The organism is Litchfieldia alkalitelluris (genome assembly GCF_002153425.1).
GTDB lineage: Bacteria > Bacillota > Bacilli > Bacillales > Salisediminibacteriaceae > Evansella > Evansella alkalicola.
Genome location: NZ_KZ119600.1, coordinates 445,356 through 676,041 on the forward strand (window position 1 = coordinate 445,356; position 230,686 = coordinate 676,041).

214 protein-coding genes, 1 pseudogene, 4 riboswitches and 1 other annotated feature (1 of these 220 running past the window's edge) are annotated in these 230,686 nt (G+C 38.3%); of the genes and pseudogenes, 145 read left to right on the forward strand and 70 right to left on the reverse strand.

The features are described from left to right. The first annotated feature begins 285 nt into the window (after window positions 1-285). The 16 genes from putP to BW724_RS02250 all read left to right on the forward strand — a co-directional run bounded on the left by putP (window position 286) and on the right by BW724_RS02250 (window position 10,576). Window positions 286-1,758: a sodium/proline symporter PutP gene (gene putP / locus BW724_RS02205; protein WP_088073470.1), complete on the forward strand. Its 1,473-nt coding sequence runs from the start codon at window positions 286-288 to the stop codon at window positions 1,756-1,758. 208 nt (window positions 1,759-1,966) lie between these two features. Further along, window positions 1,967-2,257 carry an Asp-tRNA(Asn)/Glu-tRNA(Gln) amidotransferase subunit GatC gene (gene gatC / locus BW724_RS02210; RefSeq protein WP_088073471.1) on the forward strand — a complete coding sequence of 97 codons (291 nt, stop codon included), beginning with the start codon at window positions 1,967-1,969 and terminating at the stop codon, window positions 2,255-2,257. 14 nt (window positions 2,258-2,271) lie between these two features. Then, window positions 2,272-3,726 carry an Asp-tRNA(Asn)/Glu-tRNA(Gln) amidotransferase subunit GatA gene (gene gatA, locus BW724_RS02215; protein WP_088073472.1) on the forward strand — a complete coding sequence of 485 codons (1,455 nt, stop codon included), beginning with the start codon at window positions 2,272-2,274 and terminating at the stop codon, window positions 3,724-3,726. 14 nt (window positions 3,727-3,740) lie between these two features. Continuing rightward, entirely contained in the window at window positions 3,741-5,174 is a 1,434-nt protein-coding gene (gene gatB, locus BW724_RS02220) for an Asp-tRNA(Asn)/Glu-tRNA(Gln) amidotransferase subunit GatB (RefSeq protein WP_088073473.1), read from the forward strand. A gap of 638 nt (window positions 5,175-5,812) precedes the next feature. Continuing rightward, on the forward strand, window positions 5,813-5,893 hold the full coding sequence (locus BW724_RS24400; RefSeq protein ID WP_419178075.1) for a hypothetical protein: 81 nt from the start codon (window positions 5,813-5,815) through the stop codon (window positions 5,891-5,893). After that, a complete protein-coding gene (locus BW724_RS24405) occupies window positions 5,865-5,945 on the forward strand; it encodes a hypothetical protein (protein WP_419178075.1) in 81 nt (26 codons plus the stop codon). Before BW724_RS24400 ends, BW724_RS24405 begins: the two co-directional genes overlap by 29 nt. Next, on the forward strand, window positions 5,917-5,997 hold the full coding sequence (locus tag BW724_RS24410) for a hypothetical protein (RefSeq protein ID WP_419178075.1): 81 nt from the start codon (window positions 5,917-5,919) through the stop codon (window positions 5,995-5,997). Before BW724_RS24405 ends, BW724_RS24410 begins: the two co-directional genes overlap by 29 nt. Then, window positions 5,969-6,049 (forward strand): hypothetical protein, encoded by an 81-nt coding sequence (locus BW724_RS24415; protein ID WP_419178075.1) that lies wholly within the window; start codon window positions 5,969-5,971, stop codon window positions 6,047-6,049. Before BW724_RS24410 ends, BW724_RS24415 begins: the two co-directional genes overlap by 29 nt. Then, window positions 6,021-6,101: a hypothetical protein gene (locus BW724_RS24420; RefSeq protein ID WP_419178075.1), complete on the forward strand. Its 81-nt coding sequence runs from the start codon at window positions 6,021-6,023 to the stop codon at window positions 6,099-6,101. The genes BW724_RS24415 and BW724_RS24420 overlap by 29 nt, the downstream gene beginning before the upstream one ends. Continuing rightward, window positions 6,073-6,153, forward strand: coding sequence for a hypothetical protein (locus tag BW724_RS24425; protein WP_419178075.1), 81 nt, complete (start codon window positions 6,073-6,075; stop codon window positions 6,151-6,153). The genes BW724_RS24420 and BW724_RS24425 overlap by 29 nt, the downstream gene beginning before the upstream one ends. Window positions 6,154-6,794: 641 nt before the next feature. Beyond that, complete coding sequence (locus BW724_RS02225) at window positions 6,795-7,235, forward strand: hypothetical protein (RefSeq protein WP_088073474.1); 441 nt, start codon at window positions 6,795-6,797, stop codon at window positions 7,233-7,235. A gap of 236 nt (window positions 7,236-7,471) precedes the next feature. Then, on the forward strand, window positions 7,472-7,873 hold the full coding sequence (locus tag BW724_RS02230) for a GNAT family N-acetyltransferase (protein WP_328588685.1): 402 nt from the start codon (window positions 7,472-7,474) through the stop codon (window positions 7,871-7,873). Between the two features lie 65 nt (window positions 7,874-7,938). Next, window positions 7,939-8,496: a GNAT family N-acetyltransferase gene (locus BW724_RS02235; RefSeq protein ID WP_088073475.1), complete on the forward strand. Its 558-nt coding sequence runs from the start codon at window positions 7,939-7,941 to the stop codon at window positions 8,494-8,496. A 33-nt stretch (window positions 8,497-8,529) separates the two neighbouring features. After that, window positions 8,530-9,276 (forward strand): amidohydrolase family protein, encoded by a 747-nt coding sequence (locus BW724_RS02240; protein ID WP_088073476.1) that lies wholly within the window; start codon window positions 8,530-8,532, stop codon window positions 9,274-9,276. Between the two features lie 53 nt (window positions 9,277-9,329). Then, the gene (locus BW724_RS02245) at window positions 9,330-9,845 is read left to right on the forward strand and encodes a GNAT family N-acetyltransferase (RefSeq protein WP_088073477.1); all 516 of its coding nucleotides are present in this window, start codon (window positions 9,330-9,332) and stop codon (window positions 9,843-9,845) included. A 26-nt stretch (window positions 9,846-9,871) separates the two neighbouring features. Beyond that, complete coding sequence (locus tag BW724_RS02250) at window positions 9,872-10,576, forward strand: class I SAM-dependent methyltransferase (RefSeq protein WP_088073478.1); 705 nt, start codon at window positions 9,872-9,874, stop codon at window positions 10,574-10,576. Window positions 10,577-10,791: 215 nt separating this feature from the next. Here the strand turns inward: BW724_RS02250 and BW724_RS02255 are convergent, their stop codons facing one another. Together BW724_RS02255 and BW724_RS02260 are read right to left on the reverse strand one after the other, a co-directional pair. Further along, window positions 10,792-11,277 (reverse strand): GNAT family N-acetyltransferase, encoded by a 486-nt coding sequence (locus BW724_RS02255; RefSeq protein WP_235848872.1) that lies wholly within the window; start codon window positions 11,275-11,277, stop codon window positions 10,792-10,794. A gap of 121 nt (window positions 11,278-11,398) precedes the next feature. Continuing rightward, entirely contained in the window at window positions 11,399-12,262 is an 864-nt protein-coding gene (locus BW724_RS02260; protein WP_088073479.1) for a dimethylarginine dimethylaminohydrolase family protein, read from the reverse strand. Between the two features lie 182 nt (window positions 12,263-12,444). Between BW724_RS02260 and BW724_RS02265 the strand changes: the two genes are divergently transcribed. Further along, window positions 12,445-13,524, forward strand: coding sequence for an NAD(P)/FAD-dependent oxidoreductase (locus BW724_RS02265; protein ID WP_088073480.1), 1,080 nt, complete (start codon window positions 12,445-12,447; stop codon window positions 13,522-13,524). A 189-nt stretch (window positions 13,525-13,713) separates the two neighbouring features. Here the strand turns inward: BW724_RS02265 and BW724_RS02270 are convergent, their stop codons facing one another. Further along, window positions 13,714-14,190 (reverse strand): hypothetical protein, encoded by a 477-nt coding sequence (locus BW724_RS02270; protein ID WP_088073481.1) that lies wholly within the window; start codon window positions 14,188-14,190, stop codon window positions 13,714-13,716. Window positions 14,191-14,415: 225 nt separating this feature from the next. Between BW724_RS02270 and BW724_RS02275 the strand changes: the two genes are divergently transcribed. After that, window positions 14,416-15,330: a diacylglycerol kinase gene (locus BW724_RS02275; protein ID WP_088073482.1), complete on the forward strand. Its 915-nt coding sequence runs from the start codon at window positions 14,416-14,418 to the stop codon at window positions 15,328-15,330. Between the two features lie 177 nt (window positions 15,331-15,507). Here BW724_RS02275 and BW724_RS02280 read toward each other — a convergent pair whose 3' ends face one another. From BW724_RS02280 to BW724_RS02310, 6 genes are all read right to left on the reverse strand, one after another. After that, window positions 15,508-16,416 (reverse strand): hypothetical protein, encoded by a 909-nt coding sequence (locus BW724_RS02280; protein ID WP_088073483.1) that lies wholly within the window; start codon window positions 16,414-16,416, stop codon window positions 15,508-15,510. Between the two features lie 332 nt (window positions 16,417-16,748). Next, window positions 16,749-18,227, reverse strand: a complete 1,479-nt coding sequence (locus BW724_RS02285) for a methyl-accepting chemotaxis protein (RefSeq protein WP_205160352.1) — start codon at window positions 18,225-18,227, stop codon at window positions 16,749-16,751. 296 nt (window positions 18,228-18,523) lie between these two features. Beyond that, on the reverse strand, window positions 18,524-18,955 hold the full coding sequence (locus BW724_RS02290) for a DUF948 domain-containing protein (RefSeq protein WP_088073485.1): 432 nt from the start codon (window positions 18,953-18,955) through the stop codon (window positions 18,524-18,526). 290 nt (window positions 18,956-19,245) lie between these two features. After that, complete coding sequence (locus BW724_RS02300; RefSeq protein ID WP_235848874.1) at window positions 19,246-20,202, reverse strand: ArsA family ATPase; 957 nt, start codon at window positions 20,200-20,202, stop codon at window positions 19,246-19,248. Between the two features lie 75 nt (window positions 20,203-20,277). Then, on the reverse strand, window positions 20,278-20,529 hold the full coding sequence (locus tag BW724_RS02305) for a cory-CC-star protein (RefSeq protein WP_088073487.1): 252 nt from the start codon (window positions 20,527-20,529) through the stop codon (window positions 20,278-20,280). A 151-nt stretch (window positions 20,530-20,680) separates the two neighbouring features. Continuing rightward, window positions 20,681-22,429: a carbon starvation CstA family protein gene (locus BW724_RS02310; RefSeq protein WP_088073488.1), complete on the reverse strand. Its 1,749-nt coding sequence runs from the start codon at window positions 22,427-22,429 to the stop codon at window positions 20,681-20,683. A gap of 346 nt (window positions 22,430-22,775) precedes the next feature. Between BW724_RS02310 and BW724_RS02315 the strand changes: the two genes are divergently transcribed. Then, window positions 22,776-23,324, forward strand: a complete 549-nt coding sequence (locus BW724_RS02315; protein ID WP_088073489.1) for a hypothetical protein — start codon at window positions 22,776-22,778, stop codon at window positions 23,322-23,324. A gap of 79 nt (window positions 23,325-23,403) precedes the next feature. Here BW724_RS02315 and BW724_RS02320 read toward each other — a convergent pair whose 3' ends face one another. Further along, window positions 23,404-24,465, reverse strand: coding sequence for an SEC-C domain-containing protein (locus tag BW724_RS02320; protein WP_088073490.1), 1,062 nt, complete (start codon window positions 24,463-24,465; stop codon window positions 23,404-23,406). A gap of 121 nt (window positions 24,466-24,586) precedes the next feature. Here BW724_RS02320 and rlmD (BW724_RS02325) point away from each other — a divergent pair, with 121 nt between their 5' ends. The 3 genes from rlmD (BW724_RS02325) to BW724_RS02335 all read left to right on the forward strand — a co-directional run bounded on the left by rlmD (BW724_RS02325) (window position 24,587) and on the right by BW724_RS02335 (window position 26,815). Then, complete coding sequence (gene rlmD / locus BW724_RS02325) at window positions 24,587-25,963, forward strand: 23S rRNA (uracil(1939)-C(5))-methyltransferase RlmD (protein ID WP_088077608.1); 1,377 nt, start codon at window positions 24,587-24,589, stop codon at window positions 25,961-25,963. Between the two features lie 262 nt (window positions 25,964-26,225). Continuing rightward, window positions 26,226-26,474, forward strand: coding sequence for a type II toxin-antitoxin system prevent-host-death family antitoxin (locus BW724_RS02330; RefSeq protein ID WP_088073491.1), 249 nt, complete (start codon window positions 26,226-26,228; stop codon window positions 26,472-26,474). 5 nt (window positions 26,475-26,479) lie between these two features. Then, complete coding sequence (locus tag BW724_RS02335; RefSeq protein WP_088073492.1) at window positions 26,480-26,815, forward strand: type II toxin-antitoxin system RelE/ParE family toxin; 336 nt, start codon at window positions 26,480-26,482, stop codon at window positions 26,813-26,815. A gap of 291 nt (window positions 26,816-27,106) precedes the next feature. Here the strand turns inward: BW724_RS02335 and BW724_RS02340 are convergent, their stop codons facing one another. Next, a complete protein-coding gene (locus BW724_RS02340) occupies window positions 27,107-29,137 on the reverse strand; it encodes a right-handed parallel beta-helix repeat-containing protein (RefSeq protein ID WP_088073493.1) in 2,031 nt (676 codons plus the stop codon). A gap of 360 nt (window positions 29,138-29,497) precedes the next feature. Here BW724_RS02340 and BW724_RS02345 point away from each other — a divergent pair, with 360 nt between their 5' ends. After that, window positions 29,498-30,490 (forward strand): NAD(P)-dependent alcohol dehydrogenase, encoded by a 993-nt coding sequence (locus tag BW724_RS02345; RefSeq protein ID WP_088077610.1) that lies wholly within the window; start codon window positions 29,498-29,500, stop codon window positions 30,488-30,490. A gap of 239 nt (window positions 30,491-30,729) precedes the next feature. Here the strand turns inward: BW724_RS02345 and BW724_RS02350 are convergent, their stop codons facing one another. Next, complete coding sequence (locus BW724_RS02350; protein ID WP_176371261.1) at window positions 30,730-31,170, reverse strand: small multi-drug export protein; 441 nt, start codon at window positions 31,168-31,170, stop codon at window positions 30,730-30,732. A gap of 176 nt (window positions 31,171-31,346) precedes the next feature. Between BW724_RS02350 and BW724_RS23110 the strand changes: the two genes are divergently transcribed. Next, entirely contained in the window at window positions 31,347-31,949 is a 603-nt protein-coding gene (locus BW724_RS23110) for a TetR/AcrR family transcriptional regulator (protein ID WP_140354887.1), read from the forward strand. Window positions 31,950-32,019: 70 nt separating this feature from the next. On the opposite strand, the gene BW724_RS02360 is transcribed toward BW724_RS23110, so the two are convergent. Beyond that, window positions 32,020-32,199, reverse strand: coding sequence for a GyrI-like domain-containing protein (locus BW724_RS02360; protein ID WP_088077612.1), 180 nt, complete (start codon window positions 32,197-32,199; stop codon window positions 32,020-32,022). A 263-nt stretch (window positions 32,200-32,462) separates the two neighbouring features. Between BW724_RS02360 and BW724_RS02365 the strand changes: the two genes are divergently transcribed. The 3 genes from BW724_RS02365 to BW724_RS02375 all read left to right on the forward strand — a co-directional run bounded on the left by BW724_RS02365 (window position 32,463) and on the right by BW724_RS02375 (window position 36,118). Further along, window positions 32,463-33,539, forward strand: coding sequence for a phosphotransferase enzyme family protein (locus BW724_RS02365; protein ID WP_205160353.1), 1,077 nt, complete (start codon window positions 32,463-32,465; stop codon window positions 33,537-33,539). 116 nt (window positions 33,540-33,655) lie between these two features. Next, the gene (locus tag BW724_RS02370; protein ID WP_088073495.1) at window positions 33,656-33,967 is read left to right on the forward strand and encodes a hypothetical protein; all 312 of its coding nucleotides are present in this window, start codon (window positions 33,656-33,658) and stop codon (window positions 33,965-33,967) included. 188 nt (window positions 33,968-34,155) lie between these two features. Continuing rightward, a riboswitch (cyclic di-GMP riboswitch) is annotated at window positions 34,156-34,237 on the forward strand. 87 nt (window positions 34,238-34,324) lie between these two features. After that, on the forward strand, window positions 34,325-36,118 hold the full coding sequence (locus BW724_RS02375) for a tetratricopeptide repeat-containing diguanylate cyclase (RefSeq protein WP_088073496.1): 1,794 nt from the start codon (window positions 34,325-34,327) through the stop codon (window positions 36,116-36,118). Window positions 36,119-36,250: 132 nt separating this feature from the next. Here the strand turns inward: BW724_RS02375 and katG are convergent, their stop codons facing one another. Next, window positions 36,251-38,470 (reverse strand): catalase/peroxidase HPI, encoded by a 2,220-nt coding sequence (gene katG, locus BW724_RS02380; RefSeq protein WP_088073497.1) that lies wholly within the window; start codon window positions 38,468-38,470, stop codon window positions 36,251-36,253. Between the two features lie 373 nt (window positions 38,471-38,843). Between katG and BW724_RS02385 the strand changes: the two genes are divergently transcribed. From BW724_RS02385 to BW724_RS02415, 7 genes are all read left to right on the forward strand, one after another. Next, window positions 38,844-39,917, forward strand: coding sequence for a GGDEF domain-containing protein (locus tag BW724_RS02385; protein WP_088073498.1), 1,074 nt, complete (start codon window positions 38,844-38,846; stop codon window positions 39,915-39,917). A 378-nt stretch (window positions 39,918-40,295) separates the two neighbouring features. Continuing rightward, window positions 40,296-40,592, forward strand: a complete 297-nt coding sequence (locus BW724_RS02390) for a CD3324 family protein (RefSeq protein ID WP_088073499.1) — start codon at window positions 40,296-40,298, stop codon at window positions 40,590-40,592. Between the two features lie 202 nt (window positions 40,593-40,794). Further along, window positions 40,795-41,325 carry an NUDIX hydrolase gene (locus BW724_RS02395; protein WP_205160354.1) on the forward strand — a complete coding sequence of 177 codons (531 nt, stop codon included), beginning with the start codon at window positions 40,795-40,797 and terminating at the stop codon, window positions 41,323-41,325. Between the two features lie 464 nt (window positions 41,326-41,789). After that, window positions 41,790-43,385 (forward strand): Vga family ABC-F type ribosomal protection protein, encoded by a 1,596-nt coding sequence (locus BW724_RS02400; protein ID WP_088073500.1) that lies wholly within the window; start codon window positions 41,790-41,792, stop codon window positions 43,383-43,385. A 121-nt stretch (window positions 43,386-43,506) separates the two neighbouring features. Next, on the forward strand, window positions 43,507-44,025 hold the full coding sequence (locus BW724_RS02405) for a sigma-70 family RNA polymerase sigma factor (protein ID WP_088073501.1): 519 nt from the start codon (window positions 43,507-43,509) through the stop codon (window positions 44,023-44,025). After that, a complete protein-coding gene (locus tag BW724_RS02410; RefSeq protein ID WP_088073502.1) occupies window positions 44,009-45,046 on the forward strand; it encodes an anti-sigma factor in 1,038 nt (345 codons plus the stop codon). Before BW724_RS02405 ends, BW724_RS02410 begins: the two co-directional genes overlap by 17 nt. Then, entirely contained in the window at window positions 45,031-45,396 is a 366-nt protein-coding gene (locus BW724_RS02415) for a hypothetical protein (RefSeq protein ID WP_235848875.1), read from the forward strand. The genes BW724_RS02410 and BW724_RS02415 overlap by 16 nt, the downstream gene beginning before the upstream one ends. Window positions 45,397-46,388: 992 nt before the next feature. On the opposite strand, the gene BW724_RS02420 is transcribed toward BW724_RS02415, so the two are convergent. Next, window positions 46,389-47,585, reverse strand: coding sequence for a DUF4085 family protein (locus BW724_RS02420; protein ID WP_088073503.1), 1,197 nt, complete (start codon window positions 47,583-47,585; stop codon window positions 46,389-46,391). A gap of 166 nt (window positions 47,586-47,751) precedes the next feature. Here BW724_RS02420 and BW724_RS24430 point away from each other — a divergent pair, with 166 nt between their 5' ends. Continuing rightward, window positions 47,752-47,838, forward strand: a complete 87-nt coding sequence (locus BW724_RS24430; protein WP_417891456.1) for a putative holin-like toxin — start codon at window positions 47,752-47,754, stop codon at window positions 47,836-47,838. A gap of 291 nt (window positions 47,839-48,129) precedes the next feature. After that, window positions 48,130-48,483 carry a hypothetical protein gene (locus tag BW724_RS02425; protein WP_088073504.1) on the forward strand — a complete coding sequence of 118 codons (354 nt, stop codon included), beginning with the start codon at window positions 48,130-48,132 and terminating at the stop codon, window positions 48,481-48,483. 530 nt (window positions 48,484-49,013) lie between these two features. Here BW724_RS02425 and BW724_RS02435 read toward each other — a convergent pair. Then, complete coding sequence (locus BW724_RS02435; RefSeq protein ID WP_088073506.1) at window positions 49,014-50,261, reverse strand: YeeE/YedE family protein; 1,248 nt, start codon at window positions 50,259-50,261, stop codon at window positions 49,014-49,016. Between the two features lie 294 nt (window positions 50,262-50,555). Here BW724_RS02435 and BW724_RS02440 point away from each other — a divergent pair, with 294 nt between their 5' ends. From BW724_RS02440 to BW724_RS02450, 3 genes are all read left to right on the forward strand, one after another. Next, the gene (locus BW724_RS02440; protein ID WP_088073507.1) at window positions 50,556-51,236 is read left to right on the forward strand and encodes a hypothetical protein; all 681 of its coding nucleotides are present in this window, start codon (window positions 50,556-50,558) and stop codon (window positions 51,234-51,236) included. A gap of 66 nt (window positions 51,237-51,302) precedes the next feature. After that, window positions 51,303-51,968 carry an HAD family hydrolase gene (locus tag BW724_RS02445; protein WP_088077620.1) on the forward strand — a complete coding sequence of 222 codons (666 nt, stop codon included), beginning with the start codon at window positions 51,303-51,305 and terminating at the stop codon, window positions 51,966-51,968. Window positions 51,969-52,215: 247 nt separating this feature from the next. Continuing rightward, window positions 52,216-53,730 carry a sensor domain-containing diguanylate cyclase gene (locus BW724_RS02450; RefSeq protein ID WP_088073508.1) on the forward strand — a complete coding sequence of 505 codons (1,515 nt, stop codon included), beginning with the start codon at window positions 52,216-52,218 and terminating at the stop codon, window positions 53,728-53,730. Window positions 53,731-53,794: 64 nt separating this feature from the next. Here the strand turns inward: BW724_RS02450 and BW724_RS02455 are convergent, their stop codons facing one another. The 3 genes from BW724_RS02455 to BW724_RS02465 are packed head-to-tail and all read right to left on the reverse strand — an operon-like array spanning window position 53,795 to window position 56,673. Then, window positions 53,795-54,337: a GNAT family N-acetyltransferase gene (locus BW724_RS02455; RefSeq protein ID WP_088073509.1), complete on the reverse strand. Its 543-nt coding sequence runs from the start codon at window positions 54,335-54,337 to the stop codon at window positions 53,795-53,797. A gap of 40 nt (window positions 54,338-54,377) precedes the next feature. After that, a complete protein-coding gene (locus BW724_RS02460; protein ID WP_088073510.1) occupies window positions 54,378-55,607 on the reverse strand; it encodes an MFS transporter in 1,230 nt (409 codons plus the stop codon). 22 nt (window positions 55,608-55,629) lie between these two features. Then, entirely contained in the window at window positions 55,630-56,673 is a 1,044-nt protein-coding gene (locus BW724_RS02465; RefSeq protein WP_088073511.1) for an ArsR/SmtB family transcription factor, read from the reverse strand. A 308-nt stretch (window positions 56,674-56,981) separates the two neighbouring features. Further along, a riboswitch (TPP riboswitch) is annotated at window positions 56,982-57,094 on the forward strand. Between the two features lie 125 nt (window positions 57,095-57,219). Between BW724_RS02465 and BW724_RS02470 the strand changes: the two genes are divergently transcribed. The 11 genes and pseudogenes from BW724_RS02470 to BW724_RS02520 all read left to right on the forward strand — a co-directional run bounded on the left by BW724_RS02470 (window position 57,220) and on the right by BW724_RS02520 (window position 68,403). Beyond that, window positions 57,220-57,990, forward strand: a complete 771-nt coding sequence (locus tag BW724_RS02470; protein WP_088073512.1) for an ABC transporter permease — start codon at window positions 57,220-57,222, stop codon at window positions 57,988-57,990. Window positions 57,991-58,018: 28 nt separating this feature from the next. Further along, complete coding sequence (locus BW724_RS02475; protein WP_235848876.1) at window positions 58,019-59,059, forward strand: ABC transporter substrate-binding protein; 1,041 nt, start codon at window positions 58,019-58,021, stop codon at window positions 59,057-59,059. A 23-nt stretch (window positions 59,060-59,082) separates the two neighbouring features. Continuing rightward, entirely contained in the window at window positions 59,083-59,832 is a 750-nt protein-coding gene (locus BW724_RS02480) for an ABC transporter ATP-binding protein (protein WP_088073513.1), read from the forward strand. A gap of 404 nt (window positions 59,833-60,236) precedes the next feature. Further along, window positions 60,237-60,902 (forward strand): thiaminase II, encoded by a 666-nt coding sequence (gene tenA, locus BW724_RS02485; RefSeq protein WP_088073514.1) that lies wholly within the window; start codon window positions 60,237-60,239, stop codon window positions 60,900-60,902. 527 nt (window positions 60,903-61,429) lie between these two features. Beyond that, window positions 61,430-62,622 (forward strand): annotated as a pseudogene (locus BW724_RS02495) (IS3 family transposase). Window positions 62,623-62,953: 331 nt separating this feature from the next. Then, window positions 62,954-63,112, forward strand: coding sequence for a hypothetical protein (locus BW724_RS23425; RefSeq protein ID WP_176371263.1), 159 nt, complete (start codon window positions 62,954-62,956; stop codon window positions 63,110-63,112). Window positions 63,113-63,218: 106 nt separating this feature from the next. Continuing rightward, complete coding sequence (locus BW724_RS02500) at window positions 63,219-63,419, forward strand: hypothetical protein (RefSeq protein WP_088073517.1); 201 nt, start codon at window positions 63,219-63,221, stop codon at window positions 63,417-63,419. A 391-nt stretch (window positions 63,420-63,810) separates the two neighbouring features. Next, window positions 63,811-65,043 (forward strand): endo-1,4-beta-xylanase, encoded by a 1,233-nt coding sequence (locus BW724_RS02505; RefSeq protein WP_205160355.1) that lies wholly within the window; start codon window positions 63,811-63,813, stop codon window positions 65,041-65,043. Window positions 65,044-65,359: 316 nt separating this feature from the next. Next, window positions 65,360-66,865 carry a protein adenylyltransferase SelO gene (locus BW724_RS02510; RefSeq protein WP_088073518.1) on the forward strand — a complete coding sequence of 502 codons (1,506 nt, stop codon included), beginning with the start codon at window positions 65,360-65,362 and terminating at the stop codon, window positions 66,863-66,865. Window positions 66,866-66,937: 72 nt separating this feature from the next. Further along, window positions 66,938-67,414, forward strand: a complete 477-nt coding sequence (locus tag BW724_RS02515; protein WP_088073519.1) for a divergent PAP2 family protein — start codon at window positions 66,938-66,940, stop codon at window positions 67,412-67,414. A gap of 98 nt (window positions 67,415-67,512) precedes the next feature. Further along, window positions 67,513-68,403: a DUF6671 family protein gene (locus BW724_RS02520; protein ID WP_088073520.1), complete on the forward strand. Its 891-nt coding sequence runs from the start codon at window positions 67,513-67,515 to the stop codon at window positions 68,401-68,403. A gap of 42 nt (window positions 68,404-68,445) precedes the next feature. On the opposite strand, the gene BW724_RS02525 is transcribed toward BW724_RS02520, so the two are convergent. Next, window positions 68,446-68,832: a cytochrome-c oxidase gene (locus tag BW724_RS02525; RefSeq protein WP_176371264.1), complete on the reverse strand. Its 387-nt coding sequence runs from the start codon at window positions 68,830-68,832 to the stop codon at window positions 68,446-68,448. A 301-nt stretch (window positions 68,833-69,133) separates the two neighbouring features. Between BW724_RS02525 and sda the strand changes: the two genes are divergently transcribed. From sda to BW724_RS02540, 3 genes are all read left to right on the forward strand, one after another. Continuing rightward, window positions 69,134-69,286 (forward strand): sporulation histidine kinase inhibitor Sda, encoded by a 153-nt coding sequence (gene sda, locus BW724_RS02530; protein WP_140354889.1) that lies wholly within the window; start codon window positions 69,134-69,136, stop codon window positions 69,284-69,286. Window positions 69,287-69,386: 100 nt separating this feature from the next. Next, window positions 69,387-70,124 carry a LytR/AlgR family response regulator transcription factor gene (locus tag BW724_RS02535; protein ID WP_088073523.1) on the forward strand — a complete coding sequence of 246 codons (738 nt, stop codon included), beginning with the start codon at window positions 69,387-69,389 and terminating at the stop codon, window positions 70,122-70,124. A gap of 151 nt (window positions 70,125-70,275) precedes the next feature. After that, entirely contained in the window at window positions 70,276-72,123 is a 1,848-nt protein-coding gene (locus BW724_RS02540) for an ATP-binding protein (RefSeq protein ID WP_088073524.1), read from the forward strand. A gap of 95 nt (window positions 72,124-72,218) precedes the next feature. Here the strand turns inward: BW724_RS02540 and BW724_RS02545 are convergent, their stop codons facing one another. Then, a complete protein-coding gene (locus BW724_RS02545) occupies window positions 72,219-72,512 on the reverse strand; it encodes a hypothetical protein (protein ID WP_088073525.1) in 294 nt (97 codons plus the stop codon). Between the two features lie 138 nt (window positions 72,513-72,650). Continuing rightward, window positions 72,651-73,628 carry an AEC family transporter gene (locus BW724_RS02550; RefSeq protein ID WP_088073526.1) on the reverse strand — a complete coding sequence of 326 codons (978 nt, stop codon included), beginning with the start codon at window positions 73,626-73,628 and terminating at the stop codon, window positions 72,651-72,653. A 460-nt stretch (window positions 73,629-74,088) separates the two neighbouring features. On the opposite strand from BW724_RS02550, the gene BW724_RS02555 reads away from it, so the two are divergent. From BW724_RS02555 to BW724_RS02605, 11 genes are all read left to right on the forward strand, one after another. Next, window positions 74,089-74,769: a PspA/IM30 family protein gene (locus BW724_RS02555; RefSeq protein ID WP_088073527.1), complete on the forward strand. Its 681-nt coding sequence runs from the start codon at window positions 74,089-74,091 to the stop codon at window positions 74,767-74,769. Between the two features lie 99 nt (window positions 74,770-74,868). Further along, on the forward strand, window positions 74,869-75,897 hold the full coding sequence (locus BW724_RS02560; RefSeq protein WP_088073528.1) for a TFIIB-type zinc ribbon-containing protein: 1,029 nt from the start codon (window positions 74,869-74,871) through the stop codon (window positions 75,895-75,897). A gap of 5 nt (window positions 75,898-75,902) precedes the next feature. Continuing rightward, window positions 75,903-76,688 (forward strand): TPM domain-containing protein, encoded by a 786-nt coding sequence (locus BW724_RS02565; protein WP_088077625.1) that lies wholly within the window; start codon window positions 75,903-75,905, stop codon window positions 76,686-76,688. A 543-nt stretch (window positions 76,689-77,231) separates the two neighbouring features. Continuing rightward, window positions 77,232-78,455 carry an SPFH domain-containing protein gene (locus BW724_RS02570; protein WP_088073529.1) on the forward strand — a complete coding sequence of 408 codons (1,224 nt, stop codon included), beginning with the start codon at window positions 77,232-77,234 and terminating at the stop codon, window positions 78,453-78,455. A gap of 374 nt (window positions 78,456-78,829) precedes the next feature. After that, a complete protein-coding gene (gene cyoE, locus BW724_RS02575) occupies window positions 78,830-79,750 on the forward strand; it encodes a heme o synthase (RefSeq protein WP_088073530.1) in 921 nt (306 codons plus the stop codon). A gap of 1,383 nt (window positions 79,751-81,133) precedes the next feature. Next, window positions 81,134-81,298, forward strand: coding sequence for a hypothetical protein (locus BW724_RS23430; RefSeq protein ID WP_176371265.1), 165 nt, complete (start codon window positions 81,134-81,136; stop codon window positions 81,296-81,298). 12 nt (window positions 81,299-81,310) lie between these two features. Continuing rightward, complete coding sequence (locus BW724_RS02585) at window positions 81,311-81,778, forward strand: cytochrome c oxidase subunit II (RefSeq protein ID WP_088073532.1); 468 nt, start codon at window positions 81,311-81,313, stop codon at window positions 81,776-81,778. Window positions 81,779-81,792: 14 nt separating this feature from the next. After that, window positions 81,793-83,469, forward strand: a complete 1,677-nt coding sequence (locus BW724_RS02590) for a cbb3-type cytochrome c oxidase subunit I (RefSeq protein WP_088073533.1) — start codon at window positions 81,793-81,795, stop codon at window positions 83,467-83,469. Window positions 83,470-83,818: 349 nt separating this feature from the next. Continuing rightward, window positions 83,819-84,451: an SCO family protein gene (locus tag BW724_RS02595; protein ID WP_088073534.1), complete on the forward strand. Its 633-nt coding sequence runs from the start codon at window positions 83,819-83,821 to the stop codon at window positions 84,449-84,451. Window positions 84,452-84,454: 3 nt separating this feature from the next. Next, a complete protein-coding gene (locus BW724_RS02600; protein WP_088073535.1) occupies window positions 84,455-85,012 on the forward strand; it encodes a hypothetical protein in 558 nt (185 codons plus the stop codon). Window positions 85,013-85,083: 71 nt separating this feature from the next. Beyond that, window positions 85,084-86,064 (forward strand): ring-cleaving dioxygenase, encoded by a 981-nt coding sequence (locus tag BW724_RS02605; RefSeq protein WP_088073536.1) that lies wholly within the window; start codon window positions 85,084-85,086, stop codon window positions 86,062-86,064. A 65-nt stretch (window positions 86,065-86,129) separates the two neighbouring features. On the opposite strand, the gene BW724_RS02610 is transcribed toward BW724_RS02605, so the two are convergent. After that, window positions 86,130-86,606 (reverse strand): glutathione peroxidase, encoded by a 477-nt coding sequence (locus BW724_RS02610; protein WP_088073537.1) that lies wholly within the window; start codon window positions 86,604-86,606, stop codon window positions 86,130-86,132. Between the two features lie 251 nt (window positions 86,607-86,857). On the opposite strand from BW724_RS02610, the gene BW724_RS02615 reads away from it, so the two are divergent. From BW724_RS02615 to proS, 3 genes are all read left to right on the forward strand, one after another. Further along, window positions 86,858-87,598, forward strand: coding sequence for a hypothetical protein (locus BW724_RS02615; protein ID WP_088073538.1), 741 nt, complete (start codon window positions 86,858-86,860; stop codon window positions 87,596-87,598). Further along, window positions 87,595-88,329, forward strand: coding sequence for a hypothetical protein (locus BW724_RS02620; RefSeq protein ID WP_088073539.1), 735 nt, complete (start codon window positions 87,595-87,597; stop codon window positions 88,327-88,329). The genes BW724_RS02615 and BW724_RS02620 overlap by 4 nt, the downstream gene beginning before the upstream one ends. Before the next feature lie 91 nt (window positions 88,330-88,420). After that, window positions 88,421-88,636: a binding site (T-box leader), on the forward strand. A 443-nt stretch (window positions 88,637-89,079) separates the two neighbouring features. Next, window positions 89,080-90,516, forward strand: coding sequence for a proline--tRNA ligase (gene proS / locus BW724_RS02625; protein ID WP_088073540.1), 1,437 nt, complete (start codon window positions 89,080-89,082; stop codon window positions 90,514-90,516). A gap of 303 nt (window positions 90,517-90,819) precedes the next feature. Here the strand turns inward: proS and BW724_RS02630 are convergent, their stop codons facing one another. Beyond that, window positions 90,820-91,656, reverse strand: a complete 837-nt coding sequence (locus BW724_RS02630; protein ID WP_088073541.1) for a 1,4-dihydroxy-6-naphtoate synthase — start codon at window positions 91,654-91,656, stop codon at window positions 90,820-90,822. Continuing rightward, complete coding sequence (locus BW724_RS02635; RefSeq protein WP_088073542.1) at window positions 91,657-92,349, reverse strand: futalosine hydrolase; 693 nt, start codon at window positions 92,347-92,349, stop codon at window positions 91,657-91,659. 280 nt (window positions 92,350-92,629) lie between these two features. Between BW724_RS02635 and BW724_RS02640 the strand changes: the two genes are divergently transcribed. Both BW724_RS02640 and BW724_RS02645 read left to right on the forward strand, forming a co-directional pair. After that, window positions 92,630-94,348 (forward strand): ABC transporter ATP-binding protein, encoded by a 1,719-nt coding sequence (locus BW724_RS02640; RefSeq protein WP_088073543.1) that lies wholly within the window; start codon window positions 92,630-92,632, stop codon window positions 94,346-94,348. A 1-nt stretch (window position 94,349) separates the two neighbouring features. Continuing rightward, window positions 94,350-96,194, forward strand: coding sequence for an ABC transporter ATP-binding protein (locus BW724_RS02645; RefSeq protein WP_088073544.1), 1,845 nt, complete (start codon window positions 94,350-94,352; stop codon window positions 96,192-96,194). A 283-nt stretch (window positions 96,195-96,477) separates the two neighbouring features. Here the strand turns inward: BW724_RS02645 and BW724_RS02650 are convergent, their stop codons facing one another. After that, complete coding sequence (locus tag BW724_RS02650; RefSeq protein WP_088073545.1) at window positions 96,478-97,563, reverse strand: trypsin-like peptidase domain-containing protein; 1,086 nt, start codon at window positions 97,561-97,563, stop codon at window positions 96,478-96,480. Between the two features lie 227 nt (window positions 97,564-97,790). Here BW724_RS02650 and BW724_RS02655 point away from each other — a divergent pair, with 227 nt between their 5' ends. Then, window positions 97,791-98,249, forward strand: a complete 459-nt coding sequence (locus BW724_RS02655) for a cupredoxin domain-containing protein (protein ID WP_088073546.1) — start codon at window positions 97,791-97,793, stop codon at window positions 98,247-98,249. Window positions 98,250-98,354: 105 nt separating this feature from the next. Here BW724_RS02655 and BW724_RS02660 read toward each other — a convergent pair whose 3' ends face one another. The 3 genes from BW724_RS02660 to BW724_RS02665 all read right to left on the reverse strand — a co-directional run bounded on the left by BW724_RS02660 (window position 98,355) and on the right by BW724_RS02665 (window position 101,177). After that, complete coding sequence (locus tag BW724_RS02660; RefSeq protein WP_088073547.1) at window positions 98,355-99,635, reverse strand: helix-turn-helix domain-containing protein; 1,281 nt, start codon at window positions 99,633-99,635, stop codon at window positions 98,355-98,357. 136 nt (window positions 99,636-99,771) lie between these two features. Further along, window positions 99,772-99,903, reverse strand: coding sequence for a hypothetical protein (locus BW724_RS24230; protein ID WP_268876133.1), 132 nt, complete (start codon window positions 99,901-99,903; stop codon window positions 99,772-99,774). Then, window positions 99,903-101,177 carry a helix-turn-helix domain-containing protein gene (locus tag BW724_RS02665; RefSeq protein WP_088073548.1) on the reverse strand — a complete coding sequence of 425 codons (1,275 nt, stop codon included), beginning with the start codon at window positions 101,175-101,177 and terminating at the stop codon, window positions 99,903-99,905. Before BW724_RS02665 ends, BW724_RS24230 begins: the two co-directional genes overlap by 1 nt. 379 nt (window positions 101,178-101,556) lie before the next feature. Between BW724_RS02665 and BW724_RS02670 the strand changes: the two genes are divergently transcribed. Both BW724_RS02670 and BW724_RS02675 read left to right on the forward strand, forming a co-directional pair. Further along, window positions 101,557-102,498 carry a lysophospholipid acyltransferase family protein gene (locus tag BW724_RS02670; protein ID WP_088073549.1) on the forward strand — a complete coding sequence of 314 codons (942 nt, stop codon included), beginning with the start codon at window positions 101,557-101,559 and terminating at the stop codon, window positions 102,496-102,498. Window positions 102,499-102,810: 312 nt separating this feature from the next. Further along, a complete protein-coding gene (locus BW724_RS02675; protein WP_088073550.1) occupies window positions 102,811-104,127 on the forward strand; it encodes an anaerobic C4-dicarboxylate transporter family protein in 1,317 nt (438 codons plus the stop codon). Window positions 104,128-104,228: 101 nt separating this feature from the next. Here BW724_RS02675 and BW724_RS02680 read toward each other — a convergent pair whose 3' ends face one another. Then, window positions 104,229-105,317, reverse strand: coding sequence for a Delta(10) desaturase DesB (locus BW724_RS02680; protein WP_088073551.1), 1,089 nt, complete (start codon window positions 105,315-105,317; stop codon window positions 104,229-104,231). 200 nt (window positions 105,318-105,517) lie between these two features. On the opposite strand from BW724_RS02680, the gene BW724_RS02685 reads away from it, so the two are divergent. Then, window positions 105,518-106,396 carry an SMP-30/gluconolactonase/LRE family protein gene (locus BW724_RS02685; protein ID WP_088073552.1) on the forward strand — a complete coding sequence of 293 codons (879 nt, stop codon included), beginning with the start codon at window positions 105,518-105,520 and terminating at the stop codon, window positions 106,394-106,396. Between the two features lie 194 nt (window positions 106,397-106,590). Here the strand turns inward: BW724_RS02685 and recQ are convergent, their stop codons facing one another. Then, window positions 106,591-108,756 (reverse strand): DNA helicase RecQ, encoded by a 2,166-nt coding sequence (gene recQ, locus BW724_RS02690; RefSeq protein WP_088073553.1) that lies wholly within the window; start codon window positions 108,754-108,756, stop codon window positions 106,591-106,593. 284 nt (window positions 108,757-109,040) lie between these two features. Here recQ and BW724_RS02695 point away from each other — a divergent pair, with 284 nt between their 5' ends. The 5 genes from BW724_RS02695 (at window position 109,041) to BW724_RS02715 (ending at window position 114,374) form a co-directional block, all read left to right on the forward strand. After that, window positions 109,041-109,616 carry a hypothetical protein gene (locus BW724_RS02695; RefSeq protein ID WP_088073554.1) on the forward strand — a complete coding sequence of 192 codons (576 nt, stop codon included), beginning with the start codon at window positions 109,041-109,043 and terminating at the stop codon, window positions 109,614-109,616. A gap of 187 nt (window positions 109,617-109,803) precedes the next feature. Continuing rightward, window positions 109,804-113,136, forward strand: coding sequence for an ATP-binding protein (locus BW724_RS02700; protein ID WP_088073555.1), 3,333 nt, complete (start codon window positions 109,804-109,806; stop codon window positions 113,134-113,136). Beyond that, complete coding sequence (locus BW724_RS02705) at window positions 113,133-113,828, forward strand: response regulator transcription factor (protein WP_088073556.1); 696 nt, start codon at window positions 113,133-113,135, stop codon at window positions 113,826-113,828. The genes BW724_RS02700 and BW724_RS02705 overlap by 4 nt, the downstream gene beginning before the upstream one ends. A 139-nt stretch (window positions 113,829-113,967) precedes the next feature. Further along, on the forward strand, window positions 113,968-114,225 hold the full coding sequence (locus BW724_RS02710) for a response regulator transcription factor (protein WP_140354890.1): 258 nt from the start codon (window positions 113,968-113,970) through the stop codon (window positions 114,223-114,225). Window positions 114,226-114,245: 20 nt separating this feature from the next. Continuing rightward, window positions 114,246-114,374, forward strand: a complete 129-nt coding sequence (locus tag BW724_RS02715; protein ID WP_088073558.1) for an anti-repressor SinI family protein — start codon at window positions 114,246-114,248, stop codon at window positions 114,372-114,374. Between the two features lie 144 nt (window positions 114,375-114,518). Here BW724_RS02715 and BW724_RS02720 read toward each other — a convergent pair whose 3' ends face one another. Beyond that, window positions 114,519-114,740, reverse strand: a complete 222-nt coding sequence (locus BW724_RS02720; RefSeq protein WP_088073559.1) for a YgaP family membrane protein — start codon at window positions 114,738-114,740, stop codon at window positions 114,519-114,521. 322 nt (window positions 114,741-115,062) lie between these two features. On the opposite strand from BW724_RS02720, the gene BW724_RS02725 reads away from it, so the two are divergent. The 4 genes from BW724_RS02725 (at window position 115,063) to BW724_RS02740 (ending at window position 117,490) form a co-directional block, all read left to right on the forward strand. Further along, on the forward strand, window positions 115,063-115,677 hold the full coding sequence (locus BW724_RS02725; RefSeq protein WP_088077627.1) for an alpha/beta hydrolase: 615 nt from the start codon (window positions 115,063-115,065) through the stop codon (window positions 115,675-115,677). 4 nt (window positions 115,678-115,681) lie between these two features. Continuing rightward, a complete protein-coding gene (locus BW724_RS02730; RefSeq protein WP_088073560.1) occupies window positions 115,682-116,287 on the forward strand; it encodes a flavin reductase family protein in 606 nt (201 codons plus the stop codon). Window positions 116,288-116,527: 240 nt separating this feature from the next. Further along, window positions 116,528-116,707, forward strand: coding sequence for a hypothetical protein (locus tag BW724_RS02735; RefSeq protein ID WP_088073561.1), 180 nt, complete (start codon window positions 116,528-116,530; stop codon window positions 116,705-116,707). Window positions 116,708-117,040: 333 nt separating this feature from the next. Continuing rightward, entirely contained in the window at window positions 117,041-117,490 is a 450-nt protein-coding gene (locus BW724_RS02740) for a GreA/GreB family elongation factor (RefSeq protein ID WP_088073562.1), read from the forward strand. A 90-nt stretch (window positions 117,491-117,580) separates the two neighbouring features. On the opposite strand, the gene BW724_RS02745 is transcribed toward BW724_RS02740, so the two are convergent. After that, the gene (locus tag BW724_RS02745) at window positions 117,581-119,137 is read right to left on the reverse strand and encodes an ABC-F family ATP-binding cassette domain-containing protein (protein WP_088073563.1); all 1,557 of its coding nucleotides are present in this window, start codon (window positions 119,135-119,137) and stop codon (window positions 117,581-117,583) included. Window positions 119,138-119,225: 88 nt separating this feature from the next. Here BW724_RS02745 and BW724_RS02750 point away from each other — a divergent pair, with 88 nt between their 5' ends. Then, window positions 119,226-120,350, forward strand: coding sequence for a DEAD/DEAH box helicase (locus BW724_RS02750; RefSeq protein WP_088073564.1), 1,125 nt, complete (start codon window positions 119,226-119,228; stop codon window positions 120,348-120,350). 695 nt (window positions 120,351-121,045) lie between these two features. Here BW724_RS02750 and BW724_RS02755 read toward each other — a convergent pair. From BW724_RS02755 to BW724_RS02780, 6 genes are all read right to left on the reverse strand, one after another. Continuing rightward, window positions 121,046-122,257: a DUF4129 domain-containing protein gene (locus BW724_RS02755; RefSeq protein ID WP_088073565.1), complete on the reverse strand. Its 1,212-nt coding sequence runs from the start codon at window positions 122,255-122,257 to the stop codon at window positions 121,046-121,048. Then, window positions 122,254-123,459, reverse strand: a complete 1,206-nt coding sequence (locus BW724_RS02760; protein ID WP_088073566.1) for a DUF58 domain-containing protein — start codon at window positions 123,457-123,459, stop codon at window positions 122,254-122,256. The genes BW724_RS02755 and BW724_RS02760 overlap by 4 nt, the downstream gene beginning before the upstream one ends. After that, entirely contained in the window at window positions 123,456-124,412 is a 957-nt protein-coding gene (locus BW724_RS02765; RefSeq protein ID WP_235848877.1) for an AAA family ATPase, read from the reverse strand. Before BW724_RS02765 ends, BW724_RS02760 begins: the two co-directional genes overlap by 4 nt. Window positions 124,413-124,644: 232 nt before the next feature. Further along, window positions 124,645-125,562, reverse strand: a complete 918-nt coding sequence (locus BW724_RS02770) for a stage II sporulation protein P (protein WP_088073567.1) — start codon at window positions 125,560-125,562, stop codon at window positions 124,645-124,647. Continuing rightward, window positions 125,549-126,091 carry an RNA polymerase sigma factor gene (locus BW724_RS02775; protein WP_235848878.1) on the reverse strand — a complete coding sequence of 181 codons (543 nt, stop codon included), beginning with the start codon at window positions 126,089-126,091 and terminating at the stop codon, window positions 125,549-125,551. The genes BW724_RS02770 and BW724_RS02775 overlap by 14 nt, the downstream gene beginning before the upstream one ends. A gap of 625 nt (window positions 126,092-126,716) precedes the next feature. Next, complete coding sequence (locus BW724_RS02780; protein WP_176371266.1) at window positions 126,717-127,988, reverse strand: TraB/GumN family protein; 1,272 nt, start codon at window positions 127,986-127,988, stop codon at window positions 126,717-126,719. Between the two features lie 254 nt (window positions 127,989-128,242). Between BW724_RS02780 and BW724_RS02785 the strand changes: the two genes are divergently transcribed. The 4 genes from BW724_RS02785 (at window position 128,243) to BW724_RS02800 (ending at window position 138,418) form a co-directional block, all read left to right on the forward strand. Beyond that, window positions 128,243-131,533, forward strand: a complete 3,291-nt coding sequence (locus BW724_RS02785) for a DEAD/DEAH box helicase (RefSeq protein WP_088073569.1) — start codon at window positions 128,243-128,245, stop codon at window positions 131,531-131,533. A 425-nt stretch (window positions 131,534-131,958) separates the two neighbouring features. Continuing rightward, entirely contained in the window at window positions 131,959-133,506 is a 1,548-nt protein-coding gene (locus BW724_RS02790) for a degradosome RNA helicase CshA (protein WP_088073570.1), read from the forward strand. 1,503 nt (window positions 133,507-135,009) lie between these two features. Beyond that, window positions 135,010-137,445, forward strand: coding sequence for a penicillin acylase family protein (locus BW724_RS02795; protein ID WP_088073571.1), 2,436 nt, complete (start codon window positions 135,010-135,012; stop codon window positions 137,443-137,445). A gap of 223 nt (window positions 137,446-137,668) precedes the next feature. Then, window positions 137,669-138,418 (forward strand): NADPH-dependent oxidoreductase, encoded by a 750-nt coding sequence (locus BW724_RS02800; protein WP_088073572.1) that lies wholly within the window; start codon window positions 137,669-137,671, stop codon window positions 138,416-138,418. A 92-nt stretch (window positions 138,419-138,510) separates the two neighbouring features. On the opposite strand, the gene BW724_RS02805 is transcribed toward BW724_RS02800, so the two are convergent. The 4 genes from BW724_RS02805 to thiD all read right to left on the reverse strand — a co-directional run bounded on the left by BW724_RS02805 (window position 138,511) and on the right by thiD (window position 142,605). Beyond that, window positions 138,511-139,329: a hypothetical protein gene (locus BW724_RS02805; RefSeq protein ID WP_088073573.1), complete on the reverse strand. Its 819-nt coding sequence runs from the start codon at window positions 139,327-139,329 to the stop codon at window positions 138,511-138,513. A 663-nt stretch (window positions 139,330-139,992) separates the two neighbouring features. Next, on the reverse strand, window positions 139,993-140,817 hold the full coding sequence (locus BW724_RS02810) for a hypothetical protein (RefSeq protein ID WP_088073574.1): 825 nt from the start codon (window positions 140,815-140,817) through the stop codon (window positions 139,993-139,995). A 301-nt stretch (window positions 140,818-141,118) separates the two neighbouring features. Continuing rightward, a complete protein-coding gene (thiE, locus tag BW724_RS02815) occupies window positions 141,119-141,769 on the reverse strand; it encodes a thiamine phosphate synthase (protein ID WP_088073575.1) in 651 nt (216 codons plus the stop codon). Continuing rightward, window positions 141,742-142,605, reverse strand: coding sequence for a bifunctional hydroxymethylpyrimidine kinase/phosphomethylpyrimidine kinase (thiD, locus tag BW724_RS02820; RefSeq protein ID WP_088073576.1), 864 nt, complete (start codon window positions 142,603-142,605; stop codon window positions 141,742-141,744). Before thiD ends, thiE begins: the two co-directional genes overlap by 28 nt. Before the next feature lie 240 nt (window positions 142,606-142,845). After that, a riboswitch (TPP riboswitch) is annotated at window positions 142,846-142,944 on the reverse strand. A gap of 144 nt (window positions 142,945-143,088) precedes the next feature. Continuing rightward, a riboswitch (TPP riboswitch) is annotated at window positions 143,089-143,184 on the forward strand. Between the two features lie 201 nt (window positions 143,185-143,385). Between thiD and BW724_RS02825 the strand changes: the two genes are divergently transcribed. From BW724_RS02825 to BW724_RS02855, 7 genes are all read left to right on the forward strand, one after another. Continuing rightward, window positions 143,386-144,153: a thiazole synthase gene (locus tag BW724_RS02825; protein ID WP_088073577.1), complete on the forward strand. Its 768-nt coding sequence runs from the start codon at window positions 143,386-143,388 to the stop codon at window positions 144,151-144,153. Window positions 144,154-144,240: 87 nt separating this feature from the next. Beyond that, a complete protein-coding gene (thiH, locus tag BW724_RS02830) occupies window positions 144,241-145,344 on the forward strand; it encodes a 2-iminoacetate synthase ThiH (RefSeq protein ID WP_088073578.1) in 1,104 nt (367 codons plus the stop codon). A 108-nt stretch (window positions 145,345-145,452) separates the two neighbouring features. Continuing rightward, entirely contained in the window at window positions 145,453-146,097 is a 645-nt protein-coding gene (tenI, locus tag BW724_RS02835) for a thiazole tautomerase TenI (RefSeq protein WP_088073579.1), read from the forward strand. Next, window positions 146,088-146,291 (forward strand): sulfur carrier protein ThiS, encoded by a 204-nt coding sequence (thiS, locus tag BW724_RS02840; protein ID WP_088073580.1) that lies wholly within the window; start codon window positions 146,088-146,090, stop codon window positions 146,289-146,291. Before tenI ends, thiS begins: the two co-directional genes overlap by 10 nt. Before the next feature lie 20 nt (window positions 146,292-146,311). Next, complete coding sequence (locus BW724_RS02845) at window positions 146,312-147,331, forward strand: thiazole biosynthesis adenylyltransferase ThiF (RefSeq protein WP_088077633.1); 1,020 nt, start codon at window positions 146,312-146,314, stop codon at window positions 147,329-147,331. A gap of 370 nt (window positions 147,332-147,701) precedes the next feature. Continuing rightward, complete coding sequence (locus BW724_RS02850; protein WP_088077635.1) at window positions 147,702-148,004, forward strand: PadR family transcriptional regulator; 303 nt, start codon at window positions 147,702-147,704, stop codon at window positions 148,002-148,004. After that, window positions 147,997-149,181, forward strand: coding sequence for a DUF2812 domain-containing protein (locus BW724_RS02855; protein WP_176371267.1), 1,185 nt, complete (start codon window positions 147,997-147,999; stop codon window positions 149,179-149,181). The genes BW724_RS02850 and BW724_RS02855 overlap by 8 nt, the downstream gene beginning before the upstream one ends. Before the next feature lie 193 nt (window positions 149,182-149,374). Here BW724_RS02855 and BW724_RS02860 read toward each other — a convergent pair whose 3' ends face one another. Beyond that, window positions 149,375-151,069, reverse strand: coding sequence for a hypothetical protein (locus BW724_RS02860; protein WP_088073582.1), 1,695 nt, complete (start codon window positions 151,067-151,069; stop codon window positions 149,375-149,377). Window positions 151,070-151,314: 245 nt separating this feature from the next. On the opposite strand from BW724_RS02860, the gene BW724_RS02865 reads away from it, so the two are divergent. Together BW724_RS02865 and BW724_RS02870 are read left to right on the forward strand one after the other, a co-directional pair. Continuing rightward, complete coding sequence (locus BW724_RS02865; RefSeq protein WP_088073583.1) at window positions 151,315-153,231, forward strand: ABC-F family ATP-binding cassette domain-containing protein; 1,917 nt, start codon at window positions 151,315-151,317, stop codon at window positions 153,229-153,231. Between the two features lie 368 nt (window positions 153,232-153,599). Further along, complete coding sequence (locus BW724_RS02870) at window positions 153,600-153,830, forward strand: hypothetical protein (RefSeq protein ID WP_088073584.1); 231 nt, start codon at window positions 153,600-153,602, stop codon at window positions 153,828-153,830. 79 nt (window positions 153,831-153,909) lie between these two features. On the opposite strand, the gene ytvI is transcribed toward BW724_RS02870, so the two are convergent. Beyond that, complete coding sequence (ytvI, locus tag BW724_RS02875; protein ID WP_088073585.1) at window positions 153,910-155,031, reverse strand: sporulation integral membrane protein YtvI; 1,122 nt, start codon at window positions 155,029-155,031, stop codon at window positions 153,910-153,912. A gap of 816 nt (window positions 155,032-155,847) precedes the next feature. Between ytvI and BW724_RS02885 the strand changes: the two genes are divergently transcribed. The 4 genes from BW724_RS02885 (at window position 155,848) to pflA (ending at window position 162,349) form a co-directional block, all read left to right on the forward strand. Then, window positions 155,848-157,602: a 2-oxoacid:acceptor oxidoreductase subunit alpha gene (locus tag BW724_RS02885; RefSeq protein WP_088073587.1), complete on the forward strand. Its 1,755-nt coding sequence runs from the start codon at window positions 155,848-155,850 to the stop codon at window positions 157,600-157,602. Continuing rightward, complete coding sequence (locus BW724_RS02890) at window positions 157,590-158,435, forward strand: 2-oxoacid:ferredoxin oxidoreductase subunit beta (protein WP_088073588.1); 846 nt, start codon at window positions 157,590-157,592, stop codon at window positions 158,433-158,435. Before BW724_RS02885 ends, BW724_RS02890 begins: the two co-directional genes overlap by 13 nt. Before the next feature lie 379 nt (window positions 158,436-158,814). Next, the gene (gene pflB / locus BW724_RS02895) at window positions 158,815-161,055 is read left to right on the forward strand and encodes a formate C-acetyltransferase (RefSeq protein ID WP_088073589.1); all 2,241 of its coding nucleotides are present in this window, start codon (window positions 158,815-158,817) and stop codon (window positions 161,053-161,055) included. A 565-nt stretch (window positions 161,056-161,620) separates the two neighbouring features. Next, a complete protein-coding gene (gene pflA / locus BW724_RS02900) occupies window positions 161,621-162,349 on the forward strand; it encodes a pyruvate formate-lyase-activating protein (RefSeq protein WP_088073590.1) in 729 nt (242 codons plus the stop codon). A gap of 137 nt (window positions 162,350-162,486) precedes the next feature. Here the strand turns inward: pflA and BW724_RS02905 are convergent, their stop codons facing one another. After that, the gene (locus BW724_RS02905; RefSeq protein ID WP_088073591.1) at window positions 162,487-163,281 is read right to left on the reverse strand and encodes a GNAT family N-acetyltransferase; all 795 of its coding nucleotides are present in this window, start codon (window positions 163,279-163,281) and stop codon (window positions 162,487-162,489) included. 212 nt (window positions 163,282-163,493) lie between these two features. Here BW724_RS02905 and BW724_RS02910 point away from each other — a divergent pair, with 212 nt between their 5' ends. After that, entirely contained in the window at window positions 163,494-163,937 is a 444-nt protein-coding gene (locus BW724_RS02910) for a GNAT family N-acetyltransferase (protein WP_088073592.1), read from the forward strand. Here BW724_RS02910 and BW724_RS02915 read toward each other — a convergent pair whose 3' ends face one another. Both BW724_RS02915 and mreBH read right to left on the reverse strand, forming a co-directional pair. Further along, on the reverse strand, window positions 163,938-164,432 hold the full coding sequence (locus tag BW724_RS02915; protein WP_088077637.1) for a L,D-transpeptidase family protein: 495 nt from the start codon (window positions 164,430-164,432) through the stop codon (window positions 163,938-163,940). A 170-nt stretch (window positions 164,433-164,602) separates the two neighbouring features. Further along, on the reverse strand, window positions 164,603-165,610 hold the full coding sequence (gene mreBH / locus BW724_RS02920) for a rod-share determining protein MreBH (RefSeq protein ID WP_088073593.1): 1,008 nt from the start codon (window positions 165,608-165,610) through the stop codon (window positions 164,603-164,605). 375 nt (window positions 165,611-165,985) lie between these two features. Between mreBH and BW724_RS02925 the strand changes: the two genes are divergently transcribed. Continuing rightward, window positions 165,986-166,639, forward strand: coding sequence for an MOSC domain-containing protein (locus BW724_RS02925; protein ID WP_235848879.1), 654 nt, complete (start codon window positions 165,986-165,988; stop codon window positions 166,637-166,639). Between the two features lie 335 nt (window positions 166,640-166,974). Here the strand turns inward: BW724_RS02925 and BW724_RS02930 are convergent, their stop codons facing one another. Both BW724_RS02930 and BW724_RS02935 read right to left on the reverse strand, forming a co-directional pair. Further along, complete coding sequence (locus BW724_RS02930) at window positions 166,975-167,973, reverse strand: sodium-dependent bicarbonate transport family permease (RefSeq protein ID WP_088073594.1); 999 nt, start codon at window positions 167,971-167,973, stop codon at window positions 166,975-166,977. 341 nt (window positions 167,974-168,314) lie between these two features. Further along, on the reverse strand, window positions 168,315-168,665 hold the full coding sequence (locus BW724_RS02935; RefSeq protein ID WP_088073595.1) for a hypothetical protein: 351 nt from the start codon (window positions 168,663-168,665) through the stop codon (window positions 168,315-168,317). A 154-nt stretch (window positions 168,666-168,819) separates the two neighbouring features. Between BW724_RS02935 and BW724_RS02940 the strand changes: the two genes are divergently transcribed. The 5 genes from BW724_RS02940 to BW724_RS02960 all read left to right on the forward strand — a co-directional run bounded on the left by BW724_RS02940 (window position 168,820) and on the right by BW724_RS02960 (window position 172,523). Further along, on the forward strand, window positions 168,820-169,182 hold the full coding sequence (locus BW724_RS02940) for a protein YmzB (RefSeq protein WP_088073596.1): 363 nt from the start codon (window positions 168,820-168,822) through the stop codon (window positions 169,180-169,182). A 280-nt stretch (window positions 169,183-169,462) separates the two neighbouring features. Further along, on the forward strand, window positions 169,463-169,771 hold the full coding sequence (locus BW724_RS02945; protein ID WP_088073597.1) for a YhdT family protein: 309 nt from the start codon (window positions 169,463-169,465) through the stop codon (window positions 169,769-169,771). Continuing rightward, window positions 169,771-171,219, forward strand: coding sequence for a sodium/pantothenate symporter (gene panF / locus BW724_RS02950; protein WP_088073598.1), 1,449 nt, complete (start codon window positions 169,771-169,773; stop codon window positions 171,217-171,219). The genes BW724_RS02945 and panF overlap by 1 nt, the downstream gene beginning before the upstream one ends. Before the next feature lie 93 nt (window positions 171,220-171,312). Continuing rightward, window positions 171,313-171,639: a nucleoside triphosphate pyrophosphohydrolase gene (locus BW724_RS02955; RefSeq protein WP_088073599.1), complete on the forward strand. Its 327-nt coding sequence runs from the start codon at window positions 171,313-171,315 to the stop codon at window positions 171,637-171,639. Window positions 171,640-171,941: 302 nt separating this feature from the next. Further along, window positions 171,942-172,523 carry a hypothetical protein gene (locus BW724_RS02960; RefSeq protein ID WP_088073600.1) on the forward strand — a complete coding sequence of 194 codons (582 nt, stop codon included), beginning with the start codon at window positions 171,942-171,944 and terminating at the stop codon, window positions 172,521-172,523. Between the two features lie 1,992 nt (window positions 172,524-174,515). On the opposite strand, the gene BW724_RS02965 is transcribed toward BW724_RS02960, so the two are convergent. The 6 genes from BW724_RS02965 to BW724_RS02990 all read right to left on the reverse strand — a co-directional run bounded on the left by BW724_RS02965 (window position 174,516) and on the right by BW724_RS02990 (window position 178,351). Then, a complete protein-coding gene (locus BW724_RS02965; RefSeq protein ID WP_176371268.1) occupies window positions 174,516-175,037 on the reverse strand; it encodes a GNAT family N-acetyltransferase in 522 nt (173 codons plus the stop codon). A gap of 298 nt (window positions 175,038-175,335) precedes the next feature. Continuing rightward, window positions 175,336-176,193 carry a DUF421 domain-containing protein gene (locus BW724_RS02970; protein WP_088073602.1) on the reverse strand — a complete coding sequence of 286 codons (858 nt, stop codon included), beginning with the start codon at window positions 176,191-176,193 and terminating at the stop codon, window positions 175,336-175,338. Between the two features lie 14 nt (window positions 176,194-176,207). Next, entirely contained in the window at window positions 176,208-176,414 is a 207-nt protein-coding gene (locus BW724_RS02975) for a DUF1657 domain-containing protein (RefSeq protein ID WP_088073603.1), read from the reverse strand. 17 nt (window positions 176,415-176,431) lie between these two features. Then, on the reverse strand, window positions 176,432-177,436 hold the full coding sequence (spoVAD, locus tag BW724_RS02980; protein ID WP_088073604.1) for a stage V sporulation protein AD: 1,005 nt from the start codon (window positions 177,434-177,436) through the stop codon (window positions 176,432-176,434). Window positions 177,437-177,438: 2 nt separating this feature from the next. Then, complete coding sequence (gene spoVAC, locus BW724_RS02985; RefSeq protein ID WP_088073605.1) at window positions 177,439-177,918, reverse strand: stage V sporulation protein AC; 480 nt, start codon at window positions 177,916-177,918, stop codon at window positions 177,439-177,441. Between the two features lie 226 nt (window positions 177,919-178,144). After that, the gene (locus BW724_RS02990; RefSeq protein ID WP_088073606.1) at window positions 178,145-178,351 is read right to left on the reverse strand and encodes a DUF1657 domain-containing protein; all 207 of its coding nucleotides are present in this window, start codon (window positions 178,349-178,351) and stop codon (window positions 178,145-178,147) included. Between the two features lie 111 nt (window positions 178,352-178,462). Between BW724_RS02990 and BW724_RS02995 the strand changes: the two genes are divergently transcribed. Continuing rightward, window positions 178,463-179,602 carry an alanine racemase gene (locus BW724_RS02995; RefSeq protein WP_088073607.1) on the forward strand — a complete coding sequence of 380 codons (1,140 nt, stop codon included), beginning with the start codon at window positions 178,463-178,465 and terminating at the stop codon, window positions 179,600-179,602. A 30-nt stretch (window positions 179,603-179,632) separates the two neighbouring features. On the opposite strand, the gene BW724_RS03000 is transcribed toward BW724_RS02995, so the two are convergent. Continuing rightward, complete coding sequence (locus BW724_RS03000; RefSeq protein ID WP_088073608.1) at window positions 179,633-180,196, reverse strand: small multi-drug export protein; 564 nt, start codon at window positions 180,194-180,196, stop codon at window positions 179,633-179,635. A 123-nt stretch (window positions 180,197-180,319) separates the two neighbouring features. On the opposite strand from BW724_RS03000, the gene BW724_RS03005 reads away from it, so the two are divergent. Both BW724_RS03005 and BW724_RS03010 read left to right on the forward strand, forming a co-directional pair. After that, window positions 180,320-181,687: an MATE family efflux transporter gene (locus BW724_RS03005; protein ID WP_088073609.1), complete on the forward strand. Its 1,368-nt coding sequence runs from the start codon at window positions 180,320-180,322 to the stop codon at window positions 181,685-181,687. Between the two features lie 39 nt (window positions 181,688-181,726). Further along, complete coding sequence (locus tag BW724_RS03010) at window positions 181,727-183,100, forward strand: aldehyde dehydrogenase (RefSeq protein ID WP_088073610.1); 1,374 nt, start codon at window positions 181,727-181,729, stop codon at window positions 183,098-183,100. Between the two features lie 151 nt (window positions 183,101-183,251). On the opposite strand, the gene BW724_RS03015 is transcribed toward BW724_RS03010, so the two are convergent. After that, on the reverse strand, window positions 183,252-184,451 hold the full coding sequence (locus BW724_RS03015) for a GNAT family N-acetyltransferase (protein WP_088073611.1): 1,200 nt from the start codon (window positions 184,449-184,451) through the stop codon (window positions 183,252-183,254). 167 nt (window positions 184,452-184,618) lie between these two features. Between BW724_RS03015 and BW724_RS03020 the strand changes: the two genes are divergently transcribed. From BW724_RS03020 to BW724_RS03030, 3 genes are all read left to right on the forward strand, one after another. After that, window positions 184,619-184,864: a hypothetical protein gene (locus tag BW724_RS03020; protein WP_088073612.1), complete on the forward strand. Its 246-nt coding sequence runs from the start codon at window positions 184,619-184,621 to the stop codon at window positions 184,862-184,864. A gap of 245 nt (window positions 184,865-185,109) precedes the next feature. Next, window positions 185,110-185,850: a lysophospholipid acyltransferase family protein gene (locus BW724_RS03025; RefSeq protein WP_235848880.1), complete on the forward strand. Its 741-nt coding sequence runs from the start codon at window positions 185,110-185,112 to the stop codon at window positions 185,848-185,850. Window positions 185,851-186,093: 243 nt separating this feature from the next. Then, window positions 186,094-186,420 carry an SCP2 sterol-binding domain-containing protein gene (locus tag BW724_RS03030; RefSeq protein ID WP_140354892.1) on the forward strand — a complete coding sequence of 109 codons (327 nt, stop codon included), beginning with the start codon at window positions 186,094-186,096 and terminating at the stop codon, window positions 186,418-186,420. Window positions 186,421-186,510: 90 nt separating this feature from the next. Here the strand turns inward: BW724_RS03030 and BW724_RS03035 are convergent, their stop codons facing one another. Beyond that, window positions 186,511-186,648, reverse strand: coding sequence for an FbpB family small basic protein (locus BW724_RS03035; protein WP_088073614.1), 138 nt, complete (start codon window positions 186,646-186,648; stop codon window positions 186,511-186,513). A 445-nt stretch (window positions 186,649-187,093) separates the two neighbouring features. Here BW724_RS03035 and BW724_RS03040 point away from each other — a divergent pair, with 445 nt between their 5' ends. From BW724_RS03040 to BW724_RS03050, 3 genes are all read left to right on the forward strand, one after another. Continuing rightward, on the forward strand, window positions 187,094-188,059 hold the full coding sequence (locus BW724_RS03040; RefSeq protein ID WP_088073615.1) for an MBL fold metallo-hydrolase: 966 nt from the start codon (window positions 187,094-187,096) through the stop codon (window positions 188,057-188,059). Window positions 188,060-188,193: 134 nt separating this feature from the next. Next, entirely contained in the window at window positions 188,194-188,649 is a 456-nt protein-coding gene (locus tag BW724_RS03045) for a YtxH domain-containing protein (protein ID WP_088073616.1), read from the forward strand. Window positions 188,650-189,179: 530 nt separating this feature from the next. After that, window positions 189,180-189,971 carry a VLRF1 family aeRF1-type release factor gene (locus BW724_RS03050; RefSeq protein ID WP_088073617.1) on the forward strand — a complete coding sequence of 264 codons (792 nt, stop codon included), beginning with the start codon at window positions 189,180-189,182 and terminating at the stop codon, window positions 189,969-189,971. A 110-nt stretch (window positions 189,972-190,081) separates the two neighbouring features. On the opposite strand, the gene BW724_RS03055 is transcribed toward BW724_RS03050, so the two are convergent. Together BW724_RS03055 and BW724_RS03060 are read right to left on the reverse strand one after the other, a co-directional pair. Continuing rightward, on the reverse strand, window positions 190,082-190,618 hold the full coding sequence (locus tag BW724_RS03055) for a ribonuclease H-like YkuK family protein (protein ID WP_088073618.1): 537 nt from the start codon (window positions 190,616-190,618) through the stop codon (window positions 190,082-190,084). A 426-nt stretch (window positions 190,619-191,044) separates the two neighbouring features. Next, window positions 191,045-192,253 carry an MFS transporter gene (locus BW724_RS03060; protein ID WP_088073619.1) on the reverse strand — a complete coding sequence of 403 codons (1,209 nt, stop codon included), beginning with the start codon at window positions 192,251-192,253 and terminating at the stop codon, window positions 191,045-191,047. A 184-nt stretch (window positions 192,254-192,437) separates the two neighbouring features. On the opposite strand from BW724_RS03060, the gene BW724_RS03065 reads away from it, so the two are divergent. From BW724_RS03065 to pssA, 4 genes are all read left to right on the forward strand, one after another. Further along, complete coding sequence (locus tag BW724_RS03065) at window positions 192,438-192,818, forward strand: OsmC family protein (protein ID WP_088073620.1); 381 nt, start codon at window positions 192,438-192,440, stop codon at window positions 192,816-192,818. Window positions 192,819-192,903: 85 nt separating this feature from the next. Continuing rightward, on the forward strand, window positions 192,904-194,271 hold the full coding sequence (locus tag BW724_RS03070) for an MATE family efflux transporter (protein ID WP_088073621.1): 1,368 nt from the start codon (window positions 192,904-192,906) through the stop codon (window positions 194,269-194,271). A 95-nt stretch (window positions 194,272-194,366) separates the two neighbouring features. Next, on the forward strand, window positions 194,367-195,170 hold the full coding sequence (locus BW724_RS03075) for a YfkD famly protein (RefSeq protein WP_088073622.1): 804 nt from the start codon (window positions 194,367-194,369) through the stop codon (window positions 195,168-195,170). 196 nt (window positions 195,171-195,366) lie between these two features. After that, window positions 195,367-196,065: a CDP-diacylglycerol--serine O-phosphatidyltransferase gene (gene pssA, locus BW724_RS03080; protein WP_088073623.1), complete on the forward strand. Its 699-nt coding sequence runs from the start codon at window positions 195,367-195,369 to the stop codon at window positions 196,063-196,065. 225 nt (window positions 196,066-196,290) lie between these two features. On the opposite strand, the gene BW724_RS03085 is transcribed toward pssA, so the two are convergent. Both BW724_RS03085 and yfkAB read right to left on the reverse strand, forming a co-directional pair. Then, window positions 196,291-197,505, reverse strand: coding sequence for a beta-propeller fold lactonase family protein (locus tag BW724_RS03085; RefSeq protein ID WP_088073624.1), 1,215 nt, complete (start codon window positions 197,503-197,505; stop codon window positions 196,291-196,293). A gap of 190 nt (window positions 197,506-197,695) precedes the next feature. Beyond that, window positions 197,696-198,805 (reverse strand): radical SAM/CxCxxxxC motif protein YfkAB, encoded by a 1,110-nt coding sequence (gene yfkAB, locus BW724_RS03090; protein ID WP_088073625.1) that lies wholly within the window; start codon window positions 198,803-198,805, stop codon window positions 197,696-197,698. Between the two features lie 169 nt (window positions 198,806-198,974). Between yfkAB and BW724_RS23435 the strand changes: the two genes are divergently transcribed. The 16 genes from BW724_RS23435 to BW724_RS03175 all read left to right on the forward strand — a co-directional run bounded on the left by BW724_RS23435 (window position 198,975) and on the right by BW724_RS03175 (window position 214,238). Continuing rightward, a complete protein-coding gene (locus BW724_RS23435) occupies window positions 198,975-199,142 on the forward strand; it encodes an SE1561 family protein (RefSeq protein WP_088073626.1) in 168 nt (55 codons plus the stop codon). Window positions 199,143-199,427: 285 nt separating this feature from the next. Then, window positions 199,428-200,264: a hypothetical protein gene (locus BW724_RS03100; protein ID WP_088073627.1), complete on the forward strand. Its 837-nt coding sequence runs from the start codon at window positions 199,428-199,430 to the stop codon at window positions 200,262-200,264. Between the two features lie 1,053 nt (window positions 200,265-201,317). Continuing rightward, window positions 201,318-201,992 carry a histidine phosphatase family protein gene (locus tag BW724_RS03105; RefSeq protein ID WP_088073628.1) on the forward strand — a complete coding sequence of 225 codons (675 nt, stop codon included), beginning with the start codon at window positions 201,318-201,320 and terminating at the stop codon, window positions 201,990-201,992. 242 nt (window positions 201,993-202,234) lie between these two features. Next, window positions 202,235-203,776, forward strand: coding sequence for a fumarate hydratase (locus BW724_RS03110; protein WP_088073629.1), 1,542 nt, complete (start codon window positions 202,235-202,237; stop codon window positions 203,774-203,776). A 128-nt stretch (window positions 203,777-203,904) separates the two neighbouring features. Next, window positions 203,905-204,393, forward strand: a complete 489-nt coding sequence (locus tag BW724_RS03115) for a GNAT family N-acetyltransferase (protein WP_088073630.1) — start codon at window positions 203,905-203,907, stop codon at window positions 204,391-204,393. Continuing rightward, entirely contained in the window at window positions 204,374-205,252 is an 879-nt protein-coding gene (locus BW724_RS03120) for a GNAT family N-acetyltransferase (RefSeq protein ID WP_088073631.1), read from the forward strand. The genes BW724_RS03115 and BW724_RS03120 overlap by 20 nt, the downstream gene beginning before the upstream one ends. A gap of 21 nt (window positions 205,253-205,273) precedes the next feature. Then, window positions 205,274-206,164 carry a GNAT family N-acetyltransferase gene (locus tag BW724_RS03125; protein ID WP_088073632.1) on the forward strand — a complete coding sequence of 297 codons (891 nt, stop codon included), beginning with the start codon at window positions 205,274-205,276 and terminating at the stop codon, window positions 206,162-206,164. An 86-nt stretch (window positions 206,165-206,250) separates the two neighbouring features. Beyond that, window positions 206,251-206,925: a bZIP transcription factor gene (locus BW724_RS03130; protein WP_088073633.1), complete on the forward strand. Its 675-nt coding sequence runs from the start codon at window positions 206,251-206,253 to the stop codon at window positions 206,923-206,925. Window positions 206,926-207,515: 590 nt separating this feature from the next. After that, window positions 207,516-207,689: a Fur-regulated basic protein FbpA gene (fbpA, locus tag BW724_RS03140; RefSeq protein WP_088073635.1), complete on the forward strand. Its 174-nt coding sequence runs from the start codon at window positions 207,516-207,518 to the stop codon at window positions 207,687-207,689. Between the two features lie 123 nt (window positions 207,690-207,812). Then, complete coding sequence (locus BW724_RS03145) at window positions 207,813-209,372, forward strand: S41 family peptidase (protein WP_088073636.1); 1,560 nt, start codon at window positions 207,813-207,815, stop codon at window positions 209,370-209,372. A gap of 136 nt (window positions 209,373-209,508) precedes the next feature. Further along, window positions 209,509-210,060, forward strand: coding sequence for an RNA polymerase sigma factor (locus BW724_RS03150; protein WP_088073637.1), 552 nt, complete (start codon window positions 209,509-209,511; stop codon window positions 210,058-210,060). A gap of 24 nt (window positions 210,061-210,084) precedes the next feature. Next, complete coding sequence (locus BW724_RS03155; RefSeq protein WP_176371269.1) at window positions 210,085-211,710, forward strand: DUF4179 domain-containing protein; 1,626 nt, start codon at window positions 210,085-210,087, stop codon at window positions 211,708-211,710. 73 nt (window positions 211,711-211,783) lie between these two features. After that, complete coding sequence (locus BW724_RS03160) at window positions 211,784-212,956, forward strand: PstS family phosphate ABC transporter substrate-binding protein (RefSeq protein WP_088073639.1); 1,173 nt, start codon at window positions 211,784-211,786, stop codon at window positions 212,954-212,956. Between the two features lie 151 nt (window positions 212,957-213,107). Then, on the forward strand, window positions 213,108-213,503 hold the full coding sequence (mntA, locus tag BW724_RS03165) for a type VII toxin-antitoxin system MntA family adenylyltransferase antitoxin (protein WP_088073640.1): 396 nt from the start codon (window positions 213,108-213,110) through the stop codon (window positions 213,501-213,503). Further along, on the forward strand, window positions 213,493-213,912 hold the full coding sequence (hepT, locus tag BW724_RS03170) for a type VII toxin-antitoxin system HepT family RNase toxin (protein WP_088073641.1): 420 nt from the start codon (window positions 213,493-213,495) through the stop codon (window positions 213,910-213,912). Before mntA ends, hepT begins: the two co-directional genes overlap by 11 nt. Before the next feature lie 125 nt (window positions 213,913-214,037). After that, the gene (locus BW724_RS03175; protein ID WP_088073642.1) at window positions 214,038-214,238 is read left to right on the forward strand and encodes a cold-shock protein; all 201 of its coding nucleotides are present in this window, start codon (window positions 214,038-214,040) and stop codon (window positions 214,236-214,238) included. Window positions 214,239-214,352: 114 nt separating this feature from the next. Here BW724_RS03175 and modB read toward each other — a convergent pair whose 3' ends face one another. The 5 genes from modB to BW724_RS03200 form a co-directional block, all read right to left on the reverse strand. After that, window positions 214,353-215,006 carry a molybdate ABC transporter permease subunit gene (gene modB / locus BW724_RS03180; RefSeq protein ID WP_088073643.1) on the reverse strand — a complete coding sequence of 218 codons (654 nt, stop codon included), beginning with the start codon at window positions 215,004-215,006 and terminating at the stop codon, window positions 214,353-214,355. Window positions 215,007-215,179: 173 nt separating this feature from the next. Further along, the gene (locus BW724_RS03185; protein WP_088073644.1) at window positions 215,180-215,743 is read right to left on the reverse strand and encodes an FAD-dependent oxidoreductase; all 564 of its coding nucleotides are present in this window, start codon (window positions 215,741-215,743) and stop codon (window positions 215,180-215,182) included. A 102-nt stretch (window positions 215,744-215,845) separates the two neighbouring features. Beyond that, the gene (locus tag BW724_RS03190; protein ID WP_088073645.1) at window positions 215,846-216,271 is read right to left on the reverse strand and encodes a MarR family winged helix-turn-helix transcriptional regulator; all 426 of its coding nucleotides are present in this window, start codon (window positions 216,269-216,271) and stop codon (window positions 215,846-215,848) included. Between the two features lie 103 nt (window positions 216,272-216,374). After that, window positions 216,375-216,860 carry a hypothetical protein gene (locus BW724_RS03195; protein WP_088073646.1) on the reverse strand — a complete coding sequence of 162 codons (486 nt, stop codon included), beginning with the start codon at window positions 216,858-216,860 and terminating at the stop codon, window positions 216,375-216,377. Window positions 216,861-216,892: 32 nt separating this feature from the next. Beyond that, complete coding sequence (locus tag BW724_RS03200) at window positions 216,893-217,390, reverse strand: DUF3888 domain-containing protein (RefSeq protein ID WP_088073647.1); 498 nt, start codon at window positions 217,388-217,390, stop codon at window positions 216,893-216,895. Window positions 217,391-217,588: 198 nt separating this feature from the next. Between BW724_RS03200 and pdaA the strand changes: the two genes are divergently transcribed. Beyond that, entirely contained in the window at window positions 217,589-218,407 is an 819-nt protein-coding gene (gene pdaA, locus BW724_RS03205; RefSeq protein ID WP_088073648.1) for a delta-lactam-biosynthetic de-N-acetylase, read from the forward strand. Between the two features lie 92 nt (window positions 218,408-218,499). On the opposite strand, the gene BW724_RS03210 is transcribed toward pdaA, so the two are convergent. Further along, window positions 218,500-218,865: a GAF domain-containing protein gene (locus tag BW724_RS03210; RefSeq protein WP_088073649.1), complete on the reverse strand. Its 366-nt coding sequence runs from the start codon at window positions 218,863-218,865 to the stop codon at window positions 218,500-218,502. A gap of 125 nt (window positions 218,866-218,990) precedes the next feature. On the opposite strand from BW724_RS03210, the gene BW724_RS03215 reads away from it, so the two are divergent. The 8 genes from BW724_RS03215 to BW724_RS03250 all read left to right on the forward strand — a co-directional run bounded on the left by BW724_RS03215 (window position 218,991) and on the right by BW724_RS03250 (window position 229,666). Then, window positions 218,991-219,860, forward strand: coding sequence for a DNA-3-methyladenine glycosylase family protein (locus tag BW724_RS03215; protein WP_088077643.1), 870 nt, complete (start codon window positions 218,991-218,993; stop codon window positions 219,858-219,860). A 205-nt stretch (window positions 219,861-220,065) separates the two neighbouring features. Beyond that, window positions 220,066-221,430 (forward strand): 23S rRNA (uracil(1939)-C(5))-methyltransferase RlmD, encoded by a 1,365-nt coding sequence (gene rlmD, locus BW724_RS03220; RefSeq protein ID WP_268876171.1) that lies wholly within the window; start codon window positions 220,066-220,068, stop codon window positions 221,428-221,430. Between the two features lie 361 nt (window positions 221,431-221,791). Beyond that, window positions 221,792-222,652 carry an AraC family transcriptional regulator gene (locus BW724_RS03225; protein WP_088073651.1) on the forward strand — a complete coding sequence of 287 codons (861 nt, stop codon included), beginning with the start codon at window positions 221,792-221,794 and terminating at the stop codon, window positions 222,650-222,652. A 462-nt stretch (window positions 222,653-223,114) separates the two neighbouring features. Further along, window positions 223,115-224,152, forward strand: a complete 1,038-nt coding sequence (locus BW724_RS03230; RefSeq protein ID WP_176371270.1) for a Gfo/Idh/MocA family protein — start codon at window positions 223,115-223,117, stop codon at window positions 224,150-224,152. Window positions 224,153-224,273: 121 nt separating this feature from the next. Further along, window positions 224,274-225,428 (forward strand): Gfo/Idh/MocA family protein, encoded by a 1,155-nt coding sequence (locus BW724_RS03235; RefSeq protein WP_088073653.1) that lies wholly within the window; start codon window positions 224,274-224,276, stop codon window positions 225,426-225,428. A gap of 172 nt (window positions 225,429-225,600) precedes the next feature. Continuing rightward, window positions 225,601-226,686 carry a Gfo/Idh/MocA family protein gene (locus BW724_RS03240; RefSeq protein WP_088073654.1) on the forward strand — a complete coding sequence of 362 codons (1,086 nt, stop codon included), beginning with the start codon at window positions 225,601-225,603 and terminating at the stop codon, window positions 226,684-226,686. Between the two features lie 154 nt (window positions 226,687-226,840). Beyond that, on the forward strand, window positions 226,841-227,092 hold the full coding sequence (locus BW724_RS03245) for a DUF421 domain-containing protein (protein WP_088073655.1): 252 nt from the start codon (window positions 226,841-226,843) through the stop codon (window positions 227,090-227,092). A gap of 846 nt (window positions 227,093-227,938) precedes the next feature. Beyond that, entirely contained in the window at window positions 227,939-229,666 is a 1,728-nt protein-coding gene (locus BW724_RS03250) for an ABC transporter substrate-binding protein (protein WP_328588689.1), read from the forward strand. 134 nt (window positions 229,667-229,800) lie between these two features. Here the strand turns inward: BW724_RS03250 and BW724_RS03255 are convergent, their stop codons facing one another. Then, window positions 229,801-230,686: the 3' portion of an AEC family transporter gene (locus tag BW724_RS03255; protein ID WP_088073656.1), read on the reverse strand. Its footprint extends 20 nt past the window's final position; the window shows 886 of its 906 coding nt (coding positions 21-906); the start codon falls outside the window, past its right edge; it ends in the stop codon at window positions 229,801-229,803.

Below are 230,686 nucleotides of genomic sequence, written 5' to 3' on the forward strand. Positions count from 1 at the left end.
ATATTGGCTCTCGACTCTGCAAAGAGTGGATCTTTACTCCGCAATTACTGGCTCAAAACAACGCATATGTGGCTCAATTAAATTGCAATAATCAACAAGTATCGAACTAATTAATGTATAGTTTTATTACTAAAGTTTTTCAGTGAATGGCTACATGTCTACAAAAGGGGGTGAAAATGTGGATTACGCACTGACAACTGCAACATGGATTTGGCTGTTCATTCCAATGCCACTAGTCGTGATTCTGTCTGTGATTAACTATTTTGTTGAAGGGAGAGAGTAAAATTGGAGACAGCAACTTTAGTAACGTTTATTATTTATCTTGTTGGTATGCTTGCGATTGGTATTATTGCTTATAGAATGACAAGTAATCTATCTGATTACGTCTTAGGTGGAAGACGTCTAGGTGCTGGAGTGACTGCATTGAGTGCAGGGGCTTCAGATATGAGTAGTTGGCTTTTGTTAGGTCTTCCTGGTGCATTATATGCTGCAGGTATGGTAGAAATGTGGATTGCCGTTGGTCTTGGTATCGGTGTGTATCTGAATTGGCAGTTCGTAGCAAAACGTCTACGTATGTACACTGAAATTGCTGGTGACTCGATAACTCTACCAGATTTTTTTGAAAACAGATTTAAAGATAATTCTAGAAGTTTACGTGTTGTTTCCGCAATATTAATCTTAGTTTTCTTCGCATTTTACACTTCAGCAGGTCTCGTTGGTGGCGCTGTCCTTTTTGAAAACACTTTTAACTTATCCTTCCATCAAGCTCTTTGGATTGGAGCTATTGTTATCATTTCCTATACATTCCTTGGAGGCTTCCTTGCAGTTAGTTGGACTGACTTTGCACAAGGGATTCTCATGTTTGTAGCACTTATTCTCGTTCCTATCTTTGCAATCCGTGAAATGGGTGGTTGGGGAGAAACGGTTAGCCGTGTTGGACAAATTGATGTTTCCTACTTAGATGCCTTTACAGGTGCAAGCTTCTTAGGGATAATCTCCTTGCTTGCATGGGGGCTAGGTTATTTTGGTCAGCCTCACATTATAACTCGATTTATGGCAATAAAGTCGAAAAAAGATATTCCGAAGGCGCAGCTAATCGGTGTATCTTGGGTTATCTTTGCAATGTTTGGTGCTGTGTTCACTGGTTTTGTAGGAATTGCTTATTTTGCAGACGCACCATTAGCAAATCCTGAAACTGTTTTTATTGAATTTACACAGGTGTTATTTCACCCATGGGTTGCAGGCTTCTTACTAGCCGCAATTTTAGCAGCGATTATGAGTACAATTGACTCACAGTTGCTCGTATCTTCTAGTGCCTTAACGGAAGACTTCTATAAAGCAATCTTCCGTCGAAACGCTACCCAGAAGGAGCTTGTTATTGTTGGGCGCCTTGGCGTATTGGCTATTGCAGTTTTTGCTTTAATTATGGCGTACAATCCAGATTCTACAGTCATGGAGCTAGTGTCTTACGCTTGGGCTGGCCTAGGTGCAACGTTTGGACCAATTATAATCATGTCACTATTTTGGAAACGAATGACGAAGCTAGGTGGCCTATTCGGAATGATTACAGGTGGTTTGACCGTATTCATATGGGATTACTTAACTGGTGCTGAAATCATTCCATTTGCCCTTTATGAAATAGTACCAGCGTTCTTGTTGTCAATTATCGTTATCATCGTTGTAAGTTTAATTGACAAAGAGCCGTCTCAAGAAGTTCAAGATGACTTTGAAAAAATGAAACAGAGTTTGAAAGACTAGTTAGAAGTTAATAATAGATGTATAAAGAATGTCTCACCTTATCAAAGGAGAGGCATTCTTTTTTTGGATGCTACTCTGCAAACAGGATCATTTCCACTGGTCAATTACAGTTATCCATTGTCCATGTACATTGCTTGTACTTCTGTATTTTGGTATTATCATACTATTGTGATGTACAGTGAAAAAGACTATCGCGGAGGTGATTAGATTGGCACGAATAACAAAGGAAAAGGTTAAACATGTGGCAAATCTGGCAAGACTTGAGTTTTCTGAAGATGAAATGGATATGTTCACCAAGCAGTTAGATGATATCATCACGTATGCAGAACAACTTAATGAACTAGATACAACGAATGTAAAACCAACATCCCATGTATTAGATGTAATCAATGTCGTGAGGGAAGATGAAGTAAGACCTTCCTTAGACAGGGAAGATACGCTGAAGAATGCACCAGATCATGAAGATGGACAAATCAAGGTTCCATCAGTTCTAGAGTAGAAGGGGGGAGACAAATGAGTATTTTTGATCATCAAATTAAAGACATCCATGAGCTTTTACATAAAAAAGAATTATCAGTTACTGACTTAGTGGAAGAATCCTATTCAAGAATTAAAGAAGTAGAAGGCAAAGTTGATTCCTTTCTTCAACTTACAGAAGAAAATGCCAGACAACAAGCGAAGGATCTAGACCAAGTTCTTACAACTGAGGGCGTGAAGGGCAATCTCTTCGGGCTTCCTACTGGCATTAAGGATAACATTGTTACAAAAGGAATCCGTACGACATGTGCAAGTAAACTCCTTGAGAATTTCGAACCTGTACATAATGCAACGGTGGTGGAGAAGCTCGCTGCTGCCAATACGGTTACGATTGGAAAACTTAATATGGACGAATTCGCCATGGGCTCCTCGAACGAGAATTCTGGTTTTAAAGTAACCCGCAATCCTTGGGATACTAACAGGGTACCAGGGGGATCCAGTGGGGGATCAGCTGCCTCTGTAGCTAGTGGTGAAGTCCTGTTTTCGTTAGGGTCTGACACAGGTGGATCTATCCGTGAACCAGCTGCATTTTGTGGAGTAGTAGGGTTAAAGCCAACATACGGACGAGTTTCTAGATTTGGACTTGTTGCTTTCGCTTCCTCACTAGACCAAATTGGTCCAATTACGCGCACAGTTGAGGATAACGCATTCGTTCTACAAACGATTGCAGGTTATGACAAAATGGATTCCACCAGTGCGAATGTGGAAGTTCCAGATTACAGAGTTGCATTAACAGGTGATATTAAGGACTTGAAAATAGCTGTTCCTAAAGAGTACCTTGGTGAAGGGGTTGCCCCTGAGGTACGGGAGAAAATTGAACAAGCCCTAAAAACATTAGAAAGTCTTGGGGCTACATGGGAAGAAGTTTCCCTTCCACATTCTAAATATGCAAATGCTGCTTACTATATCCTATCCTCATCAGAAGCATCAGCTAACTTAGCGCGCTTTGATGGCATTCGATACGGTAAGCGAATGGAAGATACGAATCTTATTGAAACGTATAGAAAAACGAGAAGCCAAGGCTTTGGAGATGAAGTAAAACGCCGAATCATGCTTGGTACATTTGCATTGAGTTCAGGTTACTATGATGCCTACTATAAGAAGGCTCAGCAAGTGAGAACTTTAATTAAACAAGACTTTGACGAGGTTTTCAAAAAATACGATGTTATCATTGGACCAACAGCGCCGACAACAGCCTTTAAAATCGGTGAAAAAATGAATGACCCATTAACGATGTACGCAACAGATATTTTAACCATTCCAATGAACTTAGCTGGTGTTCCTGCCATTAGTGTACCAGCAGGTTTGGCTGACGGACTACCAGTCGGTTTACAGATCATCGGAAACTACTTTGAGGAGTCAACGGTGTATCGTGTAGCACACGCTTTTGAACAAGCAACTGACTTCCACAAACAAAAACCAACACTGTAAGGGGGGAACAAGATATGAGTTTTGAAACAATAGTAGGACTTGAAGTACACGTTGAATTAAAAACTAATTCGAAGATCTTCTGTGGTTGCTCCACAGAATTTGGTGCACCACCAAATTCACACACATGTCCAATTTGTTTAGGTCACCCTGGAGTCCTTCCAGTGTTAAATAAACGTGCTGTGGACTTTGCCATGCGTGCTGCAATGGCCTTGAATTGTGAAATTGCTGAAGTAACGAAGTTTGATCGGAAAAATTATTTTTACCCAGACAATCCAAAAGCTTATCAAATCTCGCAGTTTGATAAACCAGTTGGAGAAAACGGGTGGATTGAGATTGAAGTGAACGGGGAGACGAAACGAATTGGTATCACTCGTCTTCACTTAGAAGAAGATGCTGGTAAGCTCACGCATGTGGCAGCCGGCGGTTATTCCTTGGTGGACTATAATCGTGTTGGTACACCTCTTGTAGAGATTGTGTCTGAGCCAGATATCAGAACGCCTGAGGAAGCTTATGCGTATTTGGAAAAACTAAAGGCGATCATGCAGTACGTGGAAGTGTCTGACTGTAAGATGGAAGAGGGATCACTCCGTTGTGATGCGAATATTTCCCTTCGTCCAGTTGGTCAAGAGAAATTTGGTACAAAAACTGAGTTGAAGAATTTGAACTCCTTTGCCTTTGTTCAAAAGGGACTTGCATATGAAGAAGAGCGCCAAGCAGAAGTACTTTCTTCAGGAGGAGAGATCCTTCAAGAAACTCGCCGCTGGGATGAAAAAAGTGGAAAAACCATTTTGATGCGAGTAAAGGAAGGCTCTGATGATTACCGTTACTTCCCGGATCCAGACTTAGTTGATCTCCATATTGATGAGGAGTGGAAGGAGCGCATTCGTGCAGAAATTCCTGAGCTTCCTGATGCAAGGAAAAAGCGCTATGTCGAAGATTTGGATCTTCCTGCCTATGATGCAGAAGTGTTAACACAGCAAAAGTCCATGAGTGATTTCTTCGAAGCTTGTTTAGCTTACGATGCGCCGGCTAAGCCTTTGTCTAACTGGATCATGGGTGAAGTTAGCAGATACTTAAATGCAAATGACAAGGAAATTGGTGATGTACCAATGACTCCTGAAGGCCTTGTGAAGATGATTCAACTCATCGAAAAGGGGACCATTTCTTCTAAGATTGCCAAAAAGGTTTTCAGCGAGCTTATTGAAAATGGTGGCGATCCAGAAACAATCGTTAAAGAAAAGGGACTCGTTCAAATTTCTGATGAAGGAGAAATCAGAAAAATGGTGAATGATGTTCTCGATCAAAACGATCAATCTATCGAGGACTTTAAAAACGGTAAAGATAAAGCGATCGGTTTCCTAGTTGGACAGGTTATGAAAGCCTCCCGCGGTAAAGCCAATCCACAGCTTGTAAATCAACTTCTCGTAGAAGAGATTAAAAAGCGGTAATAAGGCTTGCTGGGTTAGTTAGGATAAGCTAGATCAGGTTAGGTGTAGTTTATTTCAATCAAGGTCGCTATTTTGAATGCGATATGCGGTGGTTAAAGTAAATAGTGTGTAGGTTTTGTTCTTGAAGCACTTCGAAGGTAATAGCTAATGCCTTTGGAGTGCTTTTCTTATAGTTTATCAGGAAATTATATATTTACTAGCTTGCTATCTCACGTGAGTTTCTTACTATTGTTGATTTTCGCGTTCAATAAGCGGCCTATCTCACGCGAGTTTCTAACTTTTGTTCATTTTCGCGTTCGATAAGCGCCCTATCTCACGCGAGTTTCTTACTTTTGTTGACTTTCGCGTTCGATAAGCGGCCTATCTCACGCGAGTTTCTAACTTTTGTTCATTTTCGCGTTCGATAAGCGCCCTATCTCACGCGAGTTTCTTACTTTTGTTGACTTTCGCGTTCGATAAGCAGTTTATCTCACGCGAGTTTCATACTTTTGCACTTTTTCGCGTTCGATAAGCAGTCAATCTCACGCGAGATTCTTACTTTTGTTCATTTTCGCGTTCGATAAGCGCCCTATCTCACGTGAGTTTCTTACTTTTGTTGATTTTCGCGTTCGATAAGCAGTTTATCTCACGCGAGTTTCATACTTTTGCACTTTTTCGCGTTGGATAAGCCCTTCATCTCACGCGAGTTTCATACTTTTGCACTTTTTCGCGTTGGATAAGCCCTTCATCTCACGCGAGTTTCATACTTTTGCACTTTTTCGCGTTGGATAAGCCCTTCATCTCACGCGAGTTTCATACTTTTGCACTTTTTCGCGTTGGATAAGCCCTTCATCTCACGCGAGTTTCATACTTTTGCACTTTTTCGCGTTGGATAAGCCCTTCATCTCACGCGAGTTTCATACTTTTGCACTTTTTCGCGTTGGATAAGCCCTTCATCTCACGCGAGTTTCATACTTTTGCACTTTTTCGCGTTGGATAAGCCCTTCATCTCACGCGAGTTTCTAACTTTTGTTCATTTTCGCGTTCTATACGCGCCCTATCTCACGTGAGTTTCTTGCTCTTGTTGATTTTCGCGCTCGATAAGCAGTTTATCTCACGCGAATTTCATTCTTTTGTTGACTTTCGCGTTCGCTTAGCAGTCAATCTCACGCGAGCTTCTTACTTTTGTTGATGTTCGCGTTCGATAAGCGCCCTATCTCACGTGAGTTTCTTACTTTTGTTGATTTTCGCGTTCGATAAGCAGTTTATCTCACGCGAAATTCATACTTTTGCACTTTTTCGCGTTCGATAAGCAGTTTATCTCACGCGAGTTTCATACTTTTGTTGACTTTCGCGTTCGATAAGCAGTCAATCTCACGCGAGATTCTTACTTTTGTTGATTTTCGCGTTCGATAAGCAATCTATCTCACGCGAAATTCATACTTTTGCACTTTTTCGCGTTCGATAAGCGCCCTATCTCACGTGAGTTTCTTACTTTTGTTGATTTTCGTGTTCGATTAGCAGCCTATCACACGCGAGATTCATGCTTTTGTTATTAGGCGATGTATGGATTCCTGGGTACTCTGTCCATAATGGGTATAAGCCAACTGGCACGATTACGTATGTGGAGGAGGCAGGGAAATGCCGAAGGAACTCGGAAAACTTTTTTTGGTCTTATTTATCTTAGTTATCTCAATCATTGTTGGAATCACGATCGTCATAGGAGTCATATCAATCCTTTCTGGTTCAGAGATTCATATTGAATCATGGTCCGGTCCCTTGCTCCTTGCAGTTGGGACATTTCTCTGGATATTTCCATTGCAAGTGATTGAATGGCTTCGTTTTATCCCCGTTCAGCGGCGGATTCGCCGAATGATATATCCATACTTCATAACCTTGTTTCAGGTAGTCCTATTTGTTTTTTATATCATTGGATTGAATATGATGCTTCCAACGATTGAACTGACTGATCGTGGCTTAGTACTCTATGTATTTATTATTGTGATTGCGGCAAAAATTGCATTCTCGTTTTTGATAAAACAAGAAAGGGAAATTGCTAAAGAGAGGAATATGAAGTCTTAATAGTCTTAAAAACCTGTAATAAGTTACGCTGCATAAAATGAATGCAGCGTTTTTATAATCAATTTTGAGAGCTCCCTAGCAAACCACTATCTCTGAAGCCCCCCTAGCCACTTGCTGGATACCAAAAAAAATTCAGAAAGAGAAATTTTTATCGCCGACTCAGTGGTAAAAAGTGTTAAAATGTAATCTGATAACTCTAAATTTTGTATAAAATATATTTAAAGGGGTGGAACGCGGTGCAAAATATTTCATACGAAATGACTAAATCAGTAAGTGCCGAGCAGCTATCAACTTTGTTCGAAAAGTCAGGGATTAGACGACCGATAGATGATTTAAAACGACTTCAAAAGATGCTTGAAAATGCAGATTTAACATTTACTGCCTGGGATAATGATAAATTAGTTGGCATTGCTCGATCGGTTACGGACTTTAGCTACTGCTGTTATTTATCAGATCTAGCCGTTGATCAAGACTATCAAAAAAAAGGAATTGGGAAAGAACTTGTGAGGCGCACGAAAGATTATATTGGAGATGAAGTTACCTTAGTTTTAGTATCCGCCCCTGCCGCGATGGAGTATTATCCAATCCTTGGTTTTGAAAAACTAGATAATGCTTTTGCAATCAAAAAGAAGAGATAGATTCATCACAACATAAATGCTTATGGAACACCCCGTAAGATTTTAAGCTGAGAGGATAAATAGATATGTTCCCAACACTAGAAACAGAGAGACTTATATTAAGAGAACTTACAAAAGATGATGTAGACGGGATATTTGCTTGTTTTTCAAATGATCAAGTAACACGTTTTTATGGACAGGAAACACTAAAAGACAGGAAGCAAGCTGAGCAAATCGTTGAATTTTTCTCAAATAACTTCTTAGAAAAAAGGGGGATACGATGGGGGATTGAAAGGAAAGGTACTGCAGAAATCATAGGGACGGTTGGTTTTAATGCGTGGATTCCTAAACATAAAAGAGCTGAGATAGGTTATGAGATTCACCCGAATTTTTGGCGAAAGGGGTATACATCAGAAGCAGTTGCAAGGGTTATTTCATATGGTTTTGATGAATTGAATTTAAATCGAATAGGTGCCGTAGTATTTATTGAGAACGCTGCTTCCGATCAATTATTAGCTAAACAAGGTTTTCAGAAAGAGGGTATTCTAAGAGATTATATGTATCAAAATGGGAACCCACACGATACCTATGTTTATTCTCTCTTAAAACATGATTGGAAGAAAAATACAGCAAGCACGAACTAATAGTTTAGTTAAATGAAGCTAGGAGTTGATACAATGCACAAAATATTTGATGCTCATCTACATATTATTGATCCAAAATTTCCTCTTATAGAAAATCAAGGGTACCTACCTGACCCGTTTAGTTATGATGCCTACCTTCATAGAGTTCGAGAGTTAGAGATTATAGGCGGGGCAATCGTGTCGGGTTCCTTTCAAGGTTTTGACCAATCTTATCTCATAGATTCTTTGGAACGCTTAGGGAAAAACTTTGTTGGTGTTACTCAGTTGCCATATGATACGCCAGACGAGGAGATTATCAAACTCAATGGGCATGGTGTGAAAGCTATCCGTTTTAACGTGAAACGTGGAGGTTCCGAAAATGTATCCAAACTAGATTACTTTGCTAGAAGGGTACATGACTTAGTAGGTTGGCATTCTGAATTATACATTGATTCAACTACGTTACCTGAAATTGCGCCAACGATAGAAAAGCTTCCGGCAGTTTCAATTGACCACTTAGGATTGTCGAAGGATGGGTTTCACAACCTTCTACCCCTTGTTGCAAGAGGAGTTAGGGTAAAAGCTACCGGTTTTGGCAGGGGTGACCTTGATGTAGAAAGTGCTTTGCGTGCAATCTATTCAGAAAATCCTAAGGCCTTAATGTTTGGAACGGACCTACCGTCGACGAGGGCAAAAAGACCTTATGACCACTCAGATATTGATATGGTTTATAAAGCCTTGTCACCCTCCCAAGCTGATGATGTTTTATATAAAAATGCTGTGGAGTGGTATCTTAAATAATGAGGCAAACCTCCAAAGAGTTTCAAAATAATAGATAGGGGGGTGTTATCCACATGAACATTAAGATTGAGCAACTACAAGCTTTGGATGCCGTAGATTTATTCCAGTTTGAATTAGAAAATCGTGAGTTCTTCGAAAAGATGGTTCCAGGGCGTGGGGACGATTATTACAACTTTGAGATTTTTCAAACGAGGCATCAAGCCTTACTAGATGAGCAAGCTCAGGGAATATCATATTTTTACTTAATAAAAGAACTCGAGGGTGCCATTCTAGGCCGAATGAATTTAGTAGATATTGATGAATCTCAGCAACAGAAACTAGGTCATCTCGGTTATAGAGTGGGTAAGTCACATACTGGCAAAGGTGTAGCTAACAAAGGGCTGAAGCTATTTTTGGAGACAATGAGGCAACAAGGGGTAGGGCAAATACTAGCCAAAACTACGAGTGATAATATTGCCTCCCAGAAAGTTTTAACAAAGAATGACTTTAAGCACGTTGAAACGAGTGCGGAGGAATTCGAAATGAATGGAAGAAAACTGAAGTTTTACTATTATCAATGGAGTAACTAAAAGACCAAATTAAAGTGGTGGTTTATATGAGTAGAGTGCAGTATATACGCAATGCAGAAAAGAAGTACCACGATGCTTGCTATGAGAATTATAGACTATTTCAGAAAGGGTCGTGGTTGTATAAGCCAGTAAAAACGGTGATGGATATACTTCCTATTTTTGATGGCAAAGAAGGTCTTAAAGTACTTGATTTAGGAGCAGGAGTTGGCCGGAATAGTATCCCAGTTGCTGAAAAAATAAAGGATGCTGGTGGGAAAGTAGTGTGTGTGGATTTGTTAGATTCGGCCATAGAGAAGTTAATGGAATATAGTAAAGAATTTAATGTGGAAAATGCGATTCAGCCAATTAAATCTGATATTGGTAGATACCAAATTGAGAAGAGTGAATATGACTATATCATTGCCGTATCAAGCTTGGAGCATGTCGCATCAGAAGACGAATTCGAAAGTGTCATTCATGAAATGGCTAATGGAACTAAAGTGGGTGGAGTGAATTGCATCATCGTCAATTCAGAAGTGAAGGAATTTGATGTAGAAAGAAATAAAGAACTGGAAGCCTTAATGGAAGTAAACATTCCTACAGATTTGATGAAAAATAAGTTAGATGCAGCCTATAGTGGTTGGGAGAAAGTGAAGGAATTAGTTAAACCACTAGAATTCCAAATAGAGAGAGATGGTAGGCCAGTCTTATTAAAAACGAATGCTATCACTTCTGTAATGAGGAAAGTCTGATGGTATCTTTAGGGGGATAGAATGAATATAGGTCTTTGGCTTTTAATATGTATTATATTATTTACTAATGTTGTAGTTGGTATTTATGCTTCCTCTCAAAAACAACATGGTTTTAAAATCGTGCTTTATTGCGGCCTTATTAATACTATATTACTCGGTGTATTTCTTGTGTGGTGGTTCCTATTTAGGAGTTAAATAGGGATTAGAACTTCATTTTAAACATTACATACCATATATAAAAACTCGATTGGTTTTCCGTTAACAGGGCTCATGAAGGTCTGTTGTGGCTGAAAGCCTACTTTTTTATAGACATTGATGGCACGCTCATTGAAAGTAGCTACTACAAGCTGGAATGCACATGGATTTAATTGAGTTTTCAAAAAGTGCATCATCTCTAATAAGAATGGCATTCCTAATCCTTTACCAGTATTGTTAGGATGAAGACCTAGTCCAATATCCACAAGCGATTTGTCATCATAAATGCCTGCATCATATCCACCAGGAACCCTCGCTCCAGCACCATAACAAAAATAACCGTAGATGGCTTCGTCTTTTAGTGCAACATAATAATTTCCCTCTAATAATTCTTGAATGGTTTCTTGTGAGCCGTCCATGCTGTATAACTCATACGGTGGGGGATACTGCCAAGAGGCAATGTGATGTGCGTAATCTGAATTCATTTCCTTAATGGTAAGAAGCATGGCACTGTACCTCCTTTTCCTCTAATTATAGCTCAATCTTTGGAAAATGGAAGTTGTGTGGAAGAGAAGAGCGGGAAGGACGCCCCGAATCCCACTCACTAAATTCACAGTACAGCACCAATTAAAACTTAATTTCCCTTTTTATAGGCATGGTACAGCAACGGAATGAACCACCAGATTTGATGATCTCAGTAATATCTACTTCAATCACCTCAAAACCGCGGCTTCTTAACTGTTCATTGACATTCGTATTAACAGGGAGGCTAATAATTTTTTTGTCCCCTATCGATAGGACGTTTGTTCCAAGGGTAAATTGCTCCTCCTTAGAAACATTGATTAAATCATAATGATTAGCTAATATATCATGCTCTTCTTTTGTGAATGCTTCCGGATAGTATAGAGCTTCTGTTGGTGAGATGATATTAAACACACAATCCAAGTGTAAATACTTTTCAATAAATGGAACAGTAATCACTTCAAATTGTGGTAATAAGCTCTGCACATGATCGATGGCATGCTGGTTTGTCCGGTCACTAAGGCCAATGAAAACCTTGTTCCTGTCAATGATGACGTCTCCACCTTCAATCATGTCCCCAATGAGGTTGAAGTAAGATATTTTTTCATTCTTGAGCCAATTTTTTAGCTCTTCTTCCTCCCCTTGTCGTACTTCATTTGCCATATCTGCTACAAAAATGGTTTGACCTAATGTAAAGCCAATGTCCCTTGTAAAAACTTGCTCAGGGAATTTCTCGTGAGGGGGAAGCAGAATTACATCAATCCCTTCCTTCTTTAGTGCCTTAACAAAATTTTTATGTTGCTCCATTGCTTTTTCTATGTGTATGCCTTCATCTTTAAATTTTTTTTGGGTGTCATTAATTACATCTCTAATAGTCATATATTTTGGCTCGCAAAGGATAACACGTTCAAGTTTATCGTATTCACTTCCACAAAATGAAAGTTCCATTTGCTTTGCATTTCTTGTCATATAGTTACCCCCAATAATATTCAGTCTGTAAATTTTAAAGTAATCTATCTTACTATTCCCATATAAAGACAACGATATGAGTTTTCACATAAACACACTTTTTTTTCAAATAATATGGAGTGAAATGAGTGGTTGCATTAACAAAATAATTTACGAAAACTTAAGCAGAATTGAGTGATAGAATGAAGGTTGCGATTATGGGCGCTGGTTTGTCAGGATTGTCCTGTGCCATTATGCTGGAAAGGCATGGGATTCAGCCTACCATTTTTGAGAAGAGGTCAAAGGTAGGAGATCGTTTTATAAATGGTGAGTCCATTTTATCTATGATGACGAGGTCGGTGGAAGACCCAATCCGATATTTATCTGAAAAATATCAGATTTATCTAAAGCCATCTAGCAACATTAATAAAATGGTAATTAGGTCAGCAAATCAAAAGACAACGATTCATGAGCAGTTAGGATATATTAATATTCGAGGGAGGCACTCTTTATCATTTGAAAACCAGTTAGCTGAACAAGTGAAGTCGGAAATAAATTTTCACTCCGAGCATTCTTATGAAGAACTTCTACATGAATATACACATGTTATCGTTGCAACTGGCGATGGAGAATATGTTCAAAGAATGAATAATTATGAAGAAGATCGCTCTGTTACTTTAAAAGGAGCTACAGTCGAAGGGGATTTTGATATCTCTACCGTTCCTGTTTGGTTGGATTATTCACTGGCGCCTCAAGGATACGGTTATCTTCTCCCGTTTTCGAAAAATGAAGCGAATATTGTGATCGGAATACCTGATGAACAAGGAGGAAAGGAGGAGGGGTTGCAAGAACTCTGGGATAGGTATTTTCAACGCGTGTGCACGGACCTTCAGCAAAATCTACATGTAACAGATCAATTTCAAATAAAGAATTATAAAATAGGGATTTGTAAACACCCGAGAATTGGCAACACTTTGTTTACAGGTAATTGTTTCGGAACAATGATGCCATTTTTGGGGTTTGGTCAATTTGATGCTATCTTAACTGGTGTATATGCAGGTTTAGATCTGTGTGGCAAAGGGAATTATGAGAAACTAACGAAAGGTATTAGGAGAGATTATAATTACTCTCTTTCACTTCGACGAGGGATGGAGCGATTGAATAATGAGTCTTTGGATGTTATGGTGAGAGGCTTGGATAGTAGCATTGGCCAAAAGCTATTCACTCGATCTTCCCGTAACCCTCTCAGGGTCATTAGCTACCTTTTACGGCCATTTCTTTAATATTGGTTTGGGAAGGAAATGTGGATTAGGTGCGTGTCAACGTTTCATAAGAGAGGTTCGACAATTGGGAAGGATAAGGTGATTCCTGTAAAAGATAAAAGGTGCCATCAACGATTTGCTAGTGTAGTTTAAGCCTAACCGTTATGACACCTTACAACTTAGCGTATATACATATAAGGAAACGTACAATTATCTTGCTCCTTGTTGTTGCTGTTCTTGTTCATATTGCTTCTTAAGTTTTTCCCAGTTGATCTGTAACAATAAAGCAATATGATAGTAAACAATCGCTGCACCAAGGCCTATTAGCACACTTTGAATAGACTCAGTGATAGTGAAAAAGTAATTACCAGCTGAAATCCCAGATATTGCAGAGTAAACCATCGCTACTGTAATCCCTGCAATCCCATATAAAGCGAAAGATTGAAGATAATTACCTAATTTTGTATTAAGCTCTTTGCGATTTTTTAAATAAAAATCAACTAAATATGCTGCTGGAATGCCTCCTAGAATGAATACTGGAGCTGTATAGAAAGAGTAGATACCTAATAGTAAACCGAATCCTAATTGATCTCCACCAAAGAATGTGTACTGAACACCTGCTAACACGGCGCTAAACAAAACGACGGACAACACAGTTGTGAACAACCGATGAATAAATTGTGACATTTCTGTGAACCTCCTTTTTTTTAATCTTAAACCATCATGGTTAAAACACAAATGATTTTGCTCACACTACATAAAAAAAGTATTCGCCAATTTTTTACAAAAGGACGTTAAGTAAGTCGAGAATAGTTAAATGAACTCATATTCATTCTCATTGTGCCGATTGAGTGATATACTGTCCTTGTATGTAAAAAGGTGGAAGATAATAAAACCTTGGGAGAGAAGACTATGAAACGGGCGAGACTGATTTACAACCCTTCTTCAGGAAGGGAACAAATGAAAAAGCATTTGCCCTATGTATTAGAGACATTAGAAACAGCTGGTTACGAAACCTCCACCCATGCTACGACAGGGAAAGATTGTGCCAAAAAAGCTGCAGCACAAGCTTGTGAGCGTGATTTTGATCTTGTCATCGCGGCAGGCGGTGATGGAACCATTAATGAAGTGGTAAATGGCTTAGCGGAGCAAGAAAATCGCCCTAAACTAGGGATCATTCCAGCTGGAACTACCAATGATTTTGCAAGGGCACTGCATATTCCTCGAGATATTAGGGAGGCATGTGATGTTTTAGCTAATGGGAGGAATCAGCACGTCGATGTTGGTAAAGTAGGTCAACAGTATTTTATTAACATTGCTGGTGCAGGTACTTTAACGGAGCTTACGTACGAAGTACCAAGCCGTTTGAAAACGATGATTGGACAGGTTGCTTATTATGTAAAAGGCTTCGAAAAATTGCCTAGTATACGCCCTAGTCAAGTCACCATTGAATACGATGGTAATATATTTGAAGGGAAGATCATGCTCTTCCTAGTATCAAATACAAATTCCGTCGGCGGCTTTGAGAAGCTCGCCCCAAATGCATACCTAAATGATGGCTTATTTGATTTATTAATTTTACGAAAAACAAATTTAGCAGATGTGGTCCGTGTTGTGACTGCAGCACTCCGTGGTGAACATATTCATGATGATCGTGTTCTCTATGTGCAAGCTAGCAAAGTGATTGTACATGCTGACCAAGATCTTCAACTAAATCTAGATGGAGAATATGGTGGCAACTTACCGGGTGAATTAATTAATCTGCATAATCATATTGAAATGATCGTTCCTAATAAAAAGTTATCTTGTTTTTTAGAGCAAGATTAGTTTATATATTTCCTCCAAGGTTGATACTTGGTTTTTGAATGCATAGTTGTAACCTCCAAATGTATGGAGGTTGTTTTTTTGTGAAAACATTCACAAAAAAATGCCGGATATGGGGAGTGCTTTATATACACTCCCTTTTTATATTATACACTTTATTAAAAAGAATGGTTCTAAAAATTAAAATGCTTCTATTCGCCCATAACTTTGAAGAGTTATGAGAGTTTTAACGGTAATATAACCCTGCCATTCAACGGAAGCTTCGTTTTCCCATGTATCTTGATACTGTCCCCATGTCCAATGTGGGAGCCAAGAGCCATCTATTTGTTGGTTATCAATTTCATAGTCGAGGTTTAATTGGATGACATCATCTAAAACATTTGCCAAAGGTGATGTTGGTGTTGGTGCTAAAACTATAGGTTTTGCGCAATATCCGCCCCATTTTTTAGGATCTTTTGTTACGATTTTACGACATGTATTTCGCAAATAGTCGTTAATAATAGATTTCCCTGGGTCTGGCATTTCTTCTACTAACCTTGTATAGCAAAGTAGTTCATGAAATTCTATACCTGCTGGCTTGTTTTCAATATGTTGGAATATAAAATCATGGAATAGTGGGAATAAGTTTTCTGGTATAGATTGTGGGTACGCATGATAATAACCGATAATCTCTACTCCCGGATTAATGGAAAATGTCTCGTCAAATGTTGAATAATGCCACCATTCAGCATGAGGGTAATCATTCATATGCTGTAATGTTAAAGGCCAATTATTATGTTCTTTGTACGTATTTGTAAAATACTTCATGCATTTTTTTACTAGGGGATGTCGCCAAGAAGCTTTTACTTGTCTCACATATTGCATTGCAATGGTCGTTGCAATCGGGCTAGATTGTGGAGACCTGACATCTGGTTCAAGTCCATAGCCCATGCCACCATCATCGTTTTGAAAATGTGTTAGGGAATCTAAAACTTTCGATTTTGAACCACTATTAAAGTAATAGTTAAAGAGATGTTGATCGACTGGACGAGCATGCGTCATGACAAAATCAACTGCTCTATTAAACTGTTCTTCTGTTAGTTTTTTCATATGATCTCTCCTCGCAGAAGGATTGCATTATCAAAAAAGGCCTTCTAGAAGCCATATGTAACAAGGGGTAAAAATGCAAAAGGAAATGACAAGTTTGATGAGACTAGTAGAAATTATGTACTCCTATTCTACCATATAATTACAGTGTATGGGAGGTTATTTGTCGCGAGATGTCTTTATTTTAGAATTAAAATGAGGGAATGGATTAGAAAGGGGAAAAAGGGGAGATTGTATTAGGATTGAGAAAAAAGAAAAGGGCGACACTTTCATTTTCGCCCCTTTTCTAAAGATTCTTCTATTGGTCTTCGTAGTGTAGTTGTCGGTAACAGGAATTATCTATTATTCAAGATTTCCTGTAATTCATTGTTCTTTGATTCGAAGTTTTTAAAATCAGTAGATATGGTTTCAATTCGTCGATTCTGTTCTTCTAGACTAGAAGTGATTTCTTCAATGGAGGCAACTGTTTCCTCTGTAACACTTGATATTTGTTCCATTTCCTTTGCGATGTGGTCAGAAGATTCCTTAAGAACTTTGGCAGTTTCTTCGATTTTTTCAGCCTCAGTCATTCCTACTTCTGCACGAGTATGGATGAGGTCAAAGGCATTCTCCACATAGCCCATGGCAGCTTCACTATCTTGAATAGCTTGATTTCCTAGAGTTACTTCCTCAGTAACTTCTTTACTGTTTTCCCTTACTTGCTCCAAGATGCTTACAATTTCATCTGTAGATTGACTAGAGTGTTCAGCTAGCTTACGGACTTCATCAGCTACGACAGCAAAACCTCTTCCATGCTCTCCAGCCCTAGCGGCTTCAATACTAGCGTTTAGTGCAAGTAAGTTTGTTTGGGCAGTGATGCCATTAATAACATTTACAATGCCACTAATTTTCTCATTTTGTTCGTTTAAATCTTCAAGCATTTTGTTGGTTTGAGAAACGATCCTTCTTACATTGCTTAACTCTTGTTTTAACTTAGAAACTTCTTCTTCTCCTTTAATAGTTTCTGAAAATGTTTCGGAAGTAATAGACCTCATTTTTTCAGAAAGGGAGTAGACGTTACGAATAGCTTCATTGTAATCTTGAAAATTCATGGTAATGCTAGATAGGCTGTTACTTTGTTCTTCGCTTCCTGCCGAAATGTTTAAAAAGGCTTCTTCGAGCTCGTTAGATATTGTAACAGTTTGTGTAATATTTTGATTAAGCATTTCACCAAATTCGGTCATAGCCCCGACGGAACTGTTTGTTTTATTTAAGATTAAGTTAAGCTTTTCTTGATTTTGGCGATCTTTTTCACGACTGTCTAAAACAGTATCCATCATTTTTCCACCGATACGGCTTTGGACAACCAACACCATAGTCACGAGGACCATGAATAAGTTAATAGAAACTAAGGTTCCTGTGCCATACCCTGCAAACATGGTGTCGCTATAAACGAAAAAGAAGTAGTTTGTTAGAATAACGCCACTAACACCCATTGCCAAAATAGATTTATAGTTATGATATAGACTAATAATAGCAAGATTAAAGTATAGGATAAGGTAAATGGAAAAGGATTGATTTGTTAATACAATTAAAAAAGCGATCAGAGATAGGGCCGCTACTACCACATATTGCAACTGCGCAGTAATGATTTTCTTGAATGAAAGGAAATGGACAATCCCCACTGTAATAATTCCTGATACTCCTAGTGTGATGATCATTTCAATTGGAACGCTTCCGTTTAAATTAGCAATCATACCTAATCCCAACGAAACCCATAATAGCCAAACGATTAACCTGTTTCTTTTTTCTAGTTCTCTTTGATCAGTTTTCAACTTTAACCCCCCAGACATGATTACAATAGTAGGAGCAGAATACAACGGCAACGGAAACAGCTTGCTGGAGTTTCTACATAACCTAAAGAATCTAAAGATTTGTTTGTATAAGAAAATTATAATATATATAGTAAATTTTTACTATTTATTTAAGTGAGTGTAGTTGAATATTGTATAAAATTGTCGGGGACCTGGTCCCCGACAATTTTGTGAACAATAAAAAAAGCGTCCGAATAAGCCACTTTGTTGTGAGCTTATTTGGACACTTCTTAGAAGAGTGAGTAGTAATATAGAATTTATTTAGTTCTGTCCATTTGATTTTTTGCCTGCTTTAAGTAGTAAATAAAAGCTGCACCTCTTACAAGACCTTGAAGCTTGTTTCGATCTAAAATTTCAGTGCCTGTATGTACATGATCTGCCTTTGCCCCAGTAATTCGGACGAGGGAAGAGGTTAAGTGATGCGCTGATTCTCCAGTGTCGTGAACAATTTGAAACAGTGGATCAAGTTTTGCCATCTTATTATTAAGATCGGCGATTGTCTCATTCGTTTGCTGAAGCATCAGCTTGGTTTCCCCTGTTAAATCATCTATGGTTTTATGGGTTTTCTCGATTGTAACAGCAGTAGCCCCAAGTGTTGATGCTAGTTTGTTTAGCACAGGTATTAAGGAAATAACGCCAACTGCAAAGCCTAGAGATAAAATAAAAACGCCAATGCCTAACCAATCCATACCATGGTCACTCCTTTTGTAAGTAGTCTAAAAAGTTCCCTTATATTTCCTCTATTAAAAATAACATTGACGACTTCATTTGTCGACTTATCATACTTCCATAAAGGTAAGAAGGGAAGATTTTCTGAAATGATAATAGAGTTGTCCCTTTTTGTTACATTTCCCATCATTCGCCAAAATAAACCTATACTATACTATGCGACTTAATAAATTTAATAGAAAATAGTCTTTAAATTAATTGAACTCGCTCATGCTTCACCCTAACCCAGAAGGAACAAGATAGCTCATTTTTAGGATATGTATTCTCCCCATTTATTGGATATCATCTCTAAATGCTCTTTTGTAGAGATATCTTCTTCTAGTAGCTCCATTTTGATCTGCGGAAGCTTTCGAAACAGCTTATCAATTTCCCCTAAGTAAACGACCTGCTGCTCTTTTCTTTTTTGAAAAAAGGAGCCGTCTACACTGTCAGGGAGGATTTTATTAATGATAATACCTAGAACAGGAATGTCATGATTTTTTAAAATATCAATCCCTCGCTTTGCCTCGCGAATTGGGAGACGTTCAGGGTTTAAAACAAATAAAAAGCCAGTTTGCTCTGGATTTAGTAGAATGTCTCTTACCTTACCAAATTTATTGCGTCGTTCTTGAAGTGTTTGATAAATAGGATCCTCTACTGGTTCTCCATCATTAAGTAGTTGAGTGTAATTCTCGTTAGTTTTCCGGCGCCGTTCAAGCATACCGTCCATCCACACGCCCATCATTTCTGGGAGGGACAAGAGGCGGAGTGTGTGTCCTGTCGGTGCTGTATCAAAAATGAGTAAGTCATAATGCGCAAGCTCCTCGAGAATTAAGGAAGTAATCCGGTCAAATAGTGCAGCTTCGTCTGCACCAGGACTAGCCTTTGCCATGTCAATTTGACGATGTACTTCTTCAATCATCGTTGCTTTTACATGTCCTTGTAGGTTCTTTTTCACCTGTGCGATGTATCGCTCGCTTTCCTTTTCAGGATTGATTTCCATTACAAAAAGCCCATCGGATACTTTTTTAGGCTTCCCAGCGAGTTTCGTATGGAATAGGTCGCTTAAATTATGAGCTGGATCAGTGGAAACTAAGAGGACCTTGTTGCCTAATCTACTTACAGCCATTGCAAGGGCAGAGGCGGATGTAGATTTCCCTACGCCCCCTTTTCCACCTACAAATAATACCTTCTTTGACAAAACATCTATGTTATTTTTGTTCAACATCTAAACGCCTCCTCTTCTCAAACGCTATGTGAAAACCTAAGCTTTTGACGTTACCCTACCCGAGGGTATTCGATCTTAACAACACCTAAAGCCATTAAGGGGAGATTTATCCATTCCCATTCTTGTATGCCATTCATGAAATTTTTCAAGCATATGTGGGTAAAGTTCTAAAGTATAGAAGAAAGCTGGATTAGGAACGCCGAGCATATCGGAATAGAGCAAAAGCATGAATAGGTCATCTTCATCCTGGAGTTCACGCATGATCTCAGTTCGATGTCCAGTGCGGAGTACCTCATCATACAACTCAATGAGTCGTTTAAGGTTCATTTTTTGCGCCTCCTTGTATGAAAGTCTTTAATAACTTGTATTCGATGCAACCACTAGGAGTTCCTTTCTTTTTAAGAAAAGAAAGCTTCCCTTGGTTGCGTGCAAGGGAAGCTGTATGAAGAAAGGTAGGTCTTACGATATCATTATTAAATTACATTGCTTTATCTTTAGGCTCGACTGGTTTTTTCTTAGTCAAGCTGTTGATAGCTTCAAGAACGATCCATGCAGCGAAGACAAAGATAATGGTACCTAAGAAGACAAGTAAGAAATTGAACTCATGGTCACTCAGTAGACCTGACCAATCCATTAATAGCTGTCTTCCCATTGCATATAGTGTCATACACATTAAGAAGATCATAGGTATCAAGGTGACGAGATAGTTTCTTCCTTTAATCTTCAACCATACTGTAATCAGTAGTAATGTAATCCCAGCAAGTAGCTGGTTTGATGTACCAAACAATGGCCATAACACATAACCACCTGAACCGAAGCCTTGTGGTCCTTCTGGTAACAGAACTAACGCAGCACTAGATACTACAGCGATTGTAGTTGCAACATGAGTTTTTGTAATCGCCTTAATGTTGTATGTGCTTCCAAGCTCTGAAATTATATAGCGCATGAGACGGACAGATGTATCGAGTGTTGTTGCAGCAAAACTCACGACGATGACTGCTACAATCGTTGTAGCTATATCAGCAGGGATAAATATTCCTGTAGCAAGCTGCCCAGCTCCTTGTACAAAGTTACCTAAGCCACCTGAATTTGCAGCATCAAAGCTACTATATGCACCAAGGAAATCCGACTGTGACGTAAATAAAGTAGCAACAGCGATAATGGCAGCTAATGCTAATAAACCTTCCCCAACAGCTCCTAAGTAACCTACAAAACGAGCATCGGTCTCTTTATTTAACTGCTTACTTGATGTACCTGATGCAACGAGACCATGGAAACCAGATATGGCACCACAGGCAATCGTGATAAATAAAATTGGTAACCATGGAACATCTGTAGCTGCACTGTTAACAGCTGGTGCAGTAAGTTCTGGGTTTGAGAAGAATAATCCTAGGTATAGAATTGCTAAACCTACAACAAGCTGATGAGAGTTAATATAGTCTCGGGGCTGTAATAGCTTCCACACTGGGAGTGTAGAGGCAATGTACACATAAATCATCAATATAATAATCCAGACAAAGAATGAGATAGCGACACCGTTTAAGCCAAAGGCAACGATAGTTTCTTCTCCTCCAAAGTAACTTGGAAGATCAATTTGGAGTGCAGGCACTCGTGACGCAACAATAGCGGCAATATACATCGTAGCGAGAGCTGCTAAGGATGGTAACAGCATGCCGCCTTTTTTGCGGTATACGACATAACCGATCCAAATAGCTAAAGGAATTTGAATGAATACAGATAATACCGATGATGGGAATGTAATGAACAAGTTCGCTATTACCCATGCAAAAACAGCATTTACCATCAACACGAGTATTAAAATAATAAATAAGAATAAAACTTTTGCCCGTTGACCAATGAGTTTATTGGCGAGTGTACCAACGGACTGACCTTTATTTCTGACTGACAAGACGAGGGCACCGAAGTCATGCACTCCAGCAGCAAAAACCGTTCCGAGTAGAACCCAGATCACCGCTGGTAACCAGCCCCAATATACAGCAATCGCAGGACCAACAATTGGTGCAGCACCAGCGACTGAAGTAAAGTGGTGACCCCACAAAACGAATTTATTTGTAGGAACAAAATCTTTCCCATCATTGAATTCGTGTGCTGGGGTGGTGAAATTAGGATCCAATCTGTAAATCTTCTCGGCTACAAACTTAGAATAAAAACGGTAACCTAGAAAGAAAACAAACATTCCAACTAAAGCAAGTAAAATGGAATCCAAGGCTTTTCCCTCCTTACAATATTAAAATTCAATTTTATTATGTACGCTGTCCATTTAAAGAGAAAGTGGGCAAAATAACCAAAAATAGTTAATAATAAAGCGCTTACATTTAATATCTCAATATTACTCGTTTTATCTTAATATTTTTAAAAAGTCTGATTAAACAATTAATTACTATTATATATTTTTTATATATGTATTTTATAAATAGTAATTCTATGAATCTTTCTTTTACTGGGGATTAGGATTGCTTCTTGCATAATTAGATGGTTGGTCATTTTTCTTTTTTAAAGTGTAAGCTTTTGTTAAAATTTCACTAATCGTTTCATTAATTAGGGGGATTTATATGACTGCTTATAAAAGAGGTGTAAAGCTATTAACATATTTGTCTATTATTTACGGTATTGTTGGTATACTGTTTCTTTCTAATGGATTTGGTGGGCTAATAGGTGGATCATTTTTTTCAAATTTCAAGTTGATTGAGGGAGTGGGGCAGACTGTACCCGTTGCTCTATTGTTAAGCTTAGTCTTTATTTGGGGACTGTTCGGTTCAGTTTTTGTTATAAAAAAATACTCTCATGAGTCAACATTTGATAAAAAGGTAGGGCATCCTAATATAGCACAAACGGAAACAGCTGCTACAGATGAATATATTGAAATGTCTCGGAATGTGAATGCTATTAGCGTATATCGTAGAAAAACTATAAATTTGTTATATATTCTAGGATTATTCTTCTTAGGGGGCTGGTTATTAACATCCTTTATATATGCAGATTTCTATTTAGATAAGTATTCGTTGAATTTTTTGTGGGAATTTAGAATTAGCATATTAGTTTTCATGATAGTGTATCTTACAATCGTTTACTTATTTAATAGAAAACGAAAGCATGATTGATAAAAGAAGATCAGGGAATTAAAAGCCAATTAGTTCCCTGATCGAATTGATACAATACAATCAAATCTAACTTCCTTATTTACCCGTGCGGCACTCGTTCCGTCACATCGGAAAAGAATTGATTTACTTCTTTAAACCTTGCTGACACAGTTGATGGAGATACACTGTATTTTTCTGCAACTTGCTTGAAGGTTTGGTTTGTCCATTGATGGTCATGCTTGGAGATCCAGTATTCTAAAACTGCCGCATACACCCCCGGCTTTGGAACTCGTACGTCGTTAAGTTTCATATACTCAATCCACTTTATCTTTGCTTCAAGTACAGCATCATAGGAGTAGTCCCCTAGCTCAATATGTTGATAGAAAGTATCCAACACTTGAGTAGTCGGGTCCGATAGATTTTCAAGCTCACCAATCTCCTTGTCCTGGAACAACCCAGAAGCAATTGCTGTAAAGATTCCAAGAACAGCGTGGAAATGGTTGTTTAGAAATGCTTGCTCTGTCTCATTCTCTTGAAACTGCTTGTACAATTTTTCCCATTCAGCTAGGAAGAACTCTTCATAATGCTTAGGAATGATGACTGCATCATTTCCAAGAGCTACCCCAGTTGGAGTAGGGTACAGGAACCCGATTAAGTATTCCCCTGCAGTGAGTTGATTCGTAATCTGTGTTTGTTCTGGAAAAATGGCAGTGTTGTTCAGCAAATCTTTTAATACTATATGGTCATTGTCTTTGTCTTCAACAGAGACAAGCAAAGGTTGAAGGTTAGACCATTTATTTAAGATTTGTTGAATCCCATTTGTATAGGCATCAAACTTCTCTTCAATAAAGCTCGATAAAATTGAACGATTACCTTCCAAGAATGGTTTATTAAAAATGAGCCAATGGAAAAGTAATTGGGAGAACGCCCTTGCGTCAGCTTCCTTCAGACGATCAAAGGTACCTGCATAACGTTGGTATATGGGTTGTAATTGCTCGTCAAATTTCTTCGTATAGTCAAATATTTTTGGCAGGAGTTCATTAAAATCCTTCTGTTCCTGCACCGTTAATTGGTGTGGAGTCTGTTGTTTATTCATGCAGCACTTCTTAAATTTCTTACCGCTTCCACACGGGCATTGATCGTTTCGACCTAATTTCGACATTACTTGCACCTCTTCTTTCAATTATCCTTTCCTATCATAACAACCCGTAGAATTTTTTCAAGTACTATCATTATGGTACAATCAAGTACAGAAAAAACATATGTGGAAAGGACACATGCGAATGGCTACGGAAAATACACCAGTGAAAAAGAATGATTTAATAGAAATGACCTTTGAGGACCTCACCCATGACGGGGCGGGGGTAGGAAAGGTAAACGGCTATCCCGTGTTTGTCCAGCGTGCGTTGCCAGGGGAGACAGGGAACGTGAAAATAACGAAGGTGAAGAAAAACTATGCCTTTGGTCGTCTCATGGAAATTACGAAAGAAAGTCCTGATCGGGTAGATGCCCCTTGTCCCATTTTTAAGCAATGTGGTGGCTGTCAGCTACAGCATCTGAGCTACCAAGGCCAATTAAGGCATAAGCAAAAACAGGTGAGGGAAGTTCTTGCGCGAATTGGCGGCCTAGAAGACGTGACGGTTCATGAAACGATCGGAATGGATGAGCCTTGGCGTTATAGAAATAAAGCACAAGTTCCTTTTGGGGAAATGGAAGGGGGACTGATTGCAGGTTTTTATGCCGAGCGGTCCCATCAGATTATAGATATGAATGAATGTGCCATTCAACACGAAGAGAATGATACAGTCGTTCAGCTTGTGAAAAAAATAGCGAAAAAGTACGGAATTCGGGGCTATGATGATAAGTCTCATAAAGGGACCCTTCGACATGTTGTGACACGCTACGGTTATCGGACGCAGGAGCTCATGGTTGTGTTGGTGACGAAGGGGAAGGAACTTCCTAATAAGGAGAATTTGATTGAGGAAATTCGTTCTGAATTGCCAAACGTGAAGTCGATTGTACACAACATTAATTCGAAGCGTACGAACGTGATTTTTGGCGATCAAACAGAAGTGTTGTGGGGCGAAGAAGTAATCCATGATTATATAGGAGATATTAAATTCGCCATCTCTGCTCGCTCATTCTATCAGGTGAACCCCGTTCAGACCCAAGTGCTTTATGAAAAAGCGTTAGAGTATGCTGACCTTAGTGGCAAGGAGCATGTCATTGATGCATACTGTGGCATTGGGACGATTTCGTTGTTCTTGGCACAAAAGGCAAAGCATGTGTATGGTGTGGAAATTGTACCAGAAGCCATTTCCGATGCGAAAAAAAATGCCCGTTTAAATGGGGTCGAGAACGTAGACTTTGCAGTAGGAGAAGCGGAAAAGGTTATGCCATGGTGGTATGCACAAGGAGTAAGACCTGATGTCATCGTGGTGGATCCACCAAGAAAGGGCTGTGATGAAGAGCTGTTAGAAACGATCGTGAAAATGCAGCCAGAGCGAGTAGTTTATGTATCATGTAACCCAGCAACCTTGGCGCGAGACTTGAAGTACTTAGGGGATCGTGGATTTGAGACGAAGGAAGTGCAGCCTGTCGATATGTTTCCGCATACGGGACATGTTGAAAATGTCGCAATACTGGAACTAAAGAACTAATTGTGATGAGCCCCAATAGGGCTCATTTTTGCATTTCCAGTTACTACGATGTAAGTGGATAGAGATATTAAAAAACAGATGATTAAGGTTGAAGAAATGAAAGTAAAGGTAGTAATTGGTACAAAAGGTGAAGTTAATACGTAGTATAGACTACATGCTGTGTAACAACAAACATCAGTTCTTTGATACCTATGTTGTAAGATTTAACGTATTATTTTAAGTGGAATATGATACAATAAATGCAGCGAAGGGGGTTGGTATGATGCCAAATATTAAACCTGTCTCAGATTTAAGAAATTATAATGAAGTTTTAAAGGATATTGCTGTAGGTGATCCAGTTTTTTTAACAAAAAATGGGCGAGGCAAATATGCCATTGTTGATATTGAAGAATATGAGAAAAACCAAACAACGATTAAATTACTTTCAAAACTTATGGAAGCTGAAAAGGCAATAAAAGTTGGAAATGAGTGGCTAACTGAAGAAGAAGTTGAGGATGATCTGGGGGTTTAACGAATATGTATAAGTTGAGAATAAACCCTGTCGCTAAACAAGACTTGTACGAAATTAAGGAATATATTACTAAGGAACTTGATAATCCAGTAGCTGCTGTTAATGTAGTTTCCAATATCATTGAGAGTTACAAGAAGTTAAAAGATTATCCAAAGTTAGGTGTTGAGCTATCATCTAAGGTTAATCTTGATACAAATTTTCGATACCTAATCAGCGGAAACTACATTGTCTTTTATAAATTTGATGATGTTTATGTATCAATCTATCGAGTTTTATATTCAAGAAGAGATTATGTGAAGTTATTATTTAACGAAGAAATCAATCTAAATAATGAACAGTAATACCTTCAAAGATACAAGAATTTTACGAAGTACATTAATTATTTATTTGTTTAATCATTGCCATTCAATCTGCGACCACTAGTCAAGCCATGTGGAGGTAGTCGCAAGTATTTATTTAAAGGAATATTAGTAATCTCAGACCAATGGCTTTTAAGCCGGTATCTCACTAACAATCATTCTTAGCTTTTTTCTAAACTGTTACTTGAAGAAATCCCCCCTAGTCATACTGAGACTAGGGGGGATTTGAGGTTCAATCTCTTAAAACGATACGATCTTCCCAATAATAATAATCTAAAATTCAAAATCAATAGTACCATTTTCCGTTAATTCAAATGGACCGGGCGTGAGATCTGCATCAGGTCTCTTTTTCCCGAAAAAGTCGTAATCAAAATGATAGGCAGTGCTGTCTGGCTGCTCAAATTTCATATCGGCGTGATATGTTTTTCCAAGCAAGTCGGTGGTAACCAACATTGCAGAGGCTCCACGAAGCAATTTGGGATCAGTAACCTGAATTTGCACCTTGCCTTGAGCAGGATTAATTTCCACTTTAATGCCCTTCTGTTCATATATCTTCGCATTGGATTCATGACTACTTGGAACCGCATTGTTAAGGTATGCATTGCCGCTCATAGCCACAGGAAGAACTGCATTTCCTGTAAAGAAATCCTTTGCCGCATCTCCAAGCTCAGCAAGCTCCTCCTTGGTGTATTCCCACAATTGCTTATCTTTTGCATTAGGATGCTTGTCGTATCCTCCTAGACCCACGGCGTGGAGATAGCAAATTGAATTGTCCGGAACACCATCCATGACAGTCTTCCCATCATCTCCAACTTCATCTCTAGGTTTAAGTGGAAGATGCTCAAAAAAGGTTATTGGGACAGGTTCTTTATTGGCATCATTATCCCCCAAAAAGATATTGTTATAGTACCTATCATCGCCTCCAGTAATATTCGAGTAACCTGCCATTGCCGTCTCATGCGGGAAGTGATACGGCGTAGTACGGGTAATCTCGGACCGAACCACAAATCTACCTGCAAACAAATTATGGACAAATGCTCCACCCTGTGCCATATTCCTGAAATTCATCGGAGAGAGGAACAGATTATGATCAGCCAAATACGGACCATGGCAAACCTCAACAAAGAAGTCCTCAGAAATATTGTCAAAAAATACATTACGGCTGATGCGGGTCCCCTGTGCTTGCCAATCCAGCCAAACACCACGATAACTGCTATAGATAATATTTTCATTAATTTGAGTATCTAAAGCAGCGTGCAGTTTGATTGCGCCTACTTCGGCACCATGCCTGAGACGCTTGTGATGAATATTGTAGATCCGGTTTTGATAAATATGACTGAAAGCGCAACCCATATGACCGACAATACCTGCTTGTTCACAATCATGGATCACATTACCACGAACGACGTGACTGCCAACCCTATCCTTATGCCATTCTGAGCGTAATGCTCGCAAAATAACCTCTTGCTCCCGTTGTGTGCCGCCTTTCATGTGCTTGTCCAAATTATTAGCCTTAGCGTGACCTGTACCGATTTCAGTACCTAGGCTGATACCAACGCTTTTGGATTCACTAATAATATTGTTTTCAATAACCCATCCCTTACTCCAGTGAGGTCCGATCAACCCTTCCTGGTAGTCAGTTGGCGGTGCCCATTGAGGAGATGCTTGTCGAAGTGTGAAACCACTTACGGTTATATAGTTAAGTCCTGGTTTTTCAGGCCAAAAGCAATAAGGCCGGACATTAATTTCTACATTTTCCTTACGAGGATCTTTTCCACCAAAATTGGCCCAAACTTTTGTTGTTGCAGAACCAACTTCGGCATACCACTTCAGTAGTGATTCCTCGGGATATTTGGCTTCGGACCAAACTTCAGGCTTATGTACTTTATCAACGCTTTCGCATTCATACAAGGATTTTCCATCCAAATACACATCACCGAGATGAACTGGGAAAGGGCCGTCAAATAGCCAGTCTCCACTCAACTCTACTTCGAAGGGGTTACGAACAGAAAATATGGAATTAGGTAATTCTGTGCTCCAAACATTGTCCCCTTCAGCCCTCCAGTCGGAGATACGTTCGGCTCCTGTAATAACTACTTCCCCGTCTCCAGCAGATCTATAGATAATTCTATGTTCTTCTGTTCCACCATTAGCTGGATTAACCCATTCCCTATATATTCCAGCATGAACAGTAACCGTATCACCAGCCATGGCAAGGCCCGCAGCGCGTGATATTGTACGAAATGGTTGTTCTTCTGTTCCTTTTGCTTGATCATTCCCTTGCATTGACACATGATAATTCATCAAACCACTCCTTCTCCCCAACTTAATAAAACATATAATTTTTCCTTAAAAACTGACGGCAGGTAAGTAAAATATTTGTTTTGAGTAATAACTTGTAAACGTTTGCTTATTAATAGTGATTACCTTAACTGCCGCCATTATCTCAATCCTGTGTATAGGGTGTCTAGAAAGACCAGACTCCTATAATTATTATATAAAGGATAGGTGTATCATTGCAATTTTGGTATTATGTATCTACTGTAGAGTGCAGTATGCGCTAATGTGAAATACCTATTAAAATATCTGAAAATTCACTCAATGTTTAAGGTATAATGAGGTTAGTAATGATTACACTTTGTATTTTTAAAGGAGATGGTTGAAATAAAAGCGATTGTATCTAAAAAGTACGGATCGCCGGATGTTCTAGAACTGAAAGAAGTGAAACAACCTATTCCAAATGACAATGAAGTATTGATTAGGGTATATGCTACAACTGTAAAATACGGAGATATTGTGGCTCGAAATTTTAAGGATATATCACCACGTAAATTCAACATGCCCTTCCTCTTCTGGTTCTTTGCAAAGGTGTATTTTGGTTTCCGAAAACCAAAGATAAACATATTGGGAAGCGAATTTGCTGGAGAAATTGAATCAATAGGAAAAGATGTTACATTATTTAAACCTAGTGACCAGGTGTTTGGATATCTCGGGCAAAGTATGGGTGCTTATGCAGAGTATATTTGTATGCCGGAAAAAGGAATATTGGCAAAGAAACCGACGAATACAACCTTTGAAGAAGCCGCTGTTGTTCCTTATGGGGCAATAATGGCGTTGAATTTGCTACGGAAAGTCAATGTTGAAAGTGGAAAAAAAGTACTTATCAATGGTGCATCTGGAGGTGTAGGTTCAGCAGCCGTACAGATTGCCAAATACTTTGGTTCAGAAGTTACGGGAGTATGTAGCACACCGAGAGTAGAATATGTGAAAGCCCTAGGTGCTGATAAGGTCATTGATTACTACAAAGAGGATTTTACCAAAAACGGTGAAACTTATGATCTTATTTTTGACATCTTAGGGAAAAGTTCGTTTTCAGGGTGTAAAGGTTCCCTAAAGGAAAACGGACATTATCTATTAGCTAGCTTTAAGATAAAACAGCTTCTTCAAATGCTATGGACCTCCATGATTGGCAACAAGAAGGTTGTGTGTGCATTGGCAAATGAAAAAGTGGAAGACTTAATTTTTCTCAAAAAGATGATGGAGGAGGGCAAAATAAAATCGGTTATCGATAGATGCTACCCCTTGGAAAAGACAGCCCAGGCGCATCATTATGTTGAAACAGGACTCAAAAGGGGAGATGTAGTCATAACTGTTTAATATTTTTTGCCTTTTGAATGCATTATACTGAGTGCGATCACCGGCTTTACCATGGCGTCCATGGAAGCAGTTGAGGGGGAGGTCCGGCGAATTGCAAAGATAATGGTAGGTTTGCTAGGCTTAATCCTTTCAAGTTTGGGAAAAATGCAGTGAAAGTTAAACCCCTAAAGAAGGCGCAATAACATAAAAAGTAGCAGGAACCTCTAAATAGGGGTTCCTGCTTTTCATATCAAAACGATTTAGTTAAAAAGTTGAATCCCCATATTAGCTAAAATAGCTATAATAAGCCCTGTCACACTTACGCTAATTCCGCTGTATAGCCATAATTTTACTCTGTTAAATTTTAAAGCCTTCGCTATTATTCCTATCACCCAAACACCAGTAACTGGAGTGAGAATTAATATAAAAATAGCACCGTACTTCTCCATTCGCTTTCTCCATTTCCCTTTCAAAGACTTTTCACTGAATTTTTTCATGAACTTAAACTTCATTAACCAATCATAAAAGAAATCAATTAATGGAATCACCATCCAATTTCCGAGTGATGCCCAAAGAAATGCGTCAAACCAATTAAGTCCCACTGAAAACCCTACAGGAACTGCAAGATATATTTCAAAGTGTGGAAAAAAACCTGCAAACCATGTTGTGGCTGCTTTACTAATGTATTTGAATATTTCCATCATGTACTGCCTCCTCGACTTCCTTTATTAAAATAAATATCGTACAATTAATACATTAATGAACACTTTGTTCGGTTATATTGTAAATGATTTATCATTTGGTGGTAAATCATCAAAAATAAAGAAAAGTACGTTATGGAACAAAGTAGAGAAACTGTTCGAAATGAGGGAGTAGAATGAAAAATAGTGAAGTCGACAGAAGAGTAATGAAAACCCGTCAAGCTATCCATGAAGCACTAATTTCACTGATGGAAGAAAAAAAGTACAATAAAATTACAATTCAAGATATTATTGATCGCGCAAATGTAGGGAGATCAACCTTCTACGCCCACTACGCTACAAAAGATGAATTACTGTTTAGCAATGTAGAGGATAGTCTTGAAATACTGAATCAATATATCAAGAGCTATATTGAACATGATGAGGATAAACCAGGATTGATATCAGTAGTCGAGCTTTTTGAGCATATAAAGGAACACAGGAAGACAATTAAAGGGTTATTTAAAGAAGAGGGGACCGACTTATTTTTTGAAAAAGTTGAAGCTTACTGGAATGAGAATATAGAGGAATACATTAAATCGAAGCTTCCAAGGGGGCAAGAACCTAAAGTTCCGATAGAAATCCTAACCATGCATATTTCCAGTACCATAATTAACTTGTTAAAGTGGTGGGTTTACAATAACATGTCCTATACTCCGACCCAAATGGAGCAGTATTTTAGAAATTTAGTAAACCCGTGTATTGATTCAGTCATTAATAACCATTCAGAGAAGAGTTGAGAGGAACAGGGGAAATCAGAAAAGAGGCATCGATTTGATGCCTCTATCTCCTAACATATCTCTTATATAGTTATTTCACTTTTGATTTGATTGGTATCCAAACTTCCATTTCATACATGTTGTTTCCTCTGTCATAGGTCATTTCCAGTTCAGGCGCATTGATAGGTTCATAGTCGCTAGTTGGAAACCACTCCCCAAAAATTCGCTTCCATAATTCATGAATGCCACTCGTAGAGTAAATCCGTGCAATTGATGCACGAAAATATCAAGTGGGAAATGAATCTATCATTTTCTATAGACTAAATTTAATTGCCAAAGTCTAGTTTGCTTTGCTGTAAATTTCTCTAAAGTGTCCTCTTATTCCTTCAGGAATCATTCATCATTTGTACCGAAAGCCTAATCTAGAGGTGCTTTGACTAAAATTATTCACAATTATTGAATTGCTTATCTGGAAAAGTTTGTTATTATTCTAAATATATAGAATAAATAAATTTTAGTTTGGAGGAGGATAATTTGAATGTTAACGAAGTGATTTCAATTTGTCGTACACACTTACTACCAGTACTCCCAGAGTTTTATAGTTTGGAAGGCTACGAGTTTCAGCTAATTCCAGCTCATGAAGGCGGAAGGAATGTTGTTTTTTCCTGTAATAAAACAGGTTCTGACGCAGACACAGATGCAAAAATACTTAGAATTTCTTTTTTAGCTGACAGGAATCGTGAAGATTTTCTAGCAGAGCTAGAGTATATTAGGTATTTGTATGATCATGGGGGAAGTGTATCAAATGTTGTGAGTTCGAATATGGGGAATTTGCTGGAAGAATTCACTCATAATTATCACACCTATTATATATGTATGTTTGAAAAAGCTAGAGGGAAATTATTAGTAGAAAATAATTATCAGTATCGGGAAGGAGTTCCTATTACTGAATATTATTATAACTGTGGTAAAGTACTGGGGAAAATGCATCAATTATCGAAGAAATACACACCTGTCCATTCAAGGTATAGTTTTTTTGACAAATACAATGCACAATATATTGATAGATTGATACCAAAATCCTTCACTCTACTTAAGGAGAAAATGGTAGATTTACTCAACTCCTTAAAAAAATTAGATAAAAGCCGTGAATCTTTCGGTATGGTACACTTTGATTATAGTGATGGGAATTATATGATTGATTATAATACAGGTGATATAACTGTATTTGATTTCGATAATTCTTGTTTTTGTTGGTATATGTATGATCTTGCCAATATCTGGACACATGGAGTAGGTTGGACACAATTTGAACACGACGCAGATAAGCGAAAAAAGTTTATGGAAGAATATTTTGCAACAGTACTTGCTGGTTATAAGTCCGAGACTAATATTGAAATTCCAATGTTAGATAAGTTACCTTTGTTTATCAACGTAACTGTCATGGAAAATATCATAGATACATTCGAAGTGATGCGGAACAATAATGAGGAACTAGAGGTAGATGAAGAATTAACCTACCTCATCAAATGTCTTGAAGATGACATTCCATATAAAGGTTTTTTCCATGAAATATACTCCTGTGAAGAACCTTTTGAGTATGTAGAATAATAACTTCCACCTATTTGTAGCTAGAACTCACAACTACTAATCCATGTTTGATGGGGTGAAGAGTCGGTTTTATAGGGGCACTAGAGGTAGTGTGCCAAGTTTGGAGGCGTGAAGCAATGAAGAAAATGTTATTAGGATCTCTTATATCTATCGCACTAATCGTTCTTATGGTGTTCTTGTTTCCAATTGGCAAACTTATATTTACTGAGGCCAACGTAGTGGAAGCTAATTTCATAGATATTTATTATGTTAGCCTCCAAAACGAAGAATCAGAATTTGAGGTTTTCAAGCAATATATGGAGGATAAGGGTTGGACAGAGGTTGGTGCAGAGGGTAGCGGACAATGGTTTGAGAAAAACAATGAAACATTTTATATTACTAGTACGGAACTTAAAACAATCTTTGTAAATGGGTGGCCAAATTTCTAGCCAGCCCTTTTATTTTTTTCAAAAAGCAAAGTGTTGATCTTTGACCAATGAACAGTTCATCCACAAATTATCCCCTAACTAATGCTAAATATATAAATGATTAACACTAAATTGTGCAAAAATTCACTATGATTCTACAAAATTATATAGTAAAATGGTACTAGGAAATCCTAGACAATAATGAATGAACTCATAAAAGGCAAACTCATTGAAAGATGGGGACGCAAAGCTACAGACCTACGGTAAAACTATGGTGGCTGAGTTTCCAAAGGGAAAGAACTAAGTTATTTCCAATGGGAATAGCTTTTTTCTATGGATAAATACATAATTGATTAGATAAATGTTTAGGAGGAAATCATGAGAAAAAGTGGTACGCGTTTGGGACAATCGCAATCATACCTTATAAGATACTTTGGGAGTTTACTAATTATTGTATTGTTTTTTAATCATTCCATTGGTTACGCAAGTACAGACTGGGAACTGGAAGAGACACTGAATAAATTATTTTCTGAAGCAGGGTATGTGGAAGTGTTAGAGCAGTTTCACCAAGATGAGGAAAACTTAAAAGAAAGTAACCTTGCAATGTACCACTATCTCAATGGAGTTAAGCATATTCATGGTCATAACTTTTTAATCGCGCAAATAAACTTTGAGAATGCTTTAGAGATCAGTATTGAAGAAAACCAATTAGATATGGAAATAGCGACCTTAAAGCAGTTAATCTTCCTTAGTGAATTTTATCATGATCTAGGTTCATTGTTAGACTATGGTACGAGATTACTAGAACTAGCAAAGGAAATGAACGATCCTATGTCGGAAATGTATGCACATAAGGTAATTTCAACCGTACTTATTTTTACAGTTAACACGGAAGAAGCATTAAATCACCTTGAACGAATGCTTTCATTGGCTCATCAACACGAAGATGTACTGTTTGAAGGTGTTTATAATACGATGATGGGACATATTACTTTTTCTCATTTTGAACTAGATTCTGCGTTGGCGTACTATGAACAAGCAGCTGATTTATATGGAACTATTGAACAAGGTGGAATAAGATCAAGTGATCCCTTATTAAATGATGTCATGTTGATGCTAGTGAAGGCACAACTGTATAAAGAGGATGTTAACATTCTCCTTGATGAAATGGATACATTAGCCCAAGAAATGAAAAGTAGTTATTTTCAACCATTAATCCTATCCCATTTGTACAGCTTTAAAGGTCAAATTCAATTGCAGTATGGTTTAAATAAAGGTGCAATTGAAAGCTTAGAAAAGAGTAAAGGACATATAGAGAATATCGTGCATATGGAGACAAAGAACGATCCATTAACATGGCCTTTGCTCTTGTTAGCTGGTGCTTATTATGGGGATGAGGATTACCGGCAAGCAGCAGATATGTATATGAGGGTTGCCGTTAATACTGCAATGAACCCTGACTTTTTAAGGGACATGGACGATGTATCTTCTAGATTAAGAGAATATCTAGAGCGGGACTTGAATGATCAAATATTATTGTTAACAGATTTGCATGATACACAAAGGAGAGCTTTGGTGCAACAGCGGGTCATGTTAGGGTTCGTAATTATCAGCCTTTTTGTAATTGGTAGAGCTTTTGTTTTAAAGCGAAAAGAACATAAAAAGGTAAGTGAATTAAAAAACGAGTTATATGTTCAATCCATTACGGATAGTCTAACAGGCGTCTATAATAGAAAACGTATTTTCGAAGTATTACATGCTCAAGAACAAGAGTGTGTTGTTGCCCTGATCGATATTGATAATTTTAAAATTGTTAATGACACTCATGGCTATATAGCCGGTGATAAAGTTTTAAAAACAATCGTAAATACAATTAAGAGCTCCATTAGGGAAACAGATGATATAGGCAGGTTCGGAGGAGAAGAGTTTTTAATCATTTTAAAGAACACAGACTTCGATGCCGCTGTTCCAATTATTGAACGAGTGCGAAAAAATGTGGAAGCTCTCGAATGGGAATACGAAGGTTTAAAAACAACATTGAGTATTGGGGTATCAACCATCTCAGACTTAAATGCTGAAGAAGTGTTTGGGCGCGTAGATGAGCTTGTACATGAGGCGAAACGGACTGGGAAAAATAAGGTCGTCTGTAATCCAGAAGAAGCAACCATCTAGCTTTCAGAAATAAGAGAGCATGATAGGCTATTCCTTCAGAGGTGTTTCAAATTAATTAAATTCCTAGTAAACTGTTAAGTTATTAATAAAACCGCCGTCAGTTTAATTGACGGCGGTTTCTTGCCATTAATCTTATTTTGCAGCTTGGGCTTCTTTAAGCTCAGCTTTTTTAAGATCAAAACGGTCTGCATTCATCACTTTCACCCAAGCTTTAACAAAGTCATTTACAAACTTCTCTTTGTTGTCATCTTGAGCATATACTTCTGCAAGGGCACGTAAGATGGAGTTTGAACCAAATACTAAGTCCACTCTTGTTGCTGTACGTGCTACCTCACCTGTGTTGCGGTCACGTCCTACATAGACATCATCTTCACCATCAACAGGCTTCCACTCAATTCCCATGTCTAGTAAGTTAACAAAGAAATCGTTTGACAAAGTTCCTACATTATCCGTGAATACACCATGATCAGTACCAGCGTAGTTTGTACCTAATACACGCATACCACCAATAAGGACAGTCATTTCAGGAGCTGTAAGGCCTAATAGTTGAGCTTTGTCTATTAGTAGCTCTTCTGCATTAACGCTATATTTCTTTTTCTGATAGTTACGGAAACCATCAGCAGCTGGCTCTAATACTTCAAAGCCTTCTGCGTCAGTTTGCTCTTGTGTTGCATCACCGCGACCAGGGGCAAATGGAACATTTACATCAAAACCTGCTTCACTTGCTGCTTTCTCAATTGCAGCGCTACCACCAAGTACGATTAAATCAGCAATGCTGACTTCCTTAGCAAAGTCAGCTTGAATACCTTCAAGTACATTTAGTACTTTCTCTAGTTGCTCAGGCTGATTTACTTCCCAATTCTTTTGTGGTTCAAGACGTACGCGAGCACCATTTGCTCCACCGCGATAGTCTGAGCCACGGAAAGTACTAGCTGACGCCCAAGCAGTTGTTACTAGCTCACTAACAGTAAGTCCTGAGTTTAATAGTTTTTCCTTAAGCTGTGCCACGTCTGCTTCTGTTAAATCATAGTTGCCTGCTGGTACAGGGTCTTGCCAGATGAAGTCGTCTTCTGGAACTTCTGGACCAAGGTATCTCGCTTTAGGTCCCATGTCACGGTGTAGTAATTTGAACCATGCACGACCGAAAGCATCTGCAAACTCTTCTGGATTCTCATGGAAGCGACGAGAGATTTTTTCGTATTCTGGATCATGACGTAACGCCATATCTGCAGTAGTCATCATTGTTGGAACTTTAATGGATGGATCTTCTGCATCAGGTGCAAGATGCTCATCTGCTGGATCTACAATTTGCCACTGCCATGCTCCAGCAGGACTCTTTGTAAGCCACCATTCATATCCAAATAATAAATCAAAGTATCCATTATCCCATTGTGTTGGGTTCGCTGTCCAAGCACCTTCAATACCACTTGTGATAGTATCACGGCCTTTACCACTACCATAGGAGCTACCCCAACCTAATCCTTGTGCTTCAATAGGTGCAGCCTCTGGTTCTGGACCAACATGAGAAGCGTCACCAGCGCCATGTGCCTTACCAAATGTATGACCACCAGCGATTAAAGCTACAGTCTCTTCATCATTCATTCCCATACGTGCGAATGTTTCACGAATGTCGTGTGCACTCTTATGTGGATCTGGTTTACCATCTGGACCTTCTGGGTTTACATAAATGAGACCCATTTGAACTGCAGCCAAAGGATTTTCAAGATCGCGCTCTCCAGAATAACGCTTATCTCCACCTAACCACTCTGTTTCAGTACCCCAATAGATATCTTCTTCAGGGTGCCAAATGTCTGGACGTCCAGCAGCAAACCCAATAATTGGGCCACCCATGTCTTCAATGGCAACATTACCTGCCATGACTAGTAAGTCAGCCCATGAGATTTTGTTACCGTATTTTTGCTTAATTGGCCAAAGAAGTCGACGAGCCTTATCGAGGCTAGCGTTATCAGGCCAGCTATTTAATGGTGCAAAACGTTGGTTACCAGTGTTACCGCCTCCACGGCCATCTCCTACACGGTATGTACCAGCAGCGTGCCAGGACATACGAATAAAGAATGGACCGTAATGACCATAGTCAGCTGGCCACCAGTCTTGGCTGTCAGTCATTAAGTTGCGAAGGTCTTGCTTAAGTGCATCGTAATCTAATTTGCTAAATTCCTCTGCATAATCAAACTCTTCTCCCATTGGGTTAGATTTTTTGTCATGCTGATGTAGAATATTTAAGTTGAGAGCTTTCGGCCACCAGTCTCGGTTTGTTGTACCACTTGCTTGATTGCTAGTAGCCCCACCATGAAACGGGCAACCACCTGTGTTACCATTTTTAGTATCCATTTTACTTCCTCCCATTCAAAGATTTTTAATATCATATAAATGTGCCTAACAGTTTATAAGAATTATAAACTAGAAGACAACATTGATAGCACTATCAATAATTATTATAATAAACCCTCCTTTGAATAATCAAAGAAAAAGACTTGTCTAAACAAATAAATTTTAGAGGAAAAGTCACAAAGTGTTCATTTATAGTATATTGCTAAGTGAGAAAATTAGAAGTTCTGTTGAGAAAATGATTTGTTATAGTGCTATCCTATGTAATTTACTATTCTAGGAAAAAGGGGGAAATTTTTTACGTAATTTGGTAGATTATTCTACTTTATACTTTATAATAAAAGGGAAAAGTAAATCAAGACAGGATGTGTAGAAGATGAGAACTTTACTACGGAATGCTTACCAGTCAGACCATGCACTAGAAATTATTTTTTCATCATTGCGATGGTTCTTCTTAGTTTTAGCTATTAGTGTCTTCTACGTTCAATATAGAGAAAGTCCAGATACTTTCCTTCTATATTTATTTTTGGCATTGGTCATCTTCGGTTTTATATATATGGGAGTTTCAGATTATTATTTACATAGATCACCTGAAGGGTCACGTATGTATACGTATATGACAAAAGGTGGTCCATTCTTTGATTTCATCGCTTTTTCTGCACTTGTACCTTTAACAGGGGGGATTGATAGCCCCCTCATACCTTTAGCGTACTTAATTATTTTACATGTTGCAGTATATTGGAAATTCATAGGTGGTATGCTTTCAGCTTGTCTATTTATTTTGCTATATTCTATTATTTTTTTCATTCAAATAGATGGGCTTGGAATGAGTAATCTTATTAATTATGCATCACAAGTAGTCTTTTTGTTTTTAATGGGTTGCTTAGGTGGGATTATCGTTTCAAGGGAAAGGAAGCATCATTCTGAAAAAAATTTGTTAGTGGAAACAGCAAATAGGGATTACATTACAAATCTATTAAATCATCGCTCTTTTCAGGAACACTTGCGAAACGATTTAGAAAAAGAGGCGTCCTTTTATCTTACCCTTGCTGATATAGATAAGTTCAAACTAATTAATGATCAATATGGTCATGTAACAGGAGATAAAGTTTTACGGAAGATTGGAGTGATCATGAACGCCATTGTTACTGAAAAACAAGGGAAAGTATTTAGGTACGGTGGAGAGGAATTTGCAATCATCCTTTATAGTGACGATCATGATGAGGTAAATAAGCTATTAATGGAGATAAAGGAGACTGTTGCTAACCATGTTTTCACTTATGAAGGGGAAGCTTTCTCATTAACCATGAGCTTCGGGAGCAGTCAACAAAACGGTGAGAAGCCAGACCGATTGGTTGATAAGGTGGACAAATTACTCTATGAAGCAAAAAGTCGGGGAAGGGATCAGATTGTGTATCCTGAGGAGACTGTAGAGACGGCTTTGGTTTAGGTGGAGATGCTAATCAGTGCTCGTTTTGAGGTAATAAACAACTATAATTATTCTATCCCTTGTTGATACACTGTGGAAATGAGTTAATAAGTGTATCGGCCGATAATTCTTTTGGAAAGGGGACAGGGATTAAAATGATCCAGTACAGTGAGGTGGTTTCCGTTTAGGCGGAAACCCATCAAAAGGTGGGGCCGCGGATTCTCGTGGTCCCATTTATAATTTTCTGACTTTTTATGGATAATGATATTAATTTAATATATGATAGACTTGCGTACATTTTAGGAAAAGAACAAATAAAGCAAGTGAAAGGGGTGTTTTTGATGGACAATTTAAAAAGTTGTGGGTACGTATGGCTTACATTTTTAAAGGAGGACGTCAATGCAATACAAAAATGGAAAAGAGGTAATTCCCCATAGCTTGCTAGCTGAATTGCAAAAGTATATTCAAGGTGAACTTGTGTATATCCCTAAGCAAGCTAATCAGCGAGTTGGCTGGGGAGAAAGCAATGGATCTCGCCGAATTATAAAAGAAAGAAATGAAGAGATTTACCGATTATACAAGGACGGTTGCTCTTTACAAGAGCTAGAGCAGAAATACTGCTTATCCGCAGATAGTATTCGGAAGATTATATATAAGATGCGTTCTAGTTACGAGAAGCGCGATCATGATTATTAATATAAGGAAGAATCGAACAACCAATTAGGTATTTAAACTAGTTGGTTGTTTGATTCTTTTATATGGTGAACACGGTTAGAAACTAATAAAAAAGTACATATGTGTTTATGGAGCACCACCATTGGACGTCCTTAGTAAACCGTGTTAATGTGATTGTGGAATAAATAGGTTAGATAAAATTTCCTTAAGGGGTGGTCAGTCTTTGGAAATCTGGGATATATATGATAAAGATAGGAACTTAACTGGAAAAACGATGATACGTGGTGGTTCCTTTGATAAGGGAGCATACCACTTGGTAGTGCACGTTTGTATTTTTAACCAAAAAGGTCAGATGTTAATCCAACAAAGGCAGCCTTTCAAGGAAGGTTGGTCTAATATGTGGGATCTTACTGTTGGGGGAAGTGCCGTTGCGGGAGACTCTAGTCAGCAAGCGGCAGAACGTGAAGTACTCGAGGAAATTGGGTATGAAATAAATCTGCAAGGGGTAAGACCGTCCTTAACGATTAACTTCGACAATGGATTTGATGATTATTATTTAGTTGAGGAAGACGTGGATACGAGCAAGTTGGTGCTTCAGCCAGAAGAAGTCCAGGGCGTAAAATGGGCGACTAAGGACGAGATTATGGCAATGATCGATGAGGAAGCATTCATACCATATCATAAAAGTTTAATTGAGTTGCTGTTTGATAGTCGGAAGTATATGGGGAATCTTAAGCAGGACCAAGATTCCTAAATTGTTCTTGAATATGCCAATCGTTGTTAGGTGGTTTTTGGTGAATAGATCTTAAAATGGTATGAAGGGACCTGGTCCCGCACAAATTTATGAACTTTATTGTGATGTTCACAGAAAGTTGCGGGACCAGGTCCGTGACAAAAGTGGTTTGACATTTTCTGGTTCAAAGTATAAAGTGAACTTAACGAAAGACGGAAAGGGTGAACCGACGACAATGAAGTACTAATCCTATTTTTCAAAGATCGTGAATGGAAAAGATATGTTAATTAGCAGTTTTGATGCTGCTTATTTGACGTACCTTCATTCGGATTCTTCAGAATAGGATTGTATTTCTATAGTTGAACGGAACAAACAAAGGAGTTTTTCTATACTTCTTTTTGTCGTCCACCTATTTGTATGCCTCCTATTCTGAATGAGATAGGGGCATTTTTTTGTCCCTGAAAATATGAACAGGGGATGATCTAATGGTTTTACTTGAAGCATTTCAGCTAAAACAATTTGTGAAGGACCGTATGCTTTTTGATATACCAGAATTACTTATTCATAAAGGTGATCGGATTGGATTAGTGGGAGCAAATGGAAGTGGAAAAACCACTTTGTTGAACATTTTAGCTGGCAAATTAACGCCTGAAAAAGGCAGTGTCACACCTCATGTCCAGATAGAGCTACTACCTCAGTTGAAGAGAACCGATTCGACGAAAAGTGGTGGGGAAGTAACACAGGAATATATTAACCAGGCATTTATTAACGATCGAGGAATATTGTTTGCGGACGAACCTACGACACACCTTGATACAGAGCATATGGAATGGTTAGAAAAGAAGCTGGACCAATGGCAGGGAGCATACGTGATTGTTTCCCATGATCGAGCATTTCTTGATGCAACTATTAAAACGATTTGGGAAATGGCTGATGAAAAAATAAAGTTTTATAAAGGGAACTACACTGATTTTTTGGAACAAAAAGAGCGGGAAATCAATCATCAAAAAGCAGAGTATGAAAAATATGAATCAAAGAAAAAGCAACTGGAGGACGCTTTAAAATTAAAGGAGCAAAAGGCAGAGAAAGCAACTAAAAAACCGAAGAAAGTAAGTAAATCGGAAGCGAGAATAACTGGTGCAAAACCTTATTTCGCGAAAAAACAAAAAAAGCTCCAAAAGACAGGAAAAGCCATAGAAAAAAGGCTAGAACAATTAGAAAAAGTGGAGAAGGTGAAAGAGGGACCCTCAGTAAAAATGGCCGTTCCTAATCAGGAGTTAATTAAAAACCGAATAATACTTCGGGTGGAAAAAGTGGAAGGGAAAATTGGGAATGGGAAACGGAACCTTTGGAACAAAACAAGCTTCTATGTTCGTGGAGGAGATAAGCTTGCTATTATTGGCCCTAATGGCAGTGGAAAAACTACCTTATTAAAGAAAATACTGAACCAAGATGAACCTGGTATCACGATTTCTCCTTCAGTAAAAATCGGCTATTTCAGTCAGAACTTATCCATTTTAGATGTGGAAAAAACAATCTTAGAGAATGTCAGTTCCACCTCCAAACAAGAAGAATCTTTCATTCGTACAGTTCTGGCTCGACTTCATTTTTTCCGAGAAGATGTTTATAAGTTGGTTGGAACGTTGAGTGGTGGGGAGCGGGTAAAGGGAGCTCTAGCAAAAGTATTTGTCAGCGATATAAATATGCTTATATTGGATGAGCCAACAAATTACCTGGATATACAAGCTGCGAGCGCATTGGAATCGTTGTTAAAGGAATATGAAGGGACGTTATTGTTCGTTTCCCATGATCGCAGGCTAATAGAAAGTATCGCGACACGAGTTTTAACAATTAATGATGGTAAGATAGAAGTGTTTGAAGGGACGTATCACGATTATAAAAATAAGCCGGTGGAGACTAGAACACGAGATTCGAAGGAAGACGAGCTTCTTGTCATACAGACGAAAATCTCAGATGTGTTAAGTCGCCTTAGCCTAGAACCATCGGAAGAATTAGAAAATGAATTTCAGTCACTGTTGAAGGCGAAAAAAGCTCTAACGGATGGGGACAGTTCTCAATAGCCAAATGGTATAACAAAATAAATTGGGGGGACGCCAAATGAGGTCGTCCCCATAAATTTTTTACATAACTGCAACTTTTTAAAACAGTCATACGTGGTTACAGTGAAAGGGGGAGAGGCCTTTGGAGATCGATGATATGTATCAGCTGTATGTAAATGATTTATATAGATACCTGTATTCCCTTTCCAAGGATCATTATGTGGCGGAAGATCTTGTTCATGAGACGTTTTATCGTGCCTTTCTCCACATGGATGAAGCACATGTGAATATAAAAGCTTGGCTGTTCAAGGTTGCGTATCATGCATTTATAGATTTTATTCGGAAAAATAAGAGGATGATTATTAGTGATCAAGTTACGGACGGCCAAATCCATGAAAAGGCCGAACCTATTGAAAATTCTCCTGAAAGCCAGTTGCTTGAAAAAGAAAGCTTTCAATTATTACTAAATGACATTCATTCCTTAAGAGAAAATCAGAAAAATGCTTTGTTACTCTGTGATTTTCATAAACTCACGAACCAAGAAGCTGCAGAAGTACTAGATATCAATATTAATACTTTAAAAAGCCACTTACTGCGTGGAAGGGAAAAGATGGTTGAAAAAATACGGAAACGGAGGGAAAAGGATGAAAGAGAACGATAATGATAAAAGGTTGAATAAGGAAGAAGAGGATTATCAGTCTATTTTAAAGGAATCGATTGAGGAATTTGAAGAGACGTATAAGCCTTCAGATGAAGTACAAAAGACCATTATTCGAAAGGGAAAAAATCAAGCACTCCTTACTACTATTTTTATCAGTTTAGCGGTCCTTTTGCTTATTATTCCAGTGATGACTTTATTAACGTATATCTACTATGGTGGTATTAATGGGAAAGCGAATACAGAAATTGAAGTGGCAGCAAACCTTATTTATGTTACAGAACCAAATATGCATCTTGAAAAAATGAGAATTGAAGATGATATTGGATTTTTCTCCATGAGCATTCATTTTGATGTTTTTAAAAGAATAGGAATGGAAGATTATCGGGTTGGAGATTATGACATAGATTATTTCCTTGATCGTCCAAGTTTTCCACAGAGGAATTTATTGCTGGAACGCCCGCCAGAAAACATCCCGCAACCAGAAACGGAATTCTTGTTTCACCCAGACGCCTATGTACCTTATGATCGGGGAGGGGAATGGAACATATTAGAGGGACTGCCAGATGGAACGGTGTCTGAGGTGTATGTTTCATTTACTGAAATGATGGAACCAGATGAAGTGAAGCGCATGTTTGGTCGAGATGTGGAAGTCAGATGGCTTGCAGTAAATTCAGGACAAGAGGGCAGGCAAAGGGATATTAACGGCTTACCCATAACGCCACTTGGTTATCCGGCGCAAATTGATAGAACCACTTGGTCACCATTTAATGGGCGTAGTAAAAACGAAGATGTATTTATTGAAATTCTAGAATTGCTGCATGAAAATGAGGAATCTGCAACTGTACTTGCTCGTGCGAAATCCCTTGCCCTAGAGGAGAGGTTGTCTTTCATTAAGGAAAACGGCATTGAGGTGTACGGTGCCGTCATTACAGGGCCAACTCCTGAATTACGTGAGGTGCAAGACATTGATGAGGTGAGAGCAATTAAAGTAGGGGAAGTGAAGCTATGGAACTGGAAATGAAGAATAGAAGATTAGGCAGTGGTGGATCTGGAAATGGTGCTGGCGGTGGGGTAGGTGGTTCAGGTTCGAAGAGAAAGTTTACGACTGTGACCGGATTTCTGTCGTTTCTGTTGGCATTAATCGCATTAGCAATAGTCAATATCTCCTTTTTAACTGGATTTAATGGAGATGGTGCGTTGTTTAGTTTTTTCTATATTTCATTATTGGGCTTCTTTCTAGGAATCGTAGGGTTGTTTACAAAAAAGAGGTCTCGTCTATTCGCAATCTGGGGTTTTTTCCTCAATTTGTTTGTGGTTATCTTCCCGTTCTTGATGTTTATCCTGGCATATACCATCAATGCTACGCCTTGATGGGGAGGGGTAATCTAGGGTATCGGTTTTGCGACAAAAGAGAAGCTCAGAAGTGTAACTTTGTCGTTAGTCCATCAATCTAACGACAAAATAGAAATTCACAGAAGCAACTTTGTCGTTAGTTCATCAATCTAACGACAAAACAGAAGCTTAGAGATGCAACTTTGTCGTTAGATGCTCAATCTAACGACAAAACGGAAGTTCAGAGATGTAACTTTGTCGTTAGTTCATCAATCTAACGACAAAAAAGAAGCTCAAAGAAGCAACTTTGTCGTTAGCTCATCAAACTAACGACAAAACAGAAGTTCAATGATGTGGATTTGTCGTTAGTCCATCAATCTAACGACAAAACAAAAGCTCAAAGATGTCAATTTGTCGTTAGATGCTCAATCTGGCGACAAAGCGGAAGCTCAGAGCTGTAACTTTGTCGTTAGTTCATCAATCTAACGACAAAACAGAAGTTCAAAAATGCTAATTTGTCGTTAGTTCATCAAACTAACGACAAAACAGAAGCTCAAAGATGCAACATTGTCGTTAGATGCTCAATCTAACGACAAAACGGAAGCTCAAAGCTGTACCTTTGTCGTTAGCTGCTCAATCTAACGACAAAACGAAGTTCAAAAATGCTAATTTGTCGTTAGGTGCTCAATCTAACGACAAAACAGAAGCTCACAGCTGTAACTATGTCGTTAGTCCATCAATCTAACGACAAAATAGAAATTCACAGAAGCAACTTTGTCGTTAGTTCATCAATCTAACGACAAAACAAAAGCTTAAAGATGCAACTTTGTCGTTAGTTCATCAATCTAACGACAAAACAGAAGCTCAAAGATGCAACATTGTCGTTAACCTCCATATCTAACGACAAAACAAAAGCTCAGAGCTGCAACTTTGTCGTTAGCCCCCATATCTAACGACAAAACAAAAGCCAATAACAAAAATATGTCGCTAGCCATCAAGCTAGCGACATAACTCCCATCACTCCCAACTACCTATTCAAATAAATCACGATATTTTTCAATAACATCTTCCGTTAAGACCCCAGCTTCGTAAAAGTGATTCGCATAGACGTGTATCATCATTTCATTTTCTTCCGTAACAACAACTTTCCACAAAACACGGTTAATAATATCAGCCATTGTATGAGGATCTGCGTACATTGTATTCCATGCGCGAACTTGCAACATTAAATCATCGCTCAAAGCAGCCTCTTCGACTTCACCTAATGGAAGTGGTTCTTCCTGCTCTGAATAAGGAGTTTCAAAGACATCAGTGTAAATGAACGTTATTGGGTTATATTCTTCAAGGCTATATGTAAAACGCATATTACCAAATGAAACAACGGCCTCTTTGTCCGACAAAGCCAATGTTCCGTTTTCCAACTCAATTTTTTCCGAAAAAGCTTTCACCTTACATGTAACATCAGGTGTTATCAGCCAGTAGTTATAGTCATGGGGAAGTTGTGCGATATAATCAGTGAACGTGGTTTCTTCCAACTTCTCCTCATCGTTCAAAGTTAAGTAGGACGCTGGGCGGTAATAATATACAGCCTCCAAATCCTTCATTGCAATTGTCCATTCAGCATCTGGGCAATCAAATAGCACTCTCAAGGCATAGCCACTATCGAATTTCTGGAGTTCATGATAAACGAACCACTGACCAACTTGCAATGGAGCATCCGATTCTTCGGACAGAATTTCCTTGAAAGTGAAATGGATATAAGCCTTTGTTGTAAAACCGCCGTCTGTGTTGATAAAAAGATGAAGGGTATCTTTTGTTCGCGATATTCGATCGATTTGGGTGTCGTGCAATCCCTCTGACAAAACCTCCTGAACCGAAGCGGGAAGGGAGCTGGCTGCTTTCTCCGTTTCGGCAGCGGCTGCGTCTAGAACTTTCTCAAAATCCTTTTCTCCATCACGTATCCAATTTAAATAATCTTCCCGCACTTCTGTAGGTAACGTTGGTTGATTTAAAGATCCATCCTCCACGTAACGGTGGAAGCGAGAAGGGATAATTTCTAGTAATTCCCTCTTAACTTCGTCTAACTCTCCCTTTAAACGGGTGCGAATGTCCTCCCCTTCTTCCTTCGCCTCTCTTAGTACGATTTCCCACTCTTCATCTGATTCATGGATTGGTAGAAGATTAATCTTTAAGAACTGATCCTTCGCTTGCTTTGATAGATTCCACATTATTTTTCACCTCAGGGGCTAATTTGTGTTGCAAAAATCAATTGGTAAAATTGTTGTATTTATTATAATCTTTTTATTCTGAAATGGTATAATTTGTGGGTAATAGTTTAGGAAACTCATAGGGGTTGGTGCATCACTTCCACTTACAGAGAGGAGGTGAGTGCCTATGGTGACAACAGCCGAGGCGTTATCGTTGATGATAACATTTGGGATTTTGATTGTCGCTGTATTATCTTTTCATGAAAAAAGATAAGCCCCGTAGTCATTGAGTTAGGGCTCAATGGGGAACTTATCTTTACCCTTGTGCCAATCCCCTTTTTTAGGGAACTGAGCTATTACACGACCGTTAGTGTATCCAGCACTAGCGGTCTTCTTAATATATGTTTTTACAACATCATTATACCCTTTTTGAATAGGATTGAAAACATATAATCATTGACAAAAAGGGTATTCCGATCTATTATCGTGAATTTTCAGACAATTAAATGTACATTCGTGCCTTTTTATTATATATTTGTATTAATTTACCAAAGGGGTGATGTTCTTGAGAGTATTTATCATTTTTATTATCTGTTGTTCGTTCTTGTTTGCATGTGTGCCAGAAAATAATGTTCAGATGAACGTTGACTATCTACTATCACATTCGGATAAATATTATAACGTTTTTATTGTCGGTGATCACAATGTATATGAAAAGTTTGTAGAGGTTAACGATGAAAAGAAACTAACAAAGTCTTATTTGGTAGCAACTTCGATGGAAGACATACAAGAACGCTTACCTAGTTTATCTTTAGAAAGTTATCCAACCTTCTATGCCTTTGATACAAAAATGCTTGTGTATAGCACGACTGACTTTGATGAATTCATCGCATTTCTAGAAGAAAGTAAAAATAAATAGACCCCGGGAATAAAAGTGTTTTAACATATGAAAAATCCGAACATTCGATTCAGGGACCTGGTCCCGCACAAATTTATGAACTTTCCTAAGAGTTCACAGGAAGTTACGGGACCAGGTCCCCATCTTTTCATCTCTATACTTCACTATTTGGGATGAAGTACTCCGTTAATTTTTTTGCACTGACAAGTGATAATGGGAGAATAATAGCAAAGTTACTAATAAAATATAAAAGACTCCAAACGTTGACCAAAGGAATAAAGTAATGAAAAATAAAACTATTTACTCGTAATAGAATGAAAAACAGAACTATAAATAGTATCCAAAATAATATACTACTTCTTTCCATGAGAATTTTACCCTCCCCATTTTTATATATTTTTCTCCGGTACAATCTTATGCAAAGCTTTATCATCTACAGTTGTTTCAATGATATCAAATCCGTGTTTCATTTTCTTGTATTTAGCCATACTGTGGATTAAGCATTAAAAAAAGGCGTATCCAAAAAGATGAATACGACCTTAACTTAGATTTTAACAGAAGTTATCCGTTGATTTAGGATTCTTCAATCCGAATAATGGACGAATGAAGAGTGCAACATATGTCCCGATCATTGCAAAGATCATCCAAACCCAACCGTGTACACTGAATGATGCAATTCCACCGAAATAAGCTCCAATGTTACAGCCGTATGCAAGCCTCGCACCATAGCCCATTAAAAGTCCACCGATTAATGAAGCCAAGATGATTTTAAATGGGATCTTCTTTTTAAAACTTAGGATTCCGCCGGCAGCAGCTGCCATGAATGCACCAGTAATCACTCCAAAGTTCATGACACTAGTAGTTTCATGAAATACTGATTGTTCAAGCTGAACTGCTCGGGCACCAGACCAGTATCCCCATTGCAAAACATCGATACCGATAAATTGAGCAATCTTTGATCCCCATAGGGCAAATGCGCCAGTAACTCCCCATGGAGAACCACTTACCATTAAAGTCAAAGCGTTAAACACGGCTAAAACAATTGCTGCTGCCCATAATGGCCAAGCACCGCGAATAATTCTTTTCCAACCCTGTGTTGTAGGAAGTGCCGCCATTCTTGGAGAACGACGTTTCTTAGATACATAAATAGTTAATAAAATGATTCCGCCGAAGATTGCCAATTGTAAAAGCCATGCACCCATAAAGCCTAACCCTGTACTTTCAGCTAATGAAATAGGAGGTAGGTTAGGTGCTGTTACTGTCCAGAATTCAAAATGCCATGCACCGAAAACGGAACCAATAATAAAACCTATTAAAACAATAATCGCTGATGTTCTTCCTCCACCAATTTGGTACAATGCGCCAGAAGCACATCCGTTTCCAAGCTGCATGCCGATACCAAATAAAAATGAACCGACGATGACACTAGTTCCAACTGGTGAAACATATCCAGACGGATCTACGCCAAAAAATCCGATCCCGAAATGTAATATTGGAGCAAATAATGTTATTGCGACTGCTAACATTATCATATGGGCACGTAATGCTTCCCCATTCCCGACTGCCATAAAGCGGCGAAAAGCAGATGTAAATCCAAAACGTGCGTGAAAAAGTGTGTACCCTAAAATTAGTCCAAATGATAACAAGATAAACATTTGTAAACCAGCTATTGTATAACTGACGATACCTAAAATGATGAATGCAATAATACCAATGATAAATTGACTTTTCTGCATGGGTGGTAACGGCGTTTCAGTTTGTACATTCGTAGTTTGTTGGTTTAAATTCGTTAAAGCCATTAAAAAACACCTCTTATCCTATGAAAATAATCGGAATTACAAAGAGTAGTATACTTCATATATTGAAAAAAGTAAATATTATAGTTCACCCAAATGTGCTCAATAAAAAAGTCCGCCTGCATATAAGAGTTTAGGCTAGAGCGTGCATAAATAGATCCAGTCTGAAATTAACTCGTCCAAGTATTGGAAGATTATGCTAATATGAAACTAATTAGTATTTACATAGAGTAAAATTAATCTTCGAATTAGGAACGCGACTGATAAATTCAAAAAATGGAGGCAGGAGGTGACCGTATGAAGAGGGGATTGATTCTGGGGATGATCCTCGTCCTATCATTTTTGACAGCATGTTCAATGATTGGGAGATCGTGTCCAGACGGTGAGATCGAGTGGGTAGATACTCTCATGTTGAACGACGTTAATTACACAGGTGAGGACGAAGGCTTTTCTAATGTAGACAACTTAAAGGAAGGATCGAAAATTGGAGAAGTTGAATTCATGCTTGCGGATAATGCCTGCTCCAACCACCGTTTGCGAAATGGCGATGCAGCATTTTTGCCAGTAGGTACGGAAGTATTTGAGATAGTTGGCTATGATCCTACATTTAGGGTTTTCGCAAATGGAAGGCTTTATCAGGTCCGCGAAAACGAAAATGCTGATACTATTCGTGATCTATATGATATTGAGGGTAGGGTACAAAAGCTCAGTCTAGAAAGTACTTATGATGGACGACAATTGCTAGATTTCACACAGGATGAAATGGATGCGTTTATCGAGGATTTTCTCACTCTTGATTATGTGGGCTTTCACCAAATCTATGAAAGAATTAGTACGAGTAATAGTACATTTTTACGAATCCACCTCGATGACGGGACATCGTTCAGGATTAGCTATTGGTTAGATGAAAATGCGCTGAATCCAGGGGCTTATGGAACAGAGCGCATGAAGACGATTATAGAAAAAAATGTTAGGTGAATGGGCCAGCTAGTAGGGTTCAAAGAGATCCCTAGAGGCCATGCCTTTCAAAGGATGTGGTATAAGTTGATGAAAGCTGCCATATTTGATTTAGATGGAACGTTGTTAAATAGAGATGCATCAGTAAAGGACTTCATTAACAGGCAGCATGATAGGTTAAGTGAGCAGTTAAGGCACGTCGATAAGGATCGGTACATCTCAAGATTCATCGAGCTTGATCAGCGTGGATATGTTTGGAAAGATAGCGTTTATCAGCAATTGGTCCAAGAATTTGAGATAAATGAAGTAACGTGGCAGGAACTGCTTGACGACTATAAAAGTGAGTTTAAGAATCATTGCATACCTTTTGAGAACTTAACATCAATGTTGGAAAAATTGAAGCAGCATAACTTCCAATTAGGAATGATAACAAACGGTTATGGACAATTTCAAATGGATAATATTGAAGCTTTGAATATAAAAAAGTATTTTGATGCTATTTTAATATCTGAATTAGAACAGATAAAGAAACCGAATCCTCAAATTTTTAAAAGAGCACTTGAAAGGCTTGAAGTTTCAGCGGAAGAAAGTATATTCGTAGGAGATCACCCAGAAAATGATGTTAAAGCTGCAAAAAACGTTGGAATGATTGGTGTTTGGAAAAGGGACCATCAGTGGAATGAAGAGGAAGTTCATGCAGATTATATAATAAGTGATTTAGGGGAAGTACCATTATTTATAGAGCGGGCTTAAAGGATATGCTACTACTGAAAGTACATGAAAGTGCTAAGAGTTGCGATGCGCGACTCTTTTTTTTGTTTCTGCGTTAATAAAAAAGATATAAGCATAAGGTGCACCATTAAAATCCTTATCATTGCAAAATTCAGAATAATACTAGGAGGAAAAATAATTTCTCTTCTAGTAAAAATGGACTATACTTAATGTGTAATAAAATCAAATTTTGTCGTTTGGAATTCTTGTAAAGTAAGAAGGTGAGTCATTGAATATATTATTTTATTGTATTATTTACTTAATCCCAGCGTATATCTATATTTTTTGGGCTGGAATCATTTATAGTAACAACCGCCATAGTCAAAAACATATTACATGCAGTCTGATGTTTTTGTTCGCTTCTATGTGGTTTTTGGGTGTTTTTACGTCGCTACTGGTTTTTCCGGATCATTATTATCCGATTACAATATATTGGATTAATGGCTCCATAACTATTGCGTCTTTATTATCTCTTCATCTATGGCTAATGAATGCCAACATGTACAATAAGAAAAATGGGCAGTATCTCAAATTATTATTTCTACCTGGGCTTCTAATGTTAGCAACGATTCCTATTGATTCCTGGATGTTGCGTGGTGACGAAATAAGTACCACCGAGTTTATGTTTATTCCTGGACCAGGCTTGTATTTATTATGGTTAATCCAATTTTCGTACCTAATAGTTAATCTTATATTAACAAGAATTGAAATGAAAAAAGGAAACGAGGCTGCAAAGCTATGGTTTAAAGGAATAACCCTATTTTTTGTTTGGACATTATCTACGTTAGTCGGGGGCTTAATTCTACAAGATACTAATTTTTATTTCATCGCTTACTTTATCCCGCATGGTGCTTTATTTTGGATGTATACAATCTATCTGAGTATGTCGAAGTATGATTACTTATCGTCTTACGAGAATCGCTATAATATCTTATTTGAAAAATCACCATTGGGAATTCTTATCCTAGATGAAAATGCTACTGTATTGGAAGCGAGTCCATTAATGTCAAAATATATAGGGGTAGAAAGACAGGAGCTTATCAATTCTTCGATATTAGCATTTGTAGACGGAATTGATAACGAAGATTTTCTGGAAAGTCACCATTACTATTATGAAAATCAAATAAAGCTGTCAAACAAAGAACTTACTTTTGTCAATAAATTAGGGGAATCCATAACTATACTTGTTGATTCTGATTTTATTATGACAGAAGGACAATTACTTCAGTTTGTCATGGTGAAAGATATTACGGAAGCGAAAGTGAAAGAAAAGAGAGTTAAATACTTGGCATACCATGATATATTAACAGATTTGTTAAATCGAGCTGGATTTGAAAAACATATATCAGAATTACTAAGTGATAAAGAAAAGTTTGACTTTGTTTTGCTAGATTTAAATAAAATGAAGCAGATTAATGATACACATGGGCATCAAGCTGGAGATCAAGCCATTCAACATGTTGCCTCCCTTTTAAGAAAAGTGATGAATGATAATCATCCTGTTGCTCGATTAGGTGGAGATGAGTTTGTGCTTCTACTTGATCCTAATAAAACGGGTGATGTGATTAAAAAAGTACGATCACAGTTTGATACTCCATTGAAACTCGCAAATAATCAACAAATATTCTTATCTGCTAGTATTGGTGTTAGTCATTATCCGTCTGATGGTGAGAATATGGACCAACTTTATAGTGTAGCAGACAAACGAATGTACAAAGATAAAGAGCAAACAAAAGAAAAATAAAGCAGAAACATGAAAAGATTCATGACAAGAGTTGCAAAGTTGCGGCTCTTTTTTTTATGTCCACTCACTTCCCCCATTCGTTCCTCAATATCCCCATCTTTATCGCATCGAAGTATTCTCCATTCACGATTCTAGCATCTCTTATTCTAGCTTCTTCTTTCATCCCCAACTTAGATGCTACCTTCATCATTCTTAGGTTCCCTGACCAAGTTGACATACCTAATCGATGTAAATTGGTGTTAGTAAAAAGATAGTTAATCCAGAGTTTGTATGCTTCAGATCCATAGCCGCCATTCCAATAATTGCTGTCATAAATGACGATACCAGTCTCAAGCCAATTCGTGTTTTTATCGACCCAATATGCTCCAACGTATCCGATGGCTCTGCCTTCACACTTTATGACTAGGGAATCAGGTACACCTGGCAATATTTCTTGCTCCCAATCATTACAAAATTCTTCTTTAGTTAGTTTCTCCTCTGGTATATAGGGACCGTTCCACTTTTTAGCTTCTTGCTTCGTTTCTTCATATTTCCAAAAGTACAATTCCTCTATGTCCCTATTTGTTGCCTTTGTTAGTTCAACTTTCTTTCCAATGATTTCAACCATGTTAGACTGTTCCTCCTAAGGTAAAAAAATTGACATTTTTTTATGCAGCATCATTTGAAGTTAGTTCAAAATCAATAAACTTAAAATAAGGGTGTAGCATTCCTATTAATGATACCGTGCAAATAATAGTTCCTATCAGTAAGTATAAAGGCCTTACACCAACTATTTCACTTAAAACCCCACCGACTAATACCCCTATCGGCAAAGCGCCCCTAACAATTAACAATCGGACTGAGAAAATTTTTCCCATCAAATGATTTGGCACGGTTTTCTGGCAAATGGTTACATTATGGACACTGAAAATGGCCATTGCGATTCCAGCGATGATTTCCGTTGGTATCGCCAATGCAATACTTTGGTTAAAGTACAGCCATATAAATGTTAATCCACCGACTGTCAACGAACCCAACATCATGCGCCTACGACTCTGATACTGTATTTTTCCCACTAAAAAAGCGCCAATAACATATCCGATTGGGAATGCAGCCATGAAGTATCCATATTCGGCATAACTGCCTGCTAGATCGCTCGTAATGTACGGGAGTGTAGTTACCATTGTAACGCCAACCCCGAATTGGATGAATGCCAAGAATATTCCTAGCCAAATGATGATACGTTGTTTGAAAAAATAAGTTATTCCTTCTCGGAAATCCTCTAGCCATGTCTTTCTAACGGAGGATACCTCTCGTTTTTCCTTAATAAAAAGTAGTAGTGAACCACTTATGAAAAGAAAGATGCATACTAATGACAGTGTAGGAATAACATCGATATATTCAATGACAATTCCACCTGTAATTGGTGCTAAGAAGGTCATTAGTCGGACCATACCATCAATGTATGCATTCGCTGTGCTTAATTGTTTTTCTGGAACAATGGTTGGCGTGATGGCATGGTTTGCTGGCACGTAAAGTGGTGTAATTAATCCGATGATGACTTGAACAGTGAAGATGTGCCATGGTTGAAGATCCCCTGAGATATATGCGAATAAAGGCAGTAGGAAGATGACAGCCCTTGTCCATTGTGAAAATATCATGATCCATTTCCGACTCCATTTATCAATAAACGGTCCAATGAATAATTGAAGAAGAAGAGATGGGATGAAGTAAAGAAGCCACATACTTCCTAATGCTAATGATGACCCAGTGAGTTGAAAAATGAGAATGGAGTTGCAAAAGGTACCAAATGCCCCACCTAATTCGGAAATGGCATTCCCTAACCAGATAAATAGAAACTGTGGATTTCTGAAAATATGACGATCGTTTTTGTTCATAAGCCCTATGACCTCGCTAGAATTATTTGTTTAGATAGGAGTCGATTTCCTTCGAAAGAGAATCAATGGAGTTTAGTTTTAGGGAGTACTTTGAATTTTTTATTTCAACGATTTTTGCTGCTCGTAATTGTTTTAGATGATGATGAACGGTTGATTTTCCTAATTCTAGCTGGTCAGTTATATCATGCAGGGAGCGATCCTGTTCGAATAATAATTTCACAATCTTCAGCCTCACTTCATCACCTAATGCCTTAACTTTTGCTACTAAAAAATTGTCGGGCATGTATTTGTCATTGGGATAAATGCTTTCATTGGACACAGGATAATAAAATACTTTTGTCCCATCTAAATCAGCTTCTATATTCCATGGGCGATAGATGTATTGTGGAATTAATAAAACGTAGTGGACACTTGGTTCAGGTACATAACTAACACCACCAGTTGCCCAGGCTACAAATTCTTCGGCTGTCATCTTAGTTAGCATCTTTTTCTTTGCCTGATAATCATTATGTAAAATTTGAGTTAGCTCCTTTGCATTTGGTTTCACAACCTCTTCGAACCAACTCTGCATGACAAAAATTAGGTGATTTTTCAATTCATTTATTTCAACACTACAAATAAATTGAATGTAATCTGGGAAAAACGGGTTATCACTCGTAATCTTTTTTAACTCTTTAATGGCGGTTTTGTTTTCCTGAATGGCTTGTCTGCGTATATCTTCAAACTTCCTTCCTACAAAAGGTAAACAGATGAAACGGAGATCTTCAGAATTAGCTTGCTCTATGTAATTTGTTAGGTCTTCGATATCGGTAAAATCTTTTGTATGCAAAATCTGTAGGAGTGCTTTCCACGTATTGTTTTTCTCCACATATTCCAGGTGCTCTAATAGATTCATACTTATGGATTCTTTAATGGAGGACCAATAACTCATAGGCTTCTCTAATGTGTTCAAAAGGGGTGTATTAGTAATTGCGGCGATTCCAAGGGCTGATTCCCACAATGGGGAATATTTTAGTCGTACCTGATATGTTTCTCTCTTCTTACTTGATAAATTTAATGTGTCCAAGTATTTCACCTCTTTTATTTTGATTGACTCCGCAGGCGCAAAGCGCAGAGGAGGCTTACCAGCCGCCTGCGCAAAGCGAGTAGCCTGCTGCGAATTTAATTACATCATATCTATTTTCATGATAGCTTAATTCTATATTATTAGAACAAAATATTCAATATTTTTAGAACTTATTGTTGCGAAAAGATATTTACGAGGTAGTCTTGCTTTATAAATGATCAATATAGTGCGATCCAATGTTAACACTATTCAGACTTATTTATTGTTAGTTTGATAGAAGTGTGTTACACTACGGGTGGTTAAAATTAAATAGGCTCAAGGGGAGCTATGAGGTTGGCTGAGAGGATATCCCGTTTGAAGATATCGACCCTATAAACCTGATCTGGGTAATTCCAGCGGAGGGATGTGTTTTTGGACTATATACATAAGTCTACATGCTCTCGGTGGCATGTAGGCTTTTTTATTTGCAACTCGTTCACCAAGACGAATGCGCTTTTCATATTAGGTCAGGGCTTGGGAAGGGTCTACAGCTGAAGGGAGGGTGACATGAAAAAAATACATGAAGGCGTCTTAGCCTCTTTACCGGCAGTCGCTACAGTAGCATTGTTTTTACTATTCTGGGAAGCAGCAGTTTGGATCTGGCAATTTGAAAAATGGCTATTACCAGCGCCAACGGATATTGCAAAGGCATTTGTTGAGACATTGCCACTTCTTCCAGACCATGTGTGGATGACAACGCTAGAAGCGGTCCTTGGGTTTCTCCTAGGTTTAACGGTAGCTTTATTGTTAGCATTTTTACTTGATTTTTCACCAGTCATGAGAAAAAGCTTTTATCCACTCTTGTTATTTTCACAAACCATCCCAATTGTCGCCATTGCACCACTTTTGATCATATGGTTTGGCTATGGGATATTACCAAAAGTGCTTGTCGTTGCACTCGTTACATTTTTCCCGGTGGTAGTAAGTGTGGTGGAAGGCCTGCAAGCAAGTGACAGGGACATGATAAGACTCGTCCGGTCCATGGGAGGCTCTCGCTGGCAAGTATTTCGATTAGTTCGGTTTCCAAATGCGCTGCCGTATTTGTTCACAGGACTAAGAATTGGTGCTACATACAGTGTGTTAGCAGCTGTAATTTCAGAATGGGTAGGGGCGAGTAAAGGATTAGGTATCTTTCTAGTTAGAGCCCAGAATTCCTTTGCCACTGACAAAGTATTTGTGGCCATTGCGATCATATCACTCCTAAGCTGCTTGCTATTCTTAATTGTTATCTTAATAAGCAGGATAGTTATGCCATGGAAATACAAGAATTCAAAATAATTTACTTGGAAACGGAGAGTTGAATTTTATGAGAAAAATGAATCTCTTATTTTTACTAATAGTTAGTGTTTTGTTGATTGTTGCTTGTAACGGTTCTGATGTAGATGAAAATGGTGATGGTGAAGTTACTAACAACAATGATGGCGATACTGCCGAAGGTGCAGAAGAACAGGGAATAGAGGAAATAACATTCATTCTTGATTGGGTACCAAACACGAATCACACGGGCTTATATGTGGCACAGGAAAACGGTTATTTTTATGAAGAAGGAATTGATTTAACGATCATTGAGCCAGCATTAGACGGTGCCCTTCAAATCATTGCTTCTGGTCAGGCTGACTTTGGGATTGCTGCCCAGAACGAAGTGACACTGTCCCGTTCCAATGATATACCAGTTGTATCTTTGGCTGCTGTGATGCAGGAGAGTACTTCTGGTTTTGCATCGCCGATTGAAAAGGATATTACATCACCGAAAGATTTCGAAGGGAAAAAATACGGTGGCTGGGGATCGCCACTTGAAGATGCCATTATCGGTGCTGTCATGGAAGCAAACGATGCTGACCCTTCCACAGTAGAAAATATTACAGTAGGTACATCTGACTTTTTCGTAAACACGCAGCGTGAAGTGGACTTCCAGTGGATTTATTACGGCTGGACTGGTGTGGAAGCAGAGGTCCGCGGAGAAGAACTGAACATGATCTATTTACATGAAATTGACCCAGTTTTTAATTACTACACGCCTGTTATTGCTTCAAGTGAAACATTCATCGAAGAGAATCCAGAAGTAACGGAGCGATTCATGAGAGCCCTAAGTAAAGGTTATGAATTTGCAATCGAAAATCCTGAAGAAGCTGCAGAAATACTGATTGGCGTAACTCCTGAAACTGATGCTGACTTAATTCGTGCTTCACAAAAACATTTACAAAGCATCTACCAAGGGGACGCAGAAAAGTGGGGTTACCAGGAAGAATCAAGATGGGATGAGTTCACTGCTTGGATGCTCGAAAACGAATTGATAGAAAACGATGTGGATACGGAATCGTCCATGACAAACCGTTTCCTACCATAAGGAGAAGGATTGAAGGAGTTCATATGCATTTAAAACTAGTAGATATACATCATTCGTTTGTCGAAGGTATTGAACACGCAAAAGTGGTCAATGGGGTGAATCTCTCCTTGGAAAAAGGGGAGTTCGTCTCAATCATAGGCCCTAGTGGTTGTGGAAAAAGCACGCTGTTTAATTTGGTGGCTGGCCTGGAAATTCCAATGGAAGGGGAAATCCTCCTCAACGGTCAAAGTGTAAACGGGCAACGTGGTCACGTGAGTTACATGATGCAAAAGGATTTACTGTTTCCTTGGAAAACAGTATTGGAAAATGTGCTACTAGGGGCTACAGTCTCCAAGGAAAATGTTAGGGAAGCTCGAGAAGAGGCACTCTCTTTGTTCCCTTTATTTGGACTCGAAGGCTATGAAAACAATTATCCAACTGTTTTATCGGGGGGAATGAAGCAACGGGCAGCGCTGCTCCGTACTTTCTTGCACAAGAAAGAGCTCTTATTGCTAGATGAACCATTTGGAGCGCTCGATGCTTTGACACGTGAAAAAATGCATGAGTGGCTTCTTGATATATGGAGCCAAATGCAAAGATCGGTTCTGTTTATCACCCATAGTATTGACGAAGCGATCTTCTTATCAGATAGAATCTATGTTTTGACCCCAAGGCCGACAGCAGTTTTACAAGAGTTTAACGTGGAGCTTGCTCGCCCACGCACGAAGGAAATGACCTTGTCAGACGAATATTTAGAGCTTAAACAAAAGCTGATGAAGGCGTTGTATCGGTAGTCTCTAGCCTCTGCGAAGGGTGGGGAGGTTAACGAGCTGCCTGCATTAAATCTGAGAACTGATTATGTTCCAAAAAACTTATTCAGGGTAACAATGTTTTAAAATATAGGCTCTTATAAAGAATAGTGTTGATTTTAGACGCTTAAGTTGATTGTAGCGAAAGGTGCTCCTGTCTCTTCCTCTACAAGTATTGCTTTGTAGTGTATCCGTCGAGACAACTCGAAGTATAATCGACGATGTGTCGCTCGTGCCTGTGGGAAAAGCATTAGCTGAAGATCCCGCAGGGTGTACTTCCCGAGGAAGCTGAAGCAATGCCCACGGCAAGCGAGAGTTCTGTAGCGAAAATCAACAGCAAAGTTTAACAGAGTCAAAATAAAAAATAAAACTGGAAAGGATGATCATTAATGAAATTCTCAGAACAGTTAAGACAAAAGGTAGATGCAATTTGGGAGGCAAGCTTCGAACACCCATTTGTTAAAGGAGTGGCAGATGGATCACTTCCAATCGAATGCTTTAAGCATTATTTAAAACAAGATTCTTTCTACTTGTCCAAATTTGCACAGGCGCAAGCTATTGGAGCAGCTAAGGCAAATGATTTTTACACGACATCACAAATGGCTCATCACGCGAAATCATCGTATGAGGCAGAGCATGCCCTTCATGAGCAGTTTGCAAGAGATCTGGACCTTTCGAAAGACGGTGTCATTCATAACGAAGACCCAGCACCAACAGCGGTTGCATACACGAATCATATTTTAGCTGCTTCTTATAAAGGCTCTCTTGGTGATGTTATCGCAGCTTTGTTGCCATGTTATTGGTTGTACTATGAAATTGGGGAGAAGTACAAAGGGTCAAAACCAGGTCACCCAATCTACCAGAAGTGGATCGACACATATGGAGATGAGTGGTTTGCCACATTAGTGAAAGAGCAAATTGATCGATTAGATGATTTAGCTGAAAGAGCGTCCGAGGAAGACAGGAAGCGTATGGAAAAAATCTTCGTTACAAGTAGTAAATATGAGTATATGTTCTGGGAGATGTCCTATACATTAGAAGATTGGCCAGTGTGAAGGTGTGAGGAGTAAAGGTTTAAAGGTATCAAAAGTAAGTTTAAAGGTTTAAAGGGGTTAAGCTATTTTTAAAATGGGTAAATTAAGTTTAAGGGTTTAAAATAAATATGTGGATTTTAAAAGCATTAAAAATAAGTAATAAGGGTATTTAAAGGTTTAAGTTTATAAGGGGAAGTCTATCCAATCGCATTTTTGGTGATTGGGTAGGCTTTTTCTATTTTGTGGTGTAAATGGTGGAAGAATGAGGTTGGCCAGATTAATGTTGTTAGTTCTAATTTGACGGTTTAGAAGAGAGGCCGGGGAAGGATTGTTATTGGTGACTGCGGACAGGAAAAGGGGAGGGTTGAAATCTAGTCCGCAAGGTTGATGGCAGCGGACAACAGTGAATGAAAAGGAAGGTGAAATGTCCGCAGTGTTGATGGTAGTGGACAAAAGCGAAGGAAAAAGAAGTAGAAATGGGTCTAGACTATAAAGTGGACACGTTATGGAGAGAATAAAACCATAATCTAGAAATGGAGCGTGTCAAAATGATTAAAACCTATGATGAGGAGTTTAAAGAGTATATCGCTAAGTTAGTAGTAGAAGAAGGAAAGAAAGCTACAGAGGTTAGTAGTGAAATGGATATCTCAAGCAAAAACATATATCGCTGGGTAAAAAAGTATCGGGAAAAGTTAAAGCAAAGTAAAGAAGGAACAGAATATATTACACCTGGAGAGTACAAGAAACGTGAGAAAGAACTGCTAGATCAAATTAATGAATTAAAGGAGGAGAATGAGATTATAAAAAAGGCGGCGCACATCTTCATGAAAGGCCGATAGTTAAGTTTAACTTTATGTATGAGCACCGAAAGGAATTTCGAGTTGTGAAGATGTGCGAAGTCCTAAAGGTTTCAAAGAGTGGATATTATAAATGGATAAAAACCAGCAAAGAAAACAACTTGCCTTGTAAGCAAAGAAAAAAGAGGTTAATGGCAAAGATCCGTAGGCTATTCTTTGAATATAGGTCTGTTTATGGTAGCCCTAGGATTACCAGGGAATTATGGAAACTTGGGATTAAAATAGCTGAAAGAACTGTTGGTAAATATATGCGGGAAATGGGGTTACGAGCAACACCGAAGAAAAAGTTTGTGGTAACAACGGATTCTAAGCATCAAAATCCAATTTACCCTAATCTATTAAATAGACAGTTTGAAGTAGACAAACCAAATAGTGTTTGGGTAACGGATATTACGTATATTTGGACAATGCAGGGTTGGTTGTACTTAGCGACAGTGATGGATTTGTTCTCCCGAAAAATCATAGGGTGGGCTACAGATAAAACGATGACAAAAGAATTGCCATTAAGAGCTTTGGAACGAGCTATTAGTTCAAGAAAACCAGGGGAAGGGTTAATCCACCACTCTGACCGAGGAAGTCAGTATACCTCTCAGGATTACATTGATCGGCTTAAGGAATGTAACATGCAAATAAGTATGAGTCGTAAAGGAAACTGTTATGACAATGCGTGCATGGAGTCATTTTTTTCCTCACTTAAAAAAGAGCTAGTGTACAGACAGAAGTTTGAGAACCGTGAAGTAGCAGCTAAGGAAATATGGAAGTACATCATGAGCTTTTATAACGCAAGAAGGAGCCATTCGACATTAGGCTATGTATCGCCAAATGAGTACGAAAAACTCCATGGCAATAAGCAAAAAGCAGACAAAGGAGAAAGTGCCGCATAATCTCAAGTGGCAGACACAAAGCAACTTTACACGGAGTGGCGGGTATGTTAGCCTCCTTGGCGAGCCACAGGTTCTGTAACCTATGTGGCTTCGTGGCTAGGAACACATGCCCGCAGAGGCTCCGTGTCAAGTTGCGAAGAAACGAGAGAACCCAGCTGATGGACATCTAACCAAGTTATAAGAATATTAAGTATCAGAATTCTTTAACGGAAGTTTGTAAAATCAACTCATATAACCGATATTTCTCTCTAATTTTTGTCTACTTTCTTGACAGAGGACCAGAAATGTCCGCAGCGTCGGTGCCAGCGGACAAAATCGAAGGGAAAAGTAGGTGAAATGTCCGCAGCGTCGATGCCAGCGGACAAAATCGAAGGGAAAAGTAGGTGAAATGTCCGCAGCGTTGATGGCAGCGGACAAAAGTGAAGGGAAAAGAAGTAGAAATGTCCGCAGGAGCGATGCCAGCGGACAAAAGCGAAGGAAAAAGAAGTAGAAATGTCCGTAGCGTTGGTGCCAGCGGACAAAATCGAAGGGAAAAGTAGGTGAAATGTCCGCAGAATCGATGCCAGCGGACAAAATCGTAGGAAACTGAAGTAGAAATGTCCGCAGCGTCGGTGCCAGCGGACAAAAGAAAAGGGAAAAGAAGCAGAAATGTCCGCAGCGTCGGTGCCAGCGGACAAAAGAAAAGGGAAAAGAAGCAGAAATGTCCGCAGCGTCGATGCCAGCGGACAAAATCGAAGGAAACTGAAGTAGAAATGTCCGCAGCGTTGATGGCAGCGGACAAAATCGAAGTAAACTGAAGCAGAAATGTCCGCAGGGTCGATGGCAGCGGACAAAAGAGAAGGGAAAAGAAGCAGAAATGTCCGCAGCGTCGATGCCAGCGGACAAAAGCGAAGGAAACTGAAGTTGAATTGTCCGCACCCCCAATGCCAGCGGACAAAACAGAAGTAAAAAGCCCCAGAAATGTCCACAGCAGCACAACTACCATCAAACATCCAAATACTGCATCAATCCCTCTGTTAACAAATATCCAATTCTAGTAATTCCCTGCACCCCTTTAATAGTTTTTGTCTAATATAAATCGTTTTCCTCACTCTAACGAGTAAACAAAGATATGTTAAAATGAAAATTAGCTTAGTGTAAGCGTTTTCTTAATAAACTAAATCTATTAATATAATTGGAGGTACTATCGTGGGACAAAACAATGAATTTGCACATCGTATGGGAAACAAAACAATAAAGCTTGTGGACGCTTCAGGGAATCCTGTTGCAGGGAAGGAAGTTACACTTAATCTGACAAACCACAAATTCTTATTTGGTTGTAGCCTTTTTGATGCAATAGACGTAGCGAACGAAAATGTACCAGCAGATCGACTAGCTTTTCAAAAAGAAAAAATTGATAAATTCTTAGATGTATTTAACTCTGCAACTCTACCATTCTATTGGGCGCGCTTTGAGCCTGAGAGAGGGAAACCGCAAACGAAGGAATTAAAGGCTACGGCGCAATGGTTAAAAGATAGGAACGTGGCTGTGAAAGGACACCCCCTTTGCTGGCATACGTTGGCAGCACCATGGTTATTGGAGATGAGTAACGAGGAAATACTAAAAGCTCAATTAGATCGAATTGAAAGAGACGTAACAGATTTCAAAGGTTTAGTTGATACTTGGGATGTTATTAATGAAGTAGTAATTATGCCGATTTTTGATAAGTACGATAATGGGATTACTCGATTGTCACAAGAGCTTGGTCGTGTTGGGATCGTGAAGGAAATGTTTGCGAAAACTCGTGAAATGAATCCTGATGCAACGCTCTTAATCAACGACTTCAATACTTCCATTAACTATGAAATTCTCATTGATGGCTGTTTAAATGCAGGCGTGCCAATTGATGTGATTGGAATTCAGTCCCATCAGCATCAAGGATATTGGGGGCGTGAGAAGTTAGAAGAAGTGTTAGAGCGTTTCTCTCACTTCGGTCTGCCAATTCATTTTACTGAGAATACGTTGACATCTGGACATATTATGCCGCCAGAAATCGAGGACTTGAACGACTACCAAATTGCTGACTGGCCAACAACGCCTGAATATGAAGAGCGCCAAGCGAGAGAAGTAGAAGAAATGTATACTATCCTATTTAAGCACCCACTTGTGGAGTCCATCACGACTTGGAAATTCAGTGATGATGGGGCTTGGCTTGGAGCACCAGCTGGCTTTTTGAGAAAGGATAATAGTCCAAAACCATCTTATGACGTCCTTAAGAGATTGATTAAAGAAGACTGGCATACAAATGTTACGGTAAAAACTGATCAGAATGGCCAACTATCATTCGAAGGCTACCTAGGAGAGTATGAACTTGATTGCGATGGTAAAAAAGCAAGCTTCCATCTGGAAAAAGAAAGTGGCGTAGAAAAAGTTGAAATTTAAGTGAAAGTGAAAACTTTACTTCATAATGGCTGAACTAGATAATGCCCTAAAAATCAAAAAGAAAACTTCCTTCGCTCTAATCGGTAGGAAGTTTTCTTTTTTATGTTATCCCTACATCTCAAAACCACTTATCTATACAAAAATGCATAAAAAAAACGGTTGTAACGTTTTTAATACCTGTTCGTTGGTGCTACAGTAGACATAACATATTTTTTCCCAATTCAATACAAAGGAAAATACTTCCACATTTAATCAGACGGATATAAAGGGAAAATAAGCAGAAAGCAACCATGTATAGGGGAAGAAGGGATATAAAATGGCACAACACCAAAAGCCTCAATCTGAATATGCACAACACCAAAGTAGTTTTAAGAAAGGCTGGAATTTGGAAAACAGTTATACAACTCTGCCAGATATGTTTCACTCGGCACAAAAGCCAGTCCCAGTAAGGGCGCCAAAATTAATTAAGTTGAACGAGTCTTTAGGAGAAGCGCTTGGATTGGACGTAAATGAACTCACGAATGATAAAGGCGTTCAAATATTTGCAGGAAATGACATACCTGAAGGATCAGAACCTATTTCTCAAGCATATGCAGGTCATCAGTTTGGAAATTTTACGATGCTTGGAGATGGTAGGGCAGTTTTACTAGGAGAACAAATTACTCCAAACGGTGAGCGAGTAGACATTCAACTGAAAGGTTCAGGAAGGACGCCATACTCCCGTGGCGGAGATGGGCGTGCGACACTTGGACCGATGCTTAGGGAGTATATTATTAGCGAGGCGATGCATGGGTTGGGGATTCCTACTACGCGAAGCTTAGCAGTCGTAACGACGGGAGAAACGGTGATGCGTGAAAGGGTGCTACCTGGTGCTATTTTAACGAGGGTCGCCTCCAGTCATATTCGTTTTGGAACGTTTGAATATGCAAGGAGATTTTGTTCGGAGGAAGATTTGAAGGCTCTAGCAGACTACACCATCGAGCGACATTATCCACAAATAAAATCTTCAACTGAAAATCACTATCTTGTTTTGCTACAAGAAGTTATTCAAAAATATGCGTCATTATTGAGTAAATGGCAGGCTGTTGGTTTTATCCATGGCGTAATGAACACGGATAATATGACGTTAAGTGGTGAGACCATTGATTATGGCCCGTGTGCATTTATGGATAGCTATGATCCTGAGACAGTGTTCAGTTCCATTGACAGGGAAGGGCGCTATGCTTATGGAAATCAGCCTTATATCGGTTCGTGGAATCTTTCCCGTTTTGCAGAAACATTGCTACCTCTTTTACATGAAGACGAAGAGACAGCAGTGAATATGGCGCAGAAGGAAATTGCCACTTACAAAGAGCACTATTTCTCTGAATGGTTTGGCCAGATGAGGGCTAAATTAGGGATTTTTGATAAAAAAGAGGAAGATGAGGCTCTCATTTCAGATTTACTTCAAATCATGAAGGGAGCTTCTGCAGATTATACGAATACGTTCCGAGCATTAACACAAAATAATTTAGATGTATTAGATTTATTTGAAAAACCGGAATTCAAGAGCTGGCATGAAAGATGGGAGCAAAGGCGTCGGGAACAAGAGGAGTCTGAGGAGGATTCCTATGAGTTAATGAGGAAGACCAACCCTCAAGTTATTCCACGCAACCATCTAGTGGAAGAAGCTTTGGACGCAGCTGTAGAAAAAGAGGATTTCAGTGTCCTGGAGAGTCTGTTAGACGTTTTAACTAACCCATTCGATTTTTCCAAGGAACAAGGAAAATATTGTTCACCAGCTGCATCAAATGCCCCATACCGAACGTACTGCGGGACTTAATTCATGAAAAATAAAGGTCTGTCCATGAATAGAGAAGAGCTGTTTCCCAAAAACTAGTCTAGAGGTGATGACGTGAGTAGAGGAATTATAACAGCGTTATTTGCAATAGGACTGGCACAGTTTTTAAAAATACCGTTAAAGCAAGTGAAATCAAAAAAAAGGTCTTGGGAAGCAATCTTTCAATCCGGTGGTATGCCAAGCTCCCATTCAGCAGGGGTAGCTTCTTTGGCAACCTATACTGGGCTCCGCTTAGGGATGAGAAAGCTTGATTTTGCCTTAGCAGTCATATTTGGATTAATTGTCATGTATGACGCTCAAGGTATTCGCAGATATGCAGGGGAAACCTCCATGAAGGTAAATGAACTGGAAGAAAAGGTGGAGCGCCTAGCGGGAGAGTCTACAGGAAATTACCATGACAAAAAAGAAAAGCGGCTTAAGGAACAGTTAGGTCACCAACCTGAAGAGGTAGCAGTTGGGGCTATATTAGGAATTATCATTGGAACGTTCAGTTATTTGTTTTCAAGAAGAAGGAAATTTATATTTAATTAAGTAAGGTAACCGGCATTTCTATTGTAGAAGTGTCGGCTTTTCCTAGTCCTTGAAATAAATGTTTAGTTAAAAGATAAAATGAAATAGGAGTCAACTTGATGGAGAAGATATTCAAACAATTTTTTGCCAATCGTACTGCAGTCATTGCTACGATGCATCATAAGGAAAAGGTTATCGCTCCTTTGCTGGAAAGGGAACTTGGGGTTAAAACTATTGTCACTAAGCAGTTAGATACAGATGCATTCGGGACGTTTACAATGGAAGTGGAGAGGCCAGGAAATCAACTAGAAGCAGCTAGAAAAAAGTTAGCAGAGGCATTAAGGCAGACAAACACAACATTGGGGGTCGCAAGTGAAGGATCTTTCGGATCACACCCGGTTTTTCCCCTTGCCCCTTATAACAGAGAGTTAATGTTGTTTTTAGACAGGGAAATGGACATAGAGGTGACTGGCTATGTTGCAAATAGCAACACAAATTATTCCCAAAAAGAGATCAGGAGTTATGAGGAGGCGATGGAATTCGCCCTCGCAATCGGTTTTCCTGAACATGCAGTGATCTTAAAAAGGGTACGAAACACTTCAAATGAAGAAGTTGAGCTGGTCAAGGGGATAACAACGGAATCGGACCTAGCCAATGCAATGATAGATTTGCAAAGGTCAAATCGCAATGTCACTTCCATTTCTGATTGCACTCTTGTCATAGAAACGGATATGCGGGCTATGTATAACCCAACTCGCATGAAGAATATTAAGTTAGCTACAGAAGATTTATTGGAGAAACTAAAGTCAGTTTGTCCAAAATGTGATACGCCAGGCTTTAGTCTTCATGATGTGAAGAAGGGATTACCATGTGAATGGTGTCATATGCCAACCAATGCGACCCTTGCTCATGTGTATCAATGCCAGAAGTGCACTTATGTAGAAGAAAAACAACGCCCTGATGGAATGAATTATGCCGATCCTGCACATTGTAACTTTTGCAATCCATAAGAAGCCAAGCGCTAGCGATTAAGTTAGGGCTTGGCTTCTTCATTACTTTAGTTTAAAGTTTTCTGGTCGAACATTTTTCAATACATTAATGGCAAATAAAACGACACCAATTGTTAAGATAATTCCACCAATTCCAACGATAGGACCTAAGGCATCATTCCCAGTTTTGATTAAGGAAAAAAGAGCAATCATCATGATGATCAAGCCGATATTGTGCAGTACAAAATGACCCTTACCTAGAATATCTTCAGTAGCTTTAGGAAATAGAAAATAAATTAGTCCTGCTAAAGTCATGGACGTCCAGCCAAGTAAATTAATTTGTGCATGGACACCTGTGAGTGAATAATCATGAGTCATAGACATATAAAGACCTAGAGAAACCCCAATGACAAAGTAAACTACTGAAATTTTTATAAACTGAATACCCAACCTCAATCCCCTCCCTCTTGTGTTATTTTAGTGTTTTTAAACATAACACTTTCTATATATAGGTATTTTCAACCCTGTATAAAATGACAAAGAATATAAGCCGTTTTTCCTAAGCAGTTTGTATGTATTATATTTTTAACTAAGTCAAAAAGCCGTATAAGTATACTGAAATAACGAAATCGTTGCTTGATATGTTCAATCATTTGTTTTATTGGAGTTTGATACATTACCAGTTTGGTTTAAAAAGATGTATAAAGTGAATAGGGATATAACTTTTATTTTTATAAGGGGTAATTTTTTTATGTATCAATTAAGAGACGAAGAGCTAGTAAGGGCTTATGAGGACGCGAAGTATTTCTCATTAGATATGGAATTTATAGAACTATTAGAAAAAGAAATAACAAGAAGAAGACTAGTAACACATGAAGATGGAAGAATGAAGAAGCTGTATTAAGTGGTAATGTGTACCTATTATAATATGATCTTAGATAGGTAGTTAGATAATGATACAATAGAACTAATAAATATTAATTTTCTTTTAAGGGAGGCTTTTGATGGACTCGAAAATAAAAATACTCATTGCAGAAGATGATCTAGATACACAAGAAATTATTGCGAGTTTTATTAACCCTCTTAAAGCCTTTGAAATTATTGGATCGGTACATGATGGTGAAAGTCTTGTTGAAATGATGGTAGACTTGGGTCCAGATTTAATCATTGCTGATATAAATATGCCAAATATTAACGGAATAGATGCCATAAGGCAATGTATTCAAATTCGACCATCTATTAAATTTATATTCCTAACCGGTCATAAGGAATACGCCACTACTGCATTTGATTTAAACGCTGTAGATTATTTATTAAAGCCCCTTAAAAAAGACCGCTTATATGTTGGACTCGAAAAGGCTAAATGCTTTCTTCATAAGAAAAAGATGACAGAGAAGGATCGGAAAATACTAACCGTTAAGGTGGCTAGGGCATCATTTTTTATACATTTTAGCAGTATTCTTTTCATAGAGAAGGAAAATCGTAAGACAGTTATTCACACTCTTGATGAAAAGTATGAAACAAACGAAACATTGGAAAGTATTTATAAACGGTTAAATCTAGATTTTTTCCGAACCCATCGCTCTTTCATAGTTAATATCCATTGGATCTCTCATATTACAGGAGAAGGGGAAACGTACTTTGCTCATCTCAGAAAGTATCCTCAATATGTTCATGTATCTAAGCTGCGACTCAACGAATTATATAAAGAGTTATCCACTCATATAGAAACGACTAAATAACGCCTTTGCGTTATTTTTTTTTGAATAAACTACCCTGACAATAGATTCTGTATGGAGGTTTACCTAATTATTACCAGTTCTTACAACCTTTCCGTTTTAGTAGTCTTCTTATAAAATATATATATATCTATTTTTTATATGGAGGTATTTTGTGAATCAACAAAGAAACCAAACATTGATAGAGTATCGTTCACACTTTTTAGAGCGAATATACGAAAAAAATAGCGCCCATGTCATGTATGTGTTTAGTGAGTATGAAATTTATTACAAAAATGCCCTGTTCTTTATATCTGATGGGTTAGAAAATGGAGAGTATATATTACTTATTGAAAAAGAAGAGTTTTACTCAACTATTAAGACAGATTTATTGTTAAGTGGTTACTCGGAGGAAAGAGTTGCTTTAATAAAGTTTGTTAACAGAACTGATTTTTATCTTAAAGATAACAAATTTAGCGCTGAAAATAGCTCTATCCAGTTAAATCAATTCCTTGAAGAGTACAGTGCTGCAGATGTGAGGGTAAGGATATGGGGACGAGTAAACACGAAGGCTGCCTCTATAATTAATCTAATAATATATGAAAACGAATGTGACAAAGTAATAAATGATAGTAATGTTCTAACTGTTTGCAGTTATAATGGCTTGGAAACTCCTGCCTACTTCCAAAATGAACTCCTAAAAGTACATGAATACTTAATGGTCGATGATCAAATTGAAAAATCTCCATTATATAGTAGAAAAAACATAAATTTTTCAGATTCAGATCTAGAAAGGTTACGCTCCTTAGAAGAAGAAAACAACCAATTAAAAGTAGCGAATGAAAAACTACTAGTAGAATCAGCGCGTCAAAGGGAATCGGAAATGTTCCTTAAAATTGAGAAAGAGAATGCTGAAAAGGCGAATTACGAAAAGAATATGTTTTTATCACATATGAGTCATGACTTGAGAACGCCCTTAAATACGATACAAGGATATTCTCAAATATTACTAATGAAAGAAGAGTACGCGAATAATAAAAAGGAAATCAATAAGATTTATGGTGCTTCGGAACAGTTACTGAAATTGATAGAAGAAATTTTAGATTTTACAGTAATAGACTCAGGAAAGATAAATGTAAATAAAGAGGTAATCGAGTTGAATTCCTTTTTAGAAAATTGTATTAGTTCCATACTGGATCTAAATACAACGGATGTAACCGTGCAGTTACATCACGTAGAGAATGATGTCTTTATCCAAGCAGACCCCGTACGTTTAAACCAAATAGTTACCAACCTCTTGAATAATGCAATTAAGTACAATAATCCAAATGGTGAAATTAGTATTTATTGTTGCGCTAATCAGAATGACGAGATTGTTATTCATTTTAAAGACTCAGGAATCGGAATTGAAAAGGAAGAAACGCATTTAATTTTCGAACCATTTTATCGTTCTAAAAGTACGATGAATAGTTGGGAAGGTACAGGTTTAGGATTAGCAATTGTTGCCCAGTTGACGAAGAGGATGGGTGGGCATTACGGAGTAGTTTCGGAAAAAGGCGTTGGTTCAACCTTTTGGGTTTCTTTCAAAAAAGCTGATTCAAATAGGGATATGATCAACGAGAAGTTGCAGGAAATCCAAGAACAAACGCTAGGTGAAAAAGTGCAAATAACCGTACTATATGTGGAAGATAATTCAGAAAATATTGCAGTTATGTCCTCTATGCTAGATTTGATGGATCATGTTGAATTAATTGGTGTTGCAACAGGGAAAGAAGGCATAGAAAAAGCGTGCTCAATTCGTCCAGACATTGTATTGTTAGACCTGAGTTTACCAGATATTGATGGCTTTCAAGTCTTAGGAGAATTAAGATCTAATCCCATCACGAAACATATCCCGATTGTGGCTGTGAGTGCTGATGCTATGGAGTCAACTGTTAAAAAGGCTCTGAGAGAAGGATGTAAAGCTTATATTACGAAACCAATTCATTATGAAGAGTTAAGGAATATTATTGAGAGTTATTAAATATTGGCAATTGGCGGCAACTCTAAAAACTAGAGTTGCTGCCCTTTTAAAGTCAAGTCGTATCCAAAAGGGCTGTCATATAACATTCTTTTCTATTACATTTTACCTAGCTCTTTTCCGTTAAAGGAAATGATAACTTCCTTCATGGTTCTTTCTTCACCTTTTCCAGCAAGGTTAGTTAGTCCTCGGTGAATAAAGAAGAAAACTCCCCCAGAGTATACAAAACCAGCACCAATAATAGCTAAACGTAACTGAAGTTGTTGAAGTGGTGTGATGATACTGCTGAAAAAGAAAGTGGTGATGAACAATACGGCAAGAGTGAGGGTTCCAAAAAGAAACAATTTTTTCCCCATAACAGTCAATTTATCAATTTTTTCTTGATTACCCATTTGTCCTTCCCCCTTGTATGAGTTGTCCAATACCTTCCTGTTTGTATTAATGTATGAGGAGTGCTGGGGAAAAAGAACAAATGGGTGTAATTAGTTTACATTTTAATAGTCTGTTATGTTTTTTCACATACCGTATAGTCAAAAAATCATTGTTATAAAGTACAATACTGGTAGTACCAGGATTAGCAGGACCGTGTTTACAAACCAACTTGAATTGGCCAGGTCTTGATCTAAACCAAAGAGCTGGGGTGGAACGAGAGAGGTGAATCCTGGTGGCATCGCCGCTAAGATAATCACTGTTTTTAAAGCGATCCCGTCATAAATATCTTTCAAGCCCAAGGCAAGGGCGAGGAATGTCACTGTTACAGGGACGATGAGATATTTAATTCCAGCGATCATGAAGCTCTCTTTTAGAAAACCTTTTACCTTCGACACTTTTAAGTTAAAGCCAGTTGGGACAACAAGGAGGATCGTAAAGATTGGGACTAGGATACTGTTGAGATCAGCATATACCTCTGGCCTGTCCCAAGGAGATAGATTTAAACTCCCCCCGATAATAATAGCTGTAAGCGTCATAATGATAAATGGATTCGTCCCGATTTTTTTCCAAAGGGGAACTGTCTGTTCTTTCAGCTTATTCTCCCCATAAGACTGTGAAATTGGGAATCCAACGGTATAATAGAGAAGGTCCTCAAACAGCCTAAATAAGGCTACGAAAACAAGGCTCGCTTCTCCGAAAAAAACGAAGCAAAATAAAGCGCCGAAGCTGCCTAAATTAGTAAATGTTCCTGATGCAAATAAGGCACCCTTTTGTTTGTTTTCTAGCTTTAAGAATTTTCCAGCCAAAAGGGCTAAAGAGCCTCCTAATCCAATGGCAAGCGCTCCTAATATGGGAATGTAAACTAAACGGAAATCCTCAAGTTGAACAAACCAAAATGCTCCTAAAATAATGATAGGATTAATAACTAATAACGCAGTCATGGTAGATCGTTTTAATACTTGATGCATTTTATTTGGCGATTCTATAAAAAGGCCTTTATCGAGCAAGAGTCTTAATCCTCTGCCGAATAATAGACCGATTACGATGATTGACAGTGCAAATATAAAACCACTCATTCTCCTAGCTCCCTCTTGTTAGCTGTTTTCTTATTCTTCTATAATAACAGTTTCATGATTCTATCACTGTTAAAATTTGAAGATGACCTATAAAAAATACTTAGGATTAGGCTTAGATAGGGGGACTATGAACTTTATTCAATATATATGGTTACTTTTACTAGGTACTTGTTTCTATTTTGAATTTTACAAAAACTAATTCCCATAATTATCCTACAATTTGCTATAATATAGAGGTTAATAAGCACGATGGGAAGGGTCTGGGGAGGTTCTTCTTATTGATTTTCCTATGTCCTATAATTCTGACATAAATGCTTCAAGTTGAAACTTTTCTACTTCATCAATCGTAAAATAGGTCCACATCAATTTTGGATATAAACCAACATAATGAGAACTCTACGTATCTTGTGATTTCTATAGGATAAAACAAATTTAAAATAAATGAGGGAGGGTTGTTAATATGAGCATGCTACAAAGGTTTAAAACCATCATGGCCAGTAACGTAAATGCTCTGCTAGATACGTCAAATCCTGCGAAAATGGTGACTAAACATTTGAGAGAGTTAGATAAAGATTTTCGCCAGGTGAAAATGGAATTGACAACTTTACAGACGGCAGAGCAAAGGGCGTTGAGGCTACTAAATGAGTGTAAGGCAGAGATAAACAAAATGCACCAATACGCCTTGAAAGCAATGGAGACCAATAGGGAAGATATGGCAAGGAGCTTTTTGGAAAAAAAGGCATCATTAGCAACGAAGGAAGCGGACCTAGAGAAACAATATGAATCTGCAAAGGAATCGACTGGCCAACTGAAGCAAATGTACGAAAAGCTAGCTTCAGACATAGAAACACTAGAATCACGCCGTTCAACCCTAAAAGGGAAGGCATCTGTTGCATCAGCGCAAAAGAAGATTAATGAAGCAGGTGTTTCAATGTATCAATCCATGTCGTCATTAGACCAAATGGAGGAAGAGGTCATGCGAGCGCAGTTTGAAGCGGAAGCAATGGCCGAATTAAATGGTGTTCCATTGGACGCATTAGAAAAAAGCAGTAAGTCTGTTGAATCTGCCCCGAGTAAGCCTTCTCTGGAGGATGAATTAGCTAAGCTGAGGGAAGAGGTAAAGGGAAAGGATCAAACATAAATTTAAGATAATTTAAAGTCTGTTGTAGTGCGTTACGATTATAGTTTTCTCATCATAAATATCAATAATTAATTATGCAAAAATGGAGAGGTGATAAAGATGATCCTACATTATAAATGTCAAAACTGTGGAGATGATATGGCATTTGAAACCGGCTCTGGCACGCTTTCCTGTCAGAGCTGTGGGAGACAAGATACGATCGAGAATTTCGATGAAGAGTACATAACAACGACTTTTTCAGAGGATGAGGCGAGGGAGTATCATTGTGATAACTGTGGAGCGGATATCATTACAGATGCCGATACGACAGCAACCTCCTGTAGTTTCTGCGGAGCAGGAGTAGTATTGGCTGACAGGGTTTCTGGCGCTTTAGCTCCATCTAAGGTAATACCTTTTAAAATTAGTAAAGACGAAGCAAAGCAAGCTTTTAAGAAGTGGTGTAAAAACGGACTCCTTACTCCTGCTGGATTTATGTCTGGGAATCGGGTGAAAGAAATAACAGGAATTTATGTCCCTTTCTGGATGTATGATTTAAACAGTCGGGTGAAAGTGAATGGGACTGGTACGAGAGTGCGGACGTATTCAAGGGGAGACTATATTTATACTGAAACAAAGTTTTATGATGTATACCGTGATATCGACTTGAATTATAAGAAAGTACCTGTTGATGCGTCGGAAAAAATGAATGATGAACTCATGGATAAGGTGGAGCCATATAATTACGAGGCCTTGAAGGACTTTAAAACACCTTATTTGGCAGGGTATTTAGCAGAGAAGTATAACTTCACAGATGAACAACTTTTTTCACGGGTGAAGTCAAAAATTCAAAGGTTTATAGATTCCTATGTTAGTTCTACCGTTTCTGGTTATTCTTCTGTTAGTTACCGAAATAAAGACGTACGCACTCGAAAAAGACGTAGTTATTATGTCCTTCTTCCAGTTTGGATGGTGTATTACGACTATGACAAGCAGGAGCACACCTTTGCCATGAACGGACAAACAGGAAAAGTAGTTGGGAAACCACCTATTTCTAGCGCAAAAGTAGCAGCATGGTTCGGTGGAATCGCAGGCTCCATCATACTTGTGATGAAGTCAATATCCTTCATTCTAGGTGGTGGTTTCTGGTGAGAAGTATGAATAGTAATAGGATAATATCGTCGCTGCTCTTATTATTTTTATTGTTTATTCCAGCTGGCGCATTTGTCTCTGCAGAAACCAGTTCTAATCAAGTAATCTATGATTATGCGGAAGTTCTTTCAGCAGAGGAAAAAGGGCAACTAGAAGTACTTGCCCGTGAATATGCTGATAAAAGAAAGACAGATTTTATCTTCTTGTCCACGAGAGATACAGGAGGAAGAGATGTAGAAGATTTTATGGGTGATTTTTATGATGATGAAAGGGTAGGTTATGATAAGCCCCATGGGAATGCAGCTATTTTAACAATAGATTTGGATAATGGTGATGTTTACTCAGCTGGATTTGGGATTGCGGAAGACCTCCTTGATGATCATCGATTAGACTTAATTATGGATGAAATTATCGGTGATTTAAGAAGTGAAAACTATGCTAGTGCATTTGAGACATTTATAATCATGGCAGAGGATTATATGGGGTATAGAGCTGGAATTAGCCCTAATAATCTCATTTTTGAATGGTGGTTTCAAATTTTAGTAGCGGCAGGTGTAGCAGGTGTCGTTGTTGGAGGCATGGCCTATAATTCTGGCGGTAAAGTGACGGTGAATAAGAACACTTATATGGATGCTGAAAACTCTAGAGTTGTCTCCAGACGTGATACGTATCTAAGAAAAACCGTGTCAAAACGCAGAAAGCCATCTAGTAATAATAGTAGAGGTGGCAGAGGCGGAGGCGGGGTTACTCGCGGAGGAAGATCACACAGCGGAAGTCGAAGGAGTTTATAATACAATAAATTTGCACCATGTAGTGTGAGAATATATTCTTGAAATAATTTGTTGGAACAAACGGCTGTTTGCGAAGTAACTGTCTCTTCCTCTACGAGCATAAGCTGCGAATCCGTCGAGACTACTCGAAGCATACTCGTGATGTAAATGCTCGTTCCAGTGAGAAGGGCGAGCCAAGCAAGACCCCGTATGAACGAGGGGGCTTGCGGTTCGCCGACGGAAAGGGAGTAAATAGTATGTTGTTCCAACAAAACCTATTTTCAAGGTTGTATACCATTAATTTAAAAATTTTGCCATGGATGATGAAAAGATTTAGGAACTAAGTTAGTGTAAGTGTAAGTCCATGAGACTCCTGCGGGATTGAAGGCAGGGGTAAGACCCCGCAGTGCGCATGCACGAGGAGGCTTACCAGCCGCCCGCGGAAAGCGAATAGACTGAAACGATCACCAACACATGATTTGTATTTTCACGATAGGCTATTTTTTTAAACGACTGTTTAAAAATGAAAGATAATATATTTATAGAAAGGAATTGGTGAGTTAAATGTCATTCTTTAGAGGTCAATTATCGAACGTTATAGAGTGGGATGAGTTTCGGGAAGATATGATCTTTTGGCGATGGGGAAACAAGGAAATCAAAAAGGGAAGTAGATTAATCCTCCGTCAAGGACAGGACGCTATCTTTTTTAACAATGGAAAAATTGAAGGGGTCTTTACAGAGAGTGGGGACTACGATATTGAATCTGATATTATCCCATTTTTATCAACATTAAAAGGGTTTAAGTTTGGATTTAATTCGGGCATGCGAGTAGAGGTTGTATTCGTAAATACGAGGACATTCCAGGTGAAGTGGGGAACGAAGGGACCAATTAACATACAGTCTACCTCTCCTCAATTGCCTGGTGGGATTCCAATTCGTGCTAATGGAACCTTTAGCTTTAAAGTAAGTGATTACGTAGCATTAATAGATAACGTAGCTGGAGTGAGAGATTCGTATGTGGTCAAAGACGTGCGCACGAGGATCACGTCAAATATGAATCAGTTTCTAATGAAGTGGATAACGCGAGAAGGAAAAGATATCTTCAACCTTCAGGCAAATGCCTTTGAAATTTCAGAAGGGATTCGTCAGGATATTGACATGGAGGTTATGAAGAATGGGTTGTCTGTAGTTGAGTTTAATGTTGACGACTTTAACTATCCACCAGAAATTCAAGAAATGATTAATAAGAGTGCGTCTCAGTCCATGCTTGGAGATGTTGATAAATACCAAAGGCTCGCAATGACCGATGCGATGGCTGAGTCGATGAAATCTGGAAAAGGTGGCGGTGGTGCTGGCAGCGGGATTTCAGGCACTGCAACGGATATGGCTGGCATGATGATGGGTATGAATATGGCCAATGAGATGATGAAGAGTATGAATCCGAATCAAAATCAGCCGAATCAGCAGTTTCCAAATCAACAATATCCTAACCAGCAACAGCAATTTCAAGGCCAACAAGGTTTTCCAGGTGGTCAAGGCGGATCAGGTGGCCAAGGCGGTCAAGGTGGTCAAGGTGGTCAAGGTGGCCAAGGCGGGCAGCAGTGGAACCAATCACAACAGCAGCAATCTCCTTCTCAATCCCAGTCTAGTCAAGCTGGCGGTGCAGCAGCAGGAGGTAATGGTGGCGATGCTGGTGGTGCAAAGAGTATTCCGAACTTCTGTCCGAACTGTGGAAGTAGAACTGCCGGCATGAATTTCTGCGGCAACTGTGGACATAAACTAGCTTAATCGTGTTTTAGCCAGTAGTGAAATAAACTGCTGGCTTTTTTGTTGTTTAGCGTACAATGTAAAAGTTTTCAGTCTAGTTTGTGAATATGTTGTTTAGATTGAATAAACTTCTGTTATTTAAGTGCGAAGTTAACATTAACGATTGTGTTTTTATGATGAGTGAGTTGTTTTAAGAAAGAAGTGTTTGTCATGGACAGTTTTCTAGTTTTAGCAAGTGGAACTGTCCGAGGAAGCTCGTTCCATGGACAGATTTCTATTCTTGAAAGCGTATCGAGTATAGGAAAAAGCGGTTGTTAAAATGTGTTTGCTGACATAGGGGGCATAATAGGCTATAATTGCTGTTAGTTTGAAAAACTCCTTATGGAGGTCTTGTTATGCAAAATGAAGTAATAAAAAATGTACAACCAACAATAAAAGAACACTCCGTTTTGGAGCAAATAAAGTACCTAATAAAAGCGCCAGTTCTTATAGCGAATGTCGTTCCTGTCCTAACAGGTTTTTTGCTAGCTTTATTTTTTTCTGGGGCCACTTTTGCAGGTCATTTGGGCCTCTTACTCCTTACATTAATTGGGAGCACACTTGTGATAGCAGGGGCGTTAGTTATTAATAACTGGTACGATGTTGACATTGATACTGTAATGGGGCGGACGAAAAAACGACCTACAGTAACAGGAGATATCTCCTTGAAAACTGTGTTGACGATCGGCATCGTTTTATCGGGTGTAGGATTCATCATCATGTTTTTCACTACACTAGAAGCTACTCTATATTCTTTTATCGGGTGGTTTACGTACGTCTTCCTTTACACCATGTGGTCAAAAAGAAGGTATACGTGGAATACGATTATTGGGAGTGTTTCAGGTGCTGTAACACCACTTATCGGTTGGGCAGCATTGGAACCTGCTTTTTCACATATTGTCCCATTAGTATTGTTTATGATCATTTTCATATGGCAGATGCCTCACACATACTCAATCGCGATGAGAAAGTATGACGAATATAAAGCGGCAGGGGTGAAAATGCTTCCTGTAGTTAAAGGATTTCGTGTTACAAAAATTCATTTTCTATTTTATGTAATATGTTTATTTCCTCTCCCATTCTTCTTAATGTCACTGGGAATGGTCTTTGTTATAACTGCAACTATTCTCAATATAGCCTGGCTTATATTATGTATTCAAGGCTTTATGACAAAGAACAACCATCGGTGGGCAACGAATAGCTTTTTCTATTCGGTGAATTACCTTATGATACTGTTCGTGTTAATGATTGTGGTGACTTTCCCAATTTTTCAATAAGAATCGGGAGTGCTGGTGAAGGTAGCTGTAACCGAAGACGTAATGATAGCTTTCGGGTTCATATTAGCTTTAATGATAGCCGTAACAGTGATTATGGCTGTGCAACTGCTCGGAGTATACGATTATGCGTATACTCCGGGCAGTTTTTTTTGTGTTTGGGGAAAGAATTTTATATTAGGTGAGTTGCTAGCGACAGATTAATTATTTTTGTGGAAAAAACAGTTAATAAGCCGGGCTCATACCGACAGATTTGAAGTTAGAAAACGGAAAACTGTCGATAAGAGTAAGGGTTACCGACAGATTTGATGCTAGAAAAAGCAAAACTGTCGATAAGAGCAAGGGTTACCGACAGATTTGAAGTTAGAAAACGGAAAACTGTCGATAAGAACAAGGAATACCGACAGATTTGAAGTTTTGAGAAGGGAAACTGTCGATAAGGTGGGTTCATACCGACAGATTTGAAGTTAGAAAACGCAAAACTGTCGATAAGGAGGGTTCATACCGACAGATTTGATGCTAGAAAAAGCAAAACTGTCGATAAGAACAAGGAATACCGGCAGATTTGAAGTTTTGAGAAGGGAAACTGTCGATAAGGAGGGTTCATACCGACAGATTTGAAGTTAGAAAACGGAAAACTGTCGATAAGAGCAAGGAATACCGACAGATTTGATGTAAGAAAAAGCAAAACTGTCGATAAGAGCAAAGGTTACCGACAGATTTGAAGCTCAGGAACGCAAAACTGTCGAAAAGAGCAAGGGTTACCGACAGATTTGAAGTAAGAAAACGGAAAACTGTCGAAAAGAGCAAGGGTTACCGACAGATTTGAAGTTAGAAAACGGAAAACTGTCGATAAGAACAAGGAATACCGACAGATTTGATGTAAGAAAACGCAAAACTGTCGAAAAGAGCAAGGGTTACCGACAGATTTGAAGTTAGAAAACGGAAAACTGTCGATAAGAACAAGGAATACCGACAGATTTGATGTTAGAAAACGGAAAACTGTCGATAAGGCGGGTTCATAACAACAGATTGGAAGCTTGGCGGGTTCATACCGGCAGATTTCAGATTTTACCACTGGAATCTGTCAATAAACCAAGACACATACCCGACAGTATCCAACTTTAGCAAAGAAAACTGTCTTTTTGAATTTACCTCTAATCCAATTCCCTCTCACCTTTCCCACCCACATCAGAATCCACATTCCCGCCCACTAAACCCCCACCCCCACCCCATCAACCCCACACCCCCACCTTTTCACGTTATCTAAAGTGGAAAAATATTTTTCTTTCGAAAGTGATTCATCTCACCACGTCGATAATCACTCTCAATTAAGATGAATGTATGGGGAGTAGAAATCACTAAGACTTAGGGGAGGTTGAATCAATGTTGAATGAGAAAGATAGTGCTGTCCGTAAAGAAGTCAATACGCCTGTAGAAGAGGAAGAAAAGGCGCCATTAATTGGTACATGGTTTTCCTTAGGTATATTGGGACTAGTCATCTTTGGAACTTATATATTAATGTTTTGGTTTTATTTTGACAGATACTGAGGAGGGGAAAAGATGAAAATGCATTTAGATGAAAAGATTTGGCTTATTTTAAGCTTTGGATTAATAATGGGATTCATGTTTTTCACAGGATATCAGACGTTTGTATTAGGGATGGGGCCGCCGAGTCACATGGAAACGATTGATCCACAGAACGTCGATAATATTGCACCATTTGATGAGCCTGGTGTTTATCAGGTTGGGGAGAATGAGTATGAAGTTGTGATGACGCTTGAGATATTCAGCTTCAATCCAGGGAATATTGAGATTCCGGCTGGGGCGACAGTTACGTTTATCATGACGTCGAAGGACGTTGTGCACGGCTTCCAAGTTGCAGATACGAACTTAAATGCAATGGTTATGCCAGGGCATATTCAAAAAATCACGCAGACATTCCATGAGCCAGGAGAGTATTTAGTTCTTTGTAATGAATACTGCGGTACTGGGCATCAACATATGGCAACAACGATTACGGTGAAATAAAGGGGGGAAACCAATTGGAAACAGCAGTAAAGAATTTTAAAGAGAAAACAAGTAACGTTTTTGGAATAAATCCACAAGATGCACTTTTATCAAAATCATATCTTTTAGTAGCTTTTGCAGCACTTCTCTTAGGTGGTACTTTAGGTCTTCTCCAAGGTCTTAATAGAGCAGGACTACTTGAACTACCAAGATGGCTCAATTACTATCAAGTCCTCACAGCACACGGACTTTTACTCGTATTAGTACTTACAGCATTTTTCACAATAGGTTATTTCTATGCAGGTTTATCACATAACTTAGGAGGCTTACTACCGAAAGTTAGGAAGATGGCATGGATCGGTTTCACGTTGAAAATGATCGGTTTTGTTTTAGCCGTTATTCCAATATTGATGAACAATGCGACAGTCATGTATACGTTCTATCCACCTATGGCAGCATCTCCTATTTTTTACTTCGGTTTAGTATTTATTGTCCTAGGTGTTTGGATGTGTGCATTTGGATCATTCATTCAAGTGGCAAATTGGAGAAAAAATAATAAAGGGAAACATGTTCCAATTTTATCTTACTTTGCAACAGGGGTATTTGTACTCTTGTTCTTCGGAAGTATCCCAGTAACGATTGAAGTATTGATGATTATTCCTTGGGCTATTGGTTGGGTAGAAACAATCAATGTCATGTTAACTCGAACGTTATTCTGGGCTTTCGGACACACGCTAGTAAACATTTGGTATTTAACAGCAGTTTCTGCATGGTATGTTATTGTTCCGAAGATTATTGGTGGAAGAAGATTTAGTGATACATTAACACGAGTAGTAATCATTCTTCTTGTGATCATGAACATTCCTGGGGGCTTCCATCACCAGATCATTGATCCAGGAATCCATGAATCTGTGAAATTTTTACACGTCTTTATGAGTCTTGCAATTGCCTTCCCATCATTAATGACTGCGTATGCAATGTTTGCAACATTCGAGCGCACTGCTAGAAAAAAAGGTGGAAAAGGATTATTCGGATGGTTTAAAAAGCTTCCATGGGGGGACGTGCGTTTCTTAGCTCCAATGCTAGCGATGATTGCGTTCATTCCAGGTGGAGCAGGTGGTATTGTTCAAAGCACAAACCAACTAAACCAAGTTGTTCATAATACGATGTGGGTTGTTGGGCATTTCCATATCACAGTAGGTATTTCTGTAGTTCTTACGTTTTTTGGAATCTGTTACTGGTTAATCCCTTACATTTCCAAACGAGTTTTGACACCAGCAATGAATAAGTTAGGTGTTGCTACAACGATTATTTGGACAGTTGGTATGAGTTTAATGGCCTTTGCCATGCATTGGGTTGGGCTATTAGGTTCGCCACGTAGAACATCTTACACAACGTATATGGATCATGCCACAGCATTGAGCTGGGATCCGTACTTGTTCTTCCTTGCAATTGGTGGGACATTGCTCATGGTCGGCGTTATTCTTCAAGTGTATGCTGTTGTGCATATGATGTTCTTCGCACCAAAAGGGGAAACGGAATTCCCGATTGCTGATGAGGAAGATAATGCAACACCAACACCATATTGGACGGAAAAATGGGGTCGTATTATCGTGATTATGCTCATTGTAGTAGCAATGGGGTACGTCATTCCAGTGGTTGACATGATCGTTAACGCACCTCCAGGATCACCGCCATTTAGAACTTGGTAAAACCTTAACCTTTATCAATTCAAAAAATATTGGGATAGCTGACAAGGCTACTGAAAAAGTGCCAACATATGAAAAATTGGATTATATCTATAGGGCATTTGTATAAAGATGCTGATGAGTCCTGAGCAAACTCGCTTTCCGCGGGCGGGCTGGTAAGCCTCCTCGATGCTATGCATCTGCGGGGTCTTACCCCTGCCTTCCATCCCGCAGGAGTCTCGCTTGCTCCGGTCTCATCAACTTTTCTTCATATATAAATTCTTGAATAACGATTCATTAAAAAATCAATATTTTCACTTTTTCAGTGGCCATATAGCTGACAGATATCCCTTTTTTATAGGAAGTGATCAAGATGGCAAACAACAAGAAGACGCTGATTTCACTCATTGTCGTGTTAGTTTTCGGAGTTTTATTGTTTTATATAGGCACTGATGGGTTCCGAGCTTATACAGCTGAAACGGCAAGAGTGATTCAGCTATTAGAAGACAAACCTAAATTTCCAGAAGTAATGCTGGAGGATAGTAACGAAGAGAAGTATCCTATTTCAGAGTTTAAAGGAAGCTATGTTTTTATTACCTTCATGTATACTGCTTGTGGGACGATTTGCCCAATATTGGAGATGAATATGGGGCAAGTGTATCGGCAAATTCCAGAAGAATATGTAGGAGAAGACATTACCTTTTTAAGCATCAGCTTTGATCCTGAGCGTGATGACCCTGAGACGCTGAAAGAATACATGGAATTGTTTTATGCCGATGGAGAAACGTGGAGAATGGCAAGGGTTAATGACGATGGGGAATTACAACATTTATTAGACGAAATCGGTGTAATTGTTATTCCAGATGGTGAAGGAGATTTCGCCCATAATTCAGCCTTTTACCTTGTTGACAGGGATGGTTATCTGATGGACGTCATGGATTTTACGGATGTGGATGCAGCTGCAGAGCGTGTGATATCCATTCTCGAAGGGGATAAGGGGGATTAAGGTATGACACAATTTATATGGGGATTCCTTTTACTAGTGTTTTTAGCGCTTCCTCCTGTTGCTAACTTATTGGAGTCGATCATGATAGTCCACATGCATATGCAAATGCCTTTGTTAGTAATAGCAGGATTCTTGATGGCCCGACTCGTTCAGCTGAAATTCCCTCGATTTTTTGAAAACTGGAATGGTAACGGCGTACCAGGGATTTTATTATTCGTCATAATTATGGGATATTGGACGCTTCCGAGAGCAATGGACGAGGCATTAACTGTGCCTGCAATTGAAATATTCAAATATATTAGCCTCCCTTTTTTAGCTGGCATTCCGTTACGTGATAGTTGGGGAAAGCTTAATAATCTTTGGAAAAATAGTGTGATTGGATTTTTCACAGTCCTGTTTTTTGCAATGGGCTGGCTTTATATCGCTTCACCAGAGCAACTATGTACGAACTACTTAATCGTCGAACAAATCACCCTCGGATGGGGCTTTGTGACGATGGCATTATGTATGGTCATCTATCTTGCATACACTTACTTTGTGGATCCAGCAGATTATGAATAGGCGCAAACTTTGATATTCCCTTTTGATTTCTGTACATTTAAGGTAACGCCACAAAAGTTGGAGGAGTTACCATGAATGATTTAAAAGGGATTCACCATGTTACTGCGATTACAAGCAGTGCAGAGAAGAATTATGAATTTTTCACGTATGTCTTAGGAATGCGTCTTGTTAAGAAAACAGTTAACCAAGATGATATTCAAACCTACCATTTATTTTTTGCAGATGACACTGGAAGCCCAGGAACAGATATGACATTCTTTGATTTCCCTGGCATTCCAAAGGGAGTACATGGAACGAATGAAATATATAAAACGTCTTTTCGCGTGCCAAGTGACGCTGCTTTAGACTATTGGGTGAAACGCTTTGATCGCCTTCAAGTACAGCATACAGGAGTGAAAGAGCAGTTTGGGAAAAAGACAATATCGTTTGTAGATTTCGACGACCAGAACTACCAATTAATTTCTGATGAGAAAAACAAAGGTGTTGAAGCAGGCACGCCATGGCAGGACGGGCCAATTCCGCTAGAGTATGCAATTACGGGCTTAGGACCGATTTTTATTCGAATCGAAAACTTTGATTACTTTAAGGAGATGCTTGAGAAAGTCCTGCTGTACAAGGAAATTGACAAAGATGGATCTCATCATTTATTTGAAGTAGGTGAAGGTGGGAATGGTGCCCAAGTGATTGTGGAGCATAATGTTGTCCTCCCATCTGCCCAGCAAGGGTTCGGTACAGTTCATCATGCTGCCTTTAGAATTGAAGATCGTGCCGAGTTGGACGCTTGGGACCAACGTCTAAGAAGTTTTGGTTTTCAAACATCGGGATTCGTGGACAGGTTTTTCTTTAAGTCACTATATGCAAGGGTTGCTCCGCAAATATTATTTGAATTCGCAACAGATGGTCCAGGATTTATGGGTGATGAACCATATGAGACCCTTGGGGAAAAATTGTCACTGCCCCCATTCCTTGAGGACAAACGGGATGAAATTGAGAACCTTGTTCGCCCTATTGATACAGTTAGAAGTACGAAAAAGATGGAAAAGGAATACTAATGTTGAAAAAAGGCACCTGTACAAAGACTTGTCCAGGTGCCTTTAACTATTATTGTAAGTGCATTTTATAACAGCTTTTTAATGTCATCTTCAAGTTTTGCTGGGTCTGTTGTAGGGGCGTAACGTTCGACTACATTCCCTTCTCGATCCACAAGAAACTTCGTGAAGTTCCACTTGATTTTTTTAGAGAGAACTCCTTTTTTCTGTTCCGTTAAAAACTTGAATAATGGTGCTGCATTTTCTCCATTCACATCAGTTTTTGCGTAAATTGGAAAGGTCACGCCGTAATTCAACTTACAAAACTCGGTTGTTTCTTCAATGTTCTCGAATTCTTGATTATTAAATTGGTCAGAAGGAAACCCGAGAATTTCAAGACCTTCGTCTTTATATTTATCGTATAACGATTGTAGCCCTTCAAACTGTGGTGTTAAGCCACATTTACTTGCAGTGTTAACGATAAGTAAAACCTTCCCGTTGTAGTCCGTTAAAGATTGCTCTGCGCCATTTACTTTAGTTACTTCAAAATCAAAAACATTTTCCATGTTAATCCCCCTTCATTTTGTAAGAGATCAAACCTCATTTGTAAACCGAATTTATCATAAAAACTTCCAATAAGCCATTTTTATAGACTGGTCTAGCGTTTATAATGAAATTAACAAGATATTATGGACCACCTTTGAAAAGGTGAGTTCAATTCATATGAGATTTTGTCAGAGGATCCTGGATTTGTTTAGTTCTATGTCTCTTCCGATTAAAGTAGATATACATCATTTTTTACCTGGGGGATTAGTTGATGCAGTTTATGTTAGTTGGACCTGCAAGTATCATTGAGGTCATTATAAGTTACATAACTTTAGGGTTAATTATTTATTTAATTTATCGTTACTATCAAAAACAAAAGAATCAAGACATTCACCCAAAAGCATGGAAAGCTTGTTTAGCAACTTTAGTAGGGGTATTTACATTTAGCATAAATATCCCCATGTTTCGTACGATGATTGAAATACCCATATTACCTATAGGGGTCTGGGTTTTACTATGGTATGCCTCATCTAGAAAAGGGGCATGGGCCAAATATCGTCCTTTTGCATGGCTTGGATTTTACGCTAATTTTCTTTTTATTGTATCTGCATTAATGAATGTTTTCGTACACGATATTATTTATCCGAAGGGAGAACTCTCTACTTATATAGGAGATTACGAGAATGGCGTGATCATTCAGCTTCATCCCTCTGCAAAGGATGTGAACCTTGATAAAACTAGTTTAGATCAACAATTAGGAATCGTTGAGGAAGTGCCAGTTAACAATATGGAATGGTACCACGATATGGTCACGTTCGATATGGAAGATTCGGAGGAAAAGGAAGAGCAGTTTCCCTATTTATTAAGTAGGACATCGTCAAGGTGGGGAAGCGGGATTCCGACTTTGATTTACGTGGAAAAGGACGGTAGAGGTTTTTTAATAGATTCTCCTTATGATCAAAGGTATTTTCGTACTGATGAATCCATTTTGAAGGGCGGTAATATAGAATGAAGCGAAAAAAAACTTTGATTCTGATATTTATTACAGTCCTTCTTGGTATCGGGATTATCTATTATTACTTTTTATCAGGACCGGACGAATTTTTAACCGAAGAAAGCTTGAAAGAAGTATTTCGTAACTTTAGTGGGGGCTTTGATGTTGAAATACAACATATCGAGTTTTTGAGTGATAAACATGTTTTTGTACCATTTAAATCAAATGATCAATACGGGACTAGTCATTGGGTCTGGAGAAATAGAAGCTGGGATCTAGGAGATATAAGTACGATCCAACAACCAAGCATCTGGAAAGTTGATCCAAAAGATCCTTCTACCTATAAAGTCCTTTGGAATATTGACGAAGATACAACCGTGACGGATTTTGATGTTTATCTGGTCAATCAGAGGGGCTATCGAGTAAGTAATAATGTTCATCAATATACACCTAAAATCCAGCTTCATTTTAATGTAGATTTTGAATCTGAAGAGAACTCTTATGGTATGAAAAATATACCTGCAGAATGGGTGCCAATTATAGAAAATTATATGGATGTAGAGGACGTAAGACAGCCTGATGCCTCCATCTTCGACTTTTTCCATCACAGTGGTTTATCTTTTGGTTGGATCCCATATGATGAAAATCGAGAAATTAAGTTTCCTGATTCTCCTAATGGTCATGGATCAGGTTATGGTGAAATACATCTTTATCACATGCCTATCATTCCAGAACATGATTTAGAATAAGAGAAACGGTGCTGATGCACTAGTAGGTAGGCTTATGTGTTTATTGAAAATAAAAACACAATCTGATATATTCATTTATAATTCAATACAATAGTAATCAATGAAGTGACCAAGTAAATAAGAACTGTGGGACAGAAAATATAGTATATGCTGAGAGCTATATCACCTCTTCTTATTGAAAACCTACCACGGAGATGTTAGTTAAAAACTAACCGAGTAGTTTCGTTACCAACGTTTAGAGGACTTAATATTTATTATTAATGTCGAACTAAGGTGGTACCACGTCTAGCATAAAGACGTCCTTTTGGGGGCTCTTTATGTTTTTTTATTTAGCTCTGTTAAACTTAGATGTTGATTTTTTGTTACAGGTACTCGCTTTTACCACAGGCACAAGTGCGACATCTGCTCAACTTTCGCAGTGTCTTCTTTGCCGCGGGCGGCTGGTAAGCCTCCTCCAAATTCCGCCTAAGAACTTGCCCACGTCCTGTGGGCAACGGCGTAATGTCGGCGTCCTGCCTCCTGCATCTGCGGGGTCTTACCCCTGCCTTTAATCCCGCAGGAACGAGCGTTTACATCACGAGTAAGCTTCGAGTTGTCTCGACGGATATACTACAGAGCATTTGCTTGTAGAGGAAGAGACAGTCATACCTTCCACAAAAAATCAAAAGTTTTAAATATCAACATTATCCTTTAACAGAGCTTTTTATTTAATAAATTTAATAAATCACTATCTAAGGAGGATAAGGATAAATGTCAAATAAAAAAATGGATTTTTCAAAATGGTACATTGAGACGATTCAAAAAGCTGATTTAATGGATTACACACCAGTTAGAGGCTGTATCGCATTTAAGCCAGATGGTTACGAATTATGGGAACACATTCAAGAAGAAATGGATAGGCGGTTTAAAGAAACAGGTCACCGTAATGCATATTTCCCTATGCTGATTCCTGAATCTTTTTTTCAAAAGGAGAAAGATCATATTGAAGGATTCTCTCCAGAACTACCTTGGGTAACAGAAGCAGCAGGAGAAAAATTAGAGGAGCGCTTAGCACTCCGTCCAACTTCTGAAACAATGATTGGTCATTTGTATTCGGATTGGATTAAAAGTTATCGAGATTTGCCAGTGTTAATTAATCAATGGGCAAATGTTTTCCGTTGGGAAAAGAAAACCCTTCCTTTCATTCGTACATCTGAATTTTTATGGCAAGAAGGTCATACAGCTCACGTAGATGAGGAAGATGCCCGTAAGGAAACCATGCAGATGTTAACTATTTATAAGGAAGTTGTAGAAGGGTTGCTTGCGATTCCAGTATATGACGGACAAAAAACACCATCCGAGCGCTTTGCTGGAGCTGTGGACACATACTCCATTGAAGCAATGATGAAGGATGGAAAAGCGGTACAAGCTGGGACCTCTCATTATCTTGGGACAAAATTCGCTGAAGCATTTGATATCAAATTTTTAACCAAAGAAAACAAACATGAATATGTGCATACAACCTCTTGGGGGACGTCCACACGTTTAATTGGCTCGGTTATCATGGTTCATGGCGATGAACAAGGTCTTGTATTACCACCTAGAATCGCCCCGACTCAAGTAGTGTTAATACCAGTTGGTCCATGGAAGAAGAATCCTGCAATAATTGAGAAGTTAGATGAAATTTTTGCAATTTTAAAAGGGAAAGGAATCAGAGTACGTCTAGATGACTCTGACCAATCACCAGGCTTTAAGTTCAATGAATGGGAGTTAAAAGGAGTGCCAGTTAGAATTGAACTAGGACCACGTGATTTAGAAAAAAATCAAGTGATGATGAAGGCCCGTGATGAAGGGGATAAGATTTCTGTACCTTTAGATGATGTTGTTCCAATCATTGAAAAAGAGCTTGAAACGATGCAAACTCGTCTTTACGACAAAGCAAAAGCTTTCCTTGCAGAAAACTCTCATACACACATTGATACAATTGAGCAGCTAAAACAACACCTAGCTGAAGCAGAGGAAAAAGAAATAATTCCAGGCTGGGTATTAGCTGGTTGGTGTGGAGATGATGCTTGTGAAGCAGCTATAAAAGAAGAAACTAAATTTACGACACGTAACATACCATTTAATCCACCTGTGAAAAAACATACTTGTATTTATTGTGATAAAGAAGCTGAGCATACAGTTTGGTTTGCCCGAGCTTATTAGAAGGGCGGGAGATTGTAGGCTGAAGGTGGGAGACGGAAGGTGGGGTAATACGCTTGACTAAAGGGCTGAGATAATATTGGATACAGTCTTTGCTCTTTTGATTTCTGGCCGCATTTTGCGAAAATGCGGCCAGGAATTAGAGCTCACGAGTAATCTAGTCCGCAAACTCAAAAACGCATTCCATAAATAGTCGTAACCAAAACAACCGAGCGCCCTTTGCTCGGTTGTTTTTAAATAAATGACATTTTTTGTGGCCGATGACCAAGGACCAAAGACCAAGGAGCCTAGCCTAAGCCTTCCTTATTATCCTCTAAAACTAATTTTTTCCAAGTCGATTTGGGGTACTAGCCCTTCTTGCATCGCTCTTCCTAGTAATGATTCTACAGCAGCGAATCCTGCATTACCTAGGTCGGCGCTAAACTCGTTCACATAAAGATCAATATGGGATTTGGCAACCTCTGGAGACATTTCCTGTGCGTGCTCTAATACATAGTCCATTGACGCTTCAGGGTTATCCCATGCATAGTTGACAGATTGACGGATCCAGTCCGTTAATTCCCCTAAATTTAACGATTTTTTTGCAATAATAGCGCCTAAGGGGATAGGGGAACCTGTATCCTGTTCCCACCAGTCTCCAAGATCCGTGAGAAGCTTTAGGTTGAAATTCTGGTAAGTGAAGCGAGCTTCATGAATAACAAGGCCAGCATCAATTTTGCCATCACGAACAGCAGGCATAATCTCGTGGAAAGGCATGACGATGATTTTTCCTACTCCTCCTGGAATCTGTTGTGCTGCCCATAGACGGAAAAGTAGATAAGCAGTTGAACGTTCACTTGGTACAGCAACTGTTTTTCCAGCTAAGTCTTCTGCTTTCGTATAATCATTGCTTAGGACAAGTGGCCCACAGCCTCTGCCCAGTGCCCCGCCGCATGGCAATAATCGATAGTCTTCGTGCATGTATGGAAGGGCTGCATAAGATATTTTCATAATTTCTGGACTGTCTCCCTTAACGGCTAGTCCATTTGTGATATCAATGTCCGCATAAGTTACATCAAACTTCGGTGTGTTAGGAATTAATCCATGGGTTAATGCGTGAAAAATAAACGTGTCGTTTGGACATGGTGAATAGACGATATTCATTTATAATACCTCCTTCAAGGCAGAAAAAGTTTTTTCTAGTGTGGCAAATGCTTCTTTTATACGCCAGGACTCTCGATCTCTCGGGCCAACAGCGTTAGAAATCGCCCTGATTTCAAGACATGGAATGCCAAAGTTTTTCGCAGCAGAAGCAACACCGAAGCCTTCCATTGCTTCTGCGCAGGCAGTTGGAATTCTCGATAAAAGGTCCGTTGCTGTCTGTTCCGTCCCTGTAACTGTTGATAAAGTAAGGATTGCACCAGACGTGGTATGGACCTCCTTAGACTCTAGGGCTTGGACAATATTAGGAATGTATTCAGTTGCAGGTTCGATTTGGGAAAAACCGAATCCAAGCTCTTCAATAGAAAGGAACTTTTCCGAAGTCTCTGCACCTAAATCAGCAGCGATGATCTTGTCTGCTATAACAATGGACTCTAGTGGCGCTTTCCCCTCAAAACCTCCAGCAATACCAGCACAAATGACGAGATCATAACTAGTTTGCATTAAAGCTTTTGTCGTATTTATGGCTGCTTCAACTGGGCCAACACCAGCTAGGGCTGATTCGAATCGACTGTCATCTTGAAGCCCTTTCATTACAGCATTCTGTTCTGCAGAAACGGCTGTCATTATAAGGATTTTTTTGTTTCTCTGTGGGTTATGATGGTTAGATTGACCCGATGTACTAAAGTTAACCATGAATAAACTCCTCTGAAAACTCATTATTTTAATACTTGATACAAATTTATCTTTTCCTGAATGACTTGTAAAGTAATGAGCGCAAAATGTAGATTTTTGTTAGATCTGGTTCCATAAGAAGCTAGAGTATAGAAGTAATGAAGAGATTTTACATGAAATAGAACATGAATATATGGTATTGTTTATATATGTATTTTATTTCGGCGAGCGAATCTTTTAACTAACTATACATAAAATTATTAGAATTTTTAAACAGATAACATCGTTTGGAGGAACAGCTATGAAGAAGGTATTATCATTTCTCATACCATATCGTTTAGCAGTAGGAGTAGCTTTGTTTTTCACATTTACAGAATTGGGAGTTGAACTCATTCAACCGTTCTTAATGGCAAAGATCATTGATGATGGAATACTGGCTGAAGATCTATCTGTTGTGATGACTTGGGGAGGCATCATGGTCGGGCTTTCACTGGTTGCCTTTGTCTCAGGTATTTTAAACTCCTTTTATGCTGCACATGCAAGTCAGAGTACTGGATTTGCTGTTCGAAGTAGCCTTTTTGAAAAGGTACAGTCTTTTTCATTTTCAAACTTTAGTAAATTTCCAACCTCATCCCTCATTACAAGAATGACAAATGATATTACACAGATTCAAAATACTATCTTTATGAGCTTACGGATTATGCTTCGGGCGCCACTCTTAATTATTGGTTCAGTCATCATGGCCCTATTGGTTAATGTTAAGTTAGCGTTGATCCTTGTTGTCGCAGTTCCTTTCTTAATATTGTTTTTAATAACGATTATGAGGAAAGCAGGAAGTATGTTTAAGAAAGTGCAAGAAAGGCTCGATGTTGTTAACAGTGTGATGCAGGAAAACTTAGCTGGAATCCGCTTAATTAAGGCTTTTTTAAGAAGAAAGCATGAATCTAAACGATTTACTAAGGCAAGTGCGAACTTAAGGGATCGTACCGTTTCGGCATTAAGGCTGATTGAGATCGCAATGCCTGTGACTTTATTAATCATGAATATAGGTATTATGGCAATTTTATGGTTTGGTACCTTTGAAGTTCAGGCGGGTGGAGCTACTGTGGGAGAAGTAGTAGCAATCATCAACTATACAATGAGAATTACAGCGGTTCTATCAGTGTTTTCCATGATCATTATGATCTTCTCACGATTTAAAGCATCAGCACAAAGAATTGAGGATGTATTAACGACAGATGCTGACTTAGAAGATACAGATCATAGTGATGAAAAAATTAATATAGTTGATGGGAAAGTAAGCTTTGATAATGTGTCTTTTACATATCCAGGAACAGAGACAAAAGTTTTACAAAATCTTTCCTTTGAAGTGAAGCCAGGGGAGAGAGTGGCCATTTTAGGAGCTACAGGATCTGGGAAGTCAACTCTCTTTCAGTTAATTCCCAGGCTGTATGATGTTGATGGTGGAAGAATTCTCATCGATGGTCACGATATAACAAACATGAAGCTTAATGTTTTGAGAAAACAAATAGGATTTGTTCCGCAAGAGGCCATGCTTTTTACTGGTCCACTAAAGGATAACATCGCTTGGGGAAAAGAAGATGCTGCCATGGAAGAAATCATTGAAGCAGCAAAACATGCACAAATTCATGAAACAATTGAAGAATTACCTAACAAATACGATACGTTATTAGGTCAAAAAGGAGTTAACCTTTCTGGAGGACAAAAACAGCGTCTTTCCATTGCGAGGGCGTTGGTAAGAAAACCGAAAATACTCCTTTTAGACGATAGCACGAGTGCATTAGATGTAAAAACAGAGCAAAAATTATTAAAGGCTTTGGATCATTATGCTTGTACTACATTTTTAATTACACAGAAGATGAGCACAACCATGAATGCTGATACCATTCTTCTACTAGAAGATGGGGAATTGTCTGCAAAAGGAAGTCATGAAGAGTTGATGGCAGAATCAAGTCTATATCGTAAAATATATGAATCACAGCTGGGAGAGGTGATGTGACATGCTACGACAGAAATTAAAGGAGCCCTTCCAGCATGAAAAGATCGACATAAATAGTATAAAGGTCGAGGAAAACAAAGGGAAAAATCAGCCTAAGGCACAGAATTGGTGGTCCACTCTGAGGAGAATTTGGGGCTATCTCGCACAAAGTAAATGGCGCCTCGTTCTTGTTTTACTAATGGTAGTTTTAAGCTCTGTATTAGCTTTGTTAGGACCATTTCTAGTCGGAATGGCTATTGATGAATTTGTGGAGGTCCGAAATACATCAGGTTTAGGAATGCTGTTGGTGGGTCTTGCGTTTGTCTATGTGTTTCACTCCCTTTCTGTATGGTTACAAAATTACTGGATGATTCGCATTGCGCAGAAAACCATTTTCACTTTGCGCACACAGTTATTTAGACACCTTCATAAGCTTCCCATTCCGTTTTTTGACAAAAGACAGCATGGTGAGTTAATGAGTAGGATGACAAATGATATTGAAAATATTAGTGCCACATTAAACAGTTCTGTTATACAAATATTTGCTAGTGTCTTAACGTTAGTAGGAACGATCTCTGTGATGCTTTGGCTGAGCCCTTTGTTGACACTGATCACCTTACTAACTGTACCAACGATGGTGTATGGAATGAAGTGGATTACAAAGCGCACGAGCAAGCTATTTAAAGAGCAACAGCGGAATCTAGGTGAACTGAATGGTCACATTCAAGAAACGATGTCTGGGCAGAGAATTGTAAAGACATTCTCGCAAGAACAGAAAGTAATCAATGAATTTACTGAAAGAAATGTTCAGTTAAAAATTGCAGGTTTTTGGGCACAGGCAATTTCAGGTTTTATTCCAAAACTCATGAACGTCCTTAACAATTTGAACTTTGCAATTATTGCTGGTATTGGTGGGATTTTGGCACTCAATGGATTTATAACAATTGGTGTTATTGTTATTTTCGCAGAGTACTCTCGACAATTTACCCGTCCTTTAAACGATTTAGCGAACCAATTTAATACATTATTGTCTGCAATAGCAGGGGCTGAGCGAGTGTTTAATGTCCTGGATGAAGAAGAAGAAAGGTCAGATGAGGAAAATGCTAGAGAGCTGGAGCGAGTTGTTGGAGAAGTGGAATTTAAAGATGTGTCTTTCTCCTATGATGGCGCAGAGGAAGGAGATACTGTCCACGATATTAGCTTCTCTGTTTCACCAGGTGAGACAGTAGCTTTTGTAGGACCTACAGGTGCTGGAAAAACAACGCTCATTAATTTGATCTCGAGGTTTTATGATGCAGATAGTGGAAGTATCCTAATTGATGGTCAAGAGACGAAACAAATTAAGCGTGAGAGTCTACGGAGCCATATGGCTTTTGTTCTACAAGATTCCTTTCTATTCCACGGAACAATTCGGGAAAACATTCGATATGGCAGACTGAGTGCCACAGATGAAGAAGTGGAAGAAGCAGCTAAGCTTGCTAATGCCCATTCCTTCATTATGAAATTTCCAGACGAGTATGATACGGAAATTGATCAAGACGGTGGAGGTATTAGTCAAGGACAGAAGCAACTCCTGTCTATAGCGAGGGCTATTCTAGCAAATCCAAGTATCTTGATCCTAGATGAAGCTACAAGTAGTATTGATACAATCACAGAAATAAAGATACAGGAAGCCCTAGAGAGGTTGATGGAAGGCAGAACGAGCTTTGTCATTGCCCATCGACTTAATACGATTCAAAAAGCAGACCAGATTCTCATTCTAAGAGAAGGAGAACTGATTGAACGGGGCACTCATGAAGAGTTATTGTCGCAAGAAGGCTTTTACGCAGATCTATACAAAAGCCAATTACGGAAAAAAGTGATGTAGCAAAGTGTCTTTTGGAAACACCTCGCTGCTAAGCAGAGGAAAAGACAGTAATCGAGTTGATTTCCTTATGTTCCATCAAATAATAACATAGAAGAACAATGTGAATATTTCCGTGGAAATAGCCGTTTGTTCGACACTATCATTTGCAAGGTTTGTCACACATTTCCTAGTCTTGCTGTCGTAATCCCCTGTATATTTAAAAGAATTATATCAATAATACACGAATCCCCAAGGGCACTAGCTATCGTTGCTAATATCCTTGGGGATTGTTTAAAATCTATTTTTATTCATAATATTCGCCGAAGCGACCAAGTATTTCATCATAAAAGTATTCCCAATACTCTTCTCCAAATTCATTCCAGAACTCATGGTAGTCATACTCCCAATACTCGTAAAATTCCTCTTCTGAAAAGTCTCCACCATCGAAGTAACCTTCTTCATTTTCCCATGATTCACCGAAAAAGTAATCACCATAATTATCAAAGTATTGCTCTAATATTTCCTCTTGAGATAAGGGATCATCAATCCACGATTGTAATAATTCGTCTACTTGATATAAAGGTATACTAAACCCTATGGAAGAATCGTGTATATTTTGTGCTGAGTTAATGGCTACAATTTGTTCTTTATTTTTTGCTAATAGTGGACCACCGCTGCTCCCAGGTGAAATTGGAGCAGAGATTTGATACAGATTTTCATAAACAAATGTGTCTATGACAAACTCTCGATTCGTTCCAGTAACATAGCCGATCGTGGCTGTATTTTCAAGTCCAAGGGGGCTACCTAAAGCAATTACTTCCTCCCCAATTAAAACAGGCTCAGTAGTGTTTTTTGCAAAAGGGGTGTTACCAACTAAATCTGGCACATGAATGACAGCGACATCTGTTTCATTAGAATAGCCAATGACTGTTCCGTCATATTCAGAGCCGTCCGCTGCAACTAGCTGCACATTTGGCTCTCCTTCAACAACATGTGCATTTGTAACGACTGCACCTGTTTCATTATATAAAAATCCAGAGCCTTGGTTAAATGGCGTGTAAATTGTATAAACAGATTTTTGTGCATCAGAAATGATTTCTGTTAATTCTCGTCGTTGTGCTTCTTCCATGACTCTTAATCTAGAAGTAGGGATGGAGATGATCATGTTTCTTTCATCAATTATTCTTTCTTCTAAGTAGTAAGCAGTTTTTTGAGGTTCAGTTGTAGCTTTATCAAATAAAAGATTGGAGCTTGCAAAAAAAGCACCTGAGAGAAAAGTTGCAATGAACAAGAGGGATATCATAATTTTTGAACGTCTTTTTTTCTTACCGCAATATGGACAAAATCTATTTTTTTCTACAATAGGCTTTCCACAGTTCGGACAGTACATAGGAGCGTCCCCTTTCATCAGTTAAATCTATCATACCATGAAAATACGATATATTTCATGACTAGTGGATCATTTAATTTAATGTAATTCGTGTCTATTCTCACAGAAACAGACAAGTAGTTAAAGAGGATAAAAAATATTTTTTTCTAAGTTAGAAAGAAAGTAGACAAGTTTTCCCCCTCTCATTGCATATATATGAATGAAGACATGCTGTTAGGAGGGAATGTATGAGATTTATTGTATTAAAGAGAAAAACTATTTTGGCTTTTGCAGTTTTTGCATTAGCTTTAGCCTCAGTTTGGGTATCAGCAAATATGTTTTCCAATGAGGTTCCAGCTATCAGTTTTGGAAATGAAAGTGAAGGGGAAATCAGGGAGATCCACATGGTCACAGGTGAGTTCAAGACTACTACAGAAGACGGTAGAGAAATTGAATCTTACCGCTGGGATCCTGGTACTATTTTTCTTGAGGCTGGAGAAAAGGCAAATTTAGTATTGTATGGTGTTAATGGTCACGAGCATCCTTTTAAAATTGAAGGCACTGATATTACTGGTAATGTAAAAAAAGGGGAAGAAACTGTTGTTCCAATCCAGTTTGAAGAGGAAGGAATCTACCGTTTAATTTGTGTGACTCATGCTGATAAAGACAATAACGGTCCAATGATTGCATACATTATTGTAGATTAATTTGGAAAAGAAAAAGGTCAAGCCAGTGGTTGTTCTTGTCACTTAGGCTTGACCCTTTATTTTTGGTGTGCGTTTTTAAGATATATGGCAAGTAAACAGATTACTTTAAGCACGTTGCTTATATAAATAATCCCTTGCTTCAAGCTCCATATTTAAATAATAATAGGCTTTTTTATATTTTCTCTGTTCGAAGTAGTACTCAGCTAATTGTTTTGCAAAGTTTTCGATGTCTGGCCAATATTGATTACTATAGAAGAAATTCAGGCATTTCTCCATTTCTTTTTCGTATTCGCTATAATGATTAGTATTATAGGCGAGTTGTGCTTCAAGAAGTTTAATTCGATTTTCATCATATTTATTACAGCAATGAGGTTTGGCTGTATCAATTAGTTGCTCTATTCCGTTAAGGTCATTAGTTTTTAGCTTTACAAAAACTATACCAATGTAGGAGACTAACATGTCTTCTTTTGTTGTAGCTTTCTTTTGATTAAGGCTTTTATCAAAATAATCTAAAGCCAGGGGCAACTCGTTACTTATGTAGTATACCATTCCTAAATTATGAAGTAACTTTCCTAATGGTTTTTCATGATCATGTTCTTTAACCAAAGCTAAAGCTTTCTCGTATGATTTAATAGCATTTTTGTATTCATATAACTGTGTATAAAGAATACCTAGTAGGCCATACACATCAATTACTGATACCCAGTTATTGGAGTTAGAAAAGTGGTTAATTGCTCTTTCTCCAGTAGCAATTGCTTTTCTTATATCGTTTGTATAAAAATATATTAATGAAATGTTGTATAAGATTTTACCTTTATATAAATCATCTTCAATCACTTCATATTTTAATGCAGTTTTGAACAGTTTCAAACTTTCTTCAAAGTTTCGTTTGAAGAATTGAAGTAGACCAGAACAATAGTAATAAAAAAATATAGTTTCGTTGGGTAGAGATTCTATCCTTTTTTCATCTATATATATTAGTACCTCATTAAATATTTCCTGTGCTTTTTCAAGGTTGTCTATCTTTATATGGTAAGCACAATCTTGTAATAAAAATGCTATCTCTTGTTTAATTGAAAGAATATATTCAAATTTATCTCTATATTTATTTTTGAATTCTTCAACTTTAGGAAGATCATATTCCAAAGTATTCCTAAATTTACCAATCAAGTTATCAATATGCTTAGAGTTTTTATCAGTGTATAGCAAATAACTCTCTGGCACACCTAAACGTTGTGCTAAAGAAATTAATAGATCTTCAGATGCTTCGTATCGACCTGCTTCAACATTACTGTAATGGGAAATTGAAATAATACCTTTACAAACAGATACTTGACCTAGCTGCTTAACTGTACGTATTCTTTTTAGCCTATTTCCGATATGCATTAGTTCTTACCTCCTAGTATGAGGAAGTTGTTAAAGATATAGTAACACATACAAATGAAAATAAAAAACCTCTATATTTTATGTAAAAAAAAGTTGCAAAAGAAAATATCCTTTGCAACTTTTTATTCAACCAAGATTATAACAAGATGTCAATACTATGTGGTCTAGGTACATCAGAAAATCTTCCTGCAGAATCATCAAGAGAAGTCTGAAACAAAGCAAAACCAAAAGCAACAACAACAAGTAATCTAATAATATTTTTTTTCATTATGATCTCTCCTTATAAATTTTATTAATTGCTTGTAACTCTATATCTAAATAATAGTGAGCTTTTTTATAACGTCGGTTCTCTAAATGGTAGTTGCTAAAATGTTTTGCATTACCTTCCAATTCAATCCAAAAATTATTTGAATAATAATAAGAGATACAGTCTTCCATTAATTTTTCATATTTATCATAATTCAATAGAAGATACTCCATCTGGGCCTCGATCTCCATTAGTTGGTATGCCTCCATTTTATTATTAGAAACTTTTAAAGCATCTTTTAATGTGATTTTCAATTCTCTAAAATTTTGTGTCTTAAGATAAACTCTTAAAATTGCAGCATAAGTAACAAAAACATTACTAGGGTCATGGACCAGCTTCATTTTACTACTCTTTGTTAAGTATTCTAAGCTCAAATCGTATTCTTCTTTTCTGAAATATAGCATACCTAGATTATGTAAGACTTGAGATGTTTGAAGACTTAGCTTTCTTTCAGTTGCTAGATTTAACCCCTTATTAAGTACCTCTACGGCCTTCTCGAAATTTTGTAAATCTGTATATAAAATACCTTGAATATTGTATACTTCGACTGTCTCTTTCCATTTGTGTAAATCCATATATACATTTTTAGCGTCTTGAGCGTATAGTAATGCTTTATGTTTGTCATTTATGTAATAACAAATTAATGATAGGTTAAACTGAATTCTGGCCTTATCCATTTCTGTACTAGTAAAATTTAATGCCTCACTGTACAGCTCAAAACTTTCTATAAAATCACGCTCATAGAATTTTAATAAACCAGATACGTAATAGTATTTATATTTAATATATCTAGACAAGGAGGATAAATTATCCTTCCCTATATAGTGTGAAACTTCTTTATGCAAATCTTGCGCCCTTGTAACATTAACTTTCTTCAACTGATGCAAACATTGTAGTAATAGATACTTTACTTCCTGGTGAATGGATGGGATATAGCTAAGCTGCTCCTGCCATTTTTCAAGATATTCATCAGCTTTTTCTAAATCACTATCAATGAGGTGATGGTATTCTGCCAGCTTCTCTGAGATCTTCGTAGATTCATCATGAACTTGAATTAGGTAATTTGATGGAATTTGTAATCTCTTAGCGATTAATTCTAGTATATCCTCAGAAGGCTCGTATCGTCCACTTTCAATATTGCTATAATGGGATGCAGAAACGATTCCTCTACAAACTTTTGACTGAGGAATGTTCTTTAAACTACGGATTTTTCTCAACCTATTGCCTATATGCAAAACTTCCCCCTCACTTTCCTAAATAAATAGCCAAAAAAATAATTTCTTTTAAATTACAAAAACGTAGTTCGTTTGGGGTGTCGTATAATGTGTGCTTTGAACAAATGTTTTTGAATACAAGTGAAATGAATCATGAAATTAGTACTTAAATAGCTAATTTCGTGATTCTTTTGTACTACAGCAAAAGATTCAAAAAAACACTATGCGTGATATGATTTAAATACGCAAAAAAACCAAAGTTTTGTAGCTATTGTAACACAGTTAACTCTAAAAAAGCTTTTAGTCAATATAATGGTTCTGAAAATTACTATATTATGGAATTGCGAAATTAGCAAGAGAAACTAGTGCGAGAACAATAATATTAAAGGAGGGGATGGAAATGGTGATTAATGAAAAAATGCTTCATGATGATTTGTATGAAATCATGCTAAAGCAAGTGAAAGAAGATTTGCAGGAAGGCCTTTTCGATGACCATTTATTAACACTATGGAATATGTCCTCAAAACTTAGACATTTAAATGAAGAACAACTAATGGATTTATGGGTGAAATACCGAGTGAATTATGAGATTCAAAAACTCTATTCTAACCAGCCCGAAATGTTTGGTGGTTTTAAAAAAATTAATGGTGAGGAGAATGTAGATAAAGTTTTATCCATGGGAGGATTATTCCTAACTTTTCATTATGGTCATGATCGTTTCATTCCCATAACTCTTGCAGATAAATTGAATGGTACTGATAAATATCTTCACCGCATATTAGATGAAGATGAACTAAGTAATGATAAAAAGTATTCTAAGTGGAAAGGTATCTATCACCAACATAATATAGAAGATATCGTCGTTGATGATATCAGTACAGATAGTAAAGTCAATAATCGTATTTCCAAAAAAGATAGTTTAATTTTCTACTTAGATGGTAAATTAGGATTTGATGATCCATATAAAAGTATAGATGTAAAATTCTTATCAACAAGTGTAAGTATCCCAACATCTATTTTTAGAGTAGCGGTTAAATTCCATAAACCTGTATGTTTACTTATTTCAGAAACAGATGCGAATGGTGATGCAATCCTAACTGCCTATGAACCACTATGGATTCATGATGATAATATAGAAGAAAACGCTAAAATTATATATCAATTGTTTGAGAATAAGTTTTTACAGAGGCCCGAATCATGGAGAAAGTGGGATCAATTAACGAGTGAGATAAAGTGTCAGCAACTAAAGAAAATAGATAGGAAGCCTGATGTAGTGAATAGGTGGGGTACAAGGGGATTTAATTTTCGTTCAGGAAAAATATATGAAATAGCCCACTCTTAAAAGGTTTAATTTGAAGGTATATTTTTGATAGTAATCCCCATTACTATATAGATAGGAAACCTAAGCTGTGAATAAAAACAGTTTAGGTTTCTTTTTAATTTGCTAAGCTAAGTTAAGGGCACCTAGAAAGCGTGTAAACTGATGCAAAAACTCTATCAATAGTTACGGAGGAAACAATTTAAACGATCGTTTAATTAGAAAGTTGTATATTTTGTGAATATATGCACATATTAAGTATTTATAATAAATAATAAAGTATGATGTATGTGAAAAGATATACAAAACTCAGATGAAGGGATGTTAGATGAATCTATGTTTTGGATACAATTTGCAATAGTACTTATTTGTATTTTTATCGGAGCAAGAATCGGCGGTATTGGACTTGGAGTACTTGGTGGTGTAGGACTAGCAGTATTAGCGTTTGGCTTTCAGTTGCCACCTACAGCACCACCAATAGACGTGATGCTTATGATCGTTGCAGTAATTACTGCAGCAGGAGCACTTCAGGCGTCTGGCGGTATGGATTATCTAGTTACATTAGCAGAAAAAGCATTAAGGAAAAATCCAGATCGAATCACGTTTATGGCACCTGCAGTAACGTATTTATTTACTTTTTTTGCAGGGACAGGTCACGTGGCTTACACGTTACTTCCAGTCATTTCGGAGGTTGCGCAAGAGTCAAAGGTACGACCTGAGCGGCCACTCTCCATTGCAGTTATAGCTTCACAACAAGCGATTACTGCAAGCCCAATTTCTGCAGCAACAGTAGCTTTACTAGCATTACTAGATCCATTTGGAATTACATTACTTCAAATCTTAGGAATTACTATCCCAGCTACATTTATTGGTATAATGACATCAGCGTTTTTAATTCGTAAGAAGGGACTTGAGCTTGAAGATGATCCAGAATACAAGGCCCGTATAGAAAAAGGATTGGAACCAATTCGTGAAGAACGAAAAGGAGAGAAGGTTACGAGCAAATCTAAAGTTGCAGTTGGTTTATTCTTATTCGGAGCCTTACTTGTTGTATTGTTAGGAAGTTTCCCAGAATTAAGACCAACATTTATGGGGGCAGACGGGGAAACAACACAGCTCTCTATGCCATATGCGATTCAAATAATTATGTTATCGATTGCAGCTATCATCATTATTTTTTGTAAGGCAGATGTACACAAACTCGCAACAGGAAGTGTCTTCCGTGCTGGTATCGTGGCGGTCGTTGCCATATTCGGTATTGCATGGATGGGAGATACGTTCATTCAAGCTAATATGAGTACGATTGAATCAGGAGTACAGGGTATGGTAACTGCTTCTCCATGGATTTTTGCTTTTGCTCTGTTCTTGATGTCGGTATTATTAAACAGCCAGGCAGCAACTGTCCGAGCACTCGTTCCATTAGGACTGAGTTTAGGGGTAAATCCATTGTTCATGATCGCTATGTTCCCTGCTGTAAATGGTTATTTCTTTATGCCGAACTATGGACCAATCATTGCAGCAATTGGCTTTGATAGAACAGGAACTACGAAGATTGGTAAATATGTCTTTAACCATAGTTTTATGGTACCAGGTTTAATAACAAGTGTCTGTTCCGTAGCACTAGGATTTTTATTCGTATTTTTATTCCTATAAAAGCATGAAGAGGGTGTCCAGATGGGCACCCTCTTTCGTTTACGAGATATAGTTTACGGGCCTGACTTACTCAGTGGGAGAAATTGCGTTCATACCATATTTTAAATGGACTTATTGTCACTTTCGTTTGTTTTTGTTTCTATCGGTATCTTTTTAGGCTTCACTTCATCTGGATCGAGCCCGTTGCCAAGTGATCCAAAGATTTTTTCACCATGTGGGTCCACGAGTTGGTTTTGTTCGAAGTATACTCTTGGCGTTTTCCACAGAGCAATGAGAGCTTTTCCCATTGGCATTTCATGATAACGCTCTGGCCACATACGTTTAATTTGTTTTTTCACCAAAGGATAGTATTTAGGGCTCATTGTTGGAAATAAGTGATGCTCTGTATGATACGAAAAATTAAAATGTAAAACATCTATCCATTTAGGGACGGTTACGGTTAAGCTATTTGCAAGTGGATCATTCACTGGTGTGATAGGATTTAGTCGATGGTTTGTAGAAATATATGACATAACAATTAGATTTGCAATGAATAATGGAATGAGATAGGCAAAAATCCACTTTTCAGTCCCAATTAGAAATAGGAGAGCAATCCATGTTGCCCATGGAAGAATAGCTTGTAGCCAGACTTTGGGTTTTGTTTTAGGTTTGAAATCACCTAAATACATTTTAAAGCACTTTAGTGAATGTAATGAAAATTGTATGGTCAAAGATAAAAAGGCTGCAGTAGATCTTACAATGAATGGGAGTCGGTAAACCCAATTTACAAATTTCATCTTTGATATTTTTTCAAGCGTGGGCCATGAGTCAGGATCCTTTTCATCATTTTGAGTATGTACATGATGGTTCATGTTGTGCCATTTTCTCCAAAGCTGTGGACCAGTACATAAAGGCCAAAATGCAATCCCACCCAAGAGATTACGGAGCCATGGTTTTTTTACGACTGCACCATGAAGAATTTCATGTCCGAGAAAACCTAGTCCTGCAAAACATAGGCCTAGAATGAATGATAAAATTAGGTTAATCATAAGTGGTAATTGAAATAAGGAAATGGCTAATATACTAGTAATAGTAACAATTAGATATGCCAATCCCCCGAGTAACCTGGTTGGAACAGGCTTAAAAGCATTCTTTGGTAGATGTTTTGATATGCGAGAAGCATACCAGCCAAAAGTATGTAAATCGTGCATAAAACCAACCTTCCTACAATGTAAAATTTAAATTCCAAGCTATTTTTTCTTAGAAGAACATACTAGTTATGATGGAGAATTTTAGGTAAAATATACGGAAATATTTTATAAACCTTTAAACTAAGTACGGAAAGCGAATGAATTGTTGTGATAGTGTAACCAGTTTTCACGGTAACGAAAAAGAAAAGGAGTTGAAGGGAATGGCAGAATTGCAATTAGTTGTAGATCAGAAAGCGACATTGGGTGAAGGCCCATGTTGGGATGCTGACCAAGGCGTTTTATATTGGGTAGATATTATGAAAAAGAGGATACATATCTTTTCACCAAGTAAAGGAGTTAACGAGACAATTCAATTGGAGGAGTATGTTGGAGCGGTGGTTGTAAAAGAAGGGGAAGGATTACTTGTAGCATTAACCGATGGGATTTATGAATTGGATAAGAAAACGGATGATATTACTCCTGTGGCACTCCCTATTGGTGAGGACTCTGATACGCGATTTAATGATGGGAAATGTGATCCAATGGGGCGTTTTTGGGCTGGGACGATGCATTTTGATGGAGACGAGCATAAAGGGAATTTGTATTGTTTAATGAACAATCAAGAACTGAAAAAAAGAATTGGGGGAGTAACAATATCTAACGGATTAGCGTGGGATGTTGACCTTAATAAAATGTACTTTAATGATTCCCCCACAAGAAATGTCTATCAGTTTGACTACAATTCAGAATCTGGAGAAATAACAAATCAGAAAGTTGCTATTAAGATTCCGAAAGATGCAGGTATTCCTGACGGTATGACCATAGATAATGATGGAATGCTGTGGGTGGCTTGCTGGGGGGGAGGTCATGTTCTTCATTGCAACCCTAAAACTGGGGAAATTGTCTCAAAGATAGAAGTTCCAGCCACTAATGTTACTTCTTGTACGTTTGGGGGAGAAAAGATGGATGAACTATATATCACAACTGCAAGGCTAGGTATAAGTGAGGAAGAACTGAAAAAGGAACCGAATGCAGGGGGACTTTTTCGAATGAAGCTAAATGTAAAAGGCGCCCCTTCCTATAAGTTTAAGCAAATTTAGTAAATGAAATGGAAAAAGCTGTTCATTGGTGACTATCGCTTATGAACAGCTTTGTTTAATGGTATGAAGATTTTCCTTAATTGAGTGACCAAAGATGCTTTTAATAAGGGAAGTTTTCCCCTTATTTTATCAATCCATGTTGCTATTTCCCTCATTGCAAGGTATGTGATTTAACGTAAAAGTAAATAGGATAATTAAACTTTAGCAACACGAGTTTGTAAAAACAATCTAATTTGAAAGTAGGAGATATCTTCTGGTAAGGATTCTTTCAATGGTTTTAACCCATCTTCGAGTCCTGTTTCTTCAATCGCACGAACGATGACTTCCTTTTTGTCAGGCGGGAGGAGTTTATCCATATCTAGTTCATGTCCTTCCGATACTGCCTTTAATAAATGCCCTTCGACAGTAGAGGGGCTTAGTCCTCTCCCAGCTGCGATCTCTTTCACTTCCATTCCACTTATAAATAACTCGTATGTCTCGAGGTGGCTTGGATGACCTTTCCCACTTTTCGCGGGAGTGCTGCTTCCACTTGAACCGTTATTATCATCAAAATCATTACTCTTAGTGGAACTTTGATACGAAGGGTTGTTTTCAATAAACTCATTAATGACTTCTAGTATATATTCTCCATAATTATCAACCTTTTGTTCACCAATTCCTTTAACTTGAAGTAATTCTGACTTTGATATTGGAAGTTTGTCGCAAATGTCATTTAATGTTTTATCCGAAAAAATCATATAAGGAGGAAGCTCTGCTGTTTTAGCTAAGTCCGAACGTAATTCCCTAAGTGTCTCAAATAAAGGATGGCTTTTAGATAGAACCCTTGGCTTTCTTTCCACTTTTCTAGTTACTTGAAGCTCGCCTTTTAATACGCTGACTGCATTATCTGTAAGTTTTAACACTGGAAATCCGCTGTCACTCATTTCGAGAAATTGACTGGCAACAAGGTAATCTATAAATTGGCTGACTTCCTTTTGTGTCTTTTCCTTTAATAAACCGTAAGTAGTAAGTTCATGAAAGGAAAATTGTTTTACCTTTTTATTAGAAGAGCCTACTAACACTTGGGACACCATTGTTTTCCCAAAGCTTTCTCTCATCCGTTTAATGCAGGAGAAAACCATTTGTGCTTCTTTCGTAACATCTTCTGCTTCCCGATCATCCACACAGTGGTGGCACCGTCCGCAAGGTATCTTTGCTTCTTCTGTATCCCCAAAATACTCTAGTATATAGCTTTGCAAACAGCTTTCCGTATGACAGTAATTCACCATGGATTGAAGTTTACGGTATTCATTTTCCTTACGACTGTCGCTTAAAGCCGTTTGTTCAATGAGAAATTGTTGAATTCTAGTGTCTTGAGGAGAGAAGAGCAGTATACACTCACTTTTTTCGCCATCACGCCCAGCACGACCTGCTTCCTGATAATAGCTTTCTATGTTTCGAGGCATTTGGTAATGTATCACGTATCGCACGTTGGACTTGTTAATCCCCATTCCAAAAGCATTTGTAGCCACCATTACTTTAATGTTGTCATATACAAACTGTTCCTGCATGGATTGACGTTCATCATTTGTCATTCCACCATGATATTTTCCAACAGATACATCTAAAGATTGTAAGGTGGAAAAAATTCGGTCGACTTCTTTTCGTGTAGCAGCATAAATAATGCCAGAATCGTCATTATTTCGCTGAACATACTCCTTTATATAACGGTCCCTGTCCACCCCTTTCAAAACATGAAAGGATAAATTACTTCTGGAAAACCCTGTTTGGATAGTATGTTCATCATCAATAGTCAATGCAGAGCAAATATCTTTAGTAACCTCAGGGGTGGAGGTGGCTGTTAATGCAAGGACTGGTGGCGTGTTTGGTATTTGTTGAACTAGTTCAGGAATCCTTAAATAGCTTGGTCTAAAATCGTGTCCCCATTGAGATAGACAATGGGCTTCATCCACTGCTACAAGTGATATTTGCATATTTTTTAAGGCACTAAGAAAAGAGGGGGCTTCTAAGCGCTCTGGGGCAACGTAAACAAGCTTATACTCTCCTATTTCCATAAGGAAGAGTTGCTCATTTACCTCACTTGCTGTAAGAGAACTATTAATGTATGTCGATGGAATACCTATTTGATTGAGTTCGTCCACCTGATCCTTCATCAATGAGATAAGTGGTGATATGACGATTGTTACGCCAGGGAGGAGTAAGGCTGGGATTTGATAGCAGATAGATTTTCCTCCACCCGTAGGCATAATCCCCATCGTACGATTTCCATTTAAAATATATTCAATGATTTCCTCTTGTCCAGTTCGGAAAGAGTCGTATCCATAGTGTTTTTTCAATAAAGAATGTGCATCTGTAATCATATAAATCCTCTCCTATATAGAAGGCTAGCCTGAAAATAGAATAACTGCTGCATTTGAACTTGCTGCAGGCTACTCGCGTTCACACAAGATACCAGTGCGAAAACTCGAAGCTTGCTCGTGATGTAAACGCTCGTCAATGCAGGGTATCTGTTAACCTTTGAAAACTTCATGCCTTCATTATACCACTCTAGGTGCTAGAAATTATACGAAAGGATAATAGTTAATTATTGTTTACGGCGGTAAAATTTTAATAAACCAAATAGTATGGAAGGCAGTGATGAAAAATGAAACGGATTGTATTTATCCCGTTGAGTCTTATAGTGTCAATCATTTTTTTAACAGGGTGTTTTAATTTCGGAGATGGCTTTAAGATTCCTTTAGGTGATGGTGAATCAGTTACTATTGGTGGTGGGGATGACGATGAAATAATTAATATTAGTTTTGAAGGGGAAGAAGGATCTGTAAATCTTTCAAGTGATGGGGAAAGCTTCAAGTATGAAGGGGAAGACGGCAAGGTTACTGTACACAGAGATCTACCAGAGGATTTCCCTGCAGATGTTCCTATTCCAGAAGATATAGACCCAGTTGGAAATTTCATTACTGAATTTGAGGATGATACGCTCACTGGCTACACACTTTCTTATGCAATTGCAGAAGACAGGTTTGATGAGGTACGTTCCTTATATGAAAACTATTTGGCTGACAATAACTATTCCATAACTAATAAAAGTGAAGCTAGCGGTGATGCGGGCAATGGCTTTGAAGTGGAAGCTGAAAAAGGGAATCGTAAATTCTCGATACTCATGTATGGTGATACCAACGGCCAATTCATCATGTTGCATGTTGCAGAAGAAAAATAATGGAGTAGGACTATTCTCAGAGTAATAGGAATAGTCCTCCTTTAAAACAAAAGGAATATTAATCTGAATTATTTTTATTGTCAGATAATTATATTGAAAAACATTATGAATATAGGGATAATGGAGCTATGGGATAAATATAATCCTATTTGTTGCAAAATCATTGATGAGATGAGAGGTGTATTCCTTGCGCTCCGTTATGTTGTTTCTAGTTTTCTTGTTCTTCGTAATCATATCTCTTCCCGCAAAAGCCTCTGCAAATGGGGAGGTGGTGATATCAGATGACTCTGAATCGATACAGTTAAATCATTACATACATATATTAGAAGATCAAGATAACATGTGGACAATTGAGCAAGTGAGCTCTGATAGTTTTAGGCAGAAGTTTACACGAAACGATGGTCGACTCCCTAATTACGGTTATACTGATTCTTCTTATTGGGTTCGTTTTGATGTAACTAATCTTTCTAATAAAAACCTTTGGTTACTTGAATTGGACAATACAACGATGGATTATGTCACTTTCTATGTTCCTAGTGAGAGTGGAAGAAATGAATATGAAACACATATGACAGGTGATCTATTCCCTTTTAAGCAGAGGGAGCTAAAGCATAGGAATTTTGTGTTGGAATTGGATTTACCACTGCAGGAAACATCATCTATATATATCCATTTCAAAACAGAGGGAGCGATGAATTTCCCCTTAACGATCTGGAGTGAAGATCGTTTTATTGAAAAGACACAACGGGAATACATTATCATTGGCTTGTTATTTGGAATAGTTAGTGTTATGGCATTATATAATTTATTTTTATATTTTGTTCTTCGAAACAAAAGCTATTTATTTTACGTTGTTTTTATAATAGCTAGTAGTTTAACACAAATAGCATTTTTAGGGTTAGGATATCAGTATTTGTGGCCAGAAGCTATTTGGTGGAATAACCGTTCCATTGTATTTTTCATGTGTCTGTCTAATATAGCTGGGCTTTTATTTGCGAAAGTATTTTTAGATATGAAACGCTATACTCCAATGCTCAATAAATTGATAAAACCAATTATTATCTTTAATTTATTTTTAATTGTTCTGCTATATTTTTCGTATCCGATAGCACTTGTCGTTGTCATGGTTAGTTTGATGTTTTTTATTATATTTATTGTTGTATCGGCTTATTTAAGCTATAGAAGGGGATATCATGCTGCTCGTTTTTTCCTATTAGCATGGTGTATTCTTCTTCTAGGAGTTATCATTACAGGATTGGTTGATTCAGGCTTTCTTCCTTTAATGCCTTATACAAAGTATGCTTGGCAAATCACCTCTGTCATTGAAGTAGTGCTATTTTCATTTGCCTTGGCAGATAAAATAAATATGATGAGAATAGAAAAGGATGAGGCAAAGAAAGACGCGATTGAGAGTAAGGAAATGGCTTTGGAGAGTCTTAAGCGAACGAATAAGTTGAAGGACGAATTTTTAGCCGTTACTTCCCATGAAATTCGAACACCTTTGAATGGGATTATTGGAATTGCAGAGACGATGAAAGATGGAGCAGCAGGAGAGATAACAGACTCGATGAATAAAAATCTTGGAATGATTATCACAAGTGGACGAAGATTATCCCACTTAATAGATGACATACTCGATTTTTCGAGTCTCAAAAATGATGTTTTGGAATTAAATTTCAAAAGAGTTTACTTACACGAGTTAACGGAAGTTGTGTTGACCATGTGTAAAACGCTAGTAAAGCATAAAAATTTAAAGCTAGTAAATAAAATTCCTAAAACAATACCTCCCGTATTAGCAGATGAAAATAGGTTACAGCAGATTTTGTACAATTTGATTGGGAATGGAATTAAGTATACTGAGGAAGGCTCAATAACTGTTTTAGCAACCTATGATGAACATGCTGTGGTGTTAACAGTTCAAGACACTGGAATTGGTATACCGGAAGACCAACTAGAATCTATTTTTCTACCTTTCCAACAAGGGGATCATACTTCAGCAGGTGGATATGGTGGTACGGGCATAGGTTTAAATATTACAAAGAGACTGATTGAACTACACCAAGGTTATATCACCGTTGATTCGAATAAAGGAGAGGGGTCTACTTTTACTTTCACTCTCCCAAAATATGAAAATGAGAGTGAAAGAGAAGTTGCATCAAGTGTCTCTTCCTTACCATCAATAAAAGGTACAGAAACCATTACGCTTCAAGAATCAATTTTAAATCGACAGAGTGGTAAAACTGGTAAACGCATTATGGTTGCAGATGATGAACTAGTAAACCTTCAAGTCTTGATTAATCATTTGACTTTAGGAGGCTATGAGGTAGACATAGCAAAAAATGGATTGGATACGTTGAACCGAATAGATCAAAAGGAGTATGATCTCCTTATTTTAGATATTATGATGCCAAAAATGTCTGGATATGAAGTGTGTAGACAAATACGGGTGAAGTATTCCTTAACAGAATTACCAGTATTAATGCTTACAGCAAAAAATCAGCTTGATGATCGCATTACGGCCTTTGAACTTGGGGCAAATGATTATTTAACGAAGCCATTTGAAAGAGAAGAGTTATTGGCCCGTGTGAAAACATTAGTTGATTTAAAGCAAGCAACGAAAAAATTAAATGATCATGCTAACAAACTAGACAAAATGAACAATCAACTGAAGCATATGAATGATGAACTTGAAGATAAAGTAAGGGAAAGGACGAAGGAATTAAGGAATATCAACAGTCGTCTAGAGGAATTGAATGCCAATCTGCGAAAAACGGAGAAATCAAGAAGGCAACTTTTATCCAATATATCCCACGACTTAGGAACACCAATTACTTTTCTCCACTCCTATGTTCAATCTGTGAGGGAAGGGTTAATTGATTATGATGATACCCGTTATTTGCAGCTTGTGGAAAACAAAATTCAAATGCTTGATCGTTTGACAGAGGACTTGTTTGATTTGGCAAAGTTTGAATCTGGCCAAATGACACTAAATATTAAACAACATTATCTAGATGACTGGCTCGATGCAATATACAGTAAATTTGATGTTGACGTGTCGGAAAGAAACATTGCGTTTACGTACCCTGATATTATTGGTATAGAAAATGGGTTGGAAGTAAGCATCCTGATAGATTGTGAGAGAATGGACCAAGTATTTTCCAACCTCATCTATAATGCAATGAAATATACACCTAAGGGAGGGCTCATCTCCATTACTGCAAATGTAAAGCGGTGGGAGGTAAGAAAAGATAAGGACTTCGATGGAGAAGCTATTATTAGTGTAAGTGATACTGGGCAGGGAATTGATCCAGAGTCACTTCCTCATATTTTCGACCGTTTTTATCAAGGTACTCCTTCCAACAAGCAAGATGCGGGTGGAACTGGCTTAGGACTAGCGATTACTAAAGAAATTATACAGTACCATAAAGGGGAAATTTGGGTGGAAAGTAAAGTAAATGGTGGAAGTACTTTTTACTTTACGTTACCGATTGTGTTTAAGGGGAGGAAGGGGAAAAAATGACCAATGAAAGAATCTTAATAGTGGAAGATGATCAAGATATACGAGAACTTACAACACTTTATTTAGGAAAAAAAGGTTATGAAGTATTTCCAGCAGATAATGGATTTGATGCAATTAATATTGTCAAAAGGGAATCTCCTCACCTTATCCTATTAGATATTGTTCTACCTGGAATGAAAGGTTTTGAAATTTGTGAGAAAGTTCGTGAGTTAACACAGGCACCTATTTTATTTATCAGTAGTAAAAGGGACTCTGTAGATAAAATTAAAGGATTAGAAGTGGGTGGAGATGATTATATAACAAAACCTTTTGACTTCGCCGAATTAGAAGCGAGAGTGAGGGCCAACTTGCGGAGGAGCTTGATATCGTCCGATCAGAAGGAAAAGAAGAAACTATCATATGGACACTTAACTATTGATCTCGAAAGCTATGAAATAAAAGTGAATGATCAACCGATCCGCTTATATGCCAAAGAACTACAGTTATTGCTACTCCTTGTAAATAATCCGAACCAGGTTTTTAGTGCTGAACAGCTTTATGACCAAATCTGGGGGATAGACAGTTATGGTGAATTGAAAACAGTCTTAGTTCACATTAGTAAGCTAAGACGAAAAATAGAGGTTAATCCGTCAAGACCAAAGTTAATAAAAACGGTCCGAGGATTTGGATATAAATTTTCTCCGCCTGAATGAGGTTTCGTGTTTTCCTAATTTCGGGCTTATTCGATTTAAATATTTTGAAAATTACAATTAAATTTAACTCCAATTTAACCTTCCCGTTTTATAGTAAGTGAGGATAGGAAATGCACTTATTCTTTAAGGGGGAAGAATGATGGGAAATGCTCGTTTGAAACAGGAAGTGGAGACGGATTATCATAACCTGCTAACTAAAAGAGAGTTAGAGGTACTTGAGGAGCTGTGTACAGGAAGTACAAATCGAGAAATATCGGAAAAACTATTTATTAGTGTCATCACAGTAAAAGTTCATTTAAAGCATGTTTATGAAAAACTTGGTGTAAAGAACCGATCACAAGCTATCATCTTAGCCAGTCAAATGAATCTAATTCGATCGAATAAACACATTGGCTAGGAAGGAGGGCAAGGGGGAAGATGCACAAGAAAGATAAGAAACGATATGAAGAGTGGAAGCTACTAATTGATGAAGCAAGGAAAATGGGCATCACACCTGCAGACATCAGAGAGTTTTTAAAGCAAAAAAATTATAATTTGACTAGCTAATTTCACATGGAAATGTAAGTGCATGAGCCAGGCAGGGTTTTATGCATTTTTTTTCATTTCAAATTGTCGATTGTTGACGATAAGGGCGATTAATCCATTAGAAAAGCCTAGCTTTATTTTTTAAAAGCTAGGCTTTATTGAAGTTTATACACTTTTTTGATGGTTATTGTTCGTTGTTTTACAAGTACTTATGCCGAATAGGCGATATAAGGGGCAAAAACTAATGAAGGCTGTCATAATTGGTATTAACCCAAGTAATCCAAACCATCTAATACTATCTGGGATAAGTAGCATAGACAAGATGATGATTCCAATAATACTTCTTATTCCTCTATCTACCGAACCAACATTTGATTTAATATTCATATTAATCCCCTCCCCGCAATATTTTCCTATAAAAGGAAACATTCTCTAATTAAAATATAGCACAAAATAGAATGAAAAGGTTTACAAAGTTTTGCAATTATCAAAATTTCTTTAGGTATATATAATCGTATGTTTTGATATTCGATTAAATTCATTATAGAATGACATTACACTTACTTTTTGTAAGCAGGAATGATGACTGACTGTTTTTTAGACATATATGTACCAGGTCTGCAACGTACACCAACACATGATTAGTATTTTCATGGTAGATCTATTTCAAGATAGGCTAAGAAAAATAAGGAAGGTGATGAAAGTGAAAATGAAACATGTTTTTAAAGAGGGAAAAGGAAACAGTAAGCAAACATTATTATTACTTCATGGTACAGGTGGAGATGAGAATGACCTACTGCCAATAGGAAATATGATTGATCAAGATGCTGCTGTCCTCAGCGTAAGAGGAAATGTTGATGAAAATGGAATGAATCGATTTTTTCGTAGATTAGGGGAAGGTGTGTTTGACGAAGAAGACCTCATTTTCAGGACCAAGGAATTAGGCGAATTTATAGATGAAGCTGCGGCCGAGTATCAGTTTGACAGGGAAAATGTCATTGCAGTGGGCTATTCAAATGGAGCTAATATAGCTGGTAGCCTGTTATATCACTACGAGAATTCCTTGAAGGGGGCTGTTTTACTACACCCAATGGTTCCGCGAAGAGGGATTGAATTGCCAAATATGCAAGGTCTTCCCGTGTTTATTGGTGCCGGAAAAAATGATCCTATTTGTCCAGCAGAGGAAACGATTGATTTGGAGAAGGATCTATCAGGCGCTGGTGCAAAAGTGGAAGTGTATTGGAGCAACCACGGTCACCAATTGACAAGAGAAGAAATTGAGCATGCAACTGACTGGTATAACAAAAACTTAAAAGGAGAGTAATAAAATGCTATCCCTTCAACCTAATGCATTAACGAAGAGGGAAAACTACCACCTTCTAAGTACTACGATTGTTCCTAGGCCGATTGCATTTGTAACATCTTTATCGGACAGCGGTGTATTAAATGGGGCACCATTTAGTTTCTTTAATGTCGTATCTGCGGAACCACCTTTGATATCCATTTCCATTGGGAGAAAAAATGGGGTGAAAAAGGACACGGCTAGGAATATTCTTGATAATGAGGAATTCGTCGTTCATGTTACAGATGAAACTAACGTGATTGGCGTAAATCGAACAGCGGCAAATCTTCCTCCTGATGAGAGTGAAATCTCGTTAGTTGACTTTAATCGTGTAGAAAGTACTGTCGTCAAAGTTCCTGGAATTGCGGAATCTCCAGTCCGTATAGAATGTAAGCTAGAAAAACATCTAGTCTTTCAAGAAGGGGAAACGATGACAGACTTCATCATTGGAAGGGTTGTTCACTATCATATTAAAGAGGATATGTATGTTGATGGCAAAGTGAACCCCAGTGAAATGAAGCCTGTTGGAAGGTTAGGTGGAGCGGAATACTCTAAGATTGGAGAAGTGTTTGAACTGCAGAGGCCAAAGTGAAAATTGTGCGGGACCTGGTCCCGCACAATTTTGTGTCTTTTTAGACTGGATACGGTTTGAATTAATACATATATCTTGTTTAATTGTAAACCTGTACCAATGATGGTATGGTAAGGATAGGGACGTTCCACGAACTAGGTGGGATGTCTTTTGTAGTATCAAAAAGTATGTTAGGGAGGTGATTCCATTGCCCAAAGTAATTATATATCCATTACTAGAATAATAGAGGAGGTGTTAGATATGGCAACCACGACTAGAGGAAAGGTTCTGCGATCGATAGAAGGAAGGACAAGGGGACAATGTCCAGTCTGTGAAAGAACAGGAATCAAATTATTATATGAATTAACTAATAAAGAAGGGGAGACAATGCAAGTTTGTAAATATTGTCGTCCTAAAAAGGAACTTAAAAAACGAAAATAATTGCTGAAATATAGATGAGTCCTAAAGCGTTGTCCAATTTTTAATTTTGGGAAGTTAAGTTTAGTAGATTTTAAGGGAGGAATGATAGTGAATTATAATCAAGTATATCGAGTAGGGGATACGATTAATGATATGTATAAGGCTTTGATATTCGACCCTTAGTAAATTCTTATGTTGTTAGGAGAACTTGATATAACCGTCCTAGATGTTTGACTCTTCTACGGACGGTTTACTTATATAGTTTCATATCAATCTAGTAAAGGAGAGAGAAAATGAGGATGTTATGCATTAATCCTAAAGAAGATATCATTAAAAAGGGAGGTGCTTTTCCATATGAGCCATAAAATTGAATTAAATATGCAAAAAGTGGAAGATGAGCTAATCCATCAAGTTAGTTATTTCAAAACGAACATGGGAAAGTTTGTAGATCAATTTTCTAATGATTGGTCCTATAAAAAACGAAAAACGTTAATTGATTTTATAGAAGAATATGTTGCTTATTTAGAAGCAATTTTAGAGAATTTATCTGAGGAAAAGTTACGTACTACTGTCTTGATTGGTAGTAAAGTTGATGTACTTTATGTGGACGAGAATGAAATAGATACAATAACAATTGTTTTTCCAGATCAAGCTAATTTAGATGAGAATAAAGTCTCCTTTCTGTCTCCATTTGGTTATCAATTACTTATGAAAGAAAGTGGTTCGAGGATTTCTTTAGATTTACCTGCCGGGGAAACTACAGTTAGTATTGAGGACATTGAATTTAGTATAGCGCACATTTAAGTGTAGCTTTACATATAATTGTCAGGGACCAGGTCCCGCACAAATCTGTGCGGGACCTGGTCCCTGAACTTTTCTTGAACTTTCTATGTTTTAAAATACTTTTGTCGTCCACTTTTCTCCGTTCCATACATCTGTTACAACATCTTGATAGAACTCTGGTTCATGGCTAATAAGCAAGATACTGCCTGGGTACTCTTTTAATGCTCTTTTAAGTTCTTCCTTGGCGTCCACATCTAAATGGTTTGTTGGCTCGTCTAAGACAAGTAAATTTGTTTCATTGTTAATGAGCTTACAAAGACGTACTTTCGCCTTTTCGCCACCACTTAATACAGAAACTTTACTTTCAATATGCTTCGTCATTAGTCCGCACTTGGCAAGGGCAGCACGCACTTCATATTGAGAATAGGAAGGGAATTCACTCCATACTTCCTCGATACATGTATTGTTATTTTCAACTTTAATCTCCTGTTCAAAATAACCGATCTCAAGAAACTCTCCGCGCTCTACATGACCACTAATTGGTTGAATTTCCCCGAGTAAGCTTCTTAATAGCGTCGTCTTCCCAATTCCATTTGCTCCAACTAAGGCTATTTTTTGGCCGCGTTCCATGCGCAAATTTAATGGAGCAGATAACGGCTCATCATAACCGATGACAAGATCTTTCGTCTCGAATATAGTTTTACTTGGTGTTCTTGCTATTTTAAAGTGAAACTCAGGTTTTGGCTTTTCCTTGGCTAGCTCAATGACATCCATCTTGTCCAGCTTTTTCTGCCTAGACATGGCCATGTTTCTTGTTGCGACACGTGCTTTGTTTCGAGCAACAAAATCCTTTAATTCAGAAATTTCCTGCTGCTGTTTTTTGAAGGCAGACTCAAGCTGTTGTTTCTTCACCTCGTAAACATGCTTGAAGTGATCATAATCTCCTACATACCTGTTTAATTCCTGGTTCTCCATATGATAAATCAAGTTAATTACGCTATTTAAAAATGGGATATCATGTGAGATTAAGATAAAGGCATTCTCATATTCTTGTAAATATCGTTTTAGCCACTCAATGTGTTGTTCGTCCAAATAGTTCGTAGGCTCGTCCAGCAACAAAATATCTGGCTTTTCAAGAAGGAGCTTTGCCAGTAATATTTTCGTGCGCTGACCACCACTTAAATCATTCACATCGCGATCTAAACCAATTTCATCTAGTCCTAACCCGCGTGCCACTTCTTCTACCTTTGCATCAATCGTGTAGAAGTCGTTATTCGTGAGCATGTCTTGAATGGTTCCAACCTCTTCGAGAAGCTTTTCCATTTCCTCAGGGCTCACATCTCCCATTTTTTCATACATGCCATTCATATCTGCTTCCATATCATATAAATACTGAAATGCGTTTTTTAACACGTCACGAATGGTTAAGCCCTTTTCTAAGACTGTATGCTGATCTAAAAATCCGATGCGGACATTTTTAGCCCACTCTATTTTTCCCTCATCAGGTTCAAGCTGTCTGGTTACAATATTCATAAAGGTGGATTTTCCTTCACCATTAGCACCGATTAATCCGATGTGCTCTCCCTTTAGGAGTCGAAAGGAAACATCATTAAAGATAGCTCTGTCGCCAAAACCGTGACTTAAGTTTTTTACAGTTAATATGCTCATAGGATCAACATCCTTTTAAATTTGGATTCATTACTCGATTGCGGTAAACTCAATACATAAAAACGTTATGCGAAAAAGGAGATAAGCAATGAGTAACACATGGTCTATCATACCGAGTTTACAGCCATTTTTACAAGAGGCTTGGAGAAATTCTAATTTTACCCAACCGACAGCAATACAGGAAAAAGCAGTTCCAACCATTCTTGAAGGGGGAGACGTGATTGCAGAATCCCCTACTGGTACGGGAAAAACTTTGGCATTCCTTTTGCCAATATTAAATAAAATCGACGTTTCAAAAAAAGATGTACAAGCTGTGATTCTTGCGTCATCAAAGGAATTAGTGATGCAAATCATGGAGGAAATTCGCATCTGGTCTATCGGTAGTGGGATCGAGCGCGCTTCCCTAATTGGTGGAGCGAATGTAAAAAGACAGCTTGATAAATTAAAAAAGAAGCCCCATATTATCGTGGGGACTCCAGGCAGGGTTCAAGAACTAATTCAAATGAAAAAATTAAAAATGCACGAGGTTCGTACGGTTGTGTTAGATGAAGGGGATCAAGTTTTTTCAAACGAGCATGTAAAAACGGTTGATCAAATTATAAAATCAACATTAAAGGATAGGCAGCTACTTGTTTTTTCCGCAACTTTAAGCAGTGAAGTGGAGGAGAAAGCTAGGGAGAGAATGAAGGATCCTACGCTCATTCGAGTTGGTGAATCAGAATCTGCAGGGCATGTGGAGCACGTTTATATCGTTTGTGAAGAACGGGATAAAATCTCTGTTTTGAGGAAGTTAATGAACCTGGAGAATATGCGCGCTTTAGTTTTTTCTAATAATATCGATGTGTTGTCTGTTTATGCAGCAAAACTTGAGTATCAAGGTCTCCCACTGGGCGTTCTCCACAGTGAAGTGTCGAAGCAGGAGCGGGAAAGGTCCTTGAAGCAGTTCAGGGAGAGTAAGTTTCCTTTATTACTGACAACAGATGTAGCTTCCAGGGGCCTTGATATAAAAGGCCTGAACCATGTGATTCAGCTTGAAGTGCCGAAAGAGGCTCGTCAGTACACGCACCGAGCTGGTAGAACTGGCAGGGCTGGTGAAGGTGGTACTGTCATTTCCATTTTGGCTGATTATGAGGTGAAGAAGCTGCTTCGGATTGGTGAGGAATTGGGATTGACGATGGAAGAGAGGCGCTTGTATAAAGGTGAGTTAATATAGGGTGCTGGATTTGGAGATGTTTTGGTGTTGCTGTTTGGTGGTTGTTGGTTCTGGGCGGGATTCGGAACCGGGACTGGATCAAAAAATGGAATTGTTAATACTTAGAAAGTCATAGTTATAAAGTGAGAGGTCGTCCTGATCGTGATTTTTTTGGACGACCTCTTTTTTGTATGGAAAACTGTTAGCTTAACTGGTGATAACACAGATTTTTGTTTTATCCACTGGAAAGGGTCAAAAAGGTGAGGTAATACTGACAGATTTGAGAATTTTCCACTGGAAACTGTCGATTAAAGAAGCTGATACCGACAGATTTGAGAATTTTCCACTGGAAACTGTCGATTAAAGAAGGTAATACCGACAGATTTGAGAATATTCAATTGGAAACTGTCGATTAAAGAAGGTGATACCGACAGATTTAAGATTTTTCCACTGGAAACTATCAATTAAAGAAGATAATAAAGACAGATTTCCGTTTTCTCCACAGAAACCTGTCAATAAGCCATGGCAATAACCACAGAATTATTTTTTCCAATAAAAACAGTCCAGTAATAACCCCGCAAGACTCAAAAATACAGCGCAACACACAATTACCAGCGTTGCATTCAAAAAGACCTCGCAGCACTCAAAAAAACCGCGCAACACACCAAAAACAGAAAAACACTCCAAAAACCCGCGCTCTCAAAAGACTCAGTCAGCTAATTATCTGTCTCGCTCTCTTTCCTCGCCTTATCTATTTGTTTTATCAACACTTTTATGGCTGCTTTAAAAGCGGCTCTTTCTTTTCGGGCAACATCTTCCTCGCCGTATCTGACTTTTTCATACGTATCTATAACTTGACCCTTGATCTCAGCGTCCCCAGGTAATCTAGCAAACCAGTCATCAACAGTTTCATTACGTTTCCTTCCCAATCCCATCCTACTGAGTCTCCGTTCAAGTTGAAACAATCGCCGCCTAACAACATCATCAGGAGCAAAGAATTTTTTGTTAAAAAAATTATCAGCTGTAGCTAACGATCGTTCCTCGAGTCCTTCAACTGCAATACGTTCAGGTTGTAGCCTTCTGAAGTTAAGAATACTGCGAATGATTAAGAACAGGATTATCAGAAAGAAGATGGCTAGAAACATAGGTCCTGCATAGGAGGCTTCAACATATTCATCGAGCCCCATCTGCATATTACCAGTCTCACCCCCACTTTCCTCACTATCAAATATATCAGTTTCAATTTCGGCATCAGGCAGAAACACCCGTCCTAACACGCTAAGAAGCGGTGCAGCTAAATAACTTATGATGGAAAGGAAACTGCTCCAAAGGAATGTCACTGCTTCTCTGATCGCTGGTTGTCCAAGTCCTGCGATAATTGCAACCCCTGCAATGGAACAGAGACCACCGAGTGTCCATTTGATCTGATAGGATATTTGCTTTGCAGTCAAACCTGATTGCATGCTTGCGCTTACCATTTTTGAAAAAAGAAGCAGTAGGAATTGAATGTAGATGATGACCAAAACGCCAACGATCCCCTCAAAGGAATGAAACAAAATATAATATAGTATTCCGAAAAGGAAAGTTACAAAGAACACAGCGACTTGGTTCGTTTGCTCATGATGCTCCATATAGGCGAGACCGCGCCAGGTCAATACCATCGCAAGAAAGATAGCTAGGACAAGATGGAAACTCAAAAGTAAGGCAACCCCGATGATGAAAAGGAAGCTTAACAACACCCATTTCTTGTTAATTCTCCTTACTATAATCATTGTGATGCCAAATCCACAAATGGTTAACAGGAGAAAGGAAAACAAAGGTGGGAACCTTCCTTCTGTGATATAGAGTGGAGCTATTAGTAAGTAAAGAAGTGTCATATCTAATGAAAAACTTAACCAGCGACTAACTTCCAAGTGCCACTTTTTCATGAAATCCTCTCCTTGTTACTGACAGCACTTAAAACTGCTTCACTCTCCTCCGTATTTACGTAAAACACTCTCCCACCTCGCTGCATGCATGCCCGATACTCTTGTTCTTCAGCTTCACTAACAGCTCCGAAGTGCAAGATAAGGGGAGGCGTTATTCTCTCCTTGAAAACGTATGATAATAAATGATCAGAAGGGACAGAAAGGTTTGACTTCCGAATGCGAGCTAATGTTTCCAGCACCCTTGTGAGGTGTTTATCACCTTCACCGGCTGAAATATGTAGTCCATATTTTGAGCCCGGAACCCTTAGATTAATGAATAATTCAAATGAAATTCGGTGTCTTGTTGCAAAGTGGGATGCATATGCAACGTGACTCAGGACCTCTTCCAAGTTTTCTATAGTAGGGTGAGCCCTATTCTCATTTCGTATGTTTAACACAAATGTCCATTGGGATTTTATGACCTTTTCATACATTTTTGTTTGAAGTTGATCGGTTTTTGCAGTCGCCTTCCAATTGATTCGATTAAAAGGGTCCTCTGACACATATTGTCTGTTTCCTCTCATGAGCATTTCTTCATGAAGAGAGTAAGGTTGAAAATAATCACCTTTCTCCTGTTGCACCATTTGCTCAAATCCCTTTATAGGCAAAGGCTTTGGATAAACGACGAGCTCTCCCCTAAATGGCCCTTCATAATATAGTTTCATATGACCAAATAGAAATAAATCTGACACTCTTAGTTCAATGGTTCGAAGCTCAGCAGTCCCTCTCTTGAGTGCCTTCCCTTGCATGTTGATTGTTCTCCTAGAAAAAGGGGAGATAGCAAAGGGATACTCATAGTTTGTCATGTGCTGCTTTGTGCCTTGTTCTTCTATGACTTCAATTGACTTATCCACATCGAATAAAAATAAGTTAGCTTTCACTCGGAAAATAGGAATCTTTCCTCTATTTTCGAACGGAACCAATAGGTTAGCTTCATCCCCTATAAACAAACGCTTTGTAAACTTCTCTCCAGGAATAATAATTTTCTTCGATACATAAGTCATATAATGTGCATTTACGCCAAGTGCTAACAACAATAAAATAGTCAGGCTAAATAAAAATCTTTCATTTGAAAAAAACGAAATGATTGCCAGAAAAGGGACAATATAAGTTAAGATATAATAACTATTTTTAAATTGAATCTCTTTTCTCCATTGTGTCATTCCTCCACAGCTCCAGCTTCAACAGGGACAATAATTTTTTCCAAAATGCCTTGTAAGACATCTGCCTTTGTATACCTTAGTGAGCTGTCGATGCTTAAAACGAGTCGATGGCACAGAACAAAAGGTGCTAACATCTGCACATCTTTTGGTGTGATATAGTTACGGCCATGTAGATAAGCCCTCGCCTGTAAGCTACGCATAAAAGCAATGGTTCCCCTAGGACTGACACCGACTTCAACCTCTTTCGATTCCCTAGTAGCACGGATGATAGATAACACATAGTTCTGGACTGGATCTGACATGTTTACATGGCGAATCTCATGTTGCATCTCTAGCATTTCATCGATTGTTAGTATTGGTGTGATGGACTCAAAAGGTTGCTCTTCCTTGTACATATTCATCATGAGATGCTCTTGCTCGTATGTCGGATATCCTACCTTAATCTGCATCATGAACCGATCCATTTGTGCTTCAGGCAACGAGAAAGTACCTTGTTGAGATTCTACTGGATTCTGTGTGGCGATGACGATAAACGGCTTCGGTAGTGGCAAGGTTTGTCCATCAATGGTCACTTGTCCTTCCTCCATGACTTCCAATAAGCTTGATTGGGTTCGTGGTGTGGCCCTGTTGATTTCATCTGCGAGGAGTATGTTAGTCATCACTGGACCAGGACGCATTTCGAAAACTTTATCCTTTGGATTGTAAAACTGGATTCCAGTTACATCACTTGGTAGGACATCAGGTGTAAACTGGATTCTACGGAAGTCGAGGGAAATGGACTTCGCGAGCGTTTTAGCCAACATAGTTTTTCCCGTACCAGGAACATCCTCAAGGAGTATATTTCCTTTACTAATCATAGCTATCATGACAAGTTCTACAATCTCCTCTTTCCCAACTAACACTTTTCCAATGGATTCTTTCAGCTTCAAAAGCTTTTCTTGTTGTTTCGGCAACGTATCCCACCCCTGTTTAGTAGTAATAAAACTATTATACTGTAAATGACTTACTTTTTCGGGAGGTAGGGGACTTTTATGAGTATTTTTATGAACTTCATGCATGAAAGTACTTTTAATTAGTAGTGTACTGGCATATCCCATTTCAACTTCAGTTTTCACAGAGTCAAAATGTTTACGAAACAAAAAGTTCCTGATTGTTGCCGAATCAGGAACTCTCGTATTGTTTTGGTTATTGAATGAATTCTGTAATCACATCAGCTAATACTTCAACGGAGCGGTTTACTTCTTCTAGTGTGTTATGGACGCCACCGATTTCAATGAGGGTGCTTTGTGGGTGTAAATCTAAATTGTATGGGTTGGACCTTTCTGGACCTCCACCTGGATCGAACACACCACGGGAAAGTCCAGGATGTGAAGCTTCCAACGCATCATGCAGTTGTGTGGCAAAGGCAAGGTTCTCTTCGTATAGCTGGCTGCTACTAGAAACGATAAATAGTATTTGAGCCATTTCAACACCTTCGACCGTCGCTGTAGTGTTCCTTCTTGATTGTGTATCACGGTGCACATCAAATATCATTTTTATCTCGCCATGTTCCTTTAATGCAGTATCTACAATTTCCCTTGAGACATTGTAGGAGTCCTCGTAACCTAACTCCCTTTCTTGAAGCTCGGCAGTTATATTAGTGTTGTCATGGAGGGCAGGTACTCCGCTTTCCTCAAGAGTAGCCGCTAATTTATCCCCAACTAGGGTGACGTTTATTTCATCATCAAATGCAGCTTCAGGGGCCTTGTCACCTGATAGGAGGGGGAGGTAGGATTCCGTCGAGTGAGTATGATAGACGAATATAAGCGGCTCCTCATCGTCATTACCACTACTATCCACAAAGGGTACGACAAACTGATTCATGAGACTACTACTAGTATTCCCTATTGTTTGTACACCGCCTAATAGGGTCAGCCACAGTGCGAAGGATGCAACTGCCGCTGTGCTAAAAAAAATGTAGCTGAGTTTCTTAACCTTGTTTTTCCGTTCAAGTCTTGCTGCTTCTATCTTCAAATAGCTCTTTGTATCATGGACGAATGACTGTCTCGGGACTAGTGCTTCGGAATTCTTAAAGCGTGTGAGAAATTCTTTAACAGTTTGCATTTTCTAAAACCCCCTTCGATTTCCCCATGAGCTCTTCCTTTAGCTTTTTTAGGGCGCGATGGTATGTGACCTTTACTTTTGCTTCGCTCCAATCCATGATTTCAGCTGTCTCTTTAATGGAATACTCATTGACTCCCCTCAGAATAAAGACCATACGATATTGAGGCTTTAGCGTGGTGAGGGCAGTGTTAATTTCCGTTCTTTTTTCAAGGTTTTCTGCGATTTCATCAGGTTGCTTTTCCTTAGATAAAAGCTGTTTGAAAAAGTTGTCCTCAAACAAAGAATAAAACTTCTTTTTCCGAAAATGGTCGATTGCGGTGTGTTTTGCGATGGATAAAACCCATGTTTTTAGTTTGTAGTGCTCATTAAATTTCGGTAACGACTTTAGCACTCTGATAAAAACATCTTGTGTTAAATCCTCCGCATCACTTTGGTTGCCAGTAAATGACACGAGAAACTTGTACACATCAAGATAATATTGCTCATAGATTCTTTCGATTGTGTCTTCGAGATTATCTAGATCAATCACAATTTGCACCATCCCCTTATTCTGTGGCATCTTTTAATCTTGCCATGTCGTCCTCTTGTCCTCTGTTCTTTGGTTCTTCGTATATAGTTCGTTTGAGGTTGTATAAAGGTTACAAAAAATTTAGTAGATGAAATGGAATCTGGAATACGGATATTATGCTGCTAGGTTATATATTTCGTTAGTTCGGAAATGTGGCGAAATTATGTACATGGCGCGTAGGAGCCTGAATCTGGCGCGTAAGTAGTGAAAATCGGCGCGTAGAACCCGAAATCCCTCGGGTGGAAGCCTCAAACCCGAGCGTAAAAACTGAATCCCGCGCGTGAACAGAAGTCCGGGTCAAAGAATACGGAAATTTCGCGCAAAAATACAGTTTCTCAGCGTGCAAGAAAGCCACATTCTATAAAAGTAGCCAATTTATCAGAAAATGAAAGGCCCTGCTAAACTTTTATGTTGATTTTTTCGTGGAATCCTCGCCTCGATGCATCGACGCACCACCGAATCAACGAATCTTCCCATCAACATTAACATTTAACAGAGCCTCCGAAAATGAAATGGTGCAAAAGTTTACTAAACTCGTTCTAAATTTCCCACACTCGAAACGACAATAAGGTTAAAATAGATCTTACTATTGAATTCCAGGCACGACGTCGTAACCAGCACTTTGGAGAAGCCCGATAATGCTTTTTTCCCCAACAAGATGCATTGCCCCTACGACAACAAAGTAAGTTTCGTCACTGTCGGTGAGTAGGAATTCTTCAATTTTTTCCGCCATCAACTCATCACGGTCGTCGGTCATTGCTTGCATATATTCCTTGTATTCATCACTTGCATCGTCTTCCAATGTACGCATGGCTTTCAACACATCTATATCTCCATTTATCCAAATATCCATTAATTGATGGAGTTCTTCAACACCTTCATCGAAAGCTTCAATAGTGGAGATAAGATCCTCAGCTTGGGATTCATCAGACATGACGAGCATTGTGCTTAATTGCTGTTCCATTGTCTCAAGTGGAATGACCTCCACGTCATGAACGGGGTGCTCTAGAAAATACAAATCAACACCGAGCTCAGTGTAAAACCCTGCTTCCTCAGCTAAAATCGTTGTTAACAAGTCCATCGCAACCCAGGGCTTAAATATGTTGAGTGATTGCGCGTCGAGACCATATGGTTGTACATAAGTAACAAGCTCATTGTAGGCATCATCACCAATTTTCTCCTGCAATGTAGAGCCGTCCGTATACATTCCGTGCTGCATCATAAATTGCGTGACGGCTATCTCATCAATATCCGTAATATCCAGTTCAACAGCTAAATAATCAGATTCATAAAACGCGGCATCGATGGATTCATGTAATGGATAGAGATCCTCTGTCCCAACATGAATGGAACCTAATAGGTAAACAGTATTGGATCCTTCCTCAACTTTATAAAAGACTCCTTCTGGCCTTGGCCCGTCACCATCGAAAACAATTGCTTCCTCTTCTTCTTCATATGCTACGAGAACACCATTTTCCTCTAATTCTATTAATGGTAAAAATGCAGTGTCCAGCTTATCAAGTACATGAGGATTCCCTTTCACTGATAGGGATTGTAGGTTTTCTAACTCTGTAAGAATTGTAAGGTCTTCAATGCTATTCCCATCGAGATTAAGTTCTTCCAAGGCAGTTAAATATTCAATTCCTCCTAAACTTGTAATCCCCCTGTCAGATGCATCTAACGTTGTAATCTCTTCTGCAACCTCAGCAGTAAGTTCCCCTTCGGTATTACTAGCGTCCTCGACGGCATCGGCTAAACCTTGATCCTCAAACTCTAGTTGTTGGGAAACAGTTGACGTACACCCTAACATAAGTAATATCATAAATAGTGAAAATAATGTGAGTAACCCTTTTTTCAATGAAATTCCCATCCTCTCCATAGACAACACAGATAACAATGATTTTATCTTTGTCTTCTTATATAATATTGTAATTGATCCTCTACATAGATAACATACGTATTTACCAATAATTAGGTTTCAAAAAGAACAAGACCGAATATCGTGGCATCCTAAAAATAAATTAGTAAAAATCTTTTATTCTCGAATACAAATCTTGTTACAATGAAAGAATGGATAAAAAAGTGTGACTTCGTGGGAGCAGGGTGAATGAAATGAAAGTTAATCAAATTTCAGAGACGGAAATAACGAAACATTGTAGTAAGGCAGTGATGCGACGCGGGAGAAATTATTTTTACCGTGGTGACGTTCATGGTCTCCACTGGGATATGGATAGGGAAAGCTATCAAGCAACGGTCATTGGAACAGAACGGTATATGGTGAATATCAAAGTGGGCAAGGAGCAAGAAATTAGTGGCTTTGCATGCTCGTGTCCTGCCTTTGATGAATTTCCGGGGATATGTAAGCATATTGTGGCCGTCTTATATGAGATTAAACAATTGGTGCAACAGTCTGATAGTAATACTGTTTCTCTTTTCAAGAATAGTGATCCGAATAAAGAAGATGGGAACCAAAAGGGGAAGGTGCGTCATATTCATAACGTAGGTTTTATAGAAGAGCGGAAAGCAAAGGAATTAATATCATCTTTTCAGCAAATGTACATGAAAAAACAAGAATCATACCATGAACGGGAAACGTTACAGGTTGAATATCACTTAAAGCTATTTCCGAAAATGTATCGCCATCTTAATGGTTCCATGGAAATAGAGTTGAAGATTGGACCGAAACGACTTTACGTTGTGAAAAATTTAAAAGAATTTTTGCGAACATATCAAGAGGACCAGACACTTAAGTTTGCGAAGCTATTTACGTATGACCCTGCAGATTATGTTTTTACAGAAGAAGATGAAATGATCTTAAAATGGTTGTGGCGAATCTACCATCTTCGTAATGACCATCGACAAGAGTTTTTTACGCGGAGAAATTACAGTGAGGACAGTCGGACACTGGAAATACCTGCACCAGTCATTACTGAGCTATTAGAAATGCTTCAGGGCAGGGATGTAATCGTCGATGTACATGGATTTGATTATAAAGGCTTTGAATATGTAAATGGAAAGCTGCCGTTGACATTTTCTATAACAGATTCTGAAAAATATAAGGGTCAATTTCACTTCAAGTGGGAAAACGAAGAGGACATATGCTTTTTTGGACCTGATTACAATGTGATTTTTCACCGCGGCATTTTTTATGAGCTTGAAGAAGGGCAAGGGGATGCGATTAATCATTTAATGATGCATTTAGCTGACACCCACCCAGCCGAGGTAACGATCACTCAGGATCAACTTGAGAATTTCGCCTCCCTTGTTCTTCCTCAGTTAAAGAGTATAGGAGAAGTGGACGTAAATGAGGCTGTTAGGGAAAAAATTCATATTGCTCCATTGAAAGGGAAGCTCTATGTCGATTATCAAGAAAGTCGTCTAACGGCGGAATTATTATTTCAGTATGGGGAGGAGCAGTATTCTCCATTCGAGTCATCGGATCATTTCAATGGAAAAGTGACAGTAAGGGATGTGGAGAAGGAGCTGTTTATTTTATCTCATGTGGAAAAGGTGCCGTTTAAATATAATGGTAAAGAATTATATTTAGATGAGTTTGATGACATACTCGATTTTGTGATGGATATTCTACCAGCAATGTCTGAATTACTGGATGTTTATGCGACATCGCATGTGAAGGGCTTGATGTATGAACCGCAGGAGCGCCCGTCCATAGAAGTGGACGCAAATGAGCGGCTTAATTTACTCGATGTGGAATTCAAGATGGAAGGTATTGCTGAGGACGAAGTAGATCAAGTTTTAGAGGCATTAATGGCAAATAAAAAGTATTATAAATTGTCCACAGGTTCCTTTATCAATCTTCAAGAAACGGAATTCCAACAAATGAAGGGAATGATGGAGGAGCTCGACGTAAAGGGACCAGATGTTCATCATCAAATAAATATGCCGTTATTAAAGGCGTTTCATCTTACAGAGGAAAATGGCTTTCATGTGAAGAAAGGAAAAGCATTTCGAGGTCTTGTGGAGCAGATCATGAATCCTGAGGAAGTGGATGTGGAGGTGCCCGTTTCACTGGAAAACGTATTGCGTGATTATCAGAAGGTAGGGTTTCAGTGGTTATCTTCTTTATCCCACTATGGTTTTGGCGGCATTCTTGCAGACGACATGGGACTTGGAAAAACGTTGCAGATGATCACCTACTTAGTGGCTTTGAAAGAGCGTAACGATGGGGCTATGGGCAAAACTTTAATCATTTGTCCTTCCAGTCTCGTCTATAACTGGCAAAAAGAGATTGAACGCTTTGCTCCAGAACTTTCTACCGTTGTCATAAGTGGTACGGTTGCTGAACGGCAAGAAGCCTTTAAGCTTGCTGATGAAAAAGAAGTGTGGATTACTTCCTATCCCCTAATTAGGAGAGATTTAGAATCCTATATGGATCGAGAGTTCTCGACTTTAATTTTAGACGAAGCGCAGTATATTAAAAATGATTGGACGAAAACGTCTAAGGCTGTGAAAGGGATTAAGGCAAAGCATACATTTGCTTTAAGCGGAACGCCTATTGAAAACTCTTTAAATGAACTTTACTCCATCATTGACCTTGTTTTACCAGGGTTATTTAAGAATAAATCTGCCTATAAAGTGATGAATCAAGAGAAGATCGCTAAGCGTGTTCGACCATTTGTTTTGAGAAGATTGAAGAAAGATGTTTTAACAGAGCTTCCTGAAAAAATGGAGTCGGTCCAATATACAGAGTTGACAGATCAACAGAAGAAAACGTATTTAGCTCAATTACGTCTCATTCAAAATGATGCGAAGGAAGCAATTAATGATAATGCTTTCCAAGAAAACCGAATTAAAATCCTTGCTGGTTTAACGCGGTTGCGTCAGATCTGCTGTCACCCAAGTCTGTTCATCAAAGACTACGATGGTGGTTCTGGAAAAATGGAGCGTCTCTTTGAGTATTTGGAGGAAGCAATCGCCTCTGGACGTCGTGTTGTCTTATTCAGTCAATTCACCCAAATGCTAGGCTTGATCAAGGAGAGGTTGGTTGATTATGGCTGGGATTATCACTACCTAGATGGTTCAACGCCAGCAAGGGAACGGGTGGAACTAGCTGACCGTTTTAATAATGGGGAGAAGGAGCTATTCCTCATTTCCTTAAAAGCTGGGGGCACAGGACTAAATCTAACTGGTGGAGATACAGTTATATTATTTGACTCATGGTGGAATCCTGCAGTAGAGGAGCAAGCTGCAGACCGCGTATACCGTTTTGGACAAAAAAACGTGGTGGAAGTAACGAAATTGATTACAACAGGTACGATCGAAGAAAAAATCCATAAGCTTCAAGGACAAAAACGGGAGCTATTAGACCGGGTCATCCAACCTGGTGAAACAATGATATCCTCCCTGTCCAAAGAAGATATTGAAGATTTATTGGGGCTGTAGACGGTGGGACACCTGTGGTAGGCGTATGAGTAGCAGTGAAATGTCAGAGAAGAAGCATGAGGAAGCTTACCAGCCGCCCGCGGAAAACGAGTTTGCCCAGGGTTCATCAACACATCTATACGAATTCTTTAATTAATGTAACTCAATTCTTAAATTATAAATACTTTTAGTGAGTCAGATTAAAAATCGAATAGTTCTCGCTATTGCTAGCAATTTATGGTATAGTTGGCTAGTTGATTTAAAACAGTGCTGTAAAAGCATGTGCGGAACATAGTTACGAAGAATTACATCACAAAACAGGAAAAGGACCTATTCTGTACAGTGAGGGAATAGGTTCTTTTTAATGGATAAATAATAAGCATATATAAATTTTTAAATCAATAAAGGCAAAGTATTGAAATATATAAATAAAGGAGCAAGTTAAATTGGCACTATTTAGAGAGTTAGAAATTGAGGAGTCCATTCTTCGTGCAGTGGACGCAATGGGATTTGAAGAAACAACTCCCATTCAAGAGCAAGTTATACCACTAAGTAAAGAAGGACAAGACATTATTGGACAGGCACAGACAGGGACAGGAAAAACTGTCGCTTTCGGGATTCCTTGTATTGAACAAGCTACAGTGGAAGAAAAGCATCCCCAAGCGTTAGTTTTAACACCGACACGCGAACTTGCAATACAAGTAGCAGAAGAGCTTAATAAATTGGGACGTTTTAAAGGTGTACGTGCACTCCCGATTTATGGTGGACAAGATATTGGAAGGCAGATTACTGCCCTTAAGAGACGTCCTCAAATTATTGTAGCAACACCAGGTCGATACATGGATCATATGAGAAGAAAAACAATTCGTCCTGAATACTTAAATATCGTTGTTTTAGACGAAGCTGATGAGATGTTAAGCATGGGGTTCATTGAAGATATTGAAACGATTCTTCAAGAAGTTCCTACTGAGCGAAGAATGCTGATGTTTTCTGCTACGATGCCTCCAAAGCTAAAAACGATTGCAGACAGGTTCATGAAAAACCCTGTTAACGTTAAAGTACAGGCAAAGCAGTTAACTGTAGAAAATATTGAACAAAGATATATTGTACTTCCTGAAAAAGAGAAGTTTGATACACTTTGTAACTTGTTAGATATGGAAACGCCTGAGCTTGCGATCATCTTTGGTCGTACGAAACGTCGTGTTGATGAGTTAACAGAATCATTAAGTATCCGCGGATTTGCCGTTGACGGCTTACATGGTGACCTTAAGCAGGAGCGACGTGACCAAGTTATCCGTAAATTCAAGCGTGGAGCTATCGACGTCATGGTTGCAACAGATGTTGCTGCACGTGGTCTAGATGTGAACAATGTTACTCACGTTATTAATTTCGACTTACCGCAAGATGCTGAAAGCTATGTTCACCGTATCGGAAGAACTGGCCGTGCTGGTAAAAAAGGTGTTTCCTATAGTTTTTCAACACCAAAGGAAAAAGACCACTTACAGTATATTGAACAAAGCACGAAGCAAAAAATGAAGCAAGTTCCAAGGCCAACTTACGATGACGCCCTAACAGGTAGACATCAAGAGGCTGTTGAAAATCTAGCTTCTGCTATTGAAGATGATGCAAATAAACAGCTTGAAAAAGCAGCAAGACAATTACTTGATACGCATGATCCAGTAACGCTCATTACTGCCGCTTTAAAAATGGTTACGAAAGAGCCAAGTAAAACACCAGTAAAAATTACAGGAGAAGCTCCTGTACGTTCTAAGCACAAGCCAAAGCGAGATGACCGTGGTGGAAATCGCGGCGGACGTAGTGGCGGTGGCCAACGTGGCGGTAGTGGTCAAAGAAGAAGAAAAGACCGTGGCGGCAAAGGCTTTGATATGAAAATAAATGCTAAAAAACGTTCGAATGATCGAGACGACCGTGGTGGCAATCGCGGTGGCGGTGGAAATCGCAGTGGCGGAGGAAACAGGAGTAAACAGAAGTAAACAGAAGTAAATATGTTGAAGTAGGTAATAAGGCCGTGGATTGGTTTGTACAATCCGCGGCTTTTTTTATGCGCATAGGAATGATAACGTAACTAACGAGATTTTTGGTATAGGTGATCTAAGGCAGATTTGATGTTTTGGGAAAGGAAACTGTCGATTAGAGCATGGAATACCGGCAGTTTTGATCCTCGAAAACGTAAAACTGTCAATAAGAGCAAGGAATACCGACAATTTTGATCCTCGAAAACGCAAAACTGTCGATAAGCGCGGGTAATACCGACAGATTTGATGATTTGGGAAAGGAAACTGTCAATAAGAGCATGGAATAACGGCAGTTTTGATGATTTGGGAAAGGAAACTGTCGATAAGAGCATGGAATAACTGCAGTTTTGATCCTCGAAAACGCAAATCTGTCGATAAGAGCAAGGATTACCGACAGATTGGAAGATCTGGGAAAGGAAACTGTCGATAAGAGCATGGAATACCGGCAGTTTTGATCCTCGAAAACGTAAAACTGTCAATAAGAGCAAGGAATACCGACAGTTTTGATGTAGGAAAACGAAAACTGTCGATAAGAGCATGGAATACCGGCAGTTTTGATCCTCGAAAACGTAAAACTGTCAATAAGAGCAAGGAATACCGACAGTTTTGATGTAGGAAAACGCAAAACTGTCGATAAGAGCAAGGATTACCGACAGTTTTGATCCTCGAAAACTCAAAACTGTCGATAAGAGCATGGAATAACGGCAGTTTTGATGATTTGGGAAAGGAATCTGTCAATAAGAAGCCTGAATAACGGCAGTTTTGATGATTTGGGAAAGGAAACTGTCAATAAGAGCATGGAATAACGGCAGTTTTGATCCTCGAAAACGCAAAACTGTCAATAAGAGCATGGAATAACGGCAGTTTTGATCCTCGAAAACGCAAAACTGTCGATAAGAGCAAGGAATAACGGCAGTTTTGATCCTCGAAAACGCAAAACGGTCGATAAGAGCAAGGAATAACGGCAGTTTTGATCCTTGAGAACGCAAAACTGTCAATAAGAGCATTGACTACCGGCAGTTTTGATCCTCGAAAACGGAAAACTGTCGATAAGAGCAGGGATTACCGACAGGTTTGATCCTCGAAAACGCAAAACTGTCGATAAGAGCAAGGATTACCGACAGTTTTGATCCTCGAAAACGCAAATCTGTCAATAAGCGCGGGTAATACCGGCAGATTTGATGTTTTAGCAAAGGAATCAGTCAATAAGAAGCCTGAATAACGCCAGTTTGCATTAAAAAACAAATTAATCTGTCAATAAGACACCGAAATAACGAATTCTCTGAGCAAAAGCAAACGCTCATTACCTAGATCCTCGCTCCGCATACGTCAGGGAGAGATGTCTAATACAATTCCCATTCCCCCCCAGAACTAATTATTATTTGAATAAAGGAAATATTCTACCTTTTATAGAAACAATTAATGGAAAGCTAAAGATAGAAAACGGGGGTGCTAGTAAGAATGCAAACAGTTCCATCATCACCAATTTCGTTCAATAAACAGAGTTTTTTCAGAAGAAAATGGGTCAAAGTAACAGTATGGATTGTTGGTATTATTTTATTTCTATTGCTATCTGCCGCATTAGTTGGCTATTGGTTCGTATCGAAAAGTCACCCTAATTTAGAGGGGGTCACACAAATAAGCCAATTAGAGGGGGAGGTCACTGTTCATCGTGATGAGCGTGGTGTTGCACAAATCCATGCGACAAATTTAGAGGATTTATTTTTCATACAAGGCTACGTAACTGCACAGGACCGCCTTTTTCAGATGGATATGACGAGGCGGTTGGCGGGGGGAAGATTGTCGGAAGTAGTGGGTGGACAAGCGCTAGACAATGACAGATTTTTTCGTACATACGGCATGCATCGGGAGACGGAAGCTTTAGTTGAAAAATTCAGTCCTGAGACGAGTAGCATGGTTGATGCTTATGTTGCAGGAGTCAATGCCTATATGGAAGAAGCCTTTGCAGAAGGGGAGCAGCCTCTTGAATTTCGGTTAATGGGGTACGAACCTGAACCGTGGACTAGTGAAGATACAGCTCTCGTTGTGAAATATATGGGTTATACGTTATCAGGAAATTTCCGTTCTGAGTTAGATAATTATCGTATTGCGAAAACTTTAGGGGAAGATGCACATCATTTTTTCCCAGAGTTTCATATCGATGAAAACTTCCCGACAATTTATACCTATGGGGAAGAGTCTCCGTTTAGTTTTGATAAACTAGAGAACTTAGCAGCATTTGCCCCAAATGAATTTAATGGAAGTAATAACTGGGCAATCAGTGGCGAGCATACCCTATCTGGCTATCCACTAGTTGCTGATGATCCCCATCTAGGTCATGCGATTCCAAGTGTTTGGTACCAAACGCACTTAAATCTTGAAGGGGACTTTCACTCCATGGGGGTTACTGTACCTGGAGTGCCTGGTGTTGTATTAGGACATAACGGGGAAATGGCTTGGGGAGTTACTGCCATGTCAGTGGATCAAGAGGATTTATTTCTAGAGCAAGTACATCCTGAAAACCCTCAGCTATATTTATACGACGGTGAATGGGAGCAAGCGACAGTGATAGAAGAATTGATTTATATGGACGGGGTAGAGGAGCCTCACGTTGAACTTGTGGAAATTACGAGAAACGGACCAATCATTAATAAAATTGTTGGTGATGCGCCTTATCAAGCTATTTCTTTAAGATGGACTGGAAGGGAAGCTGGGGAGGAGCTCAATGGTGTCCTGAGACTGAACCGTGCGACTAATGTAGAAGAATTTATGCAGGGACTAGATGGATTCGTAACGCCAGCATTAAGTTGGGTGTTTGCTGATCGAAGCGGAAATATCGGGTATCGTGGACAGGCTCTACTACCTGTTCGTCAAAACTCAAATGGATTATTCCCAGTTCCAGGTTGGGATCCTGACTATCAGTGGGACGGATTTATACCGAATGAGGAGCTCCCACAAATAATTAATCCTGAATCAGGGTACATTATGACAGCAAATAATAAACCAGTGGACGATAACTATCCATATGAAATTGGTAGAAGCTTTTATCCGTACAGGGCGGAAAGGTTAGATGAAATCATACAAGGACAGATCGATAATGAAGTGCCATTTACTATTGATCAAATGAAAGAAATGCAAGTCGATTTCCTTAACACACAAGCTCGTGCTCTAGCTCCAATCTTAGTAGAGGCTTTGGAAAGATACAGTGGGGAAGAGGATTTATCTGACTTAGAATTAAGAGCTTTGGCTAAAGTGAAAGAATGGGATTTCGTTGAAAGTCCTGAATCAGGTGCCGCATTGGTGTGGAATCAATGGTATAACCAATTAGGTAGTGGTTTGTTTGAAGACCTTCTTGGTTTTCAATATGATCATAGTTTAGTCATTCATCGTGTTTTACAGGAAGCGCATGAACATGAGCAAAATGTATTGTTTGCTTACTTGGATGAAGACAAGCAACTAAATCTAGATGAGGTTGCAAGACAAACATTCGGAGATGCAGTCAATGCTGTGGAGGAATTACAGGGTGATAATCCTAATCGTTGGAACTGGGGAAGTTGGCATGCGATGACAATTGAACATCCTTTAAGTGCGGTTTGGCCATTAAATTATTTATTTGATTTAGGTACGTGGGAGTTAGGGGGAAGTGGCGCTACTCCAGGTGCTGCAGGCTATAACAGAAGCACTGGCCAAGTGACCCATGGTGCAGGTTGGCGTTTTGCTGGAGACTTAGAGTCAGTGGACTCCTTTTATGATATCTTGATGCCAGGACAATCTGGCCAAGTCTTTTCTCCATTTTACAGTGACCAAGTTGACACGTGGGCAGAAGGAGAACTGCTTCCGATGATATACAATAAAGAAGAGCATTCGGATGTAAAAACAAAGGTGTTCCAACCGTAATTCAGCTGACAAAAGTGAAAGCACAGTCTGTTATATAGTGATGAAAAACATGAAATCGGAAAAGTTCATTAATATCATAAACACGTTAAATTACCTAACCTCCAATAATAGTTGCAATCTCTGGATCATCAATCCCTATATTGTTATAATTTTTACTATGAGTAACCTCCCATTGTATTAATGATGGGAGGATATTTTTTAATATAATTGGAGGGTCTTTTTCATGAATGAAGTTATAAACTTACTTACAGAGCACCGATCCTATCGGGAATATAAAGAGGATCCAGTGGACCAAGCACAAGTTGATACAATCGTGAAGGCTGCCATGTCATCGGCGAATTGGATTAATGGTCAACAAGTAACGGTGATTGAGGTAAAGGATAAAGTGAAGAAAGCAAAGCTTGCAGAACTTGTGGGTAACCAACCATATGTGGATCAAGCCCCTGTGTTTTTCGTCTTCTGCTTAGATTTTTACCGTGCCAAGCTTGCGGCGGAAAAAACAAATATGGAGTTAGGTGTTGTCAATAGTGTAGAGGCATTACTGACTGGTTCAACGGATGTTGGAATTGCCATGGGAAATGCTATTGCAGCGGCGGAATCTTTAGATTTAGGAACTGTACCAATTGGAGGGATTCGTAAAAATCCTGTAGAGGTTGCTGCTTTATTAGAGCTTCCAGAATATGTTTTTCCAATATCAGGTCTCGTACTTGGTCATCCTGCAGCAAAAGCGGATATAAAGCCACGTTTGCCATTAGCCGCAACTCATCAGAAGGAGCGCTATAATCATGAACAAAGACCATTTATTGATGAGTTTGATGAGACGTATGGTGAGTTTGTAAGGCAACAGACAAACGGCGAACGAACTAGTCAATGGTCAAAGAATATTGCTACGTTCTATCAAGAAAGATATAAAGGTTTTTCAGAAAATGTCGTGTCAGGCTTGAAAAAACAAGGGTTTGATTGGGAAAAATAAGTGAGACTAAACAAAAAAGGCAGGGGTGAGTCTCCTTGTGACAATGCGTCTGCGAGGTCCTACCCCTGCCTTTGATATCCAGATTCACCTATTTAATCTTGATTTACTTCAACAATGGAAATAACTTCGTCCCAGTCAGTTGTTTCTAATAGCATTCCCTCTTGATCAAAAAGGAAAAAGTAAGGATATTCAATATTGGCATCAAGTGAGTGAACATTATATAAATCAAGAAAATCCCTTTCAATTAAATCGAGGGTTGTATTATAAGTCATATTACTAACTTCATCAATTTCCATCCAATATTCATCGTACAGTCTCCACATTTCTTCTTCAGTCATCACCTCATCACTATATACAATAATAACGTTATACTCATAGTGCCTTGCAGTGAAATGGAGGTGGAAATGCTCTTGAGAAAGGCGAGGAATTTTAATTTCCTCCGCAGTATAGATGGGTAGTAGCTCCCGAGAATATGTAATATATCCTGGTCTGTCTGTTGAAACTTGTTTAGTGAAGTCTTCTTTTACAGTGACAGAAATTGGGATGATATCTGACCACAATAATAGTCGGAGAGGCATGCTATCATGAATCGAAATTTCTTCGTCAAAAAGAGCGCTAAATTCCAGCTCTTGCCCCGTATCTTCAATAATAATCTTTGTATCATTTTCTAGCATGAGATTGTATGCCTCGACTGTATAATCAGTGGTGTCCATACGTGTTCCCCGGTCCAAAGAATAAAGCTTTTCCATGTCATTGCCCACATGGCTATCCTCTACAAAAATAGTCATTGTGTTAAGGAAGGAGAAAGCTCCAAGACTAAATCCTTCAATGACGGATGGCTCATCTTCTTGATTACAACCTACTAATATGAAAAATAAGGATAAGATGATTAATATAGTTTTTTGCTGCATGGGACCCACGCTCCACTCTTCGTGTATTCGAAATATGTAATACTTACATTTACCTGACTCCGTGATGAAATAATTCCCTCTTTGTATTAAACCTAAAAATCTTTGGATTTAACCATGTTGTGTAAATACTCGAATCCGTTACAGGTGGACGCTTTCCGCGGGCACGGCCTCAGACTCCTCGACGCAAAAAAACGCGCCTGCGGGGTCTTCAGCTCGCGCTGTTCCCGCTGGAGTCGCCACCATTCACTTCTTCGAGTAAATAGAAAATACTAAATGATCTGTTTATCAGGCTTATTAAGTAACCAAACCAATACAATTTTTATATAGAAGTTGATATGACAGGAATCTAGGAGACTCCTGCGGGAAGAAAGGCAGGGGTAAGACCCCGCAGTTGCGAAGCAATGAGGAGGCTTACCAGCCGCCCGCGGAAAGCGAGTAGATGGATGGCATATCAACACCTCCTATCACGGATTCAGGATTTTTTTAGGTGCTTTGTGTAAAATTTTAACATAAATAGTTTGTGAGGAGTTACTGTTTTTTAGGGAAATGTTTGTAAACCTTTTAATCTTAATGGATATCGCTGCAAACTACTTTTTTCACAAATTTGAGACTTAAAAAGGACGATTCCAATGTACAATGTTGGAAATCGCCCTTTTCACTTATTTAGTCCTGATTTACTTCAACAATGGAAATAACTTCGTCCCAGTCAGTTGTTTCTAATAAAATGCCCTCATGATCAAGTAGGAAAAAGTAAGGATAGTCAGTGTTTGAATCCAGGGGAAGGTTATATATATCTAGAAAATCTTGCTCAAGTAAACTGAGATGTGTATTATATGTCATATTACTAACTTCTCCAATGTCATCCCAATAGTCTTCGTACATTCCCCATATCTCCTTTTCCGGAATCACGTCGTCACTATAAACAATGACGACGTGATAGTCATTGAGCTTATCAATGAAATGGAGACTAAAATGCTCCTTAGAAAGGGGAGGTATTTTAATTTCCTTCGCAGTATAGACGGGCAATAGTTCCCTTGAATGTGTGATATATCCAGGTCTGTCTGTTGAAACTTGTTTAGTAAAGTCCTCTTTCACATTGACAGTAACCGGGATGATGTCGGACCATATTAATAGTTGGAGTGCAAGTATATCATGATTCGAAATTTCTTCGTCAAAAAGTGAATTAATTGTCAGCTGTTGCCCCGTATCTTCAATAATAATTTTTGTATTATGTTCTAGGGTAACGTTGTATGCTTCTACTGAATAATCAGTGATATTCATATGTATTTCCATATCCACAGAGTACAGCTTTTCTATTGTATTGCCCACAAAGCTATCCTCTACAAATATAGTTAATTTGCTTTCATCTGTAGGTAAAGTACCAAGACTATATCCTTCAATTACGGATCGTTCATCTTCGTCCTCTAAATTACAACCTATTAATATAAAAAACAAAGATAGAATTGCTAATATAGATTTTTTCTGCATGGGCCCCACGCTCCAATCCCAGTGTATTTGTACTATGTATTAATTCCAGTCAACATTATATGCATGTGTTAAATTTTAACATAAATTGTATGTATTTGGTAACTGTTTTTTGGTAGAATGTAAGATTTGTTATTGAAGTTGTTACATACACTGAGGTTATTTGGGGACGATCCACGCGGGATAGTCGTTCAACTCGTGGTTTCTTCTTGCTTTTTACTGTGGTCGTTCCACAAGCCTCTTTTTATAGAAAAAAAGGTCTTGAATAATGATTGATTATCCAAAACCCTTTTCCATTTACACTTTATTTCCAAACTCTCAATAGATTTTTTGCAGCGACTGTTGGATCTTCTGCCTTAGTGATTGCTGATATAACGGACATACCGTCTGCCTTTCCTGAAACAACTTGGTCGGCGTTAGATTCTGTAATGCCACCGATCGCTACGATTGGAACATGGATTCCTTGCTCCCTTAGCTCAGCAATAAAGTCAGGTCCACATACATCTTCTGCATCTGCCTTTGTATCAGTAGGAAAAACAGGACCGACGCCTAAATAATCAGCGCCATCTGCCAAGGCCTGGACAGCCTCTTCGTAATTATGTGCAGACACTCCAAGAATTCGGTCTCCAATACGCTCGCGAATGGCAGCAACATTTCCGTCGTCTTGACCAACGTGGACCCCATCTGCATCTAATGTGATGGCAAGGTCCACATCATCATTGACGATAAAAGGGATATTATTATCCTTACATATTTTTTTTAACCCTTTCCCAAGGGCCTCTTTATCCTTGCCTTGAAGGTGATCCTTCCCTTTCTCCCTAAACTGAAAAAGCGTGACGCCACCTTCAATAGCTTGTTGTAGTACTTGAGGTAAAGGGTTTGTGCTATTAGGGCTTCCTGCAATAAAGTAAACCTTTAAATAGTCTCTCATTTTGTCAGAGCTGATTCGTGCCATGTTTTCCCCTCCAACTTTGAGTCGAGTTCTTTCGTTTCATATTGGCGATGAGCACCGTGATGGGTTGGCCCATGTCCACCACCAATGTTTAAGGAGTGAATGATGGCAAGATGGATAAACCTTTTTGCTTTAAGAACGGCTTCCATGAGTGGCGTCCCTTTAGCTAGTTCTGCTGTAATGGCAGAAGCAAAGGAGCAGCCAGTTCCATGTGTGTTCTTCGTGTCTACCCTTGGATATTGGAAATAATGATACGTTGATCCGTCGAAAAACAAGTCCGTTGTTGCTTCACTATGTCCATCACTATCGTGTCCACCTTTAATTACAACGCTTTTAACTCCCATAGAAAGAAAATCCTTCGCGGCTTGTTTTCTGTCATCTATGGACGTGATTTCTCTACCAACTATAGCTTCTGCCTCAGGTATATTAGGAGTTGCCACAGTAGCAAGTGGAAGCAGTTCGTTGATCAGTGCCTTCGTTGAATTTTCTGTGAGTAGGGAGGCGCCGCCTTTTGCTATCATCACGGGATCAACGACGACATTATTCCATTGATAGTGCTTAATTTTCTCTGCAACGAGTTTAATACGTGGTTCGTCAAAAAGCATTCCTGTTTTGACGGCGTCAACACCAATATCATCTGCAACGGAAGTGATTTGCTGCTCAAGTCCTTCCAATTCAACTGGATATACACCTTGCACTCCTAAAGTATTCTGGGCAGTTATCGCTGTAATAGCTGACATTCCGAATACCCCTAACTCCTGGAATGTTTTTAAATCGGCTTGTATTCCTGCACCACCACCACTATCTGAACCAGCGATTGTCAAGGCACGTGAAATCATGATTATCTCACCTTTCTATTCTAATTAATATATTTTGTTTATTACTATTGCTTTAGTAGTTTTGGAAAAAAATCATTGTTGTTTTTAAATAAAAGGCTATCGTATAACCTCACCTTCCACTTATTCAAATATCCAAGCATATAAAAAACACCGTTACATCGAAGGAACGGTGGTAAATGCATGTTATTAAAGGAGAATACGTGCTACATTAGTAAGATTAAGAGCGACTCCTTTATTAAAAATGCTGCCGTTCCACTTTCCTACGCTGGTATCAACCAGATCAGGTTCTAAGGGACCAAGTAATCTTGTCTCAGCCGATCGGCACCCCTAGTGGACAGTTATTTACATGAAGAAGCTAAGTTCAACCTTATCGTACCATAAATTTTTATTGCATGTCGAAGAAGTGCTTATTAGGAAACACTTCACAAGCTAAAACAACTTTGTTATCATTGGTCATGAGGCAATATCGCATTTAATAGAATACGAGAAAGCTGGGGGTGCCTATGGCTGAGAGGAGAAATCCGACCCTTTGAACCTGAATTGGTTAACACCAACGGAGGGAAGCTATTTAATAAACATTAAATAATTGTTATTAAAAAGCTTACCGTTCAAGGTGAGCTTTTTTTCGGATTCTGTTAAATGATGATGTTGATTTTTGAACAGATTGATTGAAACGCAGGTACGAGGTGAGGGCTATTCTTAAGTAATATGATTGAGGGCATATTACTTTGAAGAGATTTAATTGCTTGTACAAAAATAAAAATGAAGTGGGGAGTTAACATGAAAGATGTTTTAACAATCGGGGGAAAAGAACTTCAAAATCGTTTGTTCGTAGGGACTGGCAAGTTTGCTGACCATAAGAATATGGGGGAGGCATTAACAGCATCAAACTCTGAAGTAGTAACAGTTGCACTGCGAAGAGTTGACATGGAAGGAAACGAGGAAGATATTTTAAACGATATCCCTAAACACATGACGTTAATGCCGAACACATCAGGAGCGCGTAACGCAGAGGAAGCAGTTCGAATTGCTAGACTTGCGAAAGCATGTGGTATGGGCAACTGGATAAAAATAGAAGTAATATCAGATCACAAATATTTGCTTCCAGATAATGAGGAAACAACGAAGGCGACGGAAATTCTTGCAAATGAAGGGTTTGTCGTACTTCCTTATATGAGTCCTGATTTAATGGCGGCAAAACGAATGAAGGATGCTGGTGCAGCGGCAATCATGCCGCTAGGAGCTCCAATTGGTTCAAACAAAGGTATTCGTATGAAGGAAATGATTCAAATTATGATCGATGAAATGGACGTGCCAATCGTAGTAGACGCAGGGATTGGAAAACCATCTGAAGCTGCAGAGGCGATGGAAATGGGAGCAGATGCCGTTTTAGTTAACACAGCCATTGCTACTGCTGCAAATCCTGTTGAAATGGCAAAAGCTTTTGACTTAGCTGTTAAGGCAGGGCGTATCGGCTACTTATCCGGACTTGGTCCTGTTTCTACAAAAGCACATGCTTCTTCACCATTAACAGGGTTTTTAGGTTAAATATTAACCTAGCAATTGAAGATAAAGTGTTCAATTTAGAGGATTTGCACGGACTCATAATTCGGTTATAAAGGGTGGTTTTCTCATATGAGCTTTTATGAAAAATTTGAAGAAGTTAAGGATTTGCCGTTTGAAGATATGTTTCAGGGAGTTACGGGACTTGATGTAGAGAGGGTTCTGCAAAAGGAACGATTATCGGAACAAGATTATTTTGTATTGCTCTCACCTGCTGCGGAAAACTATTTAGAAGAGATGGCTCAGAAGGCGCACATGCTGACAAAACAACATTTTGGCAATACAATGCAGTTATATTTGCCACTTTATTTGTCTGATTACTGTGTGAACATTTGTAAATACTGTAGTTTTAGCTTGAACAATGATTTCCCTCGACGTCGCCTTACAATGAGTGAGGTGGAACGGGAAGCGCAAGTGATTGCTAATATGGGAATTAAACATATTATTCTATTATCAGGGGAATCGAAGCAGCATTCGTCTGTAGATTACTTGAAAGAATGTTTGCAAGTTTTAAGAAAATACTTTTCTAGCATTGGGGTTGAAATTCAACCGTTAGATCAAGGGGAGTATGAGGAGTTATTCGAACATGGGGTCGATGGCTTGACCGTTTATCAAGAAGTCTACAATGAGGAGATTTATCGTGATATTCATGTAGCAGGTCCAAAAAAGAACTTTCGATATCGACTTGACACACCAGAGCGTGGTGCGAAAGCTGGGATGCGTTCTCTTAATGTGGGAGCACTCCTAGGGATGGATGAGTGGCGTAAGGAAAGTTATATTACGGGACTCCATGCTAGTTATTTGCAAAATAAATATTTGGAGACGGAAGTAGGGGTGTCTTTTCCGAGAATGCAGCCTCATGCAGGAAGCTTTCAACCAAAGGTGAATGTTACGGATAAAAACTTAGTTCAAGCGATGTTAGCAGTAAGGTTATTTTTACCTCGTGCTGGAGTGAACTTATCTACGAGGGAAACGCCAGAGCTTCGCAATCACCTGATTCCATTAGGTGTTACGAAAATGTCTGTGGAGTCTTCAACAGTGGTCGGAGGATACTCAGAGCCAGATGTAACACAAAGTCAATTTGAGATTTCAGATGACCGTACTGTTAAAGAAATGAAAGAGTTATTGAAAGAAAAAGGGTACCAGCCAGTAGTGAAGGACTGGCAATTCATATAAAGTTCAGGAAGTTCAGGGACCTGGTCCCGTACAAAAAGTTCGGGGACCAGGTCCCGCACGAATTTGTGAACAAATCTATTTTCATATCATCATCCGGGAGGTTTCCCAATGTCTGAACAAATAAACACTAACTCGCAGGAGCCACCATTTGAAATCCATGTTATATCTAATGGTAAAATGGGCTTGGAAGAATTCGCACATAAAGCAGGACAACTAGAACCGTATGTAACCTACTTTCACATTCGTGAAAAGCAACTCCCCGCGAGGGAGATTGCCAAGGGGATAAGAAAACTGACCGATGCTGGTGTTCCGTTATCGAAGATCATTGTCAATGATCGAGTAGATGTAGCTCTACTTTTGAGGACGAAGGGTATACAGTTAGGTTATAATAGTCTTTGTGTGGATGAAGTGAAAACTATGTTTCCACATTTAAAAATTGGAAAATCTGTTCATTCTCCGGAAGAGGCAGTAGCAGGAGAAAGGGAAGGAGCAGATTTTGTACTATACGGCCATATTTTTCCCACGAACTCCAAGCCTGGCCTTGTGCCACGGGGACTGGAAGGACTGAAGAACACCGTCCAGGCAACCGACATACCAGTCATTGCTATCGGTGGGATCAAACCTGAAATTGTGAGCAGTGTGTTAGAGACAGGAGCAAAGGGAATAGCCGTAATGTCAGGTGTTCTCGAAGCGAGCAACCCGATACAGGAGATAAAAGCATACATTAAAGAGGGTGAGAAATCATGGAAGTGACGTTAAATGGAAAAAAAACAGAATTACCAGAAGCAATTTCGAACCTTACTCAATTGTTGACTCATTATAAGCTAGAGGATAAGGTTGTTATTGTTGAAGTAAATGGTGAAATTATTGATAAATCCAAGCATGAAGATAGATCCATTGAAGCTGGAGATCAAATCGAACTAGTTCATTTTGTCGGCGGTGGATGATTGAAAAAGGAGCGTTTACGTTGAATAACCGTTATTCAAGGCAGGAATTATTTACACCAATCGGAAAAGAAGGTCAGGAAAAGCTCGCAAAGAAACATGTATTAATTATAGGAGCAGGCGCCCTTGGAACTGGAAATGTGGAAAACCTTGTCCGTGCCGGTGTTGGAAAAATTACAATTGTAGACCGTGACTATGTTGAATTCAGTAATCTGCAACGTCAGCAGCTATACGTGGAATCAGATGCTACGGAAAGAATCCCGAAAGCAATAGCTGCAGAAAAATGCCTAAAGGAAATAAATTCCGAGGTGGAAGTTGTCGGGAAGGTCATGGACGTGACAAAGGAAGAATTGGAGCAGATGACGCCTGGTGTTGACCTCATCATTGATAGCACGGATAATTTTGATACCCGCCTATTAATCAATGATATCGCCCAGAAACACAATATTCCATGGATATATGGTGCCTGTGTCAGTAGCTATGGTTTGAGTTACACGATAATACCAGGCAAAACACCGTGTCTCAACTGTCTATTGGAAACTGTGCCGTTGGGTGGAGCCACTTGTGACACCGTAGGTATTATAAGTCCAGCCGTTCAAATGGTTGTCGCATACCAAACGACAGAAGCCCTAAAGCTTTTAGTAGATGATGAGAAAGCATTACGTGGAAAACTCGTGTGCTTTGATTTATGGAAAAATGAGCACACGTCTATTAAAGTAGATGGAGTTAAGAAATCAGACTGTAAATCTTGTGGTTCTGAACCTACCTATCCATATCTATCCTATGAAAATCAAACGAAGTCGTCCGTGTTGTGTGGAAGAAACACGGTACAAATCAGACCACCAAAGCGTTTGGAAAGGGATCTGGATCAACTAGTAGAAACCTTATCTACTCAAGGTGGAGAAGTGGAACAAAACCCATATTTAGTTTCTTACACAATAGGTGAGCAACGAATGGTGTTTTTCAGGGATGGTCGTGTTCTTGTTCACGGTACGAACGATATCGCTGAAGCCAAGACATTATATCATCGTATCTTAGGTTAACCACAAAGTTACTGAAATTGAATAAAACTCGAATTTAATTCGCTCATATAAGTTTCAGCTAGGGGTACGAAAAAGCCCTTAAGAAGCAAAACCACATGCCGATTTCACAATCGAAATCACATGTGGTTTTTTGTTGTTAAATCACTGATTCCGCATAATTGGCAACGTTTTGACGGCGATATACACTTTCTGAAGGTGTTGTCTTCCCTTAGTCCTATGAAAACATTTCACTAGAAAAATTCAGAATCTTTCGTTTACATATATGTCACATCGTGATATACTCGCATCATGACATATGTCACGGCGCAACATATAGAGGAGGAACGATTTGACTGCAAATACTGATAAAGTAATCAAAAAGTACGTACCTATGTCCGAAACAGCTTTTTACATCTTATTAAGTCTTTTTAAACAACCACAGCACGGCTATGGAATTGTGAAATATGTGGAGGGAATTACATCAGGTCGATTGAAACTTGGTTCAGGTACAATCTACGGAACGATTACGAAAATGCTGAAAGATCATTTAATCGTCGTATATGCCAATGAAGAACGAAAAAAAACTTATGAGATAACTGAGTTAGGGAAAGTGGTAATTAAACAGGAAATGACCCGAATTGAAGAGTTATATACGAATGCTATTGCACACTGGGAGGGGGAAGGAAATGAGTGAAAAAAGTATTTGGAAACCGTTTTGGAGCTTTCACATTCAGAGCACGGAGCGTTGGATTGAAGAGATGGCAAAGAAGGGATACACTCTTTCTCGCTTCCAACCTAAATTAAGCCGTTTCACATTTACAGAGGAAGCGTCATCTCATGAGACATTTGCTATATCTTTTGATCGTAGTCGGCAGCATCCTCTCCCCAAAGCCCTTGAGGCAGATGGTTGGGAAGTGGTGAATAAACAAGGAAAATGGGCGATTTATGGTAATGGTAAGCAAAAGGAAGAGGTGAAAACGTCCATTGTTCGAGATAATTTAGAATCAAGAAACAGTAGAATTGCAATACTTTGGTGGATCTATTTCCTCTATATCATTTTCTCTATTTCTCTGCAAGTTACGTTGTTACTGCCACTCTATTTACACATGGATCCTGATACGGTGACCCGCGTCGAAAGTCCGATGTGGATCTTCACGTATATCATGTTTATAGTCCAGATTGTTGTGACACTGATAGGGATCTATTCCCTCATTGCGCTCAAAAAAGAATCGAGGCGTTTATCAGAGGAGAGAAATCAATCTCAAACCTTGTTTCATTCTGAGGAAAAACCAATCGTTTTATTAGGAAAACGACGAAAAAAGCTTAAATTAGGCTGGAATTATTCTCCAGATAAATTTGAAAAATGGCTTGAAGAGCAAGAACGGTCTGGATGGCATCTTACCCAAGTTAAAAAAGGTGGAGTTTTATTTCAATTTCAAAAATCCGATACCAAGTTATATTCCTATTGCATCCTTTTTGAAGGAAGAGCAGATAGTAACGCTCACAGTTTTCACAGTGAAGCTGGCTGGGAGAGAGTATATGTTTCAGGTGCGTCTTGGCAACAATGGTCGATCTGGCGACAAGCCTATTCAGAAGGCGCGGAGAAACCTAAGATCAATGACGATCCAGAGACCAAGCGAAAGGCAGCGATGCGTGTGACAAAAATTCATACGTTGATGTTTGCACCTATTATACTAATATTCGGTTTTAACTTCTTTTCATTTATGCTTCCTGATGCATTGGAGCAAGGCTATTTTTCTTTATCAGGCATTGAGCGCTTCAACACAACTGTTTATCCATTAGTCATGTTTATATTTTTCACAAATATTCTACGAGCCTGGGCTTATTATTTTAGAGTTAGAACTCAATAATAGTAGCTTGAGCGAAAAATGGATCCATATTATTGAAATATATAGGTCGTTTATATGAAAAGCCAGGACAATATTAAATATTTGTCCTGGCTTTGTCTTAAGGGAAGATAGTTTAAATTTTCAAAGTATTGTCTTGCGCAAGATCTTGCCCTTTGCCTTAATTTTTCCCTTCAGACCAACGACCAAAGTTTTTCTAAAAATCAAGTTCTTCGATTGGTTGGATTTCTTCTCCACCGTCCATAAAGCTGATCGTAACCTCATCACCAGGCTCAACAAACACGGCACGGGGATAAGAGGAAGCGTTAACTGTAAAAATTCTATCGTGACCTTCTAATAATATTCTTACAGTTACATTATCTTCACGATCCCATTTATACACTCGCTCCACGACACCAGTAATCTCTTCTAGATCTAATAGTTCTCCAGGGATAATATCATCATCCCCACCCCTATTAGCTAATTCCAACTGATAGGCTGCGAATGCTTCACGTTTCGTTTCTCCATAACCAGTTACGCTTTCACTTGCTGCATTCACTAACATAATTTGACGTAATACGGCGTTTCTGTCCATTAGTGGAACAACCCAAGTATACTGACCATAGATGTTATATAACGACGGAGTCCCAGCGACATAATCATCACGTACGAATGTTCTTTCAGCCAAATTCATGGCAGTTCGACCATTCAGCATTCCACTTGCATCACGGAAATAACGTAGTTCCCCAGTTCGGGCATCAAACATTGTAAAGCCAACCATGGATCCAGAAGCTTCGCCTGTTTCACCAGTTAATCTCGTATGGTCAGTAAACCAACTGAGGTTTAACTCTCGGTTAACAACACCTGTAACGGAGTCTTCTGACCCCCACCCAGTAGGCTCGGTTAATCCTTCACGCCCGAAGAATCGGTTAACAATACCTTGTTTGTAGATACCAAACCATTCATTACGCTCTTCTGCAATGTGAGGAGGGTAGATTCGATTCACCCATTCAGGTGCATCTTCTTTCGCATATTGCTCCATTTCCCCAGTTGCAGGGTCTACGGTGATAATCCCGTCTACATCGGCCACTCGACGGAACTCAGTATAGTGACCGTAACTAATGATGTAGTATGGATTTCCTTCTGAATCGATTTCAAATGTCGTATCTAGCATTAATACATCTGGAAATGATAGACGGACATGACGTTCTAAGTTTTCATGGAAAAAAGCAGATGGTACGTATGTCATATCAGTATAAACGAGCTCAGGCTCTAGACGTGGATTTTCTGCACTTACCATGATATATCCTGGAGCAGCATTACTGCGATACCAACGGAATAAGTTTTCATACTCAATTGGTGTAATCCAAAATAGTGCGTCATTCACTCGTTGAATTCTAGTTTCTCCAAGGGAATAGAAAGCAGGGTTGTCAAGTTGCCCCATAACAACGTCCGTTCGATATCTAGCAAAACTCCTTGGTACAACAGGGATATGCTCCTCGCTGACAGGACTGAATTCTTCTACTGTAACTTCTTCTCCACCAGCAATGTCGAACATGGCATCTGCTAAGAATAATGGCTGAATAGTCCAAAAGACACCAAATCCAATCAGGATAACCATCCCAGCACCTGATCCAATTACTGCAGCCTGTTTTCTAAAGCTCCTCTTTAATGAAAAAACTAAGGAGTTATCTATTACTAAACCAAGACCGATAATTGGCAAATAATATGTAACGATGGCTGTGACAGATTGATCTAATAGCCCAACATAAAAAAGCATTAATCCATATAGAATCCCAACAATATAACGGGGTACTATCCATTTTCTAAAAAAAGGTGTCTTCCACCACTGGATTTGTAGCGGTAAAAACAATAGTGCTGTTAAAGCACTGATGATTAACATTTGCAGCATAACTTTCACCTCTTTGATTGATTGTCTTACATTATTTAATTTTAAGCTATTTTAAGATAGAAAACGAGAAAAACGAGATATCTCTTAACATTTTATTGATACCTCTTATTTTATACGTATCATAAGGAAATAAGTTTCAGTAACGCAACTAGACTTCCTTGCTGGAGATTGAAACCTCTGTGACTGTTCTAGTATGCATTTTTTAGGTACAATAGGCAAAGACAAGTAATGAAGGATGATGAATGGTGAGTATTTTACGAGTAGAAAATTTGCATAAAACATACGGTGATAAGGAATTGTTCAATCACATTGCCTTTAATATTGAAGCAAACGACCGAATTGGTTTAATCGGAGTGAATGGTACTGGTAAGTCAACACTCCTCAAAGTGCTTGCGGAAATCGAGGGAAGAGAAACTGGTGACATCATACATGCCAATGACTTTCAAGTGGAGTATTTACCACAAGAGCCAGAGCTGAAGGAAGAATTAACTGTCCTTGACCAAGTTTATTTCGGGGAAGCTTTGGTTATGAAGGTCATGCGTGAATACGAATCTACCTTAATTGAATTGGAGAAAGATCCTTTGAATGAGGCTAAACAGAAGCGTTTAGGGACCATGCAGCAGCGAATGGATGAAGCGGAAGCATGGGAAGCGAACACGATGGCTAAAACTATCTTAACGAAGCTCGGTATTAGTGATTTTACTAAGCAAGTAAAGCATCTTTCCGGAGGTCAGAAGAAACGGGTTGCCATCGCAAAAGCTTTAATTCAGCCAGTAGATCTTTTATTACTAGATGAGCCGACGAATCACTTAGATAATGAAACGATCGAATGGTTAGAAGTGTTTCTGTCACAATATCGCGGTGCCTTAATGCTAGTTACCCATGACCGATACTTCTTAAATCGCGTAACGAATAAAATTTTTGAACTAGATCAGGGTGAAATCTATCAGTACGAAGGAAACTATGAGCTTTTTCTAGAAAAAAAAGCGGAAAGGGAAGAGGTAGAAGGTCAAAGAGAAACGAAGCGGCAAAATTTACTTCGTAGGGAAATTGCCTGGTTAAAGCGGGGAGCGAAAGCACGTACGACAAAGCAAAAGGCGAGGATTCACCGAGTAGAGGCTTTGAAGGACGAAAAGGCTCCAGTAGAAAAAGGGGAAGTAGATTTTTCCATCGGATCTACAAGACTTGGGAAAAAAGTCATTGAGTTGAAAGAAGTAGGTAAGTCATTTGAAGACTTGAGGCTCTTTCACGATCTTAGTTATCTTGTTGTACCTGGGGAAAGGTTAGGGATAATCGGTCCAAATGGTACAGGTAAATCAACGTTACTTAATGTGATTGCTGGACGAATAAAACCTGATTCCGGGGAAGTAGAAGTTGGGGAGACGGTAAAAATCGGCTACTATACTCAGGGACATGAGGAAATGGACGAATCACAGCGTGTGATTGAATTTATTAAAGATGTTGCTGAAGTAGTCCATACAACCGATGGTCAAGTGATTACTGCGGAACAAATGTTGGAACGCTTTTTGTTTCCGCGAGGTGCGCAATGGACATACATTAATCGATTGTCTGGAGGAGAACGGAGACGTTTGTATTTGCTGAAAATACTGATGGGGGAACCGAATGTTCTTTTCCTTGATGAGCCAACGAATGATTTAGATACTCAAACTTTGTCTGTACTAGAAGATTATTTAGATCAGTTTCCAGGCGTAGTCATCACAGTTTCCCATGATCGTTACTTCTTGGATCGTGTTGTGGATAAATTATTAGTTTTTGAAGGCCAAGGAAGAGTGTCAAGATATCAAGGGGCGTACAGTGACTGGTTGGAAGAAAACAAAAAGGAGGCTGCAAAAGGTAGTCATAAGCAAGGTGTTACAGAAACTGGAAAATCTTCTTCCTCTGCGTCACAAAAGAAGAAGCCAAAAAAGTTATCTTATCGTGATCAACAGGATTGGGACCAAATTGAAGATAGAATTGCTTCCCTTGAAGAGAAGAAGGAGCAGCTAGAGACTGAGATTCACGATGCAGGTAGTGACTTAGATAAAATTCGTGCTCTATACGAGGAGCAAAATAAAGTTAACGAAGAATTGGAACAGGCCATGGAACGTTGGGAAGAATTATCCTTGTTAGTAGAGGAAATGGAGTCAGCTAAAAAGGAATAGACACAAAATTGTACGGGACCTGGTCCGTGACAATTTTGTGAATTCTGTGGTTTAAGGATTATAATTCACGAGTTTGGGTACTTGAATATTGATGGTATTTTATATTTGTTCTGTTAAAGGGGAGGTTAATGTTTTACCCTTTCGATTTTTTGTGAAAGGTGCGAGACTCCTGCGGGATCAAAGGCAGGGGTAAGACCCCGCAGATGCAAAGCATCGAGGAGGCTTACCAGCCACCCGCGGCAAAGAAGACACTGCGAAAGTTGAGCAGATGTCGCACTTGTACCTTGCGTGAAAGCGAGTACCTGTAACAAAAAATCAATTTCTAAGTTTAACAGACCCATTACTTTAAGAAGAAGGGGGATGCATCAATGATGGTAACTAAACGAGAAGTCCTTGACCTTGTTGATGACCTTTCTGCTGAAGAACTCCAAATCGTTTATACATTCATAAATGAGTACCGGGCAGCGGAAGGGAATGAAGACGACTCTCAAAAGGAATCTTGCAAAATTCAGAACAATAAACAACATGAAGACCCCAATATTCTAACTTTTTATATTCCGCCACACAGTAATCCATTTAGGAGAAGGCGACGTAGATAAACGCAAATTTTGCGATAAATACTATTTTAAATAATCACATCTAAGTAAAAAACCCTTGAAGTGCTCTAAGAAAGAGCGATCAAGGGTTTTTCCATCCTAACCGTATAAATGTCCAAAAGGAGGCAATGACGCCAATATCTTTTAGGATAACGAAAATGACGAGGAGGAAGGGTCCAATAAATACGCCAACCACTCCAAAAATTTGGAAGCCTATAAAAAGTGCCATGAGCACGGCTAATGTATTTAAATTCATACTCGTTGATAAAATCTTTGGTTCAATGGACTGTCGGATAAAGACAGTTACGCCATATACGATGGCAATACCAATTCCTAATTTAATGTTGCCAGTAATAAATAAATAGATGAACCAAGGGATTAATATTGTTCCCGAACCCAGATAAGGAAGGATCTCTGCTACACCTACGATTATTGCGATGGTATAAGCCTGTTCGATTTGTAAAATTAAAAGTCCAATTAATACAATTATCGAAGCAACACCCATTAGGATAATTTGAGCCCTTAAAAAGCCAAATACTCGTTTACGAAACATCTTACGAAATTCTCTACCCTTTTTTATCACAACGGCAGGGAGAGCATTGATTGTATGTTTCCAAATGTTATCCCAGTCTTTTCCGATAAAGTAAAAAGCGATGAAAATAAACAAAAATGCAATAAGGAATGTAGGTACTGCCATAATTAAATGGGTCAAGCCATCTGCAATTTTGTGCCCCATCTCTGCAATAATAGATGCAAGTTGTGATCCAAGTTGGGTAATACCCTCTTGAAGGGTACCTTGCTGCTCTGGTGAAAGATCATCGACAAACCCTGTGACCTTTTGCCATTGAGGCAATATTTGTTGATTGAACAATGTCTGAATTTGGACAGATGCTTGTTCAATCCAAACAGGAACATTATTAGATATTCTCCTTACTCCAAAGATAATGAGGAAGGTAATCCCTGTAAAAAAAGCAACGATTGTACTTAATCCAATTAATAATGTAATTAATACAGCAATGCCATTTGGGAATTTAAGTCGTTCACGCATCCACTTAATAAATGGAATGAAAATCCAGACTAGGGCAAAAGCAATCCAAAACGGATAGGAAACCTTAAAAATCCAAGTTACCGTCCACACTGCTGCGAAAAAAAATAAAATTATTATGATAAACCTGGCAACCATCCAGCCTTGGGATTTAGTCATGCTTGCCCTCCTTAAAATGTACATGTCTACTAGAGTAATTTCTTCCTCTATCATAGCAGAAAATACCATTTTAGAAAATTGTAACTGTCGCTAAAATTGTAGTCAAGAGAGGGAGCTTATGACCATTAAAAATATATCAACTTTTTGAAGATTAGATGCTGAGATACATATAACAAGTTCTAAAAACTATATTTGTCTTAACTACTTTGAAGATAGCAATCTTGACAGTTCCAATTGCTTAAACTTGAAAACTGTCCTTGAACACCTCTTCCTTGGACAGTTCCACTTGCTAAAATCGGAAAACTGTCCTTCAACCGAGCTTCCTTGGACAGTTTCACTTGCGAAAATCGGAAACCTGTCCATGAACTGCTCTTGCCTGGATAACTGGACAGTTCCACTTGCGAAAAGCAGAAACCTGTCCATGAACCGCTCTTCCATAGACAGTTTCACATGTGAAAACTAGAAAACTGTCCATGAACCTAGTAGAAAACAAAATACGATGAGACACACCAGGAGCCAGAGGAAAGGGAATAGACTGAAGCGAGCACCAACTCAACTGTCCAAGAAGTAGCTATTCCTTCATGAAATTCACTTAAAATAGCAGTAGGTCATAGGAGTAAATAAAAGTTTATTGTTTTCGAATAGCTCAATTAATAGTATAATATACTAAATATTATAATTTTTCTGACTTAACTGTGTTTTTGAATAAATTACTATATAGATGTTAGTTATGCTGAGAAGGAGGTGTCAATGTCTATCGAACCACTATCAATCAGAGAGCGATGAAGTAATTATTCTTTTTAAGGGGGGACTAACATGCGTAATACAATTGAATGGATGGTTGGTGGTCAACAAGGAGAAGGGGTTGACTCCACTGGTGAACTTTTTGCAAAGACTTTAGTTCGTTATGGATACTCTGTTTCCACTTATAAGCAATTCATGTCCCGTATTAAAGGTGGACATACAAACTATAAGATCAAAGCCACGGATGAGCGGAACTATTATTCAGGAGATGGCATTGATATTTTACTATGTTTAGATAAGGAAACGCTTACAAATCATGAAGACGTTTTAAATGCTAATGCTGTTGTTATCCAAGAAGGGAAAGAAACAAAGGTAGAAACAGAAAACACTCCTGAAGGTAAACCGTTTACTGTTTTCACCGTTCCGTTAAAGAAGATTGCAAAAGACTTAGGTAACCCGATGGCAAAAAACATGATAGCCCTAGGAATCAGTGCATCCCTAGTCAAACTACCTATCGATATTCTTCACAGTTTTATTGAGGAGATTTTTGCGAAAAAGGGAGAAGAGGTTATTTCTTCAAATAAGCAGGCAGTACTTAAAGGATTTGAGTTGACGAATGAGCATATATCCAATCAAATTAATGAGTTGAAAACACCTTCGGAAAAAGATCATCTATTTATATCTGGTAATGAAGCAACAGCCTTTGGAAGCTTGATGGCAGGATGTCGTTTTTTAAGTGCCTATCCTATCACACCAGCAAGTGAAATAATGGAGTGGCTCTCACAAGAACTCCCTAAAGTTGGTGGAACTGTCATGCAGGTTGAGGATGAGATAGCTGGAATCTGCTTTGCCGTAGGTGCAAGTTACAGTGGTGTTAGGGCGATGACTTCTACATCAGGACCTGGCCTAAGCTTAAAAACAGAGGCACTTGGTATGGCTGGAATCAGTGAAGTACCAATTGTTATTGTGAACTCTCAAAGGGGTGGTCCATCCACTGGTCTGCCGACGAAACACGAACAAAGTGATATTCAACATATGATTTACGGAACACATGGAGAGATTCCTAGAATTGTTCTATCTCCTGCAACGATAGAAGATGCCTTCTATATGGCAGCGGAGAGTTTTAATCTAGCAGAGGTCTATCAATGTCCTGTGCTAGTGGCACTAGATTTAGGTTTATCAATGAACAAGATGACAGTACCTTCTTTTGATACAAAACGTGTGAAGATAAACAGAGGTAAGCTTTTAACACAAGAAGAAGTAAAGGAGTTTGATGAAACCCACTTTAAACGTTATCGCCTAACGGATGATGGTATCTCACCACGCCCTCTTCCTGGAATGGAGCATGGCGTGCATACAACTAGCTCCAATGAACATGATGAAAGTGGCTATATTTCTGAGGATCCGGAAAATAGAATCAACATGATGAAGAAGCGTCTGGAAAAAGTTCGTCATGCGATGGTACAAGAGCCTTTTAAGGTGTCGGGGGATATGGACACATCTGATATTTTGTTTGTAGGTATGGGTTCAACGTACGGAATGATCCAAGAATCTATCAAACAATTAAATGAAGAGGGGGTAGTGAATGCATCACACATACACCTTCAACAGTTATATCCATTACCTATCGATGAATTAGATCCGTTGCTTCAAGGAAAAAGAATTGTAACAGTAGAGAACAATTATAATGGACAGCTGTTACAGTTGTTGAAACAGTATGCTCCTATTCATGATAGAGCAAGTTCCATTACACAGTATGATGGGAATCCATTCACTGTCAAATCCATAGTGAAGCAAGTAAAGGAGTTGATTTCATGGCAACATTAAAAGATTTAAGAGGAGATCAGCCAACTTGGTGCCCAGGTTGTGGACACTTTAGTATTATGGCAGGAATACAAAAGTCAATTATTCAATTGGGATATGAGCCACATGACTTTGCCATTATATCTGGAATAGGGTGTTCCGGGAAAGTTTCAGAGTATGTTCGCACAAATGGTTTCCATACCATTCACGGAAGAAGTGTCCCAGTAGCGCAAGGAGTAAAAATGGGAAATCCTGATTTGAAGGTTATTGCTTCAGGTGGAGATGGAGATGGTTACGGAATCGGATTAGGTCACTTTGTTCATGCTGCCCGCCGTAATATAGATATGTCCTATATTGTTATGGATAACAACATCTACGGATTAACGAAGGGGCAAACTTCTCCAAGGAGTGAACATGGTTTTGTGACTAAGACGACGAAGGGTGGGAACAAAGAGTATCCCGTGGATCCTGTATCAACTTCTATCGCTAACGGTGCGACGTTTGTGGCACAGGCATTTGCAGGGGACATCAAGCAAATGACTGAAATTATTGAAAAAGCGATTGAACATAAAGGGTTTAGTCATGTTAATATATATAGTCCATGTGTTACATTCAATAAGATAAACACATATGAGTTTTATAAGGAGAGATTGACGAAATTCGACGAACCTTTCGATACACGGGAGGAAGCACTCTCTGCTGTTCGGGCCCATGATGGACTAGTAACAGGAATTTTATATAACGAGAAAAGAGACGATTATCAAGAGAAATTAGGCATTGATTTTGACATGCAATCATGTGTTTCAGGAGACATGGATGAGGAGCTGTTTCATAAATTCAAAAAACAGTTTCAATAGTAAAATAAATATTTCGAACCCCTTCTTCCGTGGTGGAGAAGGGGTTTTTAGCATGCTAAAGCGTTATTTGTGAATTGATAAACTTTTTCTATAAAACTGTTTTACTCATTTTTTCACACTGTATCACAATTCATAAAGGTGTCACAAATATGTGTTGTTTTGAACAAATCTGTATCTTATACTTAAGTTAGTATTAAGTGTGAATAGATTCACATAGACATTCTCATTAAAATAATTTTGTTCATAATTTGGACAGAAATTGGTCATAATCTAGCTACAGTATTGCTGAAGCATTTATGAGATAATGAGACCTATTAACAAGTTAATAACATTATTAAATATATAAATAGAGTTTAACTAAGAAAGCGGAGGGGTTAAAATGGAAAAAGTTTTATCTAATCCTTGGGAGCAATTTGCAAAAGGTAAGTGGGAAGAAGAAATTAATGTACGTGATTTCATTCAGTTAAATTATAAGCCATACGAAGGAAATGAAAGCTTTCTTGCAGACGCAACAGAAGCTACGAAAGAATTATGGGAACAAGTCTTGAAGCTATCGAAGGAAGAGCGTGAGCGAGGCGGAGTTTATGATTTAGATACAGAAATCGTTTCTACAATCACTTCTCACGGTGCTGGCTACTTAAATAAAGACAAAGAAAAAGTTGTAGGTGTACAAACGGACGTACCTTTCAAGCGTTCTATGCAGCCTTACGGAGGAATTCGTATGGCGAAGGGTGCACTCGAGTCTTACGGATATGAGCTTGACAAAAATGTAGAGAAAATCTTCACTGACTACCGTAAAACACACAACCAAGGTGTTTTCGATGCCTATACACCTGAGATGATGCTAGCGAGAAAAGTAGGAATTATCACTGGTCTTCCTGATGCCTATGGAAGAGGCCGTATCATAGGTGACTACCGTCGTGTAGCTCTATATGGTATTGATAAATTAATGGAATCAAAAAGAGCGGAGTGGGATTCCCTCACTGGTGCTATGACAGAAGATAAAATTCGTTTGCGTGAAGAGATCACTGAACAGTATCGTGCATTAGGAGAATTGAAAGAACTAGGTTCTATTTACGGATTTGATATTTCGAAGCCAGCTACTAATGCTAAGGAAGCATTCCAATGGTTATACCTAGGGTACCTTGCTGCGATTAAAGAGCAAAACGGTGCTGCAATGAGTTTAGGAAGAGTATCTACATTCCTTGATATTTATATCGAGAGAGACATAGAAAATGGCGTTTTAACAGAAGTAGAGGCACAAGAGCTTGTAGATCACTTTGTTATGAAGCTACGTCTAGTGAAATTTGCCCGTACTCCAGATTACAATCAGTTATTTAGTGGAGATCCAACGTGGGTAACAGAATCAATCGGTGGTGTAGGCCTTGATGGACGTCCTTTAGTGACTAAGAACTCTTTCCGATTCTTACACACATTGAAAAACTTAGGTCCTGCTCCTGAACCAAACTTAACTGTTCTATGGTCACCTGAATTACCAGAAGCATTTAAAAACTACTGCTCTAAAATGTCTATTGAAACTAGTTCTGTACAGTATGAAAATGATGATATTATGCGTCCGGAATATGGTGATGACTACGGAATCGCATGCTGTGTATCAGCAATGACTATCGGTAAGCAAATGCAGTTCTTTGGAGCGCGTGCCAACCTTGCAAAAGCATTATTGTACGCAATTAACGGTGGCGTAGATGAATTAGGGAAGAAGCAAGTAGCACCTGGCGTAGAACCAATTACTTCTGAGTACCTTGATTATGATGAAGTTGTTAAAAACTTTGATATTGTAATGGAATGGTTAGCAGAGCTATATATCAATACGTTAAACATTATCCACTACATGCACGATAAATACAGCTATGAAAGAATTGAAATGGCACTACATGATAAAGAAATTCGCCGTACAATGGCAACAGGTATAGCAGGACTTTCTGTTGCAGCTGACTCTTTAAGTGCAATGAAGTATTCAAAAGTAAAAGTAATTCGTGATGAAGATGGTCTAGCTGTTGACTATGAAATTGAGGGGGATTACCCACAATTCGGTAACGACGATGACCGCGTAGATGCAATTGCAGAAGAGTTAGTCGTTAAGTTCTCTAAAATGCTTAAAAAGCATCAAACGTACCGTAACTCTGAAACAACAATGTCTATCCTTACTATTACATCTAACGTTGTGTATGGTAAGAAGACTGGTAATACACCAGATGGAAGAAAAGCAGGTGAGCCATTTGCTCCAGGTGCGAATCCAATGCATGGAAGAGATAAAAAAGGTGCACTAGCTTCCCTAAACTCTGTTGCAAAAATGCCGTATGAGCACTCTTTAGATGGGATTTCCAACACGTTCTCCATCGTGCCAAAAGCATTAGGTAGAGAGTTAGTAGATCAAAAAAGTAACCTATCAGCAATTTTAGATGGATACATGGAAAAAGAAGGACATCACTTAAACATTAACGTGTTCGATCGTGAAACATTGTTAGATGCAATGGAGCGTCCAGAAGAGTATCCACAGCTAACAATTCGAGTATCAGGATATGCGGTTAACTTCATTAAATTAACTCGTGAACAGCAAATTGATGTAATCAACCGTACTTTCCACGAAAGCATGTAATATAAAATAGTTTTTCAGCAACAATAGTATTTAAAATATAAGCTCTGTTACAGGATAATGTTGATATTAACACTTTTGATTTTTTGTGGAAGGTATGCCTGTCTCTTCCTCTACGAGCAAATGCTTCGTAGTGTATCCGTCGAGACAACTCGCAGCATACTCGTGATGTTTATGCTCGTTCCTGCGGGATTAAAGGCAGGGGTAAGACCCCGCAGATGCAGGAGGCAGGACGCCGACATTACGCCGTTGCCCACAGGAAGTGGGCAAGTTCTTAGGCGGAATTTGGAGGAGGCTTACCAGCCGCCCGCGGCAAAGAAGACACTGCGAAGAATGAGCAGATGTCGCACTTGTACCTTGCGTGAAAGCGAGTACCTGTAACAAAAAATCAACATCTAAGTTTAACATAGCCAAAAATATAAGGGAGCTGTTCAGCTGCGGGAAATGGCCTGCTGGTAGGAAGCTCCCTTTCCTCTTTTGAGTTAACACTGTTGGTAACGTGGAAAGTTATTAAAGTGAGGGCGGATATTTAAGGTTGGATTGGTTTAAAAAGAAGGGGGTCATAGAGATGGAAGGTAGAATTCACTCTGTAGAAACATCAGGCATGGTAGATGGTCCTGGAATTCGATATGTCATATTTACGCAAGGGTGTTTATTACGCTGTCAATATTGTCATAATCCAGATACTTGGGATAGAGATAAAGGAGAGCTCACTTCAGTTAGCTCACTAGTTGAAGATATAAAGAAATACACCCCATATATGAAGTTCTCAAAAGGTGGAGTAACAGTAAGTGGTGGGGAACCGTTACTTCAACTAGACTTTTTAATTGCTTTATTTAAAGAATTAAAGAAGCTAGGCATTCATACAACAATTGATAGTTCAGGCGGTTGTTACTCCAATAATAGTGCTTTTCAGGAGAAGCTGAAGGAACTCTTTAAGTATACAGACTTATTTTTAGTAGACCTCAAGCATATTGATGATGCAAAACACCGAGTCCTTACTGGCGTATCCAATAAACACATTTTAGAGTTTGCGAAACAGTTATCTGACGCTGAAGTTCCAGTTTGGATCCGTCATGTATTAGTTCCTGGACATTCAGATGACGAACAGGATTTAGAGAAACTTTCATCTTTTATAAAAACATTGAACAATGTTGAAAAAATAGAGGTACTACCATATCACAAGATGGGTGTCTATAAGTGGGAGGAGCTAGGCCTCGCTTATCCGTTAGAAGGCGTGAATCCGCCGGCAGAAGAGTCAGTTGACCGCGCGAAGGAGATATTGGGAATACAATAATAAATCTTTCACAAATTAAATTGCTTTCACATGATGGAAGGGCATGGAGAGTTAGGAATCCATGCCCTTTTTTGGATAGATAATACACATTCTTAGGTTTTCCTTTCCTTCTTTCTCTTCAATCCTAGTTATAAAGGTTAGTAGGAATTCAATACCCATTTACCTATATCTTCAAAGCCTAATCGTTTATAAATAGTTCCGGCTTCTGGATTATCATAGAATAGGCATAGGTATTTTCCTTCCTTTAAAAGCTCTGAACATAACTGTATCAAACACGCACTTGCATAACCATTTTTCTTGTAACCATCAAGAGTGCAGACACCCATTACCATTGCAGACATACTGTTTTCTGCTGTTGTCATGGCAGTGGAAACGATTTTTTCACCATCTTCAATATAGTAGCAACGGGAAACTCCTGCCTCCATATTCTTAACTAAACCTTCTTCCCTGTCATCGTTCGCATCAAATTCAGGGATCTGTTTATAAAGCTCTACAATTCGAGGAGCATCCTTGACCGTAGCCTTCTTTATAGGAAGAGATGGAAGTGGAAGAGTTTGGATAGATTCGCATTTTGAATAATACATTTCCCTTTTTCTTTTAGGTTTTGCGGTCAAATGAGGGATCACTTCATTAACTGTAGAAGAAATACCTGAGACCATTTTGTTTGTCTGATTGTCTTGGTCGATTAATTTTGCCACGTTGATCGAATCAAAGTCACTTGAACTTGGAGCATAGATAATATAATTTTTACGATAGCGAAGGACTACTGCACGATATTGCCCATCCTCATCAAAGTCCCCCCATACTTCCTGAAAATCCTCTTCAAATCCAAATGCTTCTAAATCACCGTTGATAAAAAGATTTTCTGCAGGTTGTTCCTTTATGAAGGCCAAACATGCTTCCCTGTCTTTTTCCCTAAGTTTTCTAATCATATTAATTCCTCTCCTTACAAAACAAATGGTTTAGATGATTCTGACATTATTTATTTCCCATCATAACATTATTTTCCATTCTGTGTTGGGTTCTATTTGTTGTTTTACTCTGGCAGATTTATTTGATTTAGTTTAAATATTTTACTTTCCCTATCAAAACTGTGTAAAATCATTTAAATAAGAACAGCGATAGGGAAAGGGTGTGCAAGACATTGACTTGGGTGTTAAAGGATTTTCAAGAACTTGATACAGCAGAGTTGTACACGATATTAGCGGAGCGGGTAAATGTATTTATTGTGGAGCAAGAGTGTCCATACCCTGAAATAGATGGAAAGGACGATGAAGCATTTCACCTTTTTTATAAAAAAGATGGACAAATAGCAGCATACGCAAGACTTTTTCGAGCAGGGGATTACTATGAAGAAGCCTCCATTGGAAGAATTCTTGTGAAGGAAGACTATAGAAAGCAAACTCTGGGAAGAGAACTTGTGGATAAAGCGATCTCTGTTTTAAGAGATGAGTTTAACGAGACAAAAATAAAGATACAGGCTCAAAACTATTTGAGAGAGTTTTACAGTTCTTTTGGTTTTGAACCTGTCACAAAGGTGTATTTAGAGGACGATATTCCCCATGTGGATATGATCCTGGAGCTTTAATTAAGGAGAGATAACAACTGGTGTGCCAATTGGGACAACCTTAGATAACGCCAACACATCTGCGTTATACATTCTTATGCAGCCTTTTGATACATATTTACCAATGGAAGATGGATCATTTGTGCCATGAATCCCATAATGTTTTTTCGATAAACTCATCCACATATCTCCAAACGGGCCTCCAGGATTGGGGGCTTTATTTATGATGATGAAGCTTCCAACAGGTGTTTCATGCAGAATCCGCCCCACAGCAACTGGATAGACCTTCTGGACTTCTCCTTGGAAAAACAAAGTTAGTGTTCGGTCAGTAAGACTAACGTGAATGGAGTAGGGGATTGTTTCCACTGGTGGGAACCCAGGAATTGTGAGCCCTTGACCTGAAAAAATAAGATCAGGATCTATCCCTGGGTTTGCTGCAAGGAGTTGGTTCATTGGTGTGCGGTAATCCTCAGAAATCTGAAATAGTGTTTCACCAGGCTTTACAGTATGAATCATTGCCATCAACTCACTTCTTTCCAACATGATTAAGTGATATATTGTATTAATCAACGATGGCAATAGAGCAAGTCAGGGGTAAAAATAAATTTAAACGATCGTTTAAATAAAAGAAAAATCCCTGCCAAAAGCATACTATAAGATAAGTATCAGGCAGGGGGGAACAACAATTATTTAGCTTTCTTTTGCAATTTATGAAGGACACTTAAGGAACGCCCTGTCCCAATTGCAACGGCTTCTAATGGGTTTTCTGCAATCTGAACGGGTACTGCGATTTCATTACTTAACCATTCTTCCATGCCTTTCAATAATGCGCCACCGCCCGTTAAAGTCACTCCAAGATCAACTATATCACCGCTTAATTCAGGGGGGCAGTTTTCTAATGTATAGCGGACAGTATCTAAGATGGCGAGTAATGGGTCACGAATGGCGTCTTGGATTTCTATAGATCCTAAAGTAATTGTTTTAGGAAGACCAGTAACTAAATCTCGACCTCGAATTTCCATTGTTAATTCATCGTGGTCTACAAGTGCGAATCCAATTTCCATTTTAATATTTTCAGCTGTACGATAGCCAATTAACAAATTGTATTTTTTCCTAACATATTGAATGATGTCATCGTCAAGTTTGTCTCCACCGACTCGAATAGAATGAGCTGTAACGATACCACCAAATGATATGATTGCGACTTCTGTTGTTCCGCCACCGATATCGACAACAACGTTTGCCACTGGTTCTTCAACTGATAGATCAGCACCGATAGCAGCTGCAATTGTTTCTTCAATCAAATCAACTTGTTTTGCTCCAAACGCTTTAACAGCATCGTGAATTGCTCGGCGTTCAACGGAAGTAGAACCTGCTGGAATACAAACCATCACATTAGGCTTACCTAATGAAAAGCCAACTTGCTTAGAAACCTTCTTCATGATTTGTTTCAACATATCAATCGTTACTTGATAGTCGGCAATCACTCCACCTTTCAAGGGGCGAATTGCAATAATATTTTCTGGTGTCTTCCCTACCATATTTTTTGCTTCATTTCCGATGGCTAAAACTTCTTTAGTATTTGCATCAATGGCTACTACGGATGGTTCATTTAAAACAATTCCTTTATTTTTAGTATAAACAAGGATATTAGCTGTACCTAAATCAATACCTATTTGTGTTGTTGAAAACATAATAATTCCTCCACGTATCTTCAATTCTAGACATACTATAGTTCTCTTCCTTTTGTCATTTTATAGGGGTAAAAAAGTGAATTTGTTGGTTAGTATGAAAGTGACATCTTTTTTCATGAAGACTTAAGTATACATCTCTATGGTATTCTTCGCAAAACTTGAGAAATGTATGATTATCTTTCCCTATTTTTCAAAAGGATTTATATGTTTCTAAATATATTTTTCTGAAAATTCTATTATTTTGTGTGAATATGAGAGAATCGATTGCGCTTTTGTGTCGACAAAAGTAAGATAGGCTTATGAGATGATTCGAGAACCGAAAAAAAATGTATTTATGATTTCTACACCTCACCTTAAGGGATAAGGAGTGATACCATGGTCATGAAACGACTTAAAGCCAATATTATTTCTCTCAATGTTGGAACTACGCAAGAGCTTTCTGGCTTAGGTAAAACAATAAAATCAGCATTTAATAAAGAACCAGTAGACGGAGAGGTCTTTTTATCTGAGTACAATTTAGAAGGTGATGAACAAGCAGATAAAAGGAACCATGGAGGTAAGGATAAGGCAGTTTGTGTATATCCGTTCGATCACTATCCATTTTGGGAAGATGAATTGGGTAAAAAGCTTTATCCAGGATCATTCGGTGAAAACTTAACTGTAAAGGGTTTAGTGGAGAATGTTGTCCATTTAGGTGATGTTTTTAAATGGGGAGAATCCCTCGTTCAAGTGAGTCAACCGAGAATGCCTTGTCATAAGCTAGGAAAACGGCATGAGGAAGAAACATTGCAGCAAAGGGTTATAGAGACGGGATTTACAGGGTTTTACCTACGTGTTTTAAAGGAAGGTGCTGTATCTGAAACAAAGCCACTCCAATTTGTTAAGCGTTACTCCGATGTTTCCATTGCTTACGTGAATCAAGTTTTTTATCATGAAAGATATGATGAAGAAGCGTTAAATAAAATTATTAATGTAGAAGAACTTTCTGAAAGCTGGAGAGAAATGTTGAAAAAAGAAGTGAAATTATAAGAGAGTGCCTTAATTAAGAGTAAGCCGGATTTTTTACCTAAAATGCAGTCGGCCTATAACTGAAGTAACTTAATAATAAAACGAGAGACTGCCCCAATATGATTACTATTTCGGGACAGTCTTTTAAATTTGGCTCTGTTAAAGGATAATGTTTATATTTAACGATGTTGATTTTTGAGGAAGGTACGAGACTCCAGCGGGATTAAAGGCAGGGATAAGACCCCGCAGATGCAAAAAGCATCGAGGAGGCTTATCAGCCGCCCGCGGAAAGCGAGTACCTGTATCAAAAATCAACAATAAGGTTTAACATAGCCTTAAATTTAAATGCTATACCTTTACCAAATGCTGCTCACAGTTGTTGCAAACCAGTAAAACAAAGGTATGCCGATAATTAAATTAAATGGTAGAGTCAATCCGAGGGAAGACCCTAGATACAAACCTGAATTTGCTTTAGGCATGGCTTGTCCAATAGCTGCCGGTGCTGCAATATAAGAAGCACTTCCTGAAAGAACTCCTAAAATCATGGCTCCTCCAGTAGATAACCCTATTAAATTCCCTGTTATTACTCCTAAAGCTCCACCAATTAACGGTAATATGAATGCAAATAAAAATGATACAGGGCTAATATTTCTGATTTTTAACAAGCTTTGTGTGGCAATCATCCCCATATGTAATAAGAAGATACAAAGGATCCCATAAAACAGATCACCGAACAACGGTTGAATCATTGCTAGTCCATCAACATGGGCGACAAGACCAATAAAAATCCCACCGAGTAAGAGGAAAATACTCTTCCCGAAAAAAGCCTCTTTGATTACATGCTTAAGGTTCGCATTTGGATTAGTATCTTTTTCTCCATGGCTGCTAGCATAAAGCTTATAAAGAATAATGGCCAGTATAATTGCAGGACCTTCCATAATAACTAAAACTGCAGACATATAGGATTCATAGGGCATCCCTACCTTGTCCAAAAATGCTAAAGCAGCAATAAATGTAACAGCACTTACTGAACCATAATGAGCTGCTATAGCGAATGAATCCACAACTGGATATCTAAATACCTTAGATATCAACAAATGGGCAATAAAAAACATAAGTAAACTCAGAAAAATTGCAGCCCCAATCGTTGGTAGCATCTCCATGATGGATACATTCCTCAGTTCCACCCCACCCTTGATCCCAATTGTAAATAAGATAATCATTGTGTAACCAGAATAGAAAGCTGTTGGAACTTTCAAATCTGAATTGACTAAGACTGCGATAATACCGAGTAGAAAAAATAAAATCATTGGAGATAATAAATTCGCGTATGCAATTTCGATTATTTGTGTCATTCCAAAACCTCTCTTTTCATATGAGTTTGTAACTTAGTAATTCATAAGTGAATTTACTACTGTTACTCGTGTAAGAAATTTGCAAGAAACTTCCTATTAAAAAAGTAATTACTTCATTATAATCATATATGATAGATTTTTCAGTAAAAAAGCAATATTTTTTTGTTAATTTCATATGTAACCGTGAAAATAATAATCTTGTGTTGGCGTTCGTTACAGTCCATTCGCTTTCACTTAAGGTTATTATCACCCTCCCCATGGTGCACTTTCAATTGCATAGGTTCTTCCCTAGATAAGGTGAAATAAGAGGCGGTCTCAAGGGAGACAGCCTCTTATTCTTCTTACTGTATTTTTACTATTTCCACTGGTCCGTGGTCATCGCAGTGATCTCCATGAACATGGTGAAGGCGCCCGTTTACTAAATAATCCATATGATCTCCATGTGGAACCATTTCATGACCGCAATCTTCGTTATGATTACACTCACATGGAATTTCATTACAAGTATCAGGATTTTTCTCAGTTACTGGAATAACACATTCATCCCAATGCCCTTCGTGTTCATGGTGAAGGTGTCCATTATGAATATAGTCAATATGATCCCCATGTTTTATTTTTGTATGACCGCATGCTAAGCTATGCTCGTGTAGGTGATTATCATGAACATGATGGTTATCGTTTTGTTTACTCATATGGAATCCCCCTTCCTTCATTAATATCCCCTTTGAATTTTTATCTAAAGGTTAGAATAATATTTGTTAATTATTACAAAACGAATATGCCCAATCATGAAATCAGAAGGACTGGGGATAGTAACATTAAGATTATTTGTGGGAGGTTCCAATTATGGCACATTCAATATTTGAACTGACGGAGTGGTTAGAAAGTCAAAAGGGAAAAACACTATTAATTAATAAAGGTGAATTATTAACAGGCAAGAATAAAATATTCGATAATGATCAAATTAAATTATCTTTAACTGACATGTCTGTTAAAAATATAGAGCGACATGATGAAGATGGGTATTTAGCTGACCAAGAACTTATTTTATATGGTGACGGCACAATCATGAGCGATGAAGGGGAATTCGATTTACCACAGAGTGTGTATGAAATTCCGTTAGTAGGAAGTGTTCATATGGAACAAGAAAAAGGTGCTGTAAAGGTGGAGACGGAGAAGGCAGTATATACCATTAAAAACGTACATTAATTTATTTCCATTGCACTCCGTAATGATAGCTGCTGAATCATAACATCATTACGACTGTGGAATGAAATACCAGTCAATTAAGAGGTTGGGACTTAAAAAAAGTGTTTAACTGAAATTGCGAATTCGCATTTTCGTATGTTCATACACTTTTGTCCCAGCTTTTTTGTTGTACTTAGATTATTTTTTCCGAAAATAAATGGAGGAATTTCTTTATGAATAAGGAATCTTTAAGCAATAGTGAAAAACACTATATTAAATGAATTAAAGGGTGTTTGATAATATGGAAAACAATAAGAGCTGGAACGCAAACGATAGAAGGTTCAAGATTGCAAATCGTGAAGCACTAATCGGTGTAGGACTGGCAATATTTAATTTTATATGGTGGTACAGCTTTGCCTATGGACTGGGGTCGAAGCCCGTTGAGGAATATACCTATGTTTTTGGACTCCCAGCTTGGTTTTTTTACAGCTGTGTTGTTGGTCTCCTTGTCGTCATTATCCTTGTCATCATCATTGTTAAATTTTTCTTAGTTGAAGTCTCCTTTGACGATGATGATTCAGATGAGAAAGATGGGAGGGGGCGTCCATAATGAATCCTACTGTTCTTATTTCATTATTTGTATTTATTGCAATTATATTTATAGTGGGTCTGTGGTCTTCGAGGAACGTAAACAGGAAGGAGAGCACCTTCCTACAGGAGTATTTCCTCGGTAGTCGTGAGCTAGGTGGGTTTATTCTCGCCATGACGATGGTTGCCACTTATGGAAGTGCAAGTAGCTTTTTAGGTGGCCCAGGAGCTGCCTATACACAAGGTTTAGGCTGGGTGCTTTTAGCCATGTCCCAAGTGGCTACAGGATATTTTGTATTACTTATTCTTGGGAAAAAATTTGCGATTATGGCGAGAAGATATGATGCTATTACACTCACTGATTTTTTAAGAAAAAGATATAACAGTAAAGCAGTTGTTATTCTTTCAGCAATTAGTATCATTATATTTCTGTTTTCAGCAATGACTGCACAGTGGGTTGGTGGTGCGTGGCTCATTGAATCATTAACAGGTCTTTCTTATACTTCTGCCCTCTTTGTTTTTGCAATAGCTGTTCTTATTTATGTCATTATTGGAGGGTTTCGGGCAGTTGTGATCACGGATACGATTCAAGGTGTCGTAATGGTTGTTGGGACGCTCATCATATTGGTAGGAACGATCATTGCAGGCGGAGGAATTTCAAATATTATGAATGACCTCGTAACGGAAAACCCAAACCTAATCACTCCCTTCGGACATGATGGTGGACTAACCCCTGCCTATGTTTCGTCCTTCTGGATTCTTGTTGGTGTCGGTGTTGTGGCGCTCCCCCAAGTTGCAGTGAGAGCCATGTCTTATAAAAATGCGAAGGCAATGCATCGCTCCTTGATTGTAGGGACGATAGTTGTTGGTTTTATTATGTTAGGAATGCACTTAATCGGTGTATTCGCAAGGCCGATTCTCCCTGGGATAGAAGTGGCTGACCAAGTAATGCCACTCATCACGTTGGAAGTCTTGCCGCCATGGCTTGCTGGAATTGTCCTAGCTGCACCATTGGCTGCAATTATGAGTACGGTAGACTCTTTACTTCTATTAGTAAGTTCTGCCGTAGTGAAAGATGTTTATTTGAATTACGTGAAGCCAGACGCAACAATGAGACGAGTGAAGCAAGTGAGCTTTGGGGTAACAGCAGTTCTTGGCGTGCTTGTTTTTGGACTTGCCTTAAGTCCACCTGATCTACTAATTTGGTTAAACTTGTTTGCTTTCGGGGGTCTAGAAGCTGCATTCATCTGGCCGTTAATTTTTGGTTTGTACTGGCAGAGGGCAAATAAATCTGGAGCATTAGCTTCGATGGTAGCGGGTGTTGCTTCGTATATTTTAATTCATAATTTTTGGCCACACCCCTTTGGCATGCATTCGGTAGTTTTACCAGTAGTCCTATCGTTTTTCGCTTTCGTAATAGGGACGTATGTCACAGATCGCTCTAGGGGGAAACAGCAAGCTAGTTTTTAGAGAGGTTCTGATAAAACTCATATGGTGATATTAGTATGAGGCACTTGCTTTTAAAAGATGGGATAGAAGAAACGAAGGGGAGGGGATGGTTGCATGCCAGTGTACAATAAACTGGTGCGAGATCGTATACCAGAGATTATTCGCACGAACGGTGCCAAATGTAAGGTGAGACGGTTGGAATTTGGAGAGTTTGAGGTTGAGGCGAAAAAGAAGTTACAAGAAGAACTCGGGGAATATTTAGAAGCTGGCAATGCAGAGCAGTCTTTAGAGGAACTAGCCGATCTGTTGGAGTTAATTTACTGCTTATCAGAGCATCATGGTTATACGAAGGAAGAGCTAGAGGGCTTGAGGGAAGATAAGGCACGACGCCGTGGATCCTTCCATGAAAAATGGTTTTTAGAGTATGTGACGGATGATTGATTTTAGTATGAATGAATGGTACTGATAATTGGCCTGATTTGTCAAAACGACAGTCAGGCCTTTTAAATTCCTTTGTTTTGGAAAAAATGATGGTAGAAAGTTGACCAATCCTAGTATTTCTTGAAATTTAGTTGTGGAATTAGTAAGCTAAGTAGATGAACGTTGTAAATTTGCACTAACATACACTATTAAGTTACGGAACTGCTGTAGGATATTGGAAAGGGAGTTACTATTAAGTGGAATCCAACATCAAATTACCGCAGAACCTAAATTAAAGAATGAGATCTGAAAGTGGGAAAAAAATGAAAAAAATATTCATTGTATTAGCATTAATCGTTCTTGGGGTTGTACTCCTATCTAGAGCTTGTAGTCCAATGTATGAAGATGACGATGTGATCGCAACTTTTAGAGGTGATGACATCTTAGTGAGAGACTTGAAAGTACTCTATGAGGTTGGAGCTCCAGCAATTCCTGAGGTTGCAAGAAACTATATTTTCCAAGAGGCAGTGATTTATGAAGCACGTGAACTTGGCTTTGAAGTCTCTGAGGAACAGGTGGATAATTCGCTGGAGAATTTCAAGGAGTTTCTTGAAACTTATGAAGCCCGCAGAGAACGCCGCTTTTTTGAAGACAAAGCAGAAGAATATGGCATGGAGTATGAAGAGTATTTAGATGTGGTGGTTCGAGAGGAAATTGAAAAAAGCCTCTATGTGGACCTAATGGAAGAGGAAGTTATCACTAGTCAGACGCCAGAGGACTTAAATGCCCTAGAACTTGCTGATTGGCATGATGAGCAATTTGCAAACTGGTATTTTGATACTCTTGAAAAATATGATGATGAGATTGAATATCATTTCGATGTAGAAGAGATTGAGTGGAGATAGGGAAGAAGTGCTGTTTTTACTCGGGGATTGGGTAGTATGTATGGCCGTTTTTATTGCGGGAACTAAGCTAGGAAGGAAGCGGCAAGGCAAGGTGCTATTTCCTACTACGAGTAGTGAGTAGGAAAGGCGAGTTACTATTTCTACTGCGAGTGATAATTATTTCTTAAAAAGCCAACTGGAGTCGATAGTGACATCTAGTTGGTTTTTTTTTAGATATTTTATAAACTCGTAAGTTAATTATGGAGTTTATAAATGAAATGGCTTCGAATTCAGAAGGGAAACTGAAATAGAGCGTTGGTGCGATTTGAGTCCGCATTATGAGAGAATGCGGACTGAAAATGGAATAGAGGTAGAACTGAGTCCGCATTTTGTGAGAATGCGGACTGAAAATGCATGAGGGGTAGAACTGAGTCCGCATTATGAGAGAATGCGGACTGAAAATGGGAGAGAGGTAGAACTGAGTTCGCATTATGAGAGAATGCGGACTGAAAATGCATGAGAGGTAGAACTGGGTCCGCATTATTGAAAAATGCGGCCAGGAATGAGTGAAACCGTGAAATCTAGTCCGCATTATTGAAAAATGCGGCCAGGAATGAGTGAAACCGTGAAATCTAGTCCGCATTATTGAAAAATGCGGCCAGGAATGAGTGAAACCGTGAAATCTAGTCCGCATTATTGAAAAATGCGGCCAGGAATGAGTGAAACCGTGAAATCTAGTCCGCATTATTGAAAAATGCGGCCAGGAATGAGTGAAACCGTGAAATCTAGTCCGCATTATTGAAAAATGCGGCCAGGAATGAGTGAAACCGTGAAATCTAGTCCGCATTATTGAAAAATGCGGCCAGGAATGAGTGAAACCGTGAAATCTAGTCCGCATTATTGAAAAATGCGGCCAGGAATGAGTGAAACCGTGAAATCTAGTCCGCATTATTGAAAAATGCGGCCAGGAATGAGTGAAACCGTGAAATCTAGTCCGCATTATTGAAAAATGCGGCCAGGAATGAGTGAAACCGTGAAATCTAGTCCGCATTATTGAAAAATGCGGCCAGGAATGAGTGAAACCGTGAAATCTAGTCCGCATTATTGAAAAATGCGGCCAGGAATGAGTGAAACCGTGAAATCTAGTCCGCATTATTGAAAAATGCGGCCAGGAATGAGTGAAACCGTGAAATCTAGTCCGCATTATTGAAAAATGCGGCCAGGAATGAGTGAAACCGTGAAATCTAGTCCGCATTATTGAAAAATGCGGCCAGGAATGAGTGAAACCGTGAAATCTAGTCCGCATTATTGAAAAATGCGGCCAGGAATGAGTGAAACCGTGAAATCTAGTCCGCATTATTGAAAAATGCGGCCAGGAATGAGTGAAACCGTGAAATCTAGTCCGCATTATTGAAAAATGCGGCCAGGAATGAGTGAAACCGTGAAATCTAGTCCGCATTATTGAAAAATGCGGCCAGGAATGAGTGAAACCGTGAAATCTAGTCCGCATTATTGAAAAATGCGGCCAGGAATGAGTGAAACCGTGAAATCTAGTCCGCATTATTGAAAAATGCGGCCAAGAATCAGTGAATCCGTGAAATCTAGTCCGCATTATTGAGAAATGCGGCCAGGAATCAGTGAAACCGTGAAATCTAGTCCGCATTATTGAGAAATGCGGCCAGGAATCAGTGAATCCGTGAAATCTAGTCCGCATTATTGGAAAATGCGGCCAAGAATGAGTGAATCCGTGAAATCTAGTCCGCATTTTCGAGTAAAGCATCTAGGTGGCCAACCAATCCAACATCTCAACATCCAACATCTCAACAACTAAACATACTTTACTATAGTGTTAATTAGTTCTAACATAATTTCTCCAAAAAAACTAAATGAGAGCCACCTTCCATGCGTTTATACACGATTATTACAAAAATTTGATACATTACTGTACCTTGAGTTGGAAACGAACCGATCAAAATTATAAACAACTAGCAATAGCTATTATCCATTAACTAGCTAAATCTTAAACCCCAAAACTAGCTCTTCATATGCTTGCTCGTCAATGGTAATAGTTTCTTGTCCGACTACTTTGCCACCCATTCGCTCATAAAACTTCTTTGCTGGATTGTCAGCTAGAACCATCACGATCATAGAATCAAAACCATGCACATTCTTGAGGTGTGTAGTGACTGCTGCCGTGAGCTGTTCTCCTAATCCATTACCCCAAACTTCCTTCAAGAGGTAGATTGCATATAATTCACCTTCATACTGAGGGAATTTATCCTTGGAGCGATTAGGACCGCCAGTCGCAAAGCCGACGATATGGCCATCTGCGTCCTCAACCACATAAACACCGTGCTCCTTAGAGGGGCGACTAAGACTTCTTTTCCACATGTTTGTCCGTTCTTCAATAGATAAGCTTGATAGAAACGTAGGAGAAATAATTCCCTTGTAGGCTTCCTGCCAACTCTTCACATGAACGGTACCAATTTGTTGCTCGTCACCTAATTTAGCGGGACGAATGATGTTTTCTCCCATACTAGCAAACTCCTCTCCCAACATAAGTAATAATTTAGATTATTGCATATTGCGAAAATTATGACAAATCGTAAATCACTAGGACCGGAAAAATTATGCGTTCCAACTACTATTTGTGTGGGATTTAAAAAAAGAGGTTTTCGGAAGGAAAAGGGGGGGGGGAGAGACTGGGACATCAAAGTTTTAACATATGAAAAATCCTAACTTTAGCTTCGAAAGTATACTCCGCTAGAGTTATTATTGTTTGCAATTAGTTAAACACATTAGTTATGTCCCAACCTCAGCGTACCTAATAAAACTACTGCAAGAGGTGTTCTACTTTATTCATTACTTCCTTCATTTTAGCTGCCTTTTGCGTATACATTTGTTTAGCTTGTGGGTTGTTAGTGGATAAAGCAAAAAGTTCGAGATCTGCCTGACATTTTTTTATTGTTGCATACAATAAAGGTTTCTCCTGTGGTGAAGGAACCTTTAATTTATCGTCGAATAAGTCTACTGTCAGTTGACCGTAGGAATCAACTTGTCCTAAGTAAACATTTTCTATAGCCGCGCCAATTTTTTCTAGTTCCATTTCAAGCCATCTACGGTTTTTTCCGGCAGTCGCCAATGGTTCATCCATGATCTTTCCGTCCATAATAACTGTTTCAGGTTCCTTAATGGGTGCCACTTTCAGTTTCATGTCTTTTGGTGTGACTGGTTGTGCTTCCTTTTTCATTAATACACTAAGGTCACCACTTGTTTCTAGAACTGCAAATTCTACATCAGCGACTTGAAAGGCATTCTTGGCGCGCAATTGCTTTAATAACTCGTCAGATGAATATCGCTCCTTCTTTAAGTTATCCTCGAGAATTTTCCCGTCTTTAATGACAGGTACACCTTTTCCTTGCACAAAACTGCGAATAGTTTCACTCTTGATGGATAGCCAGCCTAATGCATATGGAATAACGGACCAGACGATTAATCCCATGATTGGATAAGCAATAGGAACTTGGAGGTGTATGGATCCTATGGCCAAAATTGCCCCAATGACAATTCCAGATACAAATTCAAAGTAAGTGACTTGAGCCATTGATTTTCTTATGAAAGTTCGAGAGAGGAACAGTAGGATAATAATGGCTACAACAGAACGTAACACGACTTCCAGCCAACCTTGCATAGTTAACCTCCTTTCTAAAATCCTTTGTACTGTGGCTCTTGGAATTCTAATTCACCGACACGCTTTTCTAAATCTGTTATTACTTGTCTCGTGATTTGGCATGACTCCCTAAAAATCTCAGATGCTTGTTCATCTTTTGTATCGATGGCAAAGCTGTTTAAACTGGCTTCTACATTTTTTAAACTTGCTACACATTGCTTAACTTGTGATGCTACTGTCAATGACTAGCGCTCCTTTCTTAATTATTTTCAAAAGATACTGCGTGAGCAATACATGGTATCGATTCTTTTTGTTGGTAGGATAATGGCGATAAGAGGGCTCCTGTTGCAACAACGAGTATTCGATTAAATTCCCCTTCTTTCATTCTGTTAAATAAATGCCCATACGTAACAGCGGCTGAACATCCTGATCCACTTGCACCTGATAAAACTGGCTGATCTTCTCGGTAAATGATGAGACCGCAGTCTCGAAATTGATCTTTCGTTATGTTCATCCCGTGATCTGTTAGTAAGTCATAGGCGATCGTTTGTCCAATTTTTCCAAGATCTCCTGTAACGATTAAATCGTAATAGGAAGGATCTATTTGACGGTCCCTAAAATGAGCCTCTATTGTATCCACAGCAGCTGGAGCCATAGCCCCACCCATGTTGTATGGGTCGCTCAACCCCATGTCTATGACTCTGCCTAACGTTGCAGAAGTTACCCGGGGACCAACGCCTGTATCGGTGACCAAGGCTGTACCTGCAGCAGTAGCAGTCCACTGTGCTGTAGGTGGTTTTTGTGCACCATACTCGGTTGGATAGCGAAACTGCTTTTCAATAGATGAATTGTGACTAGAGGATCCAGTTAATACATACTTAAAACCACCAGTATTAACGATATAAGCTGCTAATGCCATACCTTCCATTGATGTTGAACATGCACCAAAGAGTCCAAAATAAGGGACTGGAAATGATCTAGCTGCAAAGCTTGTAGGTGTAATTTGGTTTACTAAATTTCCAGCTAAAATAAGTTGGATATCCTCCTTTGTCAAACCAGCCTTTTCAATCGATTTCATACAAGCCTCTTCAAACATAACTTTTTCCGCTTTTTCATATGATTCTTGGCCTACCCATAGGTCATCATGAAGTGTATCGAAATCATTTGGTATTCTTCCCTTTGCCTCAAATGGTCCTCCTACTGTGCCTGTAGAAGATACGACAGGTTGATTTTCAAATTCCCATGTTCGATGACCCGCTAACATGATTAGAGACCTCCCCATTGGATTAAAATTGTTTTTATAAGTGCAATGATAAATGCGGCAACTGTTCCGAAAACAATAACGGAGCCTGCAAGCTTAAACATATTTCCACCAACACCGAGGACGTATCCTTCTGTTCGGTGCTCAATGGCAGCGGAAGCGACAGAGTTTGCAAAGCCTGTGACTGGGACAGCCGTACCTGCACCAGCAAATTGTGCGAACCGGTCATATACGCCGAAACCAGTTAGAATGACAGAGAAGAATATCATAGTTGCAACTGCCGGATCCCCTGCACTTTTTTCAGTGAAATCAAAAAAAGTATAATAAAAAGTTTGTACACCTTGTCCAAGTGTGCAGATGAGACCTCCGACAAGAAATGCCTTCAAACAATTTTTTAAGACAGGACGCTTCACTTCACGGTCACTAGCGAATTTTTGATATTTTTGCTGTACAGGTGATAAATTTTTCTTTTTTTGATCTGACATCTTTACCCCTCTTTCTAACACATGGTCTATATTTATAATCTCCATAAAACCAATAACTACTATAAAATAAATGCAAATCTCATTTTGGCAAGTAATTAAATTGGAACTTAATCCAGGAGTTTACGCTTTGGAGGAGGAGGTGGTGTCTTATGTTGTGAAATTATTCCATATTAACAAAATAGGCTGATGCAGATAAGCATCAACCTATATTTTTTCACAATCAACTCTACATATTCTTATATTGCGGTTCTTCCGTCTCAATCTGTTGAAGGCGAGGAGACAAAGTATCAACAATCGTTTGTGTCTGTTGTGCCATGTCTTGGAACATTTGCTTAGCTTGTTGATTCTCTGTTTGAAGTGCAAATGTTTCTAAGCTTGCCTGGGCACTTTTTAATCCAGCTAAGGTTTGCTTTACCTGACTTGCTACAGTCATTTTGGTTCCTCCTCGAAAATAAGTGGTACTACGATATATAATATCTGTAGGGAAGTGTAACTTGTATACTGGAAAAAATGAGTTGGGCGATACATATATTGGGGGGATAGCATGAAATATTACAGCTTTGATCAAATAGAAACGCCAGCATTGATCGTAAGTGAGGAAAAACTAAAACGAAATATAGAAAGAATGATAAAAGTCCGTAATAATGATGTAGAGGTTAGACCGCATTTTAAAACACATAAATCCGTTTCAATTGCAAAAATGCAGTTGGCAATGGGCGCAATTGGGATTACTGTAGCTACAGTATCAGAAGCAGAATTATTACTTACTAGTGGGCTTAAAGATATACTTGTAGCTTTCCCTTTATCGGATAGGAAAAAAATAAATAAGCTTTTACAATGGAATGATAAGGCGAGAATCATTTTTACAATCGACAATTGTGAACAAGCTGATATCATATCATCTCAAGCGGATGGGCTGAACGTAAAGTCAGAAGTATGGATTAAAGTGAATTGTGGATTAAATCGATGTGGTGTAGAGCCTGAAGAGGAGACATTGGCTCTTGCAAAATATATAATAGATTCAACAAGCTTAAATTTAACAGGACTTTATACACATGCAGGGCATTCTTATGGTGCTTCCACACAAGAAGCTATTACTAAAATTGCAATCGGTGAGGCAGAGAGTATTGTGAAAAGTGCTGAGCTTTGTGAAAAAGAGGGTATATATATAAAGCATAGGAGTGTTGGGTCTACCCCCACCTTTGAAGTGGCAGCTAAGATAAAAGGCATTACGGAAGTGAGACCAGGTAATGCTGTATTTTTTGATGGAATACAAGTTGAATTAGGCGTGGCGAATATAGAGGAAGTAGCCTTAACTGTTTTAGCTACTATCGCCTCAATTAAGAGTAATCGATTAATTATCGATGCAGGTAGTAAAGCTTTAACGACAGAAAAGGGTGCACATGGTAATGAAGGGATAACAGGTTTTGGAAGAATCTTAAATGACTCTGGTCAAGAACTTCTAATCTCTAGATTATCAGAAGAACACGGTATAGTAGAACTAGCAGGAGATAATGCTAATCACCATAATCACCATAATCAAAAACGAAGACTTAACGATAAAATTCATATCATACCAAATCATGCTTGTCCCGTCGTAAACTTATATGATTATTATTATTTGGAGAAGGCTGATGGGAAATATGAAAAATTTCCTGTGGACGGGAGGGGGAAATCCCAATAGTGACTCAAGGGTTCCTCCCTTTCCATTCACTTAAAATAAATCTGTAATCCAATCAATCCCATAGAATGATGCAATAGTAAGGAGTACTGTCCAAAAAACTAAGCTAACTCCCATCCAAATCGTCGTACGAGTTTTTGACGCTTTGAGTGATAAAGCGATAATTGCAGCAAGGTGGATTCCTGTAATTATTGGGCCTAAGAAAGCTAAACCGGGTAGCCCATACTTTTCAAATATAGCAGCAGCTCTTTCTTTTTTTGATTTTTTATTTGGTTTGCTACTTTCACTAACAACAATATCACTGTCATTGTCAGGGTCTTGTTCTTGTGACAATTCCCGTTCCCGGGCTTTCTTTTCTTTCTTCGCAGCCTTCCTTTTCGCAAAATTTTTATACCATGCTGTTTGTTTAAACCAAGCGAGAGAATAGACGATAATTAATATGGGAAAGAAATTCCCTAGAAAAGAAACGATAGCAACCATAAGTGGGTTTAGCCCCATGGCGATACCGATAGGAATTACAATTAATATTTCAAGCCAAGGTGTTGCGGCCATGACAAAAATTAAAATGTATTGCCATAACGTTTCCCAAATGACCATAATGAATACCCCTTTATGTTAGTAATAGACGACTAAGTCATACGCTTTATTGTAGTATCTTCATATCAATTAATAAAATAAAACGATCTACTAGAATTTTTAAGTGAAGTTAAGGAGAACAAAATGTACAAGACAGAAACAGTCATGGAAAAGATAAAGCTTTTAATGCTTGTAATGTGGCCAATACTCGTAACACAATTAGGATTATATGCAATGAATTTCATTGATACGACAATGTCAGGGCGTGCAGGGGCACATGATTTAGCAGGTGTAGCAATTGGCTCTAGTTTGTGGGTACCAATACTAACTGGAATCAATGGGATACTTCTCGCTTTAACGCCAATTATATCCCACAAAATCGGAGCTGGAAAAAGGGACGATGTTTCCTACTACGTCACACAGGGAATGTACTTAGCTATTGCCATATCAGTTACTGTAGTCCTTATAGGCTACTTTGTTTTAGATCCAATTCTTGCATTTATGTCTTTGGAGCAGGAAGTTGCACATATTGCGAAGCACTATTTGATAGGATTAATTTTAGGGATCATTCCACTTTTTTTATATGGTGTTTTACGCTCGTTCATGGATTCCTTAGGTCAAACAAGAGTGACGATGATCATCACATTACTGGCACTGCCTATTAACTTTATGTTTAACTATCTTTTAATATTTGGTAAATTAGGTTTTCCACAACTTGGTGGGATTGGTGCAGGATATGCATCAGCTATTACTTATTGGTTTATTTTTTTCGTGACTGTTTATTTTTCAGTGAAAGTTAGACCATTTACAGAATTCCAACTATTTAAGAGGTTTGAAGCCATTTCATTTATTACGTGGAAGGAGATACTTTTACTTGGATTACCAATAGGCCTAACGATATTTTTTGAAACAAGTATCTTCTCAGCTGTTACACTATTAATGAGTACGTTCACAACGGAGATAATAGCAGCACACCAAGCTGCTCTCAACTTCGCTAGTATTTTCTATATGGTACCACTGAGTATAGCAATGGCACTCACAATTACAGTTGGGTTTGAAATAGGTGCAAACAGGCAGTCAGACGCACGGATATACAGCCGATTAGGGATTATTATTTCTTTAATAATGGGACTAGTAGCCTGTTTTGCAATTTATGCAGCCAGAGAACAAATTGCAATTCTTTACACGACAGATTCAGAGGTTGCACTACTCATTACACAGTTCTTAATTTATTCGATTTTCTTCCAGTTTTCAGATGCCATTAACACGCCTATTCAAGGGATTCTGAGAGGGTATAAAGATGTTAACGTACCATTTGTGATGGCACTCATTTCATTTTGGCTAATTGGCCTTCCATTTGGATTCGTAACTGCTAATTATACAACCCTTGGACCGTTTGGTTATTGGCTAGGCCTAATTTTAGGACTTGGAGTATGTGCTGCATTTTTAGCTGTTCGTTTAGTGTATGTACAGAAATCATTTCATGCAAAAAAACAGTTAAGTGAGACGTAATGAGATACATGAACTTTCGTAGGGAAGGGAGAGGTAGAGATGGATGAAACAATCCGTGCACTAGTGGAAAAACAACGGACCTATTTTTATACAGGGGAAACGAAGGACGTTACATTTCGACAAAGGCAATTATACAAATTGAGGCAGGAAATTCAGAAAAGGGAAGACAAAATCCTTGATGCTCTAAAAAAGGACTTAAATAAGTCAGCACATGAGGCTTATACAACAGAAATAGGGATCTTGTACAATGAACTGAAGGACATGCTGAAGAACATTGACTTATGGGCTGCACCGAAAAAGGAGAAGACCCCTTTAACCCATACAGGTACAAAAAGCTTTGTTTATAAGGTTCCTTATGGCGTGACATTAATTATTGCCCCTTGGAATTATCCCTTCCAACTTGCAATAGCTCCGTTAATTGGTGCTATTGCTGGTGGGAACACAGTTATTGTGAAGCCATCTGAAATGACGCCAAACACGAGTACTGTAATTCGGGAGTTAATTGCAGAGACCTTCGATGAAAAATACATTGCTGTTGTTGAGGGAGATGCAGAAACGGCTAAGAATCTTCTAGAAGAAAAGCTAGATTATGTTTTCTTTACTGGAAGTGTGGAAGTAGGAAAGAAGGTCATGGCGGCTGCAGCAAAACAACTCATACCAGTTACGTTGGAGTTGGGTGGTAAGAGTCCTGCCATCATTATGAAAGACGCTAATTTAAAGCTTGCAGCAAAACGAATTGTCTGGGGGAAATTTATTAATGCAGGACAAACCTGTGTTGCGCCAGACTATATTCTTGTTCATGAAAAAAATCGTAGAAAGCTCTTAAAATATTTAGTGAAATATATTAAAAAGTTTTATGGGGAAGATGTACGCTTTAACGATGATTATCCGAAGATCGTCCATGAAAAACATGTGGATCGACTGGCAGCCATGCTAGATGAGACGAAAGTGTATTATGGGGGAGAACATGATAGAATCGCTCGTTATATGGAGCCAACTATCATGATAGAAGTTGAAGAACAAGATCCTGTGATGCAGGGAGAAATTTTTGGCCCAATTCTTCCAGTGCTGACTTTCTCAAATGACTATGAAGTAATTGAGAGGGTGAGAAACAGACCAAGCCCATTAGCTTTATATTTATTTACGGAAGACAAGAATACAGAAGACTATATTTTGGAGAACCTTTCTTTTGGTGGAGGTTGTGTCAATGATACAATCATGCATCTTGCCACTCCGTATCTTCCGTTTGGAGGAGTAGGTGAGAGTGGGATGGGAGCCTATCATGGTAAATACAGCTTTGATACTTTCACCCATGAAAAGAGCGTGTTGAAGGCAACTACTTCTTTTGACATTCCACTTCGTTATGGAAAATCCAAAGCTTCCTTAAAAGCGATGAGGAAGTTGATGGATTAAAGGTATGGTCGGCAGATCTATTCTTTTGCTAGATCACAAAAGAAATTGCGTTGAAAAATATAGTATATATTTTATCTACATGCAGAGGCAGTTCCAAAAGGTGGAACAGCCTCTTTAACGTTAATGATAAATACTTAATATCATCCTAAATTTAAAAGAAATCGTGAATGAACGGCTGTTGTTTTTGAAAACTATTAGATAGTCTCTTAGCAGTGTTGTGATCCCCCAATACAAAATCCTCTTGGAGTAAAGTATCCATTGATTGAGAATTAAGTAGAAGAGCCGTTAACGTTTGAACAGAGAGACGAATTCCCTTTTTAGGAGGGTGCTGGCATGAGCCTACTGATTTTGATGGATAAAACTCAATTTTTGCCTCAGTCTCAGTTGTGTTGACCGGATGGATGAAATAAGTTCCATCATTCCATTTGCAAAAATCATCTGTTATATGAAGAATAATTGTTGATTTGTCTTTCTCATCAACAAAAGAGAATAAAGTTAAGAACTTCTCTACATCTACAATTCGAGCCATGAAATAAGACTTAATTTCCCTTTTCACTTTAGGGTCATGCAAAATAAAAGGCAGGCCTGAATTTGGTGGTACAATGATCTCCAGTTTTTCCAGCATAGAATCATGGTTCGAAATGAATGTCCACAAGCCGTCCCTAGCTTCAGGATCAAGATAGATGAGTTCATGGACTTTCATCAAATTAGATTTGATGGAGTAAATAATATAGCCCCTTGCCTCATGAGTACTATTATAATAAACTCCTATATTTCCTTTTTTTCGAGTAAATATGGACTGATTCCACCAATTCTCATCACGTGCGAGTGTCCCATTAAATTGTTTCGCCCATGCTTGATAAACTTCATCAATATAGTGATGGTTTTGGTCCACACGTTTAATGTAGCCAGTTGTGTCTTTTCGTGGAGGCAGCTGATCCCTTGTTAACGTTATCGTTTGTTGATCAGCAAACAGTTCCCACCCCATTTTTCTGTAAAATGGAATGGAAAAAGGATAGAGAAAGGAGACGATCTGACCATTGTCTTTCATCGTTTCAAGGCAATGAGCTAATAGCTTTTTAACGTTCCCACTTCGACGATGTTCAGGCCATGTAACAACACCAGAGACGCCCCCCATAGGTACTTTTTTTCCTAGTATGTATGTTTCTAATGGTAGAATGGTTGCCTTAGAGATAATGTTGTTATCTTCTTCTATCACCCATGTGTTTTCAGGCTTCGCCCACTTTTTCCTCTTTTCTCGATCTTCACCAGATAATTCATACTGAAATGCAAATTCGGACATGCTAAAACTATAATCAAGCTCTTCCTTAACGAGTTTCCTGATCTTCATATTAATTGACCACCTCACTTAGTTAATAATCGTATAAAATCATTATATTCATCATACCAAGGAGTAATCGATTAAAAAAGAGACACATATTGTTCAACACTTCACATGTGTGTATGTACATTCTCATGTTATTATATAATTAAGTAAAGAAAGGAGATGTGATAGGGATGAAAACTTCAAATAGAAAGCTTTTATGCGAATGGGTAGACTTCTCCACAGATACAGAAACTTACACTCAGGAGATTTTTGAGGATTTGATAGGTGATGAGTTTGAAGCGATGATGTTCGAGGATACTAATGATATCCCTTCATATATTTGGACTATTAACTTCGTATGCATTATTAAGAGAAGCACGCGAATGATCAATGACATTTCCGTAACAAAAATTCCGAGAAATCCTGCATGTGAATAATTTGAAAAAAGTACTTAGTGTTATTAGCTGTAACAATTATAGATGGAGGTAAATTAAACCTCCTATTTGTCAAAAGAAAAGGGTCCTCCCCCCTTTTCTTTTTTTTGACTAAAGCTAGGGTGAACCTGAAAAGTTTATCGTTGTCAGAAGTACAGTTGTTTTTGTATTATTATATTTATCGGTTCGTATGTCCCAACAAATTAATTCTTGGGCAACATATCTATAATTTTGTGAGGATGAAAATGATGAGGACTATATTATGGTTTTTTTACTTTTTTGCTTATTTAATTGTTGCAATTCCTAGTTTAATGAAAGCAACAAGATTACGAAGACAAGGCAATGAAAAGGGACATGAAGAACATGTAATAAAGGTTACAAAAAATTGGGCGGATTTTTTACTCAGGAAGGCTGGGGCAAAAGTACATATCCATGGTTTAGAAAATGTACCAGATGAAACGGTCTTAATTGTAAGTAATCATCAAGGGAACTTTGATATTCCGATACTTTTATCTAGCTTAAATAGAAAAATTGGTTTTATTTCTAAGAAAGAAGTGAAGAAAATCCCCCTTATAAGGACGTGGATGGAGCATTTAGACTGTATTTTTATGGACAGAAGTAATCGAAGGCAAGCTGTAAAATCTATTTTGGAAGGCGCCAAAAAGTTAGAACAGGGACAAGACATCGTCATTTTTCCAGAGGGGACAAGAAGTAAAGGGGGCCCTGTTTCCAGATTTAAAAAAGGCAGCTTTAAACTGGCGACTAGATCTAAGGCCACTATCCTACCAATAACTATTGATGGATCGTATCGCTTAATGGAGGCTAATAACAACTTCATAAAGCCGGCAGAGGTCCATGTAACAATATCTAAGCCTATCAGAGTACACCAAGAGTATCCGGATATGGATGTTATACAGCTTGCTGAGATCGTTCAAAACCAAATTGAAGATCAGCTTTATCATGAAGAACAAAAGAAGAGAACGGTATAAAGAGGATGCTCAGGTGCCTCAGCAGCCGTCTACGGCAAAGAAGACACGGCAAAGAATGAGCATATGTCGCACTTGTACCTTGCGTGAAAGCGTATGGACTGTTACCAACACCAACACAATATTAGTATCTTCACGGTAGACAAAATTTTTTAAGCATATAAAAATATTTAGAGGATTTTGTAAATATATATCTAATTAGTAAATGAATGAATGTTCAATCATTAATTTTAAGGGGGAAGCAAAATGTCAGTGAAAGATATGTTTCAAGACTTATTAGATAAGATGAAAGAGGATCCAAGCCACCTGGGAGATATGAATGTCATATATCAGTTTAATCTTTCTGGAACAGATGTTGTGTACCAGTTAAAAATTGAAAATAAAGAAGTTGATTTTGTTAAAGAAGAGAAGTATGATCCAAAAATCACCATTGAAATGAATGAGGAAAATTTTAAGAAACTAGTGGAAGGTAACTTAAATCCTACTATGGCTTACATGAGTGGTAAATTAAAAGTACGAGGGGACTTATCATTAGCACTTAAATTGCATTCCTTACTAAAAAAATATCAGTAATTCCTTTAAGATGCTAAAAAAGACCTTCAAGTGATAAAGGTCTTTTTTAGTATAATCTATCATGTATTTTTTTAAATTGCATAAGACAAATTATGCTTCTTGTAATTCTTGATGTAGTTTGTCCTCAACTTTTTTTTCAATTAATTCAATTGCTCTGTCGTCTTCTAATAATTGTTTCTTGTTTTCTTCCACTAATTCTTCAAAACTTTTCTGGAAGCGCTTTCTCATTTTTACATCAGCCCTTTTTTATCTAAATTTTCTTTCTATTAAATTATATAATATATTACTATCAATACATGTGAAACCTGTTACAAATTTCTGAACATTTTGTATGGACTTTTAGAATACAACTAAACAATTATTTTTCACGCATAAATAATTTTTTCCACAATATCCACAAGTTAATCCACAGTAAAATTGTTTATATATAAAACATCAAGATAGTTACTAACATTATCCACAGATTTACTTAAAGTTATCCACATATTTTGATTAAAATTTTATCCACAACTAAAATTATATTTAATACTAGTATTTTTGTTAGTTATCCACATTGTTAACATATATGTGGGTAAGTAGGCTGTGGACATTATTATATGACTTTTTAGTTAAAGTAAGTTAAAATATAGTAAAAAAATGAATGGTTATTCATTATTAGTTGAGGAGCGGAAATATGTCCCAGGTTTGCGAAGTTTCAAAAGATATCATAAAAATGACATTACCAACACCATTTTTAGTTGGTCCAGTAAATTCATATCTCATTAAAGGAAATGCATTGACTTTGGTAGATGTGGGCCCAAAGACACCAGAGGCACTAGCTGCATTAAAACTGTATTTAAAAGAACAAAGACTTCAACTGAAAGACATTGAAGTTGTTATTTTAACACACCATCATCCCGATCACATAGGTTTACTAGAAGAATTTATTCCACATGCAAAAGTATATGCCCACAGAAAAGTGAAGCCTTGGTTAAATTCGGATACAAATTTTTTGCAAAAGACAAGGGGATTCTTAAACGGTCTATATCGAAAGCATGGGGTTAGTGAGGCAATTATTTCAGAAATAGAACGAAACAATAAGAAACTCTTAAGTTATTCGGCTAAAGGGACTGTGGATAAAGTATTAGAGGAGGGAGACAAGCTAAGTTTTCTTGATGGGTGGTCTGTCATTGAAACTCCTGGTCATGCACAAAGTCACATTTCCCTTTATCGTGAGGATGGATTGTTAATATCAGGTGACCATTTAATCAAACATATATCTTCCAATGCTATTATTGAAGCGCCTTATGAAGATGGGGAAGAGAGGCCACGTACATTGCTCCAATATAGACAATCGATGGAAAAGTGCATGCATATTGATATAGCCTATTCAGGTCATGGAGAAGCAGTAACGGACCCTAAAACTTTAATAAAAACACGTTTAGCTGAACAAGATAAGAAAGCAAAACAGTTTAAAAGTATGATGGGGTCTGACCCAATAAGTTGCTTTGAGCTATGCAAGAAAAAATACGCCCACATTATTGAAAAGCAAGCTGCATTGACGTTTTCTGAAACTCTTGGTCATCTTGATTTATTAGAAGAGAGGAAAGAAGTGGAAAGGGTAGAAGGTGACGGAGTATTAAAATATAGAGTCATTTAACAATGAATGAGTATGCACTTTTGGAGTTACTGGCACTTTAGTATTTCCTCGTTTTATAAATATTGTTTCGAGATTTAATTAATTGGTAAAATATAAAGTAAGAAACAATAAAACGTGAATGGAGGGAAACAATCATGACTGAGCAAAATAATAAGAGCAGTTGGGTGAAGAAAACGTTCATTCTAGGGGCAGTGGCAGGTTCAATTTATCTGATATCAAATAAGAGGGCGCGGACAAAGCTTTCGGATAACATGTACAATATAAAAAATCAGTCTAAGCAGCTGTATTCTGTTGTAAAGGACAATCGTGAACAAATTATCGCACAAATGAAAGCTTCGGGAGATAAACTTTCGCAAGTGGTGGAAGGAGCATCAGAAGATATAAAAACAATTGTGGAAACCTCTCAGCATATGAAGGATCATACGCAAGTTTTACTCCAAACCTTAAAAGAAACACAACATGAATTTAGTGATTTAAAGGACAAGCTTTCAGGGCAAGGGAAGCTAGATACCCGATCAGCTAACGAGCTTCTTCCAGCAGGGGACGAATGGGACACAGGGGACACAGGGGACGAAAACATCATTCAATAAGTGATTTGTTTCTTCTAGGGGAGGAACGGAGATTTGGGTAACCATCATCAAGGTGGTTATCCTTTTTTTATTTGGCGTGGAAATAGGTTTTAAGGGACATGATTCGGTTCTCCTCGATTAATGACCAGAAACCAACCATAGCTCATTTTGCTTATATCGAGCCAACTCCAACTGAAGACAAATAAAGTAGATCTGGTTAGTTGAATGTCGTTAGATGAGGTGACTGGCGACAAAAGAGGTTGGAGAGCGAGCGGGATTGTCGTTAGATCAAGCAACTAACGACAAAAGATACAAAAAAGCAATCAAACTGTCTCCAGATCCGACACCTCGCAACTAAAATTAAAAACGATTTTTTCCACATGTGGATAAATAAAGTTGAAGTAAAAAAGAAAAAATGTAACGAATCCTATATACACAGGCATAAATTGAAGTTACTTACAGTACATATCATTCAAAGGAAAAAAGATGTTTGAGATGGCATGTTTAAGGATACATATCTGTACATGCTATTTTGAAGGGGGAATAACTTAATGTCATTACGCAATGATTTGAAAGCATTAAAGGAATTCCAATGTGAGCAGGGAAAATGTGTATTGTCAGTTTACTTAAATACGGATAGGTCAGAGCAGGATCAGCAGAAGGGCGAATGGAAAATACGACTAAAAAATGGTTTGAAGCGGTTAGAGGAGTATTTAGTTTTATCAGGAGAAGAAGATCAGCTTAAAAGTTATAAAAGACTCAGGAGAAAAGTAGAGAAGGAAATTCGTGGGAATCAGTCTCACCTGCAGAAAAGTGTTGTGATTTTTGCTTCTGAAGAAGGGTTGTGGTCTTCTCACTACTTGCAATTGCCAGTTGATACAAGTTTCCATTGGGAAAAGGCACCAGTATTAGATCAGTTGGAAGAATTTCAGAAAGCGTTTCCAAGGACAGGGATTATCATGCCGAATTTAGATCAGATCAAGATTTATGATGCTGAACTGGGAGAAATTAAGGACACGAGAGTTTATGAATTTGATATAGAAACGGATGATTGGAAAGTGAAGAAAGGGGCAGCATCAACGGATAGGATAGCTTCAAGTGCCAATCATGTTGACGATTATCAGCAAAGGTTTGAAAATAATTTAAATCGATTTTATAAAAAAATGGCAAATCAAATAGAACAAATGAAACGTGATCGTAAATGGGAGTCAGTTTATATAATTGGTGAGCCTGACTTAGTCCGTACTTTAGAAGCGCAAGTGAGAATTGATGTTGACCAGTGTGTCATGAAAAATTTAAGTAACTCACAATCTTCGAAAGTTCTTGCTCAAGTATTTCAATAGATCAATATAAAATATAAAATGTGTCTCCCAAAGCATTTCCGATATGAATATGGGAGACACTTTTTTAATAATTGAAAAGTTCACAAAATAGTCGGGGACCAGGTCCCCGACTATTTTGTGAACCGATTTGCATAGGCACTTGCGACATATGATTCAGGTTTTATTTTAGGTTCAAGCCCCATGGACTCTATTCTTGCAACCATTTCCCTCACATATAGTCTTGTTTTATTACGATTTTGTGCGCCAATATCAATGTGACCTTCTATTGTAAACGATGCACCTTTATAAATGTGTGGTAACACAATATCTATGAGTTGATCTTTTCTTTCCTCTGTAAACATAGATGCGATTTCTTCTGTTAATGAGGTCTCTAATGAAATCTTCTCATGTAGATTTTTCATTTGACGAGGAATAACTACCTTACGAATGCAGGCCCAGGCCCCTTTTCCCTCTTGTTGAATGACCACGCCTGTGACAAAACGAGTGTAGGTAGAATGCACCTGTGAATCAGTACCAAACATAAGTCTGAAATTACCTTTAGGGTCCCGTTTCATAAAACGAAGTATCCTTTGGAAAACTTGTTCGAAGGTCATATTTTTTTCTTGCGAGTTTTCGAATGAGTAATTAAGCGCATGGAGTTTTCGCATAAATTTTATACCGATGCCTTTCCTTTCAGATTTTTGATATCTTTTTGAAAGCACCAAACAATAAATTTATTTATTACATGTCTATTCTGTTCGAAGAAAAATCGTGCCTTATAATATATAAGATTAAGAATGCCAGCCAGTATAGTTAGTATTTAAAAAGAAGTAGTAGTTTATTCAATTTTTTTGTAAGCCAGTTTTCACTTATTTATATTTTTTTAGGGTGAAAAATATGATAGGAGAGTAACAAAGTGAAGTAGTCTTGTACCTATCACACAATATTAACAGTGTTTATATAAATACATTAACTTTTTATCAAAGCCTAGATAAAAAAAGTGCTCCACGAAGTCAAGTCGTGGGGCACTTTTTACAAATTTTGATATGAAGATCTAAAAAGCAGGGTAGTTAATACCTTTGAGGCTAAGAGTATTAAGAGGCTATCTCAACCTTATCTCCACTATTAGACCCTGTTTTTTCAAAAATGATAGCAGCAATGAAGATGACTGTGAGCATGCCGCTCATGGAATAATAAAGGGCACCTTGGCCTACAACTCCGATTAACCAGCCACCGACTGTTGGGCCAACCATACTTCCTAGGGCAAAAAGAATACCAGTCATCACTGTACCAGTAGGTAATAGGTTTGCCGGTACTAAATCAGCTAAATAGGCAATTCCTAAGGAGAAGGAAGAACCTAATAGCATGCCAGCAAGAGTGAATAATGTCCATAACAGCCATGGAATATGCTCAACGAAACTCATTAAGAAGAACAAAATTAGACCAAAGAAGATAATTCCCCTCAACACACGACTTCTGCCTATTTTGTCACTCAGCATACCAAGGGGAAGCTGTGTGATTAAGCTACCAAATACGAAGCTTGGGAGTAATAGAACAGTCACAAATTGAATATCAATCCCCATGCGCATGGCATAAACGGGATAGTTGCCGTGTAAGGAAGCTTCAAGATAGCCGTACATAAAACCTGGAAGTAAAGCGAACCAAGCTAGTTTAATCACTTGAATATAGCGGGAGAAAGTATTCATTTGTGAAGCAGTTTCAAAGTCACTTTCCGGCCACTCATTTTTTAAAAATAGCATAAAAATCCAGGCAATAACGCTACAAGCAGAAGCGATGATAAACGGTAAATACTCATTTATGGATAAGAGCTGCGTCATCATTGGGCCAATACCAAAACCAAGTCCAAAGGCTAACCCGTATAATGCTAGCTGTCTTCCTCGCTTTGCCCTTGGAGCAGTGGTGCTAATCCATATTTGAGTGGAAAAGTGGATTAAGTTATCCGCAATACCAACAATAATTCTTAATATGAACCAAAACCAAAAAGTTTGCCAAATTGGAAATAAAATTAATGAGATCATGACAAGAATCAAGCCAATGATAATAACAGGTTTATAGCCATATTTACGGACTGGCTTTTCAATAAAAGGTGAAATTAATATGATACCAATATACAATGCAGCTGCATTTAGTCCGTTGGCAGACGATGAAACCCCTGCCGTTTCTAGCATGACGGCTAGTACTGGTAGGAGCATACCTTGTGAAAAACCTGCGATAAGAACCATACCAACTAGAACCCAGTAGCGATAAACGGGGTTGTTTTGATTATTTGTATGAATAGCCAATAGGAAAAAACCTCCTAATAATAATGTGTCGGATTATGTGATGTAAGATGATCATCCTATACCATTGTAAATCCTTTTAGGTTGAATACAAGTAAAATATTTCGGAGTTCGTATAAGATGACGATTTATATATTGGAAGGGTACAATAGAATTGAAAATGTAAGTAATAAGGAAGGTGAATTAGATGAAATTTCAAATGAAAGAAAATGGTTTTGAAACGACATTTGAGTATGGAACAATTCAGATCTCAGGAAATGAAGAGTACGGATTCCGTCCATACCAGTTAATGGTTAGCTCTATCGCAGTTTGTGGTGGAGGAGTTTTAAGAAAAATATTAGAAAAGAAGCGAATGACAGTTACGGATATGACAGTAGATGCGGATGTCACTAGAGATCCAGAGTCAGCAAATAAAATCACGAAAATTCATTTGCATTACACCATTTCTGGAGAAGGCTTGTCAGAGGATAAAGTAGAAAAAGCAATGGTGTTGGCCCAAAAGAACTGTCCAATGGCCCAGACCGTGATTGATTCAGTAGAGCTGACAGAAAGCTTCACGATTGTTTAGGAAAGGCTTAAGGGAGTGGAGTGTAACGCCCCCCAACACAAGATTAGTATTTTCACGGTAGCTTAAGAAAAGATGAGGGAGATAAATGACCAATAACCAAATGGATTTTACACATGGGAGTATATTTAAAAAAATGCTCTTTTTCTCATGGCCCATTTTCTTAACAAACCTACTACAGACATCTTACCAACTCATTGACTCTCTTTGGGTTGGTAATTTGTTAGGTCCAGAAGCTTTAGGGGCTATAGCTATTTCTGGTACTGTTGTTTTTACAATTCTATCGTTTATTATTGGGCTCAATAATGCTGCTTTAACGATCCTCTCTCAGCAAACGGGTGCGAAAGATGAAGAGGGGCTTAAATCTTCCCTTAATGCATTTGTTGTTGTTTTAGGTGCCATGACGATTATATTAGGTATTTTTGGATTTTTAATGGCAGAGCAAATCCTTCAATGGATGGGTACGCCAGCAGAGATTCTTCCATTAGCAACTACATATTTAAAGATTAACTTTATTGGGATCACTTTTTTATTTGGTTATAATTTCATAGCTACAGTTTTGCGTGCGATGGGAGATAGTAAAACGCCAGTTAGGTTTGTTGTAATTGCAGTCATTCTTAATGCTATCTTAGATCCCGTATTTATCTATGTATTAGATCTTGGTATAGCAGGTGCTGCATACGCCACAATTGTAGCCCAGGGGACAGCATTTTTATATGGTCTTCTATTTTCTATCTTCAGGGCGGGAGTACCGTTTTCTGCTCCAACACTACCAAAGCTTGTTTATTTGAAGTCCATCTTCAAGTTAGGCCTTCCTTCAGGCTTGTCAATGATGGTTATCTCCGGCGGTGTTCTTGCAATCATGACCGTGGTCACGACGTTTGGGGAAGAGGTTGTAGCGGGTTTTGGAGCGGCACAACGGCTAGATAGTCTCATTATGCTACCAGCACTAACTCTAGGTACAGCGGTGAATAGTATGGCTGGGCAAAACATTGGGGCAAACCTTTGGGAAAGAGTTCATGCTGTAGCAAAAAATGGTGTTATGTTTATTTTAATCGTGTCCTTTTCAATAGGAGCAATGGTTTTTCTGAGCGCGGAATGGATGATATCCTTATTTGTCCAAGACCCAGAGACAGTTGCTTTCGGAAAAATGTATGTACAATCAATCGCATTCTTTTATCCGTTCTTAGGAATTAACTTTGTTCTTAATGGTGTTGTTCGAGCATCAGGTGCTATGATGCAAGTATTTGTTTTAAATACCATTTCATTTTGGGTCCTTCGCTATCCACTCACATATGTTTTCGCCCAGTTATTTGATGAACGTGGGATCGCATACGGAATGGCCGCAAGCTTTGTCGTAAGTAGTTTGATCGCCATGCTCTATTTTAGGTTCGGGCGCTGGAAGGAAATAAACATCATTGAAGATAAGAAAGAAGAAACAGAAGGGTCATCATAAAAGTATGACAATATTCCTCCTCATAGGGATAATTTTTCAAATAAAAGTAAAATACTAAGCATAATTAATTGCCAAATAGTATGAGGAGGATTGTCATGAAAAAGATTCTATTGAGCGTTATTGTCTCAATTGTATTCATGAACTTACTGATGCCAATGACCTTTGCTGAGGAGGGAAAGAAGGAAGAAGAAAAGCTTATTCCTGATTCAGCATTAGATATTTCTAAAGATAATACGTATCCAAATCCAACACAGGATCTGCCAAAACTTCATCCGAGTGAACTTGCAACGGAATTACTTGATTCAACAGATATTACGATAGAAAATCCAGAGTTAATTAAAATGTTTAATGAATCAACAATCAAAGGCTCTAAATTAGCAATAGGCATGAATGTATCTATTTATTTAGGTCAATGGCCTTTGGCATATGAATCTGAAGAGTCAAAAATTAACTGGGATTATGAAAAAGTAAATACGAACGTACTGGATAATCGAGGCGGAAATGAAGCGAAGCAAATCAACTATAATCAAGAGCAACAAAAACGTATTAAAGGTGGTTTGACGGCTGAAATTCCTAATGGCGAAATGGTTCAAAAAATGATGTTATTAAAGGCATCAGATAAATTAAAAATGCCACTTAGTTTTTCCACAGTAATCGGTTATGCAACAAAAGCTGACAGGGTATATAATGTATCACCTAAAATGATGGGGTATTTAACAGCCTATGCACCAGCGGTAAATGAAAAAGGGAAAGTGACTTACGGCGAAGTTTATCTCCGAATGAAAGGCGATAAGAAGTGGTTGGAAGTGAAAAATGTGACACAGCAAGGTATCGGAGCTTGGATTCCTGTTCAAGATTACGTAAACCTTAAAATCCAAACTACTAAGCAACCAAAGTAAGAAATGTTTGAATAGAAAGCACATGGATTCAATGAATGAGTGACAACATGCATTTCATTGAATCACATGTGTTTTTATTTGCTAATCGAATGGTTTTGGTGTCTGTTTCCCTTCGCTCTAGCATGAAAAAAATGGTATAATTATTATTCTAGATAATATTAAAGTTTATTGTATACATACCCTGGAGTTGATCTGAATGCGCTTTCGAAAAATGATCCCAAATATGTTCACACTCGGTAATTTATATTGTGGTTTTTTATCCATTGGCTTTGCAGCTAGTGGAGAATACAACAATGCAGCAATCCTTATTCTAATTGGGATGATGCTCGATAGTATGGATGGAAGATTTGCCAGAATGCTGAAGGTGGAAAGCTCCTTTGGTAAAGAGTTAGACTCCTTAGCAGATATTGTGACATTCGGTGTAGCACCGTCTTTTCTAGTTTACTATACGTATTTTTATCAATTTGGTTTATTAGGCTTTGCTGTTGCTGGTTTATTTCCTCTCTTTGGTGCATATCGGCTTGCAAGGTTTAATATTAATTCAAGTAAGTCCTCAACCAATTATTTTTCAGGAGTTCCCATTACAGCTGCTGGTGGAATATTAGCTATATTGACCTTATTTGGGGACACATTGCCTGAGATTATAACAACAGTAGTATTTACTGCCCTGTGTTTTTTGATGGTTAGCAGAATTAAGATACCGAGTTTGAAGGAAATACCACTTCCTAAGTACGGTACTATTATTACAATTTTTCTAGGGTGTCTCCTTTATATTATTTACATAGGCTCCTATGCGCAATTTCCATATTTAATTTATATTGCGACTCCATTGTATATCGCATTCTTGGCTTATCGGTTTGTCACATGGAAAAATAATAAAAAGAATGAGGAATAAACAAGAGAAGGCTCCACCTTTGATATAGGGGAGCTTTTTTAAGTTAAGAATCTATAATTGTTTGTGATACGGCGACGAAATGCATCTACATTCAGAGTAGGTCAATATATTTTTTAACCGTAATATAAAAAGAGTGTGTATATGATATAAAAATCATTACACACTCTTCTACACTGGAAAACAAGTTCCTCCTACGTACGTCTCACTATAAGGTAATTTTATTTTTTATTCTGTTACAACCCTTAGATCAATCCCGTGTGGGTCTCCAGCTAAGTCTAATTCAATTAACTGAATCTTTGTCTTATTCTCTACGTCAATCACTGAAACGCCTGGAGTATCTCCAGCCATGTCGTGTGTTCCGGTAGCAGGTTCTGGTCCGCGTAAGGAAATGTACAAGTATTTTCCATCAGGACTAAATGCCAATAAGTCTGGAGCCTCTCCAACAAATTCCACATGGTCAACTACTTCAAAGGTTTCTGGATCAATAATCGCGGCATCATCCGTTACACGGTTAACCATCCATAAATATTCACCATCAGGAGTAAAAGCTACACCGTGGGCATCAATGCCACCAGTTTCACCTGTGTAAATTAGTTCATCTGTTTCCACATCAAATACATAGTATTCGGCTAATTCTGTAGAACCTGAGTTGGCAAACATATGCTTTCCATCAGGAGAAAGAATTGTACCACAGCCATGTGCCCCTACAATTGATTTCCCGAAGGCTTCAATCACTTCAAAGCTTTCTACATCTAAAACAAATAAACCACCACCACCGAGGGTTACATAAGCCTTGCTTCCATCAGCAGTATATTGTAAACAGATTGGTCTTTGATTAGGAAATTCACTTTCATCTTGAAGTAACTCTACTTCTGATAATTCTAAATGTCTATCAACTGTAAATTCTTCATTTTCTTTATCGATTAATACCTCCGTCATAGATTGTCCTGGCGTATTAGCTACTAGTGTCCGTTTTCCATCTGGACTTGGAATAGCAGCATGTGCTCCCTCACCAGTAGGTAAAGTTGTAAGAACTTCTCGGTCTGAAGCACGTATGACAGACATCGTACCTGACCCCATGTTAGCTACATAAGCGTACTCGCCTTCTTCATCAAATACTAGCATGTGTGGTTTATCACCAACATCTGCAAAATCAATCGTTTCAACGATCTCGTGAGTTGCTCCATCAATAATATGAATTTCATTTAATCCTTGGTCTGCAACCCAAATTTCGTAACTGTCTGCTGAGGCTCCCTCTACTGCATTTTCTTCTTCAGCTTCTGTTTCTTCCTCAGTGTCAGTTTCAATTTCAGTAGTCTCTTCCCCACTAGTTCCTTCCTCAGTTTGCTCCTCTTCTTGAGACGTATCTTCAGAACCACAAGCTGCCAATGCAACTAATAATGATAAAAACATAAGACCAAAAAGTAATTTACGTACCATACGATCATCTCCTTTACATATTAATCTGATAAAGTTTAGTAGTTTACTATGTTTTATCCGATACAGTAATAAAGTATATCACCACAGTGTTAATGTTGCAATTGTTTTTTTACATTTAATGGGACTGGGAATGACTGATCACCCATAATAAAACAGGGTACGAAGATAATATTCTTCGTACCCTGTTTTATTAGTACACGAGTTGACGTCGTTTTGAAAAGTCAGCATCTTTATAATAGGCGTGCTTCACAAGAAGATTGGGTCCTAAACACTTTACAGCTGGACAATGGCAATCAATGCTCTGGGCCAAGTCTGATTTTTTCCAGTGATTATAGGCATCTGTTAGGGAGGTATCTTGTATATGTCCCAATGTGCCTGCATCAGCAAAGTCTGTCACGTTAATGCTTCCGTTAAATATATCTACATTAAGTCGGGAGCGACCATCTGGATCGTTGCGGACCGTTACATTTTTTTCTGTATATAATCTCTTAAGTAACTGAAGGTCAACTTCATTAGAATTACACGGGTAAAAAGGGAGTGTGCCGAATAACATCCACATATCCTGTTTACGGTGATCTAATAGACGGTGGATTCCTTCTCGAATTTCTTCCAAAGTCGCTATTGTAAGGTTACTTGCAAAATCACTTGGGTACATGGGGTGAACTTCATGCCGTTGACAACCCATTTCTACAATTTGATCATGAATTTTTTCCAAGTGTGGTAATGTACGTGCATTTATCATCGTTTCAGCTGAGACCATAAGCCCTTTACTTGTTAAATACTTACTGTTTTCAATCATTCTCTCAATATATTGTTCCCTTTGTTCAAGAGGTGGCTTTCGGTCCATCACTGCAAAACCGATCTCTGTAAAATCCTCTATACTTCCGTAGTTATGAGAGATGTGCAAAACATCTAAGTAAGGCAGAATAAGTTCATATCGTTCAATAGGCATTGTTAAATTAGAGTTAATTTGCGTCCGAATCCCCCTATTATGGGCATACTTTAAGATAGGAAGGACATAATTTTTTACAGATTTCATAGACATCATAGGCTCTCCACCTGTAATACTTAAAGCCCTAAGGTCAGGCACTTCATCTAATCGGCTGATTAAGAGTTCAAGTGGTAGGGGATCAGGGTCTTTTTGTTGTAGGGAATATCCAACTGCACAGTGTTCACATCGCATATTACACAAATTTGTTGTGGTGAATTCAATGTTGGATAAACGTGGTTCACTATATTCTTCAATATCGAGGTAAGCCTCCCAAGGGTCATAGGAAGGTGTGATTTTAAGAGAATTCATTTGATTAGCTCCTTATATGTGAATCATCGTCTTTCATGATACACGATGTTTGGAAAAATGAGAATGGATTACTTCTATAATGTTATGTACTAGACATGAGATTTATCTTTGGTAAAATGGGGAAGGATAGGACTAGGTAATATCAAAGAAAGGAGAACTACTTAAACTTATGACTGAAGATAAAATGAGCCTGTTGCATCAGAGAATGGATCACTTAATGACAGTTCTTGATTCCATTGATCCTGAAAAAGCAGGTGTTGATGAAATAGATCGAATCATAGCGATGCTAGATGAAATAGAAACGAAGTGTCGCCAATTAAGAGAAATTAATAATTAATAAAATTTATAGGATAAATCAAAAATACGCTCAATGAATGATGCGTATTTTGATTTTTTGGGGAGCAAAGGTAATTTTTACATATTTCATAGCTGCTTACTAATGTATTTTACTATTTCCATAATTTTTCACAATTTATTTAGGGAGTCGAAATACATTGGTATTACTGGGTTTATATTATTTTTAGATAATTTAGAATCTATACAAATCTATAAAACACTTAATTTATTCCTCTCGAATTGTTATAATCCAATAGGATTATATATTCGAGAGGAGTTTGCATTTATGAAAGTTTTAACTAAAACATTATTAGCTGGTATCTTATCACTTACATTAGTAGCTTGTGGTACTACAGATGAGGAAGAGTCAGCTGTACAATCTGGTAACGAGGAAGAAGCAAATACGGAAGAGGCGGTAGAGGAAGATACTGAAACTGCTGATGAAGAGGAAGTAACAGAAGATTCAAGTGAAGGTAGTGATGCTTCATTACCAGTAACAATACTAGATTCAGATGATGATGAATTCAAAATAGATGTGAATGGTACTGTACTTACATTTGGTGCAACTACTTACACTACAGAATTCAACAAAGAAATCATTCAACTAGATGGTATGTCTTTTGAATATCGTGAAGAAGGGCAACCAGCAGCTAATGCAGTTTTCGAAGATAACCACTTTTTAAGTAAATTATCATTAGTTGTAGAAGAAAACCTTATCCTTGATGGCGATAATGTCATTACACGTGACATTAACGTTGAACGTGAAATTCGTTTGGAAACAAGCCTTCTAAGTAATGCTGGTCACGTAAATGAATATTATGTACATGAATTAGATGACTCTACTCCGTTTGATTTTTACATCCAAATTGAAGGTGATGCTAGTAAGCCAGGTAATTTCCCTGATGTCATTCGTGGCCAAGAGTATCGTCAATATAAGTTTGTTGAAGTTACTGAAAACGGACGTTACTATGTAAATCTTCAGTTCCCTATTGATGTGATGGAAGAGTTTGAAGCAACTGCAATTGCAATTGCATTATCTTACCAATCACTAGAAGCTGATGTGGAAGAAGCTACCGAAGAGACTACTGAAGAAGTAGAAGAAACAGACGAAGATCAAGAATAATAGAATTTGTATTTGTCATTTAAACCTTAAGGTGTAATGTTACGCGCCTTAAGGTTTTTTTGTGTCGAAAAAAATGGTGTCTGTCTTACTAGTTTGGTAGTGTTAGGTAATTTTAAAAATGTAATTAGGTTTTTAGTTCCTTTTATGCTTGTCTCACTGGGTTTTCGGTCGCTATCGCGGGGAATAGTGTCTGAAGCACTGATCACGCATCATCTTCAAGAACTAACACGATGTAATAGTGCCCGAAGCATAGTTCCGCAAGCATCTCCGGGCACTAAAGCGATGCAATAGTGCCCGAAGCATAGTTCCGCAAGCATCTCCGGGCACTAAAGAGATGTAATAGTGCCCGAAGCCCAGGTTCGCAAGCATCTCCGGGCACTAAAGAGATGTAATAGTGCCCGAAGCGCAGTTCTGCAAGCATCTCCGGGCACTAAAGAGATGTAATAGTGCCCGAAGCCCAGGTTCGCAAGTAACTCCGAGCACTAAAGCGATGTAATAGTGCCCGAAGCATAGTTCCGCAAGCATCTCCGGGCACTAAAGCGATGCAATAGTGCCCGAAGCATAGTTCCGCAAGTTGCTCCGGGCACTAAAGCGATGTAATAGTGCCCGAAGCATAGTTCCGCAAGCATCTCCGGGCACTAAAGCGATGTAATAGTGCCCGAAGCATAGTTCCGCAAGTAACTCCGAGCACTAAAGCGATGTAATAGTGCCCGAAGCGCAGTTCTGGCAATAGCTCCGGGCACTAAAGCGATGCAATAGTGCCCGAAGCATAGTTCCGCAAGCATCTCCGGGCACTAACACGATGTAATAGTGCCCGAAGCACAGTTCCTCAAGCATCTCCGGGCACTAACACTATCATCTGGAAATTGCGCATTTGCTGGAGCCATTTCAACACGATTTTTCCCCGCTGTCTTCCGATCCCCCAACCTCCCTCCTAACACCTCACCCTCCACTTACCACACCTCAGCCATTCCCTCTCCCAATTAAGCATACAATTAGAGATCTTTATTTGATTGCGTTAAGATGATATGGAAGGGTCGGTGGTGTAATAAGATGAACATTTTTTTTATAAGACACGGTCAATCCGAAGCTAACTTGAATGGGATCATACAAGGTCAATCAGATTATCCATTGTCGAACCTGGGGAAAAAGCAAGCGATGTTAGTGGGAGAGTATTTCTCCAACATTCCTTTGGATACCATTTACAGTAGCGATTTATCCCGGGCATATGAAACGGCTGAAGCAGTTGCAGGGGCTCAAGGACATTCGGTAAAAAGTGAAGCAGTTGCAGAGGCTCAAGGACATTCGGTAAAAACATTGACAGTGCTGCGAGAAGTTGGTTTAGGTCCATTAGAAGGGGTGTCAAGGGCAGAACTAATGTCTAGGTATCCATTACTAAAAAATAATTCCATTCTAACAACTGGAATTGAAGGAACTGAAACGCTCGAATCTATTACTGATCGCTGTAAAAAAGTGGAGCAGTTACTTCTTCAAGAAGCGAACGAAAGTAATATTGGAGTAGTGTCTCACGGTGGTTTTATCAGTATTTTTCTCATGTATTTGATTGCAGGGGATAAGTGGCATGATTTAAATCGTCCATTTGTGATTGGTAATACGGGAATTACAAAGGTCGAACTCTCTCAAACTGGCAGAAGTAAATTTCATTATATTAATAGAACTTCTCACTTAGATGATAGCCGTCATGAAAGGGTAGAAAAAGCTACATAACGGAAAGCCAGACCCTGTAGGAACGAGGTCGCTCACTTGTCAGATGAGCAAAGGGGCCCGCCAGCCGTGCAAAGCGATCCGCCTTCATGCAAAAACGAGAAATCTGCTTGATTCTAACTACAGTTGATTTTTTTCATATTAGCCTTACTTTAATAATCTATAAATTCGAAATACACCACCAATTGCAAAGGGTTTCATAGTATAATAATAGTGTTGAAATAGAGAAAAGGGAGTGTTTTTACGTGGAAAAATTTCGTCAAAGTATGTATGAATTAATCGTTGAAACATCTACGAACCTTCCATACGATGTCCGTCGAGCTATTCGTCAAGCAAAGGAAAAGGAAAATGCAGGAACGCGTGCGGCTCTGTCATTGGCAACAATTACACAAAATATTGATATGGCAGATGACAATGTTTTACCAATCTGTCAGGATACGGGGATGCTTACATTTGAAATAAAGGTGCCAGTTGGTGTGAACCAAATTGAGATGAAGAAAGAGATTTACGAAGCAATCCGACAAGCTACAAAGGATGGGAAGCTTCGACCGAACTCAGTTGATTCCTTAACTGGAGAAAACAGTGGAGATAATATTGGGCCTGGGACACCGATCATTCATTTTGAGCAATGGGAAGAAGATTATATCGATTCACGCCTTATTATTAAAGGTGGCGGATGTGAAAATAAGAATATCCAATACAGTCTACCAATGGAAGTTGAGGGTCTTGGTAGAGCTGGGCGTGATTTAGATGGGATTAGAAAGTGTATTCTTCACTCTGTCTATCAAGCGCAGGGGCAAGGATGTAGCGCAGGTTTTATTGGCGTTGGGATCGGTGGAGACCGTATCTCCAGTTATGAACTGGCTAAGAAACAGCTGCTTCGAGACGTAAATGATACAAATGAAAACGAAAAGCTACAAGAATTAGAAGATTATATTATGGAAAAAGGAAATACGTTAGGTATTGGAACGATGGGCTTCGGTGGAGAAGCGACACTACTTGGATGTAAAATAGATGCAGCGAACAGACTTCCTGCAAGCTTCTTCGTCTCTGTTGCCTATAATTGCTGGGCATTCCGCCGTTTAGGTGTAAAGCTGAATGCGGAGACTGGAGAGATTAATAGCTGGCTTTATAAAGAAGGGGAAAAAATTAGTTTTAAAGAAAAAGAAGATGAAGTTGCTGCTACCTCTGACCAAGAAGAAGCGAGAGAGGTTGTGCTTCAAGCACCGATTACAGAGGAGCAAATTCGTGAGCTTAAAGTTGGAGATGTGGTGGTTATCAACGGAGATATGCATACTGGGCGAGATGCAATCCACCATCACTTAATGGAGCATGATGCACCAATTGATTTAAACGGTCAAGTGATCTATCACTGTGGTCCTGTTATGTTGAAGGATGCTGAAGGAGAGTGGCATGTAAAAGCTGCAGGTCCAACGACAAGTATTCGTGAAGAGCCTTACCAAGGGGATATTATGAAGAAGTTTGGTATCCGTGCAGTCATTGGTAAAGGTGGAATGGGTCCAAAAACACTGAAAGCACTTGAAGAACATGGTGGCGTATATTTAAATGCGATTGGTGGAGCGGCTCAATATTATGCTGACTGTATCAAGAAAGTGGAGGGCGTTGACCTCATGGAATTTGGTATTCCAGAAGCAATGTGGCATTTGAAGGTAGAAGGATTCCGTGCGATTGTAACGATGGATTCCCATGGCAACAGTCTTCATAAAGATGTGGATAAAACATCATTTGAACGATTACAACAATATGAAGAAAAAGTATTCGCATAAGAATACATTTTGTTCTGCAAAGGATCAACTCGAAGCGTATGGTTTTCTTTTAAATAGAAATCATACGCTTTTTTCAAACTGTACAAGAAAGGTTCTAACGGTAAGTGACCTTGGGGGAGGGACTAACAATGGAGCTAGTTATAAAGCGTGCGGGCAGTGATGAAATGGAGATAATCCCTAGTCTATTTGAGAAACTTGATGAAGATGCGAGTTTTGTTAATGAGCAATTCTTCCAGGACAATAGAAACATACTGTTAATTGCATACTTAGGAAAGGTGCCATGTGGCTTTTTGTATGGGTACCTATTGGATAGCTTAAATAACCGTAAACCAAAGTTGTTTTTATATTCGATAGATGTTTTTCCAGAATTCCAAAACAGGGGAATAGGTACTAGTTTAATAGAAGAGTTGAAAGACATCGCTAAAAAGAGTAACTGTTCAGAAATATTCCTCATTACAAATGACTATAATGTAGCTGCCAAACGACTCTATGAAGGAACTGGGGCAATGCGAGACGGATTAGATGATATTATGTATGTTTACCCAATAGATAAGAAGGCTGCTTTCTATGTGAAAAATATAGATAGGGGAATTAGAAATGGGAGAAATCCAATTTAAATCTGATTATAAAGAAAATAAAGCTGATCGTAACAGTTTTTTTGAGCTCGCAAAACAAACTTTCGGGATAGATTTAGCTTCATGGTACCGAAGTGGATTTTGGAATGATCGATATGTATGCTACTCCTTTTTTGAAAACGATAAACTCGTTTCCAATGTCTCTGTAAGTAAAATGGATATTGTCATTAATGGACAGAAGAAACGTGCAATTCAAATAGGAACAGTAATGACTCATAAGGACTATAGGGGGCAAGGGTTTGCGTCGAAACTGATGAAACGGGTGATGAAGGATCTTATTGATCGACATGATTTTATATTCTTGTTTTCAGAAGAGCGCAATGCAGGTTTTTATGAAAAACTCGGTTTTGGCCGCGTGTATGAAACGGTTTATTCTTATAAAATAGAGAACGAACCAAGTCCACCTCTCTCTCATAGAAAAGTAAATCCATTCAATGAAAGTGATATGGAACTTATTTTTAATATATATCGGGAAAATCAAATGAAGTCATCCATATTTGAAGTAGAAAATGGGGAGCATCTCCTTGGGTTATACGCAAGAATGGCGTATTCAAATAATATCTACTATTTCGAAGAGAAAGAAGCTATTGTTATTTTTCAATGTGAGAATGAAATTACCCATGTTTATGGAGTATTTAGCAAAGAGATATTAGACTTCCATGAGATTGCTGGTTTGTTCGGAAGTAGAGGTTCGGATATAGTTTTTCACTTTACACCACCATTTCAAGATATAGAGTTAACCAAGCAACCATTTATAAACAACGATTACATTTTATTAGTCCATCCCAAAAAAACATATTTTCCAAAGCAATTTAGCTTTCCGTTTTTGGCACATTCTTAAGAACAAGGAGATATATTTCAAATGAGAGAGATAACCATTCGACAAGCAAGGGAAGAAGACATCTTACAAGTAGCAGAACTTATTGCGAAGTTAAATAAAGAGAAAGAGCATCACATTGGTTATTGTGGAGAAGATCGAGATGAAATCATTAATACTCTTGAAACGGAGTTCAAAGACCACCTCTTTGAAAACAGCTTTGTGATAGCTGAACGAGATGAAAAAATGGTAGGTGTGTTAGGCTTCGACGGTGATCTAGAAAATCAGCATGCTGAAATATGGGGACCATTTTTTTCTGAAGCGGGTTGGGGAAAATATGTTATCCACATGTGGACAAAGCTACAAAAACTCATACCGAGTGAAATAGATACGATCAGCCTTTTTCCACAAAAAAATAATGAAAACTGTGCACAATTCGCAAATGGAATTGGGTTTGAGAAGCAAAGTGAACAGACGATTTTAGTGGTTCGTCAAGAAGATGTGGATAAGGTGCCGAGTGATCGGGGAACAGAAATTAATGAATTTTATGAAGAGGTGAGGGCTCTCCATGATGCCACGTTTCCAGGAACTTATTATAATGGTGACGAAATCATGGGCAGAATCAATGACCTTCGTAAGGTTTTTACCCTTCAGGAACAGGGGAAATTGGTCGGTTACATATATGTCGAAGCTGAACCACAATTTGGTGAAGGGAGCATAGAGTTTTTTGCTGTGCATGAAGCTTATCGAGGCAAGGGGAAGGGGAAGGAATTACTGCAGATCGGGCTTAAATGGCTTTTCAGTTTTGAAGAGTTAGACAAGATAACTCTTTGTGTGAATGCTGGAAATGACAAGGCGATTCGATTATATGAACACGTTGGTTTTCAGAAAAAACATGAGTTGGTTCATTATATAAAGAAGTGCCATAGGCGTTGAGAGTTTGTAATAGCACACCAAAGTCCTTGAAATATAGTAGTTAGAAAAATTCTTTCTGTTAAAAATAGACGATGGGAGTTGATTCCGTGCTTTCTAAAACTCATTTAGGATTATTAGTAGTTGGAATTTTTGTGCTAGGTGTCAGCTTTCTTTTTTCGGACCCAATAAATGAAGCTGTAGATAGTGATGAATTTGATGAGGGTGCATTTCAACAGCTTGAGAAAGAAAATGCAGCACTCGTTGAAGAAAATGCTAGACTACAAGAAAAGGTGAACTCACTGGAGAAGTCATTGGAAAACTTCGGGAAAAGTACTACTGTATATATGAACAGAGACGCTTTTATGAGAAATGCCCAGTTATCAAAAACGACCGAGTTTATTTTTGAGGAGCAGCTTGAAACGGGATTGATGGTTATTTATAAGGATGAAGTAGGATATAGACATAGCTACTATTCTACTAAAAATGGCTTTTGGGCTAATAGTGATTATGCGAATGTATCTGAAGTTGGCGTGAGCTGGACGGTTAATCATGAACAAGAAGTGCCACTGATTTCTACAGCTGGCTTGATTACAAATGAAAACATCAGTGATATTATTGTCAGACATGATGGGCGAAAACGGGAAGCACGGATTGTTAATGTAGATGACAATCGGCGTGTTTGGTATACCCTTGATGAATTGCTCGTACCTGAGTTTACGGCTGAGCCAGTTGTAACGATAGAAGCTTTAAGTGCAGATGGAACCCTTTTGTGGAAAAATTAAGTGTTGATATTTGCTCTATAGTGCGTGCAGAATGGGATTGAAGTTCCCATCTTACATCAAGAGGTGGCTCGCAAGTCGCCCGCGGAAGTGAGTGGGCAGTTAAGCTAGTTCAATTTCAAATTTGTATGTTCAGGGTGGCCTCTTCATCTAGGAGAGGCTTTTTTGGTATTTGCTAAAAGGGAAATTGTTAGTTGGGTTTCGGACTATGTAGCGTGTGCTCGAGGTGATCCGCCAGCCGCCGTCAGAAGTGTAATACCGGCAGATTTGAGATTTTTTCCACCGAAAATCCTCCCTCTAGATAAAAACCTCCAATTGAGATTCCCAAATTCAAAAAAAATCAGTTAAGAAACCTTACAAACTTGCTGAAATGACCATCGAAAGTGTGGAAAATAGGTACTAAGAAAAAGACAAAAATAAAATCAAGCTAAAAGATGGGCTGTGGGAGAATACGCTGAGACATGGGCATGACGGAAAAATAATATTAGGAGGAATGATCGATGAATACTAAAAAATCCTTGTTGAAGGTGTTCTCTGCCGGACTTCTATATTTGATTTCAGTGCAACATCACCAAGAGTGGAGGGGTTGGTAAATGTCAAAACATTTTCGTGAAGCCATCAAGATGAAGAAGAATTACTTAATTAACCAGCTTATAAAACTGGGAATCTATAAGAAGAGAGATACACATTTATACGAATTAACCTTATCAGAACTAGAAGAAGAGTACGAGGCAATAACGAAAGCTGACTTTACTTCCGTAGGATAAAAAATCTAAAGTCACTAGAAGAAGCTGGGCACAAACTGATTATGTGCACCAGCTTCTTTTTTATGGAACCTTTACGCCATCTTTTCCGTATATGTGGTAAGGGAATGTAAAGGAGAGGGTGTTTTGAAAAAAGTAATTTTAGTATTTTTTACGACGATCTTTTTTATTATTGGTTGTTCCGAGCAAACAGAAGGTCCAGTTGGAGATCCTTTAGAAACGTATGAACTGTTAACGCGAATAGTGGAAGACAATCGTTCATATACGGAACATGATTTTGATGGTGTAACAGACCTGCTCTACGATTATACATACAGTGATGATGAACTACCTGAGGAAATACTTCAATCATTACGATTTTCGATGGAGAGCAAGTTTCAGTTTTCCAAAGAAGATATGATAGAAGACGTAGAACTTATGAATAGTACTTTAAAATACAAGTATGCCCTTTATGAGTTTATGGGTGGAGATGAAGCCTTTGCTGAAGCGAAGTACGCTATCATTGAAGAGATAAATCAGATGCCAGATGATTTAGTAAATCGTAGCGAATTTATTCAGTTGCTACTAAAACATTACGATTTTATTGAAGATACTCACTTTCATATAGATCAATATCCAATAGAAGAAGGAAGACATGGAATCTTTTTATCGGAAAAATATCAGTTTGTTCCAGATGGCGAGGGGAACTTCTACCTATTGAATGAAGATGGCTCCTATACTAGTAAACTATCGGCAGTGAATGGTGATAAAGACGTAGAAACCTATTTAAAGCCTACTATAAATGAGGAAGGGGCTATTGTATATGTCCCAGGAATCTTTACGGATGAAGAAGAGGAATTTGGTTGGCAACTAAAAATGCAAGGAGAGAAGGAAACAGAAGAAGTAGTAACCGTCACATTAGAGGAGGTACCATATCGTCCACAAGGTGGTAGTTTATTTGAAATGAAGGAACAAGAAGGAATCCCTTATTTGACATGGCGTACGATGATGGTGAGGCGGAGTGATCCTTTTGATTATTTTGATATGATAGACACAGCTGAAGTTTTAAAAGATGAACCATATTTTATATTAGACCTCCGTTCGAATGGAGGAGGGAATACATTGGTGGTTGATCAGTGGCTGGAAAAACTATTTGATGATCCTGTCAGCTTGAGCAGCAAACTTATCAGACTTTTTTCTAACACTGGCTACACCTTTGTACAGGATACTGTAGACCTTTATGATTCGTATGGTTATGTGTTTGAGACTTTTGATGAAACAGAGGATTTCTATCTTTTTGACCAATTTGACTATCCAATGGATCCACAGTGGGAGTTGGAATATAGTCCACTTGCGACGGTAGAGGATAATGAAACTCATATCTTTATTCTCATAGATAGGGGCACTGCATCGGCAGGTGAATACATTACTGCTTTGTTAAAAAATGTGAATAATACAACTGTCATTGGAGTGAATTCTGCCGGAGCTGTGAGGAGTGGGAATACGTTGCTCATGGAACTACCTAACACAACAGTTGATTTAAGTGTACCAGTAGTATTCATGTATGAGCCTGATTTGGTTCATAAAGAAGCTATTGGGATTGAACCTGATCTTTGGGTAGATCCAGAGAAAGTAGAGGAGCGAGTTATCAAACTCATTCACAGTGAGAAGAGGCATTTAGAGGAATTAATAGGTAATGTTGAATAGTTAAGCATGCAAAGAGTAAAAAGTGTTCGAAATTATCGAGCACTTTTTTTATATAAAAACAAACATCATCTAAAAAGTTGAAACGATTTGCTATTTAATATGATCTAATAGTAGAGAGAGGGAAGGAGGGGGATTGGTGGATACAAGGTCACAACGTTCGCAAGGGTCAAGAAATACTCCTAAATTAACAACGGAATTCGTTGTTGAGGAGCTAAGGAATGGGAATATGAACGTGATTATTTCCTGGCTCAAACAAAGAGAGAAGAAGATATTTAAAATTGGATGGTCGTATTTTAGTCACCAGGGAGATATTGAAGACGCGTTACATAATGCTATTATAAATTCTTATGAAAATATACATACATTGAAGTTTGATCAATACTTTGAAACGTGGTTTATTAAAATATTCATTAATGAATGTAGAAAAATTTATAAAACAAATAAACGTACGAAAGCTGATGATATAAGTTCCTATCAAAACATCAAAAATGAAGAAACAAATGAAGCAGAAAAGATGACACTTAAAGCGGCCTTAGAGAAACTACCTAAAGAAACAGCGGAATACATCACGTTAAAATATATTTCTGGTTTTTCCCATAAAGAAATTGGAGAGATGGTTGAAAAACCTGAGAGTACAATAAAATCCAAGATTCATAGGGGTTTAAAAGCCATACGAAAATACTTGTAGGAAAGGAAATGAGGTGAAATGAAAATGGAATGCAAACAAATAAGTGAAACGTTAATAGATTATATAGATGGAAATGTACCTAGGGATGTTAGCCTTGAAATAGAGAATCACCTTCCTACGTGTGAAAGGTGCTCGGAAGAATACAGGACATTAAGTGAAGCAGTATCCAGCATCTCGGAAGAATCAGACCATATTAGTGTTCCCAACGATTTTTTATCCAACGTAGAATCTAGACTGCCAGAGCGTCCGACACAACAGAACCGAACATTTAGTAAAACTCGTGGTTGGGGAATCACTTTAGCTGCCGCAGCGGTAGCTTTTCTATTAATTGTATCGTCAATGGGAACGGACGGCTTATCTAGTTTAACGAAATGGTTTGGCTCACCATCAGCAGAGGATGTTTTATTAGATAGCATTATTGAAAAGGGATATGGCGAAAGGGTAGAAATAACCGCAGTGGATCAAGGCATTCAAGTGACGATCACTGAAGTTGTTGCAGATGAGATGCAGATCGTCCTTTATTATGAAATAAAGGATTTGGAAGGACAGCAAGAGGTAGATTTTAGCTTTACGAATGTTTGGGTGTCTAATCAAGAGGAACTTCTCATGCCAGAGGGTGGAATTGAGTACTTTGATCGTCATATGAGTGTAATGGCCTATCAGCATTTAGAAACAGAAAAGGATTCGGTGACAAGGGGAAAAATGGTTTTTCCAGCTACGGAACGAGAGTCTGGGGAGCTACAACTTATTATAGATAAATTGGTAGAGCCTGCTCCAGACTGGAACGCTGATGATGAATATATGGTAGGGAATGTGGCTGGTGAGACGGAAGAGCAATTCTCTGTTACTGGGGAGTGGACCTTGAATGTCCCGTTTACACAACATCCTGTCAAAACTTATACGGTTCACGACGACCCAGTGGAGATATACGATGGTGAGGCAAGTGCTCATGTGAAAAAGGTGGAAGTAGGTCCGACAAACACATTTGTTCATATGAACTTAAGTAGGACGGAGGAGAGTGGGGGAAATAACCCCTATCTTCAAGTAGACAGCTTGCGAATAAATGGCGAGAAGGATTTTTATCAAGATATTCTTCGACCTGTCGGCACCCGGTATGCATTTGGAACAAGTGACCTACTTGTGTTTGAAACGATTTACTTGGAAGAAGTGGATCAGCTTGAAGTGATATTTAACCTTGCCAGCATTTTTGTGGAGGACTATCATTTCGTCCCTGTTGACTCGGATAATATGATATTTGATTATAACGGTACGAACTTCACGATCAGCATGATGGAAGTAGGGGAAACGTACACAACTATTCAAGTGACCGAGGATTATTATCCAGAGAGGGAACATGATATTACTTATATTGACGTCGCAATAAACGGACATTCCTTATCAATGAATCCTAGTAGCTTCATTGTAGTTGATCCAGATGGTAGACGTCATGAAACGAATGATTACCCTGATCCAGCTGAATTGGACGGGGCAGAAATTTATTCAGTAGAACACATTCTTCGAGTATCAAACGACTACTTTTTTCAAAAGGAAGATGTGGAATTAGAAAGTGTGATGATTGCTGGTTATAGTAACCAAACTTATAAGGTTGAAAGAGTGATCTTACAGGACTTGCGGATAGAGAATGATTAAAGATTAAAGGAATATCCCTAACAAATACCGAATGTAACCAACAGAAAAAGTAATTTGGGTAGGGGGAAGAGTAATGAAAACAACCAGTGTTGGAGTCAGAGTTGTTTATGTGATTCTTTTTTCAGGATTGATCGTATTTGGTGGCTTCGTGACAACGATTATAACTTTATTAGCAGGGTTACGACAGGATTTTTATGTACCCTTTATCATTACAACATGTATCGGATTAATAGTCTTCTTTATCATAAATCAGTTTCAATTATTGAAGAAGCGATTACAAAAGATAAGTGTGGGCATTTTTGCTGGTGTAATTGTTATTGCCCTCTCAGCTAATATTGCATATGAGGTCTACATTGATAATCTTGAGATGGTGAAAGATACGGAAGTGGATCTTATGGCTTATGAGCCATTTAAAGAGGGTTCTAATGTGGCCAGGCTGGATGGACCTGCTTCATTGCAACTGGCAGATGAGAACCTCCCTAGATTAGATGGAGCAACTGCATTATACCCTGTCTATGCGGCTTTCGTTCAGGCTACGTATCCAGAAAAACTCTATGATCCCTATGGGACGATAGTAATGTCTACAAAAACAGGGGGAGCGTATGAAAATTTAGTTAAAGGGGAAGTGGACATCATTTTTGCAGCAGGTCCTTCTGCAGGTCAACAACGTCAAGCAGATCTCCATGGTGTGGAATTGGAAATGATACCAATTGGTAGGGAAGCGTTCGTATTTTTTGTAAATGCTAGAAACCCTGTGGAAGGACTCACTATTGAGGAAATCCAAAATATTTATGCTGGGGATATTACGAGTTGGAGCGAAGTAGGGGGCGACAATGACGCCATTCGTGCTTTTCAAAGACCAGAAGGAAGCGGAAGTCAGACTGCTTTGGAAAACTTGATGGGGGATATTCCTCTTATGACTCCTCCTACAGAAGACATCGTAGGAGGTATGGGTGGGATTATTAGTGAAACTTCAAACTATAAGAATTATCGAAACGCCTTAGGTTATTCCTTTAGATATTACTCGACAGAAATGGTCCAAGATGGTGGAATAAAGCATCTTGCGGTTAATGGTGTGTATCCGAGTAAGGAGACAATCAGGTCTGGAGAGTATCCTATCGCAAGCGAGTTTTATGCCATTACTGCAGGTAGTGATAACCCACATATTGATGAATTTATTGAATGGATTTTATCTGAAGAAGGGCAGGAGCTTATAGAAAAAACAGGATATGTGCCTATAAAATAATAATACTCTACGGATAACTAGAAGTAATACTTGGGATTAGAAATTATACCCAATTAGAAAAAGTGGTATGATGAAAAAGTAGGATATGTTTAAAGAGTATTTATCTTCCAATCTTTAAGGGTGACATGGAGGTAACGATACTATTTTCGAAATGGAGCAAAAAATAATTGTTGAATATTTAGTTGAAAAAGTTTCTCCATTATTCATCATCTTGTTTGGATCAGCTGTAAAGGGAAATTTTAAGCATAATAGTGATTATGATATTGCTTTTTTAAGTAATGAGCAATATGATAGCTACCAATTGTTTTTACGTTCTCAAGAACTGGCTGAAAAGCTTCATCGGGAAGTAGATTTGATTGATTTAAGTAGGGCTAGTACCGTTTTCAAAGCACAAATTATTCATACAGGTAAAGCCATTTATTGTAAAGATAAGCTTACCAAAGATCATTTTGATATAAAAACAATGAAAATGTATGCTAAGTTAAATGAAGAACGATTACCTATTATGCGAAGTATAGATGAAAGTGGGTCTATATATGAACAATGATGTTTTATTAAATAAAATTAATATTATTGAACGTTGTATTCGCCGAATTCATGAGGAGTATGGGAACACACCAGCCAATTTAAATAATTATACAAAACAAGATTCCATTGTACTAAATATTCAACGAGCTTGTGAAGCTAGTATAGATCTAGCTATGCATATTGTTGCAGAGAAGAAGCTTGGCCTTCCGCAGAATAGTAGAGATGCATTTTCACTAATAGAAGGTCAGGGGATTATTTCAACTTCATTGTCTAAAAAAATGAAAGCAATGGTGGGATTTCGAAACATTGCCATGCATGACTATCAGGAGTTGAACCTTGTGATTCTCCAAAAAATAGTGGAAACTCATTTGAATGACTTCACTGAATTTACGAAAGTAGTCCTTCAGTGCAAGGACAATAAACATTGAACAGTAACATAGACTTTAAAAAATAATTTCCAATGTTTATTTGAGATATGCATTGGTTATAATAAGCAGGCAAAGATAAATTTGCAAAAAAAATGTTCTGTAACAGATTTAGGAGGAAATTTTTAATGGAAAACGGAAAAGTAAAATGGTTTAACAGTGAGAAAGGCTTCGGATTCATCGAGCGTGAAGGTGGGGACGATGTATTTGTACACTTCTCTGCAATTCAAGGTGAAGGATTTAAATCGTTAGATGAAGGTCAAGAAGTTACTTTCGACATCGAAGAAGGACAACGTGGACCTCAAGCAGTAAATGTACAAAAAGCATAAATAATCAACCAATTTGGTAAACCAATATACCAAAAAAACAGGCCTAGAATTATTCATTCTAGGTCTTTTTTTCAATTTAAGTCAAAAGATCTCTAACTACAATGATCCTTTCCCTCACTTAAACCACCGATGAATAAGTAACAAAAATAAGATTGTTGTAACGGTTAAGATGAGTACCATAATATGTGCATCCATCATCCTATTTGCTTGGACTGCATCGTAAATTGCGATAGAAAGTGTCTGAGTTTTTCCAGGAATATTGCCTGCCACCATTAGCGTGGCACCGAATTCTCCCATCGCCCTTGCAAACCCTAATACTAGACCGGCAAGAATTCCTTTGTAGGCAAGGGGGGTGATGATATGAAGCAATACCCGAAATTTACTTGCACCATCTATCTCCGCCGCATGTATAACATCAACATCAATGGACTCAAAAGATGCTTGGATAGGCCTTACTAAAAGGGGGAGAGCGGCGATGACAGCAGCGACGACAGCAGCCCTCCATGTGAAAACAATAGTTTGCCCTGTAAGTGCTTCTGTCCATTGCCCAATGAAACTCCCGCGCCCTAAAAGAAGGAGAAGATAATAGCCAAGTACAGTCGGAGGAATAACTAAAGGGATAGTGATTACTATCGATAAAAAGCTTGTTAATTTTGATTTTTTATAAGCGAACCACCAAGCGCAAAATATCCCAATTAAAAATGCAATAGTGGTCGCAATTACTGAGATTCTTAAAGATAACATTAAGGGATTGATGATATTATCCATTTTTCTATGTCAAAGCAATATTCCAATATATCGCTTGCCCTTTCTACTCATTAATTAGCTACTTTTAAAAAAACAATTTGTGAATCAGATATTATAAGTATAGCACCCGCGAACGGGATAATGCTAATACGTCAGGTGTCAAAAAAAGGCCTCCGAGGAGACCTTTCCAACTATTACGCTTTTAAAATGTCATGATCAACGTATCTTTCACCATTTATCTCACTGATAATGTTGATTGCAACAGATGCACCATGTCCAGCTGTAATGATTGTATGAACACTTACACCTGCAATTGTTCCAGCAGCCCAAATTCCATCAACATTTGTTTTACCGTCTTCTTGTACATCAATAACAGTTTTGATTCTAGGCTCTGTTGCTGGGACTGTATCGACACCAGCTTTTTCTGCTAAATCAGTAGCAACGCCTGTAGCGATGAGGACATGCTTTGCTTTATATTCTTCACCCTCAGTTTTCACTGTGAATTCACTACCATCTTTGACAATGTCAGTGACAGTTGCTTCTTTTAACTCTGCACCTAGTTTTGTGGCTTGATCTTTACCAGTTTGTAAAAGGTCTGGACCAGAGATTCCAGGTGCTCCATAATGGTTTTCCACCCATGCTTTAGCTGTTAAACTTTTTTCGTTGTCGATAAGAAGTGTTTTCTTGCCTGCTTTTGCTGAAAAAATTGCGGCGCTTGCTCCTGCAGGTCCTGCACCAATAATTAGAATATCATACATGATTAATAGCCTCCCATTGAATATTTATATACAGGGGAAGTCCCCTTCTTCCTATTTTGTTGGTATAGCAACAATTGGGTAAAGGAGTATGAGGTTTCCTTCTTACTCCACATTCTTCCTCATTTTTTTTAATATGCTCTCGAGGATTTGCAGTTCATCCTTTGTAATACCCTTACAAACCTGTTCATTAAACCTCTCCGAAATCGGAATAATGGACTCTCCTAACTCCCTGCCTTTTTCAGTTAAGAATAATTTTACTGAGCGTCGATCAATATCGCAGCTGTTCCGATTAATAAAACCTTTTTTTTCGAGATTAGATGCCATACGTGCAATATTTGTTTTATCTTTCCTTAGCTTCTCGGCAATTTGATACTGAGAAAGGCCATCTTTTTCCCAAAGAAGCATCATAATAAGGTTTTGTTCAGGAGCCAAATTAAAAGTTTCTAGCTTAGACTTTATATAACTTGTAAGTTGTAAATCGGTCTGATGAATTTGGATGCTTATGTAATCCTCTAAGGACAATTTCAAATAATATCCCCCCAGAAAGCTTTAGTTGCTATATACACCATTTACCAACAATCATAAGTGAATGGAGTAAGGGAGTCAAAGTTTTTGACTTCAGAATTTACAATTAATTTAATGGGAATTCCTGAATGACCTCTACCCCGTCAATGAGTAGCAGCACAGCATCATATGCATTTTTCTCCACTTCCTGAAAGTCAGCCTCCTCATTAATTTGATACTCAATATTAAATTTTGCATCTTGGTGAGGTTCAAAAATGCCAGATGCTCCTCCACCCATTGATCTCATTTTTTTGTATGTTGTGTTTTCTTCCATGACCATTAGCTTTTCAAGGGCTTCATTAGGTCTAACTGTTATTTGAAAACCAAGGGGGTGGTGTCCAGGGTAGTCAAACTCACTTTCAAGTCTTGAATCCCCTTGATTTGTAATTGTAATATCGTATCTAAGGATGTGCTCAGCCTCAATGATTGTTGTATGTACTTCTGTTAAAACCAAATCTACCTTTTCACTTTTTGAGAGGCCTAAAAGGGGGAGAAGTCCAATTAGGGTGACCAAAATGAATAATGTTTTAGTAACAGTAACGGCTTGTTTCATAGTAAATCCTTCTTTCCTGTTGAGGTTTCAGTTTAAATATCTTCATGTACTAAATCTACTACTATAATTTCAGACGGTTTAATATTTAACGTTAAGGTTGAAATACCTAAAGGTTCATTAGTCTCAGAATAAGGTTTTAAACGAATCATTACATGAAAATCATAATGCTTACTTTTCTCATTTTCGCCTTTGTGCTGAAATCTTGCCAGTTCAATAATATCAGTATTGTATAAATCGAATTGCACTGGTTCCTTATAGTATTCTTGTAAAGCTGAGGAAAAAGTAGGTGATAGCATTGTTAGGAATACATCTGATAATATTTCATTTTGGTGTGACTCATTTTCTAAAGAGAAAGGATCCTGGTCTAGTGGTGCATAACCATCTTCTGTTCGTCCGAATGTTTGAATAACTTCATTTGTCGATGTAGGTGACAACTGTATCTCTTTACCTTTTACCTCATCTGCTTGAACATGTGAAAGAACAACGATAGCCCCAAGAATTACGAATATAATCCAGCTGCGTCTAGTCATGAGTAGTACCACACTTTCCTGTAGAATTTATTTAGTATTACTATGGTAAAAAACGCCATTGATTATGCATGTTTGTAGAAATCTAAAGGAAAACATGTTGCGGGATGAATATAAAAAATGGGTATGAAAATAAATTTATTTAGAACACTAACAAAGTAATATGACTCTTAACCACAAATTAAAGTGAAGGTGAGCGAGATGAAAAAGGGGATCTGTTTAAAAATTGGGCTAGTATTGCTGTTATTAGTAACTATAAGTGCTAATTCAGTGTGGGCGACAGAGAGTAATCAAATATATAATTGGAACTTTAAGCCATCAAAAAATAATGAGCCTGCAACTACAGAACCGATTTATGAGGAGCTTCTAGATAAATATGGTGGCTTCTATATTGGAGATACAACAAAAAAAGAAATTTACTTAACATTCGATAATGGTTACGAAAATGGATATACAGAAAAAGTGTTGGACGTCTTAAAAGAGAAGGATGTACCAGCTGCTTTTTTTGTAACTGGACATTACCTTGATAAACAGCGTGATCTTATCATGAGAATGGAAGAAGAGGGGCATATTGTTGGAAATCACTCTTATCATCACCCTAGCTTACCAGAAGTTTCAGATGAACGGATAGAGAGGGAATTGGAAAGCTTACGTGATTTATATGAAGAGGTCACTGGAAATGATCGGGACAGTATGCGTTATTTAAGACCGCCTAGAGGGACCTTTAGTGAAAGAAGTTTGGCGCGGACTTTAGAGTTAGGATATATTAATGTCTTTTGGTCTTTTGCTTATAAAGACTGGGTTACTCAAGAGCAGCGTGGGTGGAAATATGCGTATGATTCCATTATGAGGCGTGTGCACCCAGGGGCAATTTTGCTACTTCATTCCGTTTCGAGTGATAATGCTGAAGCCTTGCCTAAAGTGATTGATGACTTGAGGGAACAGGGGTATAAGTTCAAGAGTTTAGATGATCTTGTATTTGAAAAAGGTCTACCTCGGGATTTTCCTACAGATGACTAAATGGAGCTAGACAACCATTTAAAAACATGTACTCTATATTTACAAAAGGAGACCCTAACATTAAGTAAAATGTAGGAGTCTCCTTTAGTTTTTTAATTAGCAAAGCTCGTTTCCCCAATGGCACTTGCAATTGTTTCTAATGTACTAACATCCGTAACATCAAATGCAATTGCTTCGCGAGTACGAACGATTAACATTCCTAAACTTTCATCATCAGAAGTTTTAATAGGAAACTTTAATTCGCTGTTTGTTTCCCACTGAAGATCATTTTCCTTATCAGATGCTGCCATAAGTCGAACTTCAGAATTGTTTTCGTAAAAATAAATTCCTGCCCAATCAATGTACGGCACTTGATCTACTAAACTATGCACCGTCTTATCAAGGATATCTTGAAGATTTTTCTTCTTGTATACTTCAGCCATAATTTGCAATGAAGCTACATCTGTTGGTATAGACAATATAATCTCTCCCTTTAAACAGTTTCGCAAATCTATTCTATCAAAAGTTTAGGGAATTTTGGGCTGCCAACTTAAGGAAGTAGGTGAAATCTGATAGAATGTATGTCAAGAAAGGCGGTGTACGTATGGATAAAGAGCTTTTGTTAGAAGGACCTTATAATTTTTTCCAAGGACTAAAAAGGCTTGCAATCGACCCTATTATTGTGATGAATATGGAGGAGCAGATGCTGAAGGTTCCGATACAAGTGGAGGGGAAGAATGAAGTTGTGGAGGTATCGCAACTTGGTACTGTTGAAAACCCAAAGTTTCGTATAACTGGAGGAGATAGCATAGATGAAGCCATTGTAATGAAACGTCTTACGGAAATTTTCCATTGGGATATTCCATTGCAAAAAATTTATGAGCATTTAGATAAAACAGAGTTAAGCTCACTCATACAGCCGTTTCGTGGAACTCCTTTTATATGTGATTTCAGCATGTATGGTTGTTTAATGAAAACAATTATTCATCAACAGTTGAATATGACTTTTGCTTATCGTCTAACGGAGAGGTTTATTAAAGCCTTTGGTGCGGAAAAAAATGGCGTGTGGTTTTACCCAAGTCCAGATAAAGTTAGTAAGCTAATGGTAGATGATTTAAGAGAACTTCAGTTCAGCCAAAGAAAGGCTGAGTATGTCATTGACACATCTAAATTGATATCTGAGGGTCTACTAGACTTGGAAAAAATGCGCGAAGCTTCGAACGATGAGGTGATGGAACAACTACTTCCTATCCGAGGAGTGGGGCGATGGACGGTGGAGTGTTTCCTCATGTTTGGTCTTGGGAGGCTTGATCTTTTTCCAGTACAAGATATTGGCATTCAAAATGGGTTGAAAAAGTATTATAAGCTAGACAAAAAACCTTCACACGAGGATATGCTTGAATGGGCAGAAGCTTGGAAACCTTATCGTACATATGCCTCCTTATATATTTGGGAAAGTATAGAAGTGGACTAAGTTTGCCTTATATTTTAGTGAGGATAGTTAGGAATTTGAACACAGGGCGAAAATCATCTAATATCTAGAGAGATGATAATCGAAATATGAGGTGGAAATTGTGGCAGAACACAAGGGAGTCAGTCGAAGTAATAAAAAACAAGGAAAACAGAGTAGAAATTTTAAAGAATCTGGTGATCGTCGTTCTTCTCAACGTCATGAAGGCGTGACTGTGAAGGAAGGGCAAAAGTTTCCATTAACGATAAAGCGAATGGGGATTGATGGTGAAGGGGTCGGCTTTTTTAAACGGCAAGTTGTTTTTGTACCAGGTGCACTTCCAGGTGAAGAAATTGTCTGTGAAGTAACAAAGGTCAAAGGAAAGTTTGCTGAAGGGCGGATTGTGAAACTGAGAAAGAAGTCATCAGACAGGATTGCGCCACCTTGTCCAATATATGAGGAATGTGGCGGCTGTCAGCTGCAACATTTGTCCTACGAAGGTCAGTTAAGGGAGAAAAGGGATATTGTTCGGCAGGCTTTCGAGAGATATACAAAAATAAATCTTGATAAAATAGACTTTAAAGATACGTTAGGAATGGAAGACCCATGGCACTATAGGAATAAGAGTCAAATGCAGGTGGGCCAACAGGGGGGGAAGGTCATTGCAGGGTTGTATAGTCCTAACAGCCATCGTTTAATTGACCTTGAAGACTGTATTGTCCAGCACCCCCAGACAAATAAAGTAACAAATGTTATTAAACAATTAGCGGGGGACATGAAAATCCCTACCTATAATGAACGGAAAAGAAAAGGGGTTTTACGTACGATCGTCACTCGTGTCGGCTTTGAGACAGGGGAATATCAAGTTGTTCTAGTCACTGCAACAGAAGAGATTCCTAGAGTAGAGTTACTCATAGAGGAAATTAAACGTAGGCTTCCAGACGTCACTTCCATTGTTCAGAATATAAATCCACAAAAAACATCACTTATATTTGGGGATGTAACCAAAACATTGTACGGAAAAGATGAAATTGAAGAAAGAATGAGTGAGTTTCGGTTTGATTTATCACCAAGAGCTTTCTTTCAATTAAACCCCGTACAGACGCAGAAATTGTATCATGCAGCGAAGGAGGCGGCAGCTCTCACTGGCGTTGAAAAAGTTGTTGATGCATATTGTGGTGTTGGAACGATTGGCCTCTGGCTTGCAGATGGTGCTGCAGAGCTAAGGGGAATGGACGTTATTAAAGAAGCCATTGAAGATGCTAAGAAAAATGCAGAAGTTCATGGTGTGGAGCACGCGAAGTACGTAACTGGTAAAGCGGAAGTTTTGCTCCCTAAGTGGGAAAAAGAAGGGTGGCATCCAGATGTGGTTGTGGTGGACCCTCCGCGAACAGGTTTAGATTCCGTCTTCATAGAGACATTACTTCGGGTAAAACCTGAGCGTATAGTGTATGTATCCTGTAACCCTTCAACATTGGCAAAGAATGTCCATGAATTAATTGGCGCTGGCTATAAGTTGAAATCACTACAACCAGTTGATATGTTTCCGCATACTGCACAAGTTGAGACAGTTGCGTTGATAGAGTTGAAATAGCTTGGTGGCAATAGGCTTAGTGGTTTTTGGATGAAAATTGAAGTGTGTTTTATGTTCCCTCGGACTAATGGTTCGGGGGATTTTTTGATCCCCGGGGCTTTACTTTTACGCGGAAAAGAATAAGTAACATAGAGCTTGGAAGTTTTGCTTTAAATTGCTTGAGCTATGATAAAGAAGTTGGGCTAACAGACTGAATTTTGATAAAATTGAATAAGAATTAGATTAAATTTATTAATAGAAAAAACGATGATGAGAAGAGTAAATTGGGATTTTAAATAAATGAATTGTATTAATACAATTTTCTTCATTCTAATAAAATCAGCTCTAACAAATTAGCGAGTGTCTACTAAGGAGAGGTTTTATGACAACTTCAATCACAGGGGAAAAGGTTCAGTTTGAATTAAACTACAATGTAAAAACAAAAACAGAAATTTCATTTCATTCTCATATTGAGTACGAAATCTATTATTTTCACAAAGGAAAATGTAGATACTTAATCGGAGATAAAATCTACTCACTTTCTCCCGGGGATATCATTATTATGCACGGGTTAACGTTACATTGTGCTAAAATTTTCGAAGATGAAGATTATGTTCGTACAAGCATTCATTTTGATTCGAAGTATTATAAAGAGGTCCTTCGTACGCTGGGCATGGAATTTGTATTAGTCCCTTTTACTACTCTTCAATCGTACCGTGTTAATTTACATGGAGATGAAAAAGAGGAGTTTGAGAACCTATTAAAAAAAATGAATGAACACAATAAAATTAAAAATGACGTGTCGCCATTTCGTGTTCAAGCAGGTTTCATAGAAATGCTGACACTTATATACACCTATTTTAAAAAGGCTTTAGATAATAAAAAGGATAATAAGGTATCAATTGGAAAGATGGGCCACGTACAGGAGGTTATTTCTTTTATTGATAAAAATTACATGGAAGAAATTAGTTTAAATCGACTTGAAAATGAACTACATATAAGTAAATTTTATTTATCAAAAGTGTTTAAAGAAGCAACGGGATTTACTATTTTTAATTATTTATACCACAGGAGAGTTAATCAAGCGAAAGTAGATTTTCTCATGTCTTCTCACGCTAGTGTTACGGATATAAGTTATAAAGTAGGTTTTAAACACCCGGCTCATTTTAGCAGAGTTTTTAAAAAGATTACAGGAGTCACTCCTGAAGATTATAAAAAAAGTTTATTGCAAAATTCCAACTGAGCAATAACAGTTAAATAATAAGGTGTATTGGTTAATGTCAGAAAAGCCAATACTTCTTTTTTTTATTACTATAAAAGCGTAGCTTAAAAATGAAAGAGAAAGCGGTGAATCAATCGAAGTTCTCAGTTTTAACAGATATTTCATCGATAGAAAAGTGTGAGAATACGTTGAATAATAATTAGGAAAAATTTAGTGGCTATTTTAGCACCTAAGAAGTCTAATACTTTAACTTAAATTGCCTTAATTAATTTAAGTGTAGAAAGATCTAGTAAACAAGGGCAGCCTACACTATGCAAAAAAATTTAAAACAATGCAATGGGTAATATTGACGATTAATTTATTTGAAAAGCTTTGTTTACGCTTACAAAAAGGGGGTTCAGATAAATAGTATGTTGTATGCGTATATCTACAAAAGGTACCTACTAAAGAAGGTATAAGGAAAATACCACTGAGGTGTAAATGATGATTAACTTTGGAATTATTGGCTGCGGAAGAATTTCTCCATTCCATAAGGCTGGGATTTTAGAAACAAATGGTGCCCAGTTAACAACTGTATGTGATGTGGTTGAGCAAAAAGCACGTGAACTAGTAAATGGGTCAGAAAATATTACAGTTTACACGGATTATAAGGAGTTATTACAAGATCCTTCCATTCATGTCGTAAACATTTGTACTGAACATCATCTACATGCGGAAATTGCAATAGCAGCAATGGACGCTGGAAAGCACGTGATTATTGAAAAACCGATTGCCTTAACATTAAAGGATGCAGACCGAATGATTGAGGCGCAAAAAAGAAATAAGGTAAAAGCAACAATTGTGTTTCAAAATCGTTTTAACCAAGCTGTTATGGTAACGAGAAAGGCATTAGAAGAAGGTCGGTTTGGTGAAATGTCACATGGGGTAGGAAGTGTTCGATGGTATCGCGATCAATCCTATTATAGTCAAGATCCATGGAGAGGAAAAACAACGCATAAAGATGGTTTTTTAATGAATCAAACGATACACACAATTGATTTATTAATCTGGATGATGGGACCAGTCAAAAAAGTATCAGGTAATATAAAAACGAAATTTTTTGACATTGAAATGGAAAACGTTGGAACAGCGACATTGGAATTCGAAAATGGAACAATTGGTCTAATAGAAGGTGCTGGTACTGTATTTCCAAGTGATTTGGAAGGTAGCCTTAGTCTATTTGGAGCAAAAGGCACTGTTGTTTTAAGTGGAGCCGCAGCCAATAAAATTGAGACGTGGAGATTTAGTAAGGACTATCAAAATGAACAGGCTGAAGTCTTGAATCAGATTCGTCATCAAGAAGAAAATGCTCCAACCGTATATGGTTTTGGACATGAGAAAGTCGTTCAAGACATGGTAGAAGCAATTCGACATGATCGAAATCCTATAACTAGCTTAGTAGATGGAAGGAATGCTTTAGAGGTTGTCTTAGCTATCTATGATTCTGCGAAAAATGACGGTAACGCTGTGTATCTTAGATAATAGGCAAAGCTATCTAGTTATTACGATTGTAATACGGTGAATCAATTTTCTGCATTCTTTTCGACTTTGTCTCGGAAAAGAGTTTACAAATAATAATCTAATTTTTATGAGGAGTGAGGATATGTTAAAAGTAGCAATTATCGGTACAGGAGCAATCGCACCATCACATATTAAAGGATACAAAGAGTTCTCAGAAAGCTGTGAAATAGTTGCTCTTTGTGATATTTATCCCGAAAAGGCTGAAAAGGCAGCTAAAGAATACGATTTGAATGTAAATATTTATGATGACCATCAGAAATTATTAGAGTCTGAGGATGTTGACTTAGTTTCTGTATGTACGCCACCATATACCCATGCAGAAATCTCAATTAACTCACTAAATGCAGGTGTCCATGTCATTGTTGAAAAGCCAATGGCATCCTCGCTAGAAGAGTGCGATGCCATGAACGAAGCTGCTAAGAAAAGTGGCAAACTTTTATCTGTCATTGCTCAAAATCGTTTTCGAACTTCAATGATGAAATTAAAGCAAGTTCTTGATACGGAGTTAATGGGGCCAATCGTCCATACACAAGTTGATTCGTTCTGGTGGAGAGGGTACAGCTATTACGATTTATGGTGGAGAGGAACTTGGGAAAAAGAAGGTGGCGGGTGTACATTAAATCATGCTGTTCACCACATTGATATTTTACAATGGATGAAGGGAATGCCTTCAGAAATTACTGCTGTCACAAGTAATACAGCTCACGATAATGCAGAAGTTGAAGATATCTCAATAGCAATCGGTAAATATGAAGATGGAAGTTTAGCGCAAATTACGAGCTCTGTCGTGCACCATGGTGAAGAGCAACAACTTATTTTCCAAGGGAAGAATGCGCGCGTGTCAGCTCCATGGAAGGTGACAGCATCAAAGTCAAAAGAAAATGGATTTCCTGAAGAAGACTTAGAGTTAGAGGAAAAGCTCCAAAAAGTATATGGAGAGTTAGCAGAAGTTGAATATGAAGGACATCCAGGACAAATTCAAGACGTTCTTTTAGCCATTCAAGGAAAAAAGGAACTATTAGTCGATGGTCAGCAAGGTCGTCAAACATTAGAATTAATTACCGCTATATACCAAGCGGCTAGCTTGAAAGAAACAGTGAAATTACCATTAACAGAAGAAAGTCCATTCTATACAAGAGAAGGTTCACTGAAAAATGCAACGTATTTCTTTGAAAAGAAAAATAGTGTTTCGAACTTTTCTGACACCACAATAACAACTGGAAGTGACAAAGCCTAAATTATATATAGGTAATCTGATAAATTCATAATTCCATAACTTCATAGGTTCGTTACTAAGATTACAATATAGATGCGTTTAATCATTCGCAAGACGATATCTGCTCTAAGTGACTTTTGTGGTAATTATGAAATTGACTCGATCTAAAACTTTTTAAGGAGTTGTACCAAAGATGAACAAAAATGATGGAATGAATTATGCACCTAAAGGGTTTGAAAATAAAGTAGTAAAAGAAGGAGAATTTTTATTTGCCGCAATTGGATTAGATCATGGACATATTTATGGCATGTGTAATGGATTAATCGAAGCAGGTGGTCAACTGATAGCAGTTTATGATCCCGATCCGAAAAAAATGGAAAAGTTTAAAACCATATACCCTCAAGTAAAGATTGCAGCTTCAGAAGAGGAAATTTTAAAAGATGAAACAATCCATTTAATTGCATCCGCAAGTATTCCGTCAGACCGCTATCAAGTAGGATTAAAAGCGTTAGACCATGGAAAACATTATTTTGCAGATAAACCAGCGTTTACAACACTCGATCAAGTAAAACTTGCAAGAGAAAAAGTTGCTGAAACTGGTTTGAAATGGGGTATCTACTACGGTGAACGACTTCATGTAGAAAGTGCCATTTTTGCTGGGCAACTCATTGAAGAAGGGGCAATTGGGCGAGTAATCCAAGTAATTGGAACAGGTCCTCACCGAGCAAATGCTTCTAGTAGACCAGATTGGTTCTTTGATCCTAAAAGCTATGGTGGTATTTTATGTGATATTGGAAGCCACCAAATCGAACAATTTATGCATTTTGCTGGTGCAAAGGATGCTAAAGTGCTACATAGTAAAGTAGCAAACTACAACTTCAAACAATATCCTAAATTTGAAGATTACGGTGATGCGACACTCGTGGCAGATAACGGGGCAACATTTTATTTCCGTGTTGACTGGTTTACCCCAGACGGCCTTGGAACCTGGGGCGATGGACGCGCAATTATTTTAGGAACAGAAGGCTATATTGAAATAAGAAAGTATATTGATATTGCACGTGATAACACAGGTGATCATTTATATTTGGTCAATCAAGAAGGAGAAAAGCACTTTGAACTATCTGGTAAAGTTGGTTACCCTTTCTTCGGGCAGTTTATTCTAGACTGTTTAAACGGTACGGAAAATGCCATGGCTCAGGAGCATGCATTCCGAGTAGCTGAGCTTTGTATTGAAGCTCAAAATATGGCAATTAATGTGGAGCCTGCTGAAAGCTAATAGTAAAGTCTAGCTTAAGGTAAGGATCACCTGCTTGATTCAGATCAAGGAAATTCACCATGTCAGTTTTGCTGTACACTTCAATGTGAATCAATCTGATATATGTAAACATTTAAAACTACCGACAAGTAGACTTGTCGGTAGTTTTTTCTAAATGATAAGAAAGCTAAAATTTTTTAATCATCTATCTATCATTAGGCACGTGGAGGATTTAGGTATAAAAAAGAGGGCTACGAATATCGCCTTTCCTATTATAGTCGAAGGAAAAATCTATCATAATTATTTGGAATGGATAAATCAGCAATTAAAAATGAAGGGAATTCCTAATTATAAATCTGAGAATAAGATTTTACATGTTACATCAAAACATGAACTCCATGTAGACGTACCGAGAATTTATCACTAGTTGAGACACCTAACCCCTGATTAGTATAGCTTTCCTGTTTTGGGGACAGGCACTTTTTTTTACTTTATAACTTGTTCGTACAATATATAAATTCTTTATTCATTTCTTTATTATTAGGCTCTATAAAACTATGATTATAGCTATAGATTGCAAAAAAAATAATACCATTGTACCATACTAGAATCATAAAAAAAAGAAAATGTAAAAAAAATTGTTATATTCTTTTAAAAAAATATTGTGTATTTAAAAGTAAAAATATATAATACTTGTAAGGTCAAATATTTAGTTTGTGGTGTTTACTTTTCACATGTACGTATGTAAGGTCGTAGTTTCATGTCGAATGTAAGTGTTTTCTGGTAAATGTCAATTGTTTTTTAACCGATTTTAAAAATGGTATGTACGTATCAATTTTTTGTGTAATCTAGTAGTTCAAAGCTGAGTTAGTAACATCTATTACTTTTAGTATGAACTTGTAAGTATATATAATTCTACTAAATGGTCGAAAACGCACAAAGATAAGGAAATTTTGTTGTTTTCCCGGTAACGACTTTGTGCAGTTGTTCATCGCCAGCACATATTTTAGTACATTTTGCTTATTCTGAATGGAAATGAGCCCCATTAATTTCAGTATGGGAGCATAAAAATTTTTTAGTTTATTATTCGGAATATTCTGTACTTTGTAAGCGCTTTAATGAATGAACTTTTAGGAGGTGAGGCTTATAGATCGGACTATATAAGTAATTAGATTTATACAGGGTGGTTATTACATTGGACAACAAAGAAGTGCTATCAGGTTTATCTATTTTGAAATTTCTAGAATTTCCTAATCGGAAAGGGGATTTAATGATGAAAAAAAATTGGCTTTATATTGCAATGTTAGCTTTAATTTTAGTTTTTGCTGCCTGTTCTACGGAAGAAGATGCATCTAATGAAGCGCCTGATGGTACTGATGACCCGGATACAGAAGAAGAAGTTGACGATACTGAAGCAGATGATGGTGAAGAGGAACCTGCTATAGATACAACACCAATAACATATCACTATTTTAATGCGGCTGCACCTGGACGAGACATGGATACAAATGAAACGAGAATTGGTCAAATTCTAGAAGAAAGAACAGGTGTTAATTTTACATTAGAGCATATTGTAGGAGATATTAATACCAAAATTGGTGTAATGGTAGCAAGTGGTGATTATCCAGATGTGGTTATACCTGATGCTGCTATTGACATTATGCTAGATGCGGAGGCGTTTATTCCATTAAACGACCTACTTGAAGAGCATGGTCCAACTATTTTAGAAATATATGGTCCATATTTAGATCACTTTACTATGGCTGACGGAAACATTTATTATTTACCATTTGGTGCAACAATCAATGACCATATACCTGATCCAAATATCAATCAAGGCGCATTCTGGATTCAACGTGCTGTTCTAGAAGCGAATGATTATCCAAATATTAAAACAATCGATCAATACTTTGAATTAATTGAGAATTATGCAGCAGAAAATCCACAAATTGACGGTATGAATGTTATACCTTATACTGGTTTAACGTATGATTGGAGATTCTTTGCTTTCTCAAATATTCCTAACCACCTAGCTGGTTATCCTAATGACGGTGGAGTTATGGTTGATATGGAAACACACGAAGCGAGCGTATATGCTGATTCGGAATATGCAAAACGTTGGTTAGAAAAGTTAAACGAAATTTATCATAAAGGTCTATTAGATGAAGAAATGTTTGTTTCTAACTATGATGAATACTTATCGAAGTTAGCATCAGGGCGTGTTCTCGGATTCTTTGATTATGGTTGGCAGTTTGGTGATGCAAGAATAGCATTACAAGATGCAGGAAACCCTGAACGTGAGTTTATGGCATTCCCAGTAGTTTTTGATGAAGATATTAAAGATCAATATATTGATGCTCCTACATTTGTAGGTAACCGTGGAGCTGGTATTACGATTAATGCAGAAAACCCAGAACGAATTATTCAATATTGGAATGAATTACTCTCTGAAGAAGTTCAAAGAATGGTTCATTGGGGCTTCGAGGGTGAACACTATGAAGTAGATGAAAATGGTCGCTTCTGGCGTACTGATGAGCAAATTGAACTTGCACGTGATGAAGATCTTAGAGATGAATTAGGTATGAATACGTATAACTGGGATTGGCCAGTGGTAGGTGGTACTTTCTCTGATGGAAATGCTGTGGGACCAGCTGGACAACCAGAAGTTGCTTATATTCAATATAGGGAAGAAGAAAAAGAACTTCTAGACGCATACAATATTAGTACATTCTCAGAACTATTTGCTGATCCAGATGATCGTCCATGGTTCCCAGCTTGGAGTGCAAATATTGCTCAAGGGTCGCCTGAACAATTATTTGAAGAGCGTTCTGAAGAGATTATTCGAAGACACTATCCAAGAATTGCAATGGCAGCTGAAGGCGAGTTTGAATCAGCTTGGGAAGAATTTGTAAGTGCATACCGTGAGCTTGATGTAGAAGGTTACGAGCAATTCTTTACTGAAATCGTTCAAGCGCGAGTACGCGGAGAATTTAATAACTAAGAGGTAGTAACTTAAAGCTGTGGTAACTTTAAAAGTTATCACAGCTTGTTTTTATTCGCTGGTTATCTTTAGTGCAGAGCCGGGAATTATTCGGATTCAGGCACTATTTTTTACGTAAACCAAGAGGGCGTTTATTAAAAAAGGATTTCTAATAATGATATTAACAGCGTTATCGTAAAAATACTGATCAAAGTGGAAACGAGAGTGATACTTGAGACAAGCTTAGGTTCAGAATTAAATTCAACGGAATACATGACCATTGTGGCTGCTGATGGTGTTGCTGCCAAGACGATTAATACTTTTGCAAGAAGAGGATCCATCGGTAAAAAAATCGTTATGACAAATGCTATTATAGGGGAAATGATTAACCTCATCATTACTCCAAAACTGATTTTTGACCATTCAAAGCTTTCCCACTTAATTTTTGCCAGTTGCATTCCTAGTAATATCATGACAGTCGGGATGGTTGCCTCGGATATGATATCAAGTGGCAGTAAAAAAGTGTTTGGTAGTTTCACCCCAGTGCTCTTGAATAATAATGCTAGAATCACAGCATATGTAGCGGGCAATGTGAAAATAACCTTAATGGCTGTTCTGAAGCCCGTAAGCCCTTTTGCTGCATAATAAACTCCAAAAAAATTCATGATGATAGATTGTAGCACCATAAAGATAATTGCAAAAGCAAATCCAGCTTCTCCATATGCAAACAGGATAATTGGTGCACCGTAATTCCCAGAGTTCATAAACGCTGTGGATAGGATCAGACCACTTTCTGTTTTTGTTGGATAATTACTAATGCGACTATACAATTTGTTCAATATAATTAAGGAAAACAACAGAATTAATGCAAAAATCGCCATATATAAATATTGCATATTTACATCTGCCTGATAAAATGTACGAAAAACAAGTGCTGGGGTCATAACATAAATTGCTATTGTGGAAATTGGTTTGATGTCGACCCTTTTCCAATATTGCAACAGATACCCAGCAAGAAATACGAGAAGTACAGGAAGAACC

Excerpts from the sequence above, each read along its gene's own strand:
- BW724_RS03020 (WP_088073612.1), top strand. The coding sequence starts at position 184,619 with ATGAAAACTTCAAATAGAAAGCTTTTATGCGAATGGGTAGACTTCTCC.
- BW724_RS23110 (WP_140354887.1), top strand. The coding sequence starts at position 31,347 with ATGAAAAATAGTGAAGTCGACAGAAGAGTAATGAAAACCCGTCAAGCT.
- BW724_RS02305 (WP_088073487.1), bottom strand. The coding sequence starts at position 20,529 with ATGAACCTTAAACGACTCATTGAGTTGTATGATGAGGTACTCCGCACT.
- BW724_RS02265 (WP_088073480.1), top strand. The coding sequence starts at position 12,445 with ATGAAGGTTGCGATTATGGGCGCTGGTTTGTCAGGATTGTCCTGTGCC.
- BW724_RS02340 (WP_088073493.1), bottom strand. The coding sequence starts at position 29,137 with ATGAATTATCATGTGTCAATGCAAGGGAATGATCAAGCAAAAGGAACA.
- BW724_RS24230 (WP_268876133.1), bottom strand. The coding sequence starts at position 99,903 with ATGAAAAAAAATATTATTAGATTACTTGTTGTTGTTGCTTTTGGTTTT.
- BW724_RS02570 (WP_088073529.1), top strand. The coding sequence starts at position 77,232 with ATGTCATTCTTTAGAGGTCAATTATCGAACGTTATAGAGTGGGATGAG.
- BW724_RS02410 (WP_088073502.1), top strand. The coding sequence starts at position 44,009 with ATGAAAGAGAACGATAATGATAAAAGGTTGAATAAGGAAGAAGAGGAT.
- BW724_RS02745 (WP_088073563.1), bottom strand. The coding sequence starts at position 119,137 with ATGAGCATATTAACTGTAAAAAACTTAAGTCACGGTTTTGGCGACAGA.
- BW724_RS02375 (WP_088073496.1), top strand. The coding sequence starts at position 34,325 with ATGAGAAAAAGTGGTACGCGTTTGGGACAATCGCAATCATACCTTATA.
- BW724_RS02760 (WP_088073566.1), bottom strand. The coding sequence starts at position 123,459 with ATGACACAATGGAGAAAAGAGATTCAATTTAAAAATAGTTATTATATC.
- BW724_RS02945 (WP_088073597.1), top strand. The coding sequence starts at position 169,463 with ATGGAAAACAATAAGAGCTGGAACGCAAACGATAGAAGGTTCAAGATT.
- BW724_RS02710 (WP_140354890.1), top strand. The coding sequence starts at position 113,968 with ATGGGAAATGCTCGTTTGAAACAGGAAGTGGAGACGGATTATCATAAC.
- hepT (WP_088073641.1), top strand. The coding sequence starts at position 213,493 with ATGAACAATGATGTTTTATTAAATAAAATTAATATTATTGAACGTTGT.
- modB (WP_088073643.1), bottom strand. The coding sequence starts at position 215,006 with ATGGATAATATCATCAATCCCTTAATGTTATCTTTAAGAATCTCAGTA.
- BW724_RS02995 (WP_088073607.1), top strand. The coding sequence starts at position 178,463 with ATGAAATATTACAGCTTTGATCAAATAGAAACGCCAGCATTGATCGTA.
- BW724_RS03105 (WP_088073628.1), top strand. The coding sequence starts at position 201,318 with ATGAACATTTTTTTTATAAGACACGGTCAATCCGAAGCTAACTTGAAT.
- tenA (WP_088073514.1), top strand. The coding sequence starts at position 60,237 with ATGAAATTCTCAGAACAGTTAAGACAAAAGGTAGATGCAATTTGGGAG.
- BW724_RS02670 (WP_088073549.1), top strand. The coding sequence starts at position 101,557 with ATGGTGATTAATGAAAAAATGCTTCATGATGATTTGTATGAAATCATG.
- BW724_RS03185 (WP_088073644.1), bottom strand. The coding sequence starts at position 215,743 with ATGTATGATATTCTAATTATTGGTGCAGGACCTGCAGGAGCAAGCGCC.
- BW724_RS02545 (WP_088073525.1), bottom strand. The coding sequence starts at position 72,512 with ATGGGTAATCAAGAAAAAATTGATAAATTGACTGTTATGGGGAAAAAA.
- BW724_RS02555 (WP_088073527.1), top strand. The coding sequence starts at position 74,089 with ATGAGCATGCTACAAAGGTTTAAAACCATCATGGCCAGTAACGTAAAT.
- BW724_RS02860 (WP_088073582.1), bottom strand. The coding sequence starts at position 151,069 with ATGCTGCAAATGTTAATCATCAGTGCTTTAACAGCACTATTGTTTTTA.
- BW724_RS03075 (WP_088073622.1), top strand. The coding sequence starts at position 194,367 with ATGAAAAAGATTCTATTGAGCGTTATTGTCTCAATTGTATTCATGAAC.
- BW724_RS02800 (WP_088073572.1), top strand. The coding sequence starts at position 137,669 with ATGAATGAAGTTATAAACTTACTTACAGAGCACCGATCCTATCGGGAA.
- BW724_RS02730 (WP_088073560.1), top strand. The coding sequence starts at position 115,682 with ATGCTATCCCTTCAACCTAATGCATTAACGAAGAGGGAAAACTACCAC.
- BW724_RS02705 (WP_088073556.1), top strand. The coding sequence starts at position 113,133 with ATGACCAATGAAAGAATCTTAATAGTGGAAGATGATCAAGATATACGA.
- ytvI (WP_088073585.1), bottom strand. The coding sequence starts at position 155,031 with ATGACTAAATCCCAAGGCTGGATGGTTGCCAGGTTTATCATAATAATT.
- BW724_RS03070 (WP_088073621.1), top strand. The coding sequence starts at position 192,904 with ATGACCAATAACCAAATGGATTTTACACATGGGAGTATATTTAAAAAA.
- panF (WP_088073598.1), top strand. The coding sequence starts at position 169,771 with ATGAATCCTACTGTTCTTATTTCATTATTTGTATTTATTGCAATTATA.
- tenI (WP_088073579.1), top strand. The coding sequence starts at position 145,453 with ATGTCTGAACAAATAAACACTAACTCGCAGGAGCCACCATTTGAAATC.
- BW724_RS02275 (WP_088073482.1), top strand. The coding sequence starts at position 14,416 with ATGAAACGGGCGAGACTGATTTACAACCCTTCTTCAGGAAGGGAACAA.
- sda (WP_140354889.1), top strand. The coding sequence starts at position 69,134 with ATGTATCAATTAAGAGACGAAGAGCTAGTAAGGGCTTATGAGGACGCG.
- BW724_RS02855 (WP_176371267.1), top strand. The coding sequence starts at position 147,997 with ATGAGTGAAAAAAGTATTTGGAAACCGTTTTGGAGCTTTCACATTCAG.
- BW724_RS02740 (WP_088073562.1), top strand. The coding sequence starts at position 117,041 with ATGAGCCATAAAATTGAATTAAATATGCAAAAAGTGGAAGATGAGCTA.
- BW724_RS02885 (WP_088073587.1), top strand. The coding sequence starts at position 155,848 with ATGCGTAATACAATTGAATGGATGGTTGGTGGTCAACAAGGAGAAGGG.
- BW724_RS02915 (WP_088077637.1), bottom strand. The coding sequence starts at position 164,432 with ATGATTCATACTGTAAAGCCTGGTGAAACACTATTTCAGATTTCTGAG.
- BW724_RS02990 (WP_088073606.1), bottom strand. The coding sequence starts at position 178,351 with ATGACTGTAGCAAGTCAGGTAAAGCAAACCTTAGCTGGATTAAAAAGT.
- BW724_RS02420 (WP_088073503.1), bottom strand. The coding sequence starts at position 47,585 with ATGTGGAATCTATCAAAGCAAGCGAAGGATCAGTTCTTAAAGATTAAT.
- BW724_RS02320 (WP_088073490.1), bottom strand. The coding sequence starts at position 24,465 with ATGTCGAAATTAGGTCGAAACGATCAATGCCCGTGTGGAAGCGGTAAG.
- thiD (WP_088073576.1), bottom strand. The coding sequence starts at position 142,605 with ATGATTTCACGTGCCTTGACAATCGCTGGTTCAGATAGTGGTGGTGGT.
- BW724_RS03245 (WP_088073655.1), top strand. The coding sequence starts at position 226,841 with ATGATAAGAAAGCTAAAATTTTTTAATCATCTATCTATCATTAGGCAC.
- BW724_RS02965 (WP_176371268.1), bottom strand. The coding sequence starts at position 175,037 with ATGGGAGAAAACATCATTCGTCCCGCTAAATTAGGTGACGAGCAACAA.
- BW724_RS03250 (WP_328588689.1), top strand. The coding sequence starts at position 227,939 with ATGAAAAAAAATTGGCTTTATATTGCAATGTTAGCTTTAATTTTAGTT.
- BW724_RS03125 (WP_088073632.1), top strand. The coding sequence starts at position 205,274 with ATGAGAGAGATAACCATTCGACAAGCAAGGGAAGAAGACATCTTACAA.
- BW724_RS02770 (WP_088073567.1), bottom strand. The coding sequence starts at position 125,562 with ATGCAAACTGTTAAAGAATTTCTCACACGCTTTAAGAATTCCGAAGCA.
- BW724_RS02510 (WP_088073518.1), top strand. The coding sequence starts at position 65,360 with ATGGCACAACACCAAAAGCCTCAATCTGAATATGCACAACACCAAAGT.
- BW724_RS03015 (WP_088073611.1), bottom strand. The coding sequence starts at position 184,451 with ATGAAGATCAGGAAACTCGTTAAGGAAGAGCTTGATTATAGTTTTAGC.
- BW724_RS02640 (WP_088073543.1), top strand. The coding sequence starts at position 92,630 with ATGAAGAAGGTATTATCATTTCTCATACCATATCGTTTAGCAGTAGGA.
- BW724_RS02335 (WP_088073492.1), top strand. The coding sequence starts at position 26,480 with ATGTATAAGTTGAGAATAAACCCTGTCGCTAAACAAGACTTGTACGAA.
- BW724_RS03120 (WP_088073631.1), top strand. The coding sequence starts at position 204,374 with ATGGGAGAAATCCAATTTAAATCTGATTATAAAGAAAATAAAGCTGAT.
- BW724_RS02500 (WP_088073517.1), top strand. The coding sequence starts at position 63,219 with ATGTCCGCAGCGTCGGTGCCAGCGGACAAAAGAAAAGGGAAAAGAAGC.
- BW724_RS03025 (WP_235848880.1), top strand. The coding sequence starts at position 185,110 with ATGAGGACTATATTATGGTTTTTTTACTTTTTTGCTTATTTAATTGTT.
- thiE (WP_088073575.1), bottom strand. The coding sequence starts at position 141,769 with ATGGCACGAATCAGCTCTGACAAAATGAGAGACTATTTAAAGGTTTAC.
- BW724_RS02255 (WP_235848872.1), bottom strand. The coding sequence starts at position 11,277 with ATGCTTCTTACCATTAAGGAAATGAATTCAGATTACGCACATCACATT.
- BW724_RS02675 (WP_088073550.1), top strand. The coding sequence starts at position 102,811 with ATGTTTTGGATACAATTTGCAATAGTACTTATTTGTATTTTTATCGGA.
- BW724_RS02750 (WP_088073564.1), top strand. The coding sequence starts at position 119,226 with ATGAGTAACACATGGTCTATCATACCGAGTTTACAGCCATTTTTACAA.
- BW724_RS02250 (WP_088073478.1), top strand. The coding sequence starts at position 9,872 with ATGAGTAGAGTGCAGTATATACGCAATGCAGAAAAGAAGTACCACGAT.
- BW724_RS02595 (WP_088073534.1), top strand. The coding sequence starts at position 83,819 with ATGGCAAACAACAAGAAGACGCTGATTTCACTCATTGTCGTGTTAGTT.
- BW724_RS03010 (WP_088073610.1), top strand. The coding sequence starts at position 181,727 with ATGGATGAAACAATCCGTGCACTAGTGGAAAAACAACGGACCTATTTT.
- BW724_RS03040 (WP_088073615.1), top strand. The coding sequence starts at position 187,094 with ATGTCCCAGGTTTGCGAAGTTTCAAAAGATATCATAAAAATGACATTA.
- BW724_RS03240 (WP_088073654.1), top strand. The coding sequence starts at position 225,601 with ATGAACAAAAATGATGGAATGAATTATGCACCTAAAGGGTTTGAAAAT.
- recQ (WP_088073553.1), bottom strand. The coding sequence starts at position 108,756 with ATGATTACAGATGCACATTCTTTATTGAAAAAACACTATGGATACGAC.
- BW724_RS02565 (WP_088077625.1), top strand. The coding sequence starts at position 75,903 with ATGAATAGTAATAGGATAATATCGTCGCTGCTCTTATTATTTTTATTG.
- BW724_RS03030 (WP_140354892.1), top strand. The coding sequence starts at position 186,094 with ATGTCAGTGAAAGATATGTTTCAAGACTTATTAGATAAGATGAAAGAG.
- BW724_RS02630 (WP_088073541.1), bottom strand. The coding sequence starts at position 91,656 with ATGAATATCGTCTATTCACCATGTCCAAACGACACGTTTATTTTTCAC.
- BW724_RS02270 (WP_088073481.1), bottom strand. The coding sequence starts at position 14,190 with ATGTCACAATTTATTCATCGGTTGTTCACAACTGTGTTGTCCGTCGTT.
- BW724_RS02785 (WP_088073569.1), top strand. The coding sequence starts at position 128,243 with ATGAAAGTTAATCAAATTTCAGAGACGGAAATAACGAAACATTGTAGT.
- BW724_RS02535 (WP_088073523.1), top strand. The coding sequence starts at position 69,387 with ATGGACTCGAAAATAAAAATACTCATTGCAGAAGATGATCTAGATACA.
- BW724_RS02735 (WP_088073561.1), top strand. The coding sequence starts at position 116,528 with ATGGCAACCACGACTAGAGGAAAGGTTCTGCGATCGATAGAAGGAAGG.
- BW724_RS03065 (WP_088073620.1), top strand. The coding sequence starts at position 192,438 with ATGAAATTTCAAATGAAAGAAAATGGTTTTGAAACGACATTTGAGTAT.
- BW724_RS03155 (WP_176371269.1), top strand. The coding sequence starts at position 210,085 with ATGGAATGCAAACAAATAAGTGAAACGTTAATAGATTATATAGATGGA.
- BW724_RS02930 (WP_088073594.1), bottom strand. The coding sequence starts at position 167,973 with ATGACACAAATAATCGAAATTGCATACGCGAATTTATTATCTCCAATG.
- BW724_RS02605 (WP_088073536.1), top strand. The coding sequence starts at position 85,084 with ATGAATGATTTAAAAGGGATTCACCATGTTACTGCGATTACAAGCAGT.
- pdaA (WP_088073648.1), top strand. The coding sequence starts at position 217,589 with ATGAAAAAGGGGATCTGTTTAAAAATTGGGCTAGTATTGCTGTTATTA.
- BW724_RS02970 (WP_088073602.1), bottom strand. The coding sequence starts at position 176,193 with ATGCAAGGTTGGCTGGAAGTCGTGTTACGTTCTGTTGTAGCCATTATT.
- BW724_RS02660 (WP_088073547.1), bottom strand. The coding sequence starts at position 99,635 with ATGCATATCGGAAATAGGCTAAAAAGAATACGTACAGTTAAGCAGCTA.
- spoVAD (WP_088073604.1), bottom strand. The coding sequence starts at position 177,436 with ATGTTAGCGGGTCATCGAACATGGGAATTTGAAAATCAACCTGTCGTA.
- BW724_RS02850 (WP_088077635.1), top strand. The coding sequence starts at position 147,702 with ATGTCCGAAACAGCTTTTTACATCTTATTAAGTCTTTTTAAACAACCA.
- BW724_RS02390 (WP_088073499.1), top strand. The coding sequence starts at position 40,296 with ATGCAATACAAAAATGGAAAAGAGGTAATTCCCCATAGCTTGCTAGCT.
- BW724_RS02720 (WP_088073559.1), bottom strand. The coding sequence starts at position 114,740 with ATGAATATTAAATCAAATGTTGGTTCGGTAGATAGAGGAATAAGAAGT.
- BW724_RS24430 (WP_417891456.1), top strand. The coding sequence starts at position 47,752 with ATGGTGACAACAGCCGAGGCGTTATCGTTGATGATAACATTTGGGATT.
- BW724_RS02520 (WP_088073520.1), top strand. The coding sequence starts at position 67,513 with ATGGAGAAGATATTCAAACAATTTTTTGCCAATCGTACTGCAGTCATT.
- BW724_RS02260 (WP_088073479.1), bottom strand. The coding sequence starts at position 12,262 with ATGACAAGAAATGCAAAGCAAATGGAACTTTCATTTTGTGGAAGTGAA.
- BW724_RS02955 (WP_088073599.1), top strand. The coding sequence starts at position 171,313 with ATGCCAGTGTACAATAAACTGGTGCGAGATCGTATACCAGAGATTATT.
- BW724_RS02610 (WP_088073537.1), bottom strand. The coding sequence starts at position 86,606 with ATGGAAAATGTTTTTGATTTTGAAGTAACTAAAGTAAATGGCGCAGAG.
- BW724_RS02455 (WP_088073509.1), bottom strand. The coding sequence starts at position 54,337 with ATGGTTGAAATCATTGGAAAGAAAGTTGAACTAACAAAGGCAACAAAT.
- BW724_RS02300 (WP_235848874.1), bottom strand. The coding sequence starts at position 20,202 with ATGTTGAACAAAAATAACATAGATGTTTTGTCAAAGAAGGTATTATTT.
- BW724_RS02315 (WP_088073489.1), top strand. The coding sequence starts at position 22,776 with ATGACTGCTTATAAAAGAGGTGTAAAGCTATTAACATATTTGTCTATT.
- mntA (WP_088073640.1), top strand. The coding sequence starts at position 213,108 with ATGGAGCAAAAAATAATTGTTGAATATTTAGTTGAAAAAGTTTCTCCA.
- BW724_RS02655 (WP_088073546.1), top strand. The coding sequence starts at position 97,791 with ATGAGATTTATTGTATTAAAGAGAAAAACTATTTTGGCTTTTGCAGTT.
- BW724_RS02435 (WP_088073506.1), bottom strand. The coding sequence starts at position 50,261 with ATGGCTTTAACGAATTTAAACCAACAAACTACGAATGTACAAACTGAA.
- BW724_RS03045 (WP_088073616.1), top strand. The coding sequence starts at position 188,194 with ATGACTGAGCAAAATAATAAGAGCAGTTGGGTGAAGAAAACGTTCATT.
- BW724_RS02350 (WP_176371261.1), bottom strand. The coding sequence starts at position 31,170 with ATGGAAATATTCAAATACATTAGTAAAGCAGCCACAACATGGTTTGCA.
- BW724_RS02470 (WP_088073512.1), top strand. The coding sequence starts at position 57,220 with ATGAAAAAAATACATGAAGGCGTCTTAGCCTCTTTACCGGCAGTCGCT.
- BW724_RS02925 (WP_235848879.1), top strand. The coding sequence starts at position 165,986 with ATGGTCATGAAACGACTTAAAGCCAATATTATTTCTCTCAATGTTGGA.
- BW724_RS02620 (WP_088073539.1), top strand. The coding sequence starts at position 87,595 with ATGAAGCGAAAAAAAACTTTGATTCTGATATTTATTACAGTCCTTCTT.
- BW724_RS02805 (WP_088073573.1), bottom strand. The coding sequence starts at position 139,329 with ATGCAGCAAAAAACTATATTAATCATCTTATCCTTATTTTTCATATTA.
- BW724_RS02245 (WP_088073477.1), top strand. The coding sequence starts at position 9,330 with ATGAACATTAAGATTGAGCAACTACAAGCTTTGGATGCCGTAGATTTA.
- BW724_RS02685 (WP_088073552.1), top strand. The coding sequence starts at position 105,518 with ATGGCAGAATTGCAATTAGTTGTAGATCAGAAAGCGACATTGGGTGAA.
- thiS (WP_088073580.1), top strand. The coding sequence starts at position 146,088 with ATGGAAGTGACGTTAAATGGAAAAAAAACAGAATTACCAGAAGCAATT.
- BW724_RS03115 (WP_088073630.1), top strand. The coding sequence starts at position 203,905 with ATGGAGCTAGTTATAAAGCGTGCGGGCAGTGATGAAATGGAGATAATC.
- BW724_RS02645 (WP_088073544.1), top strand. The coding sequence starts at position 94,350 with ATGCTACGACAGAAATTAAAGGAGCCCTTCCAGCATGAAAAGATCGAC.
- BW724_RS23430 (WP_176371265.1), top strand. The coding sequence starts at position 81,134 with ATGTTGAATGAGAAAGATAGTGCTGTCCGTAAAGAAGTCAATACGCCT.
- BW724_RS02235 (WP_088073475.1), top strand. The coding sequence starts at position 7,939 with ATGTTCCCAACACTAGAAACAGAGAGACTTATATTAAGAGAACTTACA.
- BW724_RS03230 (WP_176371270.1), top strand. The coding sequence starts at position 223,115 with ATGATTAACTTTGGAATTATTGGCTGCGGAAGAATTTCTCCATTCCAT.
- BW724_RS03000 (WP_088073608.1), bottom strand. The coding sequence starts at position 180,196 with ATGGTCATTTGGGAAACGTTATGGCAATACATTTTAATTTTTGTCATG.
- BW724_RS02460 (WP_088073510.1), bottom strand. The coding sequence starts at position 55,607 with ATGAACAAAAACGATCGTCATATTTTCAGAAATCCACAGTTTCTATTT.
- BW724_RS03215 (WP_088077643.1), top strand. The coding sequence starts at position 218,991 with ATGGATAAAGAGCTTTTGTTAGAAGGACCTTATAATTTTTTCCAAGGA.
- pflB (WP_088073589.1), top strand. The coding sequence starts at position 158,815 with ATGGAAAAAGTTTTATCTAATCCTTGGGAGCAATTTGCAAAAGGTAAG.
- BW724_RS02560 (WP_088073528.1), top strand. The coding sequence starts at position 74,869 with ATGATCCTACATTATAAATGTCAAAACTGTGGAGATGATATGGCATTT.
- BW724_RS03195 (WP_088073646.1), bottom strand. The coding sequence starts at position 216,860 with ATGAAACAAGCCGTTACTGTTACTAAAACATTATTCATTTTGGTCACC.
- BW724_RS02225 (WP_088073474.1), top strand. The coding sequence starts at position 6,795 with ATGCCGAAGGAACTCGGAAAACTTTTTTTGGTCTTATTTATCTTAGTT.
- BW724_RS03100 (WP_088073627.1), top strand. The coding sequence starts at position 199,428 with ATGAAAGTTTTAACTAAAACATTATTAGCTGGTATCTTATCACTTACA.
- BW724_RS03005 (WP_088073609.1), top strand. The coding sequence starts at position 180,320 with ATGTACAAGACAGAAACAGTCATGGAAAAGATAAAGCTTTTAATGCTT.
- BW724_RS02585 (WP_088073532.1), top strand. The coding sequence starts at position 81,311 with ATGAAAATGCATTTAGATGAAAAGATTTGGCTTATTTTAAGCTTTGGA.
- BW724_RS02400 (WP_088073500.1), top strand. The coding sequence starts at position 41,790 with ATGGTTTTACTTGAAGCATTTCAGCTAAAACAATTTGTGAAGGACCGT.
- BW724_RS03035 (WP_088073614.1), bottom strand. The coding sequence starts at position 186,648 with ATGAGAAAGCGCTTCCAGAAAAGTTTTGAAGAATTAGTGGAAGAAAAC.
- BW724_RS02870 (WP_088073584.1), top strand. The coding sequence starts at position 153,600 with ATGATGGTAACTAAACGAGAAGTCCTTGACCTTGTTGATGACCTTTCT.
- BW724_RS02755 (WP_088073565.1), bottom strand. The coding sequence starts at position 122,257 with ATGAAAAAGTGGCACTTGGAAGTTAGTCGCTGGTTAAGTTTTTCATTA.
- BW724_RS02715 (WP_088073558.1), top strand. The coding sequence starts at position 114,246 with ATGCACAAGAAAGATAAGAAACGATATGAAGAGTGGAAGCTACTAATT.
- BW724_RS02415 (WP_235848875.1), top strand. The coding sequence starts at position 45,031 with ATGGAACTGGAAATGAAGAATAGAAGATTAGGCAGTGGTGGATCTGGA.
- BW724_RS02440 (WP_088073507.1), top strand. The coding sequence starts at position 50,556 with ATGAAGAGGGGATTGATTCTGGGGATGATCCTCGTCCTATCATTTTTG.
- rlmD (WP_088077608.1), top strand. The coding sequence starts at position 24,587 with ATGGCTACGGAAAATACACCAGTGAAAAAGAATGATTTAATAGAAATG.
- BW724_RS03225 (WP_088073651.1), top strand. The coding sequence starts at position 221,792 with ATGACAACTTCAATCACAGGGGAAAAGGTTCAGTTTGAATTAAACTAC.
- BW724_RS02825 (WP_088073577.1), top strand. The coding sequence starts at position 143,386 with ATGAAAGATGTTTTAACAATCGGGGGAAAAGAACTTCAAAATCGTTTG.
- BW724_RS03175 (WP_088073642.1), top strand. The coding sequence starts at position 214,038 with ATGGAAAACGGAAAAGTAAAATGGTTTAACAGTGAGAAAGGCTTCGGA.
- BW724_RS02240 (WP_088073476.1), top strand. The coding sequence starts at position 8,530 with ATGCACAAAATATTTGATGCTCATCTACATATTATTGATCCAAAATTT.
- BW724_RS03235 (WP_088073653.1), top strand. The coding sequence starts at position 224,274 with ATGTTAAAAGTAGCAATTATCGGTACAGGAGCAATCGCACCATCACAT.
- BW724_RS02795 (WP_088073571.1), top strand. The coding sequence starts at position 135,010 with ATGCAAACAGTTCCATCATCACCAATTTCGTTCAATAAACAGAGTTTT.
- spoVAC (WP_088073605.1), bottom strand. The coding sequence starts at position 177,918 with ATGTCAGATCAAAAAAAGAAAAATTTATCACCTGTACAGCAAAAATAT.
- BW724_RS02695 (WP_088073554.1), top strand. The coding sequence starts at position 109,041 with ATGAAACGGATTGTATTTATCCCGTTGAGTCTTATAGTGTCAATCATT.
- BW724_RS02385 (WP_088073498.1), top strand. The coding sequence starts at position 38,844 with ATGAGAACTTTACTACGGAATGCTTACCAGTCAGACCATGCACTAGAA.
- thiH (WP_088073578.1), top strand. The coding sequence starts at position 144,241 with ATGAGCTTTTATGAAAAATTTGAAGAAGTTAAGGATTTGCCGTTTGAA.
- BW724_RS02810 (WP_088073574.1), bottom strand. The coding sequence starts at position 140,817 with ATGCAGAAAAAATCTATATTAGCAATTCTATCTTTGTTTTTTATATTA.
- BW724_RS02725 (WP_088077627.1), top strand. The coding sequence starts at position 115,063 with ATGAAACATGTTTTTAAAGAGGGAAAAGGAAACAGTAAGCAAACATTA.
- BW724_RS03085 (WP_088073624.1), bottom strand. The coding sequence starts at position 197,505 with ATGGTACGTAAATTACTTTTTGGTCTTATGTTTTTATCATTATTAGTT.
- BW724_RS02935 (WP_088073595.1), bottom strand. The coding sequence starts at position 168,665 with ATGAGTAAACAAAACGATAACCATCATGTTCATGATAATCACCTACAC.
- BW724_RS02550 (WP_088073526.1), bottom strand. The coding sequence starts at position 73,628 with ATGAGTGGTTTTATATTTGCACTGTCAATCATCGTAATCGGTCTATTA.
- BW724_RS03160 (WP_088073639.1), top strand. The coding sequence starts at position 211,784 with ATGAAAACAACCAGTGTTGGAGTCAGAGTTGTTTATGTGATTCTTTTT.
- gatA (WP_088073472.1), top strand. The coding sequence starts at position 2,272 with ATGAGTATTTTTGATCATCAAATTAAAGACATCCATGAGCTTTTACAT.
- BW724_RS02480 (WP_088073513.1), top strand. The coding sequence starts at position 59,083 with ATGCATTTAAAACTAGTAGATATACATCATTCGTTTGTCGAAGGTATT.
- BW724_RS02330 (WP_088073491.1), top strand. The coding sequence starts at position 26,226 with ATGCCAAATATTAAACCTGTCTCAGATTTAAGAAATTATAATGAAGTT.
- BW724_RS02960 (WP_088073600.1), top strand. The coding sequence starts at position 171,942 with ATGAAAAAAATATTCATTGTATTAGCATTAATCGTTCTTGGGGTTGTA.
- yfkAB (WP_088073625.1), bottom strand. The coding sequence starts at position 198,805 with ATGAATTCTCTTAAAATCACACCTTCCTATGACCCTTGGGAGGCTTAC.
- BW724_RS23435 (WP_088073626.1), top strand. The coding sequence starts at position 198,975 with ATGACTGAAGATAAAATGAGCCTGTTGCATCAGAGAATGGATCACTTA.
- mreBH (WP_088073593.1), bottom strand. The coding sequence starts at position 165,610 with ATGTTTTCAACAACACAAATAGGTATTGATTTAGGTACAGCTAATATC.
- BW724_RS02890 (WP_088073588.1), top strand. The coding sequence starts at position 157,590 with ATGGCAACATTAAAAGATTTAAGAGGAGATCAGCCAACTTGGTGCCCA.
- BW724_RS02635 (WP_088073542.1), bottom strand. The coding sequence starts at position 92,349 with ATGGTTAACTTTAGTACATCGGGTCAATCTAACCATCATAACCCACAG.
- BW724_RS02290 (WP_088073485.1), bottom strand. The coding sequence starts at position 18,955 with ATGGATTGGTTAGGCATTGGCGTTTTTATTTTATCTCTAGGCTTTGCA.
- cyoE (WP_088073530.1), top strand. The coding sequence starts at position 78,830 with ATGCAAAATGAAGTAATAAAAAATGTACAACCAACAATAAAAGAACAC.
- proS (WP_088073540.1), top strand. The coding sequence starts at position 89,080 with ATGTCAAATAAAAAAATGGATTTTTCAAAATGGTACATTGAGACGATT.
- BW724_RS02600 (WP_088073535.1), top strand. The coding sequence starts at position 84,455 with ATGACACAATTTATATGGGGATTCCTTTTACTAGTGTTTTTAGCGCTT.
- BW724_RS02370 (WP_088073495.1), top strand. The coding sequence starts at position 33,656 with ATGAAGAAAATGTTATTAGGATCTCTTATATCTATCGCACTAATCGTT.
- BW724_RS03200 (WP_088073647.1), bottom strand. The coding sequence starts at position 217,390 with ATGACTAGACGCAGCTGGATTATATTCGTAATTCTTGGGGCTATCGTT.
- fbpA (WP_088073635.1), top strand. The coding sequence starts at position 207,516 with ATGTCAAAACATTTTCGTGAAGCCATCAAGATGAAGAAGAATTACTTA.
- BW724_RS03050 (WP_088073617.1), top strand. The coding sequence starts at position 189,180 with ATGTCATTACGCAATGATTTGAAAGCATTAAAGGAATTCCAATGTGAG.
- BW724_RS02940 (WP_088073596.1), top strand. The coding sequence starts at position 168,820 with ATGGCACATTCAATATTTGAACTGACGGAGTGGTTAGAAAGTCAAAAG.
- BW724_RS02615 (WP_088073538.1), top strand. The coding sequence starts at position 86,858 with ATGCAGTTTATGTTAGTTGGACCTGCAAGTATCATTGAGGTCATTATA.
- BW724_RS02280 (WP_088073483.1), bottom strand. The coding sequence starts at position 16,416 with ATGAAAAAACTAACAGAAGAACAGTTTAATAGAGCAGTTGATTTTGTC.
- BW724_RS02475 (WP_235848876.1), top strand. The coding sequence starts at position 58,019 with ATGAGAAAAATGAATCTCTTATTTTTACTAATAGTTAGTGTTTTGTTG.
- BW724_RS02905 (WP_088073591.1), bottom strand. The coding sequence starts at position 163,281 with ATGATTAGAAAACTTAGGGAAAAAGACAGGGAAGCATGTTTGGCCTTC.
- BW724_RS02680 (WP_088073551.1), bottom strand. The coding sequence starts at position 105,317 with ATGCACGATTTACATACTTTTGGCTGGTATGCTTCTCGCATATCAAAA.
- pflA (WP_088073590.1), top strand. The coding sequence starts at position 161,621 with ATGGAAGGTAGAATTCACTCTGTAGAAACATCAGGCATGGTAGATGGT.
- BW724_RS03055 (WP_088073618.1), bottom strand. The coding sequence starts at position 190,618 with ATGCGAAAACTCCATGCGCTTAATTACTCATTCGAAAACTCGCAAGAA.
- gatB (WP_088073473.1), top strand. The coding sequence starts at position 3,741 with ATGAGTTTTGAAACAATAGTAGGACTTGAAGTACACGTTGAATTAAAA.
- pssA (WP_088073623.1), top strand. The coding sequence starts at position 195,367 with ATGCGCTTTCGAAAAATGATCCCAAATATGTTCACACTCGGTAATTTA.
- katG (WP_088073497.1), bottom strand. The coding sequence starts at position 38,470 with ATGGATACTAAAAATGGTAACACAGGTGGTTGCCCGTTTCATGGTGGG.
- BW724_RS02650 (WP_088073545.1), bottom strand. The coding sequence starts at position 97,563 with ATGTACTGTCCGAACTGTGGAAAGCCTATTGTAGAAAAAAATAGATTT.